This is a genomic window from Pseudomonas sp. JZ114, from assembly GCF_051027705.1.
Taxonomy (GTDB): domain Bacteria; phylum Pseudomonadota; class Gammaproteobacteria; order Pseudomonadales; family Pseudomonadaceae; genus Chryseomonas; species Chryseomonas luteola.
In genome coordinates, this window is record NZ_CP069256.1 from 2,067,087 (window position 1) to 2,297,772 (window position 230,686).

Below are 230,686 nucleotides of genomic sequence, written 5' to 3' on the forward strand. Positions count from 1 at the left end.
ATAAAAGGACAAATGCTGTGCCGAAAGCAAAACAGACTTCAAAGACACTGGTTTGTGAGCAGGCGTGGCGGATACGCAGGTACCAATCGATTATCATGGGCATTCTGTAGTCGGCAGTTCGTTCCAACGCTGCGCGGTTTGCGCAATGGTTTTGGCTAGAGTAGCAATAGCCTTCTGATGGGCTATGACGAGGCTTTCAAGCTCCATGCCGGCAGGCTCGCGAATGATACTGCTGCAGGTCAACGTTCGGCGTGGGCTACCTTCGCTTCTCAGGTTAAGGCTCCAGACTACATCAATCAAGGCATACCGCTCGGGCAGCATGTCGAAGCGGCGTACATCAGTGCGTAGCGTCAACACCGGCTTGCCGGAGGTTTTGGGAAGTCCTGCCAGATCCCGGACGCCGAGCTGTTGCTCAAGCTGACCTGCCAGTGCGTCATGAAATTCATCGCCAAGCGGCGCGCTCCAGCGTTCGGACTCCAGAATGGCGAGGCTACCATTGCTTTGCCTCACCACCAGTTGAGGCTGGTCAACCTGCACAGGCATGCGCACAGGCGCAAGCTCGAACTGAAACGCTGCGGAGGCGGTGTGAGAAGCCGCCTGGCCAGACAGGGGAGGCAGTAGTGTGTAGTAATGCGTAGGGGCTGAGCTGCACGCGGCAAGCCCCAGCGTGGCCGCTATTGCAGCCAGCGATAAGCGAAGGGTCATGGCTGGGACTCCATTTCAATGTCTCGAGAGGATGACTTCCCTTTATAGGAGCCGGGCGCCGCTTCCTCGGTACGGCCACGAATCAGCGACTCGGGATGGCGGCTCAGATAATCGGTCAGTACACGCACGGAGCGAGCGGTTCGCTGGACCTCGTCCATGGCTTGGTTGACCTGCTGACGTGCCGGCGAATCTTCATCCAACGTTTCGTTGGCAGTCTTGAGCGTGTTTTGCAGCTCCTCGAGCGTACCTCGCATTTGCGGCAACACATCGCCATTGACCTGTTTCATCGTTTTCTGCAACTCGTTCAGGCTGCCGTTCAGGTTGTTGGCAATCGAGTCGATAGGTAGCTTGCTGATCTTGTCGACCATAGCCTGCAGCTGCTCCTGTAGCTTATCGAACCCGCCTGGAACCGTCGGAATCTCAAGAGGACGACTGTTGGGGTTGAAGCTGACCTTGGCCGCCTTGGGTTCGAAATCCAGCGCAATATAAAGCTGTCCTGTCAGAAGGTTGCCCGTGCGGGCCTGGGCTCGCAGACCTTGCTCGACCAGACGCTTGATCAGTTGAGCGGATTGCTCTTCGCTTTCACCGCCGATCTGCTTGACCAGCTTGTCATGGGCACTGCCCAGACGCTGCGGATAGACCACTGCACCTACCGTAGTCGGGAACCGCTGCGTTTTGGGGTCATAATCAAGATCCACTGAGACAACCCGGCCGATATTCACCCCCAGGAACTCCACGGGAGCATTCACCGCAAGTCCGCGTAAGGACTGATTGAACCGCAGGCGAATAAACCGAGGTTCGCCGGAGGGAGGCGCCAGTGCCGTCTGCTGGTCGTTATAGAGCGTGAACTCGTAGTGCTCTGGAGCTGGTTTGGCGTCCGGGCTGTAATTAGGCTCCCGGAAGGCAATGCCGCCCGCCAGAATGGAGGGGATCGTCTGGGTGTTGACCTTCAGGCCGCTGGCATCAACCGAGACGTCAATGCCGCTGGCATTCCAGAAGCGGGTATCGTCGGTCACAAACGCATCGTTGGGCGAATTGACGAACACCTGAACATCTACCCCTTTGCCATCTTCCGTCAGGTTATACGAGATGACCTGGCCTACCTGAATGCGGCGATAGTAGACCGGCGAGCCAATATCCAATGAGCCAAGATCGTCGGTATGAAGGGTAAAGCGCTTGCCCCTTTGCCCGTAGGTGACAGGAGGAGGGTTTTCCAGTCCGACGAAATCTTTTTTGGTCACGTCGGAACGGCCAGCGTCCGCACCGATGAAGGGGCCGGAGAGCAGTGTGTCTACACCGGAAACCCCGTTGGCGCCGATACGCGGACGGACCACCCAATACTGGGTATCCTCGCGGGTAAAGGGTTCGGCTGACTTATCCAGGTCAATCGTGGCGGTAACGTGGGTGCGGTCTTCGCTGAGGGCGATCCGGGTAACCGTACCGATTACCACGTTCTTGTACTTTACCTGGGTCTTGTTTGCTTCAAGCCCCTCAGCCGTCTGAAAACTGACGTTGACCTGAGGACCTGCCCGCAACCAGCTGTTGACGACCATGGATAGCCCTACCAGAGCCGCCACGATCGGGACCAGCCAGACCAGAGAAATACTGAAGCGCCGCTTTCTGATCTGAGGCGTGCCAGGGGTTGGAAAAGCAGTGTTCGGGTTATTCGACATCATTTACCTCAGCGTCCCAGATCAGGCGCGGATCAAAGCTCATGGCAGACAGCATGGTCAACACAACAACCAGGCCAAAGAACAGGATACCCAGACGGGGCTCGATCGTGCTCAAGGCTCGGAATTGAACTAGCGCAGCCACCAAGGCCACGACCAATACATCGAGCATCGACCAATAGCCGATCAGCTCTACGAAGCGATAAAGCTTGGCCCGTTCGCGCATGGCCCAGCGGCTGCGCCTTTGACAGGTAATCAGCAAAGTACCCAGGACGCAAAATTTCATGCAAGGCACGGCAACGCTGGCAATGAAAATCAGGATAGCGATGTCCCATGAGCCGTGCTGCCAGAACTCGATGACACCGCTCATGATCGTATTTTCACTGCCCCCGCTGAACATGCTGGTATACATCACCGGCAGGACATTGGCCGGCACATAAAAGATGATCGAAGCAAGCAGAAAGGCCCAGGTACGGGCGATGCTGTTGGGTTTGCGCGTATGAACCGGGGAATAGCAGCGCGGGCATTCATGCGCTCCCTCAGGGCAGACAAATCCACAGGTATGGCACAGGCAAACCTTGAGTTCGCGCGCGTAGGGCGGTTTATTCATATAACCGGCACCTCCAGATCATCCCAGAGGTAGCGGATGTCACGACCGGCAATGAGAATAATCAGCACCGTCAGCATGGCCATAGCCCATAAGCCGACGCCAGGCGAAACGTTGAGCATACCGGCCAGTTTGATAATGGCTACGAGAATGCCAAGCAGGCAGACCTCCAGCATGCTCCAGGGTCGTAAATGCTCAAGCGCCCGCATACAGGCCCTGAAACCAGGGGCCATTTCGCCCACATAAGCGTAACCCAGCACCCAGCCCAGCAGCAGAATCTGAAACAGCGGCGCGAAGATAATCGCCAGGCCTGCCACCAGCGCAATCAACGTAATACGACCTTGAGCCAATGCCTCGACAGATTCCCAGAGCGTGGCCTCGTTGCTCAGCCCTTGCAAGCTGATGTGCATGATGGGGAAGACGTTGGCCAATATGAACAGGATGCCAGCTGCCAGCGTAAGGGCGAACAACTGTTCGACATTGAGCCGTCTGCTGCGCTCGATCACGGCATCGCAACGCACGCAGCGGGCAGCTTCGCCCCGCGCGAGTGGGCGCCGATGGTAGACCGAATCGCAGTGCTCGCAGATGATCCAGTCAGGGTGTTGAGGCATGGCTGATGGTGTGCATTGGATAGGTTTCGGTGAAGTGTGGAAACGCCGACCCGTCGACCAGCACCTGATCGTTAGGATACTGCGTTAGGCCGTTTCGCTGTATGGGTGTTCGAAACGGTGCGTTGTCGATTTTGTAACAAGGACACATAGAGCACCGTACTTGTTTCATATGACCGGTAAAAACCTGTGGGTGGTAGAAGCGTTAGATACGCTGTAGGTCACGAAGGATCGATGAATCTCATTTCACTGGAGGCGCCGCTTAACAGTGGTTCGTTCAGTTCGGCGCAGGCTTTGAGGTAGTCCCAAAGTAGCGTAACGCGCTTCAATGCCCGCAAATCCTCCTGACAATACATCCAGAAATGCCGTGTTATTTGGATTTCCTCCGCAAGCAGCGGTTGCAAACGGAGATCCGGGCCGGCCAGAAAGCAGGGCAAGATCGCCAGCGAGCGTCCCTGAAGCGCCGCCGTATATTGAGCGATTACACTGGTGCTGCGTAACACCGATCGAGCGCTTGGAACAGCGTGTTCCAAATACAACAGCTCCGGGCTAAAAGCGAGATCATCTACATAGGTGATAAAGGTATGCTCAGCCAGATCGCTCCGATCATGAATGGGGCCGTGCCGCTCTAGATAGCCCGGAGTCGCATAGAGCTTGAGCTGGTAATCACACAGTTTCGTGCAGACGTAAGGCCCTCGTTCAGGCCGCTCCAGGGTAATGGCAATGTCTGCCTCACGTTTGGACAGGCTGATGAAATGCGGAACCGGCAAGACATCGACCGTCAGGCTTGGATAGGTTTGCTGAAAATGGCTGACTTGCGGCGCGATGAAGAAGCTGCCGAACCCTTCTGTGGAGCCAATTCGGACATGTCCCGACAGGGACAGCCCTGCACCGGCGACCTCTTCACAGGCCGATTGCAGCGTGCTCTCGATAGCCTCTGCATAGCCCAGGAGCCGCTGGCCCTCGGTGGTCATTGCAAAGCCGCTGCTGCGTGATTTTTCAAACAGTAAGGCGCCTAGCGTCTGCTCCAGAATACGGATACGGCGTGACACCGTCGTGTAGTCCACCGCCAGCCTACGGGCCGCGCCGGTAGCCGTTCGTGTCCGGGCTACCTCCAGGAAAAACTTGAGATCGTCCCAGTCAAGTGCGGCAGGGGACATGAGATTTTTTTGCATATCGGTCCGGCTTTTTTGTGCGTTCTTATCGGAAGTTTGCACATCTATACTCCGAAACAGCCGCAAGCGCCAGAACGCGATTCCGGCTGATGACACCTCGCACAACAACAATAAGCGGAGGCGTTTATGACTACAGGCACGCTATCACCCAGAGCGACCTCATCTGGTCGCAAGCACTATCGGATCGCCGGGTTGGCCAGCATGGCCGGAACCACCATTGAGTGGTATGACTTTTTCCTCTACGGCACTGCTGCGGCATTGGTCTTCAATAAGCTGTTCTTTCCTGCCCTCGATCCCATGAGTGGCGTACTGGCTGCCTTTGCCACCTACGCTGTGGGGTTTCTTGGTCGTCCCATGGGCGGCATCGTGTTTGGTCATTTCGGTGACCGGATTGGGCGAAAATCCATGTTATTGTTGACGCTCATGTTGATGGGCGTTCCTACCATCGCCATCGGCCTGATTCCCACCTATGACCAGATCGGCTACTGGGCAGCCTTGCTGTTGGTAGTCATGCGCTTTCTGCAAGGCATGGCCGTAGGGGGCGAGTGGGGCGGCGCCGTGCTGATGGCGGTCGAGCATGCGCCGGAGGGCAAAAAAGGCTTTTATGGCAGCCTGCCGCAGACTGGTGTTGGAGCAGGCTTGGTACTGGCCTCGCTGGCCATGGGTGCGGTGGCTACTTTACCAGAGGAAGATATGCTGGCCTGGGGGTGGCGGCTGCCATTCCTGGCCAGTGTGGTACTGCTGGGTATTGGCTGGCTGATCCGGGTAAAGGTGGCGGAGTCGCCTGACTTCGAACGGCTCAAGCAGGAGGGGCGCAAGGTCAAGGTCCCCTTGTTTACAGTGCTCAAGGAGCACCCTCGGGAAACTCTGGCCATCATCGGCGCCCGCACGGCTGAAAACGCCTGGTTCTATATGGCGGTCACCTTTGCGCTGGCCTATGCCGCCAATCAGCTCCAGATTCCCCGCGCCAGTGTACTGAATGCTATTACCGCCGGTGCCGCACTGTCCCTGGTCACCATGCCGTTCTGTGGTTATCTCTCTGATCGGGTAGGGCAGCGGCGTCTCTATTTCACCGGGCTGCTCCTGTTGTGCGCCTTTGTTTATCCCTTCTTTGCCATGCTGGGAACACGTGAACCCCTGCTTGTTTGGTGGGCCATGGTGCTGGCCGTGGGCGTAGTGTTTCCCATCCTGTATGCGCCTGAGTCACTGTTGTTTGCCCGTCAGTATCCGGCGCAGATTCGCTATAGCGGAATTTCGCTTTCCGTGCAGTTTGCTGGCGTGCTGGGCGGCGGCTTTGCACCCATGATCGCCACTACGCTGCTGTCGCTGGGAGAAGGCAATCCGCGATACGTCATCGTCTATCTGCTGGTCATGGGTGCGATCGCATTGCTTTGTACGGCCCTGATGAAGCCGGATCCTCAGGTCGGCCGCTCCGCTATTTCCACTACCGCTTCCCGCCCCGTTGGCATGGTCAATTCCACCTCAGGAGAATCCCTATGAACGCCCCCTTGAATGATGCCAAGGCTGATATCAGCCAAGTCAAACTGCTGATCAACGGTGAGTGGGTGGACTCCAAAACGCACGAGTGGCGCGATATTGTCAACCCGGCAACTCAGCAGGTGCTGGCTCGTGTTCCCTTTGCCACGACCGATGAGGTCAATGCGGCTATCGCTGCTGCCCAGCAGGCGTTCACCCGCTGGAAGCGTACGCCTATCGGTGCGCGTATGCGCATCATGCTCAAGTATCAGGCATTGATCCGTGAGCATATGAAGCCCATTGCCCAAACGTTGAGTGCCGAACAGGGCAAGACCGTGGCCGATGCCGAGGGTGACATCTTCCGGGGTCTGGAGGTCGTCGAGCACGCCTGCTCGGTGGGTAGTCTGCAGATGGGCGAGTTTGCCGAAAACGTGGCGGGCGAGGTGGATACTTATACGCTACGCCAGCCCATTGGCGTCTGCGCAGGCATTACACCCTTCAATTTCCCGGCCATGATCCCGCTGTGGATGTTCCCTATGGCTATCGTCTGCGGCAATACGTTCGTGCTCAAGCCCTCCGAGCAGGACCCGCTTTCCACGATGCAGCTGGTCGAGTTGGCGCTTGAGGCCGGCATTCCACCCGGTGTCCTCAATGTGGTACACGGCGGAAAGGACGTAGTCGATGCGCTGTGTACTCATCCCGATATAAAGGCTGTCTCCTTTGTCGGGTCTACAGCCGTTGGTACCCATGTTTACAACCTGGCGGGTCAGCACGGCAAGCGCGTGCAGGCGATGATGGGCGCCAAGAATCACGCGGTGGTGTTACCCGATGCCAACAAGGAGCAGACACTTAATGCATTGGTAGGTGCGGCTTTTGGTGCTGCCGGCCAACGCTGCATGGCCACTTCGGTGGCTGTTCTGGTAGGTAAGGCGTGCGAATGGCTGCCGGAGCTCAAGGCCAAGGCTGAACAACTTAAGGTCAATGCTGGGTCCGAACCGGGGACGGATGTTGGTCCGCTGATCTCCAAACAGGCCAGGGAGCGTGTGCTCGGTCTGATCGAAAGCGGGGTGGCGGAAGGTGCTTCATTGCTGCTTGACGGGCGCAATGTTCAGGTGCCCGGATACGAGCAGGGTAATTTCGTAGGGCCTACGCTGTTTTCCGGCGTTACGACAGACATGCGTATCTACACGGAAGAAATCTTTGGCCCGGTCCTGCTGACTCTCGAAGTTGATACGCTGGATGACGCGATTGCTCTGGTAAATCGCAACCCCTTTGGTAACGGAACCGGACTCTTCACCCAGAGCGGTGCAGCGGCTCGCAAATTCCAAAGTGAAATCGATGTTGGTCAGGTAGGAATCAATATTCCGATTCCGGTACCGGTTCCCTTCTTCAGCTTTACCGGTTCTCGTGGCTCCAAATTGGGTGATCTGGGGCCCTACGGTAAGCAGGTTGTTCAGTTCTATACCCAGACCAAAACCGTCACGGCCCGCTGGTTCGACGATGACAGTGTCAGCGATGGGGTGAATACCACGATTACCTTGCGTTGATTGGAGCGGTCTTCAACGTTACAGAAGGAGAATAACCATGCGTATTGCCTTTATTGGTTTGGGAAACATGGGGGCTCCGATGGCGCATAACCTGCTGAAAGCCGGACATGCGCTCACGGTCTTCGATGTCAACGCACAGGCGGTTGGCGCCCTGGCGGAAGCGGGCGCCAAGGCGGCAAACTCCGCCCGGGACGCCGTACTGGAATGTGAGCTGGTCATTACCATGCTGCCTGCCGCGGCCCATGTGCGCAGTGTCTACCTGGGTGAAGAGGGGCTTCTGGCAGCGCTGCCTGACGGAGCCGTAGCAATTGACAGCAGCACCATCGATCCTCAGACGGCCCGGGAGGTTGCCCAGGTGGCGGCGGGGCGAGGAGTCGCCATGGCCGATGCGCCGGTTTCAGGGGGGACCGGCGGTGCGCAGGCAGGCACCTTGACTTTTATGGTCGGCGCGACGCCTGAGCTGTTCAATCTCATACAGCCGGTACTCTCTGATATGGGTAGGAATATCGTGCATTGTGGTGAGGTCGGAACCGGACAGGTCGCCAAAGTCTGTAACAACCTGCTGCTGGGCATCAGCATGATCGGTGTTGCAGAAGCCATGGCGCTGGGCGATGCGCTCGGCATCGACACCAAGGTTCTGGCCGGCATCATCAATACCTCTACCGGACGCTGCTGGAGTTCGGATACCTATAACCCCTGGCCGGGTATCATCGAGACGGCGCCGTCTTCACGAGGCTACACCGGTGGGTTTGGGGCTGACCTCATGCTCAAGGATTTGGGGCTTGCCACTGAAGCGGCGAAGCAGGTGCGCCAACCGGTTCTGTTGGGTGCGCTGGCACAACAGCTCTACCAGAGCATGAGCCAGCGAGGTGAGGGCGGCAAGGACTTTTCCGGCATCATTGGGCTGTACCGCAAGCCTTAGCGCTGATTAGTCGGCCCAGCGGTAATACCACGCCGCTGGGCCAGCGAGTCGGCATCCGGCACCGCCTCCCTGTACACTAGGCATTCGATTATTTCCGGATGCCTCACATGAAAGACCAACTCCTTGAACTGATCACCCTAATCAGCTCCGGCTGTATGAGCGATGAGGAGATCGCGCGGATCGCTGACGAAGCTGCACAAGCTTATGCCGATCCCGAAGCGTTCCTGGCAGCCAATCCGGATATCAATTACGACGAGACCTTCCCGATTTCGCTGGGCGAGTGGGTAGTAGTCGGCAGTTTGCCGGAAACGGTACTGTTCCAGGCCGATGGTTACGATGAGCTACTCCAGCACATCATGGATTCCTTCGGCAAGGATGTGCCGTTCAACATCAAACCCAAGCAGCTGGTGAAGGTTGAACCACTCAAGGCGCTCAATCGGATCCAGGTTCAGCTGAGCAGCATGTACAAGGAAAAGGGTGGCTACACCCTGATGGATTTCAGTGAGCCACTTGATGATGAGCTGCAAGCCGTTCTGGTGTACACCCATGACGTGCAGCGCGTACTGGATCTCTGCGCCGAGCTCGACATCTACGCGGCGCCCTCCTATGAAGCGCTAAAGAACGCGTTGGAAGACTGAGGCGTTCAGTCATCAACCTGCCATCTCTCCACTGAATAAACAGCGGGTCGGCCATTATCGACCCTGAGGTTCCCTTTTATGAAAGCCATGGCCAAACATATTCTGGTCAAGACATCCGACGAGGCTGACGCCCTCAAGAAGCGCCTTGAAAAAGGCGAGGCCTTTGACGTACTGGCGAAGAAATTTTCGATTTGCCCTTCAGGAAAGCGGGGCGGCGACCTTGGCGAGGTCAAGCCGGGCCAGATGGTCAGGGTGATCGATCAGGTAATTTTCAAGAAGTCGGTCGGTGATATTCATGGTCCGGTCAAAAGCAAGTTTGGCTATCACCTGGTCAAAGTGTATTACCGGGACTGAGCGCAGCCTGCTCAGTCACCCAGACAGGAACAACGACCCGAGCGAGGACCGTTTTGGCCAACGAACCTGTAACACCTGATGCACCTGCAAAATCCGATCGCTGGCAGTCCCCAGTCTTTCGCATGAAGGTTCTGGCGGGCTGCCTGTTGCTGGCAGCCGCTGTCCTTTATGCGGTCGCTACCGCACTGCATGACATCCATCCTGGCTGGGGGTATGTCGCCGCCTTTGCCGAGGCGGCGATGGTTGGCGCGATCGCCGACTGGTTTGCGGTTACCGCGCTGTTCAGGCATCCCCTGGGGCTGCCCATTCCTCACACGGCTATCATTCCACGTAACAAGGCGGGCATAGGGCGCAAGCTTTCGGATTTCATCTGTCTTAATTTCCTGTCCACCCCTCAGCTGATGGCAAAGGTCAGAGAATTCAACGCAGCCGACCAACTGGCCGGCTGGCTGCAAGAGCCTCACCATGCCGAAGCCCTAGGTAATCATCTGATAGGGGTGGCCCGATTCGGCGTAGGTGCCTTGCGGGATGAGCGTGTTCAGCGCTTTATCCAGCGCACGGCGACGGCTCGGTTGCAGCAGGTTGACCTAGCACTGTTGAGCGGGCAGCTGTTGGATGTCATGACGGCAGACCGGCGCCATCAGGCCATGCTCGATGATGTGCTGCGTGAGATCGACCGCATGATGAGGGACGAAGTTACTCAGGCGATGATTGCCCGTGCCATCTCTTCAGAGCTCAGCGCGTTGCGCTATGTTCGGCTTGATGAGTATGCGGGGCGCTGGTCGGCCGAGAAGGTCGTCAAGCGGATCTCGATGCTCATTACCGAGATCAGCGAAGACAAGGATCATGAGATGAGGGCTCGCTTCGACCATTATGTCGCCGACTTCATCGAGAAGCTCAAGAACGATCCCGAATTTCGAGTGAAAGGCGAGCAGGTCCGTATGCAGCTGATCGAGCACCCCGCCATTGCCGGGTATCTGCAAGGGCTCTGGGATGATCTGATTGACTGGCTGCAGGATGATCTGGGCAAGGACGACTCCTCAATACGTCGACGCCTGATTCGTCTGACCCAAGGGCTGGGGGCTGCGCTGGCAGCGGATGCGCCTATGCGGCAATGGATCAATGACCAGATCGAGGAGGTAGCGCCTCCTGTCATTGAGCGTTATCGCGGTCAGGTGGGAGACTACATCGCCGAGCGAGTCGAAGCCTGGAACACTGACGAATTGGTCGAACAGCTTGAGAAGAACGTAGGCAGAGACCTGCAGTTCATCCGCATCAATGGCACGCTCGTAGGCGGACTGGTTGGACTGATCATCCATACGGTCACCCAACTGCTGGTAGGGTAGCAGGGTGAAGAAGTGCCGGATGGCCCGGCACTTCCAGCGGGTTAAAGCAGGCGGAACTGCTGCTCCTTTACCTCTTCCGAATCCAGTCCGATATAGACCTTGAATGTACCGGGCTCCGCGGCGTACTTCAGGTCTGCGTTGTAGAATTTTAGGTCTTCTTCACTGATGTCGAAGTCGATAACCTTTTCTTCGCCAGGTTGCAGCATGACCTTGCGGAAATTCTTCAGCTCCTTAATCGGACGACTGATTGAAGCAGTAACGTCTCGCAAGTACAGCTGTACAACCGTCTCGCCCGCGCGCTGTCCCGTATTTTTCAGCGTCACACTGGCTTTCAGTCTGCCATTTCGGTGCAGCGTGCCGCTGGAGAGCGTTATATCGGAAAGGTCGAAAGTGGTGTAGCTCAAGCCGTAGCCGAAGGGATACAGCGGTCCGTTAGCCTCATCGAAATAGCGAGACGTGTATTTGCCCGGGTCCTTGGGATTGAACGGTCTGCCAGTATTGAGGTGATTGTAATAGATGGGTATCTGGCCAACCGAGCGTGGAAAGGTCATGGGCAGCTTGCCGGAGGGGTTGTAATCGCCAAACAAGACATCGGCGATAGCGTTACCGCCCTCGGTTCCGCTAAACCAGGTTTCCAATAGCGCGTCGGCCTGTTGGCTTTCCCAACTCAGATCCAGTGGTCGGCCATTCATGAGCACCAGCACCAGAGGCTTACCAGTGTCTTTCAAGGCTCTGATCAAGCGGCGCTGATTGTTCGGAATATCGATATGGGCGCGGCTGGATGCTTCATGGGCCATGCCTTGCGACTCACCTACCGCGGCGATGATGACATCCGCCTTCGAGGCTACCTCGACCGCCTCCTCAATCATATCTTCGGTAGAGCGGTGGTCTACCTCGACAGCAGGATCGTAGGAATTTAGATAGGCCAGAATGCTGGCGTCATCAGTAATGTTGGCGCCTTTGGCATAGACCAGTGTGGCCTTGTCGCCGACTGCGTTAGCCAGGCCCTGATAAAGGGAGACGGCTTGCTGGGTCATCCCGGCGGCTGACCAGTTTCCCATTACGTCGCGCTGGCTCTTGGCCAGGGGGCCGATAACCGCAATGGTGCCGTTCTTTTCAAGCGGAAGCAGGTTGCCTTTATTCTTGAGCAGGACCTGACTTTTGCGGCCTACCTCCCGCGCGGCTTCGCGGTGTAAGCGGCTCTCGGCGTTGGTATCAAAAGGCGGATCGTTTGGTTTGCCCAGGAAGGCATAAGGGTCCTTGAACAGGCCCAGGTCATATTTGGCACTAAGTACATAACGGCAGGCATCGTCGATTTCCTGTTGGCTGACCTCACCGCTCTTGAGCAGGGCGGGAAGCTGAGTGCCATATAAATCGTCGTGCATGTTCAAGTCCACGCCTGCCTTGATAGCGAGTTTTGCGGCTTCGCGCCCATCTTCGGCGACGCCGTGACGGATCAACTCGTTGATGGCGCCATGATCGCTGATGATGAGACCCTTGAAGCCCCACTGGTCTCTCAGCAGATCCTTGAGCAGCCATCGATTGGCTGTGGAAGGAATGCCGTTAATGGCATTGAGGGAAACCATGACGCTGCCCGAGCCTGCCTCCACCGCCGCCTTGTAGGGAGCAAGATAGTCCTGGAACATGCGCTGGGGGCTCATGTCGACCGTGTTGTAATCACGACCGCCTTCAGTCGCGCCGTACAAGGCGAAGTGCTTGAAGCTGGCCATAATCGAATGCGCAGACGCCAAGTCGTCACCCTGATACGCCTTGATCAGTGTGCCGGCAATCCTTGAGGTCAGGTAGCTGTCTTCACCAAACGTCTCGGAAACCCGTCCCCAGCGAGGGTCACGAGTGACGTCAACTGTCGGCGAGAAGGTGAGATTCAGACCGTCTGCACTGGCTTCCTCTGCTGAAATGCGCCCGCTCAAGGCAATCGCATCCAGATCCCAGCTGGACGCCATCCCCAGGTTGATAGGAAAAATGGTGCGGTGGCCATGCACCACATCATAAGCATATAACAGTGGGATCTTGAGGCGGCTGTGCTCTACCGCCTGGACCTGCATCTGACGAATGTCGGGCCGAGTGACCGTATTGAACATCGCGCCTACCTTGCCGGCCCGAATGTCCGCCATGATGGCGTCCTTGGTGTAGTCAGGACCAACGCTTACCAGGTTGAGCTGGCCTATCTTTTCTTCAAGCGTCATTTGTTTCATGAGCTTGTCGATAAAAACACTCTTGTCATGTTCCCTGACTGAAGGGGCAGCGCGGTCTGTTTCAGCCAGCGCAGCAGCACAAAAGCATGCCGCCAAGGTTCCTAGCACATACAGCTTCTTCAAGTGACACCTCAAAGGGTTTTATTCTTCTTTCTCTTCTTGCAGCGAAACGGCAAGAGTGAGCAGTTTCGCATAACAGCAAAATGCGGGCATGTGATTTCTGAAGCGTCGAGTTCAGCCGGTTGACCGACTGTCTTTTTGGTTCGACAGGCTACTGTTTTCAGGTCCGTGATGTCATTCTGATAACCTGTGACTTCGGCGGATGGACGCGGCAGGGTATATTAACGATCTATACTGATAGCGTTCATCGGACGTTGTCATGGTTTGCAGTTCAGTAAGGGTTACCCGTGCGCACAGGCATCTACGTCGATTCAGACAATATCAGCTCAAGTGGCGGCAGCTACATGCGCTACGAAACGCTCAGGCGTTTCTATGAGGCATCCAGCGTAGTCACTATCGCCAAGGCTTATCATGCCTTCGACGAAGTGCTGGCCGAAGAAAAGCCCGAGTATGCGAACTGGCATGCTGCCCACGTAGCCCGTATCCAGGGCGCCGGGTTTCGGTTGCTGATCAAGCCGGTCAAGCGCTACAGCAACGATACGGGCACGTCCCGCAAGGGTAATGTCGATGTGGAACTCACCGTTGATGTCCTGACCCAAGCTGACAAGCTGGATCGGGTCGTGCTGGTGACAGGCGACGGTGATTTTGTCGCGCTGGCACAGGCGCTTCAGGCGAAGGGCGTACGTGTGGAAGTCGTAGCGTTCAAAAATATCTCAAGCGATCTTGTCCAGATCGCTGATGTGTTCCTGAATGCCTATCTGATCCCCGATATTCTGGCTGGCGATGCTCAGCCCCGGGACCGAGTTATTCAGATCATGAATGTCGACCTGAATGGGCAGCGAGCCTTCTATTCCTGCCTGGAGCAGGCGCCCACCTCGCTCTCGCCGGACGATCCGGCCTGGTTGCGTGGCGAACTCAGGTTGACCAAGTCGATGATTGACTCCCGTAATTTCCGTCCTGGCAAGATTCTCGCCTGGCGTGGACGTAACGCGGATGAGCAGGCGTTTGAGGTGCTGGCAACGCAGCGACTGTAAATTAATGCTGTCGCCATGTGACTTAGGGTGCAGGACGGCACTCTATGAATTAAGGTGATTTGCAGCATTAACCCTTACAGTATGCAATCTTTGTTTCAGGCTTTTGGTCTTCCAGGTTTGCCTAGATATGCTTGATTTCGAAAATGGGTACGACTCGAAGGCCAAGCGGTTACCGCTACAGCTCCTGACGATTCTCTTTTTGGTCACGGTTTGCCTGTCAATGGTGGCATTGACGGCTTGGCAGGTCTGGAATTCGCGAAATGTCCAGATCAGCGAAGGCGAGGTCATGACCTCCAACCTTGCAAAGTCCTTGGCCCAGCATGCTGAAGATACGTTCACCGAGGCTGATGCCGTACTGCTCGGTTTGCAGGAGCGTATGGAAATAGATGGCACCAGCGCCCAGCACATGACTCGGATGAGTATGCTGCTCAGGCGGCATGTGCAGGACCTTCCACAGCTCGAGGGGTTGTTCGTCTATGATGAGAAGGGCAATTGGCTGGCGACATCCTTTCCGACGATACCGGCCAATAGCAACAATGCGGACCGTAACTACTTCAAGCAGCATGTCTCCAATTTCAATCTAACGCCGCACATTGATCATGCCGTGCGCAGCCGCTCTTCCAACAACTGGATCATTCCGATCTCGCGGCGTTTCAACAAGCCTGATGGAAGCTTTGGTGGCATCGTGTTGGCTACGGTCAAGATGAGCTATTTCCAACAGTTCTATGACAGTTTCAAGCTTGATGACGAGGGCGCGATTTTTCTTGCCCTGACCGATGGCTCGATCATCGCCCGACGACCTTTTAAAGATGAATACGTTAACAAAAGCATTCAGCAAGGTCCGATTTTCAGTAATTATCTTCCCGGCGCACCTGTAGGTGTCGCGGTGGTCCGCGCGTCCGTGGATAACGTTGAGCGCATGTATGGTTATCGCCAGTTAGAGCGTTATCCATTGGTGATGGGTGCCGCCTTGTCCAAAAAAGCTGTTCTGGCTAATTGGACTGACGAGACGCGCAGAGCCGTTGCCATGGTGGCGCTGATGCTGTTGGGCATGACAATGTTCGGGCTTTTACTGCTCAGGCAGATTCAACATGGCATACAGGCAGAGGCTGATCTGGTCGGTGCCAAACAGGAACTTGAAAAGCTGGCCATGCACGATGGTCTGACTGGTCTCGCCAATAGACGGTATTTGGATACGTTGCTGCCTGCGGAGCTGGGACGCGCGCTTCGTTATTCTCATCCGGTCGGTCTGATCATGATCGATATCGACTACTTCAAGACGTATAACGATCTCTTTGGTCATCCAGGCGGTGACGATTGCCTGCAACGTGTCGCCAAAGCCATCCAGAAAAGCCTCAACCGCCCCAGCGACGTTGCTGTTCGCTATGGTGGCGAGGAAATTTCGGTACTTCTACCAGGAAGTGATCTGGATGGATCCGTTCTGGTTGCGGAGCGGATTCGTGAAAACGTACGAGAGCTCAAGCTGGCGCATCCTGGTAATCCAACCGGCTATGTAACGGTCAGCTGCGGTGTGCATGCGTATGTACCTAGTCGTGGCGATGAGTGTTCCGGCAAGAAACTTATCATGAACGCGGATCAGGCACTTTACCGTGCCAAACGTGACGGCAGAAATCAGGTTCAGGCGAACCGTGAGCCTTTTCATCAGGCATAATCTGCATGCCATAGATGAGAGTTTGCTATAAGATTACAGCCTAGTTTGTTGTTTAAATTGAACTAATTCTCATCTGTAAGGTCTTTGCGCAACCTAGTTATCTGTAGTTGGGCAGGGACCTATGCAACATTTACGTTACGAAGCCATTTGTGGAAAGATCCGATACGCCCTGGCGCCTCTTCGCTGCGTCTTTAAACAAGGTGAGGCGTACAGAACTTTCAGCTTCATGGTTCACGATAAGGAAAATGGCATCCTGTTCAGTTCCGAGCCGTTGAACAGTGCTTATTTCAGCAACCCCATCGTCCTGCATCATTACCTGAAGGATTTACGTGAGCGCTTGGCTGACCAAGGCGTTGCGCTCGCTGACTGGCAGGATTGCATTACGCTTGAAAAACTGGCGACATGGCGCAAGCGGGTGTTACCCAAGCCAGGCCCCACCATGCGCGCCGCAACGTCCTGAGTTCAGTCGAGTCGTCTGCCGTCTGAGAAGGGACGTATGTCCAGTCCTGGTTGCAAAGGCGGCTCTACATGATCAGGGATCGGCTTTGGGCGTTGATAGTTTCTGGATTCGGCTATCAGCGCCTTGGCAGATTCGACCAGCGCTTCAAGTTCTGTGTCGATCTGAATCAACCGGTCTATCAGGTAACGAGCCTTGCCTGCGTATTCAGGGTGAATACTGCCATCTAGCACTAGGGCCAGACGACAAACCTCAGAGGCATGTGCCTGAAAACGTGCTGAATCAATAGCTGTTACAGCACTGTCGATACGAAACTCGCTGGCATCCTTGCTGGCATGAGTGAAACTCAAGATGATCTTCCATTCCACAATAAACAGTGAATTATTAGATCACAGGGCCAGTAGTAATGGCTAATTGCCTTTATATCATTTTGATCTAGGTTCCAAAGCGCTCAGATAACGCCTTGATGTCTGCACGTTTGGCTCACCCTAGAAGATTAAAGGCTGTTCAGCTTTTGTTTTGGTTGGATGGGATATCTTGAAACTGCAATCTCATCACCTCCTATGAGCTTAGTCAGCACCGTTAGAACCGCATTACTGACAACCCCGCCTCGGCGGGGTTTTTATTTGCCTTAAGAAAATCCAATGGTTACCGGCAACCCCGCAGGACCGGTTCAGGCTCCCACGGGATATCAGTGTCACCGATATTTAATGAGATTTCTCAGCGTTGTTGCCCAGAGCTGTCTCAAGCAGGTCTGCCTCACGCACGAGCTTGCGTAAGGTGTTGTCATTGATAATGTGCTTGCTGCGCAACTTGTAATACTCATGGCGCTCAGCTTTCAATGCTTCCAGACGGGTTTCACGCTCCAGCTCCCGGCGACTTTCCAGGACAGGTGTGGAGAGTTCGACATTATTGATTTCCAGTCGCTTGTAGTAGTAGTCCATCAATTGGAGCGTAACGTCATTGAACGCAATGATGATTTCTTCATCACCCTTGTGCTCGGCCAGTTTCTTGGCTTTTTCCTGACGGTAGCTTTCAATTCGACGAATAGCCGCTTCAGCGCCGCGAATGCGGGCTGTTCGCTCCTCTTCATACGCCTTGGTGTCCTTTGGCAAGTGTAGATTCCGAAGCACCAGGGGAAGGCCGATACTGCCGGAAATCAAGGTAAACATAATGACGCCGGTAGCCAGGAAGATAAGTAGCTCTCGTGCTGGAAAGGGAGTGCCATCATTCATTGCAACCGGTAAGGAGAGCGCTGCTGCCAAGGTTACCGTGCCTCGAATACCAGCCAGGCTACCCGCAAGAATAACGCGCATCGATACCCTGGGTCTGGCTTCACGCCTGGACAGCAGGCGAGGCAGGTGGGCTGCGCCTAGAATCCAGACAAAACGCATGGCAAACAATGATAGGGAAATCAGGCCGACCAGACCCAGCAGCTTGAAGAATTCGAGCGTACCGCCATTCTGCTCCGCATAGTGCAGAGCACCCTCGATAATTTCGGGTAGTTGAAAACCTAGGAGCAGGAAGACCAGGGCGTTGAGCACAAACTCAAGCATGTCCCAAACGCTGCGCGTTTGAATGCGTGAGCTGGTCTGGTCCTGACGTTTCAGGTCCTTATAGTTAATGACCATCCCCGCAGCTACGGCGGACAGGATGCCCGACATATTGAAATGCTCAGCCACCAGATAAGCTGCAAAGGGCAGCAGAAGCAGTAGAAGCACGATTTGGATCGTTGAAGCTTCGCCCAGTCGGCGCTCGATCAGGCGCGTTCTGATGAAGTTGAAAACAAAGGCCATGGCCGCGCCGATGACGAGACCACCTATCGAGATCATGAAGAAGCCCACAGTGGCATCCATGATGGAAAACGCGCCGGTAAGCGCTGCCGCAACTGCAAACTTGAACGCCACAAGGCCTGAGGCATCGTTCATCAACGATTCGCCTTCGAGGATATGCATGAGCCGCGGCGGAACGGGGAGACGACCGGAAATGGCGGACACCGCCACGGCATCGGTGGGGGACAGAATGGCAGTGAGCGCAAAGCAGACGGGCAAGGGCAGGTGAGGGAATATCCAATGCACGACATAGCCGACACCAACCACCGTCATAAGCACCAGACCCAGGGCCAGCGCCAGGATAGGACCTCGCAGAATCATGAACTCCCTTTGCGGGAAGCGTCGCGCATCGGCAAAGAGAAGCGGAGCAATAAAGAGCAGCATGAAGATTTCAGGCTCAAGTTCCACATGCAGACCGCCAGCAGGCCAGGCCAGCAAGGCACCAAATGCGATTTGAACCAGCGGTGTCGGAAGTACGGGTAGGAAGCGGGCAGCCACACCGGTTGCAGACGCTACCAGTAGCAGAATCAGAACGAGATAAACGGTATTCATGGTAAGGCGGATCAACCTGCGGGAAAGGGTTGATGGCTAGTCAAACTGTCGAGCGGGACGAGGCGTATGAATGCTAGAGGGAAACGCAGGGAAGCATAACTACGGCAAGGTACAGCTTAAGGTGTTGAAGCCAGAATGGATTGCAGTCGAGACAGCCTTGCCATAGCTTTTGGTTATAAGCAAGGCCGTACCGATTAGACTCTATTAGTTATTTATCGCGATGTCCATGAACGCATTGTCGCCTGCGTTGTGGCATGGCTTAGGCCCTGCCTACCTTTTCACGCTTCTCTACCATCGACTTTGCGAATCGTACAAACCGTATCGAACCAAGCCTGGTTACCAATGAGCGGTTGTGGGTTGATGGGAATAATTCGGTTCACGTTGTAACCGTTACCGCGGCCCTCCTGGCGCTCATCCCACCAGAGCGAGGTGCTTAGGTCATCCTGTTCTGGAGTCCCTCCATAACCCTGCTGGCCAAGTGTCGCTTCGGTATTGCGCTCGCCCTGACGTGCAAGGGCAGCGCGACCCGATACGAGATAGCCAAGGCTATTGGATACCGCAAACACGCGAGGATGTATGCCCTGGGTTACGAAAATACGAACACGCTCGGAGCCTACAGGCTCACCTGTCCCCTTATAGGCCTGGTCACCATGCGGGCCGCTGACCGGGCGGTAGGTGGTCAATTCAACCCAGTCGCCGGTTTTAAGGCCAAGTGACGCGGCAGTGGATGCATTGATCCACATGGGATTGTCATGGACGATTTCCGTCAGGTATTTCTGATTGGCTGTCCGGGCCTGAGTATGCACATTCCATTTGAAGCTGGTCAGGATGAACCGGTCTTCCGGCAGGTTCTGGTGCGCAGGAATAGGGATATAACTGGGCAGACCGTCATCGGTAATGCCGAGTGTCGTAGCGACCTTGACCAGCTCCGGACAGTACAGCTCGAATTTGCGAGAGGGTGTCTGGAAACCTCTGACTGCTGTGCGAATCCCGTCCTCTTTGATCATTAGGCCAATAGCACTTTCCTGGCCGGCCGTATTCGCCGTATAGATGACCTGCGTGGCTTCGTCGACTCTCGTGTTGCGGAGCTGTTCAGGCGTGAGGCGACGGCGATGTACCTCGTAGCTTTTCGGAGCGCTGCGGTCGACGTATACGCCATGCTTTTTCATGTACTCGAAGCCATCAGCTTCTTCGCCAGCCGGTATGTTGGCGCATTGGTGTCGGACAAACGCCTCATGGTCACCAAACTGAAAGTATCTGGCCTGTTCCGGGCCGAGGCGTCGGCCAATATCAAACAGCACATCGGCATAGCTACGTGCCTCGCCCGGCGGCTGCACCATGGGTTGACGCAAGGTAACGAAGTGCTGGAGTTCCAGGCTGTTACGGGTATCAAGCCCCCAGCGCTCCAGATAGGTCGCATCCGGCAGGATCAAATCGGCGTAATGGGCCATCTCTGAATAAACTACGTCGGAGCAGGCATGAAAAGGGATCAGGGATTCATCCTTGAGCACCTCGACCGTTGTCGAGCGGCCCTCAGGCCAGGTCATGGGGGAGCTGATCGTATAGGATAGATACACATCAACCTTGGCGCGGCCTTGGCGGATGTAGTCATACACAATCTGGCCCACCTTCATCTCCTGCCAGCGGTTGGCCAGTGGCCACTCGGGTGGATCTTCCAGATCCGTTCTCAGCTTCGGCTTGGACGGCACAGGTTGCGGCTGCGGATAGCGAGTGGCGCTGAGCTTTTCTTCCAGGCCATAGCAGTAACCACCCGGCTGGCCTACAGCGCCAACCAGGGCATTGAGCATGACCACGGCGCGTTCAGCATTGAGTCCATTGTAATGGGCGCCTGTCCCCCGGTTGGTAAACGCCACAGCAGCGGGGCGCTGGCGAGCAAATTCAAGTGCAAGGCGTTCGATGTCGCTGGCGGCGATCCCTGACTGCTGGGCCGCCCATTCAGGCGTGTAAGGGGCAAGGAAGGCATGGACTTCTTTCAGGCTCAGGTTGACGAAGTGCTCCATGAACCTGCGGTCATATTCACCCTCGCGCATGATGACATGGCCCATGGCGAGTGCAATGGCACCCTCGGTACCTGGAAAAGGCGCGTGCCACTCATCGCTGCGGCCAGCAGTGTTGGATAGGCGAACGTCGAAGGTTACGAGTTTGGCACCATGATCGAAGCGGGCGGTTGCCACACGCTTGGCCAAATGCAGACCGCCTTGGTGGGCCTCATAAAAATTGGAGCCGAAGTTTAGAAAGTATCGGCAGCGCTCGGCATCGATGGACTCCCAGTCGGTGTCGCCCAGGCTGATGTAGTTGGCGCCGCGCTTGCTGGCCGAGCACAAGGCGCGATGGTTGAGCTGCACGGGTGAGCCTATAGCGCCTAAAAAACGCTTAATTTCCGCATCGATGCGAGAGCGTCCGGCATGCAAGGCGACCCGTTCGGGGTGCCCTGCATCGATACTGCGCTGAATGCGCGAGGCAATCTCTGTATAAGCTTCGTCCCAGCTAATCCGTTGCCATAAGCCTTCGCCCCGAGCGCCCGCCCGCTTCAGAGGATAAAGCAGTCGCTCGGGATAGTCATTGATCGTCGGCCCGCTCTGACCCTTGGCACAGGTCATGTAGCTACCCATGTTTGGATCGAGAGGGTTGCCACGAATCTTGACGACCTGGTTATCAATGACAAAGCCTTCGATACCGCATACGGTGGAGCAGTTCAGGCATACGCTTTTGACGCGTTTGGCCTGACTGTAGTCATGCCTGGTCTTGCGGGGCGGTGGATCCATGGCCAGGGCGGCAGCGACACCACCGGCACCAACGGCGGTACATACGCCCAGATAGATGTATTCACCCAGTTTAAGCTGCGCGAGCGCTGCCATTCCGGATTTGATGAACGTGCGACGTTTCATTGATTCATGCTCGAAAAGGGACAGGACGCAAGCGTGTTCAGGTAGGCGTACCGAGCTCCGCCCACGTATCGATCTCGTAGGAATGCGGGTCGTGGTTGCGTCCGTGTGGTAGCTTGGTCTCGATGGCACGAGGCGCAACGCGATCCAGTCCTCGGTAGAGAACTTGCGGCTGAGTGGCCTGTTCAGGCTTGAGGCTGGCCAGCTCGGCTCCGCGCTTCTGGTAGAACTGCGCGACAGGGCTTGCTGCATCGCTGAGATCACCAAAGACCAGTACGCCGGTTGGGCAGGCTTCGACGCAGGCAGGCTGCATGGCCTGTTCCAGGCGGTGGCTACAGAAGTCGCACTTGTCGGCGACCCACTGGACCGGATCAATGTGCAGGGCGCCGTATGGGCAGGCGGTTACGCAGCTGCCCCAGGTATCACACGTATCCACGTTGATTCGAACAATGCCGTCCTTGCCCTTTTCGATGGAATGCGTAGGGCACGCCTTGATACAGGGTGCATCGGCGCACTGCATGCACAAGGCCGGAAGAAAGCTGCGCTGTGTGTGAGGAAACTCGCCTTGGTCGTAGTAATAGACCTTGGTTCTGAAGTGGCCAAGTTCCACTTGGTTTTCGACCTTGCAGGCGACCGAGCAGGCATGACAACCGATACAGCGCTCCAAATCGATTGCCATGCGCCATTGGGGGGAGATGTCCTCCATACCAAACCTTCTAATGTTATTTATAAGTGATTCGTGCACCGGAACGTCTGGTCTGGCCCAGACGAAACGGGCAATCTCAGTCAGGGCGTAAGCGGTAAAGATGGAAATTGTGGCACAGCTAGGCAGGACGTCAAAAAAACTGACGGGATAGCGCAGGGCGAAACAGGGTCTTGCGGGCAAGACCCCAGTGGAGCAGTGTCAGTAGTCCTGAAGCGTAGGACGGAAGAGAATCTCGTTGATGTCTACATCATCCGGCTGGCTCATGGCATAGACGACGGCTCGCGCAAAGGAGTCGGCCGGAATAGCGATTTCATAAAATTTGCGGACGTTTTCGGCGACGTCCTGCTCGGTGATGCTGTCTGGCAGCTCTGTAGCAACTGCGCCTGGAGAAATGATGGTGGTGCGGATGTTGTAGGGCTTCACCTCCTGGCGTAGTCCTTCGGAGATGATGCGTACGGCATGCTTGGTCGCAGAGTAGACTGTACTGCCAGCGCGCACCTTGTGTCCGGCTACTGACGATACGTTGATGATATGACCGGCCTTGCGCTCGGACATGTAGGGCAGTACCGCAGCAATGCCGTAAAGCACACCTTTGACGTTGACGTCGATCATGCGGTCCCAGTCTTCGATCTTGAGCCGCTCAAGCGGGGAGTGCGGCATGAGTCCTGCGTTGTTCAACAGGGTGTCGACGCGGCCATAGGTGGCGATGGCTTTTTCGACCAGTGCCTTGACCTGTGCACTGTCGGTGACGTCAGTCTTCATGGCAAGCGCCTTGCCGCCGTTGCCATTGATTTCATCAGCCAAGGCCTGGATACGCTCCAGGCGGCGCGCGCCCAAAACAACGGTTGCGCCCATCTGACTTAACTGTCGGGCCGTTGCCTCGCCCAGCCCGCTACTGGCACCGGTAATCACAACGATCTTGCCTTCAATGTTGTTGCTCATGGCCTGTCTCCTTGGGGTTTAAGCCTTGGATAAAGAACAACGCGAACGGGCATAGGTTCTATTGAAGTCTCCTACAGACCAGGGAAACAGAAGGCCGGTCGTTTGTTGCAACCATGGAACCGGTTTCTATCAGCGGCTTTCTGCTGGTGTGCTGCCTATAACGCGGTTATGTTTCCGCAACGTTGTGGTCTTACCTGAATGCTCTAGAACAGGATCTTTAAATGTTTCGCTCACGCTGGACGATGCCGGTCATCCTGATTTTGCTTCATGTTTATGTCGGCGTGACGCTGATTCCCCATCTGCCGCTTAACGATGTAGGGCAGTTGCTTGCCGCGCTTTTGCTGGCGCTGTCCTGCTACCTGGTGCCATTAGGGTTTCGCTCGCGCAGTTTGCGCATGCCCTGGCTGGCCTGGGCAGGTCTATTGGCTATGGGAATATTTTCCAGCCTGGCCGTGCTAAGCCTGTTGCGCGGTGTGCTGATCGCTGTGCTCATGTTATTTCCTGGCGCGCTGTCCGAGGCGGTCACAGAGCGCTCTGCCGAGGCAGTCGTAGGTCTGGTGCTGCTTTTCACGGTGCTGGGCGTCTTCAATGCACGACGAATTGCAAACGTCGTTGACGTTGAATTACCCATCGAAGACCTGCCGGAAGCCCTGGAAGGTTTTACGATCGCTCAGATCAGCGATATCCATGTCGGACCGACAATTCACCGGTCTTATATTTCTGCCATCGTTCAACGTGTAAACCGTCTTGAGGCCGATGTCGTCGCGGTAACAGGGGATCTCGTCGACGGCTCTGTAAAGCAGTTGGCCGAGCACATTCAGCCACTGGCCGAACTAAAAGGCCGTTACAGTGTGTACGTGGTGACAGGCAATCATGAGTACTACTCAGGTGCTTTGGAGTGGGTAAGCCACTTGAAACATATGGGGCTCAGGGTGCTGCTCAACGAGCACGTGGTGATTGCTCACAACGGGGCTGAGCTGGTGCTGGCGGGAATTACGGATTATTCCGCCGGAATGTTTGTGCCGCAGCACAAAAGCGATCCGCAGGCAGCGCTCCAGGGTGCGCCGAACAACGTGCCCAAGGTTCTTCTGGCCCACCAGCCACGCTCAGCAAAGCTGGCAGCCGAGGCGGGGTTTGATGTTCAGCTTTCCGGACATACCCATGGAGGGCAGTTCTGGCCGTGGATGCATTTTGTGCGTTTCCAGCAGCCGTGGGTGGCCGGTATCCATCGGCTGGGAAGGCTTTGTGTCTATATCAGCCGGGGCACAGGTTATTGGGGGCCTCCGATTCGCTTTGGCGCGCCCTCAGAAATCACCCGCATCCGACTGGTCTCTGCGCGTCGCTGATTACTTGTCGGACGTGGCGGTTGCTGGCGTAACCGCTGCATCCAGGAACAGAAGTGATCCGCTGAAAGACACCGCCATGAACAGGAACCAGGATACTTTGCGCAGCATCCAGATGATGATGTCGCTGCGGTTATCTGCACTGTTCAGCATCAGATGATGCGTTTTGAAGGGGTCGAAAAAACCTAGCAGGCCGAACAGTGCCAGCGTGCCGCAAAATAGGAAGACTAGCGCGAGTGCGTAATAGCGCGCGTTCTTCGAGGCGAGTAAGTTGTGCATGAAATAACCTTTGAAAAGACGTTGGATAAATAAGGCCCGGTCGGTCTTTTCAGCAACAATGCTGCGCTCTTGTTCAGGAGCGGCATGATTGATTTATCAGGTCTGAAAGCTCGATGCCCATATGCTCTATGACGGCACGGCTGTCCGATACTTGAATCGGGCCGTCGACGTACGACAGGTTCAGACCTGGTTGATGCCAGCCTAGGCGGTATTGGGATTGTTCTAGGAATAAGGGCGTTAACCCGTACAAGCGCAGCATGACGCTGAAAAGAGGCGTACCGGCGCAAAGGCAAATACGGTACGCATCATATGGCTGGCTCTTAATATAAGGGCAGAATGCTGGGTTTCAAATACCGCTGAACCAATTGTAGCCCTGATCTTCCCAGTACCCTCCTGGGTATTGGTTGGTAACAAACAACTCGCCAATATGCTTGGGGTTCTTGAAGCCCAGCTTGGTAGGTACGCGCAGGCGAAGCGGGTAGCCGTAATCGGGCGGCAACGGTGTCTTGCCAAAGTCCAGTGCCAGAAGGGTTTGAGGGTGAAGGGCAGTGGCCATGTCGATGCTGGAGTAATAGCGGTCGGCACACTTGAAGGCAACATACTTTGCCGTAGTATCAGCACCGATGTGTTCGAGAAAGGTTTTGAGCGGTACGCCACTCCACTGACCAATGGCACTCCAACCTTCGATACAGATCAGCCGAGTAATGTCGCTGCGCTGAGGAAGTCGCCGCAGCGCTTCCAGCGTCCAGGGCTGCTTCTTTTGTACGAGCCCCGAGACCTCAAGGCGATAATCGCTCAGGTCTACATCAGGAACGTTGTATTCAGGGTAAAAGGCGTTGAAAGGAAAGGGGTGAGTGATCTGGTCTTCCCGGTAGACCGGCGCCAGACGCTGGCCGCCAAACAACCAGGCCTGAACCCGATCATTCCAACGGGACAGGGCCCAGAGTACCTTGTCTACCTGATCGCCATCCTGCAGATTACAGCCGGTCAGCATGGCCATGGCGCCGACGGTAAGACCGGAGCGCAGGAACAGTCGACGCTGCAGGTTAACCACTTGCGTACGCTGCGCTGGCTCAAGATAAATTCTGGTTTTGCGCTCACTCATGATGCGTCTCCTTGACCCGACCGGTAATCATCGGAAGAAAGGTGCGAGGGACAAGCATGACGAGGGCAAGGTGGATAATCACAAACCCGCCGATCCCAGCCATGGCAAGGAAGTGGACATAGCGTGCCCGGTCAAATCCACCGAACAGAGTGGCCAGGGCCTGCAACTGTACGGGCTTCCAGATTGCAAGACCCGACAGTACGACCAGAGCGCCCATGGCCAGTACGAACCAGTACATCAGCCGCTGCACAGCGTTATACGTCCCCAGTCGATGGGCTAACCGAAAGCGCAGCGCATCCATGAGGTCCTGGCGAAAGGCCCGAGCGCCTATGGGCAACAAGTCCCGACGAAAGTGTCGGCTGGCGAGGCTGTACAGCACATAGAGGGCGCCATTAATCACCAAGACCCACATGACCGCGAAATGCCAGGCAATGGAGCCACCCAGCCAGCCGCCCAAGGTAGCCCAGGTCGGAAAGGCGAACCCGAATAGCGGTGAGGCGTTGTAGATACCCCATCCGCTCAAAAACATGCAGGGCATGGCAAGGGCGTTGATCCAGTGAGTCAGGCGTACCGGCCAGGCATGCACCAGCCGCCGCGTGGTAGTCGGATGCGTCATGGGTCATCTCCCGGTAGGAGGGTAGGCGCACCGCTCCGGTGCGCCTCAGCTGGGCTACATGGGTGGGGTATAGCCGTCTTTACCGATCGCAACGCCTTTGGCCGTCTTGCCATCAGCATCAGGAAACAACACGATCTTGGTTCCAGGCTTGAGTTCGTCCGCCTTGCCGGGTTCTACATAGGCAATCGGCACATCTTCAGGCACATGCAACTGCTTTTCGCCGCCCTTGTACTGCACTGTCAGGGTGCGGCCGTTGGCATTCTTGAGTTCTCCAACAGTACCGTTGGTCATGGTACCGGAAGAGCCATCAGCGTTTTCCCATCCGTAATGGCCTTCGCCAGTACCCCGCAGGCTAGCTTCAAATACGGTGACTTCCAGTGCCTTGAGGCTGCCGTCCGGCTGCGGAATGGCGGCGGAACCTACAAAGCTGTTGGGCTCGATTGCGTCCAGTTTGGCCGGAGAGACCAGGCGATAAGATGTCTTGTCAGTCAACGCAACCGACAGGTGCTGGCCATTGCGAGTGGTGAGGTCCAGCGTGTTGGATTGCACGGCATCTACCGTTCCGCGAACCGGCTTGACAGTCGGCATGGCGGCGCCGGCGGGCGTGGCGGCATGGACAAGCAGCGTGCTGCCCAGTAACAAGGTACCTAGGGCAGTGGATAACAGATTCTTGGTCATGGGCGAATCCTTCTGGGATAGGTTGCAGGAGCCATGCTCGCGCAGGGAAGGGGTCATGAAGATGACGGGCGAATGACAAAAATGTAATCCACCGTCGTCGTCGTGCTCGTTAGAATTGACTGATCGCAGGAGAGCAACTGTGCACCTATTACTGATTGAAGACGACACGAAAACCGGCGAGTACCTGAAGAAAGGGCTGGGTGAGTCCGGCTATGTAGTGGACTGGGCCCAGCATGGAGCGGACGGTCTGCACATGGCGCTTGAGCATCATTATGACCTGATCATTCTGGACGTCATGCTGCCTGGCATCGACGGTTGGCAGATCATGGAGGTGCTGCGCAAGAAGCACGACGTGCCCGTCCTGTTTCTTACTGCCCGCGATCAGGTACAGGACCGTATCCGCGGCCTTGAGCTGGGCGCGGATGACTATCTGGTCAAGCCGTTTTCGTTTACCGAGCTGGTGTTGCGCATCCGTACGTTGCTCAGGCGTGGCGTTGTCCGTGAGGTCGACCACTACCACCTGGCAGATCTGGAGCTGGATCTGCTCAGGCGGCGCGTTACGCGGCAGCAGCAGGTGATTACGCTGACCAACAAGGAGTTCGCATTGTTGCATCTGCTGCTGCGCCGTGAAGGTGAGGTGCTCTCGCGTACTCTGATCGCGTCGGAGGTGTGGGACATGAATTTCGATAGCGACACCAATGTGGTGGATGTGGCCATCAAGCGACTACGCAGCAAGATCGATCAACCCTATCCCATCAAACTTATTCATACGGTACGCGGCATTGGCTACGTCTGTGAGGCTCGGCCATGCGCATCCGAAGACAGCCCTCTCTAACCCTTCGGGCAACTCTGGCCTTTGCGGTTGTCGCCATGCTGACCGTAGGCGGCGTGGGCGTTTATCTGTACGGCTCGTTGAAACACACGCTACTGGAGCGCAGTGATTATGCCGTACTTGGGCGGGTCGACCATTTTCGCAAGCTGTTGAGGTATGACCTGAATCTTGCGGATCTGCAGCGCAATCCGCAGCTGTTCGAAAACATGCTGGGTAATGAGGATGATGTCTTCATCATCAGCCAGCAGGGGCAGTCTATCGTCATGGTCAATCCCAAGCAGGCCATACTGCCGGATTTGCCTGTGGTCGGCAGTGACGAGTCATTGAGTCTGGATGACCTGCGCAGTGGCGTTGCGCCGAACAATATTCCCCTGCGCGCGGCGGCGGCTGAAGTCCGTTCCGGGGATACCTCGGTTCGTGTCGTGGCGGCTCATCTGCTGGTCAAGGAAATGGCCATGCTTGATACGTTCCGTGAGCGCATCCTGGGCGCCGTAGTGCTGGCGTTTCTGCTGACAGCTATTCTGGGCTATCTGTTGCTGCGCAGAGGGTTGCTGCCTATTCGTGAAATGGCTGCCCATGCCGCAACAATCACACCCGCGAGATTGAACAGTCGACTCGATCCCGCCAATACGCCCAAGGAGTTGGATCAACTCACCACGGCGTTCAACGGTATGCTGGATCGGCTGGCGGATGGCTATCAGCGTCTGGTGCAGTTCTCAGCGGACCTTGCCCACGAGATTCGCACGCCTATCGGTTCGCTGATGGGGATCTGCCAGGTTACGTTGCAGCAACCTCGCTCTCTGGATGAGTACCAAAGTGTGATCGCCTCCAATCTGGAAGAGCTGGAGCGTATTTCACGCATGGTGGAAAGCATTCTGTTTCTTGCCCGCGCCGATGATGCGCAGGCAGTACTGGATTACAAAACCCTGGCGCTTGCAGACGAGCTGGAGCGTGTGGCGGACTATTTCGAGGGGCTAGCCGAAGAGCGTGAGCTGCGGCTCAGCACTGAAGGCGACGGGAAGTTGGAAGCTGATCCGTTGATGGTGCGCCGTGCGCTGAGCAATCTGGTTGCCAACGCCATTCGATATGCGGACAAAGGTTCCGTTATCCATATCCGTACACTGCAAAAAGGACAGGAGCAATGGATCCAGGTAGAGAACAGCTGCCCTATGCTCGAACCTCGTCAGCTGGAACGCTTGTTTGATCGGTTCTACCGAGGTGATGCGGCACGGCATGGCTCGGAATCCAACGGGCTTGGACTGGCGATTGTAGCAGCCATCATGCGTCTGCATGGGGGAAGTGCAAGCGTCGAGCAGGATGAGCATCGGCACATTTGCTTTACCTTGCGCTTTCCCCATGTGGCTCCAAAGCGCGAGTCCATACTGACGGCACCTATGGCAAAAGGCTTACACGGATAGAAGTCGGTTGGCGCTAGGCCTGCATGCAGCATCTGCGTAATCTACACATATCGAAATGCAGCGCAGGAAGCGCTCATCGCACCTCAAGGACGACGACCACGCCAGGATGGCAACTTGACAGGATGTTGAGTAAGGTCAACGAAACCCCGCCAAGCGCGGGGTTTTTCGTTTGCGCTGAATAATTATGGGGTATTTATTTCGGCCGGTACATCTTGAAGAGCTGCGCTTCGGTAATCTCGAAATAGTCTGCCGGACCGCCCCCGCGCAGGATGGGCCGTGCGGCCGCAGTCTGATAGACCCCGTCGACCAGCAGTGACCTGTCGATATGTACGCCGACCACCTCGCCCAACACCAGCCAGCTTTCCACCGAATCCCCGGCTGCGGTTTGCAACTGGATCAGTTGGGTGAGCTTGCATTCGAAGGCCACCGGCGTTTCGGCAACACGTGGTACCGAGATCACGCGTGAGGGGGTAGTCGTCAACCCGGCCAGTTCAAATTCGTTGACCTCCGGCGCTACCGCTGCACAGCTGGTGTTCATCTGTTCCGCCAGTGCGCGTGTCGCAAGGTTCCAGCAGAACTCACCCGTCCGCTCGATATTACGTACGCTATCCTTATAGCCAATGCTGGAAAAGCCGATAATGGGCGGCACATAGTTGAAGGCATTGAAGAAACTGTACGGCGCCAGATTCAATTGCCCCTGCTCGTTGTGAGAGGAAATCCAGCCAATCGGACGTGGGCCGACGATCGCATTAAAGGGATCGTGGGGCAGATCATGGCCTTTGGCGGGTTCGTAGAAATGAACGTGTTCAGACATCGACAGCCTCTCCTGACTAGATGGTTACATACTGACACACACCAGCTCAGGGTGACGCAATGCCATTTGCTTTTCTTGATACAGAGTTCACCAGTCTTACTGCGCAAGCCAGACTGATTTCGCTGGCGCTGGTTGTTCCAGACGGCCCCGAGTTCTATGTTGAATTGCCGCAGAATTGGGACCTTGCAGACTGCTCTGACTTTGTCATTGAAGTTGTGCTGCCGCAGCTGGACCCTGTGCAGTATGGCATGAGTGTGCCGGACGCCAGGGATGCGCTATGGCAGTTTCTATCCCGCTTTGATGAGGAGGTCATCGTGTGCTGTGATGCGCCACTATGGGATTGGGAGTTCTTCAGTCAACTGGCATATCGCCATGGCAAGTGGCCTGCCAATGTGCGTAATGCCCCCCGTAACAGCTATGACCTGATACTGGACCTTGCCAGGGCCATTCCTGAAGAACAGGTGCCTCATCACGCACTGCTGGATGCGCGTCTGGCGGCCAGGCACTACCGCATTGCGACCAGCCGGGGCTAGGCCGCAACACGACCTAATCGCTACGCAAGCCAATATAGCCCGTTGTGAGGCGAGGTTATCGCCACTGCTTGATGCTCAACCTCGCTCCGGCGGAGCTGTTACCACTGATACGTTGCGCTCAACTGCGCCGTACGCTGCGAACCGTACCAGCACCACGAATACGAGTAGCAGGTGGTGATGTATTCCTTGTCTGTCAGGTTGGTCACATTCAGGGCCAGCCGCAGGTTATCGGTAGGGCTGTTGATAGGGCCGACGTCGTAATGAATGGCCGCATCAAACAGCGTATAGCCAGATACTTTTAACGTGTTGGCGGCATCGCCCCAAGAGGAGCTGACGTAGCGTACACCGCCGCCTACTCCAAGACCTTTAACCGGCCCCTCATGAAAAGTGTAATCGGCCCAGGCGGAAGCGGTATGGCGAGGCAGGCCGTAAGTGGTCGTGCCTTCCACGGGTACCTCGGGACCGTTTGCAACACCCGTCACCCCAGGGGCTCTGCTGGTGGTATTGTTGGATTTTGTGATCCGGTTGTCGAGGTAGGCGTAGGCGGCAGTGATGTCCAGATTGTTGGTCAGGCTGGCTTTGCCTTCAATCTCCAGGCCACGGGACTGGACTTCGCCATCCTGTACCTGGCAGCGACTGCCGTTACACAGATGGGTAGGGTCTGGGTCGAGTGTCGGTACGTTGGTCTTGCGCAGATCAAACGCCGCGATGGTGATAAAGCTGTTGCTCCCAGGCGGTTGGTATTTGATTCCGATTTCGTACTGCTTGCCTTCCGATGGCTGAAAGAGCGAGCCGCCATAGAGCGTGCCCGACTGCGGCTCGAACGACTCCGCATAGCTTACATAAGGTGCGAACCCATTATCGAACAGGTAGACCAGCCCCAGACGTCCTGTAAATGCTTCGCTGGACTGCAAACTTTTGGCTTTTCTGCCAGTGCTGAGGGTGAGTGTGCTATTGCTGGTATCTGCCCAGTCGTATCGTCCTCCCATTAGCAGGACCCAGCGGTCCCAACTCAGATGATCCTGTAGGTAGAGACCTTTCTGCTCACTGCGCTGAGTCGCGTCGGTGGAGAAGGCAGGATAGCGATCGATACCGGTATAGACAGGGTCGAAGATATCCAGGCTACTGCCTTTTCCATAACCGGCCTTGGTATCGCTGCTGGTGTTCTGATAGTCAGCACCCAGTAACACGGTGTGCTGTAACGGGCCCGTACCAAACTTGGCCTGGAGTTGGTTGTCGAGGGCGTAGGAGTCAATGTCTACATCGGTTGCAATGGTGCTGCGGCTCATCGTGCGGTAGTCAGCTGCCAGAACGGATGCATTGTACAAGCTGCGGTAAATGCCCTCGCTGCGCAGGTAGCGAGCGTTTTGCCGTACAGTCCAGGTATCGTTGAAGCGATGTTCGAACTGATAACCGAGTGAATAGTACTCACGATCAGACTTTTCAAACTCCTTGTCACCGTCGTAAAAGTCGACCTTGATGCGCCTGCCAGTTGGACTATGCAGTGCTGAGCCATAGGCGGGAATGGAGCCGTAGGAGCCCCCTTTGGGATCCCGCTGGAAATGGCCCAGCAGTGTAAGGGTCGTGTTCTCCGAGGGGCGCCAGGTGAATGACGGTGCAATAGACTGTCGACGTACTTCGGTGTGTTCGATCTGGCCATCCGCATCGTCATAAAGACCCAGCAGGCGGTAGGAAAACTCTCCTGCGTCGTCTAAAGGACCGCTGAAATCCAGCGTGGTCCGCTTCTTGTCAAACGTGCCTATCTGAACAGCGATTTCATGGTAGGGCGTATCCAGGGGACGCTTACTGACCATATTAATCACGCCTGCCGGGCTGGATTGTCCATAAAGTACCGACGCAGGCCCTCGTAGTACCTCTACACGCTCCAGATCAAAGGCATCTTCCTGAGGAAGGGCATCCCGGCTGCCGGGCATGCGCAGCCCGTCCAGGTAACTGCCTGGTGAAAACCCTCGAATGGTCAACTGGTCCAGGCGCGAGGCGGTAGCGCCACGACTTTCCGGAATGACGGCCGCGGTGTAACGCAGGATCTGATTGAGGCTCTGCGCATCCTGAGCCTGCATCTGATCACGGGTAATGATCGAAATGGACTGCGGTGTCTCGATCAATGAGGCATCGGTCTTGGTTGCCGTAAGGCTGCGATTGGCGACATATCCACTTACCGGCCCTGTAGGACTTTCATCCAGCGATTCCTCGCTGATTTCGGTAGCGTCCAGTTCAAAGGCAGCCTCTTGTTCAGCCGCATTTATGGGTGAGGCAAGCAGGGTCACGCAGGCAACGATAGCGCAAGATGAAGCAGCAGAGCGGTACATACAAGTCCTTTGTAGATAAGCGCTTAAGCACAACCACAGCTAATAGCGCGAGGTGAGAGAATTTCTATCTACCTGATAACTTATATCAATTGAGAATTTGTATCAAAAAAGAAAATATCTCATTACAAATTAGCTATAAGGCTTTATCGACGTAACGGGATAGGATGAATGTGAGGTAAGGGCTAAAGAGGTCAAGCAGGCGGAAAAACGCTTCTCATCAGTGATTTTTACATGCTTTATGTACTGCTGCGCGATACATGAAAGCGGTGCAACCGGTGCGAATTTCTTTTGCCAAGTGGTGAAGGGGCGCTTCCAATAACCTTCAATAAGGAAAACCTGTGGTGATACTTAGAAACGCTCTGCTCTGTATTGGTCTTGGTAGCGTTGTACTTAATGCAAGCGCGCATGAACTCTGGCTTGAGCGGGATGCAAGTGGCCCCATACGTGTCTACCTCGGCGAGCCGGACGAGGGCGTATTGGAAACCGGCGAGACCATTGCTGCGCTGGCCCCTACCACTCAAGTGTTTACCCATGATCGAAATGCAACGGCAAAGGTTGTAGCACGTGAAGATCACCTGGAGGCTGCAGTAAACGAGCAGGGGGATGTTCGCAGTTATAACGATCAGGTCTGGAAACCTTGGAAGGATGAGCAGGGCCATTATACAGCCGCCTTGATGCACGCTCGTGCAGGCCGCACCGAGACCAAGGCATTGCTGGATTACGAACTCGTGCCTGCTGCTGCAAACAGTAACCGCTTTACCTTACTGTTCAAAGGCAAGCCGCTTGCCGAACATGATGTGGTTCTGTTCGATCCAAAAAATCAGGCGCTGAAATTGAAGACGGATAGTCAGGGCGTTGTCGATGTCCCTGCCAAGGAGAAAGGTCGGTTCATCTTGGCAAGTGGTTACCAGACGCCTGCGAATGGTTATGAAGTAGCCGGTCAAAAGATGGATAATCTCTATTACGGTACTACCACAAGCTTTATCGTGGATTGACGGCTGCACACTAAATGCACTGTTACTTCTCCGCTGCTTTCGCTAGTAGCAGCGGAGACACGTCGAACATTTAGTTAAACATGCTTTCGGGGCAACCCAAGCGGCGCGAAATGACCTGGGCTGTTTTTAGTAATTCCTGAACGTATTCGTCTTTGAGTTCTTCTCTGAAGCGAAAGCAGGGGAAGGAAACACTCATTCCAGCAACGACATGGCCGAAGCGGTCATGGATGGGCGCGGCAAGGCAGCGCATATTCTCTTCGAATTCTTCTTTGTCCTCACCGTATCCCTGGCTGCGGATAAGTGCCAGCTCCTCAAGGTAGGCCTCCAGACTCGACAGGGTATTGGCCGTACGAGGCTGGAAGGTCTCGCTCGCCAGGCGCTTGCGTACATCCTGCTCGTCGCGCCAGGCCATCAGTACCTTGCCAATGCCTGTGCAATAAAGCGGCGCACGCAAGCCGATCCGCGAGTACATCCGCAGGTTGTAGCGCGAGTCGATCTTGTGGACATAAACGATATTGTCTTCATCGAGAATGCCTAGATGCACTGTTTCGCTCGTAAGCTCATTGATGGTACGCATGCCGGGCTCGGCTTCACGTACTAGATCAATATGCGGCAATGCCTTACTGCCCAGTTCGAACAGCCGCACGCTGAGGCGATAACGATCCTCGCTGTCCTGTACGACATACCCTAGCGATTTAAGGGTCTGTAGAAAGCGGTAGACGGTGCTCTTGGACATGTCCAGCTTTTGCGCAATTTCTGAAACGCCACTTTCTTCAGGACACTGACCCAGCGCTTCCAGAACAGCCATGGTCCGGCTAACCGCGGTTACAGATTCATTATTGGTAGTGGGACTATCCATGCGGGCTCCTCTGCGAACGTTGTTAAGTGTATCTGAATTCCATTTCGAAACAGCGTTTCATTTCTCTTGACGTGCCTTGTTGAATCGCTACACTCGGTTCAATACAGGAATTGAAACCACGTTTCAATAATGCTGATGTAGGGGCCGCAAGCGTGGAACCCCGCTACAAAAACAAGAAGGCACCAGATGATGCAGGCTATTCCACAGCGGTATCTAATGCCCGTCCAGGCAGACGCGTATGTGACGAATCGGGTGGGGGGCTCCCTATGACGACCCTCTTCAAATCTTTGCCATCCCCGATACGGGTTGCCCTGGTTGGTGAATGCATGATCGAGCTGCAACGCGACAGCGCAGGCACGATTACTCAGGCATTTGGCGGGGATACACTCAACGCCGCGGTCTACCTGGCTCGGCTATGCCAGTCCACGGCCATTTCGGTGGACTATATAACCGCCATCGGTCAAGACCCGTTCAGCGAGGCCATGTGTCAAACCTGGCAGGCTGAAGGGCTGGGTACACAAAATGTGCGACACCTGCCTGATGCATTGCCTGGTCTTTATTTCATCCAGACTGATGAGCAGGGCGAGCGGCAGTTTCTTTACTGGCGTGGTGAGGCGGCCGCCCGACGCTGCTTCGATGGCCATGAGGCAGCGCAGACGCTGGCGGCCTTGCTCAACTATGACGTCATCTACCTGAGTGGCATCAGCTTGGCGGTGCTGACTGCTGAAGGCCGGGCACGGCTTCTCGAGACATTGGCCGAGGCGCGCATGCAGGGCACGCGGATCGTGTTCGATAATAATTACCGCCCCCGACTCTGGCCGGATCGCGGCGCGGCACAACACTGCTATCAGGCATTGCTGGCGTTGGTCGACCTGGCGCTGATTACCTGGGAGGACGATGTCGAGCTGTTCGGCTTCTCTTCACCTGAGGCCTTGTTCCGTACCTATGCCCAGTCAGGCGTTACCGAAATAGTCCTCAAGCGGGGGGAGGCTCCGTGTCTGATCCATACCGGACGGCAGGTTCTGACGATTCCCGGCGAGAAGGCGCAGCAGGTGGTCGATACCACCGCCGCCGGTGACTCTTTCAGCGCAGCATACTTAGCCTGTCGTCTGCAGGGCGGTAATCCTGAACAGGCTGCCCGGTGGGGTCACCGGTTGGCTGTCAGTGTCATTCAGCACCGAGGCGCCCTGATCCCGCCTCCCGCCATGCCGGCAATGCCCGCGCTTTCGTATTCCCTAGCTGCCCAGGCTTGAACAATGAAGATAAGAGAAGCCCGCGTTATCGTGACCTGTCCCGGTCGTAATCTAGTCACTCTCAAGATTGTGACTGACGAAGGTCTTTACGGAATCGGCGATGCTACCCTCAATGGCCGTGAGCTGGCCGTGGTCGCCTATCTGGAAGAACATGTTATTCCTGCCTTGATCGGACGGGATGCTCATCGAATCGAAGACATCTGGCAGTACCTGTACCGCGGTGCCTACTGGCGTCGTGGGCCCGTCACCATGACGGCGATTGCCGCGGTTGACCTGGCGTTGTGGGACATCAAGGCCAAGGCCGCCAATATGCCGTTGTATCAATTGCTTGGCGGCAAGAGTCGTGAGCAGGTGATGGTATACGGGCACGCTACCGGCAAGGACATTGAGTCCTGCCTGGATGAGGTAGCCCGACATGTAGAGCTGGGCTATAAGGCCGTCCGAGTCCAATGTGGCATTCCCGGTATTCCCACCACCTATGGTGTAGCCAAGCGCGAAGGTGAGCGCTACGAGCCGGCAGACAGTGACCTGCCGGCCGAACACGTCTGGGACACTGCCAAGTACCTCAAGTATGTCCCCAAGCTGTTTGCTGCGGTTCGTGAACGCTTCGGTGACGACCTGCACATCCTCCACGACGTGCACCATCGCCTGACGCCTATTGAAGCAGGGCGTCTGGGTAAGTCGGTAGAGGAATTCAATCTGTTCTGGCTGGAAGACTGTACGCCTGCCGAGAATCAGGAAGGTTTCCGCCTGATCCGCCAGCACACCACCACACCACTGGCGGTGGGTGAAGTCTTCAACTCGATCCATGACTGCCGCGAGTTGATCCAGGAGCAGCTGATCGATTATATCCGTGCAACGCTTGTGCATGCCGGTGGCATTACCCATGTCCGGCGGATCGCTGATCTGGCGGCGCTGTACCACGTGCGTACCGGTTTTCACGGCGCAACTGACCTGTCACCGGTATGCATGGGAGCGGCACTGCACTTCGATACCTGGGTACCTAACTTTGGCATCCAGGAGCACATGCCCCATGAGGAGCGGATCGATGAAGTCTTCCCCCACGCGTATCGATTCGAAGATGGTCATTTCACGCCGGGCGAAGCGCCAGGGCATGGCGTAGACATCGATGAAGATCTGGCGGCGCGCTATCCCTACAAGCGTGCCAGTCTGCCGGTAAACCGCCTCGTAGACGGTACGCTCTGGCACTGGTGAATCATGCTCGACAATGACAACAACAGACGGGTACGCACAATGAACAAACAGAACCGATTGTATGCAGGGAGGCTGCTGGGTAACGCCGGTGCAGCCGTTAGGTCGATCCAGAGGAGTGGCAAATAATGAAAGCCTTTCAGGTACGGGCTCCCCATGAGTTCAGTCTGGCCCAGGTCGAGACACCAGTCGCTGCGCCAGGTGAGGTGGTGGTAGGCGTGGCGTATGCGGGTATCTGCGGTTCGGACATGCATATCATCCATGGGCAGAACGCATTCGTTCGGTTTCCACGGGTGACCGGGCATGAGTTTGCCGGTGTCGTTCAGGAGGTCGGCGAGGGTGTCGAGACGCTGAGCGTTGGCGATCGTGTGTGCGTCGATCCGGTCATCAGTTGCGGCACCTGCTACCCCTGTCGCATTGGCCGTTCTAATGTCTGTACCCATTTGCAAGTGATTGGCGTGCACCGCGACGGTGGTTTCAGCGAGCGCGTCAGTGTGCCAGCGGAGAACGCTCACAAACTGCCAGAGGGGATGCCGCTCAGCCATGCCGCCTTGGTGGAGCCGTATTCCATCGCGCTGAACGTGCTTGATCGCATGCAACCTCAGCCAGGCGACTCTGTACTGGTCTATGGCGCTGGCGTTATCGGGTTGACCATCGTGCAGATGGCGCGCGCCCTGGGACTTACCGACATCACTGTTACCGATGTGATTGATACGCGCCTGCAAACAGCCCGGGCGTTGGGCGCGACATGCACGATCAACGGGCAGGCACAGGATGTGGAGTCTGTCATGAAGGAGCAGACCGGAGGCGAGGGCGTACCGCTCATTGTAGATGCAGCCTGTATTCCTGCGTTGATGCCTCAAATAGTGCGGCTGGCGTCACCCGCCGGGCGGATTGGTCTTCTGGGTTTCAATGCAGCGCCCAGCGACCTGGTACAGCTGGAAATGATCAAGAAGGAATTGACGCTAGTAGGATCGCGGCTCAACAACCGCAAATTTCCACGGGTGATTGAGCTGATGGCGACCGGAAAGCTGAATGCGCAGGATCTGATCAGCCATCGCGTAGCCTTTGACGATATGCCTGAGGCCATTGATCTGATCGAAAGCCATCCTGAGCAGACGCGTAAGGTGTTAGTGGAGTTGATGCACGTGGCGGGTTAACTCGGACGGCCTTAGCCGTCTTTCCAATCGATACGCGCCCACCCGGGCGCCCTCACCGATAAATACAAGAAGCGGGAGGTTTCCATGTTTGGTCAAGGTCGTAGCCTGGTACTCGTCATGCTGTTTCTGGCGGGTGTCATCAATTATCTGGATCGCTCGGCATTGTCTGTGGCGGCTCCGTTCATTCAGAAGGACTTTGGGCTCAATGCCGGCGAGATGGGGCTGATCTTCAGCAGCTTTTTCGTAGGGTATGCAGCCTTCAACTTTGTCGGCGGCTGGGCGGCAGATCGTTACGGCGCCAAAACCACGCTGCTGGTAGCCATGGTGCTGTGGTCACTGTTCAGTGGCTTGACGGTGCTGGCCCTGGGCTTTGCCTCATTGTTCCTGATCCGCGTGCTGTTTGGCATGGGGGAAGGGCCGCTAAGCGTGACGACCAGCAAGATGGTGAACACGTGGTACGCGCCCGATAAGCGAGCACGCGTCTTGGGCGTTTCCATGGCCGGTACGCCGTTGGGTGGCGCCATTTCCGGGCCGGTGGTAGGCATCATTGCCGTCACCTACGGCTGGAAGGAGTCCTTTATCGTCATCATGATTATTGGCCTCGTATGGGCGGCGGTGTGGTTCAAGTTTATCAAGGCCAAGCCGGACGGTGCGGCAGCACGTGAAATCGAAGAGGGTGAACGGCTCACCGAGATTGCCAACGTGCCGACTCAGCCACTCCGGTATTACCTCAAGCAGCCTACCGTGCTGTTTACGGCGTTTGCCTTCTTCACCTACAACTACACGCTGTACTTCTTCCTGACCTGGTTCCCAAGCTACCTGACCATGGCTCATGGCATGAACGTGAAGGACATGAGCATCGCGACCGTCATTCCGTGGATTCTGGGATGCCTGGGACTGGCGCTGGGTGGCTTCGTGTCCGACTTCGTGCTCAAGAAAACCGGCCGGGTGATGTTCTCGCGCAAGGTGGTGCTGGTGGGGTGCCTGTTGTGCTGTGCGGTCTGCATCGGTTGCGCCGGGCTTGTTTCCACCATGTATAGCGCGGTAGCGCTGGTGGCGCTGTCTGTATTCTTCCTGTATCTGACCGGCGCTATTTACTGGGCCATCATCCAGGATACCGTACCGGCGGCACGGGTCGGTGGAGTAAGCGGCTTCATGCATTTCCTGGCCAATACCTCCGGCATCGTCGGACCAACCGTGACCGGTTTTATCGTCCAGTTTACCGGGGCATTTACCAGTGCCTTCCTCCTGGCAGGTCTTTTGACGGTTGTGGGTGCGCTGTGTGTGGCCCGTTTCGTCAAGCCTATTGCCCCTGTGCAGGCGGAGATGGCGCCATCGGTCGCTACGCCGTCAGTACTGGGCCGTTCCTCGTAAGGAGTTGCAGATGCAGTACACATGTGTAGAACAAGGGGCGCTTGAAGGATTCTGCCAGCAGGTCTTTAGAGCCCATGGTCTCGCCGCACCGGACGCCGAACTCGCTGCCCGAGTGCTGGTGAACTCCGACGCCCGGGGCATTCCTTCCCATGGCGTAGCACGTCTGCCGCGCTATGTGCGAGGGCTCAAGGCGGGCAGTATCCTGACAGATGCCAAACCGAAGCTGATTCATGAAACGCCGCTCTCGCTGGTGTTGGACGCCCAGGGCGGTATGGGCACCACGGTCAGCCAGCAGGCCATGGATGCCGTGATTGCCAAAGCCTGCGAGCACGGCGCGGGTTTCGCGACCGTACGCGATTCGAACCACTTTGGTATTGCCGCCTGGTACGCCATGCAGGCGCTGCCCCATGACCTGATTGGCATCGCCATGACCAACACGGCGGCACTTGGCGTTCCCACGCATGGTCGACAATGCATGTTTGGCACCAACCCGATCGCTTTTGCCGCACCGGCCGACAGGGAAAAGGCCTTTGTGCTGGACATGTCGACCACAGCCGTGACGCGCGGCAAGCTAGAAGTCTATGGCCGGCAGAACACACCGTTGCCCACTGGATGGGCTGCGGCACCGGATGGAGGCGATGCCCATGATGCCCCCAGTCTCCTGGAAAGCATGAACATCTATGCAGGCGGCGGGTTGCACCCATTAGGCGGTGCGGGCACCGAGTTTGGTGGCCACAAGGGCTATGGTCTTGCCGTGATGGTCGACATCCTTTGTGGCGCACTGGCGGGGCATGGGTTTGGCAGGCACCTGCACGATACGCCTGGGAGTACGGGGCGAGTGGGGCACTTTTTTGCTGCTTTTCGAATCGACCTGTTCCGTCCCGCGGATGAGTTTCGCCAAGCCATGGATCAGCTCTTGTCAGACCTGCGCACCTCGGAGCCTGCCGCAGGGCACGATCAGGTCTGGTACGCGGGACTCAAGGAAATCCAGGCCCAGGAAGCGGCATCGCGTGAGGGTGTGCCGGTTGAGACAGGGGTGATCGAATCCCTTCAAGCGCTGGGGGAAGCCTGTGGCGTTACTCTGGCAGGAATCAAGGAGCCTTCCCATGCGTGAAGTCGAGCGGTATCCCTCAACCTATCCAAAGCCGATCATCGGCATCGTGCATCTGGGCCTTGGTGCATTTCACCGAGCGCATCAGGCGGTCTACCTGGAGCGCACTCTGGCACGGCATGGTGGAGGCGAATGGGGTATATGCAGCGCCAACATTCGGTCCAACCGGGTACTTGTCGATCAGCTTCGTGCGCAAGGTTGTCGCTATCACGTGGCCGAATACCGCGACAGTGAGCACGTTGCCTTGCGGGAAATCGCGGCGCTGCAGGAGGTACTTTATGCCGGCGAAGACGGTGAAGATAAAGAAGCCTTGCTCGAACGAATGGCCGATCCGGCGACACGCATGGTAACGCTAACTGTGACGGAAAAAGGCTACTGCTTGAGTCCCGCCACTGGGCAGCTACGCGTAGATGACCCCAATATCGTCCATGATATTCGCACGCCTCATGCGCCGCGCACGGCCCCAGGTCTGCTGGTAGAGGCCTTGCGCCGACGTCATGCCCGTGGGATAGCCCCCTTTACAGTATTGTGCTGTGACAACATGCCGGACAACGGCCAGCGAACACGGCAGGCGGTAACGCAATTGGCGGCTGCCCAAGATGAACGACTGGCCGCCTGGATCAGTCAGGAGGTCGCGTTTCCCTGCAGTATGGTAGACCGCATTGTTCCGGCCATGACTGACGCCTCGTTCGAAACGTTGCGTCAGCTTGGGTGTGAGGACTCGGCAGCCGTTATCGGCGAAGCCTTCAGCCAGTGGGTGATAGAGGATCAGTTTCCTCAGGGGCGGCCCGACTGGGAGCAGGAGGGGGTGCAGATGGTAACGGATGTACGCCCATTCGAAACCATGAAACTACGCCTGCTCAATGGCAGCCATTCACTTTTGGCCTACGTAGGTGCACTGGTAGGTCATACCACGGTGTATGACGCCATGAATGATCCTGCACTGGTCAGACTCATCCGGCATTACATGAAGGACGAGGCCATGCCGACGCTGGAGATGCCGGCAGGAATCGACCTCAACGCCTATGCTGATGATCTGATAGCACGCTTTCGCAACGACAGCCTCCAGCACCGTTTGCATCAGATCGCTATGGACGGCTCGCAAAAGCTGCCTCAGCGCTGGCTCTCCGGCACGGAAGCACGGCTTGCTCAGGGAGGCGGAATCAGCTGCATTGCGTTTGGCGTAGCGGCCTGGATTGAGTACTGCTCCGGGCAGAGCAGCCAAGGGGCGCATGAGGTAAATGATCCGCTGCGTGACACCTTTGCTGAGTTGCATGCGCACCGGCAGGGAGGGGCACTGGTCGAGGCCTTTCTGGGACTTATGGACGTCTTTCCGGCGAGTCTGACCGAGCAGGAGGGGTTCCGGCAGGCCGTGCATCAAGCCTACCGTGTGCTGAGCACCCAAGGTATTGCCGCGGCGCTCGCAGAAGCGACGAACAATAATAATCACTGAGGAGCGAAGTCATGGAGCATACCTGGCGCTGGTTCGGCCCTAACGACCCCATCAGCTTGAGCGACATTCGGCAGACCGGCGCGACAGGCATCGTCACGGCCTTGCATCAGGTTCCCAACGGGGAAGTCTGGACAGTAGAGGCGATCAGTGAACGAAAGGCGATGATCGAGGCAGCTGGACTGACCTGGTCGGTGGTGGAAAGTATTCCCGTTCACGAGGATATCAAGCGAGGCTGTGGCCGCCGCGATGACTACATTGGCAACTACCAACAGAGCCTTCGCAATCTCGCGGCGTGCGGTATCGACATCGTCTGCTATAACTTCATGCCCATCCTCGACTGGACCCGTACGGACCTCGCATGGCCGCTGGAGGACGGCGGGTGGGCACTACGCTTTGATCAGGATGCATTTGCCGCGTTTGATCTCTTTATCCTCAAGCGTGAAGGCGCCGAGGCGGACTACACCGAGGACGATATCCAGCGGGCCCGTACCTATTTTGACAACCTGGACGACACCCGGCGCGATACGCTCGTTGCTACTTTGATTGCCGGTCTGCCAGGCGCTGAAGAGCACTATAGCCTGGATGATTTCAAAGGACTGCTTGCGACCTATGCGGACATCGACGCGGAGCAGCTTCGGGAAAACCTGGGCTACTTTCTCAAGGCCATTATGCCGGTGGCGGAGGCGGCGGGCGTACGCATGGCCATTCACCCCGACGATCCGCCACGGCCTCTTCTGGGCTTGCCTCGTATCGTGTCTACCGCACAGGACGCCCAATGGCTTCTTGATGCGGCACCCAGTCCGGCCAACGGGTTGACCTTTTGCACCGGATCCTACGGGGTGCGTGCAGATAACGATCTCGTTGCCATGGCTCGGCAGTTTGCGCCTCGCATCTATTTCACTCACCTGCGCTCGGTGAAGCGCGAGGCTGATCCGCGCAGCTTTCACGAAGCGCATCACCTGGCCGGAGACGCAGACATGGTCGGTGTGATCCGTGAGCTGGTTCTGGAAGAGCGTCGACGCGAACATGAGCATGGCCCCCGACTTCCCTTGCGGCCCGATCATGGTCATCAGCTGCTGGATGATCAGCATCGCCGTACCAACCCCGGCTATTCACTGATCGGCCGTCTCAAAGGATTGGCAGAGTTGCGCGGGGTAGAGCTGGCCGTGCGTCAATTACTGCAAAATTGACATTACCGTGAGAACGCCATGGAACTGATAACAAAAACAGGCGGGATCGATACCGCCAAAGCCGTGATTCGCCTCCACCCGCAGGACGACGTCCTCGTGGCTCTACAGCCGCTGCCGGCAGGGCTTGCCATCGTGGAGGAGCGCGTAACCCTCAGTCAGCCCATTCCCGCAGGCCACAAGTTCTCGGTGCGCCGGATTGATAGCGGGCAACCGGTGCGCCGCTATGGTCAGATCATCGGCTTTGCCACGACCCCTATCATGCCCGGCGAGCACATCCATGTTCATAACCTGGCGATGGGCGAGTTTGCCCGGGATTATGCTTTTGGAGAGGATGCCCACGTGCAGGCCTTTCCCACCGAGGGGCCAATGTTTCAAGGTATCGTCCGCCCGGATGGTCGTATAGCGACGCGCAACTACATCGGTATCCTGACCTCGGTAAATTGCTCGGCGACTGTAGCTCGGGCAGTGGCTGACTATTTTCGGCGGGATATCAATCCGGCCGCTCTGGCGCCTTATCCCAATGTGGATGGCGTCGTCGCGCTGACGCATACCTCCGGCTGCGCTGTGGATTCAGCAGGCGAGCCTCTGGCCATCTTGCGCCGCACCCTGGGCGGATATGCCGTCCATCCCAATTTCGCGGCGGTCATGGTGATCGGACTTGGCTGCGAAACCAACCAGATCGAAGGCATGATGGCGGCTCAGGGGCTGGAAGCGACCGCAACACTGCGTACGTTCACCATCCAGGATACGGGAGGTACGGCCAAGACCGTAGCCAAAGGCATTGCGTATGTGAAAGACCTCTTGAGCGAAGCCAATCGCATCGAGCGCCAGCCTGTGAGTGCCCGTCATTTGATAGTAGGCCTGCAATGCGGCGGCTCGGATGGCTACTCCGGTATTACCGCCAATCCGGCCCTGGGTAATGCGGTGGACCGATTGGTAGCCTGCGGTGGTACGGCTATCCTGTCCGAAACACCGGAAATATATGGTGCCGAGCATCTGCTGACCCGTCGGGCTACCAGCCGTGAGGTAGGCGAAAAGCTTATCGAGCGCATCCATTGGTGGGAAGAATATTGCCGACGCACGGGAGCGGAAATGAACAACAATCCGTCTGCAGGCAACAAGGCGGGTGGTCTTACGACCATTCTGGAAAAATCGCTTGGCGCGGTAGCGAAAGCCGGATCAAGTAACTTGATGGCTGTCTATGAATATGCCGAGCCGGTAAGGGCTCAGGGATTGGTATTCATGGACACGCCCGGCTATGACCCGGTTTCCGCTACCGGACAGGTTGCGGGAGGCGCAAATCTCATTGCCTTTACTACCGGACGGGGCTCGGCCTATGGATGCGCACCGGCGCCCTCGATCAAGCTTTCGACCAATAACGCCCTTTGGCAGCGTCAGGAAGAGGACATGGACATCAATTGTGGCGAAATCGCGACCGGTACGCTGACCATCGAAGCATCCGGAGCCGAGATTTTCGACAAAATGCTCAGGATTGCCTCGGGCGAGCGAAGCAAGAGCGAGCAGCACGGCTATGGGCAGAATGAATTCGTTCCCTGGCATATTGGCGCCATCACATAATCTGTTCGGCCGCACGGTGTGATCCTTCCTGTATCGGCACCGGCGTGTCAACCAACAGCCTGCCGACGCTGTCGTGTGAGGCATGCTGACGGTTGACCCCTTCAACCGCAGGGTCTATGGCATTCGGCGAGCGCAGCGTGCTGTTGTGTCTAGGGCGCATCGACTAATAACGCTCAAACGGCCTGCCTAATACCGGATAATTATGCCAACCCGAGGCTGGTACTGGACGCAGGACCGGCAAACCCTCTGGTTAACACAGGTAGGCCCTGGAGACACGATCGGCGGAATCGAGTGGAGCTCATCGGTAGATCCGCTCAATTCTCCAATCTATGTGTCGATCAACAATTCCTCAAATCAGAATCACACGTTGGCGCCTGATTTCCAGAAAAGCTGGAAGGGTGGTATGTGGTCCGCGCTGGATGCGACAACTGGCCGGATTCTCTGCCAAGTGCCTGCCACCGGTACCAATCCGGTGACGTCAAAATAGGCAGTCGGGTTAGGGCCGATGGCGTCGTCGCCGGGTCTGGTTTATGCCGGTTCGATGTCCGGTGACATGGTAGTGCTCGACGCAATACCGGGGCTACTATCTGGAAGTATGCGTCAGGTGGCTCGGTAGCCAGTGCGCCATCGATTATAAATGGTCAACTGTTCTGGGGCTCTGGCTATGGTCGCTTCAATTTTGGCAGGCCCTAATGACAAGCTTTATAAGTTCACGCCAGTCGGCTCCGCACCAGCTCCGCATTGATCAACGTACAAAGCCTCCTGTCTGACCGCAGGGGGCTTTTCAGATGAGAGCGCACGGCATGCTTTAATGTTGGTTTATATCTATAAATAACATTAAATTACATAAATAAGTTTTTGATTTATAGCGATTAAATCTTCTATTCGATCAGATTTGAACAGCTCTTTACGTAGCTACCCAGTATTTAAAAACCGTTCACTTAACGTTAGATATAGGATCAATTTTTTAGTTTAAATAATTGAAATTTAAGGATAAAATGTCCGGTGCAGTAGTCTGCCAAATTAGGATCTAGTAGTGCGTAAAGTACCTTGAGAGGTCGAAGCGTTCTGTCTCGCGCTCGAATCAAGTGACCCTTCAGGTTAAAGGCCGTCGAGTCCGCCGCGTCGTGCAACAGGGACTCGCTGATTAACCAATACTCAATCAACATGGCGTCTTTACCACCGGTTCGGACAGCTTCATGAAAAACCGGCCTACGTTCATCGGTTGTGGCTATGCTGAGTAAGCGTGGCCATCTTGTGGTTGCGGATACTATTCAGGCATTAACTGTGCAGATCGTGTTCGATCACCTGGATATTTCACACCGATTTTGGCTGTTTATCCTTGCGGCTCGGTAGGCTGCCCAATGCTGTATAACCGGAGCTTGTTGGCAATGGTGGTATGGGAGACGCCAAGTCGTTTTCCCAGTAAGCGGCTGCTGGGGTATTGGGTAATCAGCTGTTCCAGCACTGCCTTTTCGAATCGACCAACGATCTGGTCAAGATTACCGTCCAGCGTGAAGTGTCCCAGCGGTTGTGGGGTACCGTAATCCGGCAGGCGTATGTGCTCAGGTTTAACTACCTTGCCTTCGGCCAAGGAAACCGCTTGAAAGAGTGCATTTTCAAGCTGACGCACATTGCCAGGCCAGGGGTAATGGCGTAGTCGCTCGAAGGCGGCAGGGGCCAAAGGCTTGAGCGGGCAGCCGATCTGGCGGCTGGCTTGATCCAGAAAGTGTTCGACCAGCGGCTCCAGTCCATCCAGGCATTCCCGTAAGGGGGGGATGTGCAGCGAAAGCACATTGAGGCGATGGTACAGATCCTGGCGAAATTCGCCTTGTACGCACAGATCGGACAGATCCTGCTGGGTGGCGCAGATGACACGGACGTCCAGGTAGACCTCCTCGTCGCTACCCACCCGGCGAAAAATCCCATCTTGCAGAAACCGAACCAGTTTGGCTTGAAGGCGCAGACTCATCTCACCCACTTCATCCAGAAAAAGCGTGCCGCCGGCGGTAAGCTCAAGCAGTCCAAGCTTGCCCTCTGGCCGAGCCCCTTCAAATGCACCAGCGCTGTATCCAAACAGTTCCGTCTCAGCCATCGACTCGGGCAGACCCGCACAGTTGAGCACCATGAAGGGGGCTTGACCGCGAGGGCTTGCCAGGTGACAGGCCCGCGCCAGCAGTTCTTTGCCGGTACCGGTTTCGCCGGTAATCAGCAGCGGCGCATCAAGAGGAGCCATGCGTCGCGCCTCCCGGACGACAGCAGCCATGGACCTGGAGCTTTGGAAGATGCTGTCAAACCCTCGAAGCTCCTGCTTGCGTACCTGATAGATACGCTCGCCCACCTGGTCGGCACGGTGCAGCGTCAGTACGGCGCCCGCCAGGGCCTCGCTGTCGTCATGCCCGGTCTGCAGGGGGGTAATATCGGCGAGAAAGACATCGCCCTTGATCTGAATACGCAGACCGTTGAGCCGGGATTTGTTGGCACGAACCAGCTCAGGCAAGTCCAGCTCATCCACATATTTTGAGAGTGCCATCCCGGGCACCTCGTCCACTCGGGCACCCAATAGCTGTGCTGCTGCGCGGTTGGCTGCAACGATATGGCCAGCCATATCAATCGACAGCACGGGAAACTCCAACGCGCCGAGCAGCGTATTGAGTTCCAGGTGGCGACGCTCGCTGGGCATGAGGCTGATACGCCAGATATCGAACACACCGGGGATGGCCGCGAGCTTGGGTCGCAGTGCCTGGAATTGCAGATTGATCAGATTAGGGCAGTAGAGATAGACCGTATTGCCTTGGTCGCCTCCCACCTCGCCACGGGCCACGTTGATCCCGTAGTCAGCCAACAGATTGAGCATGTCGCGCAGAATGCCTACGCGGTTCTGACACAAAACTTTGATTCGCATCGAGCAGGCCCATTGTTGTGATTATGGCGGGCGGTGCAGCCGAATTTTTCAATGGGCCGCAAATTGAGTGTCAAGAATATGTGCCAGATAGGCCTTTTATCAAGTAAACCACACAGCCTGAAGTGAACCCTTAACAGTTTGCTGTAAAGATTTTCTTACGAATTATCCAGGCAACATATGCTGCCTTGATCTTTTACCCTTATACACACAGACCGCCTTCGCGCTATTGCTAGAGCCATACAACAAGACCCAGCGGCATCCGCCGTCAAGGAGGCTACATGAAAGGTACGCAGTACGTGGCGAGAAAACCGGATGAGTCTGGTTTTATTCATTACTCGGATGACGAACACGGTGTATGGAATACGCTGATCACCCGGCAGTTGAAGGTGATTGAAGGCAAGGCCTGCCAGGAATACCTGGACGGTATTACCCAGCTTGATCTGCCTATGGACCGCATACCTCAGTTGTCCGAAGTCAACCGCGTACTGGAACGCACCACGGGCTGGCGCGTGGCACAAGTGCCAGCGTTGATCCCTTTCGAGACGTTTTTCGCCTTGTTGGCTAGCCAGCAGTTTCCAGTCGCCACGTTCATTCGAACCCGGGAAGAGCTGGACTACTTGCAGGAGCCCGATATCTTCCATGAAATCTTTGGCCATTGTCCGCTGCTGACCAATCCCTGGTTTGCCGAATTCACCCATACCTACGGCAAGTTGGGGCTCGCTGCCTCCAAGGAAGAGCGCATCTTCCTGGCGCGCCTGTACTGGATGACCATTGAGTTTGGACTGGTGGATACGCCGATGGGACGTAAGATCTATGGAGGCGGTATCCTGTCATCGCCCAAGGAGACGGTGTATTCGCTTTCGGCCGAACCGGAGCACCTGCCGTTCGACCCCATCGAGGCCATGCGTACCCCGTATCGAATCGATATTCTGCAACCCGTCTATTTCGTGTTGCCTGAACTCAAGCGGCTATTCCAGGTCGCTCATGAAGACATCATGGGCATGGTTCGCGAGGCCATGCAGCTCGGGCTTCACAAACCCCGCTTTTCGCCCAAAGCAGCCTGATATTACAAGGAGAAGACATGACTGCTACCGCTCTGAAACAAGGCCACTGCGAAGCCTGTAGCGCCGATGCCCCCAAAGTCAGCGAAGAAGAGCTGGCGGAGCTGATTCGGCAGATTCCGGACTGGAGCATTGAAGTGCGTGACGGAATCATGCAGCTCGAAAAGGTCTTCCGCTTCAAGAATTTTCGCCATGCGCTGGCGTTCACCAATGCCGTTGGCGCTATTGCTGAGGAAGAAGGGCATCATCCCGGCCTCTTGACCGAATGGGGCAAGGTGACGGTGACCTGGTGGAGCCATTCGATCAAAGGACTTCATCGCAACGATTTCATCATGGCGGCCCGCACGGACGAGGTGGCGGCTACAGCGGAGGGGCGCAAGTGAGCCATTTTAAGACGGTCGACTGGGTAGCCGGCGACCCGATCATGGGGCTGCTTGAAGCGTTTCGAGCCGATCCTAACCCCGCCAAGCTGGATCTGGGCGTAGGCGTATATAAGGATCGGCAAGGCCTTACTCCCATTCCCAAAGCCGTCAAACTGGCGGAGCAGGCATTGATTGGCAGCGAACAGACCAAAAGCTATGTTGGCGGCCACGGCGATGTGAGCTTCGGGACCTACCTGCTGCACCTTGTTCTAGGTGCACATAGCGCGGTGATCGATGACAAACGGGCCGGCTGTACCCAGACCGCCGGTGGTACAGGAGCCCTGCGGCTAACAGGGGAGTTCATTGCGCAGTGTCTGCCAGGCAAGGGCGTCTGGTTGAGTCAGCCAACCTGGCCGATTCACGAAACGCTGTTCAGGGCCGCCGGGCTCGCCGTGCAGCATTACCCCTATGTGGGGGCAGATAACCGTCTTGATGTAGCCGGTATGCTCGAAGCCATGCGGCAGATTCCCAAAGGTGACGTCATCCTGTTGCACGCCTGTTGTCATAATCCGACTGGCTTCGATTTGAGTCGGGCCGATTGGCAGCAGGTATTGGGGATCGTAAAGGAGCGCGAGCTGCTGCCCTTGTTCGACTTTGCCTATCAGGGGTTTGGCGACGGGTTGGAAGAAGACGCCTGGGCTGTCAGGTTATTTGCCCAGGCGTTGCCAGAGCTTTTGATTACCAGCTCCTGCTCGAAGAACTTTGGTCTGTACCGTGAACGTACGGGAGGGCTGATCGTGGTGGCGGAAGATGCAGATCGTCTTCTGGCCATACGCAGCCAGCTCGCCTCGATTGCCCGTAATCTTTGGTCTACGCCACCTTCCCATGGTGCGGCGGTCGTGGCCGAGATCCTGGGTACTGCTTCATTGCGCACAATGTGGGAGGAAGAAGTCAATGCCATGCGCACGCGTATCACGAGCTTGCGCAAGGGACTGGTCGAAGCACTGATCCCCTTTGGCTTGAACGAGCGCTTTGCTCATATTGCCGTGCAGCGCGGTATGTTCTCGTATACAGGACTCACCGCTGAGCAGGTCGCACAGCTCAAGGCGCGTTATAGCGTTTATCTCGTCAGTAGCGGCAGGGCCAATGTCGCCGGGCTGGACGAGAGCCGGCTTGATGAGCTGGCACGTGCGATTGCCGAGGTCTCTCGGTAGCGGAAAAGCCGGCAATCGCCGGCTTTTCTTTCAGAACGTGCCCTGGTAATGCCCACCATCGAGCAACACGTTCTGGCCGGTCATGTAACTCGCATGTTGGCTGCATAGAAAAGCACACACCGCACCGAATTCATCTGCCGTGCCGAAGCGTCTGGCGGGGATCGTCTGTAATCGCTGCTGAACGATATCTGCTACCGGCTTGCCAGTGGACTGTGCAGAACGCTCCAGCGTGTTCTGTAGCCGATCGGTATCGAAAGAACCTGGCAGAAGGTTGTTGATCGTAACGTTGCGCTCCGCCAGACGAGCCTGACGCGCAAGCCCGGCGACAAACCCCGTCAGGCCGCTGCGTGCGCCATTGGATAATCCTAGAATATCGATAGGCGCCTTGACGGCAGAGGACGTGATATTCACGACACGACCGAATCCTCGCTCCGCCATGCCATCAACGGTTGCCTTGATCAGCTCGATGGGCGTCAGCATATTGGTCTCGACGGCGCTCAGCCAGTCCTCCCGCGTCCAGTCACGAAAGTCTCCCGGCGGAGGTCCGCCTGCGTTGTTCACAAGGATGTCGACCTGTGGACATTGAGTCAGGAGTGCCTGTCTGACGTTTTCATCACTGATATCGCCTGCGACACAGCGGACCTCAATAGCAGGATTGAGCGAGCGTAGAAATGTGGCGGTCTCCTCCAGTGCTTCAAGGCCGCGTGCATTGATTACCAGGTTGACGCCTTCCTGAGCTAACGCGCTGGCACAGCCTTTACCCAGCCCCTTGCTGGCAGCACATACCACTGCCCAGCGTCCCGAAATGCCTAAATCCATTGCTCTTCCTCCGGTTGCGAACACGCAAGATCGGAGCATTAGGCTACAGCGGGAGGGAAAAGTTGATACAGAGGAGGAGCCTGGACCCTTACGGGTCCAGGTGTCTGGCTTAGTCAGCCGAAGTGGCTGCCAGCGAAGGTTCTGCGGCGTTGGCGTCCGGCTTACGCTTGAGGCGATAGCACGCCACCATGATGACCAGCCATACCGGAATGGCGTAGACCGAGATATTGATGCCGGGAATCAACAGCATGGTGCCCAGGATGAAGACTACAAACGCTAGGCACAGGTAGTTCCCATAGGGATACCAGAACGCCTTGAACGCCGTGCTGACACCCTGGCGCTTCATCTGCGCACGAAACTTCAGATGCGCCAGGCTGATCATCGCCCAGTTGATTACCAGCGTTGCCACTACCAGCGACATCAGGAGCTCAAGCGCCTGCTGCGGCATCAGATAATTGACAACTACCGCCAGGAAGGTAATAGCGGCCGAGAACAGAAGGGCACTTACCGGTACGCCGCGAGCATCGACCTTGGCCAGGAAACGAGGCGCATCGCCTTGCTCAGCCAGACCCAACAGCATGCGTCCGTTACAGTAGCAACCACTGTTGTAGACGGACAACGCTGCGGTCAGTACGACAAAGTTCAGGATGTGGGCCGCTGCATCACTGCCAATCAGAGAGAAGATCTGGACAAAGGGGCTACCGCTGTACGCATCGCCGGAGGCAGTCAGCGTCTGTACCAGCGAATCCCAGGGCTTGAGTGAAAGCAGAATGATCAGGGCGCCGACATAAAAGATCAGGATACGGTAGATTACTTGGTTGATGGCTTTGGGGATGACTTTCTTGGGCTCCGAGGCTTCGGCGGCGGTAAAGCCCAGCATTTCCAGGCCACCAAACGAGAACATGATGATGGCCATGGACATGACCAATCCCTGAATGCCGTGGGGGAAGAAGCCGCCATGCGACCACAGGTTGCTGACAGAAGCCTGTGGGTCACTGCCACCGATAAGCAGGTAAGTTCCCAGCAGGATCATGCCGATGATGGCAACCACTTTGATGATTGCAAACCAGAACTCGGCCTCGCCGAACAGTTTCACATTGGCCAGGTTAATGGCATTGACCAGCAGGAAAAAGAAGGCGGCGCTGGCCCAAGTGGGTATCTCCGGCCACCAGTAATGAATGTACTTGCCAACCGCCGTCAGCTCGGACATGCCTACCAGGATATAGAGAACCCAGCAGTTCCAGCCTGACAGAAAGCCGGCAAAGCCTCCCCAGTATCGATGAGCGAAGTGGCTGAACGAGCCGGCTACAGGTTCCTCGACAATCATTTCGCCCAGTTGGCGCATGATGAGAAAGGCAATAAATCCAGCCAGGGCATAGCCCAGGATCATGGAAGGGCCGGCCGACTGCATGACGCCTGCCGAGCCAAGAAACAAACCAGTACCAATAGCGCCACCCAGGGCTATCAATTGGATATGGCGATTTTTCAGGCCACGTTTGAGTGTACCCGATTGGGTGTTACGACCAACCATTTAAACGTCCTCACGCAAGGTGTTGTTATTGTGCGGTGTGAAGCGTGTCTATGCGAAGGCCAAACTAGGTAAAAATGTCGCAGGTACTCCGCCTTTTATCGGTTGAAGCACTCTTTTGATGAGTACACCTGTGATAGGTAAGGTTAATCGAGGCGGTTTTAGAGCTAGAAAGCAGGCAGTCTACGTTCAGGATCATGCGTCACCTTTTATTGTTGTATGTGACGGAGCGGACGTACCGGAGAAGCGGTAATGGAATGTCCTTTCCAGTAGGCCTATATGAGCCGAAGCCAGCACAAGTAACAACCCCGGCCTGAAGGACCCGGGCTGTTGCTGTGGGATAAAGTGTCACGTTTTTCTGACAGCCGTGCCAACATCCACGGTTTGCAAGGCTTGCTGTAAAGGTTTCTTGACGAGCAGATCACTAGTAGTGGACTAACGCCTCAGTCAATCAAGCGGCCAGGGGCAGCGTGAAATGAAAGGTGCTGCCTTGTCCGGGATCGCTCACGACCCAAATTCTACCTCCATGCGCTTCCACAATTCCCTTGCTAATGAATAGGCCCAGCCCGGTTCCCGTTGGGTTGCCTGCCTTGACGTGCCAGTAACGATCAAAGATGTGCTCCAATTCGTCATCGGAAATGCCTATGCCGCTGTCTTTGATGGAGAAGCAGGCGTGGCTACCCTCACGCGTCACGGATATTTCGATACTGCCACCAGCAGGCGTGAACTTGATACCGTTACTGATCAGATTCGATAGCACCTGAAAGAGCCGCTCGGCATCGGCATTCAGGATCACGTCGTCTTCTACATGAATCTTGAGCTGAATGGATTTGGTTTCGGCGAGCGACTGCAAGAGTTGCACCGCCTGGTGGACCAGACTGGAAGCATCATGGGGCTGAGGTGAAATCTGAAAGCGGCCCGATTCAATCTTGGACAGGTCCAACAGGTCGCCAATCATGCTATTCATGCGTGTAGCGACCGTTTGAATGATATTGATCGCCGACAGCAAGCGCTTGGATGATTCACGTTGATCGCCCACGATCATCCGCTGCATAAGGCCTGCCTGCATGGTCACAATCGTCATGGGATTACGCAGGTCATGGGAGACTACTGCCACAATCTCGTCACGGGCACGTACGGCCTCGCGTTCGCGGGCGACCTGAAGGGCCAGATCAATTTCTATCGCTGAGCGGCGCAAGTCCTTGACGGCATAAATATCTCCAGGAAGCCAGCGCTTGGAGCGTCCACGTACCTGTTCTCGCCAAACGGCAAAGCTGCGCCGCGGATGAGGACGCAGCTGACCGGTCTCTGGGTCCGCTTCTAAGGGTTTATTCGGATTACCGCTCCATTTGAGGGTTTTGACCAGCTCTGGTCTGAACCACAGCACCATATTGGTGACTGGCTTGGGCAGGGTAATAGCCATAAGGCCGCTACCCAGGTGCGCATAGGCAGAGGCATCAGCCAGCTCATTGGGCAGACAGCGCGTATGGAAAATCCCGCTCTCGCCAAGTTGCAATTCAGCCCATTGGGCAAGCGCCCTGATTTCAGCATCACTTGGGCAATCCCCCACAGCCAATACGCGCTGATCGACCAAAATGGCAGCGCCACTGGCATCCGCAAGCGCCAGAAGATCGTCCCCTTTGTACATCAGCCCGATCAACGCCTCATCTTCAGCCGAATGCATGGCTTCCACCAGGCGAGAAAGGTATTCCTGCTTGGCTTCACGCTGCTGTTGGGCATCCCGCTCTTGGAGCGCATTGATCTGGAGCGACGTTAACTCGCCAATTGCCTGGCAAGCGGCACGAATTCGGTAGGGAAGGTAATGGGGCTCCCTATGACCGCAGCTGATCAGGCCCCATAAGGAATCGCCCTGCATAAGCGATACACTCATTGACGCCCGCAAGCCTTGATAGCCAATGTATTCCCGATGCAGCGGCGAAACACTGCGCAGGATTGCACAACTAAGGTCTACCGGCTGGCCTGTCTCGCTTCTGAATGGCGGAAGCAGGGGGGCCGGCTCATAGCGAGCATCGGGAATCAGGCGAATCCAGTTATGCTCATAGAGCTTACGGGCCTGGGCCGGTATATCAGAGGCAGGAAACCGAAGCTCGAGATAGGGATCTACCTCAGGATCTCGTGCCTCTGCCACCACTTGGCCGTCACCTTCGTTATCGAATCGGTAGACCACAACGCGGTCGAAGCCTGTCAGGGCTCTGACCTCCTCGACTACCACTTGCTGCAAATCCGCCAACGTGCGTACTTTTTGCAGGCGACGCAACGCGCGTGAATTCAGAACGCCGTCAGAAGGCGAAGTGGGTTGAGCACGCTCCAGTTCGAGAAAGATCAAGCCATCATGTTGATGCAGCAGACCCTCGTATTCGTGGCCCCCGACCGTCAATAACAGCGGATTGACCTCGTCGAAATGGGGCTGCCGGAGCGCTTGCTCGACCTGCGACAGCGCTTGAGCATTCAGGATCTTTGCAAGAGGCTGTCCAAGTACCGCATCCGCTTTGCAGTCCAAAAGCGTAGGGAGGTTGGCGCTGATGTGCTGAACGCGAGTATCGGCTTCTCTAAAAGCAATCAGATACCCATGAGGCTGAATAGCGCCTGGAATATGAATAGGCTCGCTCTCACAGCGTATGGGGTCGGCTTCGCGTTGATCGTGGCCAGTCATGCCGAATGTAAACTCCTTCTAATCCAGAGCTGTGCAGTCAATAACTGCCACTTCGTCTGTTATAGATGTGACTGCATTTGGCCTTGATCGTTTGATCAAGGTGTCGAAGCGGTAGGCACCCCTAGGGTGCATGAACGGTCAGAAACTACTGAGAGTGGCAGGGTGGAGCAGGGTTATGCAGCAGATTGACGTGGTTGTGGTAGGAGGAGGGCAGTCCGCGCTGGCAGTTGCCTATTTCCTGCGCCGTACGTCACGTTCATTCGTGTTGCTGGATGCAGAGCAGCATCCAGGTGGTGCCTGGCAACACGGGTGGGATTCGTTGTATCTTTTCTCACCGGCCAGCTCCAGCTCCATTCCTGGTTGGCCCATGCCTCCTACCCACGAAGAAACGCCTTCGCGTGACCATGTCCTGGATTATCTGACCCGGTATGAGCAGCGTTACGGGTTTCCCATCAGGCGTCCTGTCTGGGTAGAGAGCATTGAGTCACGCCCGGACGGCTTGCTGGTCAAGGCTGGCGCAGAGGCATGGCTAGCCCAGGCGGTAGTCAGCGCAACCGGAACCTGGCGACATCCCTACACACCTCGTTATCCGTGCCAAACACTGTTCAGCGGACAGCAGATTCATTCGGCACAGTATGTCAATGCCGAGCCTTTTATGGACAAAAGCGTATTGATTGTCGGAGGGGGCAATTCAGGGGCTCAGATCCTGGCTGAAGTATCCAGGGTGGCAGAGGCTCATTGGATTACCCTGGCGGATCCACAATTTCTACCGGACGATGTGGATGGATATGTCTTGTTCGAGCGAGCAACCGAGCGCTGGAGGGCGCAGCAGGAAGGCCGCGTCTGGGATGAGCCCGCGGGTGGGCTGGGCGATATTGTCATGGTTCCCAGCGTGAAGGAGGCAAGGACACGAAGCGTATTACGGGCCGTGCGGCCATTCGAGCGCTTTACTGAGAGCGGCGTAGTCTGGTCCGACGGACATGAAATTGCAGTAGACGCGGTAATCTGGTGCACGGGCTTCAGGCCTGCGTTGACGCATCTGGAAGCGCTGGGGCTAGTCGAGCCGGATGGACGCGTTCAGGTTAACCGCACTCGTTCGGTCAAGGAGCCCCGTGTGTGGCTCGTGGGCTACGGTGAGTGGACCGGTATGGCATCAGCAACGCTGGTAGGCGTCACCCGAACGGCACGGAGCACCGTTCAGGAGATTGAAGTCTATCTCGATCAGAGGGAGCGTTGATTGACGCGCCGGGACAGTGCCTCGGCAGATTCCTTGCGTTCCGAGTAACGATCTACCAGATACGTCTGGCGCCCACGGAGCAGGAGCGTGAACTTCATCAGTTCTTCCATGACGTCCACCAGGCGATCGTAATAGGGCGAAGGTTTCATTCGTCCTGCCTCATCGAATTCCAGAAACGCCTTGGGTACCGAGGACTGATTTGGAATCGTGAACATCCGCATCCAACGACCTAAAACACGCAGCTGATTCACGACATTGAAGGACTGCGAGCCTCCGCAGACCTGCAGAACAGCGAGGGTCTTGCCTTGGGTAGGGCGAACCGCACCCATGGCCAGCGGAACCCAGTCGATTTGTGCTTTGAAAACGGCGCTCATGGAGCCGTGTCGCTCAGGTGAGCACCATACCTGACCTTCTGACCATTGCATCAATTCCCGCAGCTCAATGACTTTCTCATGGGTATCGGGGGCATCGTCAGGCAAGGGGAGACCTGAAGGGTCAAAAATTTGGACGTCGGCGCCAAAATGTTCGAGCAGAAGAGCAGCTTCCTGTGTCAGGAGTCGGCTGAAGGAGCGCTCTCGGTTCGATCCATAAAGCAACAGGATCCTGGGCTTATGGGGCAGGGGCTGCTGACTATCCAGGCGCTCGACAGCGGGAATGTCGATCAGGGACATATCGAGATTCGGCAGGTTATCCAAGTGAAGCCTCCCGGTCAGTTGCCAAGCGCATTAACTGCGGAGCGGAGTTCGTCCCGATTCAACCGATCAAATGGTAGGGCAAGGAATGCCTGCACGCGCTGCTCGATGACCCTTAGCGTTTTCTCGAAGGCTTGCTGAATATCCGCTTCGCTGGCCTCCAGTGCAGAGGGATCCTCCAGCCCCCAATGAGCCTTGAGTGCATGACCAAAATAGACCGGGCAGGCTTCGCCAGCTGCCCGGTCGCAGACGGTAATAACCACATCAGGCGGAGCGTCAGCAAACACGTCGGAAGACTTGCTATAAAGTCCCTCCGTTGTAATACCAGCCCTTTTTAGAGCATGTAAAGTCAATGGACTGACCTCCCCGCTAGGATGGCTACCAGCGCTAACCGCCTCGAATCCATCAGGAGCCAGATGATTGAACATTGCCTCCGATAGAATGCTTCTACAACGGTTATGGGTACACATGAACAGTACTTTCATAAAACCTCCTGGCGCTTACAGACTTAAACGCAGAGCGAGCGCAGCAAGCGTCGCGAGCAAAACGGGCAGGGTAAGCACGATACCTACCTTGAAGTAGTAACCCCAGGTAATCGTAATGTCCTTGCGTGCAAGAACATGTAGCCAGAGCAGCGTGGCCAGACTCCCGATAGGGGTGATCTTCGGGCCCAGGTCGCTGCCAATAACGTTGGCGTAAATCATGGCCTGCTGGACCACACCGCTGGTTTCACTGTCATGAATGGAAAGCGCTCCAATGAGAACCGTAGGCAGGTTGTTCATGATGGACGACAAAAAAGCGGTTAGCAGGCCGGTTCCGACTGCAGCGCCCCATACACCGTAATGAGCGCAATATTTCAACGCCTGCGTCACGTAGTCTGTCAGGCCCGCATTGCGTAGCCCGTATACCACCAGATACATCCCAAGGGAAAAGACGACAATTTGCCAGGGAGCGTCCTTGAGCACCTTCTGGGTGCTGATCACATGACCTCGCGCCGCAATTACGAATAGCAGCAGGGCACAGGCCGCAGAAATAACGCTGATAGGTACACCCATCGGCTCAATGATGAAGAAGCCAATGAGCAAAAGGCCCAGCACCCACCAGCCAGCAATGAACGTTGCACGGTCGCGTATGGCTTCACGGGGGGCCTTGATCTGGGCCAAGTCGTAGTGCTGAGGAATTTCACGGCGGAAAAACCAGAGCAGCATAATCAGCGTGGCCAGAATGCTCACGATATTCACGGGTGCCATGATGGCGGCATATTCGCCAAAGCTGATGCCGAAATAATCCGCCGAAACGATGTTTACCAAGTTGGATACCACGAGCGGCAGGCTGGCTGTATCGGCAATAAAACCGGCCGCCATGACGAATGCCAGCGTGGCGGCTGGAGAAAAGCGCAAGGCCATTAGCATGGCGATGACAATAGGAGTGAGGATCAGCGCCGCACCGTCATTGGCGAACAGGGCAGAAACCGCAGCCCCCAGCAGGATAATGAACGCGAACAGCCTGCGTCCGTTGCCGCCACCCCAGCGGGCGACATGCAATGCGGCCCATTCGAAAAAGCCTGCCTCATCCAGTAGCAGGCTGATGACGATAATGGCGATAAAGGTGGCAGTAGCATTCCATACGATATGCCATACGACCGGAATGTCTCCCAGGCTTACGACACCTGTCAGAAGTGCTAGAACGGCTCCTAGGGATGCGCTCCAGCCCACGCCTAACCCTTTGGGCTGCCAGATGACCAGAACGATCGTTATCAGAAAGATCAGAGATGCAATCAGCATGCATGAAACTCGATGGAAGGTTGACGTTGGTTAACAGCAAAGCGCCTTACGCTCGGGACGGTTACCCATTTTGTGCAGGCGGTCCATGTCTACCGCGAGCCACGCTGGATTGGCTTCCAGCGTGCTCCGAAGGACAGCCTGAATCCACCCGGGCAAGGTTGGGTGAATCCGGTAATACACCCATTGGCCCTGGCGACGATCCGCTAGCAGTCCACATTGGCGCAGGTGTGCCAGATGGCGAGAAATCTTTGGTTGGATTTCATCCAGAGCGCTGGCGAGTTCACATACACATAGCTCTTCCTCTTGAAGGATCAGCAATGTCATGCGTGCACGGGTCTCGTCGGCGAGGCATTTAAACAGGAGTGAAGGCGTCAGGGATTGGGACATATGGCTTCCTTCAATAAGGGAGGCACTATAATTAATATATGAAAATTCGTATATATGCACATCCATATAATCTGTTAACACTTACGTTGGAAACGTATTTGCTTGCTGGCCGCTCTGATAAGAACAGACAAAGAGTGCAGGTGTGAATCATGAGCAGTATCTGGAGCATGACGCTGGCAGCCTTTCGTGATGCAACGGCTGCCAACAGCCCGACACCCAGCTGTGGGGCAGCAGCGGTCGTCTCGGCCACGATGGGAAGTGCGTTGATACTCATGGCGCTGCGGATCAGCGAATCCAAATCGGCTGCTCCTGGTCGGAGCGAGCTGATCAAGCGCGTCGAGCAGCAGATGGCGAAGCTTGGTACCTACGCCGACGCAGATGTAAGAGCGTTTGAGCGATACATGGATGCGGCTCGACTACCGGAGCATTCCTCAATCCAGGCAGAAGAACGTGAGCAGGAGGTACAAGATGCCGTGGTCGAGGCCACGCAGGTCCCGTTGGAAACAGCAGAAACCTGTCTCGAACTGCTTCGTCTGGCGGAAGAAGGCGTTTCGTTTACATCCGAGAATGTGCTGAGCGACATACTGTCTGGGAGTCTGTTATTGCAGGGTGGGTTATCGGCGGTACTGCTCAATGTAGATGCAGATGCAAAGATGCTGGAGAAGGGCAAGATGCGGGAGCAGGCAGTTACAAAACGGCAATGGCTTGAGCAGCAGGCAGACCTGTATCTACAGTCCATTAGGAAGGCAGTCTGTACCCGCTAGACACTTTTCTACGGATGTGACTAACCATTTGGCCTGAATAAGCCAAATGGTTCTATCGTACCTGTACGGTGTTGCAGTACGGGTTAAGTTGCTTTTTCGATAGCTAGGGCCAGCAGATCCTTGGGTTCCAGGTCACGTCCCAATACATCAATCACGCCCGGCGTAAAGCTGGCCGTGATTTTTTTGGGATTGGACTTCCAGCCCTGAAGAATCATCAATGTCGCCTTCTGGCCATTTTTATGGATGACTCGTAAAGAGGCACGTGATAATTGAGTCAAAAGTGCCTCAATTTCGCTAATCTCATCAGTATCGTGCGGGATAATGATCAGTTCGTTGCGTTTGCGATCATCAAAAAAGATTTCTTCGGTGCGGCGCAGGGCGTTGTTGTATTTAGCCATGAAAGGTATCTCGAAATCGGTAGGGAGACGGGAGCAAAGGCTCTGAACCAGTCTCAATATTGCTGGAGCTCCATCAGCTACGACCGGCCATGAGAACGGTGAACTGTTCAGCCTGAGCCTCGCCTGAGAAAAATTTCAGGCGATCTGAAACGAGATTTTCCAGCCGCTATAGCGTTTGCATACTACGCACAGGCAGTTTGCAAACGGTTTCCAATTTAATGGGGCAACCGTTACGAGCACTTACTCGACAACAACGGCGAGATTTGGCGGGGATCAAAAATTTCATAGCTGAATCAACTTCTTACCTTCAGCATGAATACTGCGTTGCTCAAACCCGTCCATCTCACGTGCTTGAAAGGGTAGCGTTCATAGCGTTAGAAAAGTGAGACGCATGTCTCGTTATTGCATTTTGCTGTCTTCTGATCGTCATAAAGTCGACGCCAATACGAAAGAAGTTGCACCGATACGCAGCGAAGCCGTATTCATCTACCGACTCCTGCACACATCGGCTGATACTAGGTGAAGATTTACCGTTCGTCGGGCGTGCTACTTGAAAAAAGCGAGCGGGTTCCTATATGGAATTCTGCAGGGCGCCGAAGCCGGGCCCTGCGTTGAAACTTGCTGATGACTCAGGAGATTCCCTATATGAACACTGCATTCTCTCTTGCTCCCTTGTTCCGCCATTCCGTTGGATTCGACCGCTTCAATGACCTGTTCGAATCCGCATTGCGCAACGAGTCGGGCAGCTCCTATCCACCCTATAACGTGGAAAAGCATGGCGACGATCGCTATCGCATCGTGATCGCGGCTGCCGGCCTTGCCGAAGACGACCTTGAGCTCGAAGTGGAGCGGGGCGTGTTGACCGTGAAGAGCGGCCGCCGTGAGAAGAGCGCCGACAGCGTGACCTACTTGCACCAGGGCATCGCCCAGCGTGCGTTCAAGCTGTCCTTCCGCCTGGCTGACCACATTGAGGTGAAGGGCGCGAGCTTGAAGAATGGCCTGCTCAACATCGATCTGCTGCGTGAAGTACCGGAAGAGGCCAAGCCCAAGCGCATCGCCATCAACGGCCAGTTGAGTGCCGATGAAAAGCCTGCGCTGGAAGGCCAGATTGCCTAAGTACAGCAGGCATCAAACAGTAGAAAAAGGGGCGCCATGTGCGTCCCTTTTTGTAGTGCCTAAGTAATACCAGCCCCTTTATAGGCTTTTCAAACACCTCCATAAAAGCAACAAGTCATCAGGAAAAACCGCTACGTTAAGAAGCTGGCTTCATACAAACGTAGCTTTCATGCCAGGAGAAGAGGGGCATTACCAGCCGTAGAAATGAATCGCTGTCTAACCAAATATTTTTCCAGTGCTCCAGCTTCATCTTTTCCTTCCAGATCAGCGGAGCGGGGCATTCGCGTCGGCATCGCAATCAGCGTTTCGAGCAGTAATCGAACGGTAGGAAATACGCCCAATGTATCCAGACCTCTAGCATTGCTCCATGATGTTGATGCTTACCTCATGAAGCATGATCGGTAAAAGTGGGTACGTTGCATATGAACCGTTACGAGTACCTATAAAGTCTCGTAACGGTAGGGGAGGAGCGCTATTTAAAAGCCTTGGCGACTCGAGAGCCTGTATCGCGGCCTAGGACCTCACAGATTCGCTGACCTGCGGCAATCAGCCGAGAAAGATCTACTCCAGTCTGGATACCAAGGCCGTTGAGCATGTAGAGCACGTCCTCTGTGGCCACATTACCGCTTGCACCAGTTGCATAGGGACAGCCTCCCAGGCCGGCAACAGAGCTATCGACCACAGAGACACCCTCCAGCAGGGCAGCATAGATATTGGCCAATGCCTGGCCATAAGTGTCGTGGAAATGCACAGCCAGTCGATCACACGGAATCTCTTGGGAGAGCTTACCTATGAGCGTTCGTACAGCGCCCGGTGTACCAATCCCTATCGTGTCACCCAATGAAATTTCACGGCACCCCATATCAATCAGTTCACGTGCAACTGATAAGACTTGATCAGGCGTAATGTCGCCCTCATAAGGACACCCCAGTACGCAGGAAACATACCCACGGACGCTAATCCCATGCTGCCGTGCAGCCTCCATTACAGGTTTAAACCGCTGCAGGCTCTCATTGATAGAGCAGTTGATATTACGTTGAGAAAAGCTCTCGGATGCTGCTGCAAAGATGGCTATTTCTTTCACACCTACATTCAAGGCAGCTTCGAAACCCATCATGTTAGGCGTCAAAGCACTATAGGTAATACCAGCCCTTTTAGAGATCTTCAAAAATAGATCAGAACTCCCTGCCATCTGCGGCACCCACTTAGGAGAAACAAAACTACCCACTTCAATGTAATCAAGGCCAGTATCAGTCAGATCATTTACCAGCCGTACCTTGTCCTCCAGGCTAATCGGCTGTGTTTCATTCTGAAGGCCATCTCGTGGGCCTACCTCAACAAGACGAACACGCTCAGGCAGCATCATCAGCCTCCATTTCAACCAAGGTTGAACCCTCGCTGACCATGTCACCCTCATGGTAAAGGATGGCCTTGAGCATGCCTGGAGTCTGGGCCCGGATGGTATGTTCCATCTTCATGGCTTCCAGAACCACTAGAGGAGCGCCGGCTTCAACACGCTGACCTGGTTCTACCAGTATCCGCACAATGCTGCCATTCATAGGAGCGGTAAGCCCGCCTGAGTGAACCGTTTTATTGGTTGCGGCCTGTATGGGATCGAAGCGGGTAAGGGTGTGGGTTTCGCCTCGCCAATTCAGATAGAGGTTGTCGTCGCGGCGCTGCGCCTTGACCTTTCGATCTTTTCCATCCCAGACAACACGCTGTTTTTCTTCATTGCATATCAGCGTTACTGCCTGCCGATTCGGCAAGCCTGCTCGCCATCCGGGCAACGATGCCCAGGGAGCGCTGGGGTCATCAGCCATTGCTACCGGCGGCTCACTGCCTAGCCAGCCTTGAACAGCTGCTTGCCAGAAATCATTGTCATGCTCTGCAGGGGCTGGCAGTAATTCATTCCGATACCGATGAATGAAATCTGTATCCAGTTCAGCACGCGCGAAGGCGGGGTGAGCCAAAACGCGCTTGAGAAAGGCCAGGTTGGTTCGCAGCCCGCCTACCTGGGTATGCTCCAGCATGGCGAGCAGACGTTGTCTGGCTTCTTCGCGGTTCTCGCCCCAAGCGATGATCTTGGCCAGCATGGGATCGTAAAAGGGCGATACTGTATCACCCTCGGTTACACCGCTATCGATGCGGCGACCTGGACCACTGGCGGGTTCTTGATAGAGATGCAAGGTACCGGTAGCGGGCAGGAAATCATTGCCAGGATCTTCTGCATACACGCGTACCTCAATAGCATGCCCTTCAAGCGGGACCTGATCCTGAGTGATGGGCAGGGCTTCACCTCGGGCGATGCGAATCTGCCAAGCAACAAGATCCAGTCCGGTGATAGCCTCTGTCACAGGATGCTCTACCTGTAAGCGCGTGTTCATCTCCATAAAGAAGAATTCGCCACGGTCGTCCAACAGAAACTCGACGGTACCGGCACCGACATAGCCGATCGCCTGTGCAGCCCGTACGGCAGCCTCTCCCATGGCTTTACGCAATGCAGGAGAAAGTCCGGGGGCAGGGGCTTCTTCTATGACTTTCTGATGGCGACGCTGAATCGAACAGTCGCGTTCGTTCAGATACAAACAATGACCGTGCTGATCGGCAAAGACTTGTATTTCGACATGTCGAGGCTTGAGCACGTATTTTTCAACCAGCATGCGGGCGTCGCCAAAGGCAGATTGAGCTTCACGCTGCGCCGAGGCCAGGGCATCAGCCAGATCGGCCTCTCGCTCAACGATTTTCATGCCCTTGCCACCACCGCCGGCAGCCGCTTTCAGCAGAACGGGATAGCCGATCTGCTCGGCGGCCTGTCTGAATGTTTCTAGCGTCTGGTCCTCACCATGATAGCCGGGAACCAGGGGCACGCCGGCGGTTTCCATCAGGGCCTTGGCGGCAGACTTGCTACCCATCGCCTCAATTGCGGAGGCGGGAGGGCCAAGAAAGAGCAGGCCTGCTTTTTCAATAGCCTGGGCAAAGGCTGCATTTTCGGAAAGAAAGCCATACCCCGGATGGATGGCCTGGGCACCGCTGTGCTTGGCCGCTGCAATAATCTTGTTGATACACAGATAGCTTTCGCCCGGTTTACTACCACCCAGGTTAACAGCCAGGTCTGCTTCGCGAACATGGCGGGCTGTAATGTCGATCTCGCTGTGCACGGCGACCGTTCGGATGCCCAGCGATTGGGCGGTACGCATGATACGACAGGCAATCTCGCCGCGATTGGCGATCAGGAGAGTGTCGAGAGGCTTTAACATGCTCATACGGAGGACTCCTGCCAGCTAGGCATACGTTTTTCAAGGAAGGCGCCTAGTCCTTCCTGTGCTTCTGGGCTTACCCGCAGTGATGCAATGAAGTGCTGGGTATAACCTTTCAATGCATCATCCAGGTTTGCAGCCGTACCCACTTGGTGCAGCAAGCTCTTGCAGGCTTTAAGGGCTGCGGGGCTGTTGAGGAGCAGATTGTTTTTCCACTCATTGACGGCGGCTTCCAGCTGGTCAGCCGGGTAGGTTTCATCCAGTAGCCCCAAGGCTTGCGCACGACCACTGGAAAAGCGCTCGGCTGTTAAGGCATAGCGGCGCGTGGCTCGCTCGCCAATAGCCCGGACGACATAAGGGCTGATCACTGCCGGAGCCAGACCGATGCGGACTTCAGAAAGACAGAACACAGCATCCTGCGAACCGATGGCCATGTCGCAACAGGCAATCAATCCAAGCGCTCCACCAAAGGCCGCTCCCTGCACGACCGCCAACGTAGGTTGGGGTAGGGCATGAAGTGTTTCCATTAAAAGACTCAGTCGTTGTGCATCGTCATGGTTTTCCTTGAGGCTCAAGGTGGCCGATGCCTGCATCCAGGCAAGGTCTGCTCCTGCGGAAAACTGCCGTCCCTGTCCACGCAGAATCAGAAACCGGATGGCCTCATTAGAACCAATTGCTTCCAACGCGTGAATGAGCTCGGCAATCACCTCGGCATTGAACGCATTGTTTTTTTCCGGGCGGTTCAGCCACAAGGTGGCAACGCCGCGGCTGTCGATGTCAAGTTGCAAGGTCTGGTAAGTCATCGCGGGATTCCTTACATGCGGAACACGCCAAAGCGGGTCGGCTCAATAGGTGCGTTTAAAGAAGCGGAGATAGCCAGAGCTAGTACTTCACGCGTCTGGGCAGGGTCGATCACGCCGTCATCCCATAAACGGGCACTGGAGTAGTAGGGGTGACCCTGACGGTCGTACTGCTCAAGGATCGGCTCTTTGATGGCCGCTTCCTCTTCCAGGCTGAGTGCTCCGCCTGTCCGCTCGGTCTGTTCCCGCTTGACCTGCACCAGTACACCGGCTGCCTGTTCACCGCCCATTACCGCGATACGGGCGTTAGGCCACATCCAGAGGAAGCGGGGGTCATAGGCTCGGCCGCACATGCCGTAATTGCCCGCGCCAAAGCTGCCGCCAATGATCACGGTAAACTTGGGGACTTGTGCGCAGGCGACAGCGGTCACAAGCTTGGCCCCATGCTTGGCAATGCCGCCTGCTTCATATTTCTGACCAACCATGAAGCCCGTGATGTTTTGAAGAAACACCAGCGGAATACCTCGCTGACAGGCCAACTCGATGAAGTGCGCACCTTTTTGCGCCGCCTCGGCAAACAGGATGCCGTTATTGGCCAGAATTGCTACGGGGTAGCCATGTAAATGCGCAAAACCGCAAACCAGAGTAGGCCCGAACAGCGCCTTGAACTCGTCGATTTCGCTACCATCAACCAGACGCGCAATCACTTCGCGAACGTCGTAGGGCTGTTTGGCATCTGCCGGGATAACGCCATAAAGCTCATCGGGTGAGTATTTAGGTGCTACAGGGGAGCGCATCTGCACCTGACCCTGTTTGCGCCAGTTCAAATGGCCAATACAGCGACGCGCCAGGGCAAGGGCATGCTCATCATTCTCGGCGTAGTAATCCGCCACGCCGGACACCTTGCAATGTACATCAGCGCCACCCAGTTCCTCAGCGGTCACCACCTCACCGGTAGCGGCTTTGACCAGGGGCGGACCGGCCAGAAAGATGGTGGCCTGGTTGCGAACCATGATGGTTTCGTCCGCCATGGCGGGCACATAGGCGCCACCGGCAGTACAAGAACCCATCACTACCGCAATCTGCGGAATGCCTTGGGCGCTCATGGTTGCCTGGTTGAAGAAAATTCGTCCAAAATGCTCGCGATCAGGAAAGACCTCATCCTGTCGGGGCAGGTTGGCACCGCCAGAATCCACAAGGTAGATGCACGGCAGTCGGTTCTCTTTGGCAATGGCCTGGGCACGCAGGTGCTTTTTGACGGTAAGGGGGTAATACGTCCCTCCCTTGACCGTCGCATCGTTGGCAATGATCATGCACTCCACACCCTCGACTCGGCCAATGCCGGCTACCACGCCAGCCGCCGGTACGTCCTCGCCATAAACCTCATGAGCGGCAAGTTGGGCAACCTCCAGGAAAGGCGAGTTGAGGTCGAGCAGGTGATCAATGCGGTCTCGTACCAGCAGTTTGCCGCGTGAGGTGTGACGCTCCTGCGCCTTGGGTCCGCCGCCTTGCTGGATGTGGGCAAGCAGCGCGTGCAGGTTCGCCACCTGTGCCTGCATGGCGTCTTGATTGCGGATAAAGTCAGGCGAGCGGGGGTCGAGCTGACTGGTTAGAACGGTCATGGCGGATCTCGCTTCAGCGTTGTTATTGGAATGTCCGCAGGATAAAAAGCGGGTTACATCGTTTCCTTGAACAACTCGCGCCCGATCAACATGCGCCGGATCTCGCTGGTCCCCGCACCGATTTCGTACAGCTTGGCATCGCGTAGAAGGCGGCCGGTTGGGAATTCGTTGATATAGCCATTGCCGCCCAGAATCTGGATGGCATCCAACGCCATCTGGGTTGCTCGCTCAGCCGTATAGAGAATGACGCCCGCGGCATCTTTGCGCGTGGTTTCTCCTCGATCACAGGCTTGGGTAACGGCATACAGGTACGCGCGGCTGGCATTGAGCTGGGTATACATGTCCGCCACCTTTCCTTGGATCAACTGGAACTCGCCAATGCTCTGGCCAAACTGTTTGCGGTCGTGAATGTAGGGGACAATGACATCCATGCAGGCCTGCATGATGCCGACAGGTCCGCCAGAGAGTACGACACGTTCGTAATCCAGCCCACTCATGAGTACCTTTACGCCGCCGTTCAGGGCGCCAAGGATGTTTTCTTCCGGCACCTCGACGCCATCGAAAAAGAGTTGGCAGGTATTGGAGCCTCGCATGCCCAGCTTGTCGAACTTGTTGCTGCGGCTGAAGCCTTTCCAGTCACGTTCAACGATGAATGCTGTGATGCCGTGTGGTCCTTTATCCAGGTCAGTCTTGGCATAGATCACATAGGTATTGGCATCTGGTCCATTGGTAATCCAGGTTTTAGTGCCGTTGAGGATGTAGCGGTCACCCTGTTTCTCTGCACGCAGTTTCATGGAAACCACGTCAGAACCGGCATTCGGCTCGCTCATGGCCAGGGCGCCGACATGCTCACCTGATACTAGCTTGGGCAGATATCTGGCTTTCTGCTCAGGCGTCCCATTACGGTGGATTTGATTGACGCACAGGTTCGAATGCGCACCATAGGAGAGGGCGATAGAGGCCGAGCCTCGGCTGATTTCTTCCATGGCCACTACATGAGCCAGATACCCCAATGTCGAGCCGCCGTACTCTTCATCCACTGTGATACCCAGGAGACCCATGTCGCCAAATTTGCGCCAAAGGTCATGGGGAAACGTGTTCTCACGGTCAACGGCTTCTGCGCGGGGTGCGATTTCCGCTCTGACAAAGCTTTGCACCTGCTCGCGCAGCATGTCGATGGTTTCGCCGAGGCCAAAGTTGAGCGAGGGGTATGTCATGGGGTCACCTGTGATTGTTTTTGTCTGGTGGAAGCAAAAGGGGATCAAGCCGTTGCGTTAGCCATCTCCAGCGCCGCACGACAGCGTTCTTCAGCCGTGTCTAGTTCGAGCTGCATCTGTTGAATATCCAGCAGCTGCTGTGCAAGCTGCTCGCGACGTTCCGCAATCTTGGTCAGCATGCTATTGAGCTGCTTCTGGTTACCTGAACTCGGGTCATACAATTCGATTAATTCCCGGCACTCCGCCAGTGAAAACCCGATTCGCTTACCCCGCAGAATCAACTTGAGCGTGACGCGATCCTTGGCCGAGTAGATGCGCTCCTGACCACGTCGCTCGGGCGTAAGCATGCCTTGCTCCTCATAGAAGCGAATGGTTCGGGTTGTAATGTCCAGCTCTCGGGCTAGATCGGAAATGCTGTAACTCGCCGTCATATGTAAACTCAACTGGATTACCTTTACGTTAACGTAAAGCTGGTCAGCGAAGCTGTCAACTCGCTTCGGTAACGTCTAGATGCAAATACCTCGCAAGCATGCCAGACACCTCTTCAGAAATTTGGCTGTGCTGGTTGGATACAACGACTTGCCATGCCTTTTACGTTAACGTAAAGATAACTAGGCTTTAGCGGTAGCCACATGAGTCAGCAGCTCCCACAACAATGACAAGAAGGGAAAGCCATGAACCAACCGAGCTATACCCAGGGCCGTCAAGACAAGCCCTTACTGGCCATGACGATTGGAGAGGCCTTTGATCTTACGGTAGCCCGTTACCCTGAGCGCGAAGCGCTAATTGTTCGTCACCAGAATGTACGGCTGACCTGGCAGGTGTTGGCCGAGGAGGTAGAGCGTTGCGCCAGGGCCTTGGTAGCATTGGGTGTAGAGCAGGGGGACCGACTGGGTATCTGGGCACCAAACTGCATGGAATGGTGCGTCACGCAGTTTGCCAGCGCTAGAATCGGGGCCATTCTGGTCAATATCAACCCGGCATATCGGGTAGGTGAGCTGGAGTATGTGCTGAAGCAATCCGGCTGCCGTTGGCTGGTGTGCGCGCATATCTTCAAGACGTGCGACTACCACGCCATGTTGAACGAGCTTCTCCCTGATATTGAAAGCCAGCCCCCAGGGCGGCTGCGCTGTGTAAACCTTCCGGGTCTGCACGGCATAATCACGCTGGGCGAAACGGCACCTGCCGGTTTCCTGCGTTGGAGTGATCTTTCCAATTTCGCCAAGCAAACGAGCACGGCTGATGTGCATGAGCGCAGCGCGCTACTTCAGTTCGATGACCCTATCAATATCCAGTACACCTCAGGCACCACAGGCTTTCCCAAGGGAGCCACTCTGAGTCATTACAACATTCTCAATAACGGCTACATGGTGGGAGAAAGCCTTGGGCTGACCGAGCGGGATCGTCTGGTCATTCCCGTACCGCTGTATCACTGCTTCGGTATGGTCATGGGTAATCTAGGTTGCCTGACCCACGGTTCCACCATGATCTATCCAGCGCCATCTTTTGAGCCGTTGGCAACATTGAGAGCTGTCTCGGAAGAGCAGGCCACCGTGCTCTATGGCGTTCCCACCATGTTTATCGCCGAACTTGATCATCCCGAACGTGTGCGTTGCGACTTGTCCTCCCTGCGCAGCGGCATCATGGCAGGATCGACATGCCCGATCGAAGTGATGCGCCGAGTCATAACCGAGATGCACATGAGCGAAGTGCAGATTGCCTATGGCATGACCGAGACCAGTCCGGTCTCTCTTCAGACTGGCCCGGACGATGAACTGGAGCGCCGCGTTACCACCGTGGGCCGCAGTCAGCCCCATTTGGAAAGCAAGATCATCGATGAGCAGGGCCGCATCGTTCCTCGTGGGCAGATAGGCGAGTTATGTACACGCGGCTACAGCGTGATGCTGGGCTATTGGGAAAACCCAAAGGCCACATCCGACGTGCTGGACGGTGCCCGCTGGATGCATACGGGCGACCTTGCCTGCATGGACGAGCAGGGCTATGTGCAGATCGTAGGCCGCAGCAAGGACATGATCATTCGGGGTGGTGAAAACGTCTATCCACGTGAAATCGAAGAGTTCCTATTCCGTCACCCGTCAGTGGCAGATGTTCAGGTGATTGGCATTCCTGACGACAAGTACGGTGAGGAGATCGTCGCCTGGGTCAAACTGCATGACGGGCACTACCCACAGGAGGAGGTGCTTCGCGAGTTCTGCAAGGCCCACATCGCACACTTCAAGGTGCCGAAACATGTTCGCTTCGTAGACGAGTTTCCCATGACCGTAACGGGCAAGATTCAGAAATTTCGCATGCGGGAAATCATGATCGAGGAGCTGACGCAGCGAAAGGCGTCGTAGTGCGTACCGCTCCCGCTGGTCATGATGTCAGCGGGAGCGGGGGGAATTATTTGTATTTGCTCTCAATCTTGCGCTTTTCCAGCGCGTACTGGGTTATGTCAATTTGACCCAGCTGAAGCTGGCTATCAAGCGTGTCCAGGTCCTTGTCACGCTCAGCATCAAGCTTAGCCTTGGTGGCCTGATAGTTGATGACCTTGGCTGCATCGTAACCGCCAACCGGGTCCCAGATGATGGAAAGAGGCCAGAGCAGAAGATTCACGACGCCAAAGCCGTATTCTCTGGTATAGAAAGAACCTCCTCCGGGAAGAAGGCCAAGGCCTGCTGCAAGACCAGGGCTCTTTTCTTGAACGACCAGACCGCGGGCTTCGTACCGGTCGAGTTCTGACTTCTGAAAACTGTTCAAGCCAGAGGCACATCCATTTAATAATACGGCCATTCCGATAGCCGCAACTGCTTTACGATACATCACTAATCCTTTCGGGCATCCTTGATTCGCACCATGCGAATTGTGATTAGGTTAACATTTTGCCGTGCCGTTGATAAAGCTACCTCCTGCATTGGGATACGAGCGGCTCATTCCTGCAACCGCTCGATTCAACACCTTACAGCTGGGTAGTACGAATGCGCTGCAGGGTCTCCTGTACCTCAGCGGCAGCGTCTACAAACGAGGCTTGTTGCCTCAAGCGGGCCAGCAGTTCGGCACGCTTGCGTTCGGTAGTAGCCAGATAACGCTCCTGCACCGGGCCGAACCCCCGAATGTCCAGCGGTAACTTGGCAAGCTCAACTGCAACGGAATAATTGTCAGGCGTCAGACGCTGCAGGATTTCATCCAGGTTGGCTTCGTATTCCCTGAGCGTCTTCAACTCTCGCTTGCGGTCTTCAGTGCGGGCAAAGGGGTCCAGCCAGGTATTGCGGATACCTTTCAGGCGCGCCAGCATGCTGAAGCCTTTCATCATCCAGGGTCCGAACTGCTGCTTCTTCGGACCCTCACCAGCCTTGGATTTATTGAAGATAGGCGGAGCCAAATGGAAGTTGAGCGTGTAGTCGCCTTCAAACATCGAAGCAATCTTGCGTTGGAAGTCGCCATCGGTGTACAGACGCGCCACCTCGTACTCATCCTTGATAGCCAGGACCTTGTAATAGGCACGGGCAACCGCCTCGCTCAATTCACCAGGCTGTCCCATCAGGACTGTGTCAGCTGCCTTGATCTTTTCAAGACGCGCAAGGTAGCGCTCGGCATAGGCGGTGTTCTGGTACGCCGTCAGATCATCCACACGCCGCAGAATCACTTCTTCAAGGGTTTTGGATAACTGGTGAGACGCGGTAACAACGGAGCCTTCCTTGACCTTCTGCTCAACCCGCGCCTGGTCAACGGCAGTTCGACGGCCCCAGATGAAGGCTTTTTTGTTCAGCTCGACGGCAGCGCCATTCATTTCGATCGCCTGGAATAGCGAGTCCTGGCTAACCGGCAGCCAACCTTTCTGATAGGCCACTCCCATCAAAAAGGTATTGGTTGCAATCGAATCCCCCATCAGCGCAGTGGCGATACGGCTGGCATTGAGGAAAAAGGCACGATCCGTTCCTACGGCTTCGGCGATCTGAGCGGCCATGTCCGTAGACTGGAATTGAGGATCAGGATGGGTGTGAACATCGCCACTGTTTGCCTGATGGGCAAAGGTGCGAACAAAGTGGCTGGTTACGCTTTCCTGGCTGTTGACGAGCGCATGGGTGACGCCCTGGCGAAGCTTATCAAGCGTCTCGGCATTGGCACTGACGATGAGATCGCCACCTAACAACAGGTTGGTTTCACCTTCGGCAATGTGGGGTGCAAAGAGCTGCTCCTGCCGCTCGGCGATACGGACATGGGTCCACACTGCGCCACCTTTCTGCGCCAACCCAGCCATGTCCAGCGTCAGCACTCCCTTGCTTTCAAGATAAGCCGCCATGCTCAGCAGGGCACCGATCGTGACGACTCCTGTACCGCCCACACCGGTTACCAGAATGCTGTAAGGCTCACTGACCGAGGCCAGTACAGGCTCAGGCAGATCCCAGCTATCGGAAGGGTCTTCCGCCAGCGCCTTGGCCTTGCGCAGCTTTCCGCCTTCCACCGTGACAAAGCTCGGGCAGAAACCTGAAAGACAGCTGAAATCCTTGTTGCAAGCGGATTGGTCGATCTCGCGCTTGCGTCCGAACTCAGTCTCGACCGAAGCCACGGACATGCAATTGGACTTGCTGCTGCAATCACCGCAGTTTTCACACACGGCCTCGTTGATCACAACGCGACGAGCGGGATCAGGATAGGCACCACGCTTGCGGCGACGCCGCTTCTCGGCGGCACAGGTTTGGTCGTAGATAATGACGGATGCGCCCGGGTGCTCTCGCAGTTCACGCTGCACAGCGTCCAGCTCGTCACGGTGTTTGACCGGTACATTCTCGGCAAGCCCTTTGACTGGCTTGTATTTGTCCGGGTCATCCGTGACGACCACGATGCGCTTGATACCTTCAGCACGTAGCTGTTGTGAAATCTGCGGCACGGTCAAGGTACCGTCTACCGGCTGACCACCTGTCATGGCCACGGCATCGTTGTAAAGAATCTTGTAGGTAATTGGTACCTTCGCGGCGACCGATGCGCGAATGGCTAGAAGCCCTGAGTGGAAATAGGTCCCATCGCCCAGGTTCGCAAACACATGCTTTGTCTGGGTAAACGGCGCCTGTCCTACCCAGGCAACACCTTCACCACCCATCTGGCTGAATGTCTGGGTATGCTCAGGGTAGATCCAGGTTGCCATGTAGTGACAACCGATCCCGGCCAGTGCGCGACTGCCTTCCGGGAGCTGAGTAGAAGTGTTGTGTGGACAGCCAGGGCAGTAATGGGGCATCCGCGCCATCTTGGTGACCAGTCCGCCTTTAGCCGCCAACTGAGCATCCAACACCGCCAGGCGCATCTGCAGCAGGCCATTGGATTGGCGTTGCAGGATGCGCTTGACCACTGCACGGGCAATCTGCGCCGGAGTCAGGTCACTGGTGGCCGGGAGCAGCCAGTCCGTATGGGGCAGGGACCATTCGCCCTTGTCGTCAAACTTGCCTACGATGCGTGGACGAACATCCTCGCGCCAGTTGTATAGCTCCTCCTTGAGTTGGTATTCGATCAACTGGCGTTTTTCTTCCACCACGATAATTTCTTCCAGCCCATCGGCAAAATGCCGGACGCCTTCGGCTTCCAGGGGCCAGACCATGCCCACCTTGTACACGCGCAAGCCGATCTGCCGGGCCATGTCTTCGTCGATACCCAGAATCTTCAGGGCTTGGCAGACTTCCAGATACGATTTGCCTGACGTGATGATACCGATGCGGGCATTGGGAGAATCATGGGTGATGCGGTCGAGCCTGTTGGCCCGCGCATAGGCGAGGGCGGCATAGAGCTTATGCTCCAGCAAGCGCTTCTCTTGCACCAGTGGCGGATCGGGCCAGCGGATGTTGAGACCATCCGCCGGGAGCTCATAGGTAGGCACCTTGGGCTGTACACGAAGCGGGTCGACATCGACCACCGCGCCACTTTCCACGGTTTCCGAAATGGCTTTCATGGCCACCCAACAGCCTGAATAGCGGGACATGGCCCAGCCATGCAAACCAAAATCGAGGTATTCCTGCACCCCGGAGGGAGACAATACCGGCATCATCACGGCCTTGAAGATGTGCTCGGTCTGATGAGGCAGGGTGGAAGAACGAGCGCCATGGTCGTCACCAGCGATAACCAGCACGCCGCCAAAGCGTGAAGAGCCTGCAGCGTTAGCGTGGCGAAAGACATCGCCACAGCGGTCAACGCCTGGGCCTTTGCCATACCACATGCCAAACACGCCGTCGTATTGCGCACCCTGGAAGAGGTTGACCTGCTGTGATCCCCAGACGGCCGTAGCGGCCAGGTCTTCGTTCAGGCCGGGCTGAAAGACAACGTGATGCTGTTTGAGATGGCTCTGAGCCTTCCATAAAGCCTGGTCCAGGCCGCCCAGTGGCGAGCCACGGTAGCCCGAGATGAACCCAGCAGTATTCAAACCTGCTGCAAGATCACGTTGCCGTTGCATCAAGGGTAGGCGAACGAGCGCCTGGATACCGGTTAGCAGGATACGCCCGCTTTCCAACGTGTACTTTTCATCCAACGTCTTGTTGGCTGCACTCATTCGCTATTCCTCGATTTATTGTTTTTGTCATCAGGATCGGGGCGAGCGAAGCCCCATTTGCTTTTGAGTGTAGGAAGGGGTACAGGTAACGTAAAATTCTAAAAACCGCACTCAGGTATTCGAAAATCAGATGGCCAGCTCCAAAGATATTTCGATGCGTCAACTACGCTACTTTGTGGCGGCTGCCACCACGGGCCGTTTCTCCCAGGCGGCATTGGATGTCCATGTTTCCCAGTCCGCGATTACCTCAGCAGTGGCTCAACTGGAGGAAAATCTGGGGGTCAATCTGTTTGAGCGACAGCCCTACGGGGTTGCTCTGACAGCAGAAGGGCACCGGTTCCTGCAGCATGCCCGGCACATTCTCGATACGCTGAACGATGCACTCAAGGAACCCCTATTCTTGAGTCATACCCAGGAGGGAGTGGTGCGCGTAGGAGCCACCTACGCAGTGCTGGGGTATTTTCTGCCCAGCCTGCTGGCTCGCTTCAAGCGCAGCTATCCACAGGTGGATATTGATCTAGTGGACATGGATCGGCCCAGCATCGAGCAGGCTGTTCTGGAAGGGCGCCTGGATCTTGGCCTGATCATTGTGTCCAACAGCGAGGCCATTGACCGTTTCGAGCATTATGTTCTGATCCGATCACGCCGCCAGCTCTGGCTGGCCAGTCACCACCCGCTGATGACCAAACCCGACATTACCCTCAAGGATGTGGCCGAGCATGCTTACATCCTCGGGACGGTCGAAGAGGGCGAAGCCTCGACCCAGCGCTATTGGCACGCCCGCGGTCTGGAACCAAAGGTCGCGTTTCGAACGTCCTCCATGGAGTCTGTACGTGGCCTGGTTGCCCATGGATTTGGCGTGACTATCCTATCGGACATGGTGTTTCGTACCTGGTCGCTTGAAGGCAAGAAGATCGAGGTACGCCCGCTCAATGATGCCGTTCCGCCTATGGAGCTCGGGCTGATCTGGAAGCCGGATACCGAACTGCCGACAGCGGCAGAAGCCTTTCGACAATTTCTCATTCAAGCCTGCGGAATGTAGAAGCAGCTTTTGCTGAGTGGTCAAGTTGTCGTATAACCGTTGCAGACCTAAGCATAAGCACAACAGAAGAGAGGAGAGCGCCTTGAGCTATACGGCTGCCATCAATCGATACGAATCCATGCCTTACCGCCGGGTAGGCAAGAGTGGTCTGGTCCTGCCTGCACTGTCCCTGGGCTTGTGGCACAACTTCGGTGACACCACACCCATTGAAAACCAGCGGGCCCTGTTACGTACGGCATTCGACTTTGGCATCAACCATTTCGATCTGGCCAATAACTACGGTCCTCCCTACGGCAGCGCCGAAACCAACTTCGGCCGAATCCTGCGGGAAGACTTCAAGCTCTATCGGGACGAGCTGATCATTTCCAGCAAAGCCGGCTGGGATATGTGGCCAGGGCCTTATGGACAGGGCGGTGGCTCACGCAAATACGTCCTGGCAAGCCTTGATCAAAGCTTGAAGCGTATGGGGCTGGATTACGTCGACATCTTTTACTCCCACCGCTTCGATGCCGACACACCACTTGAGGAAACCGCCAGTGCATTGGCTACGGCCGTGCAGCAGGGCAAGGCCCTGTACATTGGCATATCATCCTATTCGGCTGGCAAGACACGCGAGATGGCAGCGCTGCTCAAGGAATGGAAGGTTCCTCTTCTCATCCATCAGCCTTCCTACAACCTGTTCAATCGCTGGATCGAAAAAGACCTGCTGGATGCAACTGATGAGGTCGGTGCAGGCGTCATCGCATTTACACCGTTGGCCCAAGGCTTGCTGACCGGCAAATACCTCAATGGCGTACCGGAGGATGCACGGGTGAACCGTCCCGGCGGTGCCTCCTTGCGACCGGAGCACCTGTCCGATGACAACATCGCACGGGCGCGCGCACTGAATGAGATTGCCCAGCGTCGCGGTCAGAGTCTGGCTCAGCTTGCCCTGGCCTGGACGCTACGCGATCCGCGTGTCACCTCGGCGCTGATTGGGGCGAGTCGTCCGGAACAGTTGCAGGAAAATATCGGAGCCTTGAGCAATCTGTCCTTTAGCGCGGAGGAGCTGGCAGAAATCGATAAGTATGCCGTTGAAGGGGGAATCAATCTGTGGGAAAAACCCTCTACCGATAGCCCTATCTGATCGAGTGAAAGGGTATGGCCTCTTCAGGTCGTACCCTTTGGAGAAGTATATGCAACCCGCATGGCCGCTCACCTTGTTTTACGATGGCGACTGTCCGCTGTGTGCCCGCGAGATTCGACATCTGCGTCGACATGCTGACCCTGCACGCCTGTTGTTTATAGACGTAGCCGATCCAACCTTCGAGGTACCGGCACCTGGAATGTCATCACAGCAATTCAGGGATCTGTTGCACGCCCGATTTGCCGACGGGCAATGGGTCAAGGGGCTGGATGCAACCTATTGGAGTTGGCGAGCGGCAGGGCTTGGCCGTTGGGCAGCACCTCTTGCCTGGAAGCCGCTGCGGCCGTTGTTTGATTTGGGTTATCGCCTGTTTTTGCGCGCTCGCCCGCAACTAATCTGGATTCCTCATCCGGAAGGCTCCAGACGCTGTAAGGATGATCAATGCGCGCTTCCTGAGAAACCGAACGCTACCCGCGATTAGTAGCTCTAACAGTAACCCTATAAGGTTTCTTAAAAGGAAATGACCAGCAGGTCATCTTTATTCCTTACCGTTTGGTTTGAGGATCCGGGCAATCTTTGAACTTTTCCTATGCGTTCTGATGTCCCAATAGCATCACTGCCAAGGGAGTGGCCTTATTCATACAGCCCGCCCATGTCCCAGACAGGAGGGACCTTCACGCTGTTGGTGACGGGACTTTTCAACCAACGTTGGAAGAACGCGCATGAAAGCACTCTGTTGGCACGGGAAAAACGATATCCGCTACGACACCGTTCCGGACCCCAAGATCGAACACCCACGCGACGCTATTATCAAGACAACCAGTTGCGCCATTTGCGGCTCCGACCTTCACCTCTATGACCATTTCATTCCCGGCATGGAGTGCGGCGATGTTATGGGCCATGAGTTCATGGGAGAGGTGGTTGAGGTCGGCTCGGAAAACAAAGAGCTAAAGGTAGGCGATCGCATCGTCGTGCCATTCACCATTACCTGTGGCGAATGCGAGCAATGCAAACGCGGTAATTTTTCTGTCTGCGAGCGCTCGAACCGCCGTAAAGACCTGGGTGACAAAGTGTTTGGTCACTCCACAGCAGGCCTTTTTGGTTACTCGCACCTAACCGGCGGTTACGCAGGCGGGCAGGCCGAGTACGTACGTGTTCCGTTTGCAGATTCTACCCATGTAAAGGTTCCAAGCACGCTTACGGACGAACAGGTACTGTTCTTGGGTGATATTTTCCCCACGGGTTGGCAAGCTGCGGTGCAGTGCGACATTCAGCCTACTGATACCGTAGCGGTCTGGGGGGCGGGTCCGGTGGGTCAGTTTTGTGTGCGCAGCGCCATACTGCTGGGCGCCAAGCAGGTCGTGATGATCGATAACGTGCCTGAACGACTGCTCATGGCAGAAGCGGGCGGGGCGATAACCATCAACTTCGACAAGGAGAGCGTGGTTGAGCGTCTGAACGAGCTTACCCGCGGTAAGGGTCCTGAAAAATGCATTGATGCCGTAGGCCTTGAGTCCCATGCGACGCGGTCGCTGGATGCCGTTTATGATCGGGTCAAGCAGGCGACCATGATGGAGAGTGATCGTCCTCATGTATTACGCGAGATGATCTATGTTTGTCGCCCGGCGGGCATTTTATCTATCCCGGGCGTTTACGGCGGTCTGGTCGACAAGATTCCCATGGGGGCGCTCATGAATAAGGGGCTTACCATGCGCACCGGGCAAACGCACGTCAAACGTTGGACGGATGACCTGCTGCGCCGTATCGATGACGGACAGATCGACCCCTCATTCGTGATTACCCATACGGTAAGTCTCGACCAGGGCCCGGAAATGTATAAGACCTTCCGGGACAAACTCGACAACTGCATCAAGGTTGTTCTGAAACCTTGAGGGAGACGGCTATGACCATGCTTGAGAAATTTTCATCCCCCCAGCGATCACTAGGCGCTTCAGACAAGCTTGCCCGAGGCCTCGGCTTTTACAGCCTGGGTCTCGGTCTCCTGGAGTTGGCTGCTCCACGATTATTGACCCGCGCCTTGGGCATGGAAGGGTCGGAGAATATTGTTCGTGCCTATGGGGTGCGTGAGATTGTCAGTGGTGTCGGCGCGCTGAGTGACAACCCTGCACCTGCGCTCTGGAGCCGTGTAGCGGGTGATGCCCTGGATCTCGCTACACTGGCGACCGGTCTGAATGCCGATAATCCCAAGCGGGGAAACGTGAAAATCGCGATGGCTGTCGTGCTGGCTACCGCGTTGGTTGATGTCATGGCAACACGGGGCATCACGGAGCGCCACCACCGTCCACGACACATGCCTATACGTGATTACAGCAATCGATCCGGCTTTCCAAAGTCAATAAGCGACATGCGTGGTGCCGCAAGCGACTTTGAAACACCGGCTGATATGCGAGCCGATATCGGTAACGGTTATGCGCGTGCAGATACTGGCCACGCGTAGTCAGAAACCAGCAAGACAAGGCCTGCTTGAAAGCAGGCCTTGTCATTTCAGGCGAGGTGAGACTGGGAAAATGCGTTGTTACCTATCTCATCAAGCAAGAACGCCTGAAGCTTTTCGAAGGGAAGAGGGCGACTGGGTAGAAACCCCTGGGCAAGGTCGCACTGGTTATCGATCAGAAAGGTAATCTGTTGCTGGGTTTCCACGCCTTCGGCAATGACTTTCAAATGCAATTTATGCCCCATGGCAATGATAGCTTCCGCCAGATCAAGGTCCCGCGCATTGTTGGGAATATCCTGAATGAACGAGCGGTCCACCTTGATAGCATCCAAGGGAAGCTGGCTCAGATACGCCAGTGATGAGTAACCTGTACCAAAGTCGTCAATGGACAACCGCACGCCAAGCTCACGCAACTGCCTTAGCTGCCCGATAACCTGGTCAATGTTGGCCATTAGCGCGTTTTCGGTTACTTCAAGTTCGAGAAACTGGGGCTCCAGGCGTGCCTGACTCAAGGCTTCCTGAACGTTGGATACGAGCGTTTCACGCTCCAGGCTGCGTACACAGCAGTTGACCGCAACTCCAATCTTAAAGCCTTGCCGATGCAGTTTCTTGATATCACGACAGGCTCGGCGAATCACCCAACGGTCAATATCAGCAATAAACCCGTTTGCCGTCGCAATATCAATAAAGTTACCGGGCAGCAGCAAGCCTTGTTCGGGGTGCTGCCAGCGCACCAATGCCTCTACATGGCAAACCTTGCCGCTACTCAGGTCAAAGACGGGCTGGTAATACACGGTCAGATTATTACGACTCAATGCCTGTCGTAGTTCTTCCTCCATTTTTAGCTCAAGAGACGCTTTGCTCCTGAGCTGTTCCTGAAAGAAATACAGCATGTTGCGACCATTAGCCTTGGATTTGTACAAGGCCAGATCGGCATGCTTCATGAGATCTTCACCGGTCGTTGCATCCTGTGGGAATAGGCTGGCCCCAATGGATGTGGTTATGACCATTTTTCGACCGGCCAGGATAATGGGCTCTTTCATCTTTTGCAGGATGCGGCGCCCCAACAGCTCGGCCTCATAATTCTCTTCAACGTTGGCAAGAATGCAAAATTCATCACCGCCCAGGCGTGCGATCAGGTCTCGCTCACGCAAAGCGCTTTTCAGGCGCTGAGCCACAACACGCAACAGCTCATCACCGGCATCATGACCTAATGAATCATTGATTCGCTTGAAGTTATCCAAATCTAGAAACAGCAGGGCCATGGAAGTGCCTTGGGCCACGTGTTCATCCAGCCGCATCTGGATTTCCTTGTTGAAGGAATAGCGATTGTGCAGGCCTGTAAGGGCATCGAAATGAGCGACGTTATGGAGTGAAGCCTGTGTGCTATCGAGTTCGTGGAGCAGGGCGTTGACCCGTTCAAGATCTCGACGCTGGCTTTCCAGCTTCTTTCCTGCCCATACCGCAACCAGGCTGCAGCTGATAATAATCAGCGAAATAAAAGCCGTCGCTATACCTAGATAAGGTGAGTGATTGTCAACGTGCGCACCAGCGTCAAACGTCGAGCCGGCGGGGAGGGTAAAGGTAACGGCCGCCATACCACTGAAATGCATGGAGATAATACCTGCACCCAGCGCCAGACTCGCCGCCAGTTTCAACTTGAGCGGAGCAGGGTTGTCCGGCTGGCGTAGCTTCATGATCAACATCATCGACCCGAGGCTGGCCAACATCGATACCACAATAGAAAGCACGAATAGCCAGGGATCATAGTAGGCCGTCGCAGCAGATTGCATGGCGGCCATACCGATGTAATGCATGGCTGTAACCCCCAAGCCAATACTGATCGCCGCGCCGATATATTGTCTGGCGGTAAGAGCAGGGCGACCAATCATGACCATGGCCAGCAAGGACGCCATGATAGCAATGACCAGCGAAAGGGCCGTGAGGCGATGGTCGTAATACACTGGAATCGGCATGACGAACGCCATCATGGCAAGGAAGTGCATCGACCAGATACCGCCGCCCAAACAAAAGGCACCGATCCAGCGCCACAGCATGCGCGTTCGGCGATCATCCGCGACCGCAACATCAGCAAGGCTCAGCGCGGTATAACCGGCAGCAGTTGCAATCAGATAGGAAAAGACAACCAATAGAGAAGTGTGGCTATGCTCGACAGGCGAAAGGCCGGATTGCTGAAGATCTGTGAGAAAATGAATACCTAACCAGTCCACGGCGAGCCACCTTTAAAGCTGAACGGCATTTGCCTATAAAAGTGAGATCAATCTCACACAGCTTAGTTCTTTAACGGTTCGTTGGAAGCGGTACGAGACGGCTTTCGTAAGTGCTTGTGTCTTCTATAAAATCCTATAAACAAGCCAAATTTCCGATTACGTCCATAATCGGAAATTGATATACTAAGAAACCTGCCTTTTCAGTGTTATTTCGATGCTTTTCTCGTCTAAACCCCAGCCTTTATTTGACACTTATGCCAGTTTTCTTGGGCTTAACGCTACCTCTTACGAGGCAGAGCATACGTCTATCCTGAATTACCTGAAACGGTTTGAGCCCGGTATTCCGGCTAAAGACGATTATTTTCATGTGCGTGAATTTTTGCGCTCTTATGCCGGCTGGGAAACGACATTCAAAGCCTATCGCACCCAAGTTGAACGTCTCCTTCTGTGGAGCTGGATCAAGGAAGGGAGGTCTATCCTTTCGCTTCGCCGCCAGGATGCCGAGGCGTTCCTGGCATTCAGTCAGGAGCCTGACGAGGACTGGGTGGGCACCTCTGTTCGTCGCCGCTTCATTCTGAAAGATGGCAGCATGGAGCCCAATCCGTTGTGGCGCCCCTTTGGGATTCAGGGTGATAAAGCCTCACGCAAGCTTGCTGTCGAAACAGGAGACGACGATGACACTACCCCAGAACGCTATGAAATGGCTCAGGGTACGCTCAAGCAAGTCTTTGCAATCTGCAGCTCATTCTATGATTACCTCAATGATCAGGACGTATTGGTGGGTAATCCCTTTCGGGCGATCAAGCAGAAGAGCCGCTTCTTTCAAAAGAAAGCCAAGGCTGTCAGCGGCAAGGTTCTTGACCGCCTTCAATGGGAGTTCGTTATCGAAACAGCGGAATGGATGGCTGCAGAGGAGCCTGAAAAGCACGAGCGTACACTCTTTATCATAGCGACCCTGTTTTCACTCTACCTGCGAATCTCCGAACTTTCCGGGCGGCCCGGCTGGTCTCCCACCATGGACGCCTTTCAGAAAGACCCTGACGGTTCCTGGTGGTACGTTGCAATTGGCAAGGGCAACAAGGAGCGTCGCATCTCGGTCAGTGATGACATGCTGGTCTATCTCAAGCGCTACCGGGCCTTCCGCAATCTGACGCCGCTGCCATACGCCGGAGATCCTGCGCCGCTACTGACTAAACACAATGGACAAGGCGGTCTGACCGATCGGCAGATTCGCAACCTAGTACAGGAATGCTTTGACACGGCGTTGGTACGAATGAAACAGGAAGGTCGCAGCGAGGACGAAGTATCCAATCTGCGTGCAGCCAGCGCCCATTGGTTACGCCACACCAGCGCAACCTACGATGCACCAAGCAGACCACTCAAACACCTGCAGGAAGATCTTGGCCACGCCAAGGCGAGTACAACGCAAGACATTTACTACAACGCCATCAACCAGGAGCGAGCGGCGTCTGGTAAACAGCGACGTTTAAAGGATCAATAAAGAAGTGAGCCATAAAGAGCTCAAAAAAGCTCAAAAAAGCTCATATGGAGTTTCGCAGCGTTCAAGGCGCTGCCCCATGGCTCCATATCCAGAATACATAACTTCGCATAATGTATATTATGTTAAATTAGATATTAGCAAGCACTGACTTCTCTATCCCCTTCAGGGTTTTGGGTCCTAAACCTTCATCTGGATCCGGTTAAGCCAAGACAGATTTTCTTGCCTCGTTAATGAACCTTCCTACGCCTTGTCTTTTTCTCACTGCCTGATACAACTGCCCAACTGAAATTCACTTTGCGTGTTTAGTAGACCTTTTTCTGCGTGCGTGCAGCCTCGATGTTGCGCCTTATCCTGTCACTCAAGGAAAGCCTGGTATGTTCAAACGATTTGCAGCAGATGCTTTGGGACTAAGCGACATCGGATCGATTATCAAACCAGCAGACTTCGACAAGGTCGATGCGGACGACTATCTCTTTCACGAGGACGGTGAAAAGATTTTCTTTCTGATCAAATCGAAAAAGGATGAATATTGCTTTACTAATCTGGCGTTGATTCATGTGGACGGCGAATCTGCGGTATCGTCCAAGCGCACTATCAAACGCTACGATTACCTCAGCGAGCGTATTCAGAGCGTCATGATTGAAACGGCCGGCACGGTGGATCTAGATGTCGAGCTGAAATTCGTCATAGGCGGCAAACCCTTCAGCATCGATATCAAAAAGACCTTTCTTGAACAAGTCAAAGACATCTACAAGTCTCTGATCGGGATCAGCAAGATTCAGCACCTGGAAGAACTCAAGCGTGCCAATGCACTAAAAGTACTGGATATGACGGCCTCCATGTACAAGATTGCTAACCCAGCATCGCCTGAACACATAACCCAGCAATACACAGGTACCTTGGACACGCTGAATACATTGATGCTGGAGACTTATATGACCCATGACTACAGCGCTGTATTCAGCAAGTATGTCCAGGCTTAAATATTCGCCAAGCAGCAACAGATAAAGTTTACATAAAAAGTAAAATACGTAATGGGCGGCAGCTATTACCGCCCTATTCTCCCGGACTGCCTTCAGCTACTGTCCATTCTTTTAAAGCTCTGTATTGCACGCCTCCCTGGCTGCTTTCCGATACAAACAAGGCAAAGCGCTCTACTGGCCACGCCAATGACGGTAGTCCACTTGGCCGATAGCGGCTTTTACGTGCAGCCGTCAGGTGTGGGATAAAGGGTCTGCGATCCAGCGGAACGCCCAAACTTTTCAGTCCCAGGTTTAGATCGTCAACCAGCGACACCAGCGGCACTGGCGTCTGGGATGCAATCATGCTGATAAGCCCCTGATGCCAACGCTCGACGCTATCAAGCACGACCGTACATGGCTCAAAGCGTATGTGATCGCCAAGAGCCATAAGCGCGTCTATCTGTTCTTCTGGAATTTCACCCAGAAAAGCCAGTGTCATGTGAAGATTTTCAGGAGGAACCAGGCGCCCATCCATGCCCTGCTCCTTTCGCCAGGCGACTACACGTGTAACCACAGAGGCTGGGCACGGCAATGCAAAAAACATACGCATGATGATGGAATCCCTATAGTCAGAGCGATCAAACACTCTGACCCGGGAGCGGAGGCCTTATTCCGGTTTTTTGTAGGCGACGCAATCCACTTCGACTTTGCAGTCAATCACCATGCTCGATACTACACAGGCGCGTGCAGGCGGATGCTCGCCAAAATATTCCTTGAAGATCCTGTTGAACGACATGAAGTCACGAGGATCATCCAGCCATACACCGCAACGCACCACATGTTCCGGGCCGTAGCCGGCTTCCTTGAGAATGGCCATGACGTTATCCAGGCATTGGCGCGTTTGAGTGACGATGCCGCCTTCGACCACTTCTCCGTTGACCATAGGGGTCTGGCCCGAGACGTAGAGCCATCCATCAGCCTCAACAGCGCGCGCAAACGGCAGGTGCTGCCCGCCTGTCCCGCTACCACCCTCAACACCGTAACGTTTGATTGACATGTCATCCTCCTAATTAAAGTGTGTGCGCAGGTCGCCTTGTCGGGAAAGGAAGCGACCGTTTCTATGGGGAGTCAGTTGTTTATCTGAATACGACAGGATTCCATTTACCCAGACAGCATCGATCCCTTCTGCGACAACCTTGGGCGTCTTGAAATCGGCGGCGGCATGTACGGTTTTGGGATTGAACAAGACCAGATCCGCCCAATAACCTTCCTTGATTAATCCGCGCTTGTAGAGCCCAAAACGGGCCGCTGAAAGCCCGGTCATCTTGTGTACCGCGGTATGCAGGGGAAACAGGGCCACGTCGCGACTGTAATGTCCTAGCACTCGCGGAAAGGCGCCCCACAAGCGAGGGTGCGGGAATGGGTCTTCGGGTAGGCCGTCCGACCCGATCATTGATAGCGGATGAGCCAGAATGCGCCTCACATCGTTTTCATCCATCCCGTAATACACTGCCCCGGCCGGTTGCAGGCGTTTGGCAGCATCCAGTAGCGATACGCCCCACTCCTCTGCAATGTCGTTCAGGTCGAGGCCGCTCACGTCAGGATAGGGTGTAGACCAGGTAATGGTGATGCGAAAATCAGCTGTTACCTGCTTGAGATCCAGCGTTGAGGAACTGGCCGAATAAGGATAACAATCGCACCCAACTGGATGATCCCGTGCTGCTTGCTCCAACGCCGCAAGAAGCTGTGGACTACGTCCCCAATTGCCTGCACCGGCACATTTGAGGTGCGAGACGATAACGGGCGCCTTCGCATGACGACCGATACGAAACGCTTCGTCCAAGGCCTCTAGTACAGGCTCGAATTCGCTACGCAAATGTGTGGTGTATACCGCTCCGTAGGCGTCCAGCTCTGAGGCCAGTTCCATTACTTCGTCAGTACTTGCGTCATAGGCTGAGGCATAAGCGAGCCCTGTGGAAAGCCCCAGCGCACCTTGCTCCAGACTCTCACGCAACTGAGCCCGCATGGCAGTAATTTCATCAGGCGTTGCCGTACGATAAAGGTCATCCATATGGTTGCTGCGCAGTGCTGTATGCCCAACGAGGGCAGCAACGTTTACCCCCGGATGCGCCTGTTCGACGGCTGACTTGTAATCGGCGAACGTCGGATAAGCAAAGGCCGCTGCTGGCCCCAACAGGTTCATGGGATCTGGCGGCTCGCCTTTCAAGCTGACGGGAGAAGCGCTGATGCCACAATTACCTACGATAACAGTCGTTACACCCTGGCTTAGCTTGGGCAGCATCTCCGGCTGACGGATCACCACGGTATCGTCATGGGTATGAACATCAATGAAGCCCGGTGCAAGCACCCTCCCCGCGGCGTCAACCTCATGGGTTGCCGTTGCCCCACTTATGCGTCCTATCTGTTCTATTCGGCCGTTCTGTATAGCGATATCCGCCTGATAACCCGGCGAGTTGCTGCCATCGATCACCTGTGCATTGCGGATAAGAGCATCGTAGGTTGGCATTGTCAGTCTCCCAGCGGCAATCGCTCATCGCCGCCACGGTAGTCGTCCATGGCGAGCTTGATGCGCCGCAAGCGTTCCTGATTCGCTTCAGGTGCGCTCAATGCCAGCTCAGTAGCCAGAATATCCACGGCAAGCATCATTCCGTAGCGGGCGGCGGTAGGTTTATAGATAAAGTCTGTTTCAGCCAGAAACAGCGGCAGTACGACATCAGCCAGTTGGGCAACCGGCGATGTTTCGGGTGCGATGGCCAGAATGCGAGCGCCGTACCCCTTGGCCAGCTGCAGCGACTCGACAAGTTCGGGGGTTATGCCCGTCATCGAGCAGGCAATCACTACCTGATCCTGGCCCAACGTGGCAGCCGTCAGGCGCATCAGTACCGGATCGTGATAAGCCGCAATGGGGTATCCCAGCCGAACCAGCCGGTATTGCAGTTCATCCGAAAAGATCGTGGAGCAACCGCCCATACCAAAGGCGTAAACCATGCGCGCCTCATGAACAAGTGCAACCGCCTGTGCAAAGGTTTGCTCATCGAAACAGGCCAGATGCTGGCGAAGCGTTGCTTCGATGTCACTGACGATATTACCAAAGAATGCAGAATGCTCCGGTGCGTGTGTTCGGCCCAGAAACCGCGCTCCAACACCGCTGGCCTGAGCTAGCTGCAAGCGCAGGTCCCGCAAGTCCTTGCACCCTGCGCTGCGGGCAAAGCGGGACAAGGTCGCACTACTGACTTCAGCCCGTGTCGCCAGCTCGTCCAGGCTGGCGCTGGCTGCGAACGGCACATCCTCCAGGATCAGGCGAGCGATACGTTGTTCGCCTGCACTCATATGCTCGAGACGTGCACGGATTTGATACAGAATATCCATTACAGTACAGCCGCCAACGCTAATGTCAGAAGAAAGGCGATGATGGAAATCAAGGTTTCTAATACGGTCCACGTCTTGAACGTCTGGGTTACCGTCATGTTGAAATACTCCTTGATCAACCAGAACCCGCCGTCATTTACATGGGAAAAGATGACCGACCCTGCCCCGGTAGCCAGAACCAGCAGTTCAGGGTGTGGATAGCCTAACCCTAACGCAACAGGCGCGACGATGCCTGAAGCCGTGGTCATGGCGACCGTGGCCGAGCCGGTGGCAATGCGCATTAGCGCAGCAAAGAGCCACCCCATCATCAGGGGTGACAGGTTAAATTCCCGGGCCAGTCCAACGATTTCGGTGGTCACGCCGGCATCGATAAGGATTCGGTTGAGCCCTCCACCAGCGCCTACCAGTAATGTGATCGTGGCCGTTGGAGCCAGGCATTCATTGGTAAATTTCAGGATCGCATCGCGGTTGAAGCCTTGAGCCAGCCCTAACGTCCAAAAACTCACCAATGTGGCAACCAGCAGTGCAATCACGGAGTTGCCGATAAATTGCAGAAACTGATTGAAGACGCTGCCCGGCGTTGATATCAGGTTGGCCCAGCCACCCATCAACATCAGCACAACGGGCAGGATAATCGTACCGATCGTGATGCCAAAACCAGGCAGCTGTTTACGAGGCTCACGCTCGGTAAACTGCTCGGCCAATGGGTTTTCGGCAGGTAACTGAATCTTTGGAACGATGAACCTGGCGTAGACCGGTCCGGCAAGAATAGCCGTCGGAATACCTACAAGAACCGCATAGAAGAGCGTCTGCCCTACCGAGGCATGATAGGACTGCACGGCCAGCATGGCAGCAGGATGCGGCGGAACGAGCGCATGCACAACCGACAACCCCGCGACCATGGGCAGGCCTACCATCAGGATAGAGACACCTACACGGCGGGCCACGGTAAAGGCGATAGGAACCAGCAGCACGAAGCCCACTTCAAAAAACAGGGGCAGCCCTACGAGAAAGGCAATGCAGACCATCGCCCAATGGGCATTGCGCTCGCCGAATCTGGCTATCAGGGTACGAGCGACCTGCTCTGCGCCGCCTGACTCGGCCATCATCTTGCCGAGCATGGTGCCCAATGCCACGACCAGGGCGATATGACCAAGCGTCTTGCCGACACCGGCCTCATAAGAGGCAACAATCGTATTGGCTGGCATACCGGCGACCAGAGCCAGTCCTACCGATACCAGGGTAATCACGATAAAGGGATTCAGCCGATACCGCGCAATCAAGACAATCAACGCAATGATGGCTACTACGGCATAGATCAGAAGCCAGAACCCGGTAGAAGGCGTCATCGAGCATTCCTCGTGCCTGAGTCCGTCCAAGGCTGGACGGCACAACGTCATTGTTAGAAGTAGGTGGCGACGGCTCCGGTGACACGGTATTGCTCATCTACCAGGAGGAGCTGCTTCCATTTATCGAACGTGAGACATGGATGAGAAATATCGAAACACAGCATGTCCCCTACCTGCAGATCCGCATCGGGTGGTACGTCCATAAAGGCGTGCTGATCCATCATGGCGCTGATCTTCCAGGCTGCAGGCGCCTCCATTGGAGAGGCGGAATGACCGGGCCGAAAATGCAGCGAGGGAACAGGGAAACCGGCATCGAACGCCGCATCACGCTTGCCCAGTGCAATGATGGCGCGGCCCGGCTCGGGTCGTGATTGCACATAGGCCCAAAGTTGCAAGGCTGGCAGAAGGCTGCGCTGCATTTCCTGTGCAACAGGGTTATTGGCTTGAATACGTGCCTCGGCCGCTTTGTAGATACCTACGTCATGGGTGAGATAGCAGCCGGGGCGTAACACAATATCCAAAGGCAGCCCCGTCTGAGGAAGCGCAAACTCCTCGGCAACCAGATCGAACCAGGCAGACCCAGCGCCTGACAGAATAATGCAAGGCTCGGCAAACCCGCTTTCATCAGCTATGACACGCGTCCTTGCTACGGTTTGCTTAAGAAAATCACGGATTTCGGCCTCCTCTTTCAGGACCCCCTCGTAGACCTCAACCCCTACCAGGGCCAATGCGTGTGGCCAGTGTGAAATGGCGTCTCGCACTGCCTTTTCCTGCTCCTCATTACGCACCCCAGTTCGCCCACCTGATACGCCGTATTCGAGTAGAACCCTGAGACGCTGACCTCTCCCGCTGAAGTAACGCCCCAGGCTTTCGACGTTCTGAGGGGAATCAACTACACAGCAAAAGCTGAAACCGGGATCGGCCTCTTGCAGATCGGCAATCAGGGCCATATTGGCTTGGCCAACCAGCTGATTGGCCATTAGCACACGCCGTATCCCGTGGGTAAACGCAACGCGAACCTGTGGTGCAGTGGCGAGCGTAATACCCCAGGCCCCCGCCTCCATTTGCCGCTTGAACAATGCCGGGCTCATGGTGGTTTTACCATGCGGCGCAAGCCGTACGCCGTATCGCTCCATGAACTGCTTCATCCACTGCAGGTTATGCTCGATACGCTGTTCCCGCAGTACCGCAACAGGCAGACTCACGTCCTCCTTCAAGATATCCCACCCTGAGGCGGCAACTTCTTGGGTGGAGACAGTACCCACTAACGAACCGAGACCTTTTCCGAGTCCATCGACTTGTTCAGATGCAGCATGGTGAAGCTTCACGGCGATTCCCCTGCCTGGCTTTTTGAAAGCAACATACACCGAAGCGAGGTTTTATCAATTGATTGTGAAAACTAATTTCATAAGCAGAAGACCTGATGCCGTTATTGGATAAAAACAGGTCGTATTTAGGGAGAGATTGTGCTTTTGGCAGGGCATGTAGAGACAATGGGCTCGTCTGTCATGACTTTGTGAGCAAAGCTCAATGCATCCTTTTGAGAGACCAGCCAAGCCCCTGAATGGCCTTCGCCCTTATATACATGAGCCTCAATTGTCGTACCGGCATTGCAGGCCTCCCGAACCAGTAGCTGCTGCCCCTCTGGACGAACATCCCGGTCCGCATCGCCGGTTCCGACAAACAAGGGCTGGTCCAGCTTCAAGGTATTGAAGCGATATTGAGGCAAAAGAATCTTGGCCATCGTCTTTACCGCCTCGGGTTGAACCGTATTAGCCTGAGTGAGGCCCGCCTGCATGACCTCTCGTGCCAAGGTGCCCACACACAAGCGGGCGGCCTTTTCGAATAACGGCATGGCTTTTGGCGTAAACAGCGTCGAAGCATCGGTTACTGGCTGCCTCTGATGGGCAACCAGAGCTACGTAAAACATATAGGCAATGCCGGGATCCACCTGGTTAGGATCTACCCCCGAGACGGTCATCGTTCTTTCCGTCAGATACGGTATACCTGTGACTATCGTGCCCTTGATATCCAGCTCCGGCGCATACTCCTTGGCAAATCCGGCCGTCGCAAAGGCCGCCCCGCCCCCTTGGGACTGTCCTGCCACGATCACCTTGTTGGCGATAGGATATCGTCCATCTGTAACGGCGCGGATACTATCGAGCACACCGTAGGCCTCAGAGCGTTTGGTCAGGTAGGGATGCAAACCGGGCGTGCCAAGCGCCTCATAATCCGTCGCGACAATGGCGTAACCCTGCTTAAGCCAGCGATTCAAGTAATCTTTGTAAACGGTTGGTGCTTCATTCCAGGACGGCGCGCAGACATCGGCCACGCCTACCGTTCCATGAGCCCACGCAAGCAACGGCCACCCTCCCCCAGGCGGTCGCCCTTTGGGAACGAACAACTGACCAGAGACCGTAATGGGCGAGCTGTCCAGACCGCTCACTGACGTGTAAAGAATACGAAACTGCCCTTCTGCATCCTCCAACCGATTTTGTGGGGGAAGTGGCTCACTGCGCAGCAACTCACCTGCAGCGGTTGGAATTGGTTTATCCCACCGATAGAACGTTGAAACGCCACCGTCCCCCGAATCCCAAGACTCCTGAGCCTTGGCTGACTCTATTCCCATTAGTAACAACTGGACACTGACCAGCAGAGTTGCTCTGAGCAGTCCTCTACGTTCATGAACAGGTCTTGCTCTGAATGACATCGTACTGTCTCTCCGCAGAGTTTATGGGACGGCTTTTATGCAAGACAGCGACGACGACTCATGGTTTGATCAACGCCCTTTTGACCTGCTGCGCCGTACCAGAAATAGGAGTGCGAAGACTCGCACAGTTAAAAAACCGAAGACCGTCTATCCTGTTTTTGCTTGTCGTACCGCTTCGCTTGGAATACTGTATATCCAAACAGGAAAAGGACTGAGGTTGCATTATGTCGCTTGATCAAGCGGAAATGACAGTTAAGCAAGACCTGGAATGTGCTCTGGCATCGCTGGACATGCAGCGTGACGATTTTCTCGAACTGGCGCGCGGCATCAGACAGAAAATTTCGGAAGAGACTGAGGAAGCCGTTGAGCTGGAAGCCAATCTTGGCTGATTGCTCTTGAGTTAAACGGTACTTTCCCCGCTGCGGCTGCACCTGATCAGCCGCACGCTAATTTCCTGATTAAAGCTTTTTGCTATATCTATAGCGCCGGAAGCTATTTTATTAGCCCACTTGTGTAATCTTATAGTTCTAAATCCTTACGTTATGGAATAAGAACATGAGAACCGCTCTGCGTCGTTATTTCACGTTTGCAAGCCTGGCTCTGGCACTCGGTATCTCCGTTAATGCCCATGCAGAAGACCTGTTAAAGGAAGTCAAGCAGCGCGGTACGCTGGTGGTTGGGCTTGAGGGTACTTACCCTCCTTTCAGTTACCAGGATGAAAACGGCAAGCTGACCGGTTTTGAAGTCGAGTTTGCCCAGGCGCTGGCCAAGGAAATGGGCGTACAGCCAAAAATCCAGCCGGGCAAATGGGATGGTTTATTGGCCGCGTTGGATTCCAGGCGTCTGGATGTGGTGATCAATCAGGTCACCATTAGCGAAGAGCGCAAGAAAAAATATGATTTTTCGACGCCCTATACGGTCTCCGGTGTCCAGGCAATGACTCGCAAGAACGAGCAGGACACCATCAAGAAGCCGGAAGACTTGGCCAATAAGAAGGTGGGTGTTGGTCTTGGTACCAATTATGAGCAATGGCTCAAGGAAAACGTACCACAGGCTGATGTTCGCACTTATGAAGACGACCCAACCAAGTTTCAGGACCTGCGTGTAGGTCGGATCGATGCCGTTCTGGTAGACCGACTGGCCGCCTTTGAAATGGCTGCCAAAACCGGTAACCAGTTTGTACCAGCAGGCGAACCGTTTAATCGTCAGGAGTCGGGCGTGGCCGAGCGCAAGGGAAATCCCGAATTCCATGCCGCCATCGACCAGGCCATTGCCAAGATGAAAGCTGATGGCACGCTGGCCAAGCTCTCACAGAAGTGGTTCAAGGCTGACGTCACTCAATGAGCGAATCCAGCCTTCAACTGATACTGGATTCGCTTCCGTTTCTACTCAAAGGTGCCGTCTGGACTGTACTACTCAGTCTGGGCGGCATGTTTTTCGGGCTGGTGCTGGGGTTCTTTCTGGCGCTGATGCGGCTTAGCCAAAACATGGTAGTGCGCGCAGTAGCGCGGGTATACGTGTCTTTCTTTCGAGGCACCCCACTGCTTGTGCAGCTGTTCATGATCTATTACGGCTTGCCTGAGCTGGGCATTCAGCTAGATCCTCTGCCCGCTGCGCTCGTGGGTTTTTCGCTGAATATGGCCGCTTACATCTGTGAGATTCTGAGGGCAGCCATTGCCTCGATTGACCGAGGACAATGGGAGGCGGCTGCCAGCATTGGCATGACACGGACACAGACACTGCGTAGGACCATCCTTCCTCAGGCAGCCCGTACGGCGCTCCCACCTTTAGGTAACAGCTTCATTTCGCTGGTAAAGGATACCTCTCTTGCGGCTACCATTCAGGTCCCAGAGATGTTTCGCCAAGCGCAGCTCATTACAGCGCGTACCTTTGAAATCTTCAGCATGTATCTAACGGCAGCATTGATCTACTGGGTTCTCGCCAGCACCCTGGCGGCGTTGCAGAACACGCTGGAAAATCGGGTAAACCGGCATAATCAGGAGCGTTGAGTCATGATTGAAGTACGTAACCTGACCAAGTCATTCAATGGCCAGCCGGTGCTCAAGGGGATCAATCTGGATGTAGCAGCGGGCGAAGTCGTTGCCATTATTGGCCCCAGTGGCTCCGGCAAGACTACCCTGCTTCGTTGCCTGAATCTTCTTGAAACGCCCGATAAAGGCCGTATCCGCGTTGCGGGTATCTCTATTGATGCAAGTCAGAACCTGAACTCGCAGCAGAGCCAGATTCGGGCGCTCCGCCAACGCGCCGGCTTCGTATTTCAGAGTTTTAACCTTTTTCCTCATCGTACGGCTCTGGAAAACGTGATCGAAGGGCCGATTGTGGTCAAACGGGAGGCCAGGGAATCCGCCGAAGCCCGGGGCCGGGCATTACTGGCGAAAGTAGGCCTGGCGGGCAAGGAAGATGCGTATCCCAGACGGCTATCCGGCGGACAGCAGCAGCGCGTTGCCATTGCCCGTGCGCTGGCGATGCAGCCCGACGTTATTCTCTTTGATGAGCCCACGTCAGCCCTTGATCCCGAGCTGGTCGGTGAGGTGCTGACGGTCATTCGTAATCTGGCCAATGAGCAGCGGACCATGGTGATCGTGACGCATGAGATGAGCTTTGCCCGTGACGTGGCGCATCGCGTGCTGTTTGTCGATCAGGGCGTTATCGTTGAACAAGGAGAAGCTAAGGCGCTGTTTGCCAATCCCCAGGAAGAACGGACGCAACGGTTCTTGAGCAAGTTCAGAAGCCATGAAGGTTAGATACTAACCTCCATGGCCTGTTGGTCACTGCTTGTCGGGCCACCTCGGTTAACAGCTGGAGCAGCCTATTAACCGAGGTGGCCCGAGATCACTTGGCGCTGTTCCGAGCCAATCAGTGCTTTTAAACGATAAACATATTTAATGCATGACTATATCGCTTTCGATGCTTGTAACGGCTTGTAATCGAGAATGCAAAGAATACGCATAATCAAACAGTCGCTTTCTTGTTGATCCGCATGCATGATTTGCGGCCTTTTCAGCTGGCTGAGCCCGTTCGCTATGAATTTACGTTTTTGCCTCATTGCCATGACGGCCCTGGCAGTCATTGGCGATAACATGCTCATTCCCTTTTATCCGCAGTACTTTGCCAGCCGTTTTGACGATCCTCGTCCCGAGCAGGTCGGTGCCTACCTGGCTGCTATTTGCGTTGTTGTCATGTTTGCCTTTCCTCTCTGGGCCAAACTGGCCAAGCGCGTGCATCCTATCCGGATCCTGATCTGGACACAGTTGGCTGCGGGGCTGCTCAGCGTATGCTGCTATATCATCGACTCCCTGCCCTTGTTCTGGGTTGTTTCACTAGGCATGGTGGTCTTCAAAGGCAGCTATCTCTTGATGTATCCCTATGTGATGAGTCTGGAAGCCAAGGAAAGCCACACGCGAACCATTGGCACCTTGTCGGTGGTGGTGCATTTCGGAGCCATCTTTGGCGCAGCTGTGGGCGGGCTGGTTCTCCAGGCGCTGGAAATGGGCGAAGTGTTCCTGATCATGGCGCTGGGCGACTTCATTCAGATGGCAATCTGTATGCGTCTGATGCGAGACAAGCCTCCCGCTTCGGGAGAAGCTCCAGCCTCCAGCGAAACCCCGGAACAGTCTGCAACCGAAGTGCCTATCGCCAAACCAGGTAGCCACCTGATCATTTACAAGCTCTGTCTGATCATGTTGCTGTTCTACTTCAGTGCCTATGTCATTCGACCGTTCTTCTCGGTTTACTGGCAACAGGTTTCCGCTCTGGAAAATGAGCTCGTCACCGGCTTCGTCTATTCGCTGCCAGGCGCTGTAGCGCTAGTCGCACTCTGGTGGAGCAAGCGAGCCAGCCAACAAGGCCATGCCTGGGAAGGTATCCTGTCCGCCCTGCTGCTTGGCGTCTGCGGTATTTTCATTCAGGGCTTTGAAAACGAAGTGGCCATCCTAGGAGGTCGTTTGCTGTTCGGCTGGGCCTTGTATCAGGTCACGGTGCGCCTGGATGCGCTCATGTTCGAGATGAGCAAGCCCGAGGCGTATGCTGTGGACTTCAGCAAGGTCAATTTTTTCCAGAGTCTGGGTGTCATGTGTTCATCTTATGGCGCTGGGCTTCTCGTCAGTCATTTCACGCTTTCTACGCCGTTCTGGGTAGGCGCAGCCGGCCTGCTGCTCACGGCAGTTCTCTTTCCGCTACTGGTTAAAGCGCCCAACAAGGCTGCAACAGCGGCCAAGGCGTAAATGGTTGAGGCGGTGGCAACCCTCTGCCACCACTCACCCTGTTCCGCTCATCGCAATCTAGCGAAATGTGACACCTGGATTGCTAATGATAATTTGATGCATTTGTATTTAAGTGTTTAAATCGGCATTTCCGAGCATGTCCTCCCGAACGGCCGAACCAGACGTTCGGGAGATGACATCTAACCTCGTTCTGGGTCCGACGTATGACGATTCAGGTAAAGACCGATCTTACCCGCCTGCTGGATCTTTCCGCCCTTTCCTATTTAGGGCTCAAGGGAACGATAGGCCCTGCAGGCCCGGATGACCTCGCCTGCGGCAGTGCCGAAAACCATGTGCGCATTGCAGCGCTTTATGACCATTGGCAGCAGGCCCATCCGGAGGCCGGCCCCCATTACTGGTCAGCGCGTAGCTGGACGCTCATGGTCTGGCAGCCGATCTACCTGACGATTCTGGGTGTCCACCTCGGTCGATGTGTTCCTTCTCTCGATCAGTTTGCCCAGCGCGTGCACCACGGGTTCGTGGCAGGGTTTTACCTGCATGATCATTGTCCCTATATCGCCGACCAGGACACGTTGATTCGTGTCGCCGCCAAGCAATTACAGAACCTTTGCGAACGGCAGCTGGAAGAGGCAGGAACGGTTTTCAAGCTCAACCCGAAAATGGCCCGTCGGCTGGCGGCAGACTGCGTGCTGGCAGCCCTTCTCTATGTGCAGAACAACCTGCGCGAAACGCTATGCAACAACCGTATGCGTGTGCTGGAAGGTATGTGGCTCGAAGCGCTGGGCCTGAAGGACAACAGCGAGCTGATCTGCATTGCGCTTGACGATGGACAAGAGCGGCTGGCACTTGGACGCAAGGTCTGCTGCCAACACTTCCGCCGCGCAGATGGCGAGTTATGCAGCACCTGCCCCAAGCTCAAGCAGGAAGAGCGCATTGCCCGTTTACGACAGGAGTTAACCCTTGAAGCTGCAACTCACTGATATCCGCGTCAACCGCGGCGGACGACTCATTCTGAGTCTGGACCAGCTGCGGCTTGCCGGAAATGAGCTGACAGTCATTCTAGGGCATAACGGTTCCGGCAAGTCGACATTGATGAACCTGCTGGCGCGTCAGACCATGCCCGACAGTGGCAGGATCGAGCTGGACGACCAGCCCATCGCACGGTTGAGCCAGCGGGAATTTGCGCGGCTGATTGCCTTTCTGCCTCAGCGGTTGCCGGAAGTCGCCGGGCTTACAGTACGTGAACTGGTGCGCCTGGGCCGTTTTCCCTGGCGCGGTCTGTTAGGCCGCTGGCAGCGTGAAGATCAGACGATCATCGAGCGAGCCATGCAACAAACCGATGTAGCGCATTATGCCGATCACCTGACCGACACCCTTTCCGGCGGCGAACGGCAACGGGCCTGGATTGCGATGCTGCTAGCCCAAGAATCGCCACTGATTCTGCTGGATGAACCCACATCGGCCCTGGATCTCTCCCATCAGTATGAGCTGATGGGCCTTTTACATGAGCTGAACCAGAAGACCGGCCGCGGAATTGTCGTCATTCTGCACGACATCAATCTGGCTACACGTTATGCCGACCGTATCGTTGCCCTCAAGCAGGGTCGGCTGTTCTTTGACGGGATGCCACAGGCCTTGTTGTCCAGTCGTTTGCTATCCGAGCTGTACGAGATCGATATTCAACTCATTGAGCAGCCTGCGGCGCAGCGCAAGATTGCGGTTGTTGCCTGAAGATGCACGTTACCCGCACCGGGACGGGCGTCCCGTCCAGAACCATGTTATCTACTGCACCAGGTCTTCTGCGTTATCCACTCACGCTGCTGTCATTGCTTCTGATACTGCTCGTACACCTGCAGATCGCTTCACCGCTGTCGTTAGGTCAGCAGTGGCATGCTTTGTTCGATGCCTCCAGCCAAGATTTCACGCTGCTGCAATTTCGTGACTCTGCGCTTCCACGGGTTGTAATGGGTCTTCTGGTTGGGGCAGCGTTGGGCTTATCAGGCAGTCTTCTTCAGCAATTGACGCAAAATCGTCTAGTTTCACCCATGACTATCGGGTCGGCCTCAGGGGCATGGTTGGGACTGGTTTGTGCCACGCTGATTGCACCAACCCTGGCTGCCGATCACGGTGAATGGGCCGCGCTACTGGGCGCAATGGCTGCAGTAGGCATTGTCCTGTTGATTGCAGGGCGATCTGGTATTGCTGGTCTTCCAATCGTTTTGGCCGGTATGGCCATGAATCTTCTTCTAGGAGCGCTGGCCTCGGGGCTCGTATTGCTCAACGATCAGTACGCCCGGAATCTTTTCCTCTGGGGGGCTGGCGATCTGGCGCAAATGGACTGGCAATGGGTCATCTGGCTGCTGCCCAAGCTGGCGGTCGGTCTGCTTGTCCTGGCCTTTGCTCAGCGACCGTTGACCCTGCTGCGCCTGGGCAGTGAAGGTGCACAAGCACGCGGCATGAGTTTATGGCCGGTTATGCTGATGCTGTTTCTCGCCTCACTGTGGCTCACATCCGTTTCCATTACCGCGGTCGGCCTGATTGGATTCATTGGTCTGCTCACACCTAATCTTGCGCGGTTGTTCGGCGCTCGTACCGCCTTTGATGAACTGCTATACAGCACGCTGCTGGGAGCTGTTCTACTGCTGACAACCGATGCACTGGCTGTGCTCGCCAGTCAATGGACGATCAACCTGATTCCCAGCGGAGCCGCGGCCGCATTGATAGGTGCACCGGCACTCTTATGGCTTTCGCGCCGCAAAATGTCGGCAGAAGATCAGCGTGGACTGATGCTCCCAGGCAATAGCGACCGGAGAATCACCACATCAGGCTGGGTAATTATTCTGGGTATTGCCCTGGCGATTGTATTACTGACCCTATGCCTGGCGCCGGGCGCCCAAGGCTGGCAGTTGAACTGGCCCTCCTCCCTCGTCTGGTCCTTTCGCTGGCCGCGGACGCTAACGGCTGCCTCGGCAGGATTCGGACTGGCGATTGCAGGCGTCATTCTTCAACGTCTGCTGCGCAACCCCTTGGCGAGTCCGGATATTCTTGGCCTTTCCGCCGGAGCAACGCTTGCCCTTCTCATAAGTGCGTTTGTCATGGGTGGGACTATCCAGACTGCAGGCGGGCCATTGGCGGCTTTTGCCGGGAGCATGCTGGTCTTGGCTGTGCTGCTGCTGTTTGGTCGCCGGCACCAATATGCACCGGGCATGCTGGCATTGGTAGGTATCTCCCTGATGGCATTGCTGGACGCCATCCTTCAATTTGCCCTGGCCAAGGGGACAGCAGACTCCTTCGCCATCATGGGCTGGTTGGCAGGTTCGACCTACCGGGTTTCGGCCAGCCAGTCTGTCGGACTTTGCGTAGGCGTTCTGCTTATCGGAGGGGTCAGTCTACTGTTCCATCGAGGCCTGTCGCTGATTTCGATAGGTGACGGCGTGGCCCTTGGTCGCGGCCTGAATCTGACGCACCTACGTATCGTGCTACTGGTTCTGGTTTCGCTGATGTGTGCGCTCGTGACCAGCGTAATGGGGCCGGTCGCCTTTCTGGGCCTGCTGGCACCGCATATTGCAGCCATCCTGGGTGCCAGGAAAGTCCTGCCTCAACTCTTACTCGCCGCCACGCTGGGTAGCGTCTTGATGCTTGTTGCCGATTGGATAGGCCGTGTCATGATCTATCCCCTCCAGATGCCGGTAGGCATCGTGGCGTCCGTTCTGTGTGGAGTCTATTTCATTATTTTATTAGCCAGACAGCGAGGCGCGTAGGGTTGCTCAAGCATAAAATCAGTCCCAGCCTGCTCCGTTGGGTCCTAACCGGACTTTTAATGATCGGCTCTGCACTCGCTCACGCAGCCGAAACACCGCAGCGGGTAGTCGCGCTCACCTGGGAAGCGGCTGAGCATTTGGTCGAAATGGGGATCACGCCCTTGGCGGTAGCGGACGCCGATGACTACAAGGTGTGGGTCGTGCGCCCTGCTTTGCCATCATCGGCTCTCAATGCTGGAAGCCGTGTCGAGCCCAATCTTGAGCTCTTGGCCGAACTCAAGCCAGACCTGATCATCTCCAGCCCGGCTCTTGAAGATCTACGTGGCAAGCTTGAACGGATCGCCCCGGTAGAGTCATTCGACAGCTATCGACAGGATCACAACAATTACGAAACCGCACGGCAAAATTATCTGACTCTGGCCAAGCAGTTCAATCATCTTGACCAGGCGCAGCAGCGCTTGGCAGAAATGGATCGCCATATCGCTGAACTACGGAAGCAGCTGCTTAAACATTTCAACGGCGAACCGCCCAAGGTTACGGTGATTCGCTTTTCTACGCCAGCGGTAGCTTATGTGTATGGCGACAATTCCATGCCTCAATATGCCATGGATTTATTGCATCTTCAGCCTGCCTACCCATTGCCAGCCACTGCCTGGGGTATCACACAGAAACCTATCAGTGAGTTAGGGAAAATACGTGAAGGCGCTGTGCTCCATATCGAGCCGTTCTCCCAGGAGGACAAACTCTTTCCTACCCGCCTCTGGCAGGCGATGCCCTTCGTGCAAGCACGACGATTCGCTACGGTCCGCTCAACCTGGACCTATGGTGGTGTTTTCTCGGTGGAATATCTGGCTGAGTCGCTTGTAGACGCGCTCCTGACCTTAAAGCCTGAATAACGAGCTTTCTGCCCTTAAGCTCGCTCTAAGCTTATAGCTAGAAAGTATTTATAACTCTTTTTAAATTACTTTAACGTCTATTTACCGGATCACCGGACCTGCACTGACTTTTCATCTGTCGGTCCGGCTCCGCTATGGATCTGGCCGGCATTGCTCATTGCGAGGCCGTATGCTCAAGCCAGATACCCTTCTTGATAACGATCAGGATGTAGCTCCACCCGTCTACCCTGCCCGTATTCTCACTACCGACGCCGAAGCCATTGCTGCTGCTCATGAGCTAGCCCGTTTCGCTGCGCAAGAAGCATCGCTGCGTGACCAGGAGCGCAAACTTCCCTGGGCCGAAATCGAGCGTTTTACTACCAGCGGTCTGGGCAGCGTATTCGTTCCCAGAGCCTTTGGAGGCCCTCAGGTTTCCTTTGTAACGATCGCTGAAATCTTCAAGATCATTGCCAAGGCTGATCCAGCACTGGCTCAAATTCCCCAGAATCATTTCAGCATTCTCAATGTCATTCGAAGCGTAGCGTCCGCCGAGCAACAGCAGCGCCTATTCGAAAGCGTGTTGGCTGGATGGAGAATAGGCAATGCAGGTCCCGAGCGCGGCAGCAAACATACATTGGACCTGAAAGCGCGCCTGACACCCGAAGGTGATCACTTCCGCTTGAACGGCGAAAAGTTTTATTCGACAGGTGCCCTGTTTGCCCATTGGGTAACCGTCAAGGCATTGGATGACACCGGACGACAAGTCATGGCGTTCGTCCGGCGCGGAACACCGGGGCTTCGAATCATTGATGACTGGTCCGGCTTTGGACAGCGCACCACAGCAAGCGGAACAGTCATTCTCAATAATGTTCGTCTCCCCGCAGAAGGCATTATTCCGAGCGGATTGCTAAGCACTAAGCCTTCCTTACAAGGTGCCTATGCGCAGCTGATCCATGCAGCCATTGATGCAGGCATAGCCCTGTCTGCTTTGGCTGACTTGAGGTGGTTTGTTGTTGGTAAAACTAGACCCTGGCTTGAGGCTGGTATTACTGAGGCACGAAATGAACCTTACCTGATTGCAGAGGTTGGACGACTGGAAGTTGAACTGCATGCAGCTGAAGCGCTATTGCGAAAGGCAGCCGGGGTACTTGATTCCTTTAAGGACCAGCCTGTTGATGAGTCACAGGCTGCTCAGGCCTCGATTGCGGTAGCCGAGGCTAAGGTGCTGACGTCCGAAATTGCCTTGGCAGCCAGTGAAAAACTCTTCGAGCTGGCTGGTAGCCGAGCCACGCTGGCTGAGTTCAACCTTGACCGGCATTGGCGCAACGCTCGGACGCACACCCTTCATGACCCCGTGCGCTGGAAGGTACATGCCATTGGCAATTATCACCTGAACGGTATATCCCCTGCCCGCCATGCCTGGATCTGAACCATGAATGCACCTGTATTGCACGGTATTGCCGACCGGATCGAAAGTGATGAACAAGCATTAAGGATTGCCACCGAGCTGGCCACCCTTTTCAAGCAAGACGCCGCTCAGCGGGATCAACATCGGACGCTGCCGTGGAGTGAATTGGAGCAGTTCTCCCAGTCCGGACTCTGGGCTATTACAGTACCTAAAGCGCTGGGAGGCGCTGAAGTCTCCAGCGTAACGCTTGCCAAGGTCATCTCTATTATTGCTGCGGCGGATGGCTCCCTAGGCCAGATACCGCAAAATCACTACTACGCGTTGGAAGTATTGCGTGTAAATGGCAGTGCCGAACAGCAGCACAAGCTCTATACCGAAGTGTTGGCCGGCGCCCGTTATGGCAATGCACTGGCCGAGATTGGTACTAAGACGGTACTGGACCGCACTACCCGGCTCACCCCTGACAGGGACGGTTTCAAGGTCAACGGGCGCAAGTTCTATGCAACCGGTGCACTGTATGCTCAGCGCATCCCCACCTCGGTTGTGGATGACGAAGGCAAGCAGCGGCTGGCCTTTATCCCGCGCACCCGTGAGGGCGTAACCGTTATTGATGATTGGTCTGGCTTTGGGCAGCGGACCACGGGCAGCGGCTCGGTCGTGCTGGATAATGTCGCGGTAACGGCTGATGAGGTCGTGCCCTTTCAGACAGCATTTGAGCGCCCTACTACGGTAGGCCCTTTCGCCCAGCTATTACACGCAGCGATCGATACAGGTATTGCGCGAGGTGCTTATGAGCACGCTCTTCTTTTTGTCCGTGAACAGGCGCGTCCCTGGCCCGATTCCGGTGTTGAACATGCTTACGAAGACCCCCTGACGATCAGTGATATCGGCCGGCTGGCCATACGTGTTGCCGCCGCGGAAGCCCTGCTTGAGCGCGCTGGAGAGGCACTCGATAAGGCGCAGCAAGATCCGACCGCAGACACCGTAGCTGCCGCCTCCATTGCAATCGCTGAGGTGCGTGCGTTGAGTACAGAGGCCTCTCTACTGGCAGGCAACAAACTCATTGAGTTGGGTGGTGCCAGGGCCAGCCTGGCAGAGCATGGGCTTGATCGTTACTGGCGTAACGCACGTGTACATACCCTGCATGACCCCGTGCGCTGGAAATACCACGCCATTGGCGACTACTACCTGAACGATACCCTGCCGCCCCGACGCAGCTACCTCTGAGGTTGTCATGGCAAAGAAACAGATTCGGCTAAACGCCTTCAACATGAACTGCGTCGGGCACATCAACCATGGGCTTTGGACGCATCCACGGGATACGTCTACCCAGTACAAGACGCTGAGCTATTGGACTGAGCTGGCTAAGCTGCTGGAGCGCGGTCTATTCGACGGTTTATTCCTCGCTGACATCGTAGGGGTCTACGACGTATACGGTGGCGGCATAGACCTCACGGCAAGGGAGTCCATCCAGCTTCCGGTTAACGACCCTCTCCTTCTCGTCTCTGCCATGGCATCCCATACCACGCACCTTGGGTTTGGTGTGACTGCAAATCTCACCTATGAACATCCCTACCTGCTGGCTCGACGGTTTTCAACACTGGATCACCTGACGGGCGGCCGCATCGGCTGGAACATTGTGACGGGCTATCTGGACAGCGCAGCCAAGGCGATGGGGCTTACCGCTCAGCATGAGCACGATCGTCGCTACGATCGGGCTGATGAACATCTAAGCGTGCTTTACCAACTGTGGGAAGGCAGCTGGGAAGATGATGCTGTCATCGCTGACCGCCTGGGCCGTGTCTACGCACGACCGGATAAGGTGCACAAGGTTAGACACCACGGAGCGTTCTACGACGTTGAAGGTTATCACCTGAGCGAACCCTCTCCACAGCGCACACCTCTGCTTTACCAGGCGGGTTCTTCCGAACGCGGCGTTAATTTCGCCGGACAACATGCGGAATGCGTTTTCATTGGTGGCCAGAATATTCAGGCGGTCCGGCATCAGGTTGACCGAACACGTGCCAGCGCAGTAGCCGCCGGGCGTACGCCGGACGCCATCAAAGTCTTTATGGGGTTGAGCGTGATCGTTGCGCCGACTGAAGCTGAGGCCCGGGAAAAGCATGCGGACTATCTACGCTACGCCAATCCAGAAGCAGGCCTTGCTCACTTTTCCAGCTCGACGGGTATCGACTTCGCAGGCTATGGGCTCGATGAGCCTATCCGTTATCAAAAGACCAATGCCATCGAGTCGGTCGTCAAGGCGTTTACCGCGAAGGACAGTGGCTGGACCAAGCGCAGGCTCCTTGAGCAGCCCGCTCTGGGTAGCCGATACCCACTCATTGTTGGCTCGCCAAGCCAAGTGGCGGATGCACTGGAGCAATGGATCGACGAAACCGGGCTGGATGGATTCAACCTGACACGCATCGTCACACCGGAAAGCTATACGGACTTTATCGACTTGGTAATTCCAGAGTTGCAGGCACGGGGTCGCTACAAGACAGCCTACGAGCCAGGCACCCTGCGCGAAAAACTGTTCGCCCAAGGTGCTCGGTTACCACCAGACCATGCCGGTACACATTGGCGAAACCTGACACATCAGGCCAGCCAAACGGCTAGACGAACTGCAATTTGATCTCAACGACTACTGGAACGCTTCCAGCCTCGCCTCCCATGACCTTGAACAGGATGACCGATATGCTGCACCGATTGAACCCAGGCCGTGGCTGGATAAAGACCTTCGCCCTTGCAGCACTGCTAGGCGCTGCAGGCATGAGCTACGCGGCCGACTCTAATGAGCCACTGAAACTCGGCACGACAGCAGCCTTTGCCCCTCCACTGGAAGCAGCTGTGGCTGAAGCGGAAAAGCAGGGGTTGAAGGTGGAGCTGGTCGAGTTTACCGACTGGATTGTCCCTAATGTCAGCTTGGCTAACGGGGACATTGACGTGAACTACTTCCAGCACATTCCGTTTCTAGAAAATGCACGAAAGGAAGGCGGTTATAACCTGATTCCCTATGCCCCCGGCATCATCAACAACGTAGGCCTCTATTCGAAAGAGTATAAACGCTTCGAAGACCTGCCGGACGGCGCCCGTGTGGCAATTGCCAATGACCCTGTCAATGGAGGACGTGGCTTACAACTACTGGAAAAAGCGGGCCTGATCACCTTGAAGCCCGGCGTGGGATACAAGGCGACTCAAGCCGACATCCTGACCAATCCCAAGCATATACAGATCATCGAGCTGGAAGCCGTTCAACTGGTGCGCGCCTATGATGACGTGGATCTGGTCCAGGGTTACCCGGCCTACATCCGCCTGGCCAATACCTTCGACCCCTACTCAGCTCTGCTTTTTGACGGGCTTGATCACCCTGAATATGTCATCCAGTTCGTCATTCGGCCTGACCGGCAGAGCGACGAACGCCTGCGCAAGTTCATCGATATCTATCAGCATTCCCCGGCCGTGCGTGCAGCCTTGGACAAGGCACACGGAACCCTTTACCAAACCGGCTGGAGGAGCTGATTCATGACGGGATCGATTACACTTATTCGGCAGGCTCGAAACACTCATGAAGCAGAGGCGGGCCAATGCTCCCATACACTACCCTACCCCCTTACCTCTACCGCACTGGAACGCGCCGAGACCCATATCCGCTTTCAGGATATGGGTAAAACCTATAACGGTGAGCAAGGACCAGTGCGTGCGCTGCATGGTATAGATCTGGCTGTGTGCAGGGGTGAGATATTCGGCATCATAGGGCGCAGTGGTGCGGGCAAGTCTTCCCTGTTACGGACAATCAACCGACTCGAGCAGCCAAGCGAAGGACAGGTTCTGATCGACGGCGAAGATATCGGTCGCTACGGCACAAGCGAGTTGGTTGCCTTGCGCCGGCGCATCGGCATGATCTTTCAGCACTTCAATCTGCTTTCCGCCAAAACCGTGCGGCAGAATGTGGAATTACCCCTTAAAGTGGCTGGCGTACCGCGGCAGGAGCGGCAGCAGAAGGTTGCCTCACTCCTCAAGCTGGTAGGTCTGGAAAACAAGCATGATGCCTATCCTGCGCAACTGTCCGGCGGCCAGAAGCAACGCGTCGGCATTGCCCGAGCGCTTGTTCATGATCCCGATATCCTGCTATGCGACGAAGCGACTTCAGCACTGGACCCTGAAACGACACAGGCCATTCTGTCGCTGCTACGCGATATCAATCGGTCGCTGGGGCTGACCATTGTGTTGATCACCCATGAAATGGAGGTGATTCGCGAGATCTGTGATCGTGTCGTCGTGCTTGAGTGTGGTGAAGTCGTCGAACAAGGCCCCGTATGGAGAGTCTTTGGTGATCCCCACCATGACGTGACCCGCATCTTGCTCTCTCCGTTGCAGCAAACGCTATCAGATGATCTTAAAGCGCGTCTGCAGACACAGCCATTACGCCAAAACGATGCCCTCCTGCTTGAACTGCGCTTGAGTGGCTCAAGCAGCCGTGAGCCCGACCTGGGATCACTCTTCAACGCGTTGGGTGGACAGCTCACGCTTATCAGATCGAGCATCCAACGACTTCAAGGGCGCACGGTAGGCCATCTGCTGGTCTCGATCAGGCGTTCTCCCCACGCTCAGGAAGAGCTGATCAAGCGGGCTCGGCATATTTTCGACGATGTGGAGGTATTGGGTTATGTCGCTGCTGATTGATCGCCTGTGGCAAGGACTACTGGATACCCTGCTAATGGTAGGCGTCTCCTCCCTGATCGCACTGATTGCCGGTATTCCGTTGGCCGTGTTTCTGGTTACCAGTGGTAAAGGCGGGATGTTCGAGGCTGTTCGTTTGAACAGGCTGATTGGAAGTATCGTCAACCTCTTCCGCTCCATTCCTTTTCTGATTCTGATGGTGGCTCTTATTCCGTTCACCCGCCTGATTGTAGGCACTACTTACGGTGTGTGGGCCGCCGTCGTACCGTTGGCTATTGCAGCAACGCCGTTCTTTGCCCGTATCGCTGAAGTGAGCCTGCGTGAGGTAGACCATGGCCTGATCGAGGCCGCCCAGGCCATGGGATGCCGACGCCGACATATCGTCTGGCATGTTCTGCTACCTGAGGCCCTGCCGGGTATCGTGGGCGGATTCACCATTACGCTTGTTACGATGATCAATTCCTCTGCCATGGCGGGTGCCATTGGTGCGGGCGGCCTGGGAGATCTTGCTTATCGCTATGGTTATCAGCGGTTCGATGTGTCAGTTATGTTGATTGTCATTATAGGGCTGGTATTACTTGTAACATTGATTCAATTTGGCGGGGATCGCTTGGCGAAGGCGTTAAACCATCGAGCATGAACCGATAAAAAAGGCCAGTCGGGAGTCCGCTGGCCTTTTTTGCATTCGTATGAAGTTTAAAACAGTTCGATCTTGAGTCCTTCGGACTGCACTTCGTGTCCCCGACCTATCTCTTCAAGATGGCCTTTGTGCTGTGAGTGCGTCACATAGCTGTTCAGGTGCTTTTGCATCCGAGCATCGAGATCAGGTAGCTCCCCCGGCTGACAGGTTTCAGGTGAGGCAAGCCCGACACTATAGGCCTCCATAACATCGCTCAAGGTGTCCAGCATATGACTGCTCTGCTCCAGGCGCTGACGTAGCGGGTCCTGGAACTGCAAACAGGACAGTACGCCTTGCAGATCATTGTTCACTTCGGAGCTTAACCCTTTGACACCACTGACGACTGACGTCATGCATTCCGCTGCTTCCTGTAGATACCTCACCATGGAACGCAACTCATTACCTACATGTTCCAGTCCGCTTCTGGCCAGGAAATCCTCCTGCCGGTTTTGTGCGGCTGTCGACTCCTCCTCAAAGCGTGAGGCCAGATTCTGAATAGTCGTGGAAATCGAGTGCGCCGCCTCTGCAGTGCGCGCGGAGAGATTACGTACTTCAGTGGCGACTACGGCAAACCCACGACCGGAGTCCCCTGCCCGTGCAGCCTCGATAGCTGCGTTAAGCGCCAGCAGGTTGGTCTGTTTGGCAATATCACTGATGAGGGCAATCAACGGCCCGGTGGCGTTGACTTCCTCATACAGGCGCCGCATACGCTCGATATCACTACTGAGGCTTTCCTTGCGCTCTTTTTCAAAGGCAGACAGTGTCGCCAGTGTCTTTTCATTGCGCTGCTGATGCTCATCCGCCTCACGGGAAAGCGTCTGGGCACAACCACATCCTTCACTTACCGTCTCGGACAGCTTCTGACCGGTAAGATGAATATTATTGAGACGTTCGATTGCGCACAGCACATTGCGCTCGGTCTCATCACTCACCTCTTTTAGGTTACGCTGCACGATACGGCTCAGGCCAGGCACAGCATTGGCCGTGGCGACTGTTTTATCGAACAGGACTGCGTATGTGCTCCCCTCCTCTATTCGCTCAGGAACATGGGCAGAATTTTGGGACAACCTCCACGTCATCAATAACAGCGGAATGGAGAAAAACACGGCGACGCCCATGCAGGCCACGGTTGACTGTTGCGCCAGCCAAGCCGACCAGACCGGCGAGCTGAGGCCCAGCGCCACTATGGCCAGCAACAATCCGGCTTTGAGGTAGGCTTGGTTGTTCATTTTGGCTCCTTAGGCGCCCGGCAGGACTTGCTTGATGACCTTGAGCAGGTCCGCTGCCCCGACAGGCTTCACTAGCCAGCCGGTGGCACCATTCTTTTTGGCCTCGTCACGCTTGCTTTGCTGGCTCTCGGTAGTGAGCGCCAGAATGGGAACAAAGCGCATTCCAGGTAGTGCACGGGCCTTGCCGATCAGCTCAAGACCACCCATGTTGGGCATGTTGATATCGGTGATGATCAGATCCGGCTTGTAGCCGCCTTGCAGCTTGCTCATCGCCTGCACGCCATCATTGGCCGCCTCGACTTTAAAGCCGGACATTTCCAGGCTGCTGCGCAGACTCATCAGCATGGTCGCGGAGTCGTCGACGATCATGATGTTCTTGCTCATTTCACTCTCTCCTACGCATTCAGTGCGGCTTCAAGCCACACCTTTATATCGGTATTTTTCGGCCAAACTGAAACGTTTGGTTTCAATGCCATAAGTACTTGCAGATCAGCGGTATGCAGGTGTTCGAGGTCACCCAGATTGACCTTTGCGGCCGGGTTTTTCACCAGCCATTCCAGCAGGGTTTCTGCCTCTTCCACCGTGACCTGATCAGCCAATACGGCTACGCTTTTCTTGAAGGTAATGCTCATTCGAATAGCTCCGTGGGGTTGAGGATCATCAGGATGGAACCATCCCCCATCACGGCCGTACCGGAGTAACCAGATAGCTCACCGAGAATGCCCACCATGGGCTTTAGGATGATGTCGATCGAGCCGTGGAAATCATCAATGATCAGGCCGACCAGCTCGCCTCGGCTGCGTAGCACCATCAAGGCGTACTCATCATCCTCGTTAAGCACCTGCTTCTCGGAGACCGCCAGCATCTGGTTCAAACTCTTGAGCGGAATCGTGCGACCGCGCAGTTGCGCGGTGGGCTGATGCTTGATGGTATGGATCGAATCCTTGGGTAAGCGCACGGTTTCCATGACTTGATCCATGGGAATGCCAAAGCGCTGACCGCCTGACTCAATCACCATGACCTGCGTTACTGCCATGCTCAGCGGCAGTGTCAGGCTCAGCTGCGTACCCTTGCCGACCTGACTGGTCAGGCGCAGTTGGCCGCCCACTTTTTCGATACCTGAGCGCACCACATCCATACCAACGCCACGGCCGGACAGATCGGAAATCTGCTCCGCAGTCGAAAAGCCCGGCAGGAAGACCAGATTGACCAGCTCCTGATCACTCATCGCATCCAGGGCAGTCTGCTCGACCAGACCTTTACCAGCTACCTTGGCCTTGATCTTTTGTGGATCGATACCGCGACCATCGTCTTCAATAACAATAACCACATGGTCCGCGTTCTGGCTGGCGCGAATACGCAGCGTGCCGGTTTCCGGCTTGCCAGCGTTTGTACGCTCCTCCGGAAGCTCCAGCCCGTGATCCATGGAGTTACGGACGATATGCACAAGCGGATCGGCCAAGGCCTCGATCATGGATTTGTCCGCTTCGGTGTCTTCCCCTTCCAGGATGAGGTTGACCTTCTTGCCCAGCTTGCGCGCGATATCACGCACCAGACGTGGGAAGCGCTGCAGCACGAAAGAAACCGGCATCATGCGTACTTGCATGATGGCGTCCTGCAGGTCTTCGGCGATACGGTTGACTACGGCATATTGAGCCTTTATCTCTCGCGCCAGCTCGCGCTGACCATATTGGTCTTCAGCACGCTCGGCCAGATAAGGTAATCCGTTCTTGGCAACTACAATCTCGCCAATCAGGTTCATTAGGCGGTCGATCTTTTCCTGCTCGATCTTGAGGACCTTAGGCGTAACATGATTGCCAGCCTCCTCCTGACGCCGACCGGCAGATGCCCCGGAAGGCGCGCGTGCAGCTTCCACCACCGGAACAACAGGTGCTGCGGGATCAAGCTGTGCCGACAGCCATGCGCTCATGGCCTCTTGAGTACGACCCTCTTCTTTGGGCGCCTCGGATATGGAGTCAGCACCCGTCTGCCAGTGTGCCTGGAACCAGGCCATAATCGGTGTGGCGCTGCGCTGCTGATCGGCGTCCATCACGCTACGCTGCAAGGTCTCATTGAGTGCAGGATAAGCCATGAGAACATTGGTTAATGTCCGGACGATGGCGGCATGCTGACCGCTACGCCAAGGCTGAGAGAGGCAGGCAGCCAAGGCTATCTGCTGAGTGCCTACTACGTCCCGTACCAGTGGATCGATTGCTTCGTTACCATGGCTTAAGCTCTGTTGAGCCTCTTCGGCCGGAGCAGGTGCAGCACACAGTGCCGCTGTTACGGCCTCCCAGCTGACCTGATCACTGACATACCGGAAGTGCTCAGCCAGATCCTCTTCCCGTATCGCTAACAGGAATTCGATACGCAGATTGCAGTGATAGGCATCCAGTTCTGACGCTGCCGCCCAGGGCTCTACAGCGGTCACACGACGCCAGAAAATGTCCGGCAGCTGACGCACCAGGTGCAAAGGATCGGTGCCCTGGAAAAAACAATCGGCGGCAGGACGATACTCAACACGGTAAACGCATTGTTCATCCTTCAAACGATCGGCTATGTGCTGACGTACTTCATCATTCAGTTCAGTCGCCCAGGCGGGCGACTCGCTTTCAGACGTACCGTTTTTGGCGCCAGCAGCAACCACGGCCGTCTCGCTGCTGGTAAGCCACGCGCGCAGCCCATCGACCAGTTCACGAGGCGGAACCTGAAAGCCGTCACCCGGCTGACCGTTTTGTTCGATCTCATCCAGGAACTCGCTGACATAGTCAGCCGTGTTCAAAAGCTGATCAGCCAGTTGTTGATTGAAGTCCAGCTCACCGTTACGGACTGCATCCATCACGTCTTCAGCGGCATGCAATACACTGGTCAGCGCCGGAAAATCAAACAGGCCTGAGTTACCTTTAAGCGTATGCACCAGGCGGAACAGTTCGCCCAGTGGGGCGGTATCGCCAGGCTCTCGTTCCATGGCAAGCAAGGTACTGCCAATGGATTCCAGGGCTTCACGGCTCTCCTGGATGAATTGTTGCAGCAATGCGTTCACTGAGCACCTTCTCCGGTCAAAACATTCACCAGCCTCAGCAACGCTTCAGGCTTGATCGGTTTGGTTAAGTAATAATTAGCACCGGATTCCCAAGCCTGCTGACGATCATGATCACCCGACTCGGTTGTAATCATTACCGCAGGGGCCTGTTCAATAGGCCGGGAGCGCAGTTCACGCAGGAAGCTGAAGCCGTCCTGCATGGGCATATTCACGTCTACCAGATACAGGTCGTAGGGCGTCTCGAGGCTTTTTTCCAGCGCCTCAATGCCGTTGATGGCCTCGTCAACGTGATAACCGGCTTTCTCCAGTATTTGTCGGTTGAACAGCCGTACGGTGGCCGCGTCGTCGACGATCAGAATGCGTTTCATCGAGCCTCCAACGGCTTCTGGTAAACAATTGCTTCAGGGAATTTGCGCACCTGGAACAGAGACGAAATACGACTCATGGACTCCGAGTGACCCAGGCAGATCATCCCGCCTGGATTGAGCGCATCAAAAAACGTATCGGCCGCCTGGCGACGAGACAGATCATCGAAATAGATCAGCAGATTACGACAGAAAATAATGTCGAAGCCCTTATAAGCCTTCACATCGGCAGCGCTCATCAGGTTTACCCGGCTGAACTCGACGCTTTGACGAATATCGTCGATTAGCTGGTAATCCCCGCTTTTCTGCTGTTTGAAATACTTTTCCAAAAGCGTGGCCGGCAGGTTGTGTACCGAACGCGGGCTATAGAGACCTCTTCTGGCGCGCTCCAAAATGTTGGTGTCGATATCCGAGGCGATCAGCTCAACATCCCACTCCTCAATACCCTTCCAGTATTCGAGCAGGTACATGGCGATGGAGTAAGGCTCCTCACCTGAAGACGACGGCATCGACCAGATACGAATGGGCCCTGAGTCACGCTTACGTCGGGTGACCTCTTCCAGCATGTTCGTCACGAGACACTTGAGCTGATACTCCTCGCGGAAAAAGTAGGTCTCATTGACGGTCATCGCATTGACCAGAGACTGCAGCTCATCACCCGATGCCTGAAAACGCAGGTTCACAAAATAGTTGCGAAAAGTACCCGCGTCCGTGGCCTCGATGCGCTCGATCAAGCGCTTGTCCACGAAATAGCGCTTCGAGTCATCGAAGTGGATACCGGTCTTGCGGTAGAAGAATTCGCGAAACTTCACGAAGTCTTCCTTGGTAATCGCGGGTGTCTGGCTCACAGGGCTGATTCTCCACGCAGGCGCTGGATAGCCAGATCAACGGCGAAACGCAGGTAAGCCTCATCGGGGAAGCGCTCAAGACAAGCCTCAAGCGCCGGCACCGCACGCTCGCTCCCGATTTCGCACAGCAGATCCACGGCGCAGGCACAGACATTGAGATGCGGGTCATGCTCCAGCAGATCGATCAGCCACAGCTCGACATCCGGATGCTTGAGTGATTCCAGAATTCCGATAGCCAAGATGCGGACGTCGGCGTCGTAGTCCTGCAGCGCGTTCTGAATCAACCCAGGATGCTGAACACCTGCCGTCTTCAGAGCTTCGATGGCATCGTTACGTAGCGCCGCATCCTCACTGCGCAGGCAGTCAAGCAGAGCGGTGACTGAGCTGACATCGGCGATAGCAGCCAGACTGGTGATAATGGCCTCACGCACAGACGGTTCGGCTTCTTCTTCCAGACGATCGATCAGAGCGCTACTGGCATTTGGAAACCTTGCTATTGCACGTGCGGCCAAGCGACGAGCCGCGGTATCGGGGCTGTCGAGTGTATCAAGCAGCTGCTCGAACCCGCTTGGCTGGTCATCGCCGGCCTGATCGGCCAGGGTATTACGAACGAGTGGCATGGCGGGATACTCGAGAAGACGTAGTGGTTTTACCGCTGCCCCAACGGATAAGGGTGGCGGCCATTTCAGTGCAGGCCATGATTTCCGTGGCACCGCCACGACGGATCAGCTCTGCCGGCATACCAAACACAACAGATGATTCCTTGGACTCAGCCAGGGTGCGCCCTCCACGGCGCTTGAGTTCGGTCATCTCATCAGCACCGTCGTACCCCATGCCCGTCAGCATTACACCGATCAGTTGACTTGGCTGGAAATGCTCCATGGCGGTTTCCACCATCAGGCTGACGGAGGGATGCCAGAGGTACTTGTTGTTTTCCGGCTTGGGCAAGGCATAAGGACGGCCTGCACGACGACCGATACAAACGTCACTGGCTCCCATCCCAACGTAAACCGTACCGGCTTCGAGCGGCATGGGTCTGCTGACCTCTACTACCGTGAGCGCGCAGACATTGTTCATGCGCTCGGCGAAAGCACGGGTAAAGTTGGCCGGCATGTGCTGGGAAACCACGATCGGCCAGGGATAGCTCGCCGGAAGCTTCGACAGAATTTCTTCCAGCGTACGAGGCCCACCGGTAGATGAGCCGATCAGTACAAGCCCTTCACCCAAGCCACCTGCCAGCTCTACGGCTTTTTCCACCGGCTCGCGCTCGATTTGGGAGCGAGTCGGCGCGGTTGATCCGGCGCGTGGTTTTCCTGCCTTCTTGAGCTGAGCACCAGCAGCGGCACGCACCTTGGCAACCAGGCTGTCACGCACCTGATCAATATTCAGAGAAATCGTACCGCCCGGTTTGGGAAAGAAATCCACCGCGCCGAGCGCTAACGCCTCAAGCGAGGCAATAGCACCCTGCTCGGTCAACGATGAAAACATCACGACCGAACGGGGCTTTTCTGCCATGAGCATGGACAAAGCCGTCAGCCCGTCCATCTCAGGCATATTGATATCCAGGGTGATGACGTCCGGATCGAACTGGCGAGCCAGCTCAATCGCTTCGAGGCCATTGCGGGCCATTTCGAGCTCGAAGTCACCTTCGGCCTCAAACACCTTTTGCAGATGGCGGCGCATTAATGCGGAGTCATCGACGATAAGCAGACGAATCATGACGGCAGCACCCTTCCCTTACGCGACGCTCGACAGGGCGCTAAGCTCCTGCTCGCCCAGAAGCTGACGCGGCTCGACAAGCTGGATCATGCGCTTCTGCTTGGGCAGGTTTGCCACGCGACCAAACAGGCGCTGCTGTTCACTCGACAGTGCCGGTGCAGGCTCGATAAGGTTGCGTGAGATTTTCAGCACTTCAGCGACCGAATCCACGATAAAGCCGGTGCGCAGATCATTGATGACAAACACCATGATGCGCTGGCGATCATTGTTCTCGATGCTCGGTAATCCGAAGCGGCGGCGCTGATCGATTACCGGCAGCACAACGCCACGCAGGTTCATGACACCCTCGACAAAGGAAGGCGCCTTGGGTACATGCGTCAGGTTTTCCGGGACACGAACGATCTCCTGGACGCTGTCGATGGGTACGCCAAACTCTTCGTTACCCAAACGGAACACCACCAGTTGCTCTTCGTCGTCGTTATCAATCTGATCGAGCAGCTCTTCGTCCACGCTCGGCTCCTTATCATTCGTATTCAAAACACGTTGCACCGACTGGTGCTGGAACAAGCGCTCTGCTGACACGACGGAAACCAGTCGCTTGCCATTTTGCAGGCGGCATAAACCGGTCAGCTCAGCCATGTTCTGGTCTCGCGCCAGCATTGGCGGCATGGGCTCAACCTGAGAGCCGGGCACTCGCAAAACTTCATTAACACTATCGAGAATGATCCCAACCGATACCCCGGCGAGACTTACCACCAGGATGCGGCTGCGCTCGTCAGTCTCCTGACTGGGCAAATGGAACATCTCGCGTAGCGATACCAGAGGCAGCAGGCGCTGACGCAGCGTCATGACACCGCGTACATGGGACGCCGTCTTGGGTACAGAGACGATATGCTCGGGAACCTGGACGATTTCCTGAACATCCTCGATCGCGATACCATATTCCTGACTGTCTACGGTAAAGCTGACCAACTGAAGCTCATCACTGTCCTCATCCTCATCGGCGGTGTCAGGCAGAACGGACATGCTGCTGGCCATGACGGTACGCTGGAGCAGACTGTTCTCGCTGAAGCTGTCTCGGATCAGGGCCTGGAAATCCAGGATCATGACCAGTTCGTGGCCGCCAACCTGCTTGAGCAGCCCTGTCAGGAGCCGGGTGTTGATCGTGGACTGGACATGGCTGACCGGCTCGATCTGATCGTCTTCCACCATAATGACACTGGCAACACGGTCAACCACGAAACCCAGCGGCTGGCCCAAATTGAGCACAATGGCGCGGGTCGAATCATCGGCATCGCGGGCTTCCATGTTGAACAAGGTCCGCAGGCAGATAATCGGCAACACGTTACCGCGCAGGTTGGCCAGACCGTTCAGGGCTGGCGGTGTTAGTGGTACACGGATCACCTCTGGTACACGGATGATTTCCTGCACAGGCAACATCTCGACCGCGAACACCTCCTCACCGACGGTGAACGTTACGAACTGATGCCCTTGAGCCAGCTCGTCGTCATCTCCTCCCTCGCCGCGTACGACGAGGGCTTCATTTGCAGTTGTTTGAGTCATCTCGATCCCCTCACTTCAGGGATTTAGGCGCTTTGCAGCTCATCAGCCAGGGAGGCAATTTCTTCAATGGCGGCGGACAGCTCCTCAGCACCCTGCGACTGCTGCTTGGCAGCAGCGGCGGCTTCCTGAGCCGCGTGCTCGGCTTCCTGGGCGGCGGCAGAGATCTGGTCGATACCGGATTTCACCTGGGTGATGCTGGCGCTGATCTCTTCGGCAGATTTCAGAATGTCGGAAGAACCCACTTCTACACTGGCGATGTCACCGGCCATGCTGTCCAGGTTGCGGGTAATCACCGTTGCCTTCTGAGCTTCTGCCAGGGCAGCGCTGATGATTTCTTCCAGGTCGCGACCCACTACCCCGATCTGGTCCTGAACGGCTTTCACCAGATCCTTGATGCGGTCAGCGTTCTCAGCGGAGTCATGGGCCAGGTTACGGATATCGGTCGCCACGACGACGAAGCCTTTACCGAACTCACCGGCTCGGGCCGCTTCGATAGAGCCGTTCACGGCCAGCATGTTGGTCTGGATGGAAACCGTGGTAATCGCGTCAACAATCTTGTCGATCCGGCGGGAGATCAGTTCCAGATCCTTGATCTGGCTCAGGCTGGCGCGAGTCGCTTCGATGGACGACGTCACACCATTGACCATGGCGTCGATGTTGCCCTTGTTGGCCCCCATCAGCGTCTTGATGGCATTCGCCTTCTCCAGGCTGGCCGTTGCACGGCCTTGCGCCAATTCCAGACCTTTTTCGATCTGAGTGACCGCTGCAGCGGACTCTTCGGTAGCAGCAGCCTGCGTTTGTGCGCCTTGGCGGATCTGGTCGATTACCAGAGAAATCTGGCTGGACGCACGATTGATCTCCTGAACAGCCGAAGACAGCTCTTCAGCCGCTGAGGCAACCTCTTCGGCGCTTTTGCTGACATCAGTTGAGCTCTTCAGCTCTTCAGCCAGCTCTGAAAGACTTTGAGCGGCCTGCTCGCACTCAGCCAGGGCCTGGGCCTGCTCGTCTACCGTCTTGGCGGATTCCTCGGCCGCGGCGGACTGCTGCTCGGCAGCGGAGGCAATGGAATCTGCACCGCGCAAGGCCTGTTGGGCAGCAGCGCTGCTTTGAACAGCGCCCGCGGCGATGTCCTGCGCACCTTTTACAATTTCTATGCAATCCAGACGAATCTGTTCAAGCTGCTGGGTGATGGTGCCACCCTTCTCTACTTCGGTCTGGATGGTTTCAGCGGAGCGGTTAATGCCCTGGGCAATGTTTTCCACGTCATGCTGGATCTTGCCGACCATGTCGGAAATCTGCTTGGCACTCTTCTCAGAGGTTTCTGCCAGGGTGCGGACTTCGTCAGCCACTACGGCAAAGCCTTTACCATGCTTGCCTGCACGGGCGGCTTCAATGGCAGCGTTCAATGCCAGAAGATTGGTTTGGTCAGCGATACGGCCAACAGCCTTGACGATCTCGCCAATGTTAGCGGCCTGCTGCTTAAGCTCAGCGACGCGGTCAACCGAGCCGGACTGACGCTCTGCCGCAACACGAACGTTGGCAATGAGCGCTACTACGTCAGTATTGACCGCCGCAGCCAGGCGCTGCATGGCCTCGGATTTTTCCTGGGCAACCGCAGCGCTTTGCTGCTGAAGCTCAATGGAGCGGCCTACGATCTCGAAAGCTTTCAGGGACTGCTGAGCAGCGCCGGAAGCTTCCTCTGCACCACTGGCGATCTGATCGGCGGCACGCTTGAGCTCTTCTGCAGCAGAAGCGGCTTCATTCACGCCTGTAGACAGCTGATTGGTTGCAGCAGCAATGCGCTCGGCTGCCTGCTGCTGCTTGGCCAGTGTACGGGCACGCTTGCGCTGTGCCTCAGCGTCACGGGCAACGGTACGGGATACGACTTTTTCAGCCGCGGCGGAAGGCGTGGTGGGTTTCTTGACCAGGGCCATGAAGGTTTCCTCAACTACGAGCAATGGTTTCATTGATAAATGGATGCATACGCAGCTGGGTGGCTCCTGCTCACTCCAAAGCGTGCGGCCTGTCTGATGTAGGCCGAAACACTTCGGCTCGCCTGACATCCACGGCAGGCATATTTAAGCGTCGTTGATCAAGAGAAACTATCGGGGAGAACCTGAGGTAAAACGCCTGCTTTTCCTAAGAAAAAACCTGAAACATCTAAGCCACCGAGCGGCTAAAGTTTCAGGATGGATGGCAGAATCGAAGGCCTGCCACGCCGTAAGCTCAAAAAAAAAGCCGCTCTACAGCGGAGCGGCTTTTTGACACTGCAAGCTGAAAGAACTAAGTCATTTACCTAATGGCAATATGCTTTTCCTCAAAAATAACGGCGTCAACCGGCGGACTGATCAAGAACCCCTGCATCTGGTCACAATGCAATTCCTCTAATAACCGTTGTTGCTCCAGCGACTCGACACCTTCGGCCACAACCGTCATCGACAAGGCGTGAGCCATCTCAATGACGCTTTTCACAATGGCACGATCAGAAGCATTGCTGGCCATCTCGTTAAGAAAGCATCGATCAATCTTGAGTGTGTCCGGCACAAAGGAACGCAAACTTCCCAAGGTCGAATAACCCGTACCGAAGTCGTCCACTGCTATCCGGACGCCCAACGTTTTTAGATCATTGATGATGGCGCTCGACTCGCTGCCTGCCTCAGGCATGATGGACTCGGTAAGCTCCAGTTCCAGGCAGCCCGGCTCAATACCATGTCGCTCCAAACTGGCTCGCACTTGCTCGCATAGGTCGGGTTGCAGCTGGCGAAGCGACAGGTTCACCGCTACTACAAAATGGCCTAGCCCTCTTGATTGCCACTCAGCCAGTTGCGCCAGAGCCTGGTCGATACACCAGAGCCCAACGGGCACGATCAGGCCGGTTTCCTCAAGCAATGAAATGAACCGTAGCGGACTAAGGAGACCATGAGCTGGATGTTCCCAGCGAATCAGGGCCTCGGCGCCACATACCTGTTGATTAGCCATATCCACTTTGGGCTGGTAATACAGAACGAACTCGTTTTGATCGATCGCACGACTAAGTTCAGCTTCAAGCTTAAGCGTATCGAAGCTGTGCTTGAGCAATCCTTGGTTGAAGAATTGATACCCATTGCGCCCAGATTTCTGTACGGCGTACACGGCAGCATTGGCGTTCTTGATCAATTGCTCAGCCGTTTCACCGTCCAATGGATACTGAGCTACACCAATGCAGCCTGTTAGCCGGATCGATTCTGTCGCCAATAAGAAATGCTCATCAAGCGACTGAAGCAAGGCCTTGATAACATCATGCACATGCGCCATTTCCTCCTCTCGGCTCAACAGTACCGCAAACTCATCGCTGGCTAGATTAGCAAGGTAGCCCTTTGCACCTAATACGGTCTGGAAACGCTCGGAAACCTGATTGACCAATTCATCCCGTATACGCTGACCCAGGCATTGCTGGACCCATTTGATACGATCAAGCCCAATGAAGAGTACCGAGAACTCGCGATTACCCTTTCCAGCCTGAACACATTGCTCTTCCAGGCGTTTATGGAACATGACTCGGTTGGGTAACCCACTTAAACTATCGAAATGCGCAGCCGCATAAAGTTGTTCCTGGTAGGTGCGCGCCTCGGTGATGTCTTCGGCGATACCCACAATACGAGCAACCTCTCCTTGGGCGTTCGGAAATGGAAAAGCCTTATTACGGACCCACAAAAGTTTACCGTTGGCATCGACTGAGCGGTACTCGACCTCAGCAGACCGGTGATGCCAGATCACCTCTTGATGAAAGCGCTCAACCAAGGGTTGATCATCCTGATGGACAAGGCTGATCCATTGTGTCGCATTCTCGTATAACAACTCAGGAGAATGTCCCCATATTTTTTGGAAGGCTGGGCTTACATAGCTGACTTTTTCCTTGGAAATGTCATATACCCAGAAGACATGAGGAAGATATTCAACCATTTCCCTGAAACGAGCTTCACTTTCTTGAAGCTGAGCTAAAAGGTCTCGCTGAAAATCGATATCCATCAGCGATCCTGCGAAGCGCACCAGTACATCCCCTTCCCGCTCGGCCTTGCCACGGATCCTGAACCAATGCCAGCCCATAGCCGTTTGCAGACGCAGCTCGATATCAAATGGCGCGTCATGCACCAGATGGCATTCAAGCATAGATACCAACGCCTCGGTCTCATCGGGATGAGTCTGTTCAATCAACCACTGTGGAAACGGTTGATGCTCATCAGGGATGCTTCCTATCAATTCAATAAACCGCTCGGACAGGTAAAGCGCTTTACGCTGCGGGATCCACTCCCACAACCCATCGCTCGAGCCTTCGTAAATCAACTTGAGCCGTTGGGCCTGAGTATTTAGTGTTCGCTGAAGACGAGCCGTTTCGGTGACATCCTCATGCACAATGAGTAATTGCTTCTGCTCAGTGTCCATTAGCAGGGCAAACATCTTGAAGACGCGAACCTCATCCCCCAAGTCCATCTTGAACTCCAGGCTGAAAGGATCACCTTCTCCATCTAGCAGAGACTGGAGTTTAGCCAAAATAGTCTGCGCCACGGCCCCACCCCGGCCTGCCATACCTGCACAGAATTTCAGGTAATTCGTTCCAGCATCCGGCCAGTCCCACTGGGCGGGATGGGTATCAATAAACTGGGTCCACGCTTGATTGACGGTAATTACAGTACCGGCTTCGTCCAATACACATACCAACTGAGGTAGTGCATCAAGAATACTGCGTGTAAAGGCTTCTGCTTGAATCAGGCGCTGCTCACGATGCTTCTGCAAGGACACATCCTGCATGCAACCGACCAAAAGGCCTTGGGGATGAGCTTTAGGGCGAAGCACCACGCCTGCAAATTGAAAGTTTCTCCATGCTCCCGACCGCCCGACGTGCCGGAGACGTAAAGAGACACTCAAGGAAGCTTTTCCCTCGGTCAAATCCAGCAGCGCTGAAACCAGCCCCAGACGATCATCAGGATGCAAATGCTTCATCAGCTCATCCTGATGCGAACCACCTGCCTCCATGGAAATATTCAGGAGCTGTATCGCCTGCTCGGATAACATAAGTTCACGCGAGGCCAGATCGAATTGCCAATCGGCGAAACGACCAATTTCCTGAGCCAAGCGCAGGCGAGTTTCTGTTGTCTGGCTCTGTTGGACGCTGGCGACATCCGAGGTGATGTTGCTAAAGAACACCGTGATACCGTTAGGCCGTGGATAGGCGCTGACACGATGCCATTGCTGAAAAGGCCGAAAATAAAATTCGAAATGACGAGGGAAACCGGAATACATCACATCCCGATAAGCCGAACCGAGTTCCCGATCTTCATCCTCTGGGTAAAGATCCCAGATGTAAGCGCCCAATAGCTCTTTTCGTGTGCGCCTGAGCAGGACCTCAGCCATCTCATTGACTTGAATGAAACGCCACTCCTGATCGAGCCGATACATTCCTTCATCAAGGTTATTTAGAAGAGCATCAAATTCATCGTGGGTGTCTTTAAGCTTGGTAGCGTTACGCTGAGCTTCGGTAATGTCCCAAGAGAACGCCAATATCGTCTCGATGTGCCCTTGCTGCCCACGGACAGGCAGGACCAGTACATCCCACCATTTGGCTGTGCCATTGAGCGTGTCACATTGGCCAACAAAACGCCCCGGCACGCCCAAACAGGCCTGATCAAATTCCTGACGCGCCTTTGGAGCCCATTCGTCTTTCCAGAAGCTCAACCAATCCGCGCCGTGGACCTGCTCGGAATTGCAAACGTCCATGAGCAATCGACCCTGGTCATTCATGCTTAAAAGACGACCGCTCAAGTCAATCTCTTTAAGGCATACGTCAGGCGACTGGGTAAGGACCGAACTGAACTGCGCCAACAAGTGGTTGTGTATGTGCTGCTGTTTGATTCTCGTCTTCAGCCGAGCCACTTTTCCCGAAAGATAGCTGACCGAAATAACCAACCCGCAAACGATCACGAGATGAATATCGATATCGTAGGGGTGGGGATCAATGACATACCAGACCAGACACCCTACAAGGGTAACCAGCCCGCAAACGCTGAACGCTTGCCAAGCCAGACGCTTTACCGTGGCCATTGTCAGCGCGCCCCCCCAGATCAGTAACGCAACCTCTAGCCGGCCAAGGCCCAGGCAAAGGAGACTGACCATGGAAACGCCCAAGCAGAACGCCCACGAGTAGGACACTGGAAATGAAGCAGAAGGTGCGTCTGAAGCATCATGACGTGAGAGATAATGCTCCAGGAAACGATCAGCCTGGGACGAAAATGAAGACATAGGGCACTCTTTCAATAGCCAGTGACCTAGTGTGCGAAACTTGCGCCACCTTGACTATCAGGGAATTCCCTAAGCCAATAAGCTGTTAATCCTCAGGGCTTATCAAGCCTTTACGTACAGCGTATAAAACCAGCGAGGGCACATCATGCAGATTAAGGCGATCCATGATTTGCGAGCGATGGGTATCTACGGTTTTTACACTGAGTCCAAGGCCCTGAGCGATATCACGTGTCGAGCAACCACGTGCAATCAAACGCAAGATTTCTGTTTGCCTGGGCGTCAATACCGAACCGCCGCTACTACTCTCGCGTGGCCGGCCTTCAACGATAGCGGACTGAATAACGGTCTGGGCAATACCGGGACTTAAATACGACTCGTTGCGTGCCAGGGCTTGCAAAGCAATGTCTAGCTCCTGTGCAGCCGCATCCTTGAGCAGATAGCCCCGCGCACCTAGGCGTAATGCAGCCAGAACATAGTCAGGTGTAGCATGCATGGAAAGCATAAGAATCTGAACATCTGGATACTGTTCACGCCATTGGCGTAGCGCATCGAGACCACTAAGGTGCTTCATGCTGATATCCAATAATAAGATGTCCGGTTTATGCTCCCGCAGAATACTTTCTACATCGGAGCCATCCCCTCCTTCCGCCACAACCTCATAGCCAGGCTGGTCTTCGACCAAAGACCGCAGCCCAGCCCTGATCAAGGCATGATCATCAACGAGCGCTACACGGGTTACCAAGCTCATTCTCCTTTCATCAATTAGTCGCAACAGGCAGAACCGCTGTGATACGTGTGCCTACGCCCGATATGCTTGAGATCCTGACCTTCCCGTTTAAAGAAGCCACCCGCTCATGCATGCTGGTAAGCCCCAGACTTCTGGCTCCCTGAGACGCATTGCTGACATCAAATCCGCAACCATCATCCAATATCTCTAACCTTAGCCCCTCGACGTCATAACTTAAGGTGATCCTTACAGAAGCCGCCTGCGCATGCTTGGCTACATTGTTCACGGCCTCTTGAATGATTCTGAACGCAACAACCGCCATGTCGGCTGACAGGTTATCCAACGTCCCTTCAACATTCAGCTCCCATTGAGTAGACGTAGCTCCTAGAAATTGGGACAGATGCCACCGCACGGCAGCTTCAAGTCCTAATGTTTCAAGTTGTAGCGGATGAAGGGACAACGAGAGGCTTTTCACCTTGGCCAAGGCATCATTTACGCTTTGGCCAAGGTCGGTAGCTAATGTTTTGACTTCAGATTCATGGTCGAGTTTGCGAACAAGTCGTTGCAGGTGCAGCTTGATGCCTGTGAGCTGCTGCCCAATATCATCATGCAGATCACGGGCCAGCTGTCGGCGCTCAAACTCCTGCACCTCGATCAGCCGCTGGGACAGACGTTGCAAGCTCTTGTTGGCTACCTCCAGGTCCCGGCGCATCTGAGAGGCTTGACTGATATCCCGAACAAGCAACTGCACGTCACGGTGTCCATGCTCTTCAAGAATGATTTCAGCCAATTCAGCCTCGAATTCTGAGCCGTCCAGCCGTAATAATGTGATATGCCTGAATGTCTGCTCTTGCGTCAGACCTTTATGCAAGGCATCAAGGCGGTCCATCTCGCGCTCCCGATGATCCGGATGGAAACACAGCCCGATATCCAGCGCCCGTAACCGTGCACCTGAATGTTCGGCGAACATATGGCAGGCGGCGTTATTAGCGTATGTAACACGCCCCTGATGGATGATCAGTACACCTTCAGGAAGGGTGTCAACCATATGTTCATAACGCTTTTGCTGCCTCGCCAACGCCTGCTCGGCCACCTTGATCTCGGATACGTCGATAAACGTCCCGAACAGCGTTCGGGCGACTCCCTGTTCATCTCCTATTAGCTGAGTACGCTCAAACACGTAGCGAAGCTCTCCATTATTTGGAGTAACCCGATACTCATGAGTGGTCTGCCCCACCGAAGCCGCCTCATGATATATCTTGGCCATGCGCGCTCGATCATCCCGGTGAATAAGAGAAAGAAAGCGCTCGAAGGTAAGTTCTTCCTGTCTGGGGTCCAGGTTGAGGATTGAATAAATCTCAGGCGACCAGCGAATCGACTGGTCTTTTAGATCCCGCTCCCAATAACCCATCATGCCAATATGCTGGGCCAGCTCAAGCTGCCTCAAGCTATTGGCCAGCTTTTTCTCAAGCTCGAAATGGGCGCTAACGTTTTGTGCCATCAGAAGCCCGTAAGGCTCATGTTTGAAAATATGCTCATGGCAAAGCACATCTACATCCATGGAATTGCCGGATTGATTGACATGCTTGCGAATACCAGAAAGATGCTGACTGTTAATACCGTTTTTATGGGTGCGATTTTTAAATTCATCCCTATCACTGGATGCGTACAAGTCAGTGATCTTCAGCTGGGCAAATTGAGCACTGGTGTAACCATAAGTCCTGTGAGCCGCCTCGTTTGCCTTAATGATAACGAGACTGTGCTTGTCATAGAGCCACATGGGTGCTGGATGAATTTCGAATAACGCTCGGTAATCGCCTTCCGATTGGCTGATCAGTCGCTGGGTCTGAATCGCAATTTGAGTCAGCCGCTTGATAAACCACCATCCCGTGATGGCCGTGAACAAGGTAAATAGCAGCCCGCGAAGTGTATAGCTCCATTCAGGAAGCTTTAATGTCTCAATGACAAAGGACGTACCTACGACCCAAAGGACACCCACTACGGTATATACCAGAACCAGTCGCCACGGGGCTGCCAGCAGGACATTTCGAGAGGACGACACGTGGGTGTCAATATCGGATGAACGCATAAACATCAAAGGACGGATTACCTATTCAAGTGACTCGCCTCAACACGAGGTGCTTATCTAACTAGTAGCACTGAATGGCCGTTTGGCTAAGTAAATCGACGCTGCATATCCCTTGAAACTGTCATCAGCCCAGCCTTTCCATAAGGATGTCGGCCTTTCCTTGATAAGCTTTACGTTTATAGCTGAAACGATTCATTACGTTCTTCTCAATAATTACGTATGACGTGTTCAAACGAGCTGGGATTGTTGGCATCTACTCCTCAAATAGGCTGGTATTACTACTCGCCTGATGACCGTTCAGCTGCTAAAGCCGCTCTAGCTGGGAGGCTGGGGAACCAGAGCCCGAGAAGCCCAGTCGGAATTGACAAGCGCTGAATCATCAGCGCGACCAGGTCCAAGTTCCTTGCAGCATTGAGGTGAGATGCCATGATGATCATCGATATCACCCGCAGCTATGCGCGCAATGTGTCTGCTGTGGCACGTATTCAAACTATTCAAGCCGCTAACGACGCTGATGCCGGTAGTGTTGATAACACCCCCCCTCCGCCTGAAAGCCCTACTTCGCTTTAAACCCACCGACTGAATCAGCCGATAAAGCCGCGCTTCGCGGCTTTTTGATTCCTAAGGACTCTGGATGATGTCCATCGACTGGTCGACATTTCTCTCCTCTCCGTGGCTGGCTACTCTGGTAGCGGCATGTGTTTCGATGGCGATCGCCAGTATTGCCGTACTGGTTATTTCTACTGTACTTAAACGAATCGCGCGGCCTTTTTTGCTGGCCCAGACACTGATCCGCTACTCCGAGCGCCCTGCCCGGTTTCTGATCCCGCTGATAGCCTTGCAAGGCGTATTGGGCTCAGCGCCTGACACCCTGCCCCTGATCGGTGGCTTAAGGCACCTGACGGCCCTGATCACAATCGCTGCCTTTACTTGGCTGGGTTTACGGTGCGTAAAAGCCATTGGCGCGACCATTTCCATCCGTCACCCGGTCAATATTGAAGATAACCTTCGTGCCAGACGTATCCAGACCCAGACGCGCGTCATGGTGCGCAGCCTAGGTTTTGTCGTCTTTCTGGTAGGCCTGTCGTCCATGCTGATGACGTTTCCCGAGGTCAGGCAAATCGGTGCCAGTCTGCTCGCTTCCGCTGGTGTGGCCGGTATCGTGGCGGGTATCGCCGCACGCCCTGTACTAGGCAATCTCATTGCCGGTCTGCAGATTGCCGTGACCCAACCCATTCGAATTGATGATGTCGTGATTGTCGAGGGGGAATGGGGCCGGGTTGAAGAGATTACCGGAACCTATGTCGTGGTACGGATCTGGGATGATCGTCGCTTGGTAGTACCCCTGCAGTACTTTATCGAGAAGCCTTTTCAGAACTGGACCCGCACCAATTCCAGCCTCATGGGATCAGTCTTCATGTGGGTGGACTATTCTCTCCCGATGGAGCCGATACGCGCTGAATTGGAGCGCGTGTGCAATGAAGTGCCCCATTTGTGGGATGGCCGTGTGTGCGTCTTGCAAGTTACGGATGCTTCGGACAGAGCTATACAGCTACGCGTCCTCGTTACCTCTCCAGACTCATCTAAGAACTGGGATCTACGCTGCCATGTACGTGAGCGTCTGATTGCCTTCGTAAATCGGGAATTTCCAGAGTGTTTGCCTCAGCTGCGGGCGGAAGTGGGCACACAAATCAAACGGCCCCACTCAGGATCCGACGAAATGCACAACACGCCAGCTAGACAGCCTGAAATCTGAATTTAAGGCGATTACGCAGAGTACTGTCGCGTAATTGTAACGATCTTCGCTAAAGCTACAGGGGCGTGCTTTATTTCCAGCCCACCAGAAGCGGCACGGTTCTAGCACGTTCGTCAAATGTGCATACCCAACCAGGAAACTTAGGCGAGCTGGCGCAGGTCATCTTTTATGCAGACTGGACTATCGGGCGCAACCTTGCAACGCCCCTTTGTCCAGTCCCTTACAGGGGGACGTCGCCAGGGGGCTGTAAGCAGCATGGCTGTGGACGTTTTTGATCGGTATGTCGGCTTCGACGAGAAGCGTTCATTGGGCAAACCTCAGTCATTACTGCTTTTTGGGAGCGCAATATGGCAAATGCCGTTGTGGGGAAATTTGAAACGCTTGTAGCTGCGAACTCAGCAGAAGTGCGCAATGCCAATCGCTTCCCTACTCAAACCGACGAGCGCCAGCTCAAGCTGAGCTCAGTCGTTGAAACACGTAAGCGTATTTTGTTCGTAACACCCGAGATTACCGATTTCGTAAAAGCTGGTGGCCTGGGAGAAGTCTCCGCTGCCCTGCCACGCGCGTTGTCTTCCAAGCATGACGTCCGGGTTCTTATTCCCGGCTATCGTCCTGTCATGGATGCCATCCGCGACGAAATGCAGATTGTCGGACGTATTCCGGCACTGGCTGCCATGCCTGCCTGCGACATCGCCCGTGTCGATCAGGAAGACGGTCTCGTGATTTATGTGTTGGTCTGCCCCGAACTCTATGAGCGTCCGGGCACACCTTATGCCGATACCCATGGTGCCGACTGGGTCGACAACCATATCCGCTTTGGTCGCCTGGCTTCGGCGGCAGCGGATCTGGCAGCAGGCACGGCGTCCATTCGCTGGTGCCCTGATCTCCTGCACTTGAATGACTGGCAGACAGGCCTGGCCGCAGGTTATGTGCAATGGCGCGGACTGAAAACACCATCAGTGATGACCATTCACAACCTGGCCTATCAAGGCGTATTCCCCCGTTACTGCATGGCAGACCTCGGTATCCCGGCCGAAGCATTTTCCATTGACGGTCTTGAGTATTACGGCAAGATCTCCTTTCTCAAGGCAGGCTTGAGCTACGCCAGTCACATTACGACGGTAAGCCAGACTTATGCCAAGGAAATCACCACACCCGAGTTTGGTTGTGGGCTGGAAGGTCTGCTTCAGGTCAAGGCCAAGCAGGGCAAGCTGTCCGGAATCCTCAACGGAATCGACGAGGGCTGGGATCCTTGCAATGACCCGCACCTGTGCCAAAGCTTTTCTCCCTATGACTGGGCAGGCAAGCGGGCCAATGCAGACCGTATCCGTGAGGATTTCGGTCTTGAAGTTTCTGAAGGTCCCCTGTTCGCGGTCGTTTCCCGTCTGGTGCACCAAAAAGGTATCGATCTGACCATTGAAGCAGTTGACCATATCGTCTCTCGCGGTGGCCAATTGGTGATCATTGGTTGCGGAGAGCCTGCGGTCGAGCGCGCAGTGAATGAGCTGTCCAAGCGCTACAAGGGTCGTGTTGGCGTACACGTAGGTTTCTGCGAGACCGAAGCTCGCCGCATGTTTGCAGGCAGCGACTTCCTGCTGATGCCCTCTCGCTTCGAGCCTTGTGGCTTGAGCCAGATGTATGCGCAGCGCTTTGCCTCTCTACCAATTGCTCGCCGCACAGGTGGCTTGGCGGACAGTATTGAAGATGGTGTTACCGGTTTCCTGTTCGACAAGCACACTCTGGAAAGCTACACGAAGTCCATTGATCGTGCGTTCGAAGTGTTCGAGCGTAAGGATCTGCTTCAAGCCATGCGTCGACGCGCCATGAGCGGCCCGTTCTACTGGTCTCAGAGCGCTCAACCGTACGATGAGCTCTATCAATCGCTGCTTTCTAAAGTTCGTCAGGAACAAGCTGCGATCTGATTCAACTTTAGCGCCATCTTTCTGGTCATAGAAAGAACACTCCCGCCTTCATGGCGGGAGCGCGCACCACAAACCGAACCTGCACCCACGTGCCTTACCCTGCCCTCCACTGGGAGACAGAACGCATGAAGGACTTGTCACGCCCGTCCAAAAATAACCGCTACGCCTGGCAATGCACGGCTGGCGCCACTCTTCTCTCCGACAATCGTACCCAATTCTGTTTCTGGGCCCCCAGCGCCACGGCTGTCGACGTAGTTCTCGATGGCGGCATGATTGTTCCCATGCAAGCCCTCGATGGGGGTTGGTTCAGCGCTGAAGCCGCCTGTGGTGTCGGCACACGCTACCGCTATCGTATCGGTGACCTTCTGGTTCCCGATCCTGCGTCCCGGGCCCAGGCGGGTGACGTACATGAAGCCAGCATTGTCATTGATCCGCATACCTATGAATGGCGTCATACCCAATGGAGCGGCCGCCCCTGGCACGAGAGTGTTATCTACGAGGTCCACGTCGGTACGCTGGGTGGATTCAAAGGCGTTGCAGATATTCTGCCCAAGCTGGCTGCACTCGGAGTCACGGCCATCGAGCTGATGCCGCTGAGCGAATTCCCTGGCGGTCGCAACTGGGGTTATGACGGTGTGCTGCCCTACGCCGTGGAATCCTCCTACGGCACGCCTGAAGATCTCAAGGCCATGATCGATACGGCCCATGAGCATGGTCTTATGGTGTTCCTTGATGTGGTCTACAACCACTTCGGCCCGGACGGCAACTACCTGCACGCCTATGCCGAAAAATTCTTCCGTGAAGACATCCACACGCCCTGGGGTGCAGCCATCGACTTCCGTCAACAGGCCGTACGCAGCTATTTCAAGGACAATGCCCTGATGTGGCTGATGGAATACCGCTTCGACGGCCTGCGCTTCGATGCGGTCCATGCCATTGGTGACAAGGGTTTCCTCATGGAAATGGCAGACGAGATTCGCTCAACGGTCGAGCCGGGTCGCCATGTGCATCTCGTTCTGGAAAACGAGGACAACACCGCCTCCCTCTTGGGCGGCGTACATTACGATGGGCAGTGGGCGGATGACTGGCACAATGTGATTCATCCCATGATTACCGGTGAGAACGAAGGGTACTACCAGGACTTTACCCAAGACGCCACTGCTAAGCTGGTTCGTTGCCTGAGCGAGGGCTTTATCTACCAGGGCGAAGACACTCGCCACGGCAAGGGGCGCGGGGAGCCGAGCAGCCATCTGCAACCAACGGCCTTTGTCATCTTCCTGCAGAACCACGACCAGATTGGCAACCGTGCCCTTGGTGAGCGCCTGACACTTCTCGCCCCAGAGAATGCTCTAAAAGCCGCTACGACTCTCTTGCTGCTCAGCCCCATGATTCCACTGCTCTTCATTGGTGAGGAATGGGGTAGCCGGCAGCCCTTCCTATTCTTTACCAGTCATAACGAAGAGTTAGCCAAGCTGGTAAGAGATGGTCGTCGCAACGAGTTCAAGGATTTCGAATTCTTCACCCATGAGGAAAACCGAGAAAAGATCCCGGACCCTAATGCGGTTACCACCTTTGAAGATTCGAAGCCCAATTTTGGAGAAGCGGACCAGCCAGATCATGCCTTGTGGGTCGGACTCTACAAAAAGCTTCTCGAGATTCGCCATCAGGAGATCATTCCGCGTCTGCCTGGTGCTCGTCCAGCAGAGGCTAAAGCGTTAGGCGAAAAGGCGGTCACCGCCTGCTGGACGCTGGGTGATGGTGCCCGCCTCACGTTGGAAGTCAACCTGAGCGAGCAAGCCGTTTCTGTCGATACCAAACAACCGGGTCGACTGCTCTTCGCCAGCACGGATAGCGGTCTCTCCACGCGCGAACAAGGCCAACTGGCTGGGCATACCGCCCTCGCCTGGCTGGAGGATGCTCAATGAACGATTCTGACCAACTGCACGCACTGGCAGAAAAAGCTGGCATCTCCATTCACTGGGATGCCTATGACGGCACGCCTCAACAGGTATCGGATGAGGCCTTGTGTAGTCTGCTCGCCGCACTTGGCTTGCCCGCAGATTCGGAGGCGGACATCAAGGCCAGCCTGGCCAAACTGGATGAGCTGGAAGACAGCGAAAACCTTCCTCCCCTCATTACCGGAGACTGCAACAAGCCTGTCGGCCGGACAGGTCAGTTCAAGGCTGGACAGACCTATGCGATTACCCTTGAATCGGGTAGCAGCGTGACCGGCAAGGTGGACGGGAACGGCCAACTCACGCCCATCGACACCATGGGCTATCACACCCTGAAAATAGGCGAACAGCAGGTCACCCTGGCGATTGCACCCGAGCGCTGTTACAGCATTGCCGATGCCCTGGGTAAACCCGAACCGCGAACTTGGGGCTTGGCCGTGCAGGTGTATAGCCTGCGTCGTCCGGGGGATGGTGGCCTGGGTGATCTGAAAGCGCTCGAAGAGTTTGTCCGCTCGGCGGCAGAGCTGGGCGCCGATGCGGTTGCTATCAGCCCGCTGCATGCCATGTTCAGTGCTGACGGCAATCGTTACAGCCCCTATTCGCCCTCCAGCCGGATGTTTCTCAATATCCTGAATGCTTCTCCTGCCGCGATTCTGGGTGAGGAAGCGCTCAAACACGCCTTGGATAAGACCGGCCTAGCGCAGGAGTGGTCCCGCCTGGAGGGACTGGAGATGGTCGACTGGCCTGCCGTGGCCAAGACTCGCCTTCGTGTACTTAGAGCGCTATTCATGGACTTCCGTGTGAAAAGCGGTGAGTTGCAGGACGATTTCAAGGCCTTCCGCCAACAGGGTGGCGAAGCGCTGGAAAACCACTGCCGGTTCGAAGCGCTACATGCATCCTTTGCCCATGGTACCGCGGCGCCCAGCTGGCAGCACTGGCCAAAGGAATATCAGGACCCTCAAAATCCTGCTGTCGCCACGTTTGCTGAAACTCATGCACAAGACGTGGAGTTCTATGCGTTCACGCAGTGGCTGGCCGCCCGCGGCCTGGAAAGCGCACAAAAGGCTGCTCAAGCGTCAAGTATGAAAATCGGCCTTGTTGCTGATATTGCCGTAGGCGCCGATGGCGGCGGCAGTCAGGCCTGGAGCCGGCAGGAAGAGCTGCTGTCGTCTGTCAACGTTGGAGCACCACCCGACCTGCTCAACCAGCGCGGCCAGGGCTGGGGCATTTCTGCATTCTCGCCGTCTGGTTTGCAGCGCCACGGCTTTCGGGCGTTCCTTGAAATGCTCAAGGCAAATTTTGCCCATGCAGGCGGTGTACGTATCGACCATGTGATGGGTCTGCAACGACTGTGGCTGGTGCCCGAGGGCGCCTCACCGGCCGATGGCGCCTATCTGTCTTATCCCATTCAAGACATGCTTCGTCTGGTGGCGATCGAGTCCTGGCGTAACGAATGTATTGTCATGGGTGAAGACTTGGGCACCGTACCGGAAGGGTTTCGTGAGCGTCTGATGGAAAAGTCCATCATGGGCATGCAAGTGCTGATGTTTGAGCGCGACGAGGACCAGAACTTCAAAGAGATCGAAGATTGGAACAATACCTCCATCGCCATGACCACGACGCACGATCTTCCTACCATGACTGGCTGGTGGATTGCGCGTGATGTCGAATGGCAGGCCCGGCTGGAACAGTTGGCGGAAGACACCACCGAAGAAAAAGAAAAGCAGAATCGTGCAGAGGATCGCCAGCGCCTGGCCAAGACATTGGGCCTGAAAGACACCAGCCCTGATAGCGCCAAAGCGGCTGTGGATGCCTGCATAAGCCATATCGGTAAAACACCGGCACCGCTGGTTATCCTGCCGGTTGAAGATGCCTTGGGCCTGGAAGAACAAGCCAACCTGCCCGGCACTATCGATAGCCACCCCAATTGGCGCCGTCGCTGGCCGGATCAGGCCAGCACCCTACTCAATAACGAAACCCCCAAGCGTCGCCTGCAGTTACTGGCGGCAGCCCGTCAAGAAGCGGAGAGCCACTCATCATGAGCCCAGTGCGCGCGACTGTTCGCCTGCAGTTTCACAAGGACTTTACCTTGGACGATGCCATTCCCCTGGTCGATTATTTTGCCGACCTGGGCATCAGTCATATCTATGCCTCCCCCATCACCACGGCCAGAGCCGGCTCGGTTCACGGCTATGACGTTGTGGACCCTACCCGCGTCAATCCTGAATTGGGCGGTGAAGAGGCCTTGCGCCGTTTGGTTGCCCGTCTGCGCGAGCGTGGCATGGGACTGATCGTCGACTTTGTACCCAACCACATGAGCGTGGGCGGATCGGAGAATGCGTGGTGGCTGGATGTGCTCAAATGGGGACGCCATAGCCCATACGCCAAATTCTACGACATCAATTGGTACAGCCCCGACCCTGAATTGCATGGTCAGCTACTGCTGCCTTTCTTGGGTGGCGCTTATGGTGACATTCTGCAGGCCGGTGAGTTGAAGCTGGTATTTGATGAGAAAGACGGTTTCCGGGTCGAGTACTACGCGCACCATTTCCCTATTTCACCGCCTACCTACGCCGATATCCTACGCGCAAGCGATGCCTCCGAGTTGCGCCTGTTTGCCGATGCGTTCGAGGCCCGCGAGGGTGACCGTGAAGGCGCCAACGAGGCCGTTACCCAGTTGGCAGAAAGTGCTCGTCAAAACCCTGCAGTCAAGGCAGCGCTGGACCAATGCCTGGCAGCTTTCGATGCAAGCGACGCGGCCAATCACGAGCGTCTGCATGCGCTGCTGGAGCGTCAACATTACCGTCTGGCAAGCTGGCGTACCGCTTCCGACGATATCAACTGGCGCCGCTTCTTCGATATCACCGAATTGGGTGGCCTGCGCATGGAGCGCCCCGAGGTCTTCGACGCGCTGCATGCCATGATTTTCCGACTGATCGGCGAAGGCTTGATCGACGGTCTGCGCCTGGACCATATCGACGGTCTGGCCAATCCCCGTGGCTATTGCCGCAAGCTGCGTAGACAGATCGATACGATCTGCCAGAGCCGTTCCAACGGCACGCCTGAAGGCGGCTTCCCCATTTATGTGGAGAAGATCCTTGCCGAGGGCGAGCACCTGCGTGGCGACTGGGGCATTGACGGCACCACCGGCTATGAGTTCATGAACGAAGTGTCGGGGGTTATGCATGATCCGGCCGGCGAAAAACCTCTGAACGAATTCTGGGCTGAAAAGACCGGACGCCCAGCCGACTTCATGGAAGAAGTTCGTGAGGCGCGCCGCCTCGTGGTGACTACTGCACTGGCCAGTGAATTCGAATCCACTGCGCATACCTTGCATGTTGTGGCTCAGCAGGACTGGCGTACCCGTGACATCAGCCTGGGTTCCATTAGGCGCGTCTTGCTTGAGCTGATTACCTACTTCCCGGTTTACCGCACTTACGCCAGCGCAGCCGGCTTTACTGGTGAGGATGAAAAGTTCTTCCAGAAAGCCGTAGACGGTGCGCGCCCCAATCTTTCGGAAGCCGAGCTACCAGTACTGGAGCTGCTGCATGAATGGTTGGGTGGCAAGGCTCCCTGCCGTCAGCCGGTGGGTAGCGTGGCACGTCGCGAGCAGCGTCGCGCTATTACCAAGTTCCAGCAGCTGACCTCACCCGTTGCAGCCAAGGCCGTGGAAGACACCTCCTGTTACCGCTCAGGCGCCCTGCTCTCGCGCAACGATGTGGGATTCGACCCACAGAACTTCAGCCAGAGCACAGAAGAGTTCCATGCAAGCAGCAAACTGCGGTCCGAGCAGTTCCCACGCAACATGCTGACTACCGCGACCCATGACCACAAACGCGGCGAAGACACACGCGCACGCCTCGCGGTCATCTCCGAAATGGCTGATCTCTATACCCAGGCTGCAACCCGCTGGTTGGAGATGGGTTCACCGCTGCGGGGAACCTTTGCTGACAAGCCTGCCCCTACCCCGGGTGATGAGCTGATGCTCTACCAAACCCTGCTGGCCAGCTGGCCGCTTGATCTGGCAGCCGATGACAAGCAGGGGCTTCAGGCGTATCTGGATCGTCTCCTGCCCTGGCAGGAAAAAGCCTTACGTGAAGAGAAGCTTGAGTCAGACTGGTGGACGCCTAATACCGAATACGAAGCAGCGTGCCGTAATTTCCTGGAACAATTGATCACCGGTGAAAAAGGCGGGGCACTTCGTAAGGAAATTGTCGAGATGGTAGCCCGTATCGCTCCTGCAGGTGCGCTGAACGGCATGACCCAGGCGGTGCTTAGAATGACCGCACCCGGTGTACCGGACCTCTATCAGGGATGTGACTTCTGGGATCTGAGTCTGGTCGAGCCTGACAACCGCCGTCCGGTGGACTATCCGCCTCGCATCGCTGCGCTGAAAGAGGCCAAGGCCCCGGCAGAGCTGCTTTCTAGCTGGAAGGATGGCCGCGTCAAGCAGAGTGTGATTGCAAGAACCCTGGCGGCCCGTACCTCTCATGCGGATGTGTTTCTCAAGGGCCAGTACATACCGCTGGAAGTCTCGGGAGCACAGGCGAGCCACGTACTGGCATTCGCCCGTGAGTATCAGGGCAAGGCCGCTATCGTTATTGTACCGCTGCGCGTTTGGCGCTTCATTGGGGAGAATCCCAGTCCCTCTTTTGAGGCATCAGCATGGCAGGACACTTCTGTAAAAGTGCCAAAACAGTTCGTCGATCAAATTTTTACGGAAACTTTCAGCCATTCATCTGTCCATGTGAAACAGAGTGAACTTTCATTAAGCGAGCTTCTTGCGAGCTTTCCTCTTGGTTTATTGATTACACAAGACCTGTCACAAGGAGAGACATTATAATGAGTCAACGCACCGAACGCATTCAGCAGCTCGCCTACCAGATTTGGGAGTCCGAAGGTCGTCCTGCTCATCAAGAGCATCGCCATTGGGAAATGGCTACCAAGCTCTATGAAGCCGAGCAGCAGCAAGGTGTAGCGCCTGAAGCTGCAGCAGCGCCTGTAGCCAAGCCCAAGAAGCCTCGTGCAACCAAGCCCAAGGCTGCCTCGCTGGCCGAAAAAGCGGTCGAAAAGGTCAAGGAAGCCGTTAAGCCCAAGACTGAAAAGCCTCCGGTCGAAAAAACCACAGCTGCCGCTGCAGCGCCCAAGAAGCCCCGTGCTCCGCGTGCCAAGACCGTACCTAAAGAGTAAGTCCTGCCTTAATGTCTCTGCCCCTTCTGCTACTAGCAGAAGGGGTAAACACTTTTTCTCTTTGATATGTGGCTCTGCTTATATATCAAAAGGCCATATACCTTTTATCCGGATACTATCAACAGCCGATAAAAGGCTGGAACTAGCCTTACCTCTGCGTATCAATTCCAGCACTCGATTCAAGGTGTTCGGGTGTAATTTTAATCCTATGAGAATTGATGCCATGGCACACCGTCCTGAAGTTCCTCAACCTGACCCGATCGTAAGTGACAATCCTGCCAAAATGCCTAGTTGCATTGAGTTTGAACCACGCGATCTAGACGGCTGGTTAACTTCCGAGCCTAATTGCTGCCAACTAAATGCCAATCCACACACGGCGGATTTTAATTAATCAGTTAAGACTCAAATGAATGGATCTTACCATGCGCCATCTATTTGCAGGTAATGTTCTCAACCTACCATTCAAGCAAGCGATGAGCATCCAAAAAAGGCCTGGACCGCTCGTCAGCCGTGGGCTCTAGCGGGTGAACCGTAGCCTCATGAGGCTATCCCATACAGTGAAGGGTTAGCAGTTAATAGCGGTAATAACTGCTATTTCCAGAAACCAACGTGAGGGTAAATTCATGACTGCCAAGAACAACAATCCTGGTAATTTTGCCAATGATCGTGAAAGAGCGGCCGAGGCCGGACGTAAAGGTGGCCGTAATAGCGGAGGCAACTTTGCCAATGACCGTGAGCGTGCAGCTGAAGCCGGCCGCAAGGGCGGTTCCAAATAAAAGGTGTTGATCTTCCGACTCGTTACTAAGTTGTACGGATCACCATTAAAAAGGCGGAAAAGAATGAATATTCTTTTCCGCCTTTTTAATTCAATCTGAAATTTATAACTCTACAAATCTTATACACGAAATCTTATAAAAATAACTATTTATTTATTGAAACTTGCGCTGCTTCGCTCTAACCGGCATGACACACGTCCTTTCGGAACTGCCAGCATTCGGGAGCCTCTATACCTATGACGTACAAGAAGGTCCGGAAACATCACATTACCGGATGGTTGAAAGTGCCTCGCTCCAGATAGAGCCGGTACCGTTACCTCAATACAGGCAGCACCTGGTTGAGCTCTAAGACATAGACCTGAGTCGATTACTATGAGCGCTAACAAGCCTAGCGATAGTTCTGAGAAGACCCAAAACGCTTTCGTCAACCGCACGACATCCCGCATTCGCGAAGGACTGCCCTATCCCCTGGGAGCCACCTGGGACGGCTCCGGCGTCAACTTTGCCCTGTTTTCGGCTCATGCTACCAAGGTTGAGCTTTGCCTGTTTGACCAGGATACTCTTGAAGAGATCGAGCGCATCGAGCTGCCCGAGTACACCAATGAGATCTGGCACGGCTACTTGCCTGACGCACGTCCGGGGACGTTGTACGGTTATCGCGTACACGGCCCCTATGAACCAGAGGCAGGCCATCGCTTCAACCACAACAAGCTACTGATCGATCCTTATGCCAAGCAGATCGTAGGCGAGCTTGAGTGGAACGATGCGTTGTTTGGTTACACCATTGGCCATCCTGACGGTGATCTCTCGTTCGATGAACGCGACAGTGCACCTTATATGCCTCGCTGCCGCGTGATCGATCCGGCCTTTACCTGGGGCACTACAGAGAAGCCCAAGGTACCGTGGGACCGTACTGTCTTTTACGAGACCCATGTCCGTGGTTTCACTATGCAGCATCCTTCAGTGCCGGAAAACACCCGCGGCACATTCTCCGCGTTCCACGAAAGCGATGTTGTAGATTACATCCGTTCGCTAGGTGTGACGTCCGTCGAGCTGATGCCCATCCACTACTTCCTGGATGACAACCATCTGCTTGAGAAAGGGCTGCGTAATTTCTGGGGTTATAACACCCTGGCCTTTTTTGCCCCTCATGCCCGCTACATGGCCAGCCAATCCATCGGCGAGTTCAAGATCATGGTCGCGCGGATGCACAAGGCCGGCCTTGAAGTCATTCTCGACGTGGTCTACAACCATACCGCCGAAGGCAATGAGATGGGCCCGACCCTCTCGCTCAAGGGGATCGATAACGCCAGTTACTATCGTCTGATGCCGGATAATCCCCGGTATTACATCAACGATACCGGTACGGGTAACACACTCAACATGAGTCACCCTTGCGTATTGCAGATGGTGACTGACTCCTTGCGCTATTGGGCAACCGAGATGCGTGTGGATGGCTTCCGCTTTGACCTTGCTACCATTCTGGGCCGCGAACCCCATGGTTTCGACGAAGGCGGCGGTTTCCTCGATGCCTGCCGTCAGGATCCGGTACTCAATCAGCTCAAGCTTGTTGCCGAACCTTGGGACTGCGGTCCAGGCGGCTATCAGGTGGGTAATTTCCCACCCGGCTGGATGGAGTGGAACGATAAATTCCGCGATACGGCACGGTCCTTCTGGAAAGGCGATGACGACAAACTTGGCGACTTTGCCAAGATTGTTCTCGGCTCGGGTGATCAATTCAACCAGCGTGGCCGCAAGCCGGCGTCGTCAGTCAACTTTGTCACTGCTCACGACGGCTTTACCCTCAACGATGTAGTGTCCTACAACGACAAGCACAACGAAGCAAATGGCGAGGGCAATAACGACGGCCATTCAAATAACCTGTCCTGGAACTGTGGCGTAGAAGGTGAAACGGACGATCCGGAAATCATCGACCTGCGCTACCGCCAGATGCGTAACTTCCTGGCAACCCTGTTCTTCTCCCAAGGCACACCGATGCTGTTGGCGGGTGATGAGTTCGCGCGGACGCAAGGCGGCAATAACAACGCCTATTGCCAGGACAGCGAAATCGGCTGGATAAACTGGGATATCAAGGAGCGCAGTGCTGAGCTTCAGGACTTCACGCGCCGACTCATCGAGCTTCGCATGAAGTATCCGTTACTACGTCGTAGCCGCTTCTTTACTGGCGTATACAACGAAGCGCTGGATATCAAGGACGTCACCTGGTTAATGCCCAGCGGTGAAGAAATGGGCATGGAACAGTGGCAGGACGGCAGCAATCGCTGCATGGGCATCCTGCTTGACGGTCGTGCGCAACCTACGGGGATTCGCCGTGCCGGCTCTGATACGTCGCTTCTGATGATCGTAAATGCTCATTACGACATGGTGGACTTCACACTGCCCCAAGTGCCTCAAGGTGAGCACTGGGTTTTGCAGGTTGATACTAATCAACCTGATTTGTTGGAAACCGGCGACACCTTTGCGTTTGGCGATGTCTATCAAGTAACAGGACGGTCATTTCTGTTGTTCGAATTGACCAAGCAAACCAAACGGAGGAAGCGTCAAGCATGACGAACGCAACAAAGGGTTTCTCGTTCAAGATCCTCACTATCAACACGCATAAGGGCTTTACGTCCTTCAACCGCAAGTTCATCTTGCCGGAGCTGCGTGACGCAGTGCGCACGACATCGGCTGATCTCGTGTTTCTGCAAGAAGTGTTGGGTACACACGAGAAGCACCCGTTGCGCTTCGAGAACTGGCCAGCGGCGCCGCAGTATGAGTTTCTGGCTGATTCCATGTGGACCGATTTCGCCTACGGGCGAAATGCGGTTTACCCGGATGGCCACCATGGCAACGCCGTACTGTCCAAGTTTCCGATCGTGACGTACCAGAACCTTGATGTGTCCATTACCGGCCCGGAAAAGCGCGGCTTGCTGCATTGTGTGCTGCGCGTTCCGGATCATGACTTTGATATCCACGCGATCTGTTGTCATTTGGGGCTCAGAGAGAACCACCGTCTGCAACAGCTGAAACTGATGTGCAAGCTCATTGAAAATCTGCCGGAAGATGCACCATTGGTCGTTGCAGGTGACTTCAACGATTGGCGCCAACGCGCCAGCGATGTGCTCAAGGCGGGCGCAGGGCTTGAGGAAGCATTTCTAAACGCCAACGGGCAACACGCCAAGACATTCCCAGCGCGTATGCCTATGTTGCGATTGGACCGGATCTACACACGCAACCTCACGGTGCGTACCCCTGAAGTCTTATCCAACCGCCCTTGGTCTCACCTGTCCGATCATGCCCCGCTGGCTGTGGAGTTGTGTGTATGAACCCGCAATGGCGAGACGGCAATCGAATTGAGCTCCTGGAGAATGGTGAAGAATACTTTCCCCGGGTATTTGAAGCCATCTCCCAGGCCAAGCGGGAAATCCTGCTGGAAACCTTCATTCTGTTTGAAGACAAGGTAGGCAATGAGCTACACCGTGTATTGATAGAAGCAGCCCGGCGTGGCGTACGCGTTGAGGTCACGGTGGATGGCTACGGTTCGGCGGAATTGACCAAGGACTTCCTTGATAAACTCGTGCTTGCCGGTGTTCGCTTCCGCTTTTACGATCCGCGCCCTCTCTTCATGGGGCGTAGGACCAACCTCTTCCGCCGTCTTCATCGCAAGATCGTTGTCATTGATGCTGAGATCGCTTTTGTTGGCGGTATCAATTTTTCTGCTGATCATCTGGGTGATTTTGGTCCTACGGCCAAGCAGGACTACGCAGTAGAAGTCGAAGGTCCTATCGTAGCCGATATTCATCGCTTTAGCCTTGAGGCACTGGGCAACAGCGAAGAGCCTCGTCGCTGGTGGGGTCGACGACGCAATGAGCCTGCTCGCAACGACTTCCCCGGTGATGCACAGGCGCTGTTCGTTTATCGAGACAACGAAGAGCATCGTACGGATATCGAGCAGCACTATATCGAGATGATGCGAAGCGCCAAGCGTGAAATCATCATTGCTAATGCCTATTTCTTTCCCGGTTACCGCCTGTTGCGTGAACTGCGAGACGCGGCCCGGCGTGGCGTGAAGGTCAGACTGATCGTCCAGGGCGAACCGGATATGCCGATCGTGAAGGTCGGTGCACGGATGCTTTACAACTACCTTGTACCTGAGGGCGTCGAAGTCTACGAATATTGCCGCCGCCCTCTGCATGGCAAGGTGGCGCTGATGGACGATTACTGGGCTACGGTGGGCTCCAGCAACCTGGACCCTTTAAGTCTTTCTCTTAACCTCGAATCCAATCTCATCTTCCATGACCGAGCCTTTAATCAGGTCTTGCGTGGTCGGCTCGAACAACTCATGGTGCAGCATTGTCAGCATGTGGACATGACCAAGGTGCCGCGCAAGACCATCTGGCACTTGGCCAAAACCATGCTGGTGTTTCACTTCCTTCGGCACTTCCCTGCCTGGGTAGGCTGGTTACCGGCACACACCCCTAAAATAGCGTTGGTCGAACCGCCCGCTCAATCGCATCTTGAACGATCCGATATAGCAGATCCGGAACGTGCGAGGACTCATACATGACCGCCACTCTAAGGCACTCTCAGGATGCCTCCGTGAAGTCGAAACCTTCTCCCAAAGGTAAAGTGTGGCCGATCGCCAAGAGGCTTCTGACCTACGCTTTTTTCATTGCCGTTACTGTTCTGCTCGTGATGTATGCCCGGCAGGTGAACTGGGTGCAGGTCTGGCATTCCATTCGCCAGTATGGCTGGACCGCTATCCTCATGGCCGTGGGCCTGGTTGTGGTCAGTTATATCATGTATGGCTTTTATGACCTGATTGGGCGAGCCTACTGCAGGCACAAGCTGGGCAAACGGCAGGTGATGATCGTGTCGTTTATCTGTTATGCCTTTACTCTTACGCTCAGTACATGGGTAGGCGGCATTGGCTTGCGGTACAGACTCTATTCTCGCCTGGGTCTGGAAAGCGGCACCATTACCCGTATCTTCAGCCTAAGCCTGGCGACTAACTGGCTGGGCTACATCCTACTGGCAGGGATTATCTTTACAGCAGGGCTGGTGAAGATTCCGCCGCACTGGTACATCGGCAATATGACGCTACGGATGATAGGCATTGGCCTCGTCACCTTTATTGCTGTCTATCTGCTGTTTTGCCAGTTTTCCAAACGTCGCTCATGGACCATTAAAGGGCAGGACCTTAATCTGCCTTCCCTGCGCATGGCCTGTATTCAACTGGTCGTCTCCTCCATCAACTGGATGGCAATGGGTGCCATTATCTATGTGCTGCTCGGACAGAAGATGGATTATGTGTTTGTGCTGGGCGTCCTGCTCATCAGTAGTTTTGCTGGTGTCATCACGCATATTCCAGCCGGAATCGGAGTGCTGGAAGCAGTTTTCGTGGCCTTCATGGGGCATGAACTGGATCATTCCTACATTATTGCGGCGTTACTTGCCTACCGAGCCATTTATTTCATCGCTCCGCTGCTGATTGCCATCGTTGTGTATTTCTTCATGGAAAGTCGCGCCAAGAAAATCCGGGCACGAAACGAGGCCAAGATGGAAAAACAGGACGAACAGGCGCAGGCCAAAGGTCCGGCAGCCTGACCGGCTGCCGAATCCTTATCGGTTGTTGGGTTGATGCATGGTGACCAATCGGTTGAAGGTCACCTTACCCCCTTCGGTAGAAGGTCCCTCCTTGTCCTCCACATAAGCGCCCGCCTTAAAGTAAAGGTGGTAACTTGCCCAGCGCTGATCCAACTGTACAGACAGCTCCCCGTTTCCGCGCCCATGTGTAAAAAGCCTTACGCTCAGCACACCGGTCCGACTCAAGCGCAACTCATAACTGAACGGACCGTCCAATGGAATATTGCGTAGCAGAATTTGTGGCGGAATCTTGAGGGTGTCCGGCTTGGTACGAATCAAGGCCTCAACCTGTCCAGTGACAGGCGTTTTCCCCTCCATGGTAGGGTCCAGACGATAACGCAGGCTGATCAATGCTGAGTCCGGTGTACCCTGACTATCTCCCACCGTACGGATCTGTCCGATAATCATCTTGCCACTGGAAGGCACTTGATTAACGCGCAGGTCAGCCTGCATCAGGCTGACGGAGTCTTCGTATTTCCAATTGTATTCACTGCCATCCGGGCGCGTTTCCCGAAGCTCAGTACTGGGATAGTTGAGTTCCGGCGTATAACGTCCTGTTACGGGAGCCCAGAGGGTCACGCTACCATCGGGAGTACGATAAAAGTAATCACTGCGGTAGTTGCGATTGAGTACGTTGGTCTCAATAACGACAGGACTGGATGGCTCGGGAATTGTCAGATTCCACTCTGCCAGATCTACCATGTGAGTCCTCCCTGATTACCTATAAAGACCCTGATCCGGTGCTACTGCATTAGTAGAACCCATAGCGTGTCAATAAAACATGAATGATGCAAACAGCAGCCTGGCAACCTCGGCGGCAATAACAGATCAGCTTCATTTACCTGCGGGAAAACGCAAGAAAAACGGCGCGTTAAGCGCCGTTTTCTTTTTTGTCTTCCGATCAATGCTCGGGTCGAGTGCCAGGTCTCAGGATAACGACACCCAATGGCGGCAACTTCAGATCCAAAGAGGCTGGCTGGCCATGGCTAGAGGTTTCATCTGCCGTAACGGCACCACCATTGCCAACACCACTACCGCCGTAAATATCGCTGTCGCTATTGAAGAGTTCTAACCACTGTCCCCCTTCAGGCACGCCTATACGGTAGTCATAACGCGGTACCGGTGTGAAGTTTCCAACAACCAGCAGGGGCCGCTTCTGTGAGTCGAAACGCAACCAGGCAAATACGCTGTTGGCAGAATCATCACCTACCAGCCACTGGAAGCCTTCCGGTTCGCAGTCATGCTCGTGCAGCATGGGCTCTGCCCGGTATAACCGGTTCAGATCCGCTACCAGCTTTTGTACACCCTGGTGGTTCTGATGCTGCAGCAGGAACCAGTCCAGTTCGCGGTCGTGGCTCCATTCACGCCATTGACCGATCTCGGACCCCATGAACAGCAGCTTCTTGCCCGGATGCGTCCACATGAAGGACAGGTACGCACGCAGGTTGGCAAACTTCTGCCAATTGTCACCGGGCATCTTGTTCAGCAAAGACCCTTTGCCATGCACGACTTCATCATGGGAAATAGGAAGAACAAAACGCTCGGAATAGGCGTATACCATACCGAAGGTCATGTTGTGATGGTCGTAACGGCGGTAGATCGGATCACGCTCGATGTAATGAAGCGTGTCATGCATCCAGCCCATGTTCCACTTGTAGGAGAACCCAAGACCGCCCTCGGAGGTAGGCTTGCTGACACCAGGCCATGCGGTTGACTCCTCTGCAATCATCAACGCACCGGGCGCTTCTTCATGCACCACATCGTTCAAATGGCGGAGAAAATCGATTGTCTCGAGGTTCTCGCGGCCGCCATATTTATTGGGAATCCACTCGCCCTGCTTGCGGGAATAATCGCGGTACAGCATGGATGCGACCGCATCCACACGCAGGCCGTCTATATGGAAATGCTTGAGCCAATGCAGCGCAGACGACAGCATGAATCCGTGTACTTCATTGCGCCCAAGGTTATAGATGTAAGTGTTCCAATCCTGATGGAAACCTTCGAAAGGATGCTCGTACTCATAGAGTGCTGTACCGTCGAAACGCGCCAGTCCATGGGGATCCGTCGGGAAATGCGCGGGCACCCAGTCGAGAATCACACCGACGTGCGCCTGATGGCAGGCATCTACGAAGGCTGCGAAATCAGCCGGCGTGCCATGACGAGAGGTTGGAGCGAACTGCGACAGTGGCTGATAGCCCCATGATCCACTGAACGGATGCTCCATCACAGGCAATAGCTCGATATGGGTAAAGCCCATCTCCTGAATATAGGGAATCAGCTGTTCAGCCAGCTCCCGCCAATTCAAGATGCGACCATCGTCGCCACCGTCACGACGCCATGAGGTAGAGTGCAGCTCGTACACCGAGAACGGCGCATGAACAGACTGGCGCTCCTTGCGCTGCGCCATCCAATCATCATCATGCCACTCGAACGGAGCCGGATCAGCCACTACCGAGGCGGTGCACGGCGGTAGCTCCGTTGCCAAGGCGACTGGGTCAGCTTTTAGGGGCAATAACCCATGCTGACCAAGGATTTCGTACTTGTATGAATCACCCGGCTTGACGCGGGGGATAAACAATTCCCACACCCCTGCACCGTGCCGTAGGCGCATTGGGTGACGGCGACCGTCCCAGGTATTGAAGTTACCCACTACTGAAACCCGACGTGCATTGGGTGCCCACACAGCAAAGCGTACACCCTGAACACCATCGATGGTCATCGCTTGAGCACCCAGGCATTGGCCCAGCTGACGATGCTTACCCTCATTGATCAGGTAGATATCGACATCGCCCAACAGTGTACCAAAGCTGTAAGGGTCTTCTGTCTCCTGTACGCCACTGGGCCAGCGGATCCTGAAGAAATACGTTGCCTGATAGTCCAGGCGGGCATAAAACAGCCCGGGAATCTGCCCGGCTTCCATATGGGCCAAGTGGCGACCGCTCTCACGCTCGACCAGCTCGACACCCAGCGCATTGGGTAAAAAGGCACGAACCAGAAACCCGGTACCATCCGGGTGAGGCCCCAAGATGGCAAACGGGTTGCCATGTTCTCCGCGAGCCAGCGCGTCCGCCTCTGGAGCAGATAGCTGGGCGTAGTCTGGTTGGTGGTTCTGGGGTGCTACGGCTTGAGTCATCCTTTTGCTCCCGAAATGAGCGAATCCACAATGGCGGCTACGCCGCGCAGCGGAATGTTGATCCAGTTAGGCCGATTGGCCGCTTCATAACCAATTTCATAAACGGCTTTCTCTAGCGTATAGAGATCCAGCGCTACCTGCTCACCACGCTCGCTCCATTCATGGGCGATACCGGCAGCAGCCTCACGATAAGCCTTGAGGAAGGCCGCGTAAGCCGTTGTGCGATAGGTCTCTGCTGCCTGTCGCCGTTGACGCATTGCCTCTTCCGACGTATCGGCACCACTGTTACTGCTCATGGTGATCATGGCCGCCGCATAGTCAAAGGATCGCAGCAGACCTGCCACGTCCTTGTGCGGACCATACTTGGCACGACGCTCATCCAGCGAACGGGCAGGCTCACCTTCAAAGTCGATCAGGTAGGCATCGTCCTGAGACACCAGGACTTGCCCAAGGTGCAAATCTCCGTGAACACGGATGCGCAAGCCACCGGCTACGTCTTCGGCAAGGGCTTCGATACGCTCGCCAAGTTCCTTGCGCTGAGACACCAACTTGTCGAGGTGCTGGGTGCTGGCGCTATCCAGGGAGGCGCGTTTGTTCTCAAGCGTATCCAGCGCAGCGTCAACCTGCTCTCGTACACGGTGAGCAAACGTACGCGCGGAGTCTGCATCGATCTTCTCGGGTGCAAACGCAGCGTCATCGGTGTCCTGGGCAAGCAAGGTATGCATTTCACCCAGGCGCTGTCCCAGAATGGCGGCAAAGTTTTCCAGATCGGACATGGCAGTGAACTCGTTCTCCACCTCTGACAGACCTGCCTCCAACATGTCACGGGTTACCTGGTCCAGCTTGTCCAGCGTCCACTTCCAGGCATCCCCCTGGTTATGGATCTGAGGCTGCACCAACATGAGCACATTGGGTGTGCCCTCTTCGTTGTAGCGTGTCACCTCACCCAGTAAGGGCGCCATGTTGGCAAAGCCTTTGTCCGTCAGGAACCGACCCATTTCGACTTCAGGGTGAATACCTGTAGCTACCTTCCGGATCAGCTTGAGCATGTACTTGTCGCCTACAATGAGCGAACTGTTGGACTGCTCTACACCCATGTGCCGAATTTCAGTTTCATCGGTTGTAGTGAAGTTCTCGACATCCATGTACGGCTGGAAGCGGATCTCACCTGCAGGCGATTTCAGTACGGCCTGATCCTTGAAGGCCTTGAACACCCCATGCACAAAGCTGGTCAGCGTAAAGGCATCGGTAACCAGACCTACGTTGCGAACATGGCGAATGCGGGACATCGCCAACTGGGTAGCCAACGGACTGCAATGCTGGTCACTCTCGGCCAGGAAGCCCAACGGCAAGGCATAATGCTCCTGCCCCTTGGCATTTTTCACACAGACTTCCATGAACAGCACGGGGAATTTCGGCGTTGGAATTTCCACAGCGTACATGAGGGTGACCTGCTGGATCGCCTCGTCCTTGCTGCCGAACCAGCGGCGCTTGGGCAGGTACAGCGGCAGGATTTCCTGTTCAAGAGCCTTGCGCGGCGTACCGCTGAGCAACTCTTGCAGATTCTTTTTGATGACGAGCGTTTGGAAGTCAGGCATGGTTTCTGGAGGCTCGGAGTGCCACGCAGGCATCTGTTCATTGCCTGCGAGGTAGAACCAATAAAATCCGTACGGCTGAAGTGTCAGCATGTAAGGCAGTTGGCCAATGGGCGGAAAGGCACTGCCTCCCAGCATTTCCACGGGCACCTTGCCTGCCATGGATGACAAATCCAGTTCGACGGCCTGGGCAGCACGCGACACGTTGGCAACACAGAGAATGGTCTCGTGCTCGCCTTCGGGCGTGGTGTAGTCACGCAAATACGCCAGAATACGGCGGTTGGTTGGCCGGAGCATCTTCATGGTGCCGCGACCAAAGGCTTTCTGTTGCTTGCGCACGGCCAGCATGCGGCGCGTCCAGTTCAGCAGCGAATGAGGATCGCGCGCCTGTGACTCTACGTTGATCGACTGATAGCCATATAGCGGGTCCATTACCACCGGTAGCACGAGGCTGGCCGGGTCGGCGCGGGAGAAGCCACCATTGCGGTCGACCGACCATTGCATCGGCGTACGTACGCCGTCTCGGTCGCCTAGGTGGATATTGTCGCCCATGCCGATTTCATCGCCGTAGTACATCGTAGGCGTACCTGGCATGGAGAGAAGCAGGCTATTGAGCAGTTCGATCCGCCGACGATCCCGCTCGAGCAGCGGTGCCAGGCGACGGCGAATCCCCAGATTGATGCGCGCACGCCGGTCTGAGGCGTAAAAATTCCACAGATAATCCCGTTCCCGGTCAGTCACCATTTCAAGCGTCAGTTCGTCATGGTTGCGCAAAAAGATCGACCATTGACAGTTCGCTGGAATTTCAGGGGTCTGACGCAGGATATCGCTGATAGGAAAGCGGTCTTCCTGGGCGATAGCCATATACATGCGAGGCATCAGCGGAAAGTGGAACGCCATGTGGCACTCGTCACCTTCGCCAAAGTACTGCTGCGTATCTTCCGGCCACTGATTGGCTTCCGCCAGTAACATCCGGTCCGGGTAATTCGCATCGATCTCGGCACGAATCTGTTTGAGTACCGCATGGGTTTCGGGCAGGTTTTCGTTATTGGTGCCGTCACGCTCCACCAGATAGGGAATGGCATCCAGACGCAGGCCATCGACGCCCATGTCCAGCCAGTAGCGCATGATCGAGATCACCGCTTTCATGACCTGAGGGTTATCGAAGTTCAAGTCAGGCTGGTGCGAGTAGAATCGGTGCCAGTAATACTGCTCAGCGACGGGATCCCACGTCCAATTGGACTTTTCGGTATCCAAAAAGATGATCCGCGTACCGTCGTACTTCTTGTCATCATCTGACCAGACATAGAAGTTGCGCGCCGAAGACCCTTTCTTCGCCTTGCGTGCACGCTGAAACCAAGGGTGATCGCTAGAGGTATGGTTGATTACCAGCTCAGTGATGACCCGCAATCCCCTTTTGTGCGCCTCGGCAATAAAGCGCCTAGCATCCGCCATGGTGCCGTAATCCGGATGCACTCCACGGTATTCGGAGATATCGTACCCGTCATCGCGGCGCGGCGACGGGTAGAACGGCAGTATCCAAATGGTGTTAACGCCCAGGCCAGCAATGTAGTCGAGCTTATCGATCAGGCCAGGGAAGTCACCGATTCCGTCGTTGTTGGAATCGTAAAACGACTTCACGTGAACCTGATAGATGACCGCATCCTTGTACCACAACGGGTCATTGATAAAGGCCGCCGGTTTGCGCGAGCGCGTTTTTTTTGGTTTCGCCATTTATAGTCTTCCTTTGGCCTAGATGGCCGGGCGGATACGCCATATGCCAAATGGCATGGAAGGATCGAGACGCGTCCATTGTGTTTTCCCGTGCCATGTCCAGCGGTGGCCGGTCATGAGGTCTTCGCCATGCATGGATGCATTATCGTCGAGTCCGAATTCCCACAAGGGGAGTTCAAAGTGGCCTTCCTGGGCGTTATGGGGATCAAGATTGATTGCCACGAGTACGAAATTGCTGAGATCGGGCGTGTACTTGCCGAACAGGATGATGTTGTCATTGAACACGTTGTAGAACTTGATCCCCAGATGTGTCTGGAGAGCCGGGTTCTGCTTGCGGATCCGGTTGAGCTGTGCAACTTCCGCCATGATGTTGCCCGGCGCATACCAGTTGCGGGGGCGCAACTCATACTTCTCGGAATCCAGATACTCTTCCTTGCCGGGCGTTAGCGGCGTGCCTTCACACAACTCAAAACCTGAATACATGCCCCACAGGCCCGACCCCATGGTGGCCAGCGCTGCGCGAATCAAAAACCCTGGACGCCCGCTGGTCTGTAGGAAAACCGGATTGATGTCCGGCGTGTTGACGAAGAAGTTGGGGCGATAGCATTCACGCCAGGGCGAACTATTGAGCTGTGTGAAATATTCCGTCAGCTCAGCCTTTGTATTGCGCCAGGTAAAATAGGTATAGCTCTGCGAATATCCGACTTTGCCCAAACGTGCCATCATCGCTGGCTTAGTAAAGGCCTCGGCCAGGAACATGACTTCTGGGTCACGGCCACGGATATCCGCAATCAGCCACTCCCAGAACGGCAATGGCTTGGTATGGGGGTTATCGACCCGGAAAATCTTGACGCCCTGCTCCACCCAATGCCAGACCACATCACGCAGCGCGAGCCAGAGGTCCGGGACGGAATCCTTGGCATAAAAATCGACGTTGACGATGTCTTGGTACTTTTTGGGCGGGTTTTCCGCGTAGCGCATGGAGCCATCAGGACGCCAGGAGAACCAGCCCGGATGCTCCTTGAGCCAGGGATGATCAGGTGAGCACTGGATGGCAAAGTCGAGTGCGATTTCAAGACCATGGTCAGCCGCTGCGGCAACCAGCTCACGGAAATCTTCAAGCGTTCCGAGTTGCGGATGTACGGCGTCGTGACCGCCATCGGGACTACCAATGGCATAAGGGCTGCCAGGCTGGTCAGGGCCGGCACCCAGCGTATTGTTCTTGCCCTTGCGGTGGGCAAGCCCGATCGGATGGATCGGTGGGAAGTACAGGACATCGAAGCCCATGTCACGTACACGAGGCAGCTCACCGATTACATCGCGAAAGGTGCCATGACGCTGTGGGTCATTAGTAATCGAGCGGGGAAAGAGCTCATACCAGCTGGCGAATTGTGCCTTGAGGCGCTCAATGTCCAACGGGTACTCGACGCTGTGCGTCAGATGCGGATAGGCATCGGCGTCGCGCATGTTGCGCTCAGTTTCCGAGCTAAGCAACAAAGCCACCTTGTCACCTTCGGTAGCGCACTGATCAAACCGTGCCAGCAAGGATTCCAGACCGGGCCGCACCTCGTCATCCGCACGAGTCAGGGCCTGCTCCAGATGGATGCGTCCTTCCTGTAACTCAAGTCCGATCGGCACACCAGCGCCATATTTCTTTTCAAGCTCGTAGCGGTAACTGCCGTACACATCCCACCACGCTTGAACGACAAATTCATGTCGAGCCACCTGTACCGGCGTGAACTCGCACAGCCAGAGGTCATTGGTTTGAAGCTCCAGCGGTACTCGCTGCCAGTCTTCAGCACCCTCCACGCGCCACAGTACGCAGGCGGCCAGCTTGTCGTGCCCGTCTGCGAAAATGGTGGCCTTTACGGTAATGGGCTGGCCGGCGATGCCCTTGGCAGCGAATTGTCCGTTATCCACTGTCGGGCTGACCGACTCGATGGCAATTCTCGGTGTTTGCGACGCCGTTTCCGGGTCATAAGGTAGATACGCGAGTGAACCGGGGAGATCGGTATTCGACATCGAGCCTGACTCCTTAAAGTGCTGTTGGCTGGCTCATGCCCAGCTTCCGGCGATCGGAACATCCTTCGATGCCTTGTGGCGGGTGCGGCGGAGGGTCATAACCTCTACCGCGCTGAGCCCAATAGGTATGAAATACTGAGCCGACGCCTAAGGGAAAAGTTCAGGCTATTGATGGAGATAAGTTGCAAGCAGCCGAACGGTTGACTCGGCTGCAGCACAGGCGGGGGGAAGAAATCAGGCGTGTCGGGCAACGCATTGCAGGCGCACTGCCCGTCTACTTACTCAACGGTCAAGACGACCCGCCCCTTGAGGCATTCGTTTTCTACAAGCCGATGGGCTTCCACGAACTGGTCAAACGGCAGCGTATGCGCAACGATGGGCTTGAGCAGACCATCCCGGGTCATCTGATTGATTACGGTCAGCGCCCGTTGTACCGCCTCGGCATGGGGCTCCAGGCCAAGCTCTGGATGACCTGTAAAATCCAGGACGCTATGCCGGAAAATCTGCAGGTGTTTCTTGAACGCAGCGCAGGCCGGAAAGGACGCCTCGTTACCACCACCCATGCCGTAAATGATCAGCTTGCCCCGTGTCGCGGCAATATCACCCAGGCGGGACAGCTGCGGACCACATAGCGCATCCAGTACAACCTCAACGCCGCGACTCTCGGTAAAACGCTCTACTTCCAGCACCAGGTCCTGCTCATCGGTCGATACGACCTTCACAGCACCCAGCCCTTTGAGCAGTGCACGGTTTTCCGACTCGCTGGTAGCCGCGATCACCTGTGCACCCAAGGCGGTCGCTAGCTGAACCACCGCCGGGCCTACGCAGTTGCTGGCTTCGGTAACCAGTACCTGCTGTCCGGCCTTGAGCTGAGCTAGGTCTACCAGGGCAAAATAGGCCAGCAGCAGACCGGCATAATGAACTGCCGCTTCAGCCGGCGTCAGCGTATCAGGGTATTCGGTCAATGCCTGCTGGGGCATCAGCACCATGTCACCACTGGCCGGATACTGGTTGATCGAGTGGGCAGGAAAGCTGGCCACTCGCATGCCTGGTTGGAAATGGCGGACGCCCTCGCCCACGGACACAACCTCACCCGCCAGCTCAGAACCAAACCCAGCCGGCAATGTGGCAGGCTCATCGGCTAGGTTCTGCCGCCAGAGCACGTCGCCCCAACATACGCCCAGCGCCTGTACACGCACCAGTACTTCCCCTGCACCAGGCTCAGGAGTGGGTTGGTTTTCGCAGCACAGGACATCAGCACTGCCGAACTGGTGAAAGCGAATCACACGGGACATCGCAAACCTCTTTGGTGGATTCCGTATGGCTACGGACTGTATCCAAGCTGGCGCCTCAACGCTACCCGCCCGTATCGATAGTTGTCATGAATGCCAGTGATGCAAGGCTTGACGCCGCCCTCGACTCACTACAGTCTCATGCGCTCGAACAAATGCATGGCCACGGTTAAGGGCATACCATGAATCGCAACGATCTTCGCCGAGTAGACCTCAACCTGTTGATTGTGTTCGAGACATTGATGCGGGAGCGGAGCGTAACCCGCGCTGCTGAAAAGCTCTTCCTGGGCCAGCCTGCCATCAGCGCCGCCCTTGCCCGTCTGCGCAGCCTGTTTGACGATCCATTGCTGGTCCGCACCGGCCGCACGATGGAACCTACGCCCCGTGCCATGGAGATCTTCGGCCTGCTTTCACCGGCCCTGGACTCAATCTCCTCGGCCATGAGCCGCGCACAGAATTTCGAACCGGCAAGCGCCGATCGCGTATTCAGAATAGGACTGTCGGACGACGTCGAGTTCGCCCTGCTGCCGCCCCTGCTCAGGCGCCTTCGCGCAGAGGCACCCGGAGTAGCCTTGGTCATACGCCGAACCAACTACCTGAACATTTCCAGCCAACTGGCCTCCGGCGAGATCACAGTAGGCGTTGCCTACACCTCGGAACTGCCCGCCAATGCCAAACGCAAGACCTTGCGGCGCTCGCGCTCAAAAGTGCTTCGGGCCGATTCCATTCCCGGCACGCTGACCTTGGACGACTTTTGTGCTCGCCCTCATGCGCTGGTATCGCCTGCCGGCGACCTGAGTGGGTTTATCGATGATGCGCTGTCGACGCTGGGCAAGCAGAGGCGCGTCGTGCTGGCAGTCCCCCAGTTCAACGGCCTGGGAACACTACTGACCAATACGGATCTGCTCGCCACCGTCCCGGACTACACCGCCCAGGTACTGGCTTCCAACGGCGGCTTGCGCATCGAAGATCCACCTCTGGAGGTGCAATCCTTTGAACTCTCCATGGCCTGGAGCGGTGTGCACGATAACGACCCTGCCGAACGCTGGTTACGCTCTCGTATACAAATGTTTGTGGGAGATCCAGACAGTTTATAATAATGGGCTGGTATTACATAACTAAAGATAGTCTGCTATCGATATATTTGAAGGCTTTTATCATTTTGATCGATAGTTAAATTCAGAGTGTTCGATTCGATCGTGCCAGACCCTTGAGCCAGACTCCGCCGTACTTAAATTTTCCTCACTTTGTCCGGCGGAAACGAACATGGAACAGTCTTCCACTCTCTGGCGATCTTCTCTGGCATTAGCCAGCGTTCTATTGCTCAGTGCCTGCGACAACAAGCCTGATGCGTCGGCCACAGCACCAGCAAAGCCCAAGGTCAGCGCCGCTCAGGTCATTCAACAACCGATCACGGAATGGGATGAGGTTACCGGCCGCCTCGAAGCGCCCGAGTCTGTCATCATTCGTCCGCGCGTTTCGGGCTATATCGATCGGGTTGTCTTTCAGGAAGGCACCTTAGTTAAGAAAGGCGACCTGCTTTTCCAGATCGACCCCCGCCCCTTCCAGGCCGAAGTGAAGCGTCTGGAAGCGCAGCTGCAACAGGCCAAGGCTCATCTGGATCGGGCTCAGAATGAAGCACAACGTGGCGAGCGCTTGCGCTCAAGCAATGCGATCTCTGCCGAAGTAGCGGATGCCCGCACCAGCGAAGCATTGGAAGCCAAGGCGACGCTTGCCGCTACGCAAGCCGAACTGGACGCAGCCCGTCTGAACCTGAGCTTTACTCAAGTTACCGCCCCCATTACAGGTCGCGTTGGCCGGGCCGAGGTGACCGCGGGTAACCTGGTAAATGCTGGGGAAAGCCAACTCACCACGCTGGTATCCACCGACAAGGTGTATGCCTATTTCGATGCTGATGAACGTGTTTTCCTCAAGTATTCCAACTTGAAACGCCAAGGTGTGCGGGGCGAAACCAGTCCGGTCTTTATGGGACTTTCCAGCGAAACCGGCCACCCTCACCTAGGCAAGATGAACTTTCTTGATAACCAGGTTGATCCCCGTACAGGCACCATTCGTGGACGGGCCGTATTCGAAAACACTGATGGCCAGTTTACTCCTGGGCTCTATGCAAGGCTGAAGCTGGTTGGCAGCGGTACCTATAACGCGATGCTCATCAAGGATGAGGCTGTAGGTACTGATCTGGGCAAAAAATACGTGCTGGTAGTCAAAGACGACGGCACCGTGGATTACCGCTCGGTTGAACTGGGTCCGAAAATCGAAGGGCTGCGGATTGTCCGTACAGGTCTGGCCAGCAATGACAAGGTCATCATCAATGGCCTGCAACGCATCCGTCCGGGCTCCCAGGCAGACGCTCAGATCGTACCCATGGCTGACGAGGCCACCCTGGCTGCACTCAAGCATCAGCGCGAGCTGGTAGCGAAAAGCCTGCCTCTGCCGGACAAGCCGATTCAGCTGACTGCCAACGATACGCATCGTTAACACCGTCTAACCCTGCCGCCAAGCCCATGCGCCTCGCTCTTCTACCAGGAGAGCGACGGTGCCCTGTTGCTCGCGTTTACAAAGGAATGGTCCGATGAACTTCTCACAGTTCTTCATCAAGCGTCCCATTTTCGCGGCCGTTCTCTCGCTGATTATCCTGATCGGCGGAGCCGTCTCGCTCTTTCAACTTCCTATCAGTGAATACCCGGAAGTCGTGCCGCCCACAGTAGTGGTTAACGCTACCTTCCCGGGCGCCAACCCCAAAGTTATCGGCGAGACCGTGGCAGCCCCGCTGGAGCAAGCCATGAACGGCGTCGAGCACATGCTCTATATGTCGTCCCAGGCCACTGCCGACGGCAAGATGAAGCTGACCATTACGTTTGCCTTGGGCACAGATCTGGATACAGCGCAGGTACAGGTGCAGAACCGTGTCACCCGCACCCTGCCCAAGCTGCCTGAAGAAGTGCAGCGTCTGGGTGTAACCGCTGACAAGGCCTCACCGGATCTGGCCATGGTGGTGCACCTTACCTCGCCCGATGAGCGCTACGACATGCTGTACCTGTCCAACTATGCGCTGATCAACATCAAGGACGAGCTGTCCCGCCTGGACGGTGTGGGTGATGTCCAGCTGTTCGGCATGGGCGAGTATTCCCTGCGTGTGTGGCTTGACCCGAACAAGGTGGCCTCTCGTGGCCTGACGGCAACAGATGTCGTCAACGCCATTCGTGAGCAGAACCGCCAGGTTGCGGCAGGTTCTCTGGGCGCCCCGCCCGCGCCCAACGCGAACAGCTTCCAACTGGCCATCAACACCCAAGGCCGCCTGGTCAATGAGGAAGAGTTCGAAAACATCATTGTTCGAGCCGGCGCAAATGGTGAAATCACCCGCGTGAGGGACATTGCGCGCGTTGAATTGGGCTCGAACCAGTACGCCCTGCGTTCATTGTTGAACAACAAACCAGCCGTCGCCATACCGATCTTCCAGCGTCCAGGCTCCAACGCAATCGACCTGTCCAATCAGGTGCGGGCGAGAATGGCTGACCTGAAGAAGAGCTTCCCTCAGGGTATGGACTACTCCATCGTTTATGACCCTACGATCTTCGTCCGTGGCTCCATCGAAGCGGTTGTGCATACCCTTTTTGAAGCCATCGTGCTGGTTGTGCTGGTTGTGGTGCTGTTCCTGCAAACCTGGCGCGCCTCTATCATCCCGCTGGCAGCCGTTCCGGTTTCGCTGATCGGCACGTTCGCCTTGATGCACTTGTTCGGGTTTTCACTGAACGCACTGTCCCTTTTCGGGCTGGTATTAGCTATTGGGATTGTGGTGGACGATGCCATCGTGGTCGTGGAAAACGTCGAACGGAACATTGGGCTGGGCCTCTCTCCGGTTGCCGCAACCCAGCGAGCGATGCGGGAAGTAACCGGTCCTATCATCGCTACCGCGCTAGTGCTGTGCGCTGTGTTTGTACCCACCGCCTTTATTTCCGGATTGACGGGACAGTTCTATCGACAGTTCGCCCTGACCATTGCTATTTCAACGGTCATCTCAGCCTTCAACTCGCTTACGCTCTCCCCTGCACTGGCAGCCGTCCTGCTCAAGGGACACGATGCTCCCAAGGACCGTTTTTCGCGCTTGCTGGATCGCCTGCTGGGCAGCTGGCTGTTCGCGCCATTCAACCGTATATTCGAACGCGCCAGTCACGGCTATGTAGGCGTGGTTGCACGTGTGCTTCGCCGCGGCTCGATTGCGCTAGTGGTCTATGCCGGTCTGATGGCGCTGACGGTGTTTGGGCTGACGAACACGCCTACAGGTTTCGTGCCGCAACAGGACAAGCAGTATCTGGTCGCCTTTGCGCAGCTGCCTGACGCTTCTACGCTGGATCGTACCGAAGACGTCATCAAGCGGATGTCCGATATCGCGCTCAAGTATCCGGGCGTGGAAAGCACCGTGGCGTTCCCGGGACTCTCCATTAATGGGTTTACCAACAGCCCCAACAGCGGCATTGTTTTCGTGACACTCAAGCCCTTCGAAGAGCGTAAGGACCCCAGTCTGTCAGCCAACGCGATTGCAGGTGCACTCAACGGCAAGTTCAGTTCTATTCAGGATTCGATCATCGCGATCTTCCCGCCTCCGCCGGTTCAGGGCCTGGGTAGCATCGGCGGTTTCCGTGTGCAAATCGAGGATCGAGGCAACCTGGGCTACAACGAGCTGTTCGCCCAAACGCAGAACATCATTGCGAAAAGCCAGAGCGTGCCGGAACTGGCAGGCCTGTTCTCCAGTTACCAGGTCAACGTTCCGCAAATCGATGCCGATATTGATCGTGAGAAAGCCAAGACTCATGGCGTTGCGATCAGCGATATCTTCGATACGCTACAGGTCTACCTGGGCTCGCTGTATGCCAACGACTTCAACCGCTTTGGCCGTACCTTCCAGGTCAACGTACAAGCCGATCAGCAGTTCCGCCTTGAAGCCGACCAGATCGGCCAGCTGAAGGTACGTAACAACCTGGGCGAGATGGTGCCGCTGTCTACCTTCGTGAAGGTAAGTGATAGCGCAGGCCCCGACCGCGTGATGCACTACAACGGGTTTATCACGGCCGAAATCAACGGCGCCCCGGCACCCGGTTACAGCTCGGGCCAGGCACAGGCCGCGCTGGAAAAACTCATGAAGGAAGAGTTGCCCAATGGCATGACCTACGAGTGGACCGAGCTGACCTACCAGCAAATCCTGTCGGGCAACACGGCCTTCCTAGTCTTCCCGCTGTGCGTGCTGCTGGCCTTCCTGGTGCTTGCTGCCCAGTACGAAAGCTGGAGCCTGCCGCTTGCCGTTATTCTCATCGTACCAATGACGCTTCTGTGCGCTATCACAGGGGTCATTCTGTCCGGGAGTGATAACAACATCTTTACCCAGATCGGCCTGATCGTCTTGGTTGGCCTGGCCTGCAAAAACGCAATTCTGATCGTGGAGTTCGCCAAGGATAAACAGGAAGAAGGCATGGACCGTGTGGCCGCCGTACTGGAAGCATGCCGGTTGCGTCTACGCCCGATCCTGATGACCAGCTTTGCCTTCATCATGGGCGTGGTGCCGCTGGTGACGTCTACCGGTGCAGGTGCCGAGATGCGTCATGCCATGGGCGTTGCGGTGTTCTCCGGCATGCTGGGTGTGACCTTCTTTGGCCTGCTACTGACTCCATTGTTCTATGTGCTGATCCGTGCGTTCGTAGAGCGTCGTGCTGAGCGCCGTATCGCCGCACAGGAGGTGCTGTCATGAAAATCTTCGTTCCAAGTCTATTGGCCCTTGCCTTGAGTGCCTGTGCGGTCGGTCCGACTTATCAGGCGCCGCAAACCGAACCGGCTCATCTGCAGACCGCGGCGGGCAGCCAATATGATCACTCCCGTTTCGAGGCACAGTGGTGGCAACAATTCGAGGACCCCACCCTTAATCAGCTGGTGGCGCGCTCGATTTCTGGCAACCGGGAGCTTCGCGTGGCCTATGCCCGACTGCGCTCGGCTCGTGCCCTGCGTGATGACACGGCCAATGACCGCTTTCCTGTTGTGACCAGTCGCGCTAGTAGCGAGATCGGCAAGGCGCAGCAGCCGGGCTTCACCGATAAGCGTACAAACAATGAGCGTTATGATCTTGGATTAGACATGGCCTGGGAGATTGATCTCTTCGGCCGGATCCAGCATCAACTGGAAGCCAGCGATGCTCAGGCAGACGCCGCGCAGGCAGAACTCAATCAACTGCAGGTCAGCCTGATTGCAGAACTGGTAGACGCCTATGGCACGCTCCGCGGTGCCCAGCTGCGCGAGCATATTGCGCAGGAAAACCTGAAGAATCAGCGAGCCTCCCGGCAATTGACCCAAACCCTGGATGAAGCAGGCGTAGGCAGCCAGCTGGATGTCTTGCGGGCTGATGCACGCCTTGCGGCTACCGAGGCGACTCTGCCGCAACTCCAGGCAGAAGCGGCGCGGGCAAAGAATCGGATAGCGACCCTGATAGGCGAACGGCCTGATGCGATGAGCATTGACCTTTCACCCAAGCCATTGCCTGCAATTGCCAAGGCGCTTCCCATTGGTGACCCGGCCGAGCTGTTGCGCCGCCGCCCGGATATCCAGGCAGCCGAACGTCAGCTGGCAGCCGCAACCGCGAATGTCGGTGTAGCTACTGCAGATCTTTTCCCGCGAGTTAGCCTGAGCGGCTTTCTAGGGTTCACCGCGGGGCGGGGTTCCGAGATCGGCTCTTCGGCCGCCCGCGCATGGGGCCTGGGTCCTACCTTAAGCTGGCCAGCCTTTGACTTAGGTAGCGTTCGCGCACGCCTGCGTGGGGCCAAGGCAGATGCCGAAGGCGCCCTGGCCAACTATGAACAGCAAGTGCTGCTTGCCCTTGAAGAAAGTGCCAATGCCTTTAGCGACTATGGTAAACGCCAGGAGCGCCTGGTTGCACTGATTCGCCAGTCCGAAGCCAGCCGCGCAGCAGCCGAGCAGGCAGCGATCCGCTACCGCGAAGGCGGGTCGGACTTCCTGGTATTGCTGGATGCAGAGCGCGAGCGACTGGCGGCGGAAGACGCCCAGGCCCAAGCGGAAGTCGAACTCTACCAAGGCATTGTAGCGATCTATAAATCACTAGGCGGCGGTTGGGAGATCCCCAACGCCTGATCCTTCGGTTAGGGGCGACGATGTCGCCCTGGCCCGCGGCTTTCCCTGCTCCTTGGGCCGCGGGCTTTTTCTTGTTACGGCTCACTCCTGGCGAGCGGATCCTGCTGAAGCTCAACGGCATTCCAGCCACCACCCATTGCAGCAATCAACTGAACGCTGGTAACCAGACGACTACCCAACAGCGTCAGGTTGGTGCGTTCGTTGTTTAATGCCGTGGTTTGCAGCGTTACTACGTCCAGATAATCGATCAGACCTGCACGGTACTGATTTTCTGCCAGACGCAGCGACTCCCGCGCCGAATCCAGTGCCTCCTGCCTTACACCGGATTCCTGATTAAGAACGTCCAGCTCAACCAGGTAATCTTCGACCTCCTTGAAACCGTTGAGTACCGCCTGACGATATTGGGCAACAGTCTGATCATAAGATGCTTCGGCCTGCTCGACCTGTGCACGGCGTGCGCCGAAGTCAAACAATGTCAGATCGAACGCTGGCCCGATGGACCAATAACGGTTAGGGGTGCTGACCAGATTACCCCACTGGCTGTTTCGATAACCGCCCGAGGCTGTCAGGGAAAGCGTCGGGTAATATGCCGCCTTGGCAACACCGATCTGGGCATTGGCAGCCATTACCTGCCGCTCAGCCTGAGCAATATCCGGACGACGCTGCAACAGCTCGGACGGCACGCTGGCAGGGATGCCGGGCACGGTCGGTACTGTCTCTACTGCCGCCAGACTGAACTCAGATGGCGGGACACCAATCAACACAGCAATCGCATTTTCCAGCTGCGCACGCTGGTACTTGAGGTCAATGGCATCCGCCTGGGTACTTTTGAGCTGGGTCGTAGCCTGGGCAACGTCCGAACGCGTAGTCATACCGGCGCGATACTGGTTTTCGGTGACCCGTAGTGACCGCTCATAGGCCTGCACCGTAGCATCCAGGAGCCGTTGCTGGGCATCCAGAACCCTCAATTGCAAATAGTTCTGTGCCAGCTCCGATTGCAGACTCAACTTGGTAGAGGCCAACTCGGCCACGCTGGCTTGCGCCGATCCTGTTTGGGATTCCACGCTGCGGCGAATGCTTCCCCACAGGTCAAGCTCCCAGCTGACACCAAGACTGGTGGTGTAGCTGTTGGAAGTAGTGGCGCTGCTGGTGCCTTGTGGCAATGTGATGGTCGTTCCTGTTGACGTCTGATACTGATAACTCGAACTGCTTCCACCGCCCTGCCCCGAGCGTGTTGCACCAGCGCTTCCGGTTACCGCGGGAAGGAAGGAGGCGCGTGCTTGGCGTACCAGAGCGCGTGCCTGGCGATACTGGGCTTCATACTGGGTCAGTGTCTGGTTGGAGTTCTCCAGGCGCTGCATCAGACCATCAAGGGTGCTGTCTCCATACACCTCCCACCATTGCCCCCGCTTGATGGCATCGCTGGGCTTGGCCATCTGCCAACCTTCAGCATGCTTAAATGCGATGGGCGTAGTGACCTGGGGTCGCTGGTAATCTGGTCCCACTGTGCAGCCACCCACGGCTAAGGCAAGGGCAAGTCCCAAGTAATGGGGACGAGCTGAAAACGACATCATGATGATTTCTCCATGGGCGCATGCGTGCGCGAGCCTGCTCGGCGTCCCGCCCAACGGCGGTTAAACCAGTGTCGCAGACGGTCCAGATACAGGTAGATAACGGGAGTGGTATATAACGTCAGCAACTGACTGCCAATCAAGCCACCAATGATAGTGATCCCCAGCGGCCGACGCAGCGGCGCATCACCGCCCATGCCCAGAAGCAAGGGCAAGGCGCCAAGCACTGCAGCCAGCGTGGTCATCATGATTGGTCGGAAACGTCTGACGCAGCCATCCAAAATCGCCTCGCGAGGCGCCAGCCCCAGACGCCGCTCGGCATCCAGCGCAGAGTCCACAATCATGATGGCATTCTTCTTGACGATCCCGATGAGGAGGATTACGCCAATAAGTGCGATCAAGGTGAACGGCGTATTGAAGAGCTGCAGCGCCAGCAAAGCTCCAACGCCCGCCGAAGGCAGCGTCGACAGAATCGTCAGTGGATGAATATAGCTTTCATACAACATACCCAGCACGATATACACCGCAACCAGGGCAGCCACAATAATCAGGGGCATAGCGCTCTGGGACTGCTGCGCCATGCTGGCATTTCCCGCAAACGCCGTCTGTAATCCAATCGGCAGCTTCAACGGTTTGATCGCGTCACGGATCGCATCCCTGGCCTGACTGATACTTACATCAGGCGCGAGATCGAAGGAAAACGTCGACGCGGCAAACTGACCATCATGGGCAACCCGCAGCGGAGCGTTACTGAACCGATAACGAGTGAAGCTGGAAAGCGGGACACGATTACCCTCGCTGGTGACCACATACACCTGGCTCAGGACGTCCACACTCTGCCTGTACTGATCACCCACACCCAGCACAACGTGGTACTGGTTGCGGTCTTCATACATGGTCGAGATTTGCCGCTGCGAGAACGAGTTGTTCAAGACGGCATTGATCATCTGAATGTCGACGCCGTACCGGCTGGCCGTGTCGCGATCGATGTCCAGCGACAACTCAACCCCTTTGTCTTGTGAATCACTGTTCACGGAAATGATCTGCGAGACCTTTCGAAGAGCAGCCTCGATCCGTGGATTCCAGGTACGCAAAAGCTCCAGGTCGTCACTTTTGACCGTGAATTGATAAGCACCATTTCCTTCCCGCCCTCCGGCGCGAAAGTCTTGTGACGCCACCAGGAAGAGGTTGGCACCAGGCACCTGAGCTGCCGCGGCTTTGCGCAGCCGCATGGCGACGGTCTCGACTGGATCGCGCTGGGAGATATCCTTGAGCGTAATGAAAAACGACCCGCTATTGGTGGATGAGCCGCCAGGCCCTCGACCTCCGGTAAAGCCCAGCACATTGTCGACCGCCGGATCGGCCATGAGCACTTTCCGATAAGCCTCCATCTTGCTCTGCATCCCACTGAAGGAGATTCCCTGATCCGCCACGGCATAGCCACGCAGGCGGCCGGTATCCTGATCCGGCAGAAAACCCTTGGGTACTACGGCATACAGGTAAAAGTTGAGCGCAATCGTGGCGATCAGAATCAACAGCATGAGAAACGAGTGATCCAACGCCCAGGCAAGGCTTGCCCGATAATACCGGGACATTGCCGCAACCAAACGACTGGTCTTTTGCTCTACAGGCGTTTCCTTGCGGGGCCGGTGCGCCCTGAGAAGCCTGGCGCACAGCATCGGCGTGAGCGTCAGCGATACGACCATCGACACCAGAACGGCAACCGATAGCGTCACCGCAAACTCGCGGAACAAGCGACCGATAATGCCCGTCAGCAACAGAATCGGCAGAAAGACCGCTACCAGCGACAGGCTCATGGAAAGAACCGTGAACCCTACCTCGCGCGCGCCCAACAACGCGGCCTGATAGGGCTTCTCGCCCTCTTCGATCCGGCGGGCAATATACTCCACCACCACAATGGCATCGTCGACCACAAACCCAGTACAGACGATCAACGCCATGAGTGACAGGTTATTGAGCGAAAACCCGCACAGATACATCACCGCAAAGGTGCCCACCAGAGAAATTGGTACGGCAATGCTGGGGATTAACGTCGCACGTATGTCCCGCAGGAACAGGTACACCACCAGAATGACCAGGGCGATGGAAATGATCAGCGTAAACTCGGCCTCATGCAGCGAATCGCGAATGCCGGGGCTACGGTCATCCATGATGCTCAGCGTGACGTCCTTACCCAATGTCTCCTGTAGCGCTGGCAACTGCTCCCGGATACCGTCGATGGTTTCGATGATATTGGCGCCGGCCTGCCGTGAAATCAGAATGAGCACCGCCGGAGAATTATTGGAGAAACCAAGGTTGCGGGTGTCTTCGACTGAATCGGTAATGGTGGCTACATCGTCCAGTCGCGCCACTTGCCCATTACGGGTACGAATGATGAGCGGTTGATAGTCACTCGCCTTGTTCAGCCGGGAATTGGCGTCAATTTGCCAATGCAGATCGCCGTACTCAAATGCGCCTTTGGGCGAATTGGAATTGGCCGCATTGATTGCGGTACGAACATCGTCTAGAGACAGGCCGTAATGGTTGAGCGCATCCGGGTTCAGATCAATCCGCACGGCAGGCGACGAACTGCCGCCTACGCTGACCTGACCGACACCTTTGGCCGAGGCCAATTTAAGGGCGACCGTATTGGATGCCAGATCATAAAGCTTGCCCTTGTCCAGCTTATCCGACGTGAGCGCCAATACCATGATGGGCATATCGGCCGGATTGATCTTGCGGTAGGTCGGATTGCTGGGCATTCCCGTGGGCAACGAAGGCACCGCCGCATTGATGGCAGCCTGAACCTCACGCGCGGCACCGTCGATGTTCTTATCCAGATCGAACTGGATGATGATGGTGGTACTGCCCTGAGAGCTGGTGGACGTCATTTCAGTAATGCCCGAAATACGTCCCAATGAGCGTTCCAGAGGTGTAGCCACTGAAGAGGCCATGGTCTCGGGACTGGCTCCTGCCAGAGTGCCGCTGACCACAATGGTAGGAAAATCCACCTGTGGTAGCGGTGCAACTGGCAGCAAACCGAAAGACAGCCAACCGGATAACACGATAGCCAGCGTCAACAGCAAAGTCGCAACCGGTCGCCGAATGAACAGTGCCGAAAAATTCATCGGATTTCCCCGGAGAAATCCAGGTTATGCCGACAGCGCCAGCGGTTGAATCGTGTGGCTAACCGGCCAAACGCCAGGTAAATGACCGGAGTGGTAAACAAGGTCAGCAGCTGGCTAACCAGAAGACCGCCTACCATCGCAATACCCAGCGGCTGGCGCAGCTCGGCGCCTGCACCACTGGCCAACATCAATGGCAAGGCGCCCAGCAAGGCAGCCATGGTAGTCATCAGGATCGGCCGGAAGCGCAGCAGACAGGCTTGGTAGATAGCCTCCTCCGGTGTTTTACCCTCTTCCCGCTCGGCTTCAAGGGCAAAGTCGATCATCATGATGGCGTTTTTCTTGACGATACCGATCAGGAGAATGATGCCGATGATGGCCACCATGCCGATGTCCTGCCCGGCAATCCAGAGCGCTAGCAACGCTCCTACCCCGGCCGAAGGCAGCGTCGATAGAATCGTGACGGGATGGATAAAGCTCTCATAAAGAATTCCCAGCACAATGTACATGGTGACCACTGCGGCCAGAATCAGCAGTAGCGTACTCGACAGGGAAGACTCGAACGCCAGCGCTGCACCCTGGAAATGGGTATCAACAGTTGCCGGCATTTTGAGATCCTGCTCCGCCTGACGAATCGCTTCCACAGCCTCACCCAGCGATACACCCTTGGCCAAGTTGAAGGAAACTGTCGCGGCAGGTAACTGCCCGGCATGGTTGATCGCCAGAAGGGTATTGCGCTCCTCTACATGGGCAATGGCCGATAGCGGCACCTGCCCACTGGTTGTAGTAGTCGTGCCGTTGGTAGTGGTCGTCGTGGAGCTTGGCACGTAGATCTGCGTCAGCGCCTGCGGTCCCAGCTGGAACTGCGGCCCCACTTCCAGTACGACCCGGTACTGGTTGGACTGAGTAAAGATGGTTGAAACCAGGCGCTGACCAAACGCGTTGTACAGTGCGCTGTCAACATCGCTCAGGCTCACGCCCAGCCGAGACGCGTTATCCCGATCAACGCTGATATAGGCCTGCAGGCCGCGCGGTTGCAAGTCACTGGCGACTTCCGTCAGCTGCGGTAGCGTCTGCAAATGCTCGACCAGCTTTGGAACCCAAGTCTTGAGCGTTTCCAGGCTCGAGTCGACCAGACGGAACTGGTATTGCGTACGACTAACCTGATCTTCCACCGTTAGATCCTGTACCGGCTGCAGATAAAGCTTCATGTCAGGCAGATCGGCCATCTGGTCCTGAAGGCGTGTAATGATCTCCGAGGCAGATACATCTCGGACATCATGAGGCTTTAAGTTGATCAACATGCGCCCGGTATTGAGGGTCGGATTATCACCATCAACTCCGATAAACGATGACAGACTGTCGACCGCAGGGTCCTGCATGATGATCGAAGCCAGCGCCTGTTGCCGCTTGGCCATACCTTCAAAGGACATGCTTTGCGGGCCTTCGGAAATTCCCTGAATCAGGCCTGTGTCCTGAAGCGGGAAAAACCCCTTCGGCATGAAGAGATAAAGCACCGCGGTCAGCGCCAGCGTACCGATGGCAACTATCAGTGTCAGCGGTTGATGCCGAAGAACCCAGCGCAAACCTGTAGCGTATCGTTGGATCATTCCGTCGATAACGGCTCCGGCCTTGCGCGAGAATGCGCTCTGCTTGTCTTCCGGCACATGGCGCAACAGTTTCGCACTGAGCATCGGTGTGAGGGTCAACGAAACCACGCAGGAAATCAGAATGGAAACAGCCAGCGTAATGGCAAACTCACGGAACAGCCGCCCGGCAATGTCACTCATGAACAGAAGCGGGATCAGTACAGCAATCAGCGAGAAGGTCAGCGAGATGATCGTGAAACCTACCTGCTTTGAGCCTTTGAGTGCAGCCTCAAGTGGCGATTCTCCTTCCTCCAGATAGCGGGCAATGTTTTCGACCATGACGATGGCATCGTCAATGACGAAGCCGGTAGCGATCGTCAGCGCCATCAACGACAGGTTGTTGATGGAAAAGCCAGCCAGGTACATGACTCCAAACGTACCGACCAACGACAACGGCACAGCGACGCTGGGAATCAGCGTCGCCGAGACGTTGCGCAGGAACAGGAAAGTCACCATGACCACCAGTCCTATGGCCAGCACCAGTTCGAACTGAACATCACGGACCGATGCCCGGATAGTGGTTGTGCGATCCGTCAGCACCATCACATCCAGGTTTTCCGGCAAGGTCTCCTGTAGGGTTGGTAGTAGCCGCTTGATCTGATCCACAACCTGAATGACATTGGCGCCGGGCTGCCGCTGAACGTTCAGAATGACTGCAGGAGTGTCGTTGGCCCAGGCAGCCAGCTTGTTGTTCTCAGCCCCATCGATCGCCAACGCAACGTCTTTCAGCCGTACAGGCGCACCGTTCTGATAGGCAATGACGAGGTTTTTGTACTCATCGGCTGATTGCAGCTGATCATTAGCATCCAGTGTCGATGAGCGTGTCGGTCCGTCAAAGCTTCCCTTCGGCCCGTTCTGGTTGTTGTTAGCGATAGCGGTCCGCAGATTTTCCAGACTCAAACCATAGGCCGCCAATGCAGTAGGATTGGCCTGAATCCGAACAGCAGGACGCTGCCCGCCGGACAGGCTAACCATACCGACGCCACTGACCTGAGCAATCTTTTGCGCCAAGCGGGTTTCCACCAAGTCCTGAATCTTGGGCAAGGGCAGGCTGCTGCTGGTGACTGCCAACGTCAGAATCGGGGTGTCGGCCGGATTGACTTTGCTAAAGATCGGCGGCTGCGGCAGGTCGTTGGGCAGCAGGTTATTGGCAGAGTTGATCGCCGCCTGTACTTCCTGCTCCGCCACATCCAGATTACTGTCCAGACTGAACCGCAGCGTTATGACAGAGGCGCCTCCAGAGCTGGTGGAAGACATCTCCTCCAGCCCAGGAATCTCCCCTAACTCTGACTCCAACGGCGCGGTCACGCCTGAGTTCATGATTTCAGGGCTGGCTCCCGGATAAAGGGTCTTGACCTGAATGGTGGGATAATCAACTTCTGGCAGCGAGGCTACAGGCAACAACCGGTAAGCAATAATACCGGCCAGCAGAACAGCGACCATCAATAAGGTGGTCGCTACCGGCCGAAGGATAAAAAGACGAGACGGGTTCATTCACCGGCTCCGCCGCCTAACGTGGCCTCATTGGCGTCCGGATCTGACTTGGGCGCAGTTTCCGTAATAGGCTGAGTAACCTTGACTGTCTGGCCGTCACGCAGGCGGTCGAGTCCTTCTGTCACAACAGTTTCACCGGCATCCAGGCCTGAACGGACCTCTACCTGCTCGCCCTGTATCTCGCCCAGGCTGACTTTGCGCGTTGCAACCTTATTGCCTTCGCCAACGACGAAAACGTAAGGCCCTTCGTCGTTACGTTGAATAGCCGAGATCGGAATGACAATGACATCGCTCAGCTCCAGCGCATGCAAGCGGACATTAACGAACTGATTGGGAAACAGCGACTCATCCTGATTATCGAAGCGAGCCTTGAACTTGACCGTGCCCGTGCTGGTATCGATCTGGTTGTCCACCGTTACCAGCGTACCCGTTGCCAGAACCCTGTTTCGCCCGCGGTCCCATGCCTCTACGGCCAGCGGCTTTCCGGTCGCCATCTGGCGACGCACCGTGCTGAGCTGATCCTCAGGCAGGCTGAATGTCAGGGCAATAGGCTTGGTTTGGGTAATGGTTACGATCGGCGTAGTGTCACCGCTAGCCACCAGATTACCCACGTCCACCTGACGCAGACCCAACCGGCCGCTAATGGGAGCCCGTACTTCGGTAAAGGTCAGGTTCAGTCTGGCATCGGCCACCTGCGCTTCGCTGTTCTTGATGGTTCCTTGATACTGAGCAACCAGCGCCTGCTGTGTATCCAGTGTCTGCTTGGCTACTGAGTCTTCCTTGAAGAGCTGGCGATAACGCTCCAGATCGATCTGTGCATTCTTCAGCTGAGCCTGATTCTCCTGCAAGGTCCCCTGGGCTTGTGCCAGCGCCGCCTGATAAGGCCGCTGATCGACGACAGCCAGTACGTCCCCGGCCTTCACCTCCTGCCCTTCAGTAAACAGTACCTTGGCCAACTGACCGTCGACACGGGCATGAACTTCAACCGTGTTGTAGGCCGTTACCGTGCCCAATGCATTGAGGTAAACCGAAAGCGTCGTTTTTTCGGCCTTTCCAGTGCTCACAATCATGTCTGTTGGAGCCATGGAACCACGGCGTCCGGCTCCAGCCGGCCCTTTCTGCTCAGTTTGAGCAGCGTTACGACCGGTAGGCCCTGCCTGTTCAGGCGATTTACCTAGAAAATGCCATGCAGCTACAGCGCCAACCGCCACTACCACAACAGCAATCAACAAAGGAAATTTGGAGCGAGAAGGTTTGGAATTGAGGGAATCGCTCATGAACGCCACAGCAATAAGTTTCGGAAAGATAACGGTAAGCCGCAGCCTTCATCAGGCCAAGCGGATTTACGCGTTGTTTACATACAGGATTGAATGGTGCGGAGCAGCAAGCAATACACTGCCGCCAGAATGTCATAAGAGTATGACGGAACGTTGGATTCTGCCTTGCCTTGTTACATCTTGAAGCGCATCGACTTCATGCATCTGCACCCGGGCCTTGATCAAGGCCCGAGTGGTTTTCTTCTACCTTATTTCAGCGCTGCAATAGCCGCTTCGTAGTTGGGCTCCTGTCCAATTTCAGGCACCAGTTCGCTATAAAGCACCTTATTATTTTCATCCAGAATTACTACCGCACGTGCGGCAAGACCCGCCAAGGGGCCGGACGCGATGGCAACACCGTAGTCTTTCAGAAACTCACGACCACGCAGCGTGGATAGGTTGATTACATTTTCGATGCCTTCTGCACCGCAGAAACGCTTCTGGGCAAACGGCAAGTCAGCTGACACGCACAGGATCACGGTGTTTTCCAGCTTGGCGGCTTCGGTATTGAACTTGCGAACCGACATGGCACAGGTCGGAGTATCCACACTTGGGAAAATGTTCAGGACCTTGCGCTTGCCGGCAAAGCTTTCCAGCGTGGTATCGGCCAGATCGCCATTGACCAGGCTGAATGCCGGTGCGGACTGACCCGCCTGAGGCAGAGTACCTTCAATCTGAACCGGATTACCGCGAAGAGTGACTTCTGTCATGACCTGTTTCCTACAATTGAATGGAACATCAAGTAAACACGCTTCGCCTCAGGCTTTAAAGTCTGAAGACCTGTTTATTGCAAATCATCCCTACCGTGCACTAACGGGTCACTACCCAAGCGTTACCCTGTTGCCCGACCAATACGATCGGACAACCCTGGCGGGTTAGAAGTCTCGCTTGTAGAAGAAATCCAATGAGCTGGCAATACCACTGGCTGCTTCAAGATACAGCTGCTTGGTAAGCTGATAACGCAAGGCGACCGTATTGGCCGGCTCGAAGACGCCTACACCGTATCGAAGCGCCAAGCGGTCGGTAATATTGCCTGACGCAACGACACTGGTCTTGTCGCCTGTCCCTTCGGTATCCAGCTGAAAGTTCTGTACGCCCAAACGCTGCGCCAGCTCACCCGCCGTGGATGACCCTCCGGCAAGGCCCAGCGCAAGTGCGGCCTGCCCCAACATGTTGTTCTCGCCTTCGTCGTTGTTGGTCAGCGGGCGCCCTAGAACAATATAGGCCAAGGCTTGCTCCTGGCCCATAGTAGGGTCCGAAAACACCTCGACGCGAGGCTGATCGGCCAGACCTGACAAACGTAACCCTGCGGTTACGTCATCCACGACACGTACCGCTTCCACATCCAGGAACGGTTGAGCGATCGGACCCTGGAAGAATATACGCGCCCGCCGAATAGTCAGTCGCTGACCGTAAGCACGGTAGCGACCATCCATTAAACGAACTTCACCGCGCGTATCCAGGTTGTCACCAATATGCACGTTCCCTTCAAGGTTGGCAGTCAGACCGAACCCTGAAAACGTGAGCTTGTCCTGGCCCACCAGTACATTTACATCCATGGACAGCTGGGTCTCCTGCTTGGGCGCAGGCGCTTCCTGTCCAACGATTACCGCATCATTGGAAACCTTGACGGTAGACGGTGGCAACTCCCGAACCGTAATGGCACCGCTCGGCACGCGAACCGTACCCTTGAGCGCCAGACTACCGTTCTGCATGACAATATTCAGGTCAGGCGCCACGATAAGGTTAGCATAGGGCTCAACCACAACAGGAAGACGATCGCCACGTACGGCGACATTCATGTCCAATCCATCCGCCCAGGATATCGCTCCACTCACATTACCCTGGCCGCGCTCGCCGCTGCGCCATCCACCGCTCACGTTCGCCTGGTTTCCGGCAATCAGAGCAGTCAGCCGAAGATCCTGAAGACGGGTTGGAACGATACCGCCCCCGACCTGACCATTGCTCAAATCGATCCGACCATTGATCGAAGGTTGAAGCAGCGTACCGCTTACCTGACCACTACCGTCGATTCTTCCGTCCAGTTGCTCAATACCTGAAACAAAACCTTTGGCAATGGCTACATTCAACCCGCGCAGATCGAAGCGCCCTGAGACAGGCTTGTCATCAGGGCGTGGATCAATCTGTGCATTCAGGGTGAGGTTGCCAAGCTGCGGGCCGCTAAAATCCAGAGAGGCGCGCACATCATCGGGGCGCAACGTACTATTCAGCTTGAGCGTGTCATAGGCAAAGTCTGCCCACTGGCCGTCGGCGTTACGTGCCCTCAGCGTCCCTGTGCCTGCGTCGACTGTAACCGTGCCGTCTGGCCCGCTCTCAGGAAGATCAAGACGGATATCAGCATTAAGCGCACCTTGCCAGCCAAAATCCTCGGGCAGGAAAGGTGCCAGTCCGGCAAGGTTAAAGTTGCGCAGATGGTAGCGTAGCCGTGGTTCCGGCATCAGGCGCTGGTCTTCCCCACAGAGCGAGGCTTTACCTGATAGCCAGCAGTGCTGGCCAAGCGTCAGTTGCCCGTTTGCCAGACGCTCAAGGCTTGCAGGGTTTTGCAGGCGCCAGTCCTGGGGACCACTCTGGACAGCACCTCGAGTAAGCCGCCCTCGCCAGTTCATCGCATCATCGAGCGTACCCTCCAGGGCAAGCGCCAGATTTGCCAGCGGCCCTTTTACATCAAGCGTGACTGCCTGCTGATGACGGTTACCCTGTCCATCGAGCACCACACGTCCAATGTCGCTAGTGCCTGCACGTACACCGGAGGTTAATAGCTGGATTCGTCCCTGTTGACGCGCATCAAGCGTACCTTTAAGGCTCAAAGCCGCCAGCCGGTTGGTTTGATAGGCAACCTCTCGCCCATTCAACACCAGCTCCCCTTGCGGCGCCTGCTGAGTTCCGCGCAAATCCACTTTTCCATTAATGGCGCCAGCCAGACCTGGCCATAACTGGCCGAGACGAGGCAAGTCGATATCCAGGTGCCCTTTCCATTGCTCGGCCAGCTGACCGCTTCCCTGAATGCGATTACTGCCCAGACGGACAGTCAGGTTATCAAGATCCCATTGCTTATCCTGACCACGCGCCTGCGCTGCCAGCTGAGCAGGTTGACCTCTCAGTTGTCCCTGCAGTCCCAGATCAGCCGTCACACGCAGCTGCTCACCCTTGATTTCCCCTTCACTGCGTAGCGGTCCGCCCAGATTGCCAGGCAGCTGGGCGACCCAGAATGCAGGATTAAACTGGCTGAGGTTCAGGTTCGCCTTCCAACCAATGCCATCAGCAAACCGGACATTCACCTGCCCCTCGGCACGTCCTTGCCCGGCATGTAGATCCAGCGATGGCAAATTGATCTGTGTGAGATCACCCGTAAACGGCGTTACCAGTGTGAAATCACCGGCAGGCCCCGTTAGTGCAGCGTCCACATTTCCGATATAGCGCTCATCGGCGTACTGAACTTCACCTTTCAATCGACGCAGCGCTACGGGCGGCTCCTCAATCTCCGGGTACAGCCGACGCCATGGGAACTCATTCCAGTTGATAGTGGCATTCGCATTGAGTCCTTCCGACCAGCCTGCTTTGCCGCTCAAGACGACTTTACGCTGCTGCCCCGCATCGAGCGTCAGTCCTTTAAGGTCTGCACCTTCTGCCGTAACGGTGCCATCAAGCTTCAGGGCGACCTCACCTCCTTCACCCGGCAATACAGACGTGCCTACCAACTTATATCCATCTTTAAGAGTGCCGTTTGCAGTCAGGTCGAGCGCATTGAACGTCAGGGTCTTTGGCAGATCCTGTGTTGGCTTGAAACCGTTGGCCGTCAGATGCAGCGAAGCTGGCACACCCTCTGCCAAAGGCTGCACGTCACCTGTCAACCGGCCCGGCAGGTAACCGCTGCTGTCGGCCTTAAGAGTCAAGCTTCCCTGCAGATCACCTTCCACATGTAAGGTCAGTGGCCACTCCTGCTGGTCAGGCGCAGGCAGACGGGCATTGGCGTCCGCCGTCAAAGGCCATTTCCCGGAAGGCTGCAACGTCCCGGTAAGGCTGAGCATCATGTCGTCGCGGTGCGCATCCAGCTGCTCAATGACCAGGCTGCCACCCTCAGAATGAGCGCGTAGCGTGGCGTTTGCGAACTGCTCATTGCCATCGAGCGTAAACCGTCCTATGCGTACATCACCCAGCTGAACGTCTACCGGTAGCTTGAGGTCGGGTAATGTAACCGGCCCCTCATCGGGCGTCTGCTCCTCGGTAGGCGCCAGATCGAGATTGACCTCGCTGGCTACGAGCGTATCGATGCACAGTGTTCGCTTGAACAGGCAACCAGGCGACCAAGCGAACTCAGGAGACACCAGCCTAACCTGCGTACCGGCCTGAGCCCAGGTCAGCGTGTCGGCCTTCCAGTGCCCTCCCAGTCGACCCATATAGCCTTCCACTGCAAGCCCGGGAATCCGGCCCAACACCCAACGGCTCCCAGACTCGGTTCCCAATAAAATGGTCACGCCCAATACAAGAACAACGACAACCGTCAGCAGCGTGGCGCCAACAATCTTGAGCGCACGCATCATAATTCCGGCCCCATCGAGAAATGCAAACGAAAGCTACCTTCTTCATCAAGGCCATGAGCCAGATCGACACGTATGGGCCCCACTGGCGAAACCCAACGGATACCAAGGCCGATACTGGTCTTGATATCCGGATTATCGAGCGCATTGAACGCTCCCCCCTGGTCGACAAAGGTCGCCAGTCGCCATTTATCCTTGAGCGGATACTGGTACTCAACGCTGCCGGTGACCATGTATCGTCCACCGATTCTGTCTCCGTCGGAGTTCGTGGGCGATAGCGTCTGGTAGTCATAGCCCCTGACGCTCTGATCACCACCGGCAAAGAAGCGCAGCGATGGCGGAATCTGCTTGTACCCATTGGTGGCGTTGCCGCCGACCTGAACCCGCCCTAGCAGCCGGTGCCCACCGGCAAAAGTAGTCAGGCCACGCGCCAGCGCCGTCACATGCACCATGTTGGCGTCGGACACGATGCCCTCTTTGGCAGCCGAGACACCAAACTGCAGTCGGTAACCATGGCTGGGATCGATCCGATTATCGCTGCGCAGGTAGGAATAATCGACACCCGGCATGAGCAGTGTCGATAGACCGGAATCGTCTCCCAGACGGTATTCCTCTCGCTGGAGTTTCAGGGAGAGCACCCGTGTCCAGCCGCTGGGCAATTTGCGATGCCATTCGGGCCCGACGGTGAGCAGGCGACTCAGCGAATCGTCATCGGCGATTTCTTCATACTGATATCCCCCCGCCAAACGGAATTTATCGTTGATGGGGTCGCGCCCGGGAATGTCATACCAGGCGCCGATGTTCTGGCGTGGCGCAGAAAGCTCCATCTCCGCACCCAGGCTATGCCCCTGTGCATTGAGCCAATGTCGATCCCAGGTTGCGCGAACACGCGGGCCGACGTCGGTAGAGTAGCCAAGCCCCAACCCCAGCGTGCGTGGCTTGCGAGTAGTCAGATTCACCATGACGGGAATCGTCTGGTCTTTGGCATCTGCCGGAATAGCGTTGACGCGCACGCTGTCGAAATAACCGCTTCGGAGCAGCGTCTGCTGAAGCTCAGCAAGGGTTTCCGAATCATAGGGCTCGTCTGGCTTGAACGGCACCATGCGATTGAGCAGGTCTTGATCGAATGGAAAATCCCCTTCGTATTCCACGTTACCCAACCGGTAGCGAGGCCCGCTTTCGTAAACCAGTGCAACGTCTGCGTAGCCAGCCTGCGGATCGATGATCAATTTCTGCTGGGTGAAATGCCCACTGAAGAAGCCATAACGTGCAGCCTGATTCTGAATCAGCGTCTTGGCATCTTCATAGAAGCCATGATTGAGCTGAGCACCAGACTTCAGATTGGCACCATCGGGCGACTTGAATGACTTGAGTTGCCGCGCCGGACCTTCCACGCGGATATCTACCTGGCGCAGTCGAACGGGCTCTCCAGTCTGGATATCCAGGACCAGCCGAGGCGTCTGCCCCGGCTCGACCCGGCTATCAATCTGCGCATGGTAGTAGCCCAGTGCCTGGGCAGCCTGCTCCGCCTGGCCTTCAGCCGTACGCCGCAGCCGTTGCAAGGCAACCACATCCCGATCGGCAAGGCTGCCGATATACGCAGCAATGTTATCCCGCAGCGCACGATTATCAGGCGTGACGTGCACGGTGAGTTCGGCCGCTTGGGCCATGGCGACGCCGCTCATTAAAAGCAGGCCGGCAATACTGAGTCGGAGTCGTAAATGAAAAGTCATGACGCGATGCTACCGGGCGAGTGGTCGTGAGACAAACGCAGCGTCGTGGCGTTCATCGGCTATACCAGCGAAGCAGGCTCGTCATGAAGCCGTTCTATACGCTAGGATGGCCATTTTACCGAGAGTCTTCTTCGCCCATGAAGATTGTTTGCTTTAATATCAATGGCTTGCGAGCACGTCCTCATCAGCTGGCTGCCTTGATCGAACGTCACGCACCCGATGTTATCGGGCTTCAGGAAACCAAGGTCTCGGATGACCAGTTCCCGCTGGCTGATATCGAGGCGTTGGGCTATCACGTTCACTATCACGGGCAGAAAGGTCACTATGGCGTAGCACTGCTTTCGCGCCAGGCACCGCTGGAGATCCACAAGGGCTTCCCCAACGACGGCGAAGAGTCCCAAAAACGTTTCATCTATGGCGTTTATGCCGACCATAACAACCAGCCGGTCGTCATTATGAACGGCTATTTTCCGCAGGGCGAAAGCCGGGACCATCCCGTCAAGTTCCCTGCCAAGACCAAGTTCTATGCAGACCTGCAGCAGCTTCTCGAACAGCGCTACTCCACCAACACACCGCTGCTGCTAATGGGCGATTTCAATATCTCACCTGAAGACTGCGATATCGGCATTGGTGCCGATAATGCCAAGCGCTGGTTACGTACCGGCAAGTGCAGCTTTCTACCCGAGGAGCGCGAGTGGCTGGCCAAGCTCAAGAACTGGGGGCTGGTTGATAGCTTCCGCCACCTCAACCCTATTGTTGCGGATCGTTTCAGCTGGTTTGATTACCGTAGCAAAGGATTTGAAGCGGAGCCCAAGCGGGGTCTTCGCATCGATCTGATCCTGGCCTCGCAAGGTGCTCAGCCTCGCCTCAAAGACGCCGGTATTGACTATGACATCCGTGCCATGGAAAAGCCCTCAGACCATGCCCCTATCTGGGTTGAGCTGACCTGACGCGATACAGTGGTCTGCTCAAGCAGGCCACCTCACAACGCAATAGTGGCAAAAAGCTGCCGTTGTAATGTTTTCGTCATTTTTCCCTTTTATGCTGCCCGCGTCTCATTTCCAGGGTAGCTGTAGGAATATGAATTCCGCCCGTCAGGATTCCAACCTTTGGAGCCGTCTTCTTGCCGGCGCGCTTCTCGGCATCGTTTGCACCGTCTCATCATGGTCGACCGCGGCGCAGCCATTACCGCTTCGCACAGATGGCAAACCGGTATTGAGTATCCATGGCTCCAACACCATCGGCGCTCAGCTTTCCCCGCTCATGGTCGAAGGCTTTCTCAAAACACATGGGTTCAAGACCATAAACAGCCGGACTGGCAGTCATGAAAACGAACATATCATTATTGGCAGACGCGCCAACGGTGATCAGGTTCGCATCGATATGGCGGCGCATGGATCGAGTACCGGCTTTGCCGATCTTATTCATGGCGATACCGATATCGCTGCTGCCTCACGTCCTATCAAGGACAGCGAGGCACTCGAGCTCAAGCGCTTGGGTAATGCACGAGATGCCGGATCCGAGCATGTCATTGGTATTGATGGCATCGCTATCATCCTGAACGCGGCGAACCCATTGACCACGCTTTCAACCGATGAGTTGGCCCGACTCTTTTCAGGCGATGTGAAGAATTGGAAAGACATTGGGGGTTCACTAGGTCCTGTTCACTTGTATGCGAGAGATGACCAATCAGGCACCTTTGATACCTTCAAAGAACTGGTCATGTCCTCTCATGGCAAAAGCCTTTCGCCTACAGCTACGCGTTTCGAATCCAATGACGAGCTATCCGACGCTATCAGCCAGGATCCATATGGAATCGGCTTTGTCGGACTGGCTGCTGTAGGCAAGGCAAAAACCGTATCGATCTCTGACGGATCGGCGCTAGCCCTCCCCCCAACGGTTACCACCGTTGCTACAGAGGACTATCCCCTCTCACGTCGTCTGTTCCTCTATAACAAACCCGACGAGAAAAATCCGTGGGTAAATGCCTTCATCCGCTACGCTCAAAGTTCGGAGGGGCAAAGATGGGTCAGCAAGAGCGGATTCGTGGCTCAAGAAGTGCTAGCGGTCCAGCCCGCCGTGCCGGCAGATGCGCCAGCGTTTTATCGTCAGCTTGCCGACCATGCGCAGCGCCTTTCGGTCAATTTTCGCTTCGCTGAGGGTAGCGCCACGCTGGACAACAAGGCCAACCTCGATATCGAACGTCTGATGACCTACCTCAGAGAAAATGACAAGCTCGACAAGAAGGTAGCACTGATTGGCTTTAGCGATACAAAGGAAGACTTGAAGCGAGCCGAGCTGCTCTCCAAGCTACGCGCCATGGCCGTACGGCGGGAGCTGAACAAGGGTGGCGTGATGTTCCATGACATCGTAGGGCTGGGCGATGCCTTGCCTGTAGCAGCCAATAGTGATGAAGGCCGGATGAAGAACCGGCGCGTAGAAGTGTGGGTCTATTGAGATGACGAAGCCAACCGCTTTGTTAGATTCAACCCTACCTCTATGGAGGTGTGACGCCGGGCCCCTCTGACGATCACCCGATCGCCATGTCGGAGTCACCTAACGACATCGACAGGATCGATCATGCCCGACGCATTTGATTTTCTGACTACGCCCTTCATGGGCGCCGCCGCTTGGCTGTGGCTGAGCTTTCTTATCATCGTACTCTTGCTTCTGATCTTCGATCTGGGTGTCCTGCAGCGCAATCATCACGAAATAGGCATCAAGGAGAGCCTGTTGATGTCGGCAGGCTACATCTCGTTCGGGATCGCCTTTGGTGGATGGATCTGGTACGAATTTGGTGCCACTCGCGCCCTTGAATATTACACAGGCTATCTGGTCGAACAGTCGCTTTCGATGGATAACGTCTTTGTCATGGCGCTGATCTTCAGCTTTTTTCAAATTCCGCGTAAATACCAGCATGAAGTCCTGTTCTGGGGTGTACTCGGCGCCATTGTCATGCGTGCCATCATGATTGGCGTTGGCGCTGCGCTGGTACAACGCTTCGATTGGATCCTTTATGTATTTGGCGCGTTCCTATTGATCTCAGGAATCAAAATGCTCTTCAGCCGCCACGACGACCAGCCCGACCTGGCCCAAAATCCCATGCTGCGCTTCTTGCGCAAGCATATCCGCGTGACGGACCAGCTTCATGGTGATCGCTTTCTGATACGCAAGGAAAAGGAAGGCTTCAGCAAGCCCCTGGTCTACGCCACTCCGCTTCTCTTGGCGTTGATACTCATCGAAATGGCGGACCTGGTTTTTGCGGTGGATAGCGTTCCGGCCATCTTCTCGATCACCCAGGAGCCTTTTATCGTTTACACATCAAACATTTGTGCCATTTTGGGCCTTCGAGCGCTCTACTTTGCCTTGGCTGCCATGATCAGCCGATTCGCCTATTTAAAATATGCGTTGGCGTTGGTGCTCATTTTCATCGGGGCCAAGATCTTTGCGCACTCCCTCATTGGCCCAGTCCCGGCACCGCTATCACTGGGTGTGACCTTTAGTCTGCTGGCTGGTGGTATCGTGTTGTCGTTGTTCAAGACCCGCGGACACGCCGAGCACTTAAAGACAGGCACCTCTAAAAACAACTCCGGCTCTTGGGGGGATCATAAATAACGGGTCCAAAGAATCTGGACCGTAGGCTGAGCCCGACCAATATCATACATAGCGCCACTGTTTGTCGTACCAGAGCCTTCCGGCGCATTACCGGGGGCCTGCTCGGGAGAAAAGGTGGAAGGCCACGCTGTGGTATCAATCGTGGTTGAGCCTCCAAGTTGTTGAACGCCTCCGCCTTGAGCGGCAGACGTAATCGTACCGTGGACCCGTGTGTTCCCGGTTGTCACAACGTTATTACCCGCCACTACGCTGCCATAAACATCGTTACTGGCTCCCAAAGTGACCGTCCCCCCAGAGAAAGTGCCGTTGAGGTAACCCCCCGCTAGCAGCGCCACGTTTCCTACAGCAGAGGGCTTATAAAGACCTTTTGCTATATCACAAAGATTCAAAGGATAGAGTCCAGCCAAATCCAGGCTGGCCGGAACGTTGTCTTCTGCGCGTCGCGTATTTCTACAAATCGGATCAAAGCCAGCATAATTGACAGCGATAGTTTTATTTTTGGCGGTAGTTGCTATGTTGCCCGTCGCAATAATGCTGTTGTAATAAACACCGCTCCCAGCTTGAACATCCCCTTGAAACCATAGGACGCCTGGCGCAAGGCTCCAGCCAGAAAGCGACCACAAGCCATCTCTGTAAGTTATGCAGCCATTAAATGTAGTTGCGCCCTGACATATCGTCTTATTAGGCTGAAGCGGAGCGGTACACATACCCTGAGCATTAACTTCGTTACAAAGAAAATCACGGTAACCTCTTCCGCCGGCATCCGGGTAATTTCCCAAGAGATAAACACCATTAGCAATACCACCCACACCCTGGACAGTTACCTGTCGCTGCCCAGTGGATGAGAGTTGGAATACATAATTGGCGTTGGAACGAAGTTGATAAGCGTCTACCTTACTCGTCTGCACTACTGTTTCTTTCACAGTTTGAACAGTAACGCGCGGTACATTGACCTGATAATTAATAGTCCGTACTACGTTTACCTTGGAATTTTTATCTACCGTGAACGCACCGCCAATTGTTCCGCTTGCAACAACAGCAGTACTTGCGGTCAAAGCGCCTTGTCCATCGAGGCGGCTAGTTATCTCTCCTCGATCTATTAGCGTATTACCCTGAGTTCTAACCGTCTGGACCGTGCCGTCATCAATTCGTACATCGCCAATGGCTGCCACAGCCGTACCGTTATTGGAACCGGAATACGTAACCTTACCATTGGTATTGATTTCTCTGGATGAATCCTTACTTGTCCAAAAAACGTCTGCTTGACTATTGAGTGTCGTGATAGCGCCACTGCTTATATTGACATTCCCGGTTACGTTCGCTGTCGAAATCTGACGCCCAGCCATATTAAGCGTGCCATTGGCGGTAACCGTTCCCGCGCTGGCATTTCCGGTTAGGGTTACGTTCTTGATAGCTGAGACGGTTAGTGCCGAAGCGTTTCCTTCCAGCGTCACGTTGCCGTTTGTCGTCAATGAACTGACAGAGACCGAGCTGCCAACCGTAATATCATCTGTTGAACTGATTGCATCCAGACCCGTGACATTACCAGAAAGATTGACCTTTCCTTTGACACTTATATTGGCCTGTTGCGGCCCTTCGAAGCTGACAGACCCATTAAGGTTGAGATCTGTACTAATTCGGATGAGAGGCGGTACTGATGCAGGACTTGAGGGACCGGTCGCACCAGAAGCAGCTCCAGTCGTCGGGCCTGTACCCGTTGAGGTGTAGTCCAGCGGATTGACCTCAAAAATCGCTTGTACGATGGCAGTTGAGTCGGCTGCTCTACCCGTAACATTAGCTACTATGCGGTACTGATCGCTTTTGGGCTTAGTCTTGGACAATAGCTCTACCCGTAATCCTTCAGTTCCACCCACAGCAATTTCTCCCGCTGCAAGCGCCTCCAGATCGTTTGTAGATCGGTTTGTCAAAAATTGCCTCAGCAGCTCCACGCCTGTCCAGGCCTTCAACTGGGCTGGCGTTGTTGCATGAACCGCCAGCTGCCGCTCCTGCGTGCCTTGCACCATGTACATCATGCCTAGCGCTGCAATGGTCAGCGTCATTCCAGTCAGCAGAATGACCATCAGTGAGGCGATACCTCTTTGGCGAGCCGGAAAGCTAATCATGGCGCGAAATTCGACAGGCACGTGGTAAAACTAATCGTCAGCGGCTCAGGCTGCGGTTCCAGATCCAATACGGGAAAACGCACCTGTACCGCATGAACCCCTTCATTTGTACTAAAAGGCCAACATGTCGCTTCGACCACTTGCATATAGGCGCCCTGTGTATCGCTGCCCATCTCGTTGATCAGGTCAGCCGTGATCCAATCCAGCGATGCCCACACCTTCGCACTTGTGCACTTCATGGGTTTGAGCAGTACAAGCCCTGAGGAAGTCGAGACCAGACCGCTGCATTGATAGGCATCCGCGATCGGAGCAGCCGTAATGGTGCTGGCATTGAAGCCCCAGATAATCGCGTTTCCCAACGACCCTTTAATCGGGTCCGCTTTGGTAAAATCGATTACCGTTCCACCCGATAATTTGCGCACATTGTTTTCGTCTGCCTTGGACAGCACTGCATCACGGATGAAGACCAGATCCGTACCTAGTTGAGGTCGCTTGGTACCAGTTACCGGCAAACCAAACCCTGCCTGTTGCAAAGCGATCTGTGCAGTCAAAAGTCCCGAGGCTTTCTGCCCCTCCACCTTAGCCAGGCTTGCCGACTCTACACTTACACCTACCAGGGTCCGGTATAGCGACAACATCGCCAGTATGGTAATCAGCGAAATGACCATGCCTATCATGAGGCTGATCAGGTTGAATCCCCTTTGACGACTGCCTGTCACAGATCGCCCACCTGAATGGGCAGACCAAATACCTCCTGATCCATGGCACGGGTCTGTAGCATAACGTGTTGAGGAGACGCATCTACCGTGCGTCCACCCAGCGAAATAGCACCCGACGTCGTCGTGCATTCCACATCCAGTGGAAATGGGGAACCATCAATGGGTGAATAGACAATGGCTTTGCTATTGGCGCTATTACCTGGACAGAGCGTTGTTCCATAGACATGCAGCAGGTTGCGCATTTGCACCACGATATAGTTCTGGATATGCAGGTCTGTTTGCGTCTGCTGAATACGCGTGGCGATATGAATCATGCCGATGCCTATGATTGACATCAGCAAGACACCCACCAGGGCCTCGATCAGCGTATCACCGCGCTGACAAGACCTGCCATTAGATAATGGTGATCGGAAGCGCATCTTCTCGACCCGCCTTCACTGCCAGATCCACCGTGGCGCAATCAAGTCCCGACGGGCTACTTTGGAAAGGTAGCGCTCGGTTATCCAATGCGACGCACTGGAAGGACTTGTTGTCGGACTCGATGGTAACTTGTTTGGGTAGCGCACTGCTCCATACAACCTGGGCATTACCCACCTGCCCGCAGTTAAAGGCGCTTTGCCCGGCAACTGGCTGGGCCAGCACCAAGGAAGTGTCGTTCAAACAGAGCAAGGCAGCAGGTTTATCCGCTCCGACGACGCCCGCCGGGTTCCTCAATGCCATCGCCTTGGCCCGCGCAATTCCCTGTTGAAGAACACTGGCAGCATCACGCTGATGAGCACTGTTCAACCATCCCTGAGTCAAGGGAACGCCTGCCATCAAAAGAATACTCATCACAGCCAACGTGACCATTAGTTCGATCAGGGTGAAACCCTTGGCCTGTTTTACCATGATGTCACTCCTGGGCACCCGGTCGCGGTACGTTCGTTCTTGCTTGTCAATGTAAGTGTACAGGTGCTCAACTTGGCACTCTTGCCACGGGCAGATACCGTATAGGCCGTATCGGTGACTTGAGTGATCATGTATTCGAAATCCGCACCCTGAGCAGGCTGCCATTTGCCATTGAACAGCGCCTCTGTGGCAGCTGTGGTCGCTGTAACCGGCGCAGAGGAATATTTCAGGGTACGCTGCCGCACGTTCTCCATATTAAGTCCAAGCGCCACAAGGTCGCCCTGCGCTGTCTTGATCTGGCTGCGAGTGACATACGAGCTGTAGGACGGAACCGCGATAGCCGCCAGGATGCCGACTATGGCGACCACAATCAGAATTTCGATAAGTGTAAAACCGCCGCTGCGGCGAGTATCGATATGCTTATGCATGTGTTTGAACCTACGTCTCTTTAACGTCCATGCACGATAATTCCGAACAGTGTTCGGACTTTCCCTGAACCGTTGATCGTTATACAGCCAACTACCAATACCTATTCAAATGCTGTGCCAGCTAAGCAAACTGTTGTTCTGCTTCAGGCTGGACACAGCATCAATAAAGGGCCAGAGCACCTTCAAACTTTATGCATATACGATAAGAGAAGCTGGTAAAGCGCCATGAGGCAAGTCGTTGATGACAATATTCTGGCGCAAAGCTAGCGAAGCGGAAGACGCTGCCAGAAAACAGTCTAGCCAGAAGGACCCTTTCCTCAATCACATACTTACTGTTAGCTTTAACTTTATTAATTAAGTAGCTGATTAATCTGTATAAATTAGACAATCCTAGAAATTACTTTAATTTTTTAATCTGTGTTCTGAAATGAGGTATAGCTTTTTAGGCCTCTCATCCGATAACGCTTTAATACGGCAAATACCTCATGCAGTGGCTTACGTAACGAAACCCTGCTCAGCAGCGTCTACACGGTAATATCGCTTTATTGGATGCTTAGCTAATGATCCAATAAACAGTTCAAACATTCAGGAACGCTTTTGTTGTCCATGTCGAACACCGAGTCCCAATCACAGCGACCTTTTGCAATTACGCTTGTAGTCGTTTCAACTGTCCTCTTTACTTTCCTTGCTTATCTGACCATCGGGATTCCACTTGCGGTCCTGCCCAAATATGTGCACGACCAGTTGGGGTTCAACTCGGTCGTCGCCGGACTCGTCATTAGCAGTCAATATCTCGCTACGCTTCTCTCACGATCCCATGCTGGTAAAGTCATCGATACCATAGGCGCCAAGCAAGCCGTCATTTATGGCATGGCTGGATGTGGCGTAAGTGGAATACTCATGCTGGCATCTACGCTTTTGCAGAACGCACCCTCAATCAGCTTAGGGTGTTTGCTGGCAGGACGCCTTATCCTGGGCTGTTCGGAAAGTCTTGTAGGCACGGGAGCCATCAGTTGGGCGATTGGTCGTACCGGTGCAGCGCATACGGCCAAGGTCATTTCCTGGAATGGCATCGCCAGCTATGGGGCCTTGGCCGTTGGCGCACCCTTGGGCGTCATGCTGGTCAATGGTCTGGGCCTATGGAGCATGGGTGTCAGCATTCTTTTGCTTGCCCTGCTAGGCTTCTACCTGGCCAGACCTAAACCTGCCATTGCAATTGTGCCTGGTAAACGCATGCCCTTTCTCAATGTGCTGGGGCGGGTTGCTCCGTATGGCATGGGCCTTGCCCTAGGCGGAATCGGGTTTGGAACCATCGCAACCTTCATCACACTCTTCTACAGCAGCCGTCATTGGGACAACGCAGCCTTTTGCCTAAGCGTATTCGGCTTTTTCTTCATCTGTGCACGCCTCTTGTTTGCCAATGCCATCAATCGACTAGGCGGATTTCGGGTAGCGATTGTCTGCCTGACCGTTGAGACGTTCGGATTACTGATGCTCTGGCAGGCCTCGACACCCTTCCTTGCGCTTGCAGGCGCAGCCCTGACCGGATTTGGCTTTTCCCTGGTATTTCCTGCACTGGGTGTCGAGGCCGTCCGGCTGGTGCCAGCCGCGAACCGAGGCTCGGCGCTGGGCGCCTACTCAGTTTTCATTGATCTCTCATTAGGTATCACGGGTCCATTGATTGGGGCCATTGCAGCGAACTTTGGCTATTCCATCATGTTCCTAAGCGCAGCCCTGGCGTCGTTAATGGGCTTGGCATTGAGTATCACGCTGCTAAAACGGAATCCTAACGTCTGAGCCGGGAGGCCTTACCTACTGATGAACGCTTCAGAATCCGTTGCCATTACCTTGCGTATCGCCTCAATCGTCGTTTTCAGCTTTTTGACGTTTCTGGCCATTGGTCTACCGCTTGCCATCCTGCCCGGATATGTCCATGACACCCTGGGCTTTGGGTCGGTCATGGCAGGCCTGACCATCAGCATCCAATACATCGCCACCCTGTTTACGCGCCCGATTGCAGGCAAGATTGCTGATAGCATCGGCCCCAAGAAAGGCGTAATCGCAGGGCTGTTTGGCTGCGGCATCTGTGGCATCCTGACTTTCATCTCAACTCTGCTACAGGACTTTCAGGTTGCAAGCCTGGTGCTGCTTATCATAGGGCGAGTCTTTCTAGGATGCGCCCAGGCACTGATTGGTACAGGCTCGCTGAGCTGGGGCATGGGCAGTGTTGGGATGCAGCACGTCAGCAAGGTGATTTCCTGGAACGGGATCGCAGCCTACGGCGCCTTGGCCATTGGTGCTCCGCTAGGCGTTGCCATGGTAAGCAGCCTGGGACTCTGGAGCCTGGGTGTAAGCATTGTTTTACTGGCCGCCATCGGCTTGGCCCTGGCCTGGAATAAAGAGCCAGCTCCTGTCATTCCTGGCGAGCGCCTCCCCTTTCTTCGCGTCTTCTGGCGCATCAGTCCTTATGGATTGGGTCTACTGTTAAGCTCGATTGGCTTTGGCACCATCGCGACGTTCATTACGCTGTACTACGGCAGCCATGGCTGGCCTAACGCTGCCTATAGCCTGACCGCATTTGGTGCTGCGTTCATTTGCGCCCGTCTTTTATTTGCAGGAACAGTCAACCGCTTCGGCGGCTACCCCGTCGCCATTGCCTGCTTTATCGTGGAAACACTAGGTCTGCTGCTTCTGTGGCTAGCCGTTTCACCCGGCATGGCCATGGCAGGAGCCGCGTTAGCAGGCTTTGGCCTCTCGCTTGTTTATCCCGCCCTGGGTGTAGAGGCCATTGTAAAGGTCCCCGCCACTAACAGAAGCGCTGCGCTAGGTGCCTACTCACTGTGCCTAGACATGTCGCTCGGAATTACCGGCCCCGTAGCCGGCAGCATTGCCAATGCGTTTGGCTTCAACTCCATTTATCTCTTTGCTGCAATAATGTCTCTAGCCGGCCTTCTGCTGTGTCTTTATCTTTTCAAACAGGCGCAGCGTGCTATGGAAACACCTAACGCCAGGCAGGATCGGCCAAGCTAGGCTTACAGATGAAATTAGCCAGCTGATACGCATGTCAGCTGGATACTTTCGTTCAGCACACACTAACAACCTATGGCGTAAAAGCTTCGGGCCAAGTTAGCAAGATATTATCAATAATGCCTCGCATTACACATCAAGCACTTACTGTAGAACCCGTGCTCATCATCGTGATGGCTTAACAAGCCCTCACAATGGATACACCCTCCATGCAGCCTTCCTTTTTTCCAGCGCAGCAGTTTTTGGAGGCGTGTTAACAGCCACGACAGACCTATCGACAAACTTACCAACCACATCATCAAGCTAATCAGCTTGGCAGTAATCGCTAGATCCAAAAGCACTAGCGCTTCAACGTTACCCGCCCAAACGAAAAGAACGATCGAAACAGCCTGGCCTACCAACAGCACTAATACAGGCATGGCAAAAAGTCTAAAACCCATAGAGCCCAACACGAATAAAAGACAATTAATGACTCCTTTGAAGATGCCTGGCCATACAAACAACCGGGACAATCTTATCGGGTAAGCCGAAACGTTGACTCAATGTCAATTTAACGGCCTCCTATCCCAAAGCTGAAATGAATATCAGACTCAAAGCATTCAACGCTACGTCGATCCAGGAGAGCCCATTATACAATCACCAGACGCTATCAAATGGCCACTAGTCTAAAAGCTTTGCCGCTGGTGCCATAAGGAGCCAACAGAGCATGGCTCCCATATCCAAGTGATTAATAACAACCCCTTCCGCACTTAAGCCATTAATAAAGCTTACGCCTAGGCTGCTTGTCTTGAAAAAGCCCCTACATCAGGCACCCGCTTAATGCCCATGTTTTTTAGAAATGGAATTTTCTATATAAATTCATATTAGGGCTTCGTAATTTCATTAATGACCTGAAAAACGCCAGCTTATATTTCTTACTCTACGATCTAAACACTTGAAAAAGCGACAAGCGGTCCATACAACCCAAACAATTGATATTGTTTTTAACCCTCTCGACCCCATATCTGTAAAGCACGACCTAGAACTTCGGAAATTTATAACTAGCGCGTAAGTTAATTATAAAGCACGCTTCTGACCGTTTAGATGTCAGCTTACTGAGCAACTCTCAACTTCAGTTTTCAGGAATGATTGAACGTATCGATGGGCAAACTAAAATAGTCGGCTTATACGTATGGACATCAGTAATGTATACAAAAGACCGCAGCCCTAGTGCTGACTGTGAGGTTTCGAATGGCTAGAGGTATCAACAAGGTTATTCTCATTGGCAATGTAGGTGCCGATCCCGAAATCCGCTATACGCCCAATGGTAACCCCATCACCAATATCACCCTTGCAACCAGCGAAAGCTGGAAGGACAAACAGAGTGGTCAGTTGCAAGAACGAACCGAGTGGCATCGGGTCGTCTTTTTTGGCCGGCTGGCCGAGATAGCCGCCGAATACCTTCGCAAAGGGTCACAGGTTTACGTAGAGGGTACATTACGCACACGAAAGTGGCAGGGCCAAGACGGGCAAGACCGCTACACGACTGAAGTTATCGTCGACATAAGCGGTACCATGCAACTGCTTGGCGGCCGAGGGGATAACGAACCATCGAGTAACCAACAATCCGGCAAACAACCCTCTGGGCAAGCCCGTAGGCCTACACAGCCGCAGCCCTCAACCCAGCCGGCTCCAGACTACGACAGCTTCGATGATGATATTCCCTTCTAAAGGCGCTTAGGCGCCTTTTCTTCTGCCATGTGATGGCTGGCTCTCAGTTCTTCAGGGCATACGCACATCGCTTCTCAGGCGGTGAATGATGTGTCATTCACCTTTTGAGCTAATTTTTTTCGCCCACTGTGCAGCGCTTTTAAATTTTTATGGTCATAGCTGGCAGATCAGCTTCATCACTTCGTTTTGTCGCCCAGCTGACTCACGCTTCCGCTCTATCTCTACTCAGCAAGGAATGCTTTATGACCCGCATACAACTTCGCCGTCGACTCATCTGGACAAGTTTTGCTTACGCACTGCTTTTTTATGCAGGGGTTATTTCTGTATTAGGCTTGGCTGATTTTGTATCCAGTTAGTGATAGTTAAGAGTTAACATTAGTCACACCTAGAGCCCCTTCCTCTTTCGTGCAATCTATTAGGCAAAGCACTTATGAGAAGTTAGCTACGCAACTAACTCAAGCTGTTCCACATATTTTTAAAAGACGCTGTTAATTGTTAAACAAGCACTAGCCAACTTCAAACGTTAAGAGTAAAAAGAGAGCGGCACCAAAATGCCATCATCCTTAGCGTATTCATGGAGCGAAACGTTATGAACGAGTCGTCAAAAGTAGAGACCGGTAATTTGCTGAGCTGGCTATTTCTTGCCGCTTTCAGTATGACAGTATGGTGGGCGTATGATGGAGACTCCTGTCTTGAGCAGTGTAGGCCATCGGCTGACATGTCATTAGCGGCCAATGTCAACGACCAACGCAGTGTTGACATGAGCCTGACGGCGAAAACAGATTTCGATGTTTCTCATCGTCGTTATCGCTGACCGTAAAACAAAGCTCCACTGCATGTGGAGCTTTGTTTTTAAAAGGCTTAATGATCGCTATTTACAAGCAGCCTGATACGGTGCTTCTGATTCCAGCAAAAGGAAAGGGATTATTCGCCTTGCCGTCTCGCAGGACGACTTTAGTCCCATGCGAAGTCTTGTCAGCAATAACCAGTGCCGGAGCTGGCGAGGCCAACCCTTGAGGAACCAGGGCCTTGATACTACTTCCCTTCCTCTCAATAATAACTTTTGACTGATTGACAGACAGGTCTGTCATCAGGCACTCCATAAAGGCATCTGGATCTTTATTTGATCTTCCCGCTAGAGAAGGCTGTACCTTTTCAATATCGCCAACCCCAGCGCAACCTGTTAAAGCAAGGCTGATAACTACTACTAAACGCTTCATGCCTACCCCGGCTAAACCGCTCCATTGATTAAATACGAATCCAGAACCTCTGGAGCCGTCTCGATCAATTAACGTCAAGAAAGATGTTCGAATGAAAGCTGCATCAACAGTATTGGTGCGGCCGCGTCAGATTGGCTAAGTGTCACGGTAGTTCTTCAGGATCTTTGTCTGGCATCAGTCGATGCCAATCAACACCCAACCCTAGACACAACGGGACCAGCATCCACAGCCAGTAACTGTGCCTGAATCCAAAGAAAATACAGCCAAACGCCAATAGAAACGCCCACCCCTCTATCTGGAGATTGCGCTTCAGGTTGATCCATTTTCCCATATACACTCAGCCGCTCCAGACTATTCCGTACAGAGCGAACTACAACGTTAAACGTGTAAGGATACTCAAGATTTGAGTGATCGAAAACACAACCCGACACTCAGTACCGATTTCAAGATCGCTGGTTATCGATCAGGATAGCGCGCGTTTCTTTCGATACTCTCTATTTTACACCAAATAAAGTACTGCTTAACCGACTATTGCGGCAGAGTTGTCGATGTGCAGGAAAGGCTTTGTATATCCCACCATCAAAGTTACGCATCGGCGCTTCAGAAATACAAATAATTCTTATTTAGAATACAGACAAAATGCATAATTACGTCTGAAAGTAATTTAAGAGTATTTTAACGCGCTACCAATTAGCGTATTCAATAGCTCGAACTACCCTGAAATACCAGCAGCCCTAGCGCTTGCCTCTGAGTATTCATCGGTCAGTACAAGAGCCACGTCATCATCAGTCGAAGACATTTTTTGTATGGATCTGGGTCGCCCTTCTAGGTGCTTCATTAACTTCCTTGGAAGCCCAGAAGTCCAGCAATGTAAAACTGGTCAGCCAAAAGAAGCATTCAGTACCGAAATGGCTGAGCGCTTATAGCCTGTTTTCTCCAAACAAGCTCCATTTGAGTACTGCTTGCAGATCATCAGTGAGCAGAACACACGTTTGGCTAGTCGCACTAGCCAAGCAGGCAACACCAGACGGCACAACTATTCTCCAAGCCGTTTCAGCCTCAATGAGCCTACTTCCCAATGTTTATGACTCGATCGAATATGACCCGATCAACGACTTTACGCCCCTCGCCTTGTTAGGGACTACACTTATGCTCTTGCTGTAGGGCCAGCAGTTCCGCAGTCTATCCAGAGCGTGGGTGCCTATGTCGACTGGGTTAGCAAAAAACCACACTTCCGAGATGTAGGTATAGCTCTGTATGGGTCTCAAAGTCATCTGGCAGGCTTGATGTTGGGCTGCGAAGAAGAAATTGCTCTGCGCATGCAAACATACAGTCACACCACAGCTATTATCGGCGACCTACTCGACGGAGGATTGGCCGCCACGATATTTGTATGCGGACAGGTTAACAGCCGTAGAGCAGAAGGAAAGGTACACGCTCTTACTGTAACCAGCAAAGATCGCATTCCTAACTGGCCGGCCGTCAAAACCTTTACTGAGCAAGATATGCCGATGGATATAAATGGCTGGATTGGATGGTTCGTGTCAGCTAATACACCAGACCCAACGATTTCCGACCTATTTAATAAAGTAGCCCGTATGCAGCAGACCCAGGACTATCAGGAATTGCAAAAGCGTTATCTGCTTACTCAGGCTTCTCTTTCACCCGAGCAAACTCAAACAACGCATCACTGATGAAAATGGTTATTCCGGTAAGCTCATAACAGAATTAGGTATAAGCAAGCTAAGCAATAGCGCCTAAGCGCCACAACGGATAGATTCTGAACTTAACTAGCAACGCTTCGGCAGCCTGTTTAAGGGCCTATCTGCACAATCAGCAGGCACATAAGCTTAGACAACGTGAAGACCAGCTTGATACGAAAGCGAAACCCGACTCATCGGTCGGGTTTCAACAAGCTGAGTTAGCACTTATGAATACTCTCTTCGAAGCAGGCCATATCACTGCGTGCTTCGTACCAGTGTATAAGGCGCTGCTTCCAAACATTATTTCTCTTGTGAAGGAATAAACTCAGCGACTGCCTGATCCGCCGCCCGAGCCGGATGAAGATCCGCCCACCCCGCCAGTGCCGCCCATACCGCTGCCCGCACCTCCAGCTCCACCTGCCGCACCACCTTGCTCCTGCGGACTGACATCTCCGCCCCCTTGATCTTTGCCCCACGGTACACAGCCAGTCGCCAACAATGCCCCGAATAAGATACTCGTCACCCATGCTGCTCGTTTCATTTTGGATCCTCCTGTCTGGACTAAGTGGGACCCTCAACATGGCCAATAAGTGCAAGGCGAGAGGCTCTACGGCGTTTCTTTCCTAGGGTTTGTCTAAAAAGTCGCGTTTGTTAGCTTAATGCCGTTATGGCAAGCGGAGGCAGACATGACAGGTCGCTACGAGCTTTCGAGTCAGCGCTGGGCATTGATTGAAGACATCGCTTCTCCTCCCAGGCCATGGGCCGTCCTCGCCGGGATGATCGACAGATGCTCAATGGTATCTTCTGGATCCTTTGCTCCGGCGCCAAATGGCGTGATCTACCCGAACGCTACGGCCCTTGGAAAACGGTCTATCAGCGTTTTCGCCAATGGCGGGACGACGGAACGTTTGAGCGCGTATTGACTCGTCTGCATCTGCGGCTTCGCCAGGATGGCTTTATCGATCTGGATACCTGGATGGTGGACTCTACGACCATTCGAGCTACCCGTGCCGCGGCAGGAGGCGGAAAAAAGGGGCCGGACGAACCTGTAGATCACTGCCTGGGACGCAGCCGGGGTGGGTTAGGTACCAAGATTCACCTGCTTTGCGATACCAATGGTTATCCGCTGAGCTTTACCCTCTCGCCTGGTCAGCAGGCCGATTCGCGCAACTTTATTCCGTTACTGGATCAGGTGCGTCTTCCTGGCTCTCAGGGCAGACCACGCAAGCGTTGCCGGACAGTGATCGCGGACAAGGGCTACGATAGTGAAGGGGTGCGCCGCTATTGCGACCGCTTCGGTATGCAGCCGGTGATTGCCCAGCGCACGACGCACCGCAAACCTCGGCCAGGTCTGCCTCGCCTGTTTGATAGACCCAAGTATCAACAGCGTAACGTGATCGAACGGCTATTCGGTTGGTTAAAGGAGAGGCGTCGGCTCTGTACTCGCTTTGATAAGCTGGCTAACAGCTTCAAGGCCATGGTAACGCTGGCCTGTATCGAACGATGCATGCGTGCCGACTTTTCAGACAAACCCTAGTGTGGTGAATCACAACTACCAAGCACAAATATGGTCTGCAGAGTGAATGCTCAAAGCTGAGTCGAGGAGGCATGCGATGAGAACAGGCCGTCCCGCTGTACAGATCACACTAACCAGGCAAGAACATGCCGAGCTCAGCCGTCGTAGGGCTCAGCGTAAAGGTCCTGCGGATTCAAAACTACGCGCTGAAATCATCCTTTCTTACGCTAGCGGTGAACCTGGCTCATCGATTGCCAGGCGCCTGGGTATTACCGCTCAGACCGTATCGCGGTGGCGTCTTCGCTTCTCACAGTGGGGACTTGAGGGGCTTAATGATGAGCCCAGATCTGGGCGACCCCGCAGTATCAGTGACGAGAAGGTTCAGGAGGTTGTTGATCGGGTCCGGCAAACCAAGCCTGAGGATGCCAGCCACTGGAGTTCGCGCCGCATGAGCAAGGCTACCGATATTTCCATGGCCAGTGTGCAACGTATCTGGCGAGCCTTTGGCCTTAAGCCTCACCTTGAGCAGACGTTCAAACCCTCAACCGATCCGGCCTTCGTTGATAAAGTTCATGACATCGTTGGGCTATACCTGAACCCACCGGATAAGGCTCTGGTGCTGTGTATCGATGAGAAAAGCCAGATCCAGGCCCTGGATCGAACCCAGCCAGGTCTGCCTTTGACATCAGGCCATCCGGTAACTCGAGCACATGATTATTAGCGCTTTGGCACAACGTCCTTGTTTGCTGCGCTGGATGTTGCCACAGGCGAAGTGATCGGGCGTCTCAAGCGTCGTCATCGTAGCGCTGAGTTTGTGGAGTTCTTGAAGGCTATTGATGAAGAGATCTGTACGGACCTACCGGTTCACTTGATCATGGACAACTATGCGGTGCATAAGACCGATCAGGTAAAGGCCTGGCTAGCCGCACACCCTCGTTATCAGGTGCATTTCACCCCAACCTCGGCTTCCTGGCTAAACCTGGTAGAACGCTATTTCTCGACCCTTAGCCAGAGATGGATCAAGCGGCAATCACATACCAGCGTAAGCGATCTTGAGAAGTCTATTAACCATTACCTGGCTACTTACAACCAGAACCCGAGGCCCGTCCGCTGGAGTAGGAGCGCTGGTGAAATCCTGGCTTCGGTAGGTCGGGCAGCACGAGCTTTTCGTAGGAACTAATTAAACGTACTTGTGATTCATCACACTAAGAGTCATCCTGGTGCTTGTCCTGGGCACTATCCATAAGCGTCAGAAGAGCTTCACTAATGAAATCAGCATTTGCTGCAAGCTCTTCAAGATGCTCCATGGCACGACCTGACACATCGGTTGACCCGCGCTGATCAATCCAAATTGCAAGCTCCTCAACCGCTGCGCCGAGCGCTAATTGGTTCCGGTTCAAACGGGACAGTAACGCCACCATGATTTGTTGATCACCGTAAAGCATACCGGGCAGACTCCTGAGCTTAGGAATGAAACTACACATCACTTGAACGTTATACCTAACCTACTCATACGCCGATATGATCAAAAGATCATGAATCGTTAAAGCATGAAAAGACAAGCTCATCACTAGGCTAGCAACCGCACAAAAGGTAGTGATGCCTTCTTTGTAGCTTTTCGCCAGCAAACGCAGCCGTACTCTAAAGCCTGGCCTGAGTATTGCTAGAACATTGAGGCACTATTCCTCAAGCTCTATTCTGTCAAAAAACCATCAAATTAAATTTTCGGCTGGTTTTGACGATAAGCAGACGTGCGCTCCGTTGTCCGTATTAGGTGTGAGCAATGAATATCCTTTTTTATCTGTCCGGCTTTATCAGAAAAGCGCCGCTTTTCCTGTTATTTTTTGTTTTATTGACCGTCCAAACCGAAACTGCTAAGGCATCCGTAGACCTAATAGGTCTAAATATGTCTGGAGCAGGGTTTGCAGGACAAGTGCTGCCTGGCGTAAACGGCCGTAACTACATTTTTCCTACAGAGCCTTACTTTCAGCAATGGAGCACCAAAGGCATACGGCTGATTCGCTTTCCTATTCTTTGGGAACGCCTTCAGCCTACCCTAGGTGGGCCGCTGGATCCGACTTACGCTGCCTTGATAGATGGTACGTTTAATCTTGCCAATAAATATGGCATGAAGGTAATTCTGGACCTGCATAATTACATGCGTTATCGGGGACAGATTATTGGTACAAGTGGTGTGCCTTATCAGAGATATCAGGACATCATGGCCAAGATTGCACAGCGCTGGAGCACCCAACCATCGTTGTATGCTTACGACATCATGAACGAGCCCCATGATGCCCTAGCCTATTGGCCAACGGCTGCTCAATATGGGATTAATGGTGTTCGCAGTATAGATAATGTTCGCCCCATCATGATCGAAGGTAACGGATGGGCTGAGGCCACCCGCTGGGCATACTGGAATGATCCGCTGCTCAAACTGCAGGATCCTGCAAATAATATTATTTTCGAAGCACATACCTACTTTGATGAGGGAGCTGGCGGCACATACGACGCTGTCGACGTTAGCACCCTAAGCCCAACATATGGTGTTGAACGTGTTAAGCCCTTTATAGAATGGCTGAAGAAAAATGGCAGGCGAGGCTTTATTGGAGAATTCGGTGTTCCAGATAACGACCCCCGCTGGCTCACTATTATGGACAACATGCTGGCCTACCTAAGACAGAACTGTATTCCAGCAACTTACTGGGCAGCAGGTCCTGGCTGGGGAACATATAACCTGTCAGTAGAACCCGTTGGCGGACAAGACCGCCCTCAGTGGCCGACACTGAAAAAATATATCGATAATACAAGCTGCTCTTCCTATGGACCTGCAGTAACACCTGTTACAGCTCTGCCATCAGGAGCAGGAGTCATTACTCCGTCGACACCTAATACAGCTATACCAACAGCCACACCTACAAATACGGCTCCTGTTTCAAATATCTCTGTGTCACTAGCCGGGTTTGATGCACTAAACTATATAGCATCGTATCCGGACTTAGCGGCTGCTTTTGGTACAGACGTTCAAGCTGCAACGCAGCACTATATCAATACTGGATACAAGGAAGGACGGGTTATATCATTTAACCCTTTAAGCTATATAGCTTCATACCCTGACCTAACTACAGCCTTTGGTACAGATACTAATGCTGCGACCAGACATTATATCCTTTATGGATATAGGGAAGGCAGAAGGGTACTCTTTAATGCTCTATCTTATATCGCAAGCTATCCTGATCTTATAAAAGCGTTTGGTACTGACATCAATGCAGCAGCCAAACACTACATACTAAATGGATCTAAAGAAGGCAGAAAAATTTCCTTCAGCCCAGATAGATACTTGGCAAAATATGCAGACCTTCGCGCTGCGTTTGGGTCGAATAGAAATTTTGCGACCCTGCACTATATAGATCATGGCTATAAGGAAGGGCGTACACCCTGACGCTCATATAGATTTCGAATCGCACGAAACTATCCGCTTGACGATTCGAAATCCAAAAAATCTTTATAGATATTTCAAAGCAGTTTCTGGTCAGCCAAGACCTTCAACAATCTATTGTTAACCAAGCCAGCCACTTACTTCAGCTATAATGCACTAGGTTTTAATTCTCACTGATCAGCATCACTGAAAAGCGGGCAAAACTAGCGGCAAAATCAGGGTACAGTAGACTCATGTCTAGGCCTGCACAGGCGGACCCGATTACCACCTGCAATATAATTAGCGCTGCGGACTGACAATGCTGACCCCTAGCGATCACAAAGACCTTTTTTGAAGGAATCCCTTAAATGGTATGAGTCTAGGCATAGATCTGCCTCTACTCATGGATCAATAAATAGCAGTTTTCTCGCCACTGAGCTAGGAGTCCCAAGCGCTGCGTTGGCCCTCCCCTTGCTAGCGATGCCCTAATTTGTCAGCCCTCGCGTTGCATAGATAATCGCCTATCGCATATACAACGCCAAAGACAATCTGCGTTTCCCCCGCTCTTCTATCCGCAGCACATGCCGAAGGAAGCGAGCTGGTGGATAGCTTTCCACGCTTGTACAACCGTAATCAATTTTTAATCCCCCAGCGCCCTGGTAAACTGAAAATATAAACCATCTAGACTCTTTCACACCTCTCGGGCGGTCTTTATACTCCGCAACAAACTCACACCCCCTTAAAAGACAATAAGGATATGAAATAAAAAAACACTTCACTTCAAACTTTCATGAATTTTATAAATCATCCATTTTTAAAAAATGGATCAAGAATAAGCAACCAGCCAGATGATTTTAATAAATACTTTAAAAATTTAGCTTTTTAATACGCTCCTGATACTAGTCATGCCTTAATTGGAAGTCCTCATGCTTACTAACGAATCTTATTTATGGCACAACAAAAAAGCACCCAGGTCATCTACTGCAATTTCGGCACTTGTAGCAATAAATCTTTTCGCAATAGCATTCATGTTATTTTTTATGCGAAATTCAGAGCCACTCCTCAATCCGACTGTATTTGCTGAAGATGGTGTTTGGACAGGTATGGGAATGGAGCATGGATGGCTACAAACTGCATGGAATGCAAGGCCTGATTATAAGGTCGTCCTAAATGTCGCTATGCTTTGGCTAGCTGCAAAAACAAGCTATATTTTTACAGGAAGCCACATAGAAGGATTGGCTTTCTTTATAGCTATATTTTCATATGCTTTTTTTGCCGCTATCGCTACGCTTGGCTACCTTGCTACGCAAGGTATTATCAGCCACCCATTGAGGATCGTGCTTTACATTCTAATTGTAATGGCTCCAGTGGGTCTGCATGGAAATGAAATATTTGGAAGGATTCTCCAAATAGGGTTCTTTTTGCCGCTGGCTTCTATTTTTCTTCTGATGATAAGAGACCAAACGCTTGGAATTATCGGCACTATTACTATCGATGCGATTTTAGTTTTGTTCGTGATAACAAACCCAGTCGTTGCGTTACTGGTATTTCTATACGCAGCGCTTTACCTCCTAAAAAACAGGAACCTCCTCGCCACTATTAAAAGCTTAGCACCACTATGCTTGATTTCTCTAACCTACATTATCGCGGTAAAGGACAACGTTCGACCAGGCTCGTCGCTACCTATAGCGTGGGACCAAAATCATGCTGTAGAGGCGATTGTAGCAAGGAGTGTGCTCTACCCATTCGTTCATTTAATTTATAGAAACATGACCGATGTTACTTCTATAGTTTTATTGGTTGTATTTATTACACTTATTGCATGTGCACTTTACCTTTCCCGCAGGAACGGTAAGTGGTTTATACTCGCATTCTCAGCTGCATCGCTGTTCATCTACGTCGCGCTAACATTCAAGATGCGCGGGGGACTGACGACGCTGCTAAACGGATACAACTCGACGTTCCCTGACCGTTATTTTGTCGGAATAAACTTGATTGCGATGCTTTGCTTTGTTCTGGCACTCTCGATTATTATCGAAAGCGCAGGTAGGAATGTGCGCATTGCATGCTATTCATTATTGGCACTGATTGTTTTTTCCTATGTTTGGAAAGCAAGCTCAATATTCGAAAGAGGCAGGCCGACGATGGTAATTTACCAAGACAAATCATTTGGAGACCGACTGTGTGCTGCTAAAAAAACTATGGATGGACTTTATTCTCAAGTGCTAATAGAACCGGCAGGATGGTCAATGAAGATACCAAATGGAGAGCTTCATTTAACCAGATGCCCGTAGCTAGAATAGGCCACGATCAGGCAACCAGAATATACCAAGGTGGCGATATTAACATTTTCACCTTGGCATATACTTATTTCTAGCAATGTGAGCTATATCTGCCATTTAAAACCAAAAGAATTAATTTAGAAACGCGCATCACTACTAGCCACTTTATTATGCACATAAACAGCGAAACCCGATGACTTCTCTCTGTATTCTTATTAGCGCAGCCAGATCAATAAGTTGAATTTAAAAAAATTTCACTTTCTCTAGATAACAAACTTCGCAATATCAAAAATTAATATTCAGATTCCTGATTGGCTAGCTGGATGCCTTGCATCAACACAGTATTTATTCCAATAGAGTCGATCAAAGATCGTTTCTTTGGTACCCAGAATACTCGTATTGTCAGGAGCCTCGACCCATATATTATTTATAACTAATGTATTTTCTTTAACTGACACTGACGAAACATACCTCATGAAACGTGGAGCAGTTTCCCTGACGCCTACCCCGCTTAAGCGTCCACATACATATCCGTCCCCAGTCCCGCTACTCAATGAGCCTAAAAAGTAGGTATACCCAAATTTTGCTGACTTTGGGTCTTTCAGCTCTTTCTTGACTAACGCCTGACTTTTTTCAATAGCATCCTTCTCGGTTGGACTACATCCAGCCAAGCACACAAAAGCAATAGCAATTAACAGGACGTTTCTCTTCATGACTGGTCTCTTCAAACCGCTCAAAGGCTAAATACATTTTTTACATTGAAGTCCGAATATGATTACGCCGGTTTCTACCGTTTCCTATGAACAGTTGGAGGAGTCGAAACCATAAATCTTGCCGTACACCTTTAAGCCAAACCTTCATCATTGGCCACCGTATAACTGTAGGCACAGTTATGCCACAATATGCCTAATGTCGGGAACGAATCCCGCTTTCATCACCGGTCAGCTGGGTCATAGCGTTCAACTGCTGCTATCGCCTTACGCCACTGGATCTCTTCACAATCAGACTGCAACGAGCTGGCAAAACTTCAAATTGGCCTTGAATCGGTCCTCGCCTCGCTTATGACAGTCTGGACACCGCGACAGGTAAGACTCTTGATCTCCACCGCCAATATCACCATGCAGTTCGGGGCAAAGCCCCTGTTTGAAAATGTTTCAGTCAAATTCGGCAATAGCAACCGTTACGGCCTGATCGGCGCGAACGGTTGTGGCAAGTCGACCTTCATGAAGATTCTGGGTGGTGATCTGGAACCATCAGCGGGTCAGGTCATGTTGGAGCCGAATACTCGTCTGGGTAAGCTGCGCCAAGATCAGTTCGCCTATGAGGAGTTTACCGTCATCGATACGGTCATCATGGGGCACACCGAGCTGTGGAGGATTAAAGCCGAGCGTGATCGCATTTATGCACTTCCGGAAATGTCGGAAGACGACGGCATGGCGGTTGCCGAGCTTGAAGTTCAGTTTGCTGAAATGGATGGCTACACAGCCGAATCACGTGCAGGCGAACTACTGCTCGGGCTCGGTATTCCTCTTGAACAGCATTTTGGTCTCATGAGTGCCGTATCGCCAGGCTGGAAGCTTCGCGTGCTTCTCGCGCAGGCGCTGTTTTCAGATCCAGACGTGTTGCTGTTGGACGAACCTACCAACCACCTGGATATCAACACAATCCGCTGGCTCGAAGGTGTACTCACTGCGCGTAACAGCACCATGATCATCATTTCGCACGATCGCCACTTTCTTAACAGCGTCTGCACGCACATGGCCGATCTGGATTATGGTGAGCTGCGTCTGTTTCCTGGCAACTACGACGAATACATGACGGCCGCCACCCAGGCGCGTGAGCGTTTGCTGTCTGATAATGCAAAGAAAAAAGCACAGATTGCCGAGCTTCAGTCCTTTGTCAGCCGTTTCTCGGCTAACGCATCCAAAGCAAAGCAAGCTACAAGCCGAGCACGCCAGATCGACAAGATTCAGCTTGAAGAGGTAAAGCCTTCCAGCCGGGTAAGCCCCTTTATTCGCTTCGAACAGACTAAGAAACTGCATCGCCAGGCTGTAACGTTAGAGAACGTTGCCAAGGGCTATGACGGCAAGCTGCTTTTTGACCGCTTGAGTCTTCAGATTGAAGCCGGTGAGCGCGTAGCCATTATCGGACCGAACGGGATTGGTAAAACCACCCTTCTCCGCTGCCTTGTCGGCGAGTTGCCTGTCGATAAAGGTGAAGTCAAGTGGACAGATAGCGCGGAGGTTGGCTACTTCGCCCAGGATCATGCTGAGGATTTCGAAGACGATATCAACCTGTTCGACTGGATGGGCCAATGGACCCAGGGCGGAGAACAGCTGGTACGTGGAACGCTAGGTCGGATGCTATTCTCCAACGATGACATTCAGAAGTCTGTAAAAGTCATCTCGGGTGGCGAACAGGGTCGTATGCTGTTTGGCAAGCTTATCCTCAAAAAGCCTAACGTACTGGTAATGGACGAGCCGACAAACCACTTGGATATGGAGTCCATCGAAGCCTTGAATCTGGCGCTCGAAAACTATCCCGGTACACTGATTTTTGTCAGCCACGACCGCGAATTTGTGTCCTCGCTCGCCACCCGTATTGTTGAGCTGACCGAAACAGGTATTACTGACTTCAGTGGTACCTATGATGATTACCTGCGTAGCCAAGGTGTAATTGGCTAGGCCAATGTAGCCTTTAGTATATAACGCTACAAAAAGCGGTGAGATTTATTAAAAGTCCACCGCTTTTGGGTTTTATCCTGAGCTCCGCGCTTGTATCATCCGCCATGCTTTTCCGATTCGCCCATGAAACGGATATTTCAAGCATGTTCCGGTATGTCCGGCTGTTGAAAAGAGAAAATGCCTTTTCCTACGTCGCTCACCTTATCGAGTCGTTGTGTACTCGATCCTTCCATCAGGCAGCCATGATGCCTGACCGCAGCGATATTCTTCGTTTCCTTAAGCATCGCCGCCGACTGTCTTCAACAAAATTATCTGTCAGCATTGTTAGTCTGCTTACGATCTGGCTTAAGATTGTTTATAACGTATTTCCGTTTGTGTTTTATGCCTCAAGCCCCATATGGATAAGGTGTGGCTTTGCATCGCGTCACAGCCAGATGTGTCTGGCACGCGAGCTCGAGGTATCTGAACTAGGTAATGCAGGCTCAAGTCGTAAAAGGCTTGGCCTTTATAATTCAAGAATGACCTTGTGCTTCAGGAGTACCATTAATGACCCAACGTGGTAGCGGAGAGTCGGATCTCGTTTTCGTGGGAGCCGGCATCATGAGTGCGACGCTTGCTGTCATGCTCAAGGAACTCGACCCCTCATTGAATGTGGAAGTTCTAGAGCTACTCAGTTCCGGCGCCGCCGAAAGTTCCAACCCTTGGAACAATGCCGGCACAGGTCACGCAGCACTTTGCGAGCTGAACTACACCCCGGAAGGCAAGGACGGTACGGTAAACATTACCAAGGCCATCGATATCAACATCATGTTCGAAACGTCCAAGCAGTTCTGGACCTACCTTGTCGAACAGGGCCATTTCGATTCGCCTAGAAGCTTTATCAATCCTGTTCCTCACCTAAGCTTTGTCCGCGGCGATAAGGATATTTCGTTCCTGCGCAAGCGCTTCGAAGCATTGTCGGCGAACCCCTTGTTTGCCGGGATGGAATACACCGAAGATCGTGCAAAGCTTGAAGAGTGGATGCCCCTGATGATGAAGGGACGCACCACGAATGAAAAGATCGCGGCGACACGCACTGAGAGCGGTACCGACGTGAACTTTGGCGCACTGACCACTAACCTGCTCCATCACCTGACCAAGCAGCCGGGTACCAAGATTACGTATAACCAGAAGGTTACCGATCTGCATCGCGAGCCTGACAATCGCTGGCGACTGACCATCCAAGATACCCAGACCGGCGCAACTCGCACCTTACGGGCCCGGTTTGTTTTTCTTGGCGCAGGCGGCGGTGCTCTACCACTCCTGCAAAAATCCGATATACCGGAAAGCCACGGTTATGGCGGTTTCCCGGTGAGCGGTCAATGGCTGCGCTGTGACAAGCCGGAAGTGGTCAGTCAGCATCAGGCCAAGGTGTATGGCAAGGCAAGCGTAGGCTCGCCCCCCATGTCCGTACCCCATCTGGATACGCGTGTCGTGGACGGCAAGAAATCTCTACTGTTTGGTCCATTTGCAGGCTTCACAACGAAATTCCTGAAGCAAGGCTCCTTTATGGACCTGCCTAAATCCATTCGAGCCAATAATCTGGGCCCCATGCTGGCTGTGGCACGGGATAACATGCCCTTGACCAAGTATCTGATCGGTCAGGTCATGCAGACGTTCGACCAGCGTATCGAGGAGCTTCGGGGCTTTTATCCAGAAGTGGACAAGAATGACTGGCGCCTTGAGATTGCAGGTCAACGCGTTCAGATCATCAAGAAAGATCCCAAGACGGGCGGCACTCTGCAGTTCGGAACGGAAATCGTGTCGGCACAGGACGGATCGATTGCAGCGCTACTGGGTGCCTCTCCAGGCGCGTCGACGTCAGTCTCGATCATGCTTACGCTCATTCAGCGCTGCTTCCCTGAGCAATACAAGAGTGAGGCCTGGCAGGCTCAGTTATTGAGGATGTTCCCAGCACTCAATGGTTCGCTGGATAAGGACCCTGAGCTGCTTCAGCGCGTGCGTTCACACTGTAATGAAGTTTTGCAACTCCGATAATATCGGTGAAAGAGGACGTGTTGAGCACGTCCTCCTAGAATAATTAGAATATCTAGCTAGCGTGTATTCACTGGACAACCGTCCACCCCGCCCCGAATACCGCCTCAGTGACTGTCGAATGCCATGAGAAACTCTTCCATGGCATTCGATTCGCGACCTTACTCAAGCCACTGCAGACGTCCAATCCACCCAGCCAAACTTCCAGGTTGCCAGGATCAGCAGACCAAAGACGATCCGATACCAGGCGAACATCGCATAACTGTGGTTACCAATAAATTTCAGGAGACCACGCACGGCGATCATCGCGAAAATAAAGGACGTGATGAAACCGATAGCGAATACAGGTAGGTCACTGGGCTGAAAAAGATCCCTGTACTTGTAGCCTGAATAGACCGCGGCGCCGACCATGGTAGGCATGGCGAGAAAGAATGAAAACTCGGTTGCAGCTTTTCGAGAAAGGCCAATCAGCAAACCACCAATAATGGTAGACCCCGAACGGGAAGTACCTGGGATCATAGCCAAACATTGAATGCAGCCAATCTTGAGCGCATCGACCCAGGTCATGTCATCGACATGATCGATATTCGTGTTGTGTTGGCGCCGCTCCGCCCACAGCATGATCACGCCACCAATAACCAGTGCCATGGCTACCGTGATGGGATTGAACAGGTATTCATGGATCGCATCGGCAAAGGCAACGCCCAGAATGACGGCTGGAAAGAAGGCTACCATCAGATTTACGGTAAACCGTTGAGCCTCTCGTTGACGGGGCAGGCCGACTACGACATCGATGATCTTGCGGCGAAACTCCCAAACGACAGCCAGAATCGCACCCAACTGAATAATGATGTTGAACGCCATGGCTCTATCGCCACCAAATCCCAACAGGTCGGCCACAATAATCTGGTGACCTGTACTTGAGATCGGCAGAAACTCGGTCAAGCCTTCTACGATGCCCAAAATTAGCGCCTGGATGGCACTCCATAGATCCATTCGTTTCTCCATATAGCTGCCGAGGTAGCAGCGCTAGCTTGCTTATTCAACTGGGGGAGTCAGGTCTACAACCGGAACGCCGTGAACAATACCAGAGGCCTTACTTTTCGTTGGCATACGTTCAATAAAACGGAGCGATACAACTGAAGGTAAGATACGGTCCCTGTCCGACATATTTTCCCAGGGTGCTTAGGGTGTCTTCTTTTGAAATAGTTGCAGCCGTTTTAGGCGTTATCGCGGTCTGGCTCACGGTTCGGCAAAATGTTTGGGCCTGGCCGGTCGGATTAGTCATGGTCGTGATGTATGCCTGGGTCTTTTATGATGTCAAACTGTACTCAGATATGCTGCTTCAGGGCGTTTATGCCGTTCTGCAGCTCTATGGCTGGTGGCAGTGGGTCAAGGGCGGACAAGATCATCAAGGACGACACGTCACTCGTCTTTCAAATGCAGCTCTGCTGGGTAATCTGCTGGTAGGTGCTCTCGGGACAATTGCCTTAGGTTATTTAATGAGCACCCATACCGACGCAAGCCAGCCCTGGCTGGATGCGGGGCTGACCAGCTTTAGCCTGGTTGCTCAGCTCTGGATGGCACAGAAGCGGGTCGAATGTTGGGTGCTTTGGTTCGTAGTCGATGTAATCTACGTTGCGCTCTTTATCTACAAGGCCCTCTACCTGACCGCCCTGCTCTATGTACTGTTTGTTGGTTTGGCCGCGCGCGGCTGGTTTGTATGGCGACGTGAGGTAGCAACCGTATGAAGGTGATCGTACTGACAGGCCCTGAATCCACTGGCAAGTCATGGTTGGCTCAAACGCTCAAAGACAATCTGGACGGAATGCTGGTAGGCGAATATGTGCGGGAATACTTTGCTACGCTAGGGCGCGATACTACCTACGAAGACATCACCCCTATCGCGCGTCGTCAGCTTGAACATGAAGACGCAGCACGCCAGCAGCGCCCCGCTCTTCTGATCCTAGATACTCATCTCTTAAGCAACATCTTGTGGAGCCGCTTTCTATTCGATGATTGCCCAGACTGGCTGGAAGCTGCATTGCTTGCGCGCCACTACGATCTGCATCTGCTGCTGGACCCGCGGGAGGTACCCTGGAACAGCGACGGGCAGCGCTGCCAGCCTGATATGCGAGACCGCCTGGCCTTTTATGAGGCTTGTAAAACGTGGCTGGATAACCATAAGCAAACCTATCGGTGCATCGGAGGCAACTGGGCGAATAGACAACGCCTGGCCTTGCAATATGTCACTGAGTTGCTGGAAGGTTAGCGTACCTGCATGTCTATCCAGTAAAATGATGAAATCATTTGGAGGCCCTATGCCAGACGACGATTTCTCATCATTCGCCAGTGAAATGCGAGGCGTTCGACGCTTGGTAGATGACCATGCAGACACCGGTAAACCGCGCACGGATCGTCAGCAGGTCGTCAAGCGTCGTGAAGCCGCCATACAGTCAACGGCAGCTATCAAGGTTGATGGGTTGTCTGATCAGTTCATCATCGACGTGGGGGCTGAAGACGAGCTTTACTGGGCACGTGATGGTGTTCAGGATAGCCAGATTCGTAAGCTCAAGGCCGGGCAGATTCCGTTTGACGGCAGCCTGGATTTGCATGGCATGACGGTAGAGAAAGCGCGCGCGACACTGTGGGACTTTATCGCTGAGGCAACGAAATTCGAAGTTCGCTGCGTTCGCATTACTCACGGGAAGGCAGCGCGCCTTGATGGACGACGTCCGCTCATCAAGAGTCATGTCAACACTTGGTTGCGTCAACATTCTCAGGTGCTGGGCTTTGTGTCTTGCCAACCGCGCCATGGCGGTACTGGCGCCGTCTATGTACTGCTTAAACGAACCATGCTGGAAGGTCGGGACGAATAACCTAGCTTTCCAGTCAGAATTGATTTTAATCGCCGCAGCCCCTACTCTCCTCATCCCGCATCGCTGCGGTGTCAATATCCATAGGAATTACCATGTCATTGGAACAACACTACTCCGCCATTCTTTCTCAGTTAGGCGAGGATGTTTCCCGGGAAGGCTTGCTGGATACGCCCAAACGTGCCGCCAAAGCCATGCAGTACCTGTGCAAAGGCTACAACCAGACGTTGGAAGAAGTGGTTGGAGATGCGCTGTTCACTTCAGACAATAGCGAGATGGTATTGGTCAAAAACATCGAGCTGTATTCCCTGTGCGAGCACCATATGCTGCCCTTTATCGGCAAAGCTCACGTAGCCTATATGCCAAGCGGCAAGGTGCTGGGCTTGTCCAAAGTTGCCCGCATCGTTGATATGTACGCGCGCCGCCTGCAGATTCAGGAAAACATGACCCGTGAAATTGCGGAGGCGATTCAGAAAGTCACCAACGCGGCGGGTGTCGCGGTAGTCATCGAGGCTCAACATATGTGCATGATGATGCGCGGCGTCGAGAAGCAAAACTCATCGATGGTTACTTCCGTCATGCTTGGCCAGTTCCGTAGCAACGATGCAACACGCGCCGAGTTCATGGGCCTTATTAACCGATAAGTCTGATGCTCGTGAAAAACCGGCCTGAATGGCCGGTTTTTTATTTAACCTGCATTGCGGTGTTGGGCCTGTACGTCATCAAGCCCCTTGGCCTGGATAGTCCATAACGACTCGAACAGTCCTCCACTTCGCTGCAGAACAGCCGGTGGGCCATCTTCGACAATACGCCCTTTGTCCATCACGATGACCCGATCGAACGATGCGACTGTAGACAACCGATGGGCTACTGCCAGAACAGTGCGTCCACGAACCAGGTCCGTCAGCGCCATCTGAATTTCCTTTTCCGAATGCGTGTCCAGCGCAGAGGTCGCCTCATCCAGAATCAGGATGGGGGAGCCTTTCAGAAACGCCCGCGCAATGCCCAAGCGCTGACGCTGCCCTCCTGACAAGCGAGCCCCTCGTTCGCCTACCAGTGTGTTGTACCCTTCGGGTAGCTGGCGTATGAAATGATCGCAATAGGCGTGGCAAGCTGCTTTATAGACCTCTTCATCCGTAGCATCAGGTTTTCCATAACGGATATTTTCACGGATGGAGCGATTGAAGAGAGCGATCTCTTGCGGCACCACTGCAATGGCTGCGCGCAAGCTGTCTTGGCTGACTTCATGAATAGGCTGACCATCGATAAGAATTCGACCGCTATTCACTTCATCCAGACGTTGAAGAAGGTTAATCAACGTAGACTTGCCTGCCCCGGAGGTGCCCACTAGTCCAACCTTTTGGCCTGAGGGAATGTGCAAGGACAGGTCATCAATGACTTTGGATCCGTCAGGATAGCTGAACGAAACATGCTCAAACGTGATGGAGCCTGATTTGGCATTGAGAGTAGCAGCGTTTTCCGTGTCCTGAATGCCATGGGGCTGAGCAATCACCTTGAGCGTATCGGCCACCGTTCCGAACTGCTGCGCGGCATCGACCAGTGCCAGCGCCAAGTCTCTGGAGCCATGCAGAATACGGAAGGTCAGTGCACTTACCACGACGACGTCACCAGGCGTAACAGTACCTTGTCGCCACAGGTAAATAGCCCAGAGCAGCATAGAGCCAGCCATCAAGGTCAGGCATATATCGTGTAGAACTCGCGCTTTTTCAACATACATCCAGCTACGACGCTGAGCACGTGCCTCAACACCCAGTTCCTGCGCCAAGCGATCACGCTCTCGAGCCTGAGCCGAAAAAGCCTTGATAGTCCAGACATTGGAAACCATGTCTACGACCTCTCCGCCTACACGCGACGCTTGCTCGGCAAAGGCCTGATGCTTATGGCGACCACGGATGCCAAAACCCGTAATGATGCAGCCAACCAGCAGCACAAAGCCTATCAACGCCAGCGCCATTTCCCAGCGGATGGACAGCATAACGACTACCGCCCCCAGGAAATCGGTACAGGGCGGAACGATACGCCACGTCAACGCGGAAAAAATATTCGCGACGGCTGTGCTGGTCTGATTGATTCGATTGCCCAATGCGCCAGAGAAATGCTCCTTGAAGTAACGCATTGGGTGGCCGGTCAGATACTCGAACAGATCGATTCGCAGATCTACGCCTGTCCTGACAATAGTCCGACAGCCAAGCCACCCACCTCCTCGCCACAGGATGTTTTCAAGAGCAATAAGTCCGATGAAAAAACCAAAGGGGAGCCAGACATTGGCTTCCATTCGGTTGTCACTGGCCATAGCATCCACAAGAAGCTTCATGGCGTACTGAACGGCAACGGCGCAGGTGGCGCCGCCAACCATTAGGAAAAACAACCCTCCAAACGCCAAACGGCGCCGACAGACATAGCGCCATAGAAACGCGATCGGACGAGAGGGGAACGGTCGCCCCCCTGGAGAACTGGAAGTGTTGCTCATGAAGCCTGCCCTTCAGCCATCGCAGCGAACTGAGCCTGTTGACGCTCCAGCTCTTCTGCCAACGGAGAATAAATGGCTCGATGACCCTGAAGATCAGCATAACCATATAAACCGACTTCACATAGGCGCTCATCGTTCCATCCTGGATAGTCCAAGATCGGATACAGGCAAATGCCTTCGACAGGGATATCCTGAGTCATGGCATTACGAACTTCTTCACATACGTATGCCAGCCATGAAGGCCTCGCCTCACCTTCCGCTCCTGTCTCTGCAATCATGAGCGGTCGCTGGTAGCGGGCATAGACCTCAGCCAACATTCCACGCAAGGGACGATACAGTGGATCATCCCGAAAAACGGTTTTACCGCCGTTAAACCATTGATTGTCGGAATAGAAGTTGAGCCCAACGATATCAAGATATTCAGCCTTCCCACCGAGCCCCGGCCAAGCTTTTCCACACAGCATGTCCCAGGCTTCGAACTGAGACTGCCGGTAGGCTTCGGCCGCCTCGCGGTCTGCTGCTCTACCTGAGGCAGGAATCACATTGATGAGTGGGTCCGCCTGGACGAACCGAGCCTTGGGCGCAACACCACGAATGGCTTCGATGGCAGCAATCGAGGCTCGGATCAACTGATGCTTGAGTTCAGCTCCCCGCTTGACACCCTTGGGGTTGAATTGACCCGTATCACCACCACCCCATGCCCAAAAAGATATTTCATTGACTGGACAATAAAAGGGTACCTCTATGCCTTCGTCACGCATAAACGTGGCAACAGCCTTTGTGAATCGCTCAAAGCGTTCCACAAAGCCGGGATACCAAATATCGATGTCGTCAGGCCACCCATAGTGGCACAGGTCCCACACAATCTGGACACCCTCTTCCCGGGCGGCTTTGACCTGGGGAAGCAGGCTCGACCAGTCAAAAAAACCTGGCCGCGTCTCAATCAGATGCCAGCGCACACCATCACGAGCAGCCTGAATACGATGGGTACGCAAGCGCGCAAAGTCGGCTTTCGCAAAGCGATCATGCCCCGTCGCCTGGATTAAATCCAGGCGACGGTTATCGAAACGGCGGTGAGTTGAGCACTCGAACCCACCCAGGAAAAAACTGTTAAAAGTCCCAGGTACATGCATCGTAATGTGCTCCGGTCTTTATACTGCCGAGACTTCAGCAGTGTCCTCAACCACACCTTCCGATTCCGCGATACGCTTGTAGGCTGTCAATGCCTGTCCAACGACCTGGTCCATGTTGTAGTACTTGTACGTACCCAAGCGGCCCAGGAATGTCACGTTAGGAGTCGAGTTAGCCAACTCCTGATATCGCTTGTAGAGCTCGGCATTTTCCGGGCGAGGGATTGGATAATAGGGGTCGCCCTCCGCCGACGGATATTCATAGGTCACGCTGGTTTTCAAATGCTCTTGGCCGGTCAGGTGCTTGTATTCACTGATACGGGTGTATGGAACATCTTCAGAGGGATAATTGACGACTGCCACAGGTTGGAACTGCGCCGAATTGACCGTTTCGTGATGAAACTTTAGCGAGCGGTACGGCAGCTTGCCGTAGCAATAATCAAAATATTCATCGACAGGACCGGTATAGATCAGATGATCGAACTGGACTTCGTTACGGATCTCGCGGTAATCGGTGTTAAGCATGACCTTGATGTTGGGATGATTCAGCATCTTCTCAAACATACGGGTGAAGCCATGCAATGGCATGATCTGGAAGGTATCGCCGAAATAGCGATCATCCGTATTGGTACGGGTAGGAACGCGCGAAGTGACTGATTTATCCAGCTGTGAAGGATCAAGCCCCCATTGCTTGCGGGTGTAGCCACGGAAGAATTTCTCGTAAAGCTCACGGCCTACCTGATTGATGACAACATCCTCAGATGTCCGGATAGGCTCTACCGGTTCAGCCCGACCTTTCAGGAAGCTCTCGGCCTCCTCGTCTGTTTTCAGGTCAAGACCATACAGCGCATTCACCGTGGTACGGTTGATCGGGATCGGTACCAGTTGATCGTCCACATAAGCGAGCACCTTGTGCTCGTAGGTACGCCACTCGGTAAAACGGGAAAGATAGTCCACGATCCGCTGCGAGTTGGTATGAAAAATATGTGGGCCGTAGCGATGAATCAGAACCCCTGCCTCGTCATAGTGATCATAGGCGTTGCCCGCAATATGGGGCCGGCGGTCTACGATCAGGACACGCTTGTTGAGCCCTACGGCCAGACGCTCAGCCAGTACGCTCCCGGCAAATCCGGCGCCTACGATCAGATAGTCGAACCCACGTCTCTGGGATTCTTTTGAACTCGCTGCACCTGCAGACATGGCTTCCCCCTCGTTTATCGTGCGCATTTCATTTGCTCCGTCATGCCCTGCCAAGTGGCATCCCATGACATTTCACCCAGGATAGAGTCGGCCTGTTTCAAAAGCCCTTCCCGGTCCTGGGCATCTACCAGCGAAGCCTCTACGGCACGAATGAATGCTTCAGCGCTATCTGCAATACGGACGATACCCGACTCACCATAGGTGCGTACCACATCGGTAATGGGTGTCGATACGACAGGCTTACCGCCTGCCAAGTATTCGGGCGTCTTGGTAGGACTGATGAAACGTGTCGACTCGTTTAAGGCAAAAGGCATGATCGCGACGTCCCAGCCCGCAAGATAATGGGGCAGCTCGTCATATACCTTGCCGCCCAAGAGATGAATGTTGTCGAGCTTAGGCAAACTATTGGGATCTATCTTGACGACCGGACCAATCAGCACAATGTGCCAATCAGGCCGTTGACGCGCGACCTCGGCCAGCAAGTCGATATCCAGACGCTCGTCAATCACGCCATAAAACCCAAGACGCGGATGCGGAATACTGTTCTGGTCATCAGGATCAAGCTGCTCGGCGCGGGCTTGAGCGAAATGAGCGATATCTACACTGCTCGGGAAAGGATGGGCGTTAGGGTGGCGCTCGCGCTTGGCCTCATACAGGCTATAACCGCCCGTAAACACCACATCGGCCTTTTCCAACAGAAGTCGTTCACGTTCCAGCATTTCCGGCGGCGCGCCTCGGAAAGCAGAAAGCTCATCCATGCAGTCATACACGGTAAGCGTAGATTTGAGGTGATGGCTGAAGGGCCAACTCATGGGAGTGTAATACCAGAGAACCGCCTCCTCAATTCCGGACTCTTCGACGTATCTGTCCAGCAGACGCTTCAATACTGCCTCAGCCGCCTCGCCCTGTACGTCCGAAGGCAGTCTGGGTACCAGACGCGTAACGCCTAGATCAGCCTCGATTTCTTCAAGCCAGGGATTGGGTTCATCCGATGGCATCGGCTCTTCAAAGAACAGTACGTTGTAGTCGCGCGCAAAGCGGGACATCAAGTGCTGAGGCCGTTGGTAGACGAAATTCCAGCGCAGATGGGAAAGACAGATCAGGGTAGGAAGGTTTTCCCTGCCTGATGCATCAAAGCCCATTTCCGTTCTGGATGACGGCTTTGACTTGCCAATCTCATATTGAAAGGGTCCAGCCCAGCTCATCGATTACTCCTTAACTCGTGTATGACCAAGTCAGGAACTCGTACAACACGAATCGAGTTCTATGCCTTTTCCCGTTGGAAAGATCCAATTCTTTCCATTTAAGAGCTAAACCCGCCGGCTACTCATTACGCCAAAACCGGCAAAAATCAGAACACCTTGCATTCGAACATCATCGAATATCAATAGAGTCACTGGGCGGTGAGACTGGTTCTGAGCAAACCCAGTTCCAACCCTTTCGTCGATACATGTTTTTTTACACTTACCTCATTCCTATAGGAACTAGTCGTCATATCACCGGGTCTGGCTTTATACATGCATATTCTTTGTGCATGGCCTGTCTTGTTTGCCGCTTCGAATAGGCCGCTGAACCTCGTTCAGCGCTTCGCTGTGTCGGCGTGCTTTGTATTACGACTAGATCAATGGAGCGTGACGATGATTCTTGTGACTGGGGGCGCGGGTTATATAGGGTCGCATGCTGTTTTGGAGCTGTTACTGTCAGGGCAAGACGTTCTCGTGTTGGATAACCTGTGCAACAGTTCACGTGTAGCATTACAACGGGTCGAGCAGCTAGCTGGCCGCAGCGTGCATTTCGTCAAAGGTGATATACGCCGACGCGCGCAGTTGGATGCTCTGTTTGCACAATATCCAATCGAGGCTGTCCTGCACTTTGCCGGGCTCAAAGCAGTAGGCGAAAGCGTAAGACACCCGTTGAGCTATTACGACAATAATGTGGGTGGCAGCCTGACGCTTTGCCAGGCAATGGCTGACGCGGGTGTTTTCAAGCTGGTGTTCAGTTCATCAGCAACCGTTTACGGCATGCCTGACACGGTTCCTATCAGCGAGCAGGCACCTACCGGTATACCAACCAATCCGTACGGGCAATCCAAGCTCATGGTTGAAAACCTGCTGCGCGATCTGGCTGCTGCAGATCCTCGCTGGTCCATTGCCCTGTTGCGCTATTTCAATCCCATAGGTGCACACGAATCCGGCATGATTGGTGAAGACCCAAGTGGCATTCCCAATAACCTTCTGCCATACATCACGCAGGTAGCCATTGGCCGTTTGGAGCGCTTGAGCATTTATGGCTCGGATTACCCTACTCCAGACGGTACCGGGATACGTGATTACATTCATGTAGTCGATCTGGCCAAAGGACATCTTTCCGCCCTGCGCAAGCTACAAAGCGTCAAGGGAGCGCACGTCTGGAACCTCGGAACCGGGCGCGGCTATTCGGTACTGGAGTTAGTAAGGGTGTTTGAAGAGGTTGCACAGATGCAGCTGCCCTATCGCTTGGCGCCTCGCCGCGAGGGGGATGTTGCGGAGTGCTGGGCCGATCCTCACAAAGCCGAACAGGAACTGGGTTGGAGAGCAGAACGCAGCCTGACGCAGATGATTGCCGATGCTTGGCGCTGGCAATCGCAGAATCCAAATGGTTATCGTGTTGCAGAGACAGTGAAGAAGTCCATCAAACAGATTCCAGCAAAGCCTATTACAGGCACTACCGGAAGCCGAATAAACACGTCTGCCAACGCCTCGGCTTGATTCTCAGATATAAAAAGGCCGCTGTAAAACAGCGACCTTTTTATTCCCGTCAATCAGTCATACATGCCCACATGCTGCGGATGGCTTGCAACACGCTGCAGCCAGGCATTGATGGCAGGGTACCGAGACAAGTCGAATCCACCCTCTGCCGCTACGTGCGTATAGGCGTAAAGCGCAATATCGGCAATGGAGTACGTATCGCCTACCAGATACGGTGTCCGGGAGAGTTGCTGCTCCATAACATCCAATGCCTTATAGCCTTCCTTAAGGCAACTTGCATGTTCGGCACGCCGCTCTTCAGGCATGTCAAGGTAAAACTGAATAAACCGCGCCACTGCTACGTAGGGCTCATGACTGTACTGCTCGAAGAATTGCCATTGCAGTACATGAGTCCGCAAACGCGGCTCCTGGGGCAGGAATGTGCTGCCTTCTGCCAGGTAGTTTAGAATGGCATTGGACTCCCATAGGTAGGAGCCATCATCCAGCTCAAGCACAGGAATCTTGCCATTGGGGTTTTTTTCAAGAAACGCTGGAGAGCGTGTCTCGCCCTTTAAGATATCTACATCAACCCATTCATAGGCAAATCCGCGCAAGGCCATCATCAGCTTGACCTTGTAGCAGTTGCCGGAACGCTGGTCTCCATAAATCCGGTACATAATGATCTCCTTTCATTACAAGGCCTGGGCGGCCTTTATGACACTGGCCAAACGGCTCAGCCCTTCATCAACACGCTCAGGTGCCACATGGCTGAAATTCAGGCGCAAGCGACCAAGGTTGCCCTCCGGGTCACTGAAGAAAGGCTCCCCAGGCATGAAGGCCACATCCTGAGCCAAAGCGGGCTCCAACAGCAAGCGTGTGTCGATTGGCTGGCGCAGTGTTAGCCAGAAAAATAGTCCCCCCTGAGGCTGATCCCAGTCTGCAAGCTCACCAAAGTGGCGAACTAACGCAGCCTGGAAGGCATCGCGACGAGCACGATAGAAATTGCGCAGCTCCTGAATATGGGCTTGATAGCGTGGCGTTCCGACCCACTGTAAGGCCTGCCACTGCCCGATACGGTTCGTATGCAGATCAGCGGCCTGCTTGAGGCGCAGCAAATAAGGATACAGATCAGGAGAGGCAATCAGATACCCCACGCGCAAACCGGGCAGTAACGTCTTGGAGACCGTACCGGTATAGATCCAGCTGGTTCTCTTCAAGCGGCTTACGATAGGCGTAGCCGGTGCATCATCAAAGATCAGCTCGCGATATGGCTCATCTTCAATCAGCGTGACGCTGAACTCATCCATCAAGGCCGCCACCTGATCACGGCAGGCTTCGGTGTAACGTACACCGGACGGGTTCTGGAAAGTAGGAATCAGATAGGCAAAGGCTGGCTTGTTGGTCTCGAGGCACTGGCGCAGCGCTTCAATATCCATGCCTTCCGCCGTCAGTGGTACTGTCAGGCAATCAGCACCGAAAAATTGAAAGCTTTGCAGCGCAGCCAGATAGCTGGGGCCTTCTAACAGCACCTGAGTATCTTGGTCGATGTAGAGTTTTGCAGCCAGATCCAATGCCTGTTGCGAACCAGCCGTAACCAGTACTTGACTGGCATCACACTCAACGCCCAAGGCTCTGGCCTGGGCAGCGATCGCTTCGCGCAGCTCCGGCTCTCCTTCGCTCGTTCCATACTGCCCCAGATTCACCGGCAGAGCATCCCATTCCACGCGCGGCAACATCTCCTGCGCAGGCAGACCACCTGCAAAGGACATCACTTCCGGACGCTGTGCCGCTGCCAGAATTTCGCGGATAAGACTGCTTTTTAGACGGGTAACGCGTTCGGAGAAAGCCATGGAAGCACCAGTAGTCAGCGGCCGGAGAATAAGTCAAACTGCTTGACCGAAACTACGCTGAACCGGATAGAAGCGTCAATATGCTTGACCTAAAAAATACCGTAGCCCAACGCCAGGCGATGCAGTCATTCTTCTTCGGCTACCAGGCATTTACCGCCAAGGCCGACGAAATGCTTTCGCGCCGCGGGTTTAGCCGCGTACACCAGCGTATTCTCTTTTTCGTGGCTGGCTCGCCAGGAATCAGCCACAAAGAGTTGCTGGAGGCTTTGGGGGTTACCAAGCAGGCCGCTAATCCGCCCGTTCGCCAGCTAATTGAAAAAGATATGCTTGTGGTGGAGTCAGACGCGGAAGACAAGCGCAAGCGCAAGCTGCGACTGACATCGCACGGTGCAAAGCTTGAGCAGCTCCTGCGGCGGGAACAAGTCAAGCTGCTACAGCGTGCCTTTGACGAAGCCGGAGAAGCCGCGGTAGAGGGATGGATGAAAATCAACCAGACGCTGGCAGGCCAGGAGCGCCAACGCGAATCGAGCCGGAAAGACGGGTCGACTTGAGCACAGCTAGCGGCTTCATTCAGACAAAGCCTGATCGACTGTACGGCTCCTTCTATAGGTGAGTGTATCGGTACGCCAGCCAACAGGCTGTTTATGCTGGAAAAAAAGGGAAGCCCAGCCATGACAGCCGAATTACTTACCGCTTTTATACTTTTTGCCTTCGTATCCTCAGCTACCCCGGGTCCCAATAACATGATGCTGCTCGCGTCAGGCGTTAACTATGGTTTCCGCCGGACACTTCCGCATATGTTCGGCATTAGCCTTGGGCATATGGTGATGGTAATCACAATGGGATTGGGTCTTGGACAATTGTTCAGCCTGTACCCCTCACTGCACATGGCCTTGAAGGTCGTGGCTACTGCATACCTGTTGTACCTGGCATGGAAAATTGCCAACGCCGCACCGCCTACGCCCAAGCAGGCTTCCGGCAAACCATTCGGTTTTTTTCAGGCAGCTGCCTTTCAATGGGTCAATCCAAAAGCCTGGGTAATGGCCATAGGCGCCGTCACTACGTATTTGCCCGTTCAAGATTTCAACAGTAACCTGCTGCTGATAGCGCTGCTGTTTGCGCTTATCAACTTGCCTAGCGTTAGCCTTTGGACGCTGTTTGGTATGGCATTACGTACACTTTTGAATAGCCCGATGCGTCTGCGTGCGTTCAACTGGACGATGGCTGCCCTGCTAGTTATTTCTCTGTACCCGATTCTGCTGTCTACCCATTGAAGACCGTACCATGACCGTATCCACCGCCTTGCGCCCTTTTGCCGACACATCGCCTTCTTCAATCGTTGCCGGTTTCGTAGCGATGCTGGTTGGCTACACCAGCTCCCTGGTGCTTATGTTCCAGGCAGGCCAGAATGCAGGGCTGAACAACGCTCAGATTTCCTCTTGGATCTGGGCGCTGTCCATCGGGATGGCGATAACCACGATCGCGCTCTCGCTGCGCTTCAGGACTCCCATCGTCATCGCATGGTCTACCCCCGGTGCTGCCCTGCTGATGACCAGCTTGCCTCAGGTCCCTTACAGCGAGGCTATTGGCGCTTTCATGTTATGCGCCCTCCTCACGGCCTTCTGCGGTATGACTGGCAGCTTCGAGCGTCTGATGCGCAAGGTTCCTGCTGCATTGGCCGCCGCGCTGCTGGCAGGCATCCTGTTTCGGATCGGCATTGAGATCTGCTCGGCTACTGAGCAGCAACCTCTGCTTGTAATAGGCATGTTCCTGACGTATTTGCTGACCAAACGGCAGGCACCCCGTTATGCCGTATTGGCTGCCCTGATGATTGGAATGATCATCGCCGCCGTCATAGGGCTGTTGCATTTCGAGCACTTTCATTTGCAATTGGCGGTGCCTGTCTGGACCACACCGTCCTTCTCCATGTCCGCCATCATCAGCATTGGTATTCCGCTATTTGTTGTTGCCATGGCTTCTCAAAACATGCCAGGCATTGCGGTTTTGCGGACCGACGGCTACCAGACACCTGCCTCCCCCCTGATATCCGTTACCGGAATAGCCTCGTTACTGTTGGCCCCATTCGGCTCCCACGGAATTAACCTGGCGGCCATCAGCGCAGCCATCTGTACAGGGCCTGAGGCCCACGAAGACTCACAAAAGCGCTACACCGCAGCACTCTGGTGCGGCTTCTTTTACGGTATAGCCGGAACGTTTGGTGCAACACTGGCAGCCCTGTTTGCAGCGCTTCCTAAAGAATTAGTGCTATCCATCGCCGCACTTGCACTGCTTGGGTCCATCATGAATGGGCTTAACAGTGCCATGAGCGACCCTAAACAACGCGAAGCCGCTCTTGTCACTTTTCTTGTAACCGCTTCAGGCATGACATTATTAGGCGTTGGGTCGGCTTTCTGGGGAGTGGTCGCAGGCCTGATCACCCAGCTAGTCCTGAATTGGAAAAAGGCTACTTGATCAACGATATAGGTAGAGCCCATACAAAAACGGCTCGCCTAGGCGAGCCGTTCGAGCACAGGTAACCGCTTAGCGTTTACCGCGATTATTACTACCAAAGCCTGGACGCTGACCTTCACGGGCTGGACCATTACGGCGCTGTGCCGGTGCGGCCCGTTCCCGGGCAGGACGCTCGCGACGTCCGTCATCACCAGAGGCATGCTCTTCACGAGTCCGTACCGGACGCTTGCGCCCACTTTCGGATGGACGCTCGGCTAATGGCGTGCCACCACGGCGGCCTTCGCCCTGCGGCTTGCCAGAGCGCTTGTCACCACGGCCGCCGCGGCCAGCCTCAACAGGCTTGCCGGACTTGCGCTGCATACGCTCAAGCTTTTCGCGAACCTTCGCGGTCACAGGAGGCAATTCAACAGGCGTCAGCCCTACTTCTGCGCTGAGAATATTGATTTCACCCTGCATCATCTCGCGCCAGCGGCCCATGGACAATTCAGCCGTCAGGAAAACCGGTCCGAAACGTACCCGCTTCAAGCGGCTGACCAGCACGCCCTGGGATTCCCACAGGCGACGAACCTCTCGGTTACGTCCTTCCATGACCACGCAATGGAACCAGTGGTTGAAACCGTCACCATTGGGAGCCTGTTGGATATCGGTAAAACGTGCAGGACCGTCTTCCAGCATGACACCTGCCTTGAGACGCTCGATCATGGCCTCATCGACTTCACCACGCACACGTACCGCGTACTCCCGGTCCATCTGATAAGAGGGATGCATCAAGCGGTTGGCCAGCTCACCGTCGGTTGTGAACAAAAGCAGGCCGGTCGTGTTGATATCCAGACGACCAATATTGATCCACCGCCCGCCTCTCAGGCGCGGCAATCGGTCAAACACCGTAGGACGCCCTTCGGGGTCATCACGGGTGCAGACTTCACCTTCAGGCTTGTTGTAAATCAGTACACGGCGAACATTTTCGGTGGCCTCTTCGCGGCGTAGCACACGCCCGTCCACAGCAATGGCATCCTGAGGCGTAACACGCTGACCCAGAGTGGCGACATTTCCGTTTACTTGAATACGGCCCTCGGCAATCCAGGCTTCCACATCACGGCGGGAACCTACACCCATACGGGACAGGACTTTCTGGAGTTTTTCCCCGACTGGGGTATGAGGAGTGTTGTCGTTCATAAGGCACCTCCCGGTGTAAGCGGCAACAAAAAGGCGCGCATCATAGCGTCACCTGGCCTATGAGCCTAGCGACTAAATGACTCGACGTGCAGGCCTTTCGACAGAAAAGAGATGGATGGTCTGAGATGCAGACGGCCTGCATGATACAGGCCGTCGAACAAGATGACTGCCTTAATCGAGCGCAGCCAGGGCTTCGCGGCAAAGCTGCTCTATCTTTGTCCAGTCACGCGCCTTGATAGCGTCGGAAGGCAGCATCCAGCTACCTCCTACGCACATGACATTGCTTTGCTGGAAATAGGCTTTGACATTACTCGGATTGACGCCGCCCGTTGGGCAGAATCGAAGATCGCCAAAAGGACCGGCAAAGGCTTTAAGCGCGTCTATTCCACCGTAAACGTTGGCCGGGAAGAGCTTGAAGCGACGGTAACCCAGCCGATAGGCACGCATGATGTCTGAAGGCGTAGCAATACCGGGCAGTAGCGGCACATCGCTTTTAACGCCTGCCTCAAGGATTTCGTCCGTGCAGCCGGGCGTTACAATGAACTGAGCACCTGCTTCTACCGCAGCATCAAACATGTGGGTGTCCAGAACAGTACCGACACCCACCGTTAGCTCCGGGCGTTCCTTGCGCAGCAGGCGCACAGCATCCAAACCATGGGCAGAGCGAAGCGTGACTTCCAGTGTCTTGAGCCCCCCCGCTGCCATCGCGTCAGCAAAAGGCAGGACGTCAGCCGGATCGTTGATCACGATGACGGGCAGGATGCGTGCTTTCTGGCTCAGCGCATCAATGGCAGCGATCTTGTTTTGCATGTCACTCATCCTCAAGGGCACCAATAGATCTTCAGCGGCTCTCGCAGGAAGGCGCTGATAGGAGTCGCCAGCTCATCACCGGCAGTTGCAGCGGTTTGCAGAGCGGCCAACTTACTCTGGCCCTGGATGGCCAGGAACTGATTGTGAGCACCAGACAACAATGCGCGTGTCATGGTCAGGCGTTGACGAGGCACGGAAGGTGCCCACATGGGCAGGCACAAGCGCTCGCTCTGTGGATCAAGCGCATCTTCAAGCCCAGGGCTTCCGGGAAACAACGAAGCAGTATGTGCATCGTCGCCCATTCCCAGCACCAGTACATCGATAGGCTTGGGCAGATTCTGCAAGCGGTTATCAGCCTCCTGAGCAGCCGTTTCAGCGTTTTCGCCAGCGGCATAGAGGTCTACAAAAGTCGCTGCACGGGCTGCATTACGCAACAGGTGCTTGCGAATTAGCCCGCCGTTGCTATCCGGATGTTCTAAAGGCACCCAGCGCTCATCGGCGAGCGTAATCGTGACCTTCGCCCAGTCCAGCTCCTGCTCGGATAACTGTTCAAAGAACGGCACTGGGCTACGACCACCCGAAACCACCAGTGTGGCCGCCCCTTTCTGTGCAATAGCCTCACGAAGCGCAGCCGCTACAGCTTGGGTCAGCTGCTCAGCATGGGCCTCACGACCGTTCAGCTCGATGAATTCGACGCCTTGTGGCAGGTTAGATATCGCCATACCAGGATCTCCCGTCACGTGCAATGAGAGCAATGGAAGTCAGCGGGCCCCATGTGCCAGCTGCGTATGATTTCGGGGTATCGCCCATTTTTTCCCAGCCTTCCATGAGCTGGTCGCACCAGCGCCAGGCCGCCTCGATCTCGTCCTTGCGCACGAAGAGAGACTGGTTGCCCTGCATCACTTCCAGCAACAAACGCTCATACGCGTCTGGTACCCGCGCCGACTTGAAGGCCTCGGAGAAATTGAGCTGCAACGGACCGCTGCGCAGCTGCATCCCTTTACTCAAGCCTTGATCCTTGGTCATGACCTGCAGGGAAATCCCTTCGTCCGGCTGAATACGGATGATCAGTCGGTTGTTGATCAGACTCCGCTGCTCAGGCGCGAAGATGTAGTGTGGCGGTTCCTTGAAATGAATAACGATCTGCGAAAGTTTTTGCGGCATACGCTTGCCGGTACGCAAATAGAAAGGCACTCCAGACCAACGCCAGTTACGAATATCGGCGCGAATGGCCACGAATGTTTCCGTGCTGCTGCTCTCGTTGGAGTTTTCTTCCTCCAGATAGCCGGGCACCGGCTTGCCATCGCTGTAACCACTCGTGTACTGGCCCAGCACGACACGGCTGGCCAGCTGATCGGCGGTGATCGGCTCGAGCGCCTTGAGCACCTTGACCTTTTCGTCACGGATACTGTCCGCCGAGAGATCAGCCGGCGGGTCCATTGCAGTCAGGCAAAGCAGCTGCAGCAAGTGGTTCTGCACCATGTCGCGTAGCTGCCCGGCCTGATCGAAATAACCCCAGCGGCCTTCGATCCCTACTTTCTCAGCAACCGTAATCTCCACGTGGGAGATATAGTTCTGGTTCCATTGGGTCTCAAACAGACTGTTTGCAAACCGCAGAGCAATCAGATTCTGTACGGTTTCCTTACCCAGGTAATGGTCGATACGGTAGACCTGACTTTCCGGGAAGAACCGAGCCACGGAGTCGTTCACGACACGCGAAGACTCAAGGTCATGGCCGATGGGCTTTTCCATGACGACACGTGTACGGCTGCTAAGCCCTACCGCATCAAGATTCTCGCAAATCGAGCTGTATACTGAGGCGGGTGTTGCGAAATACGCAATCACCGTTTCGGAGTCACCCACGTCTTCGGCCAGTCCGGCATAGTCTTCCATGCGTCGGAAATCCATGGCACGGTAGCTTAAGCGGGCGGCGAAACGTTCCCAGACGGCTTGATTCCAGTCAGCATTCGGCACGTAATGCCGAACCCGCTCTTCAATATGAGCGAGCTGCTTGGTGCCGTCTCCTTGATCTCGAGCAAGCGCGACGATACGCGTGTCATCATGGAGGAGACCTTCGCGATCGAGTTGGTAGAGAGCCGGAAACAACTTGCGCAGAGCGAGATCGCCCAACGCGCCGAACAGGGCCAAAGTGCAAGGGAGTACGCGAACTGCTGGCATATATTCGTTCTTTTACGAAAAGTTGGTGAATGAAAGCCCAGTTTAAGTGAGCTTTCCCCTTTTACGTAGTATAAAAATCAAAAATTTAATAAAACCTTTTTGTGCAGCCTTATTCCTCTATAGCTGTACGATAAAAGGATGACAACTTTCAGGAGCATTTGATGGATCGGGCCAGCACATTGCTGCAATTGATTCAGACCCGTCTGCCGGAATTGAACCGTGCCGAACGCAAGGTAGCCGAGGTTATTCTAAACAATCCACGGCAGGCTACCCGCCTGACCATTGCCGCCCTGGCACAGGCAGCACACGTCAGCGAACCGACCGTCAACCGCTTCTGCCGATCACTGGGAATCAGCGGCTACCCTGAAATGAAGATTCAGCTGGCCCAGAGCATCGCCAGCGGCGCCGTCTACGTAAGCCAGGCGGTGGAAGCGGATGATGAGCCTGAAGCCTACTCAGAAAAAATTTTCAGTAGCACCATCGCCTCGCTCGATAATGCTCGTCAGCGCATGGATGCTCAAGTGATCAATCGAGCCGTCAATCTCCTGATTCAGGCACGGCAGATTCATTTCTTTGGCCTGGGTGCATCCGCACCCGTAGCGCTGGATGCCCAGCACAAATTCTTTCGCTTCGGTTTAGCTGTTTCGGCCCATTCAGACATTCTGATGCAGCGCATGCTTGCGTCTGTAGCGCAGATGGGCGAAGTCTTTGTCATTATTTCCTACACCGGCCGTACGCGCGAACTGGTGGATGTTGCCAAGCTGGCACGGGATAACGGGGCATCGGTTATCGGGATGACTGCTGCCAACTCTCCGCTTGCGAAGGTTTCAACACTTAGCCTTGATATTCCAGTGCCCGAAGATACTGATATCTACATGCCAATGTCGTCACGTATCGTTCAGCTGACAGTACTCGACATTCTAGCCACTGGCGTTACGCTGCGCCGCGGCGTTGATTTCCAGCCGCACCTGCGCAAAGTAAAGGAAAGTCTGGTAGCAACACGCTATCCAATGGAGCAGGAACAGGAAGAGTTGTAATCGACGAGAAAGGCTGGAGCAGTACGCTTCAGCCTGTAGCGAGGTTATTTCTTCTTGAGCTTCTTGAGACGCTTGCTGGCCTTTTCGACCACATCCTTGCGCTCTTTGTCCTTCATGGACTTCCAGCCCTTGATTTCATCGCGGCTGCGGCCGCATCCCTGACAGACTTCATCCTTGAGCTTGCATTGGCTTACGCAGGGACTCTCAACCTTACCCACAGGGCTACCTCAGCATCTGAACACAGCGAACAGTATAAACACACTGCTCGCTGCGCCCAGTACCATCTGCGGAATTAAAACACCGCTTGGACCTTCAGGCCGCCGACAACAGCATTATCGACTTCCTTGACGCCACCCGGGTTACGCATGTACTGAATATTCGGACGTAGGGTGAGCCAGTTGGTCACGTGTACGCCGTAGTACAGCTCAGCATCGTATTCGCTGTACTGCAGCGGTACGTAGCCTGGGTTGTCATAATCGTCGATACCGGTAGCAAGGTTGGCTGCACGCTGCGCATCACGCGCATCGCTGTTGGTGTGGATACGGGCCACACCGAAACCGATGTCGTCTTTTGGTCGCGCATCGAATGGCCCCTTGTACACCACACCAGCCTGGATGTAGTTGTCTACCTTGTTGGTAGCCTTGTCATGCACCGTGAAGTTGGCGAATACACTCAGACCACGAGAAGCATCACCGTTGTGCTTGGTCAGCTGCTGCTTGGCTACAACCCAGTAGCCATGCTTACTGGAATGACGGCTGGAAACACCATCCACATCATCCGCATCAGCGGTGCTGTAGTAGTAACCAAAGCGGTACTCACCCGGCAGGCTGTTCAGCGTTGGCAACCATACCAGCTCAACTGGCAGGATCACACCTTTGGCACCGCTGGTATTCATCTTGAAGCCATTACCGGTTTCAAGCAGCGACGGGTTCTGCTCGTAAACCCCAACCTGGGCAAACAGCTCAGGTGTCAGGTTGTACTTGACGCGCATGGCCCACTGGCTGACCGGCCAGTTGTACCACTGATCACCTACCCAGTTACCCACCTGGGAACCACAGAACGCCAGGTTCTGGAAGTCACAGTCGAACGAGTTGAAATCTTCACCCTCGCCGAAACGACCAGCCTTGATGTCCAGACGGCCATCAAAGAACCCCTTGCTCAACCACAGCTGGGTAAGGCGCCAGGTCTGGCCGCGACCCCAGACTTCTTGTACGGAAGAATACGTACCGGAACGTGGATCACCAATATTGTCGTTGGTCAGGTTACGGCCGTCACGTGAAGTAATGGCAACCTTGAATACGGAATTCTCCCAACCCAACGTCTTGTTCATGTCGACCGCCAGGCCGAACATGTACTGGGAAGACCAACGTGCGGTGTGATCCTTGTCATATCCACCTCGCATGTTGGTAGCGCCTTCCCCGACGTACTCCAACTTGATGTCGTAACCCTTATCTAGCAGTTCAGTACGCAGGCCACCCCAATCGCCTGTCATACCACCTGCTTCAGGGTCGAAGGCATCGGCTGCATGGGCAGTGGCACTGAGTCCACCCAGTGCAGCTAACGACAACACAGCCAAGTGCCGTACGCGTTTGCCTTTATGCTTATACATTCTTCTCGGTCCTTTATAATTTTTAATGGGCTATACGCAACACACCACAGGTCCCGCGCCAATAACTGGCTAAACTTCACGGCAGAACATTAAGTACCTCGTAACAGGCTCCCATGGTGTGGTAGTCGACCTTTCCGGCCGGACTTTTTTCGTCGGAATACTTAGTATTTCGACGGTCGAGAATGCGCCACCAAGCGCCATACTCGTGATCAATGAAATGCTCCCAACTATAGTGCCAGAGCTGTTCATATTGTTTCCAATATTTACCGTTACCGGTGCGCTCGGCAAGCAAGGCTGCAGCCGCCAAGGCCTCGGCCTGAACCCAGAAGTACTTGTCTGGATCACAAACGCTGCCATCCGGAGCGAAACCGTAATATAGGCCACCATGTTCATGATCCCATGAGGTTTTCCACGCGGCATCAAACAGCTCTGCAGCACGTGGCGCCAACCATGCTTGGGGACGATGGCGCTCGAGAATCAGCAAGAGCTTGGCCCACTCGACCTGATGTCCAGGCTGGAAGCCCCAAGGGCGGAACAGGTTGGCAGGATCATCTCTGTTGTAATCCCAATCGATGCTCCAATCCTGATGGTAATGCTCCCAGATCAACCCGCCTGATACATCCTGAGCAACCTCAGCGCTTTCCTGGCTAAGTGCTGCCTGGCGCTGAGTCATGTTGAGTGCAAGCGTTTCGGCGCGGTCCAGATAGCGGGACTCTTGTGTCGCCTCATAGGCAGCCAGAAGCGCCTCGCAGGCATGCATGTTGGCATTTTGTCCACGATAGGAGGAAACCTCGGACCAGTCGGCACTGATCTCATCACAGTACAGACCGTCTTCTTCACGCCAAAAATGACGCTCGAAGGTAACCCACGCTTCAGCCAGCCATGCTCTGGCCTCCTCGACTCCTGCCATGACGCCGTGAGAGTACGCCAGGATAACGAATGCCAGACCATAGGCATGATTGGTGCCGTCTACTACTTTGTCGCCCTTCAGTAGCCAGGCGTAGCTGCCATTGGGCTGCAGATGCTTTTCCCTTAGAAAGCGAAGCCCATGCCGTGTGGCGCCCAAGTATTCAGCGTTGCCAAACTGCCGATGGGCCATTGCAAAATTGAAGACGAAACGGGTACTGGAGACAAGATGGCGCGTCTCTCGATCATAGATATCGCCATTGTCACGGAAGAACTGGAAAAACCCGCCCTGCTCGTCGATGCAGCGTGGATAGTAGAAAGCCAGCGTATGCTGGATATGATCCAGCAGAGTGTCACGTTGACGGAAGTCTGGAAAGTTCATGCGAAGTCCCTTAGGCAGGAAGTGGCGAAGTCGCCATCATGGCGCGAACGTCATCAAGCGTCGGCGCATAGGCCCCCGATTTTTGGCAAGACACCGAGGCACAGGCAGCTGCGAAAAGTAGTCGCTCTTCCAGTGATGCGCTTGAAATGATCCCTGACGCCAACCACCCCGCCATACAGGCGTCACCGGCACCTACGGTGTCCGCCACATGAATCGGAATACCAGGCTGAGTCCACTCCCCCTGGCTGGAAAGCAGCGTGATGCCCTTGGCACCCTGCGTATAGAGGATGTTGGCCTTTGGATTCATCTCCCGCAGGCGGCTCAAGCCCTGTTCAGGCGTTAATCCGGGATAGATATTTTCCAGGTCTTCGTCAGAAAGCTTGATGTCGTCTGCCAGCCTCACAAGGGTTGGAAAGATACGACGACAGTAGTCATCGCCCATCAGGTTTCGCCAGTTGGGGTCGTAGCTGATACGTTTACCTGCTGCCTTGGCCTTTTCTGCCTGTTCAAGCAGTTTGGAAGCCAACGGCTCACGGGCCAGACTGATGCAGCTGAAGTGGCAGAGTTCAGCTGCCTCGAGCCAGCCGTGCGGCAACGCATCCGGATCAAAGGCTAGATCCGCCTCCCCAGCAAAGAAATATCGGGGTGGATTGCTGGACGGTACTACTGCCACCAGCGGATCAGCTTCGACCCGCTGCAGAAAACGCATGTCCAGTCCGGACACCTGAGACTGCTCATGAATCTCATCGCCTAGAGAATCCTGGCTGATTGATCCCGCAAACGCAGCGGGTACGCCCAGACGCGCCAGCGTCCGGGCAACATTCCACGGTGCACCGCCTGGATGGCCTTGCCACTGTCCGGGTGAATGCTGGACCAGATCGGTCAAGGCCTCTCCAAAAACCACCACACGTGGCAATGTCATAACTTTCTCCTAAGCGATACGAGCACCTGAAGCAGGTTCGAATAATACGAGACGCTCTACATCAAGCTCTAGCGTTACGATTGATCCGATTTCAGGAGTGTCGACTGGCGCTACTCGACAACACACCTGGACGCCATTGACCTCGACATAAACCAGAGTGTCGGGGCCTGTTGGCTCTACGACCTGCACTCGGGCGCTGACCAATGGCAAATCGCCGATCTGACCACTGCGAATACAGATTTGCTCAGGTCGAACCCCTAAAATTGCTTCGCGACCGTCTGCCAGAGCGGTTTGAAGCATGGGTAGACCAATAGCGGTACGCTCGCCATGCCCCTGCAAACGCGCCACAGGGCGCCCGTTTTCCTGCTCCAACGCGACAGGAATGAAGTTCATTGGCGGAGAACCAATGAAGCTGGCCACGAAGAGGTTGGCGGGGTTGTTGTAGATTTCCTGGGGAGTACCAAACTGTTGAACTTCTCCCTCTTTCATAACTGCGACACGGTCGCCCAGCGTCATGGCTTCGATCTGGTCGTGAGTAACGTAGACAGTTGTAGTCTTGAGCCGCTGGTGCATTAGCTTGATCTCGGTGCGCATTTCCACACGCAACTTTGCATCAAGATTTGAGAGCGGCTCATCGAACAGGTAAAGCTTGGGGCGGCGCGCCAGTGCGCGCCCCATGGCGACACGTTGTTGTTGCCCACCGGATAGCTGCGAGGGTTTGCGCTCAAGCAGGTGCTCAATCTGCAAAAGCTTGGCGACACGGTCCACTTCCGCCGCGATCTGGTTTGCAGGTGTCTTGCGGATCTTCAATCCAAAGGCGATGTTTTCCCGCACCGTCATGGTCGGATACAACGCATAGGATTGAAATACCATGGCGATATCGCGGTCCTTGGGCTCGACCGCAGTTACATCCTCACCACCCAGCATGATGGCCCCGCTGGAAATATCTTCCAGGCCAGCGATGGCGTTCATCAGCGTAGACTTACCGCAACCGGAAGGACCAACCAGGATCAGGAACTGCCCGGTCTCGATACTGATATTGATACCTTTAAGCGCTTCCTGAGCAGCGTTGCCGTAGGTCTTGCGGACATTTTTAAGTTCTAGTGCGGCCATGATTGTTCTTATCCTTTGACGACGCCCGAGGTCAGACCACGGACGAAATACTTGCCGGCGAAGATGTAAACGAGCAGTGTCGGCAGCGCCGCAATCATCGCAGCGGCCATATCAACGTTGTATTCCTTGGCCCCAGTACTGGTATTGACGAGGTTGTTGAGCGCTACCGTAATCGGCTGCGCAGAGCCGCTGGCGAACACTACGCCAAACAGAAAGTCATTCCAGACCTGAGTGAACTGCCAGATCAGGCTTACCATCACGATAGGGGTGGAAAGCGGCAGCAGGATCTTCCAGAAGATGGTGAAGAAGCCTGCACCATCGAGACGTGCCGCCTTGATCAGGGCATCCGGAATACCGACGTAGTAGTTCCGGAAGAAAAGCGTTGTGAAGGCCAGACCGTAGATGACGTGAACCAGCACGAGTCCGGTGGTGGTATTGGCCAGACCCAGCTTGCCCAGGGTGAATGACATTGGTAACAGAATGACCTGGAACGGGATGAAGCAACCGAACAGCAGCATGCTGAACAATACGTTCGAGCCCTTGAAGCTCCACTTCGACAAGGCGTAGCCGTTAAGCGCACCGATGAAAGTCGAGATGATGACGGCAGGAACCGTGATCATGAAGGAGTTCCAGAAGTACTCGTGAACCGTACTCCAGGCCTTTATCCAGCCAATGAGTGTCCAGTCTACTGGTAACGTCAGCAGGTTACCGGTGCGCACGTCATCCGGTGTCTTAAAGCTGGTTAACAGCATGACTACCAGTGGCACGAGATAGACAGCGCAAGCCACCAGAAGCGTAGTGTGAATTGCAATGCGGTTGAAAGACCAGCGCTTGCTATGGGAAAGATCAGCCATGACGCTTGCTCCGCAGTTCGGAATAAAGGTAAGGCACCAGGATGGCAAGCACCGCGCCAAGCATCAGGACGGAGCTGGCCGCCCCCAACCCCATTTGCCCGCGTGTAAAGGTGTGTTGATACATGAAGACCGCAGGAAGGTCGGATGAGTAACCGGGTCCACCGGCGGTCATGGCCATTACCAAGTCAAAGCTCTTGATCGCAATGTGTGACAGGATCATCACGGCACTGAAAAAAACAGGTCGCAAACTGGGTAGAACGATGCGCAGATAAATCGTGGGCAGCGAGGCTCCGTCAATTTGTGCGGCACGAATGATGGCGCTATCCACGCCGCGTAAACCGGCCAGGAACATTGCCATGACAAAGCCGGAGGCCTGCCAGATCGCAGCGATCAGCAAGCAATAGATGACCCTATCCGTATCAACAAGCCAGTCAAAGCGGAAACCTTCCCATCCCCAGTCGCGCAGGAGCTTGTCCAGGCCTAACCCTGGGTTGAGCAGCCACTTCCAGGCAGTACCGGTAACGATCATCGATAGCGCCATGGGATAAAGATAAATGGTGCGGATAAAACCTTCGCGTCGGATGCGTTGATCCAGCAGGATGGCGAAGAACACGCCGATGATCAGGCAAAGCAGGATAAACATCCCGCCAAAGATGGCCAGGTTTTTACAGGCCACCAGCCAACGGTCGTTGGCCAGTAGGCGTTCAAACTGGGCAAGACCTGCAAAGTTATACACCGGCATGAAGCGGGACGTGGTCAATGAGATCACGGCCGTCCATAGCATGTAGCCGTACAGGCAAACAATCATTGCCACCGCGGTAGGGGCCAGAACCAGCTTGGGAAGCCATTTCTGGAGGCGGTCAGGCTTTCGTACAGACGTGCTGGTACCTGTGCGCATGATTTGCACTTCGCTTAAAGACATCGAAGAACTCCTGATCCAACCCGTAGGTTGGTATTTGCATCAGGACCGGGCGTCTTGCAACGCCCTGCCCTTACTGCATTACTGCATTACTGCGCCGCTTTGATGGAGGCGACCAGTTGTTCGGTCGCCTTTTTGGGGTCGGCGCTTGGATCGTTGAAGAAGTTGGTGATCACATCGAAGACAGCGCCCTGGATATAGCTGGTGTTGGCCATGCTATGCGCCAGGCTTGGCTCCGCTTTGCCCGAGTCGTTGGCTGCCTGGAAATCCTTCATGGACTGTTTGGCACAGTCATCGAACTTCGCCATGTCGATATCATTGCGAACAGGAATCGAGCCTTTGTTCAGGTTGAAGACTTCTTGGAAAGGCTTGTCGATGACAGTACGGGCCAAGTCGTCCTGGGCTTTCCTGTTTGCCTCGTCCTTGAGCTTGAACATGGCCAGGGAATCGATGTTGTAGATGAAGTCACCCTGAGTGCCCGGCATGACTACGCACAGGTAGTCCTTGCCAGCAGTCTTGTTTGCAGCCGTAAACTCGGCCTTGGCCCAGTCGCCCATAATCTGCATACCGGCCTTGCCATTGATGACCATGGCGGTAGCCAGGTTCCAGTCACGGCCCGCTGCATCTGGATCAATGTAGTTGCGAATACGCTTGAAGGTCTTGAACACTTCAACCATCTTGTCGCTGCGCAAAGTGTCTTCGTCAGTTTCGACAAATGCCTTGTGATAGTCCTCTGGCCCCATCATGGCCATGACCAGCGACTCGAAAATGGTGGTGTCC

Annotated in this window: 186 protein-coding genes and 4 pseudogenes (2 of these 190 only partly in view); 91 read left to right on the forward strand and 99 right to left on the reverse strand. The window is 54.8% G+C overall.

Annotation, left to right across the window (positions count from 1 at the left end; all coding sequences use genetic code 11):
* From JQR90_RS09655 to JQR90_RS09680, 6 genes are all read right to left on the reverse strand, one after another.
* Positions 1-97 carry the 5' end (the start) of a hypothetical protein gene (locus JQR90_RS09655; protein WP_010798251.1) on the reverse strand. The gene continues 155 nt to the left of window position 1, outside the view, so the window shows 97 of its 252 coding nt (coding positions 1-97); its start codon is at positions 95-97; the stop codon falls past the left edge of the window.
* Complete coding sequence (locus JQR90_RS09660) at positions 94-705, reverse strand: PqiC family protein (RefSeq protein WP_010798252.1); 612 nt, start codon at positions 703-705, stop codon at positions 94-96. The genes JQR90_RS09655 and JQR90_RS09660 overlap by 4 nt, the downstream gene beginning before the upstream one ends.
* A complete protein-coding gene (locus tag JQR90_RS09665) occupies positions 702-2,378 on the reverse strand; it encodes an intermembrane transport protein PqiB (RefSeq protein WP_010798253.1) in 1,677 nt (558 codons plus the stop codon). Before JQR90_RS09665 ends, JQR90_RS09660 begins: the two co-directional genes overlap by 4 nt.
* A complete protein-coding gene (locus tag JQR90_RS09670; protein WP_010798254.1) occupies positions 2,368-2,985 on the reverse strand; it encodes a paraquat-inducible protein A in 618 nt (205 codons plus the stop codon). Before JQR90_RS09670 ends, JQR90_RS09665 begins: the two co-directional genes overlap by 11 nt.
* On the reverse strand, positions 2,982-3,593 hold the full coding sequence (locus tag JQR90_RS09675; protein WP_010798255.1) for a paraquat-inducible protein A: 612 nt from the start codon (positions 3,591-3,593) through the stop codon (positions 2,982-2,984). The genes JQR90_RS09670 and JQR90_RS09675 overlap by 4 nt, the downstream gene beginning before the upstream one ends.
* A gap of 218 nt (positions 3,594-3,811) precedes the next feature.
* Positions 3,812-4,765, reverse strand: a complete 954-nt coding sequence (locus JQR90_RS09680) for a LysR family transcriptional regulator (protein ID WP_196122091.1) — start codon at positions 4,763-4,765, stop codon at positions 3,812-3,814.
* A 126-nt stretch (positions 4,766-4,891) separates the two neighbouring features.
* On the opposite strand from JQR90_RS09680, the gene JQR90_RS09685 reads away from it, so the two are divergent.
* From JQR90_RS09685 to JQR90_RS09710, 6 genes are all read left to right on the forward strand, one after another.
* Positions 4,892-6,265, forward strand: coding sequence for an MFS transporter (locus JQR90_RS09685; protein ID WP_434140760.1), 1,374 nt, complete (start codon positions 4,892-4,894; stop codon positions 6,263-6,265).
* Complete coding sequence (locus JQR90_RS09690; RefSeq protein WP_434140761.1) at positions 6,262-7,788, forward strand: CoA-acylating methylmalonate-semialdehyde dehydrogenase; 1,527 nt, start codon at positions 6,262-6,264, stop codon at positions 7,786-7,788. Before JQR90_RS09685 ends, JQR90_RS09690 begins: the two co-directional genes overlap by 4 nt.
* 37 nt (positions 7,789-7,825) lie before the next feature.
* Positions 7,826-8,710 carry a 3-hydroxyisobutyrate dehydrogenase gene (mmsB, locus tag JQR90_RS09695; protein WP_434140762.1) on the forward strand — a complete coding sequence of 295 codons (885 nt, stop codon included), beginning with the start codon at positions 7,826-7,828 and terminating at the stop codon, positions 8,708-8,710.
* 107 nt (positions 8,711-8,817) lie between these two features.
* A complete protein-coding gene (locus JQR90_RS09700; protein WP_434136198.1) occupies positions 8,818-9,348 on the forward strand; it encodes a hypothetical protein in 531 nt (176 codons plus the stop codon).
* A gap of 78 nt (positions 9,349-9,426) precedes the next feature.
* Positions 9,427-9,702, forward strand: a complete 276-nt coding sequence (locus JQR90_RS09705; protein WP_010798261.1) for a peptidylprolyl isomerase — start codon at positions 9,427-9,429, stop codon at positions 9,700-9,702.
* 122 nt (positions 9,703-9,824) lie between these two features.
* Complete coding sequence (locus JQR90_RS09710) at positions 9,825-11,048, forward strand: DUF445 domain-containing protein (RefSeq protein ID WP_434140781.1); 1,224 nt, start codon at positions 9,825-9,827, stop codon at positions 11,046-11,048.
* Positions 11,049-11,089: 41 nt separating this feature from the next.
* Here the strand turns inward: JQR90_RS09710 and bglX are convergent, their stop codons facing one another.
* Positions 11,090-13,387 (reverse strand): beta-glucosidase BglX, encoded by a 2,298-nt coding sequence (bglX, locus tag JQR90_RS09715; protein ID WP_434140763.1) that lies wholly within the window; start codon positions 13,385-13,387, stop codon positions 11,090-11,092.
* A gap of 284 nt (positions 13,388-13,671) precedes the next feature.
* Between bglX and JQR90_RS09720 the strand changes: the two genes are divergently transcribed.
* From JQR90_RS09720 to JQR90_RS09730, 3 genes are all read left to right on the forward strand, one after another.
* Positions 13,672-14,418: an NYN domain-containing protein gene (locus JQR90_RS09720; RefSeq protein ID WP_434140764.1), complete on the forward strand. Its 747-nt coding sequence runs from the start codon at positions 13,672-13,674 to the stop codon at positions 14,416-14,418.
* A 127-nt stretch (positions 14,419-14,545) separates the two neighbouring features.
* On the forward strand, positions 14,546-16,090 hold the full coding sequence (locus JQR90_RS09725; RefSeq protein WP_434140765.1) for a sensor domain-containing diguanylate cyclase: 1,545 nt from the start codon (positions 14,546-14,548) through the stop codon (positions 16,088-16,090).
* 226 nt (positions 16,091-16,316) lie between these two features.
* Positions 16,317-16,550, forward strand: a complete 234-nt coding sequence (locus JQR90_RS09730; RefSeq protein WP_037030230.1) for a hypothetical protein — start codon at positions 16,317-16,319, stop codon at positions 16,548-16,550.
* Positions 16,551-16,552: 2 nt separating this feature from the next.
* On the opposite strand, the gene JQR90_RS09735 is transcribed toward JQR90_RS09730, so the two are convergent.
* The 5 genes from JQR90_RS09735 to JQR90_RS09755 form a co-directional block, all read right to left on the reverse strand.
* Complete coding sequence (locus JQR90_RS09735; RefSeq protein WP_434140766.1) at positions 16,553-16,897, reverse strand: hypothetical protein; 345 nt, start codon at positions 16,895-16,897, stop codon at positions 16,553-16,555.
* Positions 16,898-17,254: 357 nt separating this feature from the next.
* Positions 17,255-18,931 (reverse strand): Na+/H+ antiporter, encoded by a 1,677-nt coding sequence (locus JQR90_RS09740; RefSeq protein ID WP_434140767.1) that lies wholly within the window; start codon positions 18,929-18,931, stop codon positions 17,255-17,257.
* Between the two features lie 278 nt (positions 18,932-19,209).
* Positions 19,210-21,840 carry a molybdopterin-containing oxidoreductase family protein gene (locus JQR90_RS09745; RefSeq protein ID WP_434139968.1) on the reverse strand — a complete coding sequence of 877 codons (2,631 nt, stop codon included), beginning with the start codon at positions 21,838-21,840 and terminating at the stop codon, positions 19,210-19,212.
* A 37-nt stretch (positions 21,841-21,877) separates the two neighbouring features.
* Positions 21,878-22,543 carry a 4Fe-4S dicluster domain-containing protein gene (locus JQR90_RS09750; RefSeq protein WP_083397921.1) on the reverse strand — a complete coding sequence of 222 codons (666 nt, stop codon included), beginning with the start codon at positions 22,541-22,543 and terminating at the stop codon, positions 21,878-21,880.
* A gap of 198 nt (positions 22,544-22,741) precedes the next feature.
* Positions 22,742-23,485, reverse strand: a complete 744-nt coding sequence (locus JQR90_RS09755; protein ID WP_010798271.1) for an SDR family oxidoreductase — start codon at positions 23,483-23,485, stop codon at positions 22,742-22,744.
* A 221-nt stretch (positions 23,486-23,706) separates the two neighbouring features.
* Here JQR90_RS09755 and JQR90_RS09760 point away from each other — a divergent pair, with 221 nt between their 5' ends.
* Complete coding sequence (locus JQR90_RS09760; protein WP_434139969.1) at positions 23,707-24,831, forward strand: metallophosphoesterase; 1,125 nt, start codon at positions 23,707-23,709, stop codon at positions 24,829-24,831.
* Here the strand turns inward: JQR90_RS09760 and JQR90_RS09765 are convergent, their stop codons facing one another.
* The 4 genes from JQR90_RS09765 to JQR90_RS09780 form a co-directional block, all read right to left on the reverse strand.
* Entirely contained in the window at positions 24,832-25,107 is a 276-nt protein-coding gene (locus JQR90_RS09765; RefSeq protein WP_010798273.1) for a hypothetical protein, read from the reverse strand. It lies immediately after the preceding gene.
* A 346-nt stretch (positions 25,108-25,453) separates the two neighbouring features.
* The gene (locus JQR90_RS09770) at positions 25,454-26,212 is read right to left on the reverse strand and encodes a molybdopterin-dependent oxidoreductase (protein WP_010798274.1); all 759 of its coding nucleotides are present in this window, start codon (positions 26,210-26,212) and stop codon (positions 25,454-25,456) included.
* Positions 26,205-26,828, reverse strand: a complete 624-nt coding sequence (locus JQR90_RS09775) for a cytochrome b/b6 domain-containing protein (RefSeq protein WP_010798275.1) — start codon at positions 26,826-26,828, stop codon at positions 26,205-26,207. Before JQR90_RS09775 ends, JQR90_RS09770 begins: the two co-directional genes overlap by 8 nt.
* Before the next feature lie 54 nt (positions 26,829-26,882).
* The gene (locus JQR90_RS09780) at positions 26,883-27,506 is read right to left on the reverse strand and encodes a hypothetical protein (RefSeq protein ID WP_010798276.1); all 624 of its coding nucleotides are present in this window, start codon (positions 27,504-27,506) and stop codon (positions 26,883-26,885) included.
* Positions 27,507-27,645: 139 nt separating this feature from the next.
* Between JQR90_RS09780 and JQR90_RS09785 the strand changes: the two genes are divergently transcribed.
* Together JQR90_RS09785 and JQR90_RS09790 are read left to right on the forward strand one after the other, a co-directional pair.
* A complete protein-coding gene (locus JQR90_RS09785; protein ID WP_010798277.1) occupies positions 27,646-28,341 on the forward strand; it encodes a heavy metal response regulator transcription factor in 696 nt (231 codons plus the stop codon).
* The gene (locus JQR90_RS09790; protein ID WP_073449764.1) at positions 28,320-29,756 is read left to right on the forward strand and encodes a heavy metal sensor histidine kinase; all 1,437 of its coding nucleotides are present in this window, start codon (positions 28,320-28,322) and stop codon (positions 29,754-29,756) included. Before JQR90_RS09785 ends, JQR90_RS09790 begins: the two co-directional genes overlap by 22 nt.
* A gap of 193 nt (positions 29,757-29,949) precedes the next feature.
* Here the strand turns inward: JQR90_RS09790 and JQR90_RS09795 are convergent, their stop codons facing one another.
* The gene (locus JQR90_RS09795; protein WP_010798279.1) at positions 29,950-30,570 is read right to left on the reverse strand and encodes a flavin reductase family protein; all 621 of its coding nucleotides are present in this window, start codon (positions 30,568-30,570) and stop codon (positions 29,950-29,952) included.
* Between the two features lie 59 nt (positions 30,571-30,629).
* Here JQR90_RS09795 and JQR90_RS09800 point away from each other — a divergent pair, with 59 nt between their 5' ends.
* A complete protein-coding gene (locus JQR90_RS09800) occupies positions 30,630-31,103 on the forward strand; it encodes a 3'-5' exoribonuclease (protein ID WP_073449713.1) in 474 nt (157 codons plus the stop codon).
* Between the two features lie 98 nt (positions 31,104-31,201).
* Here JQR90_RS09800 and JQR90_RS09805 read toward each other — a convergent pair whose 3' ends face one another.
* On the reverse strand, positions 31,202-33,433 hold the full coding sequence (locus tag JQR90_RS09805) for a TonB-dependent siderophore receptor (RefSeq protein WP_010798281.1): 2,232 nt from the start codon (positions 33,431-33,433) through the stop codon (positions 31,202-31,204).
* A gap of 341 nt (positions 33,434-33,774) precedes the next feature.
* Between JQR90_RS09805 and JQR90_RS09810 the strand changes: the two genes are divergently transcribed.
* Positions 33,775-34,428 (forward strand): DUF4198 domain-containing protein, encoded by a 654-nt coding sequence (locus tag JQR90_RS09810; protein WP_239380847.1) that lies wholly within the window; start codon positions 33,775-33,777, stop codon positions 34,426-34,428.
* A 70-nt stretch (positions 34,429-34,498) separates the two neighbouring features.
* Here JQR90_RS09810 and kdgR read toward each other — a convergent pair whose 3' ends face one another.
* Positions 34,499-35,287, reverse strand: a complete 789-nt coding sequence (gene kdgR, locus JQR90_RS09815) for a DNA-binding transcriptional regulator KdgR (protein ID WP_010798283.1) — start codon at positions 35,285-35,287, stop codon at positions 34,499-34,501.
* Positions 35,288-35,613: 326 nt separating this feature from the next.
* Between kdgR and JQR90_RS09820 the strand changes: the two genes are divergently transcribed.
* From JQR90_RS09820 to JQR90_RS09855, 8 genes are all read left to right on the forward strand, one after another.
* Complete coding sequence (locus JQR90_RS09820; protein WP_434156938.1) at positions 35,614-36,540, forward strand: sugar kinase; 927 nt, start codon at positions 35,614-35,616, stop codon at positions 36,538-36,540.
* A 3-nt stretch (positions 36,541-36,543) separates the two neighbouring features.
* Complete coding sequence (gene manD, locus JQR90_RS09825) at positions 36,544-37,755, forward strand: D-mannonate dehydratase ManD (RefSeq protein WP_010798285.1); 1,212 nt, start codon at positions 36,544-36,546, stop codon at positions 37,753-37,755.
* A 125-nt stretch (positions 37,756-37,880) separates the two neighbouring features.
* A complete protein-coding gene (locus JQR90_RS09830; protein WP_010798286.1) occupies positions 37,881-38,912 on the forward strand; it encodes a Zn-dependent oxidoreductase in 1,032 nt (343 codons plus the stop codon).
* An 84-nt stretch (positions 38,913-38,996) separates the two neighbouring features.
* Complete coding sequence (locus JQR90_RS09835) at positions 38,997-40,286, forward strand: MFS transporter (protein ID WP_010798287.1); 1,290 nt, start codon at positions 38,997-38,999, stop codon at positions 40,284-40,286.
* Between the two features lie 10 nt (positions 40,287-40,296).
* Positions 40,297-41,400: an Ldh family oxidoreductase gene (locus JQR90_RS09840; protein WP_010798288.1), complete on the forward strand. Its 1,104-nt coding sequence runs from the start codon at positions 40,297-40,299 to the stop codon at positions 41,398-41,400.
* Positions 41,393-42,850: a mannitol dehydrogenase family protein gene (locus JQR90_RS09845; RefSeq protein WP_010798289.1), complete on the forward strand. Its 1,458-nt coding sequence runs from the start codon at positions 41,393-41,395 to the stop codon at positions 42,848-42,850. The genes JQR90_RS09840 and JQR90_RS09845 overlap by 8 nt, the downstream gene beginning before the upstream one ends.
* An 11-nt stretch (positions 42,851-42,861) precedes the next feature.
* Complete coding sequence (gene uxuA, locus JQR90_RS09850) at positions 42,862-44,040, forward strand: mannonate dehydratase (RefSeq protein ID WP_010798290.1); 1,179 nt, start codon at positions 42,862-42,864, stop codon at positions 44,038-44,040.
* Between the two features lie 18 nt (positions 44,041-44,058).
* Positions 44,059-45,618: a UxaA family hydrolase gene (locus JQR90_RS09855; protein ID WP_010798291.1), complete on the forward strand. Its 1,560-nt coding sequence runs from the start codon at positions 44,059-44,061 to the stop codon at positions 45,616-45,618.
* Between the two features lie 1,336 nt (positions 45,619-46,954).
* Here JQR90_RS09855 and JQR90_RS09860 read toward each other — a convergent pair.
* Positions 46,955-48,523, reverse strand: coding sequence for a sigma-54-dependent phenylalanine hydroxylase transcriptional regulator PhhR (locus JQR90_RS09860; RefSeq protein ID WP_010798293.1), 1,569 nt, complete (start codon positions 48,521-48,523; stop codon positions 46,955-46,957).
* Between the two features lie 278 nt (positions 48,524-48,801).
* On the opposite strand from JQR90_RS09860, the gene phhA reads away from it, so the two are divergent.
* The 3 genes from phhA to JQR90_RS09875 are packed head-to-tail and all read left to right on the forward strand — an operon-like array spanning position 48,802 to position 51,160.
* Positions 48,802-49,587, forward strand: a complete 786-nt coding sequence (gene phhA / locus JQR90_RS09865; protein ID WP_010798294.1) for a phenylalanine 4-monooxygenase — start codon at positions 48,802-48,804, stop codon at positions 49,585-49,587.
* A gap of 17 nt (positions 49,588-49,604) precedes the next feature.
* Positions 49,605-49,967 carry a 4a-hydroxytetrahydrobiopterin dehydratase gene (locus JQR90_RS09870; RefSeq protein WP_010798295.1) on the forward strand — a complete coding sequence of 121 codons (363 nt, stop codon included), beginning with the start codon at positions 49,605-49,607 and terminating at the stop codon, positions 49,965-49,967.
* Positions 49,968-50,008: 41 nt separating this feature from the next.
* Entirely contained in the window at positions 50,009-51,160 is a 1,152-nt protein-coding gene (locus JQR90_RS09875; protein ID WP_051370253.1) for an amino acid aminotransferase, read from the forward strand.
* 30 nt (positions 51,161-51,190) lie between these two features.
* On the opposite strand, the gene JQR90_RS09880 is transcribed toward JQR90_RS09875, so the two are convergent.
* The 3 genes from JQR90_RS09880 to JQR90_RS09890 form a co-directional block, all read right to left on the reverse strand.
* Complete coding sequence (locus JQR90_RS09880) at positions 51,191-51,979, reverse strand: SDR family oxidoreductase (RefSeq protein ID WP_010798297.1); 789 nt, start codon at positions 51,977-51,979, stop codon at positions 51,191-51,193.
* Positions 51,980-52,088: 109 nt separating this feature from the next.
* Positions 52,089-53,510 carry an amino acid permease gene (locus JQR90_RS09885; RefSeq protein ID WP_010798298.1) on the reverse strand — a complete coding sequence of 474 codons (1,422 nt, stop codon included), beginning with the start codon at positions 53,508-53,510 and terminating at the stop codon, positions 52,089-52,091.
* A gap of 448 nt (positions 53,511-53,958) precedes the next feature.
* Positions 53,959-56,181, reverse strand: a complete 2,223-nt coding sequence (locus JQR90_RS09890; RefSeq protein ID WP_010798299.1) for an ATP-binding protein — start codon at positions 56,179-56,181, stop codon at positions 53,959-53,961.
* A 175-nt stretch (positions 56,182-56,356) separates the two neighbouring features.
* Here JQR90_RS09890 and JQR90_RS09895 point away from each other — a divergent pair, with 175 nt between their 5' ends.
* The gene (locus JQR90_RS09895) at positions 56,357-57,418 is read left to right on the forward strand and encodes an ArsO family NAD(P)H-dependent flavin-containing monooxygenase (protein ID WP_010798300.1); all 1,062 of its coding nucleotides are present in this window, start codon (positions 56,357-56,359) and stop codon (positions 57,416-57,418) included.
* Here the strand turns inward: JQR90_RS09895 and arsH are convergent.
* Genes arsH through JQR90_RS09915 form a run of 4 tightly spaced genes read right to left on the reverse strand, consistent with a single transcriptional unit; the run spans position 57,403 to position 60,281 of the window.
* The gene (gene arsH, locus JQR90_RS09900; RefSeq protein ID WP_037030931.1) at positions 57,403-58,089 is read right to left on the reverse strand and encodes an arsenical resistance protein ArsH; all 687 of its coding nucleotides are present in this window, start codon (positions 58,087-58,089) and stop codon (positions 57,403-57,405) included. The two genes, JQR90_RS09895 and arsH, sit on opposite strands and share 16 nt — an antisense overlap.
* Positions 58,090-58,127: 38 nt before the next feature.
* Entirely contained in the window at positions 58,128-58,595 is a 468-nt protein-coding gene (locus JQR90_RS09905) for an arsenate reductase ArsC (RefSeq protein ID WP_010798302.1), read from the reverse strand.
* A 15-nt stretch (positions 58,596-58,610) separates the two neighbouring features.
* On the reverse strand, positions 58,611-59,894 hold the full coding sequence (locus JQR90_RS09910; protein ID WP_010798303.1) for an arsenic transporter: 1,284 nt from the start codon (positions 59,892-59,894) through the stop codon (positions 58,611-58,613).
* Between the two features lie 30 nt (positions 59,895-59,924).
* On the reverse strand, positions 59,925-60,281 hold the full coding sequence (locus JQR90_RS09915; protein ID WP_010798304.1) for a metalloregulator ArsR/SmtB family transcription factor: 357 nt from the start codon (positions 60,279-60,281) through the stop codon (positions 59,925-59,927).
* Positions 60,282-60,430: 149 nt separating this feature from the next.
* Between JQR90_RS09915 and JQR90_RS09920 the strand changes: the two genes are divergently transcribed.
* Entirely contained in the window at positions 60,431-61,045 is a 615-nt protein-coding gene (locus JQR90_RS09920; RefSeq protein WP_434139971.1) for a cyclodeaminase/cyclohydrolase family protein, read from the forward strand.
* A gap of 83 nt (positions 61,046-61,128) precedes the next feature.
* Here the strand turns inward: JQR90_RS09920 and JQR90_RS09925 are convergent, their stop codons facing one another.
* The gene (locus tag JQR90_RS09925) at positions 61,129-61,443 is read right to left on the reverse strand and encodes a hypothetical protein (RefSeq protein ID WP_010798306.1); all 315 of its coding nucleotides are present in this window, start codon (positions 61,441-61,443) and stop codon (positions 61,129-61,131) included.
* A gap of 645 nt (positions 61,444-62,088) precedes the next feature.
* Here JQR90_RS09925 and JQR90_RS09930 point away from each other — a divergent pair.
* Positions 62,089-62,559: an Hsp20 family protein gene (locus JQR90_RS09930; RefSeq protein WP_010798307.1), complete on the forward strand. Its 471-nt coding sequence runs from the start codon at positions 62,089-62,091 to the stop codon at positions 62,557-62,559.
* Between the two features lie 472 nt (positions 62,560-63,031).
* On the opposite strand, the gene JQR90_RS09935 is transcribed toward JQR90_RS09930, so the two are convergent.
* The 6 genes from JQR90_RS09935 to JQR90_RS09960 are packed head-to-tail and all read right to left on the reverse strand — an operon-like array spanning position 63,032 to position 69,886.
* Positions 63,032-63,925, reverse strand: a complete 894-nt coding sequence (locus JQR90_RS09935; RefSeq protein WP_037030240.1) for a hydroxymethylglutaryl-CoA lyase — start codon at positions 63,923-63,925, stop codon at positions 63,032-63,034.
* On the reverse strand, positions 63,912-65,822 hold the full coding sequence (locus JQR90_RS09940; RefSeq protein WP_409440443.1) for an acetyl/propionyl/methylcrotonyl-CoA carboxylase subunit alpha: 1,911 nt from the start codon (positions 65,820-65,822) through the stop codon (positions 63,912-63,914). Before JQR90_RS09940 ends, JQR90_RS09935 begins: the two co-directional genes overlap by 14 nt.
* Positions 65,819-66,619 (reverse strand): enoyl-CoA hydratase-related protein, encoded by an 801-nt coding sequence (locus JQR90_RS09945; RefSeq protein WP_010798310.1) that lies wholly within the window; start codon positions 66,617-66,619, stop codon positions 65,819-65,821. The genes JQR90_RS09940 and JQR90_RS09945 overlap by 4 nt, the downstream gene beginning before the upstream one ends.
* A gap of 11 nt (positions 66,620-66,630) precedes the next feature.
* Positions 66,631-68,238 carry a carboxyl transferase domain-containing protein gene (locus tag JQR90_RS09950; protein ID WP_073449726.1) on the reverse strand — a complete coding sequence of 536 codons (1,608 nt, stop codon included), beginning with the start codon at positions 68,236-68,238 and terminating at the stop codon, positions 66,631-66,633.
* A 53-nt stretch (positions 68,239-68,291) separates the two neighbouring features.
* The gene (locus tag JQR90_RS09955; RefSeq protein WP_010798312.1) at positions 68,292-69,455 is read right to left on the reverse strand and encodes an isovaleryl-CoA dehydrogenase; all 1,164 of its coding nucleotides are present in this window, start codon (positions 69,453-69,455) and stop codon (positions 68,292-68,294) included.
* A 44-nt stretch (positions 69,456-69,499) separates the two neighbouring features.
* The gene (locus JQR90_RS09960; protein ID WP_010798313.1) at positions 69,500-69,886 is read right to left on the reverse strand and encodes a MerR family transcriptional regulator; all 387 of its coding nucleotides are present in this window, start codon (positions 69,884-69,886) and stop codon (positions 69,500-69,502) included.
* 243 nt (positions 69,887-70,129) lie between these two features.
* Here JQR90_RS09960 and JQR90_RS09965 point away from each other — a divergent pair, with 243 nt between their 5' ends.
* Positions 70,130-71,812, forward strand: a complete 1,683-nt coding sequence (locus JQR90_RS09965) for an AMP-binding protein (protein WP_010798314.1) — start codon at positions 70,130-70,132, stop codon at positions 71,810-71,812.
* Between the two features lie 46 nt (positions 71,813-71,858).
* Here JQR90_RS09965 and JQR90_RS09970 read toward each other — a convergent pair whose 3' ends face one another.
* Together JQR90_RS09970 and JQR90_RS09975 are read right to left on the reverse strand one after the other, a co-directional pair.
* Positions 71,859-72,278: a hypothetical protein gene (locus JQR90_RS09970; protein WP_434139972.1), complete on the reverse strand. Its 420-nt coding sequence runs from the start codon at positions 72,276-72,278 to the stop codon at positions 71,859-71,861.
* A 136-nt stretch (positions 72,279-72,414) separates the two neighbouring features.
* Positions 72,415-75,990: an indolepyruvate ferredoxin oxidoreductase family protein gene (locus tag JQR90_RS09975; RefSeq protein WP_286790684.1), complete on the reverse strand. Its 3,576-nt coding sequence runs from the start codon at positions 75,988-75,990 to the stop codon at positions 72,415-72,417.
* Positions 75,991-76,120: 130 nt separating this feature from the next.
* On the opposite strand from JQR90_RS09975, the gene JQR90_RS09980 reads away from it, so the two are divergent.
* From JQR90_RS09980 to JQR90_RS10000, 5 genes are all read left to right on the forward strand, one after another.
* A complete protein-coding gene (locus tag JQR90_RS09980) occupies positions 76,121-77,032 on the forward strand; it encodes a LysR family transcriptional regulator (protein WP_010798317.1) in 912 nt (303 codons plus the stop codon).
* Between the two features lie 82 nt (positions 77,033-77,114).
* Positions 77,115-78,158: an L-glyceraldehyde 3-phosphate reductase gene (mgrA, locus tag JQR90_RS09985; protein WP_434139973.1), complete on the forward strand. Its 1,044-nt coding sequence runs from the start codon at positions 77,115-77,117 to the stop codon at positions 78,156-78,158.
* Between the two features lie 49 nt (positions 78,159-78,207).
* Positions 78,208-78,639 carry a thiol-disulfide oxidoreductase DCC family protein gene (locus JQR90_RS09990; protein ID WP_434139974.1) on the forward strand — a complete coding sequence of 144 codons (432 nt, stop codon included), beginning with the start codon at positions 78,208-78,210 and terminating at the stop codon, positions 78,637-78,639.
* Positions 78,640-78,880: 241 nt separating this feature from the next.
* On the forward strand, positions 78,881-80,050 hold the full coding sequence (locus JQR90_RS09995) for a zinc-dependent alcohol dehydrogenase (protein WP_010798320.1): 1,170 nt from the start codon (positions 78,881-78,883) through the stop codon (positions 80,048-80,050).
* Positions 80,051-80,061: 11 nt separating this feature from the next.
* Positions 80,062-80,616: a hypothetical protein gene (locus tag JQR90_RS10000; RefSeq protein WP_150347385.1), complete on the forward strand. Its 555-nt coding sequence runs from the start codon at positions 80,062-80,064 to the stop codon at positions 80,614-80,616.
* A gap of 47 nt (positions 80,617-80,663) precedes the next feature.
* Here JQR90_RS10000 and JQR90_RS10005 read toward each other — a convergent pair whose 3' ends face one another.
* Complete coding sequence (locus JQR90_RS10005; RefSeq protein ID WP_434139975.1) at positions 80,664-82,844, reverse strand: putative bifunctional diguanylate cyclase/phosphodiesterase; 2,181 nt, start codon at positions 82,842-82,844, stop codon at positions 80,664-80,666.
* A 214-nt stretch (positions 82,845-83,058) separates the two neighbouring features.
* Between JQR90_RS10005 and JQR90_RS10010 the strand changes: the two genes are divergently transcribed.
* Positions 83,059-84,345, forward strand: coding sequence for a tyrosine-type recombinase/integrase (locus tag JQR90_RS10010; RefSeq protein WP_239380879.1), 1,287 nt, complete (start codon positions 83,059-83,061; stop codon positions 84,343-84,345).
* Positions 84,346-84,719: 374 nt separating this feature from the next.
* Positions 84,720-85,328: a PH domain-containing protein gene (locus JQR90_RS10015; RefSeq protein ID WP_312270834.1), complete on the forward strand. Its 609-nt coding sequence runs from the start codon at positions 84,720-84,722 to the stop codon at positions 85,326-85,328.
* Between the two features lie 73 nt (positions 85,329-85,401).
* On the opposite strand, the gene thpR is transcribed toward JQR90_RS10015, so the two are convergent.
* From thpR to JQR90_RS10050, 7 genes are all read right to left on the reverse strand, one after another.
* Positions 85,402-85,917, reverse strand: a complete 516-nt coding sequence (thpR, locus tag JQR90_RS10020) for an RNA 2',3'-cyclic phosphodiesterase (RefSeq protein WP_434139976.1) — start codon at positions 85,915-85,917, stop codon at positions 85,402-85,404.
* Between the two features lie 57 nt (positions 85,918-85,974).
* Positions 85,975-86,364 carry a RidA family protein gene (locus tag JQR90_RS10025; RefSeq protein WP_010798326.1) on the reverse strand — a complete coding sequence of 130 codons (390 nt, stop codon included), beginning with the start codon at positions 86,362-86,364 and terminating at the stop codon, positions 85,975-85,977.
* A gap of 9 nt (positions 86,365-86,373) precedes the next feature.
* Positions 86,374-87,834: an N-acyl-D-amino-acid deacylase family protein gene (locus tag JQR90_RS10030; protein WP_434139977.1), complete on the reverse strand. Its 1,461-nt coding sequence runs from the start codon at positions 87,832-87,834 to the stop codon at positions 86,374-86,376.
* Positions 87,835-87,836: 2 nt separating this feature from the next.
* Complete coding sequence (locus tag JQR90_RS10035; protein WP_434139978.1) at positions 87,837-88,697, reverse strand: MurR/RpiR family transcriptional regulator; 861 nt, start codon at positions 88,695-88,697, stop codon at positions 87,837-87,839.
* Positions 88,697-90,046: a gluconate:H+ symporter gene (locus JQR90_RS10040; protein WP_434139979.1), complete on the reverse strand. Its 1,350-nt coding sequence runs from the start codon at positions 90,044-90,046 to the stop codon at positions 88,697-88,699. Before JQR90_RS10040 ends, JQR90_RS10035 begins: the two co-directional genes overlap by 1 nt.
* A 53-nt stretch (positions 90,047-90,099) precedes the next feature.
* The gene (locus tag JQR90_RS10045; RefSeq protein ID WP_434156950.1) at positions 90,100-91,251 is read right to left on the reverse strand and encodes an amino acid deaminase; all 1,152 of its coding nucleotides are present in this window, start codon (positions 91,249-91,251) and stop codon (positions 90,100-90,102) included.
* 248 nt (positions 91,252-91,499) lie between these two features.
* Complete coding sequence (locus JQR90_RS10050) at positions 91,500-92,756, reverse strand: lipase family protein (protein WP_434139980.1); 1,257 nt, start codon at positions 92,754-92,756, stop codon at positions 91,500-91,502.
* Positions 92,757-92,980: 224 nt separating this feature from the next.
* Here JQR90_RS10050 and JQR90_RS10055 point away from each other — a divergent pair, with 224 nt between their 5' ends.
* The 15 genes from JQR90_RS10055 (at position 92,981) to JQR90_RS10125 (ending at position 108,367) form a co-directional block, all read left to right on the forward strand.
* On the forward strand, positions 92,981-93,145 hold the full coding sequence (locus JQR90_RS10055) for a hypothetical protein (protein WP_010798332.1): 165 nt from the start codon (positions 92,981-92,983) through the stop codon (positions 93,143-93,145).
* A gap of 166 nt (positions 93,146-93,311) precedes the next feature.
* The gene (gene tcyJ, locus JQR90_RS10060; protein WP_434139981.1) at positions 93,312-94,100 is read left to right on the forward strand and encodes a cystine ABC transporter substrate-binding protein; all 789 of its coding nucleotides are present in this window, start codon (positions 93,312-93,314) and stop codon (positions 94,098-94,100) included.
* Positions 94,097-94,765: a cystine ABC transporter permease gene (gene tcyL / locus JQR90_RS10065; protein WP_434139982.1), complete on the forward strand. Its 669-nt coding sequence runs from the start codon at positions 94,097-94,099 to the stop codon at positions 94,763-94,765. The genes tcyJ and tcyL overlap by 4 nt, the downstream gene beginning before the upstream one ends.
* A 3-nt stretch (positions 94,766-94,768) precedes the next feature.
* Complete coding sequence (tcyN, locus tag JQR90_RS10070) at positions 94,769-95,521, forward strand: L-cystine ABC transporter ATP-binding protein TcyN (protein ID WP_404627336.1); 753 nt, start codon at positions 94,769-94,771, stop codon at positions 95,519-95,521.
* 279 nt (positions 95,522-95,800) lie between these two features.
* Positions 95,801-97,000 carry an MFS transporter gene (locus JQR90_RS10075; protein ID WP_434139983.1) on the forward strand — a complete coding sequence of 400 codons (1,200 nt, stop codon included), beginning with the start codon at positions 95,801-95,803 and terminating at the stop codon, positions 96,998-97,000.
* A 203-nt stretch (positions 97,001-97,203) separates the two neighbouring features.
* Positions 97,204-97,980: a siderophore ferric iron reductase gene (locus tag JQR90_RS10080; protein WP_434139984.1), complete on the forward strand. Its 777-nt coding sequence runs from the start codon at positions 97,204-97,206 to the stop codon at positions 97,978-97,980.
* A complete protein-coding gene (locus tag JQR90_RS10085; protein ID WP_434139985.1) occupies positions 97,961-98,731 on the forward strand; it encodes an ABC transporter ATP-binding protein in 771 nt (256 codons plus the stop codon). The genes JQR90_RS10080 and JQR90_RS10085 overlap by 20 nt, the downstream gene beginning before the upstream one ends.
* 44 nt (positions 98,732-98,775) lie before the next feature.
* Positions 98,776-100,761, forward strand: coding sequence for a Fe(3+)-hydroxamate ABC transporter permease FhuB (gene fhuB / locus JQR90_RS10090; protein ID WP_434139986.1), 1,986 nt, complete (start codon positions 98,776-98,778; stop codon positions 100,759-100,761).
* Positions 100,762-100,820: 59 nt separating this feature from the next.
* Positions 100,821-101,657 (forward strand): ABC transporter substrate-binding protein, encoded by an 837-nt coding sequence (locus tag JQR90_RS10095; RefSeq protein ID WP_434139987.1) that lies wholly within the window; start codon positions 100,821-100,823, stop codon positions 101,655-101,657.
* 169 nt (positions 101,658-101,826) lie between these two features.
* Positions 101,827-103,065 carry an SfnB family sulfur acquisition oxidoreductase gene (locus JQR90_RS10100; RefSeq protein ID WP_434139988.1) on the forward strand — a complete coding sequence of 413 codons (1,239 nt, stop codon included), beginning with the start codon at positions 101,827-101,829 and terminating at the stop codon, positions 103,063-103,065.
* A gap of 3 nt (positions 103,066-103,068) precedes the next feature.
* Entirely contained in the window at positions 103,069-104,271 is a 1,203-nt protein-coding gene (locus JQR90_RS10105) for an SfnB family sulfur acquisition oxidoreductase (RefSeq protein WP_239380891.1), read from the forward strand.
* A gap of 7 nt (positions 104,272-104,278) precedes the next feature.
* Positions 104,279-105,679, forward strand: a complete 1,401-nt coding sequence (locus JQR90_RS10110; RefSeq protein ID WP_434139989.1) for an LLM class flavin-dependent oxidoreductase — start codon at positions 104,279-104,281, stop codon at positions 105,677-105,679.
* 62 nt (positions 105,680-105,741) lie between these two features.
* Positions 105,742-106,566, forward strand: a complete 825-nt coding sequence (locus JQR90_RS10115) for a MetQ/NlpA family ABC transporter substrate-binding protein (RefSeq protein WP_434139990.1) — start codon at positions 105,742-105,744, stop codon at positions 106,564-106,566.
* Positions 106,567-106,569: 3 nt separating this feature from the next.
* Positions 106,570-107,730: a methionine ABC transporter ATP-binding protein gene (locus tag JQR90_RS10120; RefSeq protein ID WP_434139991.1), complete on the forward strand. Its 1,161-nt coding sequence runs from the start codon at positions 106,570-106,572 to the stop codon at positions 107,728-107,730.
* The gene (locus JQR90_RS10125) at positions 107,714-108,367 is read left to right on the forward strand and encodes a methionine ABC transporter permease (protein ID WP_167517234.1); all 654 of its coding nucleotides are present in this window, start codon (positions 107,714-107,716) and stop codon (positions 108,365-108,367) included. Before JQR90_RS10120 ends, JQR90_RS10125 begins: the two co-directional genes overlap by 17 nt.
* A 56-nt stretch (positions 108,368-108,423) precedes the next feature.
* On the opposite strand, the gene JQR90_RS10130 is transcribed toward JQR90_RS10125, so the two are convergent.
* The 14 genes and pseudogenes from JQR90_RS10130 to JQR90_RS10195 all read right to left on the reverse strand — a co-directional run bounded on the left by JQR90_RS10130 (position 108,424) and on the right by JQR90_RS10195 (position 126,238).
* Positions 108,424-109,635, reverse strand: coding sequence for a methyl-accepting chemotaxis protein (locus JQR90_RS10130; protein ID WP_074826535.1), 1,212 nt, complete (start codon positions 109,633-109,635; stop codon positions 108,424-108,426).
* 9 nt (positions 109,636-109,644) lie between these two features.
* A complete protein-coding gene (locus tag JQR90_RS10135) occupies positions 109,645-110,019 on the reverse strand; it encodes a response regulator (RefSeq protein ID WP_010798348.1) in 375 nt (124 codons plus the stop codon).
* A gap of 11 nt (positions 110,020-110,030) precedes the next feature.
* A complete protein-coding gene (locus JQR90_RS10140) occupies positions 110,031-110,267 on the reverse strand; it encodes a hypothetical protein (RefSeq protein ID WP_010798349.1) in 237 nt (78 codons plus the stop codon).
* On the reverse strand, positions 110,264-112,678 hold the full coding sequence (locus tag JQR90_RS10145) for a chemotaxis protein CheW (RefSeq protein ID WP_434139992.1): 2,415 nt from the start codon (positions 112,676-112,678) through the stop codon (positions 110,264-110,266). The genes JQR90_RS10140 and JQR90_RS10145 overlap by 4 nt, the downstream gene beginning before the upstream one ends.
* Positions 112,675-113,046, reverse strand: a complete 372-nt coding sequence (locus JQR90_RS10150; RefSeq protein ID WP_010798351.1) for a response regulator — start codon at positions 113,044-113,046, stop codon at positions 112,675-112,677. Before JQR90_RS10150 ends, JQR90_RS10145 begins: the two co-directional genes overlap by 4 nt.
* Complete coding sequence (locus tag JQR90_RS10155; protein WP_010798352.1) at positions 113,043-113,891, reverse strand: CheR family methyltransferase; 849 nt, start codon at positions 113,889-113,891, stop codon at positions 113,043-113,045. The genes JQR90_RS10150 and JQR90_RS10155 overlap by 4 nt, the downstream gene beginning before the upstream one ends.
* Positions 113,888-114,511: a HEAT repeat domain-containing protein gene (locus JQR90_RS10160; RefSeq protein ID WP_010798353.1), complete on the reverse strand. Its 624-nt coding sequence runs from the start codon at positions 114,509-114,511 to the stop codon at positions 113,888-113,890. The genes JQR90_RS10155 and JQR90_RS10160 overlap by 4 nt, the downstream gene beginning before the upstream one ends.
* The gene (cheB, locus tag JQR90_RS10165; RefSeq protein WP_010798354.1) at positions 114,495-115,610 is read right to left on the reverse strand and encodes a chemotaxis-specific protein-glutamate methyltransferase CheB; all 1,116 of its coding nucleotides are present in this window, start codon (positions 115,608-115,610) and stop codon (positions 114,495-114,497) included. Before cheB ends, JQR90_RS10160 begins: the two co-directional genes overlap by 17 nt.
* Before the next feature lie 18 nt (positions 115,611-115,628).
* The gene (locus JQR90_RS10170) at positions 115,629-117,173 is read right to left on the reverse strand and encodes a chemotaxis protein CheW (protein WP_010798355.1); all 1,545 of its coding nucleotides are present in this window, start codon (positions 117,171-117,173) and stop codon (positions 115,629-115,631) included.
* A 23-nt stretch (positions 117,174-117,196) separates the two neighbouring features.
* Positions 117,197-117,850 carry a methyl-accepting chemotaxis protein gene (locus tag JQR90_RS10175; protein ID WP_371106389.1) on the reverse strand — a complete coding sequence of 218 codons (654 nt, stop codon included), beginning with the start codon at positions 117,848-117,850 and terminating at the stop codon, positions 117,197-117,199.
* Positions 117,851-118,297: 447 nt separating this feature from the next.
* Positions 118,298-119,236 (reverse strand): annotated as a pseudogene (locus JQR90_RS10180) (methyl-accepting chemotaxis protein); the annotation flags it as partial.
* Between the two features lie 229 nt (positions 119,237-119,465).
* Positions 119,466-123,449 (reverse strand): sensor domain-containing protein, encoded by a 3,984-nt coding sequence (locus tag JQR90_RS10185; RefSeq protein ID WP_434139993.1) that lies wholly within the window; start codon positions 123,447-123,449, stop codon positions 119,466-119,468.
* Positions 123,450-123,534: 85 nt separating this feature from the next.
* Positions 123,535-124,191 carry a response regulator gene (locus JQR90_RS10190; RefSeq protein ID WP_434140783.1) on the reverse strand — a complete coding sequence of 219 codons (657 nt, stop codon included), beginning with the start codon at positions 124,189-124,191 and terminating at the stop codon, positions 123,535-123,537.
* Positions 124,192-124,207: 16 nt separating this feature from the next.
* A complete protein-coding gene (locus JQR90_RS10195; RefSeq protein WP_434139994.1) occupies positions 124,208-126,238 on the reverse strand; it encodes a PAS domain S-box protein in 2,031 nt (676 codons plus the stop codon).
* A 453-nt stretch (positions 126,239-126,691) separates the two neighbouring features.
* Here JQR90_RS10195 and JQR90_RS10200 point away from each other — a divergent pair, with 453 nt between their 5' ends.
* The 12 genes and pseudogenes from JQR90_RS10200 to JQR90_RS10255 all read left to right on the forward strand — a co-directional run bounded on the left by JQR90_RS10200 (position 126,692) and on the right by JQR90_RS10255 (position 143,474).
* The gene (locus tag JQR90_RS10200) at positions 126,692-126,835 is read left to right on the forward strand and encodes a hypothetical protein (RefSeq protein WP_434139995.1); all 144 of its coding nucleotides are present in this window, start codon (positions 126,692-126,694) and stop codon (positions 126,833-126,835) included.
* A 64-nt stretch (positions 126,836-126,899) separates the two neighbouring features.
* On the forward strand, positions 126,900-128,021 hold the full coding sequence (locus tag JQR90_RS10205) for a mechanosensitive ion channel family protein (RefSeq protein WP_037030259.1): 1,122 nt from the start codon (positions 126,900-126,902) through the stop codon (positions 128,019-128,021).
* 347 nt (positions 128,022-128,368) lie between these two features.
* The gene (gene glgA / locus JQR90_RS10210) at positions 128,369-129,943 is read left to right on the forward strand and encodes a glycogen synthase GlgA (RefSeq protein ID WP_083397923.1); all 1,575 of its coding nucleotides are present in this window, start codon (positions 128,369-128,371) and stop codon (positions 129,941-129,943) included.
* Positions 129,944-130,068: 125 nt separating this feature from the next.
* Positions 130,069-131,868, forward strand: coding sequence for a malto-oligosyltrehalose trehalohydrolase (gene treZ / locus JQR90_RS10215; RefSeq protein ID WP_010798364.1), 1,800 nt, complete (start codon positions 130,069-130,071; stop codon positions 131,866-131,868).
* Entirely contained in the window at positions 131,865-133,940 is a 2,076-nt protein-coding gene (gene malQ, locus JQR90_RS10220) for a 4-alpha-glucanotransferase (RefSeq protein WP_434139996.1), read from the forward strand. Before treZ ends, malQ begins: the two co-directional genes overlap by 4 nt.
* Positions 133,937-136,741: a malto-oligosyltrehalose synthase gene (treY, locus tag JQR90_RS10225; protein ID WP_010798366.1), complete on the forward strand. Its 2,805-nt coding sequence runs from the start codon at positions 133,937-133,939 to the stop codon at positions 136,739-136,741. Before malQ ends, treY begins: the two co-directional genes overlap by 4 nt.
* Positions 136,741-137,088: a DUF2934 domain-containing protein gene (locus tag JQR90_RS10230; protein ID WP_010798367.1), complete on the forward strand. Its 348-nt coding sequence runs from the start codon at positions 136,741-136,743 to the stop codon at positions 137,086-137,088. Before treY ends, JQR90_RS10230 begins: the two co-directional genes overlap by 1 nt.
* 647 nt (positions 137,089-137,735) lie before the next feature.
* Positions 137,736-137,864 (forward strand): annotated as a pseudogene (locus JQR90_RS10235) (general stress protein); the annotation flags it as partial.
* Positions 137,865-138,236: 372 nt separating this feature from the next.
* A complete protein-coding gene (glgX, locus tag JQR90_RS10240) occupies positions 138,237-140,435 on the forward strand; it encodes a glycogen debranching protein GlgX (protein WP_010798370.1) in 2,199 nt (732 codons plus the stop codon).
* Positions 140,432-141,193 carry an endonuclease/exonuclease/phosphatase family protein gene (locus JQR90_RS10245; RefSeq protein ID WP_010798371.1) on the forward strand — a complete coding sequence of 254 codons (762 nt, stop codon included), beginning with the start codon at positions 140,432-140,434 and terminating at the stop codon, positions 141,191-141,193. Before glgX ends, JQR90_RS10245 begins: the two co-directional genes overlap by 4 nt.
* Positions 141,190-142,434, forward strand: a complete 1,245-nt coding sequence (gene clsB / locus JQR90_RS10250) for a cardiolipin synthase ClsB (RefSeq protein ID WP_010798372.1) — start codon at positions 141,190-141,192, stop codon at positions 142,432-142,434. Before JQR90_RS10245 ends, clsB begins: the two co-directional genes overlap by 4 nt.
* Before the next feature lie 32 nt (positions 142,435-142,466).
* Entirely contained in the window at positions 142,467-143,474 is a 1,008-nt protein-coding gene (locus JQR90_RS10255) for a lysylphosphatidylglycerol synthase transmembrane domain-containing protein (protein ID WP_019365608.1), read from the forward strand.
* A gap of 15 nt (positions 143,475-143,489) precedes the next feature.
* Here JQR90_RS10255 and JQR90_RS10260 read toward each other — a convergent pair whose 3' ends face one another.
* From JQR90_RS10260 to JQR90_RS10280, 5 genes are all read right to left on the reverse strand, one after another.
* Positions 143,490-144,215, reverse strand: coding sequence for a polysaccharide lyase family 7 protein (locus JQR90_RS10260; protein WP_010798374.1), 726 nt, complete (start codon positions 144,213-144,215; stop codon positions 143,490-143,492).
* Positions 144,216-144,414: 199 nt separating this feature from the next.
* Positions 144,415-146,646 (reverse strand): 1,4-alpha-glucan branching protein GlgB, encoded by a 2,232-nt coding sequence (gene glgB / locus JQR90_RS10265; protein ID WP_010798375.1) that lies wholly within the window; start codon positions 146,644-146,646, stop codon positions 144,415-144,417.
* Complete coding sequence (gene treS, locus JQR90_RS10270) at positions 146,643-149,975, reverse strand: maltose alpha-D-glucosyltransferase (RefSeq protein ID WP_434139997.1); 3,333 nt, start codon at positions 149,973-149,975, stop codon at positions 146,643-146,645. The genes glgB and treS overlap by 4 nt, the downstream gene beginning before the upstream one ends.
* Positions 149,976-149,993: 18 nt before the next feature.
* Positions 149,994-151,997 carry an alpha-1,4-glucan--maltose-1-phosphate maltosyltransferase gene (locus JQR90_RS10275; protein ID WP_010798377.1) on the reverse strand — a complete coding sequence of 668 codons (2,004 nt, stop codon included), beginning with the start codon at positions 151,995-151,997 and terminating at the stop codon, positions 149,994-149,996.
* Between the two features lie 278 nt (positions 151,998-152,275).
* Positions 152,276-153,292 carry a zinc-dependent alcohol dehydrogenase family protein gene (locus JQR90_RS10280; protein ID WP_010798378.1) on the reverse strand — a complete coding sequence of 339 codons (1,017 nt, stop codon included), beginning with the start codon at positions 153,290-153,292 and terminating at the stop codon, positions 152,276-152,278.
* 179 nt (positions 153,293-153,471) lie between these two features.
* Between JQR90_RS10280 and JQR90_RS10285 the strand changes: the two genes are divergently transcribed.
* From JQR90_RS10285 to JQR90_RS10300, 4 genes are all read left to right on the forward strand, one after another.
* The gene (locus tag JQR90_RS10285) at positions 153,472-154,386 is read left to right on the forward strand and encodes a LysR family transcriptional regulator (RefSeq protein WP_010798379.1); all 915 of its coding nucleotides are present in this window, start codon (positions 153,472-153,474) and stop codon (positions 154,384-154,386) included.
* Positions 154,387-154,555: 169 nt separating this feature from the next.
* Positions 154,556-155,788: a multidrug efflux RND transporter periplasmic adaptor subunit MexE gene (mexE, locus tag JQR90_RS10290; RefSeq protein ID WP_407361844.1), complete on the forward strand. Its 1,233-nt coding sequence runs from the start codon at positions 154,556-154,558 to the stop codon at positions 155,786-155,788.
* A 94-nt stretch (positions 155,789-155,882) separates the two neighbouring features.
* Complete coding sequence (locus JQR90_RS10295) at positions 155,883-159,053, forward strand: efflux RND transporter permease subunit (protein WP_434139998.1); 3,171 nt, start codon at positions 155,883-155,885, stop codon at positions 159,051-159,053.
* A complete protein-coding gene (locus JQR90_RS10300; RefSeq protein WP_010798382.1) occupies positions 159,050-160,441 on the forward strand; it encodes an efflux transporter outer membrane subunit in 1,392 nt (463 codons plus the stop codon). The genes JQR90_RS10295 and JQR90_RS10300 overlap by 4 nt, the downstream gene beginning before the upstream one ends.
* Positions 160,442-160,515: 74 nt before the next feature.
* On the opposite strand, the gene JQR90_RS10305 is transcribed toward JQR90_RS10300, so the two are convergent.
* The 7 genes from JQR90_RS10305 to JQR90_RS10335 form a co-directional block, all read right to left on the reverse strand.
* Complete coding sequence (locus tag JQR90_RS10305) at positions 160,516-162,015, reverse strand: efflux transporter outer membrane subunit (RefSeq protein WP_010798383.1); 1,500 nt, start codon at positions 162,013-162,015, stop codon at positions 160,516-160,518.
* Positions 162,012-165,140 (reverse strand): multidrug efflux RND transporter permease subunit, encoded by a 3,129-nt coding sequence (locus JQR90_RS10310; RefSeq protein ID WP_010798384.1) that lies wholly within the window; start codon positions 165,138-165,140, stop codon positions 162,012-162,014. The genes JQR90_RS10305 and JQR90_RS10310 overlap by 4 nt, the downstream gene beginning before the upstream one ends.
* Positions 165,137-168,280 (reverse strand): MdtB/MuxB family multidrug efflux RND transporter permease subunit, encoded by a 3,144-nt coding sequence (locus JQR90_RS10315; RefSeq protein ID WP_434139999.1) that lies wholly within the window; start codon positions 168,278-168,280, stop codon positions 165,137-165,139. Before JQR90_RS10315 ends, JQR90_RS10310 begins: the two co-directional genes overlap by 4 nt.
* Positions 168,277-169,557 carry an MdtA/MuxA family multidrug efflux RND transporter periplasmic adaptor subunit gene (locus tag JQR90_RS10320; protein ID WP_010798386.1) on the reverse strand — a complete coding sequence of 427 codons (1,281 nt, stop codon included), beginning with the start codon at positions 169,555-169,557 and terminating at the stop codon, positions 168,277-168,279. The genes JQR90_RS10315 and JQR90_RS10320 overlap by 4 nt, the downstream gene beginning before the upstream one ends.
* Positions 169,558-169,805: 248 nt before the next feature.
* Positions 169,806-170,306, reverse strand: a complete 501-nt coding sequence (tpx, locus tag JQR90_RS10325; RefSeq protein ID WP_010798387.1) for a thiol peroxidase — start codon at positions 170,304-170,306, stop codon at positions 169,806-169,808.
* A 165-nt stretch (positions 170,307-170,471) separates the two neighbouring features.
* Positions 170,472-174,155 carry a translocation/assembly module TamB domain-containing protein gene (locus JQR90_RS10330; protein ID WP_010798388.1) on the reverse strand — a complete coding sequence of 1,228 codons (3,684 nt, stop codon included), beginning with the start codon at positions 174,153-174,155 and terminating at the stop codon, positions 170,472-170,474.
* Positions 174,155-175,888, reverse strand: coding sequence for an autotransporter assembly complex protein TamA (locus JQR90_RS10335; RefSeq protein ID WP_037030269.1), 1,734 nt, complete (start codon positions 175,886-175,888; stop codon positions 174,155-174,157). The genes JQR90_RS10330 and JQR90_RS10335 overlap by 1 nt, the downstream gene beginning before the upstream one ends.
* A gap of 137 nt (positions 175,889-176,025) precedes the next feature.
* On the opposite strand from JQR90_RS10335, the gene xthA reads away from it, so the two are divergent.
* The 3 genes from xthA (at position 176,026) to JQR90_RS10350 (ending at position 179,503) form a co-directional block, all read left to right on the forward strand.
* Complete coding sequence (gene xthA, locus JQR90_RS10340; protein ID WP_037030271.1) at positions 176,026-176,838, forward strand: exodeoxyribonuclease III; 813 nt, start codon at positions 176,026-176,028, stop codon at positions 176,836-176,838.
* Positions 176,839-176,968: 130 nt separating this feature from the next.
* Positions 176,969-178,345, forward strand: a complete 1,377-nt coding sequence (locus JQR90_RS10345) for a phosphate ABC transporter substrate-binding/OmpA family protein (protein WP_073449746.1) — start codon at positions 176,969-176,971, stop codon at positions 178,343-178,345.
* 123 nt (positions 178,346-178,468) lie between these two features.
* On the forward strand, positions 178,469-179,503 hold the full coding sequence (locus JQR90_RS10350) for a TerC family protein (RefSeq protein WP_010798392.1): 1,035 nt from the start codon (positions 178,469-178,471) through the stop codon (positions 179,501-179,503).
* Here JQR90_RS10350 and JQR90_RS10355 read toward each other — a convergent pair.
* The 5 genes from JQR90_RS10355 to JQR90_RS10375 are packed head-to-tail and all read right to left on the reverse strand — an operon-like array spanning position 179,494 to position 183,661.
* Entirely contained in the window at positions 179,494-181,647 is a 2,154-nt protein-coding gene (locus JQR90_RS10355) for a hypothetical protein (RefSeq protein ID WP_125912933.1), read from the reverse strand. The genes JQR90_RS10350 and JQR90_RS10355 overlap by 10 nt on opposite strands.
* Entirely contained in the window at positions 181,623-182,345 is a 723-nt protein-coding gene (locus JQR90_RS10360; protein WP_010798394.1) for a PilW family protein, read from the reverse strand. Before JQR90_RS10360 ends, JQR90_RS10355 begins: the two co-directional genes overlap by 25 nt.
* Positions 182,342-182,680: a hypothetical protein gene (locus JQR90_RS10365; RefSeq protein ID WP_139272271.1), complete on the reverse strand. Its 339-nt coding sequence runs from the start codon at positions 182,678-182,680 to the stop codon at positions 182,342-182,344. The genes JQR90_RS10360 and JQR90_RS10365 overlap by 4 nt, the downstream gene beginning before the upstream one ends.
* 58 nt (positions 182,681-182,738) lie before the next feature.
* Positions 182,739-183,233, reverse strand: coding sequence for a pilus assembly FimT family protein (locus tag JQR90_RS10370; protein ID WP_010798396.1), 495 nt, complete (start codon positions 183,231-183,233; stop codon positions 182,739-182,741).
* The gene (locus JQR90_RS10375; protein WP_010798397.1) at positions 183,227-183,661 is read right to left on the reverse strand and encodes a type IV pilin protein; all 435 of its coding nucleotides are present in this window, start codon (positions 183,659-183,661) and stop codon (positions 183,227-183,229) included. The genes JQR90_RS10370 and JQR90_RS10375 overlap by 7 nt, the downstream gene beginning before the upstream one ends.
* A gap of 606 nt (positions 183,662-184,267) precedes the next feature.
* Here JQR90_RS10375 and JQR90_RS10380 point away from each other — a divergent pair.
* The 4 genes from JQR90_RS10380 (at position 184,268) to JQR90_RS10395 (ending at position 189,212) form a co-directional block, all read left to right on the forward strand.
* Complete coding sequence (locus tag JQR90_RS10380) at positions 184,268-185,458, forward strand: MFS transporter (protein WP_010798399.1); 1,191 nt, start codon at positions 184,268-184,270, stop codon at positions 185,456-185,458.
* 21 nt (positions 185,459-185,479) lie between these two features.
* Positions 185,480-186,691, forward strand: coding sequence for an MFS transporter (locus JQR90_RS10385; protein WP_010798400.1), 1,212 nt, complete (start codon positions 185,480-185,482; stop codon positions 186,689-186,691).
* A 1,227-nt stretch (positions 186,692-187,918) separates the two neighbouring features.
* On the forward strand, positions 187,919-188,398 hold the full coding sequence (gene ssb, locus JQR90_RS10390) for a single-stranded DNA-binding protein (protein WP_010798402.1): 480 nt from the start codon (positions 187,919-187,921) through the stop codon (positions 188,396-188,398).
* A 589-nt stretch (positions 188,399-188,987) separates the two neighbouring features.
* On the forward strand, positions 188,988-189,212 hold the full coding sequence (locus tag JQR90_RS10395; protein WP_074826650.1) for a hypothetical protein: 225 nt from the start codon (positions 188,988-188,990) through the stop codon (positions 189,210-189,212).
* 61 nt (positions 189,213-189,273) lie between these two features.
* Here JQR90_RS10395 and JQR90_RS10400 read toward each other — a convergent pair whose 3' ends face one another.
* Positions 189,274-189,618: a hypothetical protein gene (locus JQR90_RS10400; RefSeq protein ID WP_019365581.1), complete on the reverse strand. Its 345-nt coding sequence runs from the start codon at positions 189,616-189,618 to the stop codon at positions 189,274-189,276.
* 142 nt (positions 189,619-189,760) lie between these two features.
* Positions 189,761-189,949 carry a hypothetical protein gene (locus tag JQR90_RS10405; protein ID WP_010798406.1) on the reverse strand — a complete coding sequence of 63 codons (189 nt, stop codon included), beginning with the start codon at positions 189,947-189,949 and terminating at the stop codon, positions 189,761-189,763.
* An 862-nt stretch (positions 189,950-190,811) separates the two neighbouring features.
* On the opposite strand from JQR90_RS10405, the gene JQR90_RS10410 reads away from it, so the two are divergent.
* Positions 190,812-191,312, forward strand: coding sequence for a tripartite tricarboxylate transporter substrate-binding protein (locus tag JQR90_RS10410; RefSeq protein WP_434140000.1), 501 nt, complete (start codon positions 190,812-190,814; stop codon positions 191,310-191,312).
* 334 nt (positions 191,313-191,646) lie between these two features.
* Here the strand turns inward: JQR90_RS10410 and JQR90_RS10415 are convergent, their stop codons facing one another.
* Positions 191,647-191,862, reverse strand: coding sequence for a hypothetical protein (locus JQR90_RS10415; protein ID WP_010798408.1), 216 nt, complete (start codon positions 191,860-191,862; stop codon positions 191,647-191,649).
* A gap of 145 nt (positions 191,863-192,007) precedes the next feature.
* On the opposite strand from JQR90_RS10415, the gene JQR90_RS10420 reads away from it, so the two are divergent.
* Together JQR90_RS10420 and JQR90_RS10425 are read left to right on the forward strand one after the other, a co-directional pair.
* A protein-coding gene (locus JQR90_RS10420; protein WP_434140001.1) for an IS5 family transposase occupies positions 192,008-192,858 on the forward strand; the annotation gives its coding sequence in 2 pieces (ribosomal slippage) (positions 192,008-192,071 and positions 192,071-192,858; 852 coding nt in all).
* A 76-nt stretch (positions 192,859-192,934) separates the two neighbouring features.
* Positions 192,935-194,017: pseudogene (locus tag JQR90_RS10425) on the forward strand (IS630 family transposase).
* A gap of 25 nt (positions 194,018-194,042) precedes the next feature.
* On the opposite strand, the gene JQR90_RS10430 reads toward JQR90_RS10425, so the two are convergent.
* Complete coding sequence (locus JQR90_RS10430) at positions 194,043-194,282, reverse strand: hypothetical protein (protein WP_010798413.1); 240 nt, start codon at positions 194,280-194,282, stop codon at positions 194,043-194,045.
* Positions 194,283-194,620: 338 nt separating this feature from the next.
* Here JQR90_RS10430 and JQR90_RS10435 point away from each other — a divergent pair, with 338 nt between their 5' ends.
* Together JQR90_RS10435 and JQR90_RS10440 are read left to right on the forward strand one after the other, a co-directional pair.
* A complete protein-coding gene (locus tag JQR90_RS10435) occupies positions 194,621-196,279 on the forward strand; it encodes a glycoside hydrolase family 5 protein (RefSeq protein ID WP_010798414.1) in 1,659 nt (552 codons plus the stop codon).
* A gap of 902 nt (positions 196,280-197,181) precedes the next feature.
* A complete protein-coding gene (locus JQR90_RS10440; RefSeq protein WP_010798415.1) occupies positions 197,182-198,549 on the forward strand; it encodes a hypothetical protein in 1,368 nt (455 codons plus the stop codon).
* A gap of 287 nt (positions 198,550-198,836) precedes the next feature.
* Here JQR90_RS10440 and JQR90_RS10445 read toward each other — a convergent pair whose 3' ends face one another.
* Positions 198,837-199,250, reverse strand: coding sequence for a hypothetical protein (locus tag JQR90_RS10445; protein WP_010798416.1), 414 nt, complete (start codon positions 199,248-199,250; stop codon positions 198,837-198,839).
* Positions 199,251-199,392: 142 nt separating this feature from the next.
* On the opposite strand from JQR90_RS10445, the pseudogene JQR90_RS10450 reads away from it, so the two are divergent.
* The 3 genes and pseudogenes from JQR90_RS10450 to mqo form a co-directional block, all read left to right on the forward strand.
* Positions 199,393-199,592, forward strand: a pseudogene (locus JQR90_RS10450) (site-specific integrase); the annotation flags it as partial.
* A 39-nt stretch (positions 199,593-199,631) separates the two neighbouring features.
* Positions 199,632-201,221 carry an ABC-F family ATPase gene (locus JQR90_RS10455; RefSeq protein WP_037030283.1) on the forward strand — a complete coding sequence of 530 codons (1,590 nt, stop codon included), beginning with the start codon at positions 199,632-199,634 and terminating at the stop codon, positions 201,219-201,221.
* Positions 201,222-201,767: 546 nt separating this feature from the next.
* The gene (mqo, locus tag JQR90_RS10460) at positions 201,768-203,258 is read left to right on the forward strand and encodes a malate dehydrogenase (quinone) (protein ID WP_073450725.1); all 1,491 of its coding nucleotides are present in this window, start codon (positions 201,768-201,770) and stop codon (positions 203,256-203,258) included.
* 162 nt (positions 203,259-203,420) lie between these two features.
* Here the strand turns inward: mqo and JQR90_RS10465 are convergent, their stop codons facing one another.
* Positions 203,421-204,251, reverse strand: coding sequence for an undecaprenyl-diphosphate phosphatase (locus JQR90_RS10465; protein WP_010798420.1), 831 nt, complete (start codon positions 204,249-204,251; stop codon positions 203,421-203,423).
* Between the two features lie 194 nt (positions 204,252-204,445).
* Between JQR90_RS10465 and pnuC the strand changes: the two genes are divergently transcribed.
* The 4 genes from pnuC (at position 204,446) to folE (ending at position 206,775) form a co-directional block, all read left to right on the forward strand.
* On the forward strand, positions 204,446-205,006 hold the full coding sequence (gene pnuC / locus JQR90_RS10470) for a nicotinamide riboside transporter PnuC (protein WP_037030284.1): 561 nt from the start codon (positions 204,446-204,448) through the stop codon (positions 205,004-205,006).
* Entirely contained in the window at positions 205,003-205,527 is a 525-nt protein-coding gene (locus JQR90_RS10475; RefSeq protein ID WP_010798422.1) for an AAA family ATPase, read from the forward strand. The genes pnuC and JQR90_RS10475 overlap by 4 nt, the downstream gene beginning before the upstream one ends.
* 49 nt (positions 205,528-205,576) lie before the next feature.
* Positions 205,577-206,134, forward strand: a complete 558-nt coding sequence (locus JQR90_RS10480; protein ID WP_010798423.1) for a Smr/MutS family protein — start codon at positions 205,577-205,579, stop codon at positions 206,132-206,134.
* Positions 206,135-206,226: 92 nt separating this feature from the next.
* Positions 206,227-206,775: a GTP cyclohydrolase I FolE gene (gene folE, locus JQR90_RS10485; protein ID WP_010798424.1), complete on the forward strand. Its 549-nt coding sequence runs from the start codon at positions 206,227-206,229 to the stop codon at positions 206,773-206,775.
* 44 nt (positions 206,776-206,819) lie between these two features.
* Here folE and JQR90_RS10490 read toward each other — a convergent pair whose 3' ends face one another.
* Genes JQR90_RS10490 through JQR90_RS10505 form a run of 4 tightly spaced genes read right to left on the reverse strand, consistent with a single transcriptional unit; the run spans position 206,820 to position 212,157 of the window.
* Positions 206,820-208,622, reverse strand: coding sequence for an ABC transporter ATP-binding protein (locus JQR90_RS10490; protein ID WP_434140002.1), 1,803 nt, complete (start codon positions 208,620-208,622; stop codon positions 206,820-206,822).
* A complete protein-coding gene (locus tag JQR90_RS10495; RefSeq protein ID WP_073450724.1) occupies positions 208,619-209,755 on the reverse strand; it encodes a family 1 glycosylhydrolase in 1,137 nt (378 codons plus the stop codon). The genes JQR90_RS10490 and JQR90_RS10495 overlap by 4 nt, the downstream gene beginning before the upstream one ends.
* 18 nt (positions 209,756-209,773) lie before the next feature.
* On the reverse strand, positions 209,774-210,979 hold the full coding sequence (gene glf, locus JQR90_RS10500) for a UDP-galactopyranose mutase (RefSeq protein ID WP_010798427.1): 1,206 nt from the start codon (positions 210,977-210,979) through the stop codon (positions 209,774-209,776).
* A complete protein-coding gene (locus JQR90_RS10505) occupies positions 210,967-212,157 on the reverse strand; it encodes a glycosyltransferase family 1 protein (RefSeq protein WP_073450723.1) in 1,191 nt (396 codons plus the stop codon). The genes glf and JQR90_RS10505 overlap by 13 nt, the downstream gene beginning before the upstream one ends.
* A gap of 432 nt (positions 212,158-212,589) precedes the next feature.
* On the opposite strand from JQR90_RS10505, the gene galE reads away from it, so the two are divergent.
* The gene (gene galE / locus JQR90_RS10510; protein ID WP_010798429.1) at positions 212,590-213,699 is read left to right on the forward strand and encodes a UDP-glucose 4-epimerase GalE; all 1,110 of its coding nucleotides are present in this window, start codon (positions 212,590-212,592) and stop codon (positions 213,697-213,699) included.
* Positions 213,700-213,752: 53 nt separating this feature from the next.
* On the opposite strand, the gene JQR90_RS10515 is transcribed toward galE, so the two are convergent.
* Both JQR90_RS10515 and JQR90_RS10520 read right to left on the reverse strand, forming a co-directional pair.
* Complete coding sequence (locus JQR90_RS10515) at positions 213,753-214,355, reverse strand: glutathione S-transferase family protein (protein WP_010798430.1); 603 nt, start codon at positions 214,353-214,355, stop codon at positions 213,753-213,755.
* A 15-nt stretch (positions 214,356-214,370) separates the two neighbouring features.
* Positions 214,371-215,528, reverse strand: coding sequence for a PLP-dependent aminotransferase family protein (locus JQR90_RS10520; RefSeq protein WP_010798431.1), 1,158 nt, complete (start codon positions 215,526-215,528; stop codon positions 214,371-214,373).
* A gap of 80 nt (positions 215,529-215,608) precedes the next feature.
* On the opposite strand from JQR90_RS10520, the gene JQR90_RS10525 reads away from it, so the two are divergent.
* The 3 genes from JQR90_RS10525 (at position 215,609) to JQR90_RS10535 (ending at position 218,000) form a co-directional block, all read left to right on the forward strand.
* Entirely contained in the window at positions 215,609-216,079 is a 471-nt protein-coding gene (locus tag JQR90_RS10525; RefSeq protein ID WP_010798432.1) for a MarR family winged helix-turn-helix transcriptional regulator, read from the forward strand.
* A gap of 120 nt (positions 216,080-216,199) precedes the next feature.
* On the forward strand, positions 216,200-216,802 hold the full coding sequence (locus JQR90_RS10530; protein WP_037030959.1) for a LysE family translocator: 603 nt from the start codon (positions 216,200-216,202) through the stop codon (positions 216,800-216,802).
* Positions 216,803-216,812: 10 nt separating this feature from the next.
* Complete coding sequence (locus tag JQR90_RS10535) at positions 216,813-218,000, forward strand: benzoate/H(+) symporter BenE family transporter (protein WP_010798434.1); 1,188 nt, start codon at positions 216,813-216,815, stop codon at positions 217,998-218,000.
* Positions 218,001-218,069: 69 nt separating this feature from the next.
* Here the strand turns inward: JQR90_RS10535 and rluB are convergent, their stop codons facing one another.
* The 4 genes from rluB to zwf form a co-directional block, all read right to left on the reverse strand.
* Entirely contained in the window at positions 218,070-219,176 is a 1,107-nt protein-coding gene (rluB, locus tag JQR90_RS10540) for a 23S rRNA pseudouridine(2605) synthase RluB (RefSeq protein ID WP_010798435.1), read from the reverse strand.
* 171 nt (positions 219,177-219,347) lie between these two features.
* Positions 219,348-219,986, reverse strand: a complete 639-nt coding sequence (locus tag JQR90_RS10545) for a bifunctional 4-hydroxy-2-oxoglutarate aldolase/2-dehydro-3-deoxy-phosphogluconate aldolase (protein WP_010798436.1) — start codon at positions 219,984-219,986, stop codon at positions 219,348-219,350.
* A gap of 11 nt (positions 219,987-219,997) precedes the next feature.
* Positions 219,998-220,708, reverse strand: coding sequence for a 6-phosphogluconolactonase (pgl, locus tag JQR90_RS10550; RefSeq protein ID WP_010798437.1), 711 nt, complete (start codon positions 220,706-220,708; stop codon positions 219,998-220,000).
* Positions 220,695-222,164: a glucose-6-phosphate dehydrogenase gene (gene zwf, locus JQR90_RS10555; RefSeq protein ID WP_010798438.1), complete on the reverse strand. Its 1,470-nt coding sequence runs from the start codon at positions 222,162-222,164 to the stop codon at positions 220,695-220,697. The genes pgl and zwf overlap by 14 nt, the downstream gene beginning before the upstream one ends.
* Before the next feature lie 161 nt (positions 222,165-222,325).
* On the opposite strand from zwf, the gene JQR90_RS10560 reads away from it, so the two are divergent.
* Positions 222,326-223,201 (forward strand): MurR/RpiR family transcriptional regulator, encoded by an 876-nt coding sequence (locus JQR90_RS10560; protein ID WP_010798439.1) that lies wholly within the window; start codon positions 222,326-222,328, stop codon positions 223,199-223,201.
* Positions 223,202-223,245: 44 nt separating this feature from the next.
* Here the strand turns inward: JQR90_RS10560 and JQR90_RS10565 are convergent, their stop codons facing one another.
* From JQR90_RS10565 to JQR90_RS10600, 8 genes are all read right to left on the reverse strand, one after another.
* Positions 223,246-223,419 carry a DUF1289 domain-containing protein gene (locus JQR90_RS10565; protein WP_010798440.1) on the reverse strand — a complete coding sequence of 58 codons (174 nt, stop codon included), beginning with the start codon at positions 223,417-223,419 and terminating at the stop codon, positions 223,246-223,248.
* Positions 223,420-223,493: 74 nt separating this feature from the next.
* Entirely contained in the window at positions 223,494-224,810 is a 1,317-nt protein-coding gene (locus tag JQR90_RS10570) for a carbohydrate porin (RefSeq protein ID WP_019365555.1), read from the reverse strand.
* 76 nt (positions 224,811-224,886) lie between these two features.
* Positions 224,887-226,098, reverse strand: a complete 1,212-nt coding sequence (locus JQR90_RS10575) for an AGE family epimerase/isomerase (RefSeq protein WP_010798442.1) — start codon at positions 226,096-226,098, stop codon at positions 224,887-224,889.
* 10 nt (positions 226,099-226,108) lie between these two features.
* A complete protein-coding gene (locus JQR90_RS10580) occupies positions 226,109-227,020 on the reverse strand; it encodes a carbohydrate kinase family protein (protein WP_010798443.1) in 912 nt (303 codons plus the stop codon).
* Positions 227,021-227,029: 9 nt separating this feature from the next.
* Positions 227,030-228,133, reverse strand: a complete 1,104-nt coding sequence (locus JQR90_RS10585; RefSeq protein WP_010798444.1) for an ABC transporter ATP-binding protein — start codon at positions 228,131-228,133, stop codon at positions 227,030-227,032.
* Positions 228,134-228,141: 8 nt separating this feature from the next.
* Complete coding sequence (locus tag JQR90_RS10590) at positions 228,142-228,987, reverse strand: carbohydrate ABC transporter permease (RefSeq protein WP_010798445.1); 846 nt, start codon at positions 228,985-228,987, stop codon at positions 228,142-228,144.
* A complete protein-coding gene (locus tag JQR90_RS10595; protein ID WP_010798446.1) occupies positions 228,980-229,909 on the reverse strand; it encodes a carbohydrate ABC transporter permease in 930 nt (309 codons plus the stop codon). The genes JQR90_RS10590 and JQR90_RS10595 overlap by 8 nt, the downstream gene beginning before the upstream one ends.
* An 86-nt stretch (positions 229,910-229,995) precedes the next feature.
* Positions 229,996-230,686 carry the 3' portion of an ABC transporter substrate-binding protein gene (locus JQR90_RS10600; RefSeq protein ID WP_010798447.1) on the reverse strand. It continues 569 nt past the right edge of the window, so only the last 691 of its 1,260 coding nucleotides appear in the window; its start codon lies beyond the right edge, outside the window; the stop codon is at positions 229,996-229,998.

Excerpts from the sequence above, each read along its gene's own strand:
- JQR90_RS09660 (WP_010798252.1), bottom strand. The coding sequence starts at position 705 with ATGACCCTTCGCTTATCGCTGGCTGCAATAGCGGCCACGCTGGGGCTT.
- JQR90_RS09665 (WP_010798253.1), bottom strand. The coding sequence starts at position 2,378 with ATGTCGAATAACCCGAACACTGCTTTTCCAACCCCTGGCACGCCTCAG.
- JQR90_RS09670 (WP_010798254.1), bottom strand. The coding sequence starts at position 2,985 with ATGAATAAACCGCCCTACGCGCGCGAACTCAAGGTTTGCCTGTGCCAT.
- JQR90_RS09675 (WP_010798255.1), bottom strand. The coding sequence starts at position 3,593 with ATGCCTCAACACCCTGACTGGATCATCTGCGAGCACTGCGATTCGGTC.
- JQR90_RS09680 (WP_196122091.1), bottom strand. The coding sequence starts at position 4,765 with ATGCAAAAAAATCTCATGTCCCCTGCCGCACTTGACTGGGACGATCTC.
- JQR90_RS09685 (WP_434140760.1), top strand. The coding sequence starts at position 4,892 with ATGACTACAGGCACGCTATCACCCAGAGCGACCTCATCTGGTCGCAAG.
- JQR90_RS09690 (WP_434140761.1), top strand. The coding sequence starts at position 6,262 with ATGAACGCCCCCTTGAATGATGCCAAGGCTGATATCAGCCAAGTCAAA.
- mmsB (WP_434140762.1), top strand. The coding sequence starts at position 7,826 with ATGCGTATTGCCTTTATTGGTTTGGGAAACATGGGGGCTCCGATGGCG.
- JQR90_RS09700 (WP_434136198.1), top strand. The coding sequence starts at position 8,818 with ATGAAAGACCAACTCCTTGAACTGATCACCCTAATCAGCTCCGGCTGT.
- JQR90_RS09705 (WP_010798261.1), top strand. The coding sequence starts at position 9,427 with ATGAAAGCCATGGCCAAACATATTCTGGTCAAGACATCCGACGAGGCT.
- JQR90_RS09710 (WP_434140781.1), top strand. The coding sequence starts at position 9,825 with ATGAAGGTTCTGGCGGGCTGCCTGTTGCTGGCAGCCGCTGTCCTTTAT.
- JQR90_RS09725 (WP_434140765.1), top strand. The coding sequence starts at position 14,546 with ATGCTTGATTTCGAAAATGGGTACGACTCGAAGGCCAAGCGGTTACCG.
- JQR90_RS09730 (WP_037030230.1), top strand. The coding sequence starts at position 16,317 with ATGGTTCACGATAAGGAAAATGGCATCCTGTTCAGTTCCGAGCCGTTG.
- JQR90_RS09740 (WP_434140767.1), bottom strand. The coding sequence starts at position 18,931 with ATGAATACCGTTTATCTCGTTCTGATTCTGCTACTGGTAGCGTCTGCA.
- JQR90_RS09745 (WP_434139968.1), bottom strand. The coding sequence starts at position 21,840 with ATGAAACGTCGCACGTTCATCAAATCCGGAATGGCAGCGCTCGCGCAG.
- JQR90_RS09750 (WP_083397921.1), bottom strand. The coding sequence starts at position 22,543 with ATGGAGGACATCTCCCCCCAATGGCGCATGGCAATCGATTTGGAGCGC.
- JQR90_RS09755 (WP_010798271.1), bottom strand. The coding sequence starts at position 23,485 with ATGAGCAACAACATTGAAGGCAAGATCGTTGTGATTACCGGTGCCAGT.
- JQR90_RS09760 (WP_434139969.1), top strand. The coding sequence starts at position 23,707 with ATGTTTCGCTCACGCTGGACGATGCCGGTCATCCTGATTTTGCTTCAT.
- JQR90_RS09765 (WP_010798273.1), bottom strand. The coding sequence starts at position 25,107 with ATGCACAACTTACTCGCCTCGAAGAACGCGCGCTATTACGCACTCGCG.
- JQR90_RS09770 (WP_010798274.1), bottom strand. The coding sequence starts at position 26,212 with ATGAGTGAGCGCAAAACCAGAATTTATCTTGAGCCAGCGCAGCGTACG.
- JQR90_RS09775 (WP_010798275.1), bottom strand. The coding sequence starts at position 26,828 with ATGACGCATCCGACTACCACGCGGCGGCTGGTGCATGCCTGGCCGGTA.
- JQR90_RS09780 (WP_010798276.1), bottom strand. The coding sequence starts at position 27,506 with ATGACCAAGAATCTGTTATCCACTGCCCTAGGTACCTTGTTACTGGGC.
- JQR90_RS09795 (WP_010798279.1), bottom strand. The coding sequence starts at position 30,570 with ATGTCTGAACACGTTCATTTCTACGAACCCGCCAAAGGCCATGATCTG.
- JQR90_RS09800 (WP_073449713.1), top strand. The coding sequence starts at position 30,630 with ATGCCATTTGCTTTTCTTGATACAGAGTTCACCAGTCTTACTGCGCAA.
- JQR90_RS09805 (WP_010798281.1), bottom strand. The coding sequence starts at position 33,433 with ATGTACCGCTCTGCTGCTTCATCTTGCGCTATCGTTGCCTGCGTGACC.
- kdgR (WP_010798283.1), bottom strand. The coding sequence starts at position 35,287 with ATGGATAGTCCCACTACCAATAATGAATCTGTAACCGCGGTTAGCCGG.
- JQR90_RS09820 (WP_434156938.1), top strand. The coding sequence starts at position 35,614 with ATGATCGAGCTGCAACGCGACAGCGCAGGCACGATTACTCAGGCATTT.
- manD (WP_010798285.1), top strand. The coding sequence starts at position 36,544 with ATGAAGATAAGAGAAGCCCGCGTTATCGTGACCTGTCCCGGTCGTAAT.
- JQR90_RS09830 (WP_010798286.1), top strand. The coding sequence starts at position 37,881 with ATGAAAGCCTTTCAGGTACGGGCTCCCCATGAGTTCAGTCTGGCCCAG.
- JQR90_RS09835 (WP_010798287.1), top strand. The coding sequence starts at position 38,997 with ATGTTTGGTCAAGGTCGTAGCCTGGTACTCGTCATGCTGTTTCTGGCG.
- JQR90_RS09840 (WP_010798288.1), top strand. The coding sequence starts at position 40,297 with ATGCAGTACACATGTGTAGAACAAGGGGCGCTTGAAGGATTCTGCCAG.
- JQR90_RS09845 (WP_010798289.1), top strand. The coding sequence starts at position 41,393 with ATGCGTGAAGTCGAGCGGTATCCCTCAACCTATCCAAAGCCGATCATC.
- uxuA (WP_010798290.1), top strand. The coding sequence starts at position 42,862 with ATGGAGCATACCTGGCGCTGGTTCGGCCCTAACGACCCCATCAGCTTG.
- JQR90_RS09855 (WP_010798291.1), top strand. The coding sequence starts at position 44,059 with ATGGAACTGATAACAAAAACAGGCGGGATCGATACCGCCAAAGCCGTG.
- JQR90_RS09860 (WP_010798293.1), bottom strand. The coding sequence starts at position 48,523 with ATGCGAATCAAAGTTTTGTGTCAGAACCGCGTAGGCATTCTGCGCGAC.
- phhA (WP_010798294.1), top strand. The coding sequence starts at position 48,802 with ATGAAAGGTACGCAGTACGTGGCGAGAAAACCGGATGAGTCTGGTTTT.
- JQR90_RS09870 (WP_010798295.1), top strand. The coding sequence starts at position 49,605 with ATGACTGCTACCGCTCTGAAACAAGGCCACTGCGAAGCCTGTAGCGCC.
- JQR90_RS09875 (WP_051370253.1), top strand. The coding sequence starts at position 50,009 with ATGGGGCTGCTTGAAGCGTTTCGAGCCGATCCTAACCCCGCCAAGCTG.
- JQR90_RS09880 (WP_010798297.1), bottom strand. The coding sequence starts at position 51,979 with ATGGATTTAGGCATTTCGGGACGCTGGGCAGTGGTATGTGCTGCCAGC.
- JQR90_RS09885 (WP_010798298.1), bottom strand. The coding sequence starts at position 53,510 with ATGGTTGGTCGTAACACCCAATCGGGTACACTCAAACGTGGCCTGAAA.
- JQR90_RS09890 (WP_010798299.1), bottom strand. The coding sequence starts at position 56,181 with ATGACTGGCCACGATCAACGCGAAGCCGACCCCATACGCTGTGAGAGC.
- JQR90_RS09895 (WP_010798300.1), top strand. The coding sequence starts at position 56,357 with ATGCAGCAGATTGACGTGGTTGTGGTAGGAGGAGGGCAGTCCGCGCTG.
- arsH (WP_037030931.1), bottom strand. The coding sequence starts at position 58,089 with ATGTCCCTGATCGACATTCCCGCTGTCGAGCGCCTGGATAGTCAGCAG.
- JQR90_RS09905 (WP_010798302.1), bottom strand. The coding sequence starts at position 58,595 with ATGAAAGTACTGTTCATGTGTACCCATAACCGTTGTAGAAGCATTCTA.
- JQR90_RS09910 (WP_010798303.1), bottom strand. The coding sequence starts at position 59,894 with ATGCTGATTGCATCTCTGATCTTTCTGATAACGATCGTTCTGGTCATC.
- JQR90_RS09915 (WP_010798304.1), bottom strand. The coding sequence starts at position 60,281 with ATGTCCCAATCCCTGACGCCTTCACTCCTGTTTAAATGCCTCGCCGAC.
- JQR90_RS09920 (WP_434139971.1), top strand. The coding sequence starts at position 60,431 with ATGAGCAGTATCTGGAGCATGACGCTGGCAGCCTTTCGTGATGCAACG.
- JQR90_RS09925 (WP_010798306.1), bottom strand. The coding sequence starts at position 61,443 with ATGGCTAAATACAACAACGCCCTGCGCCGCACCGAAGAAATCTTTTTT.
- JQR90_RS09930 (WP_010798307.1), top strand. The coding sequence starts at position 62,089 with ATGAACACTGCATTCTCTCTTGCTCCCTTGTTCCGCCATTCCGTTGGA.
- JQR90_RS09935 (WP_037030240.1), bottom strand. The coding sequence starts at position 63,925 with ATGATGCTGCCTGAGCGTGTTCGTCTTGTTGAGGTAGGCCCACGAGAT.
- JQR90_RS09940 (WP_409440443.1), bottom strand. The coding sequence starts at position 65,822 with ATGAGCATGTTAAAGCCTCTCGACACTCTCCTGATCGCCAATCGCGGC.
- JQR90_RS09945 (WP_010798310.1), bottom strand. The coding sequence starts at position 66,619 with ATGACTTACCAGACCTTGCAACTTGACATCGACAGCCGCGGCGTTGCC.
- JQR90_RS09950 (WP_073449726.1), bottom strand. The coding sequence starts at position 68,238 with ATGACCGTTCTAACCAGTCAGCTCGACCCCCGCTCGCCTGACTTTATC.
- JQR90_RS09955 (WP_010798312.1), bottom strand. The coding sequence starts at position 69,455 with ATGACATACCCCTCGCTCAACTTTGGCCTCGGCGAAACCATCGACATG.
- JQR90_RS09960 (WP_010798313.1), bottom strand. The coding sequence starts at position 69,886 with ATGACGGCGAGTTACAGCATTTCCGATCTAGCCCGAGAGCTGGACATT.
- JQR90_RS09965 (WP_010798314.1), top strand. The coding sequence starts at position 70,130 with ATGAACCAACCGAGCTATACCCAGGGCCGTCAAGACAAGCCCTTACTG.
- JQR90_RS09970 (WP_434139972.1), bottom strand. The coding sequence starts at position 72,278 with ATGTATCGTAAAGCAGTTGCGGCTATCGGAATGGCCGTATTATTAAAT.
- JQR90_RS09975 (WP_286790684.1), bottom strand. The coding sequence starts at position 75,990 with ATGAGTGCAGCCAACAAGACGTTGGATGAAAAGTACACGTTGGAAAGC.
- JQR90_RS09980 (WP_010798317.1), top strand. The coding sequence starts at position 76,121 with ATGGCCAGCTCCAAAGATATTTCGATGCGTCAACTACGCTACTTTGTG.
- JQR90_RS09990 (WP_434139974.1), top strand. The coding sequence starts at position 78,208 with ATGCAACCCGCATGGCCGCTCACCTTGTTTTACGATGGCGACTGTCCG.
- JQR90_RS09995 (WP_010798320.1), top strand. The coding sequence starts at position 78,881 with ATGAAAGCACTCTGTTGGCACGGGAAAAACGATATCCGCTACGACACC.
- JQR90_RS10000 (WP_150347385.1), top strand. The coding sequence starts at position 80,062 with ATGACCATGCTTGAGAAATTTTCATCCCCCCAGCGATCACTAGGCGCT.
- JQR90_RS10010 (WP_239380879.1), top strand. The coding sequence starts at position 83,059 with ATGCTTTTCTCGTCTAAACCCCAGCCTTTATTTGACACTTATGCCAGT.
- JQR90_RS10015 (WP_312270834.1), top strand. The coding sequence starts at position 84,720 with ATGTTCAAACGATTTGCAGCAGATGCTTTGGGACTAAGCGACATCGGA.
- thpR (WP_434139976.1), bottom strand. The coding sequence starts at position 85,917 with ATGCGTATGTTTTTTGCATTGCCGTGCCCAGCCTCTGTGGTTACACGT.
- JQR90_RS10025 (WP_010798326.1), bottom strand. The coding sequence starts at position 86,364 with ATGTCAATCAAACGTTACGGTGTTGAGGGTGGTAGCGGGACAGGCGGG.
- JQR90_RS10030 (WP_434139977.1), bottom strand. The coding sequence starts at position 87,834 with ATGCCAACCTACGATGCTCTTATCCGCAATGCACAGGTGATCGATGGC.
- JQR90_RS10035 (WP_434139978.1), bottom strand. The coding sequence starts at position 88,697 with ATGGATATTCTGTATCAAATCCGTGCACGTCTCGAGCATATGAGTGCA.
- JQR90_RS10040 (WP_434139979.1), bottom strand. The coding sequence starts at position 90,046 with ATGACGCCTTCTACCGGGTTCTGGCTTCTGATCTATGCCGTAGTAGCC.
- JQR90_RS10050 (WP_434139980.1), bottom strand. The coding sequence starts at position 92,756 with ATGTCATTCAGAGCAAGACCTGTTCATGAACGTAGAGGACTGCTCAGA.
- JQR90_RS10055 (WP_010798332.1), top strand. The coding sequence starts at position 92,981 with ATGTCGCTTGATCAAGCGGAAATGACAGTTAAGCAAGACCTGGAATGT.
- tcyJ (WP_434139981.1), top strand. The coding sequence starts at position 93,312 with ATGAGAACCGCTCTGCGTCGTTATTTCACGTTTGCAAGCCTGGCTCTG.
- tcyL (WP_434139982.1), top strand. The coding sequence starts at position 94,097 with ATGAGCGAATCCAGCCTTCAACTGATACTGGATTCGCTTCCGTTTCTA.
- tcyN (WP_404627336.1), top strand. The coding sequence starts at position 94,769 with ATGATTGAAGTACGTAACCTGACCAAGTCATTCAATGGCCAGCCGGTG.
- JQR90_RS10075 (WP_434139983.1), top strand. The coding sequence starts at position 95,801 with ATGAATTTACGTTTTTGCCTCATTGCCATGACGGCCCTGGCAGTCATT.
- JQR90_RS10080 (WP_434139984.1), top strand. The coding sequence starts at position 97,204 with ATGACGATTCAGGTAAAGACCGATCTTACCCGCCTGCTGGATCTTTCC.
- fhuB (WP_434139986.1), top strand. The coding sequence starts at position 98,776 with ATGTTATCTACTGCACCAGGTCTTCTGCGTTATCCACTCACGCTGCTG.
- JQR90_RS10095 (WP_434139987.1), top strand. The coding sequence starts at position 100,821 with ATGATCGGCTCTGCACTCGCTCACGCAGCCGAAACACCGCAGCGGGTA.
- JQR90_RS10100 (WP_434139988.1), top strand. The coding sequence starts at position 101,827 with ATGCTCAAGCCAGATACCCTTCTTGATAACGATCAGGATGTAGCTCCA.
- JQR90_RS10105 (WP_239380891.1), top strand. The coding sequence starts at position 103,069 with ATGAATGCACCTGTATTGCACGGTATTGCCGACCGGATCGAAAGTGAT.
- JQR90_RS10110 (WP_434139989.1), top strand. The coding sequence starts at position 104,279 with ATGGCAAAGAAACAGATTCGGCTAAACGCCTTCAACATGAACTGCGTC.
- JQR90_RS10115 (WP_434139990.1), top strand. The coding sequence starts at position 105,742 with ATGCTGCACCGATTGAACCCAGGCCGTGGCTGGATAAAGACCTTCGCC.
- JQR90_RS10120 (WP_434139991.1), top strand. The coding sequence starts at position 106,570 with ATGACGGGATCGATTACACTTATTCGGCAGGCTCGAAACACTCATGAA.
- JQR90_RS10125 (WP_167517234.1), top strand. The coding sequence starts at position 107,714 with ATGTCGCTGCTGATTGATCGCCTGTGGCAAGGACTACTGGATACCCTG.
- JQR90_RS10130 (WP_074826535.1), bottom strand. The coding sequence starts at position 109,635 with ATGAACAACCAAGCCTACCTCAAAGCCGGATTGTTGCTGGCCATAGTG.
- JQR90_RS10135 (WP_010798348.1), bottom strand. The coding sequence starts at position 110,019 with ATGAGCAAGAACATCATGATCGTCGACGACTCCGCGACCATGCTGATG.
- JQR90_RS10140 (WP_010798349.1), bottom strand. The coding sequence starts at position 110,267 with ATGAGCATTACCTTCAAGAAAAGCGTAGCCGTATTGGCTGATCAGGTC.
- JQR90_RS10150 (WP_010798351.1), bottom strand. The coding sequence starts at position 113,046 with ATGAAACGCATTCTGATCGTCGACGACGCGGCCACCGTACGGCTGTTC.
- JQR90_RS10160 (WP_010798353.1), bottom strand. The coding sequence starts at position 114,511 with ATGCCACTCGTTCGTAATACCCTGGCCGATCAGGCCGGCGATGACCAG.
- cheB (WP_010798354.1), bottom strand. The coding sequence starts at position 115,610 with ATGATTCGTCTGCTTATCGTCGATGACTCCGCATTAATGCGCCGCCAT.
- JQR90_RS10170 (WP_010798355.1), bottom strand. The coding sequence starts at position 117,173 with ATGACTCAAACAACTGCAAATGAAGCCCTCGTCGTACGCGGCGAGGGA.
- JQR90_RS10175 (WP_371106389.1), bottom strand. The coding sequence starts at position 117,850 with ATGGGGGCCAACAAGGGCAACATCGACGCCATGGTCAATGGTGTGACG.
- JQR90_RS10185 (WP_434139993.1), bottom strand. The coding sequence starts at position 123,449 with ATGTCTTCATTTTCGTCCCAGGCTGATCGTTTCCTGGAGCATTATCTC.
- JQR90_RS10200 (WP_434139995.1), top strand. The coding sequence starts at position 126,692 with ATGATGATCATCGATATCACCCGCAGCTATGCGCGCAATGTGTCTGCT.
- JQR90_RS10205 (WP_037030259.1), top strand. The coding sequence starts at position 126,900 with ATGATGTCCATCGACTGGTCGACATTTCTCTCCTCTCCGTGGCTGGCT.
- glgA (WP_083397923.1), top strand. The coding sequence starts at position 128,369 with ATGGCAAATGCCGTTGTGGGGAAATTTGAAACGCTTGTAGCTGCGAAC.
- treZ (WP_010798364.1), top strand. The coding sequence starts at position 130,069 with ATGAAGGACTTGTCACGCCCGTCCAAAAATAACCGCTACGCCTGGCAA.
- malQ (WP_434139996.1), top strand. The coding sequence starts at position 131,865 with ATGAACGATTCTGACCAACTGCACGCACTGGCAGAAAAAGCTGGCATC.
- treY (WP_010798366.1), top strand. The coding sequence starts at position 133,937 with ATGAGCCCAGTGCGCGCGACTGTTCGCCTGCAGTTTCACAAGGACTTT.
- JQR90_RS10230 (WP_010798367.1), top strand. The coding sequence starts at position 136,741 with ATGAGTCAACGCACCGAACGCATTCAGCAGCTCGCCTACCAGATTTGG.
- glgX (WP_010798370.1), top strand. The coding sequence starts at position 138,237 with ATGAGCGCTAACAAGCCTAGCGATAGTTCTGAGAAGACCCAAAACGCT.
- JQR90_RS10245 (WP_010798371.1), top strand. The coding sequence starts at position 140,432 with ATGACGAACGCAACAAAGGGTTTCTCGTTCAAGATCCTCACTATCAAC.
- clsB (WP_010798372.1), top strand. The coding sequence starts at position 141,190 with ATGAACCCGCAATGGCGAGACGGCAATCGAATTGAGCTCCTGGAGAAT.
- JQR90_RS10260 (WP_010798374.1), bottom strand. The coding sequence starts at position 144,215 with ATGGTAGATCTGGCAGAGTGGAATCTGACAATTCCCGAGCCATCCAGT.
- glgB (WP_010798375.1), bottom strand. The coding sequence starts at position 146,646 with ATGACTCAAGCCGTAGCACCCCAGAACCACCAACCAGACTACGCCCAG.
- treS (WP_434139997.1), bottom strand. The coding sequence starts at position 149,975 with ATGGCGAAACCAAAAAAAACGCGCTCGCGCAAACCGGCGGCCTTTATC.
- JQR90_RS10275 (WP_010798377.1), bottom strand. The coding sequence starts at position 151,997 with ATGTCGAATACCGATCTCCCCGGTTCACTCGCGTATCTACCTTATGAC.
- JQR90_RS10280 (WP_010798378.1), bottom strand. The coding sequence starts at position 153,292 with ATGTCCCGTGTGATTCGCTTTCACCAGTTCGGCAGTGCTGATGTCCTG.
- JQR90_RS10285 (WP_010798379.1), top strand. The coding sequence starts at position 153,472 with ATGAATCGCAACGATCTTCGCCGAGTAGACCTCAACCTGTTGATTGTG.
- mexE (WP_407361844.1), top strand. The coding sequence starts at position 154,556 with ATGGAACAGTCTTCCACTCTCTGGCGATCTTCTCTGGCATTAGCCAGC.
- JQR90_RS10295 (WP_434139998.1), top strand. The coding sequence starts at position 155,883 with ATGAACTTCTCACAGTTCTTCATCAAGCGTCCCATTTTCGCGGCCGTT.
- JQR90_RS10300 (WP_010798382.1), top strand. The coding sequence starts at position 159,050 with ATGAAAATCTTCGTTCCAAGTCTATTGGCCCTTGCCTTGAGTGCCTGT.
- JQR90_RS10305 (WP_010798383.1), bottom strand. The coding sequence starts at position 162,015 with ATGATGTCGTTTTCAGCTCGTCCCCATTACTTGGGACTTGCCCTTGCC.
- JQR90_RS10310 (WP_010798384.1), bottom strand. The coding sequence starts at position 165,140 with ATGAATTTTTCGGCACTGTTCATTCGGCGACCGGTTGCGACTTTGCTG.
- JQR90_RS10315 (WP_434139999.1), bottom strand. The coding sequence starts at position 168,280 with ATGAACCCGTCTCGTCTTTTTATCCTTCGGCCGGTAGCGACCACCTTA.
- JQR90_RS10320 (WP_010798386.1), bottom strand. The coding sequence starts at position 169,557 with ATGAGCGATTCCCTCAATTCCAAACCTTCTCGCTCCAAATTTCCTTTG.
- tpx (WP_010798387.1), bottom strand. The coding sequence starts at position 170,306 with ATGACAGAAGTCACTCTTCGCGGTAATCCGGTTCAGATTGAAGGTACT.
- JQR90_RS10330 (WP_010798388.1), bottom strand. The coding sequence starts at position 174,155 with ATGCGTGCGCTCAAGATTGTTGGCGCCACGCTGCTGACGGTTGTCGTT.
- JQR90_RS10335 (WP_037030269.1), bottom strand. The coding sequence starts at position 175,888 with ATGACTTTTCATTTACGACTCCGACTCAGTATTGCCGGCCTGCTTTTA.
- xthA (WP_037030271.1), top strand. The coding sequence starts at position 176,026 with ATGAAGATTGTTTGCTTTAATATCAATGGCTTGCGAGCACGTCCTCAT.
- JQR90_RS10345 (WP_073449746.1), top strand. The coding sequence starts at position 176,969 with ATGAATTCCGCCCGTCAGGATTCCAACCTTTGGAGCCGTCTTCTTGCC.
- JQR90_RS10350 (WP_010798392.1), top strand. The coding sequence starts at position 178,469 with ATGCCCGACGCATTTGATTTTCTGACTACGCCCTTCATGGGCGCCGCC.
- JQR90_RS10365 (WP_139272271.1), bottom strand. The coding sequence starts at position 182,680 with ATGTCAATCATAGGCATCGGCATGATTCATATCGCCACGCGTATTCAG.
- JQR90_RS10370 (WP_010798396.1), bottom strand. The coding sequence starts at position 183,233 with ATGGTAAAACAGGCCAAGGGTTTCACCCTGATCGAACTAATGGTCACG.
- JQR90_RS10375 (WP_010798397.1), bottom strand. The coding sequence starts at position 183,661 with ATGCATAAGCATATCGATACTCGCCGCAGCGGCGGTTTTACACTTATC.
- JQR90_RS10380 (WP_010798399.1), top strand. The coding sequence starts at position 184,268 with ATGTCGAACACCGAGTCCCAATCACAGCGACCTTTTGCAATTACGCTT.
- JQR90_RS10385 (WP_010798400.1), top strand. The coding sequence starts at position 185,480 with ATGAACGCTTCAGAATCCGTTGCCATTACCTTGCGTATCGCCTCAATC.
- ssb (WP_010798402.1), top strand. The coding sequence starts at position 187,919 with ATGGCTAGAGGTATCAACAAGGTTATTCTCATTGGCAATGTAGGTGCC.
- JQR90_RS10395 (WP_074826650.1), top strand. The coding sequence starts at position 188,988 with ATGAACGAGTCGTCAAAAGTAGAGACCGGTAATTTGCTGAGCTGGCTA.
- JQR90_RS10400 (WP_019365581.1), bottom strand. The coding sequence starts at position 189,618 with ATGAAGCGTTTAGTAGTAGTTATCAGCCTTGCTTTAACAGGTTGCGCT.
- JQR90_RS10405 (WP_010798406.1), bottom strand. The coding sequence starts at position 189,949 with ATGGGAAAATGGATCAACCTGAAGCGCAATCTCCAGATAGAGGGGTGG.
- JQR90_RS10415 (WP_010798408.1), bottom strand. The coding sequence starts at position 191,862 with ATGAAACGAGCAGCATGGGTGACGAGTATCTTATTCGGGGCATTGTTG.
- JQR90_RS10430 (WP_010798413.1), bottom strand. The coding sequence starts at position 194,282 with ATGCTTTACGGTGATCAACAAATCATGGTGGCGTTACTGTCCCGTTTG.
- JQR90_RS10435 (WP_010798414.1), top strand. The coding sequence starts at position 194,621 with ATGAATATCCTTTTTTATCTGTCCGGCTTTATCAGAAAAGCGCCGCTT.
- JQR90_RS10440 (WP_010798415.1), top strand. The coding sequence starts at position 197,182 with ATGCTTACTAACGAATCTTATTTATGGCACAACAAAAAAGCACCCAGG.
- JQR90_RS10445 (WP_010798416.1), bottom strand. The coding sequence starts at position 199,250 with ATGAAGAGAAACGTCCTGTTAATTGCTATTGCTTTTGTGTGCTTGGCT.
- mqo (WP_073450725.1), top strand. The coding sequence starts at position 201,768 with ATGACCCAACGTGGTAGCGGAGAGTCGGATCTCGTTTTCGTGGGAGCC.
- JQR90_RS10465 (WP_010798420.1), bottom strand. The coding sequence starts at position 204,251 with ATGGATCTATGGAGTGCCATCCAGGCGCTAATTTTGGGCATCGTAGAA.
- JQR90_RS10475 (WP_010798422.1), top strand. The coding sequence starts at position 205,003 with ATGAAGGTGATCGTACTGACAGGCCCTGAATCCACTGGCAAGTCATGG.
- JQR90_RS10480 (WP_010798423.1), top strand. The coding sequence starts at position 205,577 with ATGCCAGACGACGATTTCTCATCATTCGCCAGTGAAATGCGAGGCGTT.
- folE (WP_010798424.1), top strand. The coding sequence starts at position 206,227 with ATGTCATTGGAACAACACTACTCCGCCATTCTTTCTCAGTTAGGCGAG.
- JQR90_RS10490 (WP_434140002.1), bottom strand. The coding sequence starts at position 208,622 with ATGAGCAACACTTCCAGTTCTCCAGGGGGGCGACCGTTCCCCTCTCGT.
- JQR90_RS10495 (WP_073450724.1), bottom strand. The coding sequence starts at position 209,755 with ATGCATGTACCTGGGACTTTTAACAGTTTTTTCCTGGGTGGGTTCGAG.
- glf (WP_010798427.1), bottom strand. The coding sequence starts at position 210,979 with ATGCGCACGATAAACGAGGGGGAAGCCATGTCTGCAGGTGCAGCGAGT.
- JQR90_RS10505 (WP_073450723.1), bottom strand. The coding sequence starts at position 212,157 with ATGAGCTGGGCTGGACCCTTTCAATATGAGATTGGCAAGTCAAAGCCG.
- galE (WP_010798429.1), top strand. The coding sequence starts at position 212,590 with ATGATTCTTGTGACTGGGGGCGCGGGTTATATAGGGTCGCATGCTGTT.
- JQR90_RS10515 (WP_010798430.1), bottom strand. The coding sequence starts at position 214,355 with ATGTACCGGATTTATGGAGACCAGCGTTCCGGCAACTGCTACAAGGTC.
- JQR90_RS10520 (WP_010798431.1), bottom strand. The coding sequence starts at position 215,528 with ATGGCTTTCTCCGAACGCGTTACCCGTCTAAAAAGCAGTCTTATCCGC.
- JQR90_RS10525 (WP_010798432.1), top strand. The coding sequence starts at position 215,609 with ATGCTTGACCTAAAAAATACCGTAGCCCAACGCCAGGCGATGCAGTCA.
- JQR90_RS10530 (WP_037030959.1), top strand. The coding sequence starts at position 216,200 with ATGACAGCCGAATTACTTACCGCTTTTATACTTTTTGCCTTCGTATCC.
- JQR90_RS10535 (WP_010798434.1), top strand. The coding sequence starts at position 216,813 with ATGACCGTATCCACCGCCTTGCGCCCTTTTGCCGACACATCGCCTTCT.
- rluB (WP_010798435.1), bottom strand. The coding sequence starts at position 219,176 with ATGAACGACAACACTCCTCATACCCCAGTCGGGGAAAAACTCCAGAAA.
- JQR90_RS10545 (WP_010798436.1), bottom strand. The coding sequence starts at position 219,986 with ATGCAAAACAAGATCGCTGCCATTGATGCGCTGAGCCAGAAAGCACGC.
- pgl (WP_010798437.1), bottom strand. The coding sequence starts at position 220,708 with ATGGCGATATCTAACCTGCCACAAGGCGTCGAATTCATCGAGCTGAAC.
- zwf (WP_010798438.1), bottom strand. The coding sequence starts at position 222,164 with ATGCCAGCAGTTCGCGTACTCCCTTGCACTTTGGCCCTGTTCGGCGCG.
- JQR90_RS10560 (WP_010798439.1), top strand. The coding sequence starts at position 222,326 with ATGGATCGGGCCAGCACATTGCTGCAATTGATTCAGACCCGTCTGCCG.
- JQR90_RS10570 (WP_019365555.1), bottom strand. The coding sequence starts at position 224,810 with ATGTATAAGCATAAAGGCAAACGCGTACGGCACTTGGCTGTGTTGTCG.
- JQR90_RS10575 (WP_010798442.1), bottom strand. The coding sequence starts at position 226,098 with ATGAACTTTCCAGACTTCCGTCAACGTGACACTCTGCTGGATCATATC.
- JQR90_RS10580 (WP_010798443.1), bottom strand. The coding sequence starts at position 227,020 with ATGACATTGCCACGTGTGGTGGTTTTTGGAGAGGCCTTGACCGATCTG.
- JQR90_RS10585 (WP_010798444.1), bottom strand. The coding sequence starts at position 228,133 with ATGGCCGCACTAGAACTTAAAAATGTCCGCAAGACCTACGGCAACGCT.
- JQR90_RS10590 (WP_010798445.1), bottom strand. The coding sequence starts at position 228,987 with ATGGCTGATCTTTCCCATAGCAAGCGCTGGTCTTTCAACCGCATTGCA.
- JQR90_RS10595 (WP_010798446.1), bottom strand. The coding sequence starts at position 229,909 with ATGTCTTTAAGCGAAGTGCAAATCATGCGCACAGGTACCAGCACGTCT.